The following is a 230,686-nucleotide window of genomic DNA, read 5'->3' on the forward strand; positions in this document are numbered from 1 at the left end:
GGATAAAGCGCCATGAAAATTCGAAAACTCACAGTGTACCTTACTACAATGAAGTGAAAGAATGGTTGACTGAAAATATTCCAAACTCAACAGGTGTTTCCATTATCCATAATGATTATAAACTTAATAACATTGTTTTATCCCCAGACTTAAAAGAAATTAGAGCTATACTAGATTGGGAAATGGTTACGATAGGTGATCCATTATTTGATCTAGCAAATGCTCTAGCATATTGGACTCAACACGATGATTCTCCATTAGTGAAAGGAAGTTTATTTTCCATCACAGCCACTCCTGGATTCTTTACAAGGGAAGAATTTATTCATCAATATTCATTAGGAACAAAGCAAGAAATTACTAATATCGATTTTTACCTGGCTGCTGTTTATTTTAAAATAACGGGAGCTGTTCAACAAATGTTTTATCGTTATAAGATCGGACAAACAAACGATGAAAGATATAGTAATTTAGATATCGATGTCAATAATTTGATGAAGTTTATTTATCAACAATATGTACAAAAGTAATGAGAGTTTCTGAAAAATATCCACAGATAGGGTAACCAGCAAATAAATATTTGGTTATCCTTCTAGTGTTTTTAATAATAAACTAAATAATGATTCCAAAATTAGTGTAAACCCTAATTATATGATCAAAAGAACACGACGAATAATAAATAAAAAAATAGTTCCAATTACCAAATATTGATAATCAGAACCATTTTTTATTTCCAAGAAAACAAGCATTGTTATTAATTTAAAATCTTTTCCCGCACACTTAAATTATAGACTAAATGATCCAAAAACAGATAAGCAAACAACTATTTGCTATTTTTCTGTACTAAATGACTTAAAAAATCCACTTGAACCAAGTGCTCTCCAGCATCCACATTAATACATTCTCCATTAATATATTCTGCTTCTTCTGATGCTAAAAAGTATGCCAAACTTGCTATTTCCTTCAGTTTGCCAAATCTCCCTAGTGGTACTTTTTCAACAGCACGATTATAGGATTCTTCAGTTGGAAAAAGTCGAGTTACACCTTCTGTTCCATCGATTCCACCTGGTGCAATACAATTCACTCGTATACCATATTTCTTACCCCACTCCACTGCTAAAGTCTTACTCATTGCTAAAACTCCCGCTTTCGCTGAGGCAGAATGAACTACACCAGGTACTCCTCCTGGCCATGGTGCAACAATATTAAGAATCAAGCCTTTTTTACCTTCTTCGATCCACTCTTTAGCAACCGCTTGGGAACAAAACCAAGTTCCGTTTAACACAATATCGATAACAGATTTCCATCCGTTTGGTGATAAATTTTCGGAATCCACAATAAAGTTTCCAGCTGCATTATTAATGAGTAAATCAATACTACCATAGGTTGCTTTTGTTTCATTTACTAAGTTTTGCACTAATTCAGGATCCCTGACATCCATCTGAATTATTAATACTTGATTGTTAAACTGTTCAATTTCCTCTTTTGCTTTTTCTAATTTTTCTAATGTTCTTCCTGCAATAACAACATTCCAGCCTTCATTAGCAAATTTTTGTGCCATTGCTTTCCCGATACCACTTCCACCGCCAGTAATAATAACTACTTTTCTCTCCATACAATCATTCCTCCTTTGTTAAAAAAGGCAGTATCAAATAAATTGACACTGCCTTTTTTAATTAGTTTTTATTCATTTTTTCAGATTCTCTTTGCAACACATACTTCAATACTTTACCTGATGCATTTCTCGGCAATTCTTCGACAAACTCGACGACTTTTGGCTTTTTATAAGAAGCCAAGTGCTTCTTACAATATTCAATGACTTGTTCTTCTGTTAGTGTGTGTTCTGGTTTAATAACCACTATCGCCTTTACACTTTCTCCCCACTCTTTGTCTGGAACACCAATCACAGCACACTCCAGAATTTGAGGCATTTGATAGAGAATTTCTTCAACTTCAGCAGGATAAATATTCTCTCCGCCACTTATAAGCATATTCTTTTTACGATCTACTACATAAATAAAACCTTCTTCATCCATTCTGACTAAATCCCCACTATGGAACCATCCACCTTCAAAGGCTTCCTTCGTGGCTTCAGGGTTTTTATAATACTCTTTCATAACGGTAGGACCACGATAAACTATCTCTCCTACTTCACCAATCGGGACATCATTCATGTTTTCATCTACAATTCTAACTTCCACATTTATATATGGTTTCCCAACCGACTCGGTTTTTCTTAAGGCATCTTCTCCAGAATTGCTTGTTGTGTTTGCTGTTGTTTCGGATTGACCAAAGTTATCGAATAATATGGCATTATTAAAGGTCTCTAGTATTCGCTTCTTCACTTCTAATGGTGTGATTGCAGCACCAGTAGAGGCGATTTTTAATGAAGAAAGGTTATAATCATCGATATTCGGTACTTGAAATAAGAAATTCCACATTGCCGGTACTAAAAATAATACATTGATTCCCTCGCTTTCCACTGTACTTAAGACATCTACTGGATTAAACTCCCGTTGGATAACTGTTTTTCCACTCGTTAAGCAGGCAAAGAGAGTAAGAAGTAATCCAGCAATATGGAACTGGGGAACAACTATTAATTGGGAATCCCCAAGTGTTGACTTCGTATCATATAGTAAATTCATCAAATTCAGACAAATATTCTTGTGAGTGAGAACTGCACCCTTAGGTCGTCCCGTTGTTCCTGATGTATAAACTATAAAGCATGGATTCTCATCAGCTAAGACCTCACATGGCTGATAAGTAAATTCATTATCAAAAATAGACTCATATTTGATATAGTCATCTGGAACGTTATCTGCTCCAACTACGACAACCTTTTCAACTTTTTCCAAATTGTCTCTAATCGATCGAATAATATCCACATAATCATAATCAATAATTAAAATCTTCGTATCTGAATTATTTACAATGTACTCTATTTCGCTTGGCCCTAGTCGGAAATTGATTGGAACACCAACACCGCCTGATAACGCCACACCAAATGCTACTTCTGGAAAAGCCATTGAGTTTTTCAACATGAAGCCAACTTTATCATCTTTCACAATTCCTTTTCCTTGTAACCATGCGGCGAGCTTTGTGGACCTTTCATCTATTTCTTTAAATGTTACTCGCTGTTCTTGATATACATAAGCTTCTGCATGAGGTGTCTTATGAGTTGCCCTTTTCAGCATTTCTCCAACAAGTAATTGACTTGATAGATTTAAAGAAGAACTTGTCATCGATTACACTCCTCTACTTAAAAGTTATAATAAGTATCCCCCATCAACAGACATCACGGATCCTGTTGTATAGCTTGAAGCATCAGAAGCTAAATATAATGCAGCACCAATAATTTCATGAGGCTCGCCAGCACGTTCCAAAAAGGCATCTTTTTTGAATTTATTCATTACATTATCATCCCAAGCCTTAGATATATCCGTTAAAAATGGTCCAGGCATAATACAATTAACCCTAACTTTCGGTCCATAGGCTGCCGCTAATCCAACAGTTAGTATATTTAATCCTGCTTTAGCAGCAGAATATGGTACTTCAATAGGTGTAGGACGAACAGCAGCAATACTACTAACATTAATGATGGATCCACCATCACCTTCACTCATTCGCTCCCCAACCAAGGCAGACAAACGGAACGGTCCTTTTAAATTTAAGCTTAAAACACTGTCCCACATTCTCTCATTTACATCGGTTAATGATTCATATAGTGGGGACATACCAGCATTATTTACTAAAATATCTACCTTATCGAACTTTAGATATACATCATCAACTAACTTATTGATTTCATCCCAGCGTCCTACATGACAAGCATAGGGATAAGCCTTTCCTCCTAGTTCTTCTACTTCTTTTGCCACTTCTTCGCAGGACTCTAGCTTACGGCTTACAATGATAATATCTGCACCTGCTTTTGCAAAAGCTAAAGCCATTTCTCTACCTAATCCACGACTCCCACCAGTAATCAAAGCTACCTTATCTTTTAATGAATATAATTCTTCAATTGAATTCATAGCTTTTCCCCTTTTAACGTTCAAGTATTAAACTTTCTTTATTACCAACTAATTCTGAAACAACTTGTTCACGGTAATCTTCTGGAGATCCAAGATAGTTTTCTAGGGATTTAGCACGTTTCAAAAATAAATGACAATCAAATTCCCAAGTAAAGCCCATGCCTCCATGAACTTGAATATTATCACTTGCTGATTGAATAAATGACTCCGTGATTAATGAACGAGCCATTGCAATTGCTTCGACTACATCCTCTGTGTTGTTTTCCAAAGCCCATGCCGCATAATAGGCAAGGGAGCGTGCCGTTTCTAAATTCATTTTCATTTCTACAATCTTATGCTTTACAGCTTGAAATCTACCAATTGGTTGACCAAATTGTTCTCTTGTATTTGCATATTCCGTTGCTATTTCAACAATTCGATCTAATCCACCTACCATATTGGAACACCAAGCTGTATTTAGTCCTTGTATTCCATCTTGCAATATTTCCCATCCAGTATTTTCATCACCTAAAAGTTGTAATTTTGGTACAGCTACTTCATTAAAACTGACCTTTATCATTTTTCTTGATTCATCCATGCTAATTTGTTTTTCCATTTGTAGAGTACTAGAATCACAATCAACTATAAGTAAGGAAATATCCTGTTCGTTATTACCGGTTCTCACGGGAACTATTAAGGTGTCGGCAAAATCAGCATGTGATACAAGAATTTTCTCGCCATCTAGAACATATTCATTATCCTTTTGTGTTGCAAGAACATTAATATTTGTTGGGGACAATTCTCCGTTGCCCTCCAAAAGCGCCACTGTGAATTTGCGATTCCCAGAGGCTAATTGTTCCAAGTACTTTTCCTTTTGCTCTGCCGAACCATATTTTTCAATTAATGGAGCTGCAAATGCTACAGTTTCTATATATGGTCCAGGAATAACTGCACGGCCCATTTCTTCTAAGATTGGAACCAAAGTTAATGGACCCATCCCCAATCCACCATAGGATTCTGAAACGGTAATACCCATATAACCTAATTCAGCTAGTCCTATCCATAGATCATCTAGTACTTCTTCTTTTCCTTCAGAATACTCACGTGGGATTTCTAAGTCTCCCTTTGATTTTAAAAATTGTTGTGTGGAACGCTGAAACACTTGTTGTTCTTCGTTTAAGGCAAATTCCATTTTATGTCCCTCCCATTTTATTTAATACTTAATATCTTTCGGTAAACCTAAAATTCGCTCCGCAATAATATTTCGCTGTATTTCTGATGTACCTCCTTCTATGGTGTAAGCACGTGAACGTAAATATTCATACTGCCATTCCGCAGTCACCGCAGCATTTTCTTTCCATAATGTATTTACGGAACCCTGGAGTGAAAGAGCATAAGAATAAATTTCTTGACCCAATTCACTTGCACCAAGTTTATCCATCGATCCCTCTGGACCTGGATAACCATTACGAATGGAATTAGTTAAGTTACGATAATAATTTAGTAAAAGTCCCTTCGACTTAGCACGGAGTCTGCCAATATTTTGACGAACAATTGGATCTTCTATTAATGGACGCCCATTCTTTTTCAAAGTGCTAGCCATTTCCACCAATTCATCAAAAACCTGATTCAATTGAAAGATTTGCCTAGCCACACCTGTTCGCTCATGACTAAGTAATGTCAAAGAGACTTTCCAACCTTTGTTCACTTCCCCGACAATATCTGCTTCATACGCTACAGCATCATTTAAGAACACTTCATTAAATATATGTTGGTCGTCAATAGAGCGTATCGGTCTTGTTTCTACACCTTCTTGGTGCATATCTACAAGAAAAGCCGTTATCCCTTCGTGTTTCTTACCGGTATTTTCTGTTCGTGCTAATAAAAAGCATCGATCAGCTAAATGTGCCATGCTCGTCCAAATTTTCTGACCATTAATTATCCACTTATCTCCTTTTTTCACTGCACTTGTTTGGAGAGCAGCTAGGTCTGACCCGGAATTTGGTTCAGAATAACCTTGACACCATATTTCCTCCCCATTCAAAATTTTATTAACATATCTCTCCCTTTGTTCCTCTGTGCCAATTTGTAGCAATGTTGGACCTACCATTGCTACACCAATAACATTAATTTGGGGAGGAGCCTGTACCCTAGCCATTTCCTGTTCATATATAACTTCTTCAATTAAAGTAGCACCTCTTCCGCCGTACTCCTCTGGCCAGGAAATCCCAGACCAGCCTCCATCAAATAACTTACGTTGCCAATCTCTAAAAAATTTACTCTGCCCTTCGTTATCTTGCGGAATTTCTCTCTTACCTTCTATCCATCCTTCAGGCAGGTTATCTACTAACCATTGCCTTAACTCGTCACGAAACTTTTCCTCTTCAGTTGTGTAATAAAAATCCATATTAAACATCCTCCTTATTGAAAATAGTTTATTTTCTGAAATCTAACCCTAAAAATTAAGTAAGCATGTAACCTCCGTCAACTAGCATATCAATTCCTGTTACATAGGAAGCCTCACTTGATGTTAAGAAAGCAACTACATTTGCAATTTCATCGGGGTGCCCCACACGCCTCATCGTGGTTTTTTTGTTAATGATTTTCATTACCTTTTCATTTTCAACATCAACTAATGCGGTTTCAATAAAACCTGGAGAAATCGAGTTCACACGAACACCACTTTTAGAGTACTCAAATGCCATTGCTTTAGTCAGATTAATAACCGAAGCTTTTGCTGCACTGTAATGCGGGAATAAAGCACCAGGCTTATGCCCAGAGAGAGATGCTACATTTAAAATAGACCGGTCAACCTCTGGATTCTTATTAGAACCATCCATCATTATTTTCCCAATCTTTTTGGATACTAGAAACACACTATTTACATTAAGTTTTTGAATCTCTTCCCACTGTTCATAAGATGTTTGTTGTAAGTTGGAATTGAATGACCCTCCAGCATTATTAATGAGAATGGTCACATCACCAAATTCCTGTTCTACATAGGCCGTTAAATTATCCACATCCTTTTCAGAAGTGACATCACATGCAAAAGGGAAGGCAACTTTTTCAGCCTGATTATCATTGATTTCACTTGCAACTCTTTCTAATTTGGATGCAGTTCTTCCCACTAGAATAATTTTTGCACCTTCTTTAGCTAATCGTTTTGCAGATGCCTCACCAATTCCGCTTCCTGCTCCCGTAATTACTGCAATGGCGTTCTCAAATCTCCCCATCATTATCCCCCTCGTAATATTATTTACTTTCTTGCAATAGCTTTCTTAATAAGAACCGTTGAATCTTTCCACTCTGTGTTTTAGGTAACTCATCTATAAATTCCACTTCACGTGGATATTGGTGCTTAGATAATCTTTGCTTAACAAATATGCTAAGTTCTTGTGCTAATTCATCGCTTGCTTTATCTTTATAAGCATCTTTCAATACAACATACGCTTTTACAATTTCACCTTTAACTTCGTCTGGTTTCCCTATTACTGCAACCTCCTGGACAGCTTGATGTTCGATTAAACTACTTTCCACTTCAAAAGGTCCAATACGATAACCTGCACTAGAAATAATGTCATCGGAACGACCTTCGAACCAAAAATATCCATTTTCATCTTCGATAGCTAAGTCACCAGAAAGTAGCCATTTTCCTTTTATTTTTTCTTTTGTTTTTTCTGGGTTTTCCCAATATCCTAAGAAGAAATAAGGATAACCTGTGGTATCTACAGCAACTTCTCCTGTTTCTCCTTGCTCTACTTCATTTCCATCCATATCTAACAATGCAACATTATAACCAGGCGATTTAAATCCCATGGAACCAGGTACTACCTCCATATTCGAGTAATTATAATTATTAATAATCATACCTGTTTCTGTTGCACCATAATGGTCATAAATAGCTCTTTCGAAATTCTTCTCGAAAAAACGCACTACTTCTGCATTAAGCGGCTCACCAGCACTATTAAATTTGTGGACCTTAATGTTATATTTTCGAGCTAGTTCTTCTCCCTCTGCCATCATTGCTCTAAATGCTGTTGGAGCATAGGCAAAACTAGTAATCTCATAGTCCTCTAATAATTGATACGTTTTCTCCACATCAAAAGGTCCTTTATAAATTAGAATAGATGCACCAAAACATAGTGGCGCAAACGTACACTGAATAAGACCAAATGCCCAACCTAAATCTGCGCCCCCATAAAATTTATCTCCGAATTCCGTACCCATCGCAAATTTTTGATAAGGGTAAATACTGATTAAAATTTTATGTGCCCAAGTCGCTCCCTTTGGTAAGCCAGTTGAACCAGATGTATATTGGAGTGTACTTGGATCCATAACATCCATTTCCTCTGTTTTATGCTCACCGGAAAAAGTATCTAGGTATTCCCAAAACGATAAACTACCTGGAAATAAATCATCTTTCAAAATCGTATTAACGGAAACATCTTGTCCCTCTAATTTTTCAGCTTGCTCTTTATCCGTTACTAAGATTTTACAACCTGAATCATTCAAACGATGGCTTAAAGCCTCCGGTCCAAACGCAGTAAATAAAGGAACGTAAATAGCCCCTATCTTCCATGTTGCGAGAACAGCAAGAATAAGTTCCATATCTTTCCTAAGTAATCCAGCTACTCGATCTCCTTTTTGAACTCCGTAAAATCGTAGTAAATTAGCCATTCTGTCTGACTTTTCTTTTAATTTCTTAAATGTCCAAGTCTCTTTGTTTCCAAATTCATCTTCCCAGTATATTGCTTTACGATTTCCATCCTCAATGGCCCACCTGTCACAAACTTCATGCGCCATGTTAAATTTCTTAGTAGGATTCCAGTCGTAATAATTAATTGCTTCATCCCATGAGAAACTTTCTAGCATTTTATTATAATCCATGACAACACCTCTTCTGATCTATTAATTAAAATAATTGATAACTAATTAATACACTTAGGTTATAACTGGATGTCTTTAGATTTCTGCTGGCATTCGCTAGAAACACTGGGCAAATTATAATTAAAAATTCATAGTTCTAAAAAAGTCAGGATATTAGTAAAAACTTAGAGTAATTGGTTATAACAGATGGAGGGGGCCGTCTTACAAATATATAGAAGTTCTTGAATGATCCAAACTTTAGAGTAAGTGAGTACTAAAAATTGAAACAAAATTAAAGTGGTTACCCATCTTTCTCATTCCATAATCTATTTATGCTTTTGATTATTTATTGATCAAATTCCCGCTTCTCCCACCATGGGAAAAAGTCAGGCATATCGGAGCTTACCTTTAGTGTAAATTCCGGTTTCCGCTTTTCAAGAAATGCATTAACTCCTTCTTTCACATCTGCATTTCTACCAGTCCAATAAATGTATTTTGATTCCACTTTATGGGATTCCATTGGATGATCTGCTCCTAGCATTCTATACATTAGCTGTCTATTAAGAGCAACAGACATAGCAGATGTATTTTCAGCTATTTCAGCAGCTAGTTTTCTAGCTGTAGGAATCAACTCTTCTGCAGGAACTACCCTACTAACCAAACCATGCTCCTTTGCTTCTACAGCTGGGAAAACTCTACCTGTAGAAACCCATTCCATCGCCTTACTAATTCCTACAACTCTTGGCAAAAACCATCCACTACATGCTTCTTGTGCGATACCTCTGCGTGCAAACACAAATCCCATTTTTGCATTATCTGAAGCAATTCGAATATCCATTGGTAAAGTCATTGTTATCCCTACACCTACAGCAGGGCCATTAATAGCAGCAATAATAGGCTTCTTCAACTCATAGATACGTAAAGAAACTAAACCACCGCCGTCACGGTAATCTTCTATCGGAATATCAGACTGAAAAATACTAGCATCTTTATCTAAATCTGCCCCGGCACAAAATCCTTTTCCTTCCCCTGTCATAATAACAACGCGTACCTCATCATTTTCATCAGCATAATCGAGGGCAGCAATAATTTCGTCTCCCATCAACTCCGTATAGGCATTCAATCGATCAGGTCTGTTAAGTGTTATCGTCATGATTTTGTCCGTTATATCCGTTTTAATCGTTTTATACATCGTTCTTCCTCCCTTTCACTCCTATAAATTAGGCATCCCTGGATGGTATGATTGCTTCAAAGGTCCCTGCTAGTTTTACTTCACCATCAGTGTTACATGCTAATACTTCCCCAACAATCGTATTACTTTCTCTTTTTTCAAGAACTTTTCCGGAGATGTGAATAGATTCTCCAGGCCGTGTCATCTTTTTAAAGCGGACTTTAAAGTTCTTTATTTGCTTTCTTGGAATCCAGTTCGTAATTCCCTCTGCAGCCATTCCCATAATTAACATACCATGGGCAACTATTCCTGTACCGGCCTGTTCACCAACCTCTTCAACGGTATGTAATGGGTTGAAATCTCCAGATGCTCCAGCATATTTCACTAATTGAACTCTAGTAATCTTTTCTTTTTTTAATACTGGGAATGAATCGCCCACATTAAATTCATCAAAATACATGAATTCCCCCCTTAATGTCGATGAATAGTTACACCTTTTGAGATAGCAACCAACTCATTCTTCTGATTCTTATATTTATTTTCCGTTGTAATTAAATCCATGCCTCCAGTAGAACCATGTTTTACAACAACATTCACCACTTTTAATGTAACTGTAAGAATATCCCCTGCATATATATCTTGTATAAGGTCGTATTCTTGTTCACCATGTACAACTCTAACTGGATTAACTTGGAAATTTGAAAGATGTTCCAGAAAATTATCTCCACCCCAAAACTCTACTGCTGTAAGAAACGTTAAAGGTATTGGGATATTTTCAAATCCTTCGCGTTTAGCAGACTCGATATCATAATATATTGGGTTACTATCTCCAATAGCTTGCACAAATTCCCTTATTTTACCCTGCTCTACTTTAAATGTATAAGGCTCCATTTCCATCCCAATTAAATTTTTAACTTTTTGCAATATATCACCTCACTTCATTAATTAAGTGATTTTTTAACAGGTATTTTATTTTTAAATATATATTCAAAAAAATTCAAGCAATGACATTAATAATTTATCCATCACGCTTACGTAAAACGCTTACATAAGAGTAAATTACTATTTACTTCTTTTTATCAAATATATCAAATTGTATTTAGAAATTCAATTATATTCCGATAATTCATTATATTTAAATTACCTATTTGCTTAATACCTATTCAAAATATTTTGTAATGTCAGCAATGAGTGGAATACTTTTTCTCTTTTCTAAATCAATCATTACCGTGACTGTTTCTGCCTCTGTTAATATCTCATTTTTTTGATTATAGATTATTTGCTTTAACGTATAACTGGTTTTCCCCCGCTTAAATGGTGAGGTTTTTATCTTTAGGGTATCTCCTAATCGCGCTTCATTTATATATGAAACTTCAAGATTTCGTAAAACAAGAGCTTGCCCTTTACTCATTAACGTTTCAAGGCTAAGTCCTATTTGATCATACCATTCGAACCTTGCTTTTTCTAAGTATTGAATATACACAATATTATTCATATGATTTAATGAATCAATATCGTCTGGTTGAACTGTTATTTCGGTATAATGTCCATTCATAATATCCCCCTCTTAAAATAATAGTTTAAGTCAAATTTTATTTTAATCCATTCTAAGTTTAAATCACTGTATTAGACAAAACATTTAAAATCCCTTAAGATTCACCCTGCTCAAGGTGATTTTCTATTAGATAATGTTATATATTGATTAGTATCCTAGTGGGGGCATCAATTTTCTTATACAAATACTCTAAAGCAGTATTCACTTCTTCTAACTGAAATTCATGTGTAATTGATTCTTCAAGAAATAATCTTTTATTAGAAACTAGATTGATTAGCTGTTGAACAGTATTTTTCGTATGTCCAAAGGAACCATAAAAGGTTAATTGCTTCCTGACATAACGGACTATAGACATTAGTTCGACCGATTCATAGCCTACACCAGATACGACTAGCCTTCCTCCTGTAATCAGAGAGTTGGCAGCCTTAGAAACTGTTTCTTTCTTTCCAATAAATTCTGCTGCCACATCCACACCATGTCCAGTATGTTTTTTAATTACTTCCACTGGAGACTCATACAACGGGTTGATGACAATATCAGCTCCAACTTCTTTCGCTTTCTCTAATTGCTTATCCTGTATATCAATAGCTATAATTTGCTTAGCTCCAGCCATTCTAGCTATTTGAACCGCATGCAATCCCAGTCCACCAACTCCATAAATGGCGACTGATTCCCCAATTTGAAGTTGCGCACGTTCAATTAAGGCATGAAATGGGGTTGCAACCGCATCTGTAACAATGGAACCGATATGATATGGGATATTATCAGGTAATTTCAATAAATTCTTTGCTGGAATAGCTAGATATTCGGCTAATCCCCCATCCCGATGTACCCCGAGCACTTGTAGGTTAAAGCAAATTTCACTATGACCAGCAATACAGTTTTTACAAGACCCGCAGTAAATGACCGGATAAACCGAAACCCTTGTTCCAACTTCCCAATTATCCACTGCCTTTCCTTTAGATGCAATAATTCCCGAAGGTTCATGTCCAATAATAATAGGATGATGAACAGGAACCATATCTCCTTCATAAACCATATGAATATCTGATCCACATAATCCTACGCTTTTTATCTCTACTAGGACTTCATCTTCTTTTATTTCAGGCACAGGAACTGTGTCAATTTTTAATGGCTCTTTTACTTTATAAAAGCGTGCAGCTTTCATTTCTTTGGGTATTTTCATCAATATCCCCTTCTAAAAAAATTATTTAAATAGGTTAGTAGACTTATACTTCATATCTCTAGCTAGCTCTTTAAAAGGCTCTAAGGATTCCGGATTTTGCATAGAATCTGGATTGATTACCTTATTGAAATCAAATCCCAACAGCATTTTTCTTATAGGAACTTCTAATTTTTTCCCATTTAATGTTTTTGGTATTTGTTCAACTTGATAAATTTCATCTGGCATAAAGCGAGGAGATAAATTCATTCTTATTTCTTCTCTAATTTTGTTTTTAAGTTCATAATCCAGTTGACCCTGTTTAAGAACTACAAAATATATCAAGGAATTACTTCTCCCTATAACTTCTAGGTCTATAGCTAATCCTTCAACTATTTCAACCAATCCCTCAATTACACGGTAAATATCACTCGTTCCAATTCGAACTCCAGAACGATTAATCGTTGAATCGGATCTCCCATAAATAATACAACTGCCCTCTTCATCAATCTTTATCCAGTCCCCATGTTTCCAAATACCCGGATAAGTATCGAAGTAGCTTTCTTCGTATCGCTTATTCTCTTTATCATTCCAAAAGTACAACGGCATAGACGGCATTGGTTTCGTGATAACCAATTCTCCAACTTCATTGGTCAATACGTTACCATCTTCATCAAAACTTTCCGCATGAACACCTAATAATCGCCCTTGAATTTTACCTATTTTAACGGGATCAATAGAAACACCACCTACAAACCCTGTGTTAACATCTGTACCGCCACTAGAGGAACATAACCAAATATCACGTTTTACATTCTTATAAACCCATTTAAATGTCTCACTTGTTAATGGAGCACCTGTAGAAACAATTGACTTTAAAGTAGAAAGATCATAATTTTTTCCAGGCTCTAGATTCATTTTCATACAATTCACTAAATATGGAGCACTTGTTCCAAAAGAAGTAATTTCTGCATCCTCTGCCAATTTCCATAACGTATTTATATCTGGATATGAAGGACTCCCATCATATAGAACAATACCAGCGCCAGAAAACAAAGATCCTACTAACATATTCCACATAACCCATCCAGTCGAAGTAAACCAATATGCTGTATCATTTGGTGTTAAATTGTTTTGGATGGTCATTGTTTTCTTATGTTCTAAAATAATTCCCCCATGTCCTTGAACAATTGGCTTTGGCATTCCCGTAGTACCTGAAGAATATACTACCCAAAGCGGATGATTAAATGGGACACTTTCATACTGAAGTAAAACTTGATCCTTTACGATACTATCCCAAGATATGGTATTAGTGAGTTCTTCTTTTTTGTCTTTGTTCAAATATGGTACATGTATGGTGTACTTGATGGTAGAAAGTTCAGATTGCAGTTTAGAAACAACGGAAGTTCTATCATACGTTTTTCCATTGTATTGATAACCATCCACAGCAAATAATACAACAGGCTCTATTTGTTTAAATCGATCAATCACACTAGTTAACCCAAAATCAGGAGAGCAACTTGACCAAATAGCACCAATACTCGCGGTAGCCAAAAGGGCAATTACAGCTTCTGGTATATTCGGCATATAAGAAACAACTCTGTCTCCTTTATTCACACCTAATTTCCTTAAATGAAAGGCGACCGAAGCTACTTGTTCCTTTAGTTCCTTCCATGTATATTCTCGTTTTTCTACTGTTTCTGATCTAAAAAATATTGCCCTCTTATTTTCTTGGAAATTTGAAAATATATTTTCTGTATAATTTAACATAGACCCACTAAACCATTCTGAACCAGGCATGTTTCTTTCGGATAGAACATTACTATATGATTGATTGCACTGTATATCACAATACTTCCAGATAGATTCCCAAAAATTTTCAAGATCATAAACAGACCATTTCCATAACTCATTGTAGCTATGAAAATCTAATCCCTTATTTTCCTGAAGCCATTTCATATATTTTCTTAAAACCGTCTTTTCCTTCCATTCCTTCGTCGGCTCCCAAATGATTTGTCCTTCTGTTTCAGCCATAAAATACCACCACCTTATTTTAGAATAGATTTATATATTACGAGCTATAATTAAAAACAAGGCTTTTATTTGTTATTTATATCGATATTAAAATTAAGCATAAAGAATTATTTACTATAATCATAAAAACCTTTCCCTGTTTTCCTTCCAAATTCTCCTTTTTCGTACTTATCTGTAAGTGTTTTAGAAGGTTTATCGTTTTTGTCTCCAGTTTCTGCATATCTTTGCTGATAAATATAGTAATTTACATCGATACCAGTTAAGTCCATTAATGCAAATGGTCCGATTGGATGGTTAAGTGCCTTAGTAGCAGCTAAATCGATTTCCTCAAAAGAAGCAATACCATTCTCATATAAATAAATAGCTTCATCTGTTAGTTTTCCTAGCAATCTATTGGCAACAAAACCTGAGATTTCTTTCTTAAGTAAAATAGGGACTTTATTGATTTCCTTTACTAATTGAACTGCAGTATTAGCAGTTTCATCTGATGTATGTGGCCCTTTTACAACTTCAACAAGTTCCATTACTAGTACTGGATTAAAGAAATGTAAATTACATACTCTATCTGGACGATTAGTTGCATCTGCGATTTTCGAACTCACAATGGTGGAGCTATTGGTAGCAATAATGGCATGCTCAGGAGCTATTTTATCTACTTCACTAAACACCTGTCTCTTTGTATCTAATTTTTCAACAATAGCTTCTATTACGAAGTCTGTCGTTTGAACTGCCTCTTCAAGAGATGTAACGAAATGTAAACGCGAAAATGCATTTTCTACTTCTTTATTAGATAACTTTCCCTTAGAGATCTTCCTATTCAAATGACCCTGTAAAGAGTGCTCAGCCTTTTGTAAACTTTCCTCACTTACATCCTGCAAGTAAACTTCAAATCCAGCTAATGCAGAAACCATAGCGATTTGTGAACCCATTGCGCCTGATCCTATTACACTAATTTGACGAATATCCTTGCTTACCATATAATTTTTTCCTCCTATCATATTGAAAAATCATTAAAGAATGATAACAGTATTCTTATCTATTATTCATTGTATAAAAAATGCATTGATGAAAGCTGAATTACTATCATGAACACATCTCCTTAAGAAATTGTTTTTGTAGAAACGTATTATAAAATATAGTGGCAAGACGATAGATATATGCCAAGTTTTCTCCGTTTGTGAAGCAATAATAAAATTATCTGGAGAGACGGCTCGATACTTTACTATCTTTGAATTCTATTAAATCGATACTGGACTATTTAATACTTCTTTCGCTTCCCTTGCCATTCTTTTTACAATTTCCTCGGCACTTTCAATCTCATCTATTAAACTTGCAACCTGACCACAGCTCATAAAACCTTCTGAGATCTCTCCTTCAAACATAGCCAATCCATTGTACTTGCCCCGAACCAATGGAAGGATAGTTTCCAGTGTTCCATTTTCTTTTTCTGCCTCTTGTACTTTTTTTGAGTACTCATTTTTTAATACTCGTATTGGACCTTTTAAAATTCGCGTCATAATCTCTGTTGACACGTCTTTTGCTTGTAGAATGGCTGCTTTGAAATTATCATGTGCTTCACATTCTGTTGTCGCAACAAATCTCGTACCCAATTGAACACCATCCGCTCCCAATAATATGGCAGATGCCAAACTTCGCCCATCTACAATTCCACCCGCTGCAACAACAGGAATCGATACTGCACGTTTGACTTGCGGTATTAATGTAAAAGTTGATAATTCCGATGGGCCATTACTTCCTCCTGCTTCATATCCTTCACAAACGATAATATCCGCACCAAGACTTTCAGCTTTAGCTGAATGAAATGCAGTAGAAGTTAGTACTAAAATCCTTAATCCCATCTCCTTTATAACAGGGATTAATGGTTTTGGATTTCCTGCTCCAAGACTAACTGCTTGAATAAGGTTTCTATGTTTACGTATGACTTCAAAATAAGGCGTGAAATCAGTGTGTTGACTAATTGGGATATTGACGCCAAATGGTTTAGAAGTTGCTTCTGCTGCTATTAAAATTTGTTGTTCGAAATTATCAACTGTCCGTCCTGCTGAACCGACCTGGCCAAACCCACCTCCTTCTGATACAGCTGCTGCTAATAATCCATTTCCTACATATGCAAGTCCGCCTTCTATAATCGGAAATTCTATTTCTAATAGTTCACAAACTCTATTCATAAAATCCTCCTTCTAATTCTATCTATATGAAAGCCTCCTTTATTTCAGGATTTATGAAAGAAGGAGGCTTAAGTAGTTATTCTATTTAAACCGTAACAGTTGGTAGATCTTTTGCTATTTCAGCTTGTCTTCTTAATTCTAATTTGGCAACTGTTTCAACATGTACTTCATCTGGTCCATCTGCTAAACGTAGGTGACGAGCATGGGCCCAAAGTCTTGCCAATGGAAAAACATCACTTACTCCACCGCCACCATGTACTTGTACTGCACGGTCAATTACTTTAAGAGCCATATTTGGAACAATTACTTTAATCATGGCAATTTCTTTTCTTGCAATCTTATTTCCAACTGTATCCATCATATGTGCTGCATTTAATGTTAGGAGACGAGCTTGGTCAATTTCAATTCTAGATTCAGCAATCCAATTACGGATAACTCCTTGTTCAGAAACCTTCTTACCAAAGGCTACACGCTCATTTGCCCGTTTACACAATAATTCCAACGAACGTTCTGCCATACCAATTAATCTCATGCAATGATGAATACGACCAGGTCCTAGTCTGCCTTGTGCAATTTCAAACCCTCTACCTTCACCAAGGATCATATTGGATACAGGCACACGGACATTATTAAATTCAACAACAGCATGTCCGCTTGGAGCATCATCATAGCCATACATTGGCAGATAATCTTTTACTTCTACTCCTGGAGTACCAACAGGAATAAGAATCATCGATTGTTGTTTATGTCTATCTGCATTTGGATTGGTTTTACCCATTAGAATCATAATCTTACAACGTGGATCTTTTATTCCTGATATCCACCATTTCCGGCCATTAATAACGTATTCATCACCGTCCCTTACAATGCTAGTTTGAATATTAGTCGCATCAGAGGAGGCCACATCCGGTTCTGTCATTACATATGCTGAGCGAATTTCACCTTCTAATAGTGGTTTCAACCATTTTTTTTTCTGTTCATGAGAAGCATATTGTTCGAGCAATTCCATATTTCCAGTATCTGGTGCAGAACAATTAAACACTTCCGGTGCAATTAAGGAGCGTCCCATTATTTCTTTAAGTGGAGCATATTCCAAGTTACTTAAACCAGGACCATGTTCATCGCTTTGTAGGAATAGATTCCATAACCCTGCTTGCTTTGCTTTTTCTTTCAACTCCTCTATAATAGGCGGTACTTCCCAGCGTGTATCTCCCTCATTAAGTTGTTTCTCATAAACACTTTCATTTGGATAAATATACTCATCCATAAAATCAATTAATTGTGCTCTTAATGCTTTTGTTTTTTCATTCATTTCAAATGTCATGGACATAACCTCCGTTTTTGAATTAATAACTGAATCACTTTAAAATCTTACTGATAATTTCTAAATTTGATTAATATAATTATAATCTTCCATATTTTATTTATATTCCAACAATTTTAAGCAAAATTTTTTTAACCTTTAAGCCTCTTATAAAAACTATAACTTGTCTTCTTCACAGACTTTTACTAATTGTTTTCCTATATTTTCCCCATGAAATAACCCAATAAAAGCTTGTGGTGCATTTTCTAATCCATCTATAATATTTTCCCGATAGGTTAATTTTCCTTCTTTCACCCATTTCCCAAGCTGTTCATACCCTTCATTAAAACGTTCATAATAATCACTTACAATGTACGCTTTCATTAATGCACTTCGATTAAGTAAGAAGCGCTGGATACGAGGACCATAGGCTGCCTCTGTATTGTTATATTCTGAAATAACTCCACAAACAACAATTCTAGCTTGGAAATTTAGTAAACGCATTACCGCATCCGAGATCTCTCCACCAACATTATCAAAATAAACATCTACACCATTTGGACTTTTTTCTTTTAAAGCTTCTTTGACGTTTTCCTTTTTATAGTTTATCGTTGCATCAAAATCTAGTTCATTCTTTAAGTATGCATTTTTTTCATCTGAACCGGTGATTCCAACTACACGACAGCCATAAATTTTAGCAATTTGACCTACTACGGTACCAACCGCTCCCGCCGAACCTGATACAACAACAGTCTCTCCTTCTTTTGGCTTACCAATATCAAGTAAACCAAAGTAAGCGGTTAGCCCAGGCATCCCTACTACTCCTAGTGCTGTTGAAATTGGAGCAAGATTAGGATCAACTTTTCTAAGCCCCTTTCCACTTGTTACAGAGTAATCAGCCCAATTCAACCTTCCCTCTACTATTTCGCCCATTTGAAATTCATTATTTTTTGAATCTATAACTCTACCAACCACACCGGCAGTTAACACCTTGTTCAACTCAAATGGTGATGTATATGTCTTTATCCCACTCATTCTGCCCCTCATATACGGATCAACCGATAAATAAATCGTTTGAACTAAAACTTCACCATCACTTATGCCTGGAATTGGGCTTGTTCTTAATTGAAAATTTTCATCCGTTGGCATTCCACTTGGTCGGTTAACTAGTAGGAATTCCCTATTCAAATCACTCATTTACTTCACCTCAAATTAACTTTTTTGCTAACAACTATGATTACTTTATGAATAGAATCTAAAATTATTAATTATATCTTTGGAGGTCAGACACAATAGAGTTTACAATGTTGGCTGAACCGTATTCACCATTTGATAATTCTTCTATTTTATATCTCTTTCTAAATAATGTTTGATCGATTTCGGAATTAGAATACCCTTTTTCATACAAATCCGAAACCGTAGCATATATATCTAGTAAATTTTCTAATTTCTCTTCTAACGCTTTCCTGCCATTAAGCAAGTAACCAGCATGGGAACAGTACATTATTTTAAATTCCAAGCTCAAAAGCTTGTTGATAGAATGGATTATTTGCGGAATAGATTCTGAACTCATTATTACTTTTACTGTTGGTAAAACATACATATCTCCAGAAAATAACCGGCCATTCTCTTTATCCAATAAAGCGACGTGATCATCCGCGTGACCTGGAGTATAAATGACTTCCCACTTCAAATTTTTAGAATGTATTTTTTCTCCTAAAGGTTGAGGATGGAATGCTCTCCGAATTCCCCATGCAATTTGGCGGTATTCTGGATAATTACCATTTTCTTCACACTTAGGAATTCCTTTTGGATGGATATAAATTGGGACATTTTTATTATGTTCTATCCAGGATGCTGTCCCTGTATGGTCCTCATGACTATGTGTCAACGTAACTAAATCAAACTCATATTGATTATAGAAAGTAATTAGCTCTTTCTCTAGAATTTGAGGTCCTGTGTCAATTAACATTCCATCTACCAAGTAAATATAAACAGAGACTCCATCTTTACTCACCGCTGCTTTCACACATGTGACACCTTCATGTTTAAAAATATCAATCATCATTTCCAACACCTTAGCCCTAAAAGTTAATCTCTTGTTGAAAAAGTAGTACATACTTTTTTATAGTATGTACCCATCCGCAGTTGTAATCATTCCTATACTTAGTACTCGTAGAAACCTTTTCCTGTCTTCATTCCATAATGTCCTGCACGCACTAATTTCTTCAATAAGTATGGTACTCTATATTTAGAATCACCCGTTTCATTGAAAAGCGATTCTTGAACATGCAGTAAAGTATCTAATCCTACTAAATCGGCTAACTTCAACGGTCCAATTGGGTGATTTGCTCCTAGTTTCATCCCTTCATCAATATCTTCTCGTGATGCAATTCCTTCCCCTAATACAAATATTGCTTCACAAATCATAGGTACTAAAATTCGATTAACGACAAATAACGGTGAATCTTCTACAATAATTCCTTTCTTATTAATTCGCTCTGTAATTTCAATGGACTTTGCCATTGTTTCCTCCGAAGCTTCCACCCTTCACAACTTCAACCAATCTCATAATTGGAGCAGGGTTAAAGAAGTGTAAACCACATACTTTATCAGGCCGATTTGTTACTGAAGCCATTTCAGTTATAGATTTGTAATCGCTTCCACAACTAAATCAGCATCTTTAAATTGGCCTTTATCCGTTGTGAATGTTAAACGGTTTAGAACATCCTCTACTTCATTTTCCTTTCCTTGCTTTCCTAAAATCTTACCAAGACTCTTTGTAATAGTTTGTTTTGCTTTTTCCAGCAGTTCTCCGTTTACATCAACCAAAACTACTTCGAAACCACTCGTTGCAAATACTTGTGCAATACCATTCCCCATTATTCCAGAACCGATCACTCCAACTTTCAAGTTTATTCTCCCCTCACTCAAAAACTTTCAACTAGTCAGTAGACTTAAGATCTATTTTCCTTGGTAGTTACTATATCTTCATCATAAAACTCTGTGTGATAATTTATTATTTGCATGTAAAGGTTTCATAAAAACATAGCAAACTAGAATGCTTCCTCTGTCTTAACAGAGACGATTGAACCCTGCTTATACATTGGGACAACATTTACTTTTCCTATATGGTTGATGATGTATCTTATTTCCTCTCCGTATCCCATCTTAATTAATAATTTTGCCGTTTCAGATTCATATAAATTTTGATATTGTTGTTCTTTTGATTGTAGAAACAACTGATGTGCAACTCGACTAGAATCTGATAAAGAATATTTATTAAGTTTTATAAGACAATCTATTAATTGTCCTGCTCCTACCATATCTTCCATTGAGAAGTGACCCGCATTACCAGAGCAAATAATAACAATAGAACGATCTTCCATATTATTGCGAAGATAACCCCCAACAGTTGGTCCATTAATAATAGAAGATAAAACTAATCTATTTGCATATTTCGCCAATTTTATCGCTCGTGTTCCATTTGTTGAACAAATAATAACCGGCTTTTGCACAGAGATATGTGATAAGTTCGTTACATCTGTATAATCAAATCCTTCTATTCTCTTTCCATTTTCTTCTCCTAATAATAAGGCATTTTGTTTTAATTTCTTAAAATAAGAAATTGCTTCATTACTATTTTCTGCTGAATAGATAGGTCCATAACCCTTATCGAGGAGAAATATAATAGAAGATGTAGCTAGGAAAACATCAATTACAATAACAATTGACCTTTCTAATCTTTCCGGTGCTACTAGTTCCTTTTGTGTTATCACTTGAATTCGATTCATCATAATTTTATACTTTTGTTTTTTCTTCTTTCGCGAATTTCCAATTTTGCAATATCACGTATATGAACTTGATCAGGTCCATCCACAATTCGTAATGTTCTTGCATGTGCATAATGTTCTGCTAACGGGAAGTCCTGTGAAACTCCTCCGCCTCCGTGGACTTCAATTGCACGATCAATTACATTTAATGCTACTCTAGGAACAGCAATTTTTATCATCGCAATCTCTTTGCGCGCTGCCTTCGCACCATATTGATCAATCTTATGTGCAGTACTCAGAGTTAATAATCTTGCTTGTTCAATCTCTAGTCTGCTTTCTGCAATTTGTACACGGATTACATCTTTATCGATTAGTTTGGAACCAAATGCCTCTCTTTCTTCTGCGCGATCAATTAATAAATCCAAAGCACGTTCTGCTTGACCAATTCCACGCATTGCATGGTGAATTCTTCCAGGTCCCAATCTGCCTTGAGCGATTTCAAATCCTCTTCCCTCTCCTAATAGCAGGTTTGATATCGGTACTCGAACGTTATTATAATGTACTTCAGCATGACCTGTTGGGGCATGGTCATAACCGAATACTTTTAATGGGCGTTTTATTTCTATCCCTGGAGTATCCATTGGAACCAAAATCATTGACTGCTGTTTATGCGGTTCTGCACTAGGGTCTGTTTTACCCATTACAATTGCTATTTTACATCTTGGATCGATTGCACCTGTCGACCACCACTTTTTTCCATTAATCACATATTCGTTACCTACACGAATAATTTCTGTTTGGATATTCGTAGCATCAGAAGAAGCAATAGTGGGTTCTGTCATCGAAAAGATAGATCGAATTTCTCCTTCCAATAATGGGGTTAACCATTCTTGCTTTTGTTCTTCGTTACCATACTTAATCAATACTTCCATATTTCCAGTATCAGGTGCATTGCAATTAAAGATTTCTGGAGCTATTAAGGATCGTCCCATAATTTCACAGAGATATGCATATTCATAATTCGTTAAACCTTTGCCATAATTATCATCAGCATAGAAAAGATTCCATAATCCTTGGCTTTTTGCCTTTTGTTTCAATTCTTCTATAATTGGTGGTATTGTCCAACGGTTCTCTGGATTTTCTAAATATTCTTCCACTTCTTTTTCTGCAGGATAAATATACTCCTCCATAAAATCAAGTAATTCTACTTTTAACCTTTCTGCATAACTAGATATTTCTTTCAACATGCAAATACCTCCCATTTTTACAATTAGTAATGGTAAGTGTGTAAAATGACGTGTTTATTAGTCAGATAAATATAAATCTTTTTATAATTATAATTTTAACACTACACAAATTTAAACTCAAGTATTATTTTTGAACACTGTTTTAAATATTATCGAAAGAGGTTGGTAGTAACTTAATGACTTAAAGTAAATTAGAGTGGTGCCCACCAAATTTGTAGGTGAGGCTACCACTCCTATATACTTCGCATTAAATTTAACCCAAAAAAGTAAACGTTATTCACAAATTAGAAACTCTTTAATATCGTAAGTATGACTTTTTTGCAAAGCATTTGGTAGTATGGAGCGCCGCATACCCGCAATGATGTCATGCCTACCTTCCCTTATAAAGGTGATTAATTTTTGTGTAAAATAAAGATTACAAAATTGAAGAAGTTAGCTCCGCAATAAGGAACTTACATATCAGCAAATAAACTCGTAAATATTAACCATTAATTCCTTTTAGGTTTCTATAAGATAATGTTTTTTATGTCTCATCGTTTTCTCAAGTCTAGTTTCCATCCCCCAACACCGTCCTAGCAATCCCCTCATCCAATCCCTCAAAATCATGATAAGAAATCGTCTCATAGAGTTCCTTCCTCGTCTGCATATCCTGAACAGCATCTTTCTGAGAACCTTTTTCTTTAATCAGATTAAAGACCCTCTCATATGCCTTAGCAGCCACTCGAAGCGATGTAACTGGATAGATAACCATTCTAAAGCCCATATCTTCAAATTCCTTAGCACTGATATATGGTGTTTTCCCAAATTCAGTCATATTCGCTAATAAAGGTTCCCTTATTTTAGTAGAGAAAACCCGAAATTCTTCATCCGTTTCTAAAGCTTCTGGGAAAATAGCATCCGCACCAGCATCAATATAGGCTTGTGCTCTTTCCAATGCTGCTTCCATTCCCTCAACGGCTCTTGCATCTGTTCTTGCAACAATCACTAATGTGGGTGCGACCTCTTTGATTGCGGTTATTTTTTGCACCATTTCTTCAGTGGAAACAAGCTGCTTCCCATTTAAATGTCCACATTTCTTCGGCAATTGCTGATCTTCTATTTGCACCGCTGCTACATTCGCCTCTACCATTTCTCTTGCCGTTCGGACAACATTGAGTACCCCGCCAAAACCTGTGTCAATGTCCACAAGTACGGGTAAATTGGTTGCACGTATAATATCTTTTGCACGTTCGGCCACTTCAGTGGAGGTAACAATCCCTAGGTCTGGTAATCCGCGACTAGCTGTATAAGCCCCACCTGACAAATAGAGAGCTTTGAAGCCTACATTTTTTGCCACTAGACCAGCCATGGCATCATGGGCACCAGGAATTTGTAAGATCTCATCTAATTGTATTAGTTCCTTAAATTTATCTGCTAATTGTACTTGTGTTAACGGTTCATCAACAATCCATGCCATTTGGTTTCCTCCTTATTATGTAAAACCAGGGAGGGAATCTCCCTCCTGATTTACTTACTTTTCTGAAATATGTTTACAGCTATTTATCTTGTTCTAGAAGCTTCAAAATATGCCAATCATTTAATATACAATTCTACATAATCATTTACGTTCATTGCTGATAGTTCTTCGTAATCAAAGGACACTTTCTCTATTTTCTTCCTCTGCTTTTCTGTATACTGTGTTGCAAGGTTCAGCGATAGCTTATCCTTAATCTGAGGAATTGCCTCATCCCTTCTGAAACGGTGCCCTAATGGATATTCTATTTCAACCTTTTCCGTTACGCTTCCATCTTTAAAAAATACTTGAACTGCATTGGCAATAGAGCGTTTATTTCGATCAAGATAATCCTCGGTATACTGTTTATTTTCCGTAACAATCATTTTATCTCTAAGCGCATCTATTCTTGGATCCTGTGCTACTTCATCCTCATAATCTTCTGCAGTGATATTCCCCTTCAATAACCCAATAGCAGTAATGTACTGAATACAATGATCACGGTCAGCTGGATTATAGAGTGGACCTTTCTTATCAATAATGCGAATGGCTGATTCATGAGTAGTTATCGTAATTGAATCAATTTCATCGATACGCTCCAATACTTCTGGATGCAATTTAACCGCAGCTTCTGCAGCAGTTTGCGCATGGAATTCTGCTGGGTAAGAAACTTTAAATAATACATTTTCCATTACATAACTATCTAAAGGACGTGCGAGAGTTAAAGTGTTCCCTTTAAATAACACATCTTGGAATCCCCATCCTTCTGCACTTAATGCAGTTTGGTATCCCATTTCTCCCTTCATAGCCATCATCGCTAAACGCACACCTCTACTCGTCGCATCGCCCGCGGCCCATGATTTACGGGATCCAGTATTAGGTGCATGACGATAGGTTCGCAGACTGGAATTATCAATCCATGCATTCGTTAATGCATTGTTAATTTCTTCCCGGCCACCACCAAGCATTTTGGTAACTACTGCTGTCGTAGCAATTTTCACAAATAGCACATGATCGAGTCCAACACGATTTAAGCTGTTCTCTAAAGCTAGCACACCTTGGATTTCATGCGCCTTGATCATGGCTTCCAACACATCTCTCATTGTTAATGGTTCTTGTTGCTTGCTTATCCGCTCACGACTTATGTAATCTGCGACAGCGAGAATTCCTCCCAAGTTATCAGAAGGATGACCCCATTCTGCAGCAAGCCACGTATCATTGTAATCCAGCCAACGAATCATTGCTCCAATATTAAAAGCTCCTTGTATTGGATCAAGCACATAACTTGTACCAGGTATACGCGTACCATTTGGAACAATAGTGTCAGGCACGATTGGCCCTAGAAGTTTAGTACACTCCGGATAGTTGAGTGCGAGAATGCCGCAACCTAATGTATCCATTAAGACATATTGTGCTGTAGAAAATGCTTCTTCACTAGTTATCTCTTTATCTAGCACATAATCAGTAATTTGCTGTATTAATTCATCTGTTTTCTTTTGTTCATTTGTTTTAATCACTTTTTTCCGCCCTCTCTATAGTAAGAATAAATTTCACTCATACTGCTTTCCAATATAGTTGACACGTGGTCTGAATATTCGATTGTTTTCATGTTGTTCCATGACATGTGCAGCGATACCTGCTGTTCTTGCACTAAAGAAAATCGGGGTATACAGAGGGATAGGAATGCCAAGCTTAAAGTATACTGGCGCAGCATAATAATCTAGATTAGGATATAGTCCCTTTTCTTCTGCCATGATACGTTCTCCCGCTTCACATTTCTCTAATAACGAATTATCTCCATCTATACTGGAAAGTTCTTTTAATGCTTCCTTCACAATTACCGCTCTTGGATCCATTTTTTTCATATAGACACGATGTCCAAATCCCATAATTTTTTCCTTCTGACGTAGTTTTTCATGGATAATCGCCTCAAAACCGTCTATCGTATCCGCTTCCTGAAGCATGTACATTACCGCTTCATTCGCACCTCCATGTAAATTACCTTTCAACGAAGAAATTGCCCCAGTTAACGCACCATATAGATCTGAATTGGTGGAAGCTATTACTCTTGCGGTAAACGTCGAATTAGGCATTTCATGTTCACTGTATAATAGAAGCAGTTGGTCAAACACTCTAGTTTCTAGCTCTGTTGGTTTCTGGCCAGTAATCATATACAAAAAGTTTTCACTATAGGACAAATCCTTCAACGGTGCAACGGGTTCTTTTCCATTCAATATTCGATAGCTATTTACCGTCAACGTTGGCATCAGCCCTAATAGTTGATACGCACGTTTTTTATTTACCTCTAAGGAACGGTCATCAATAGAATCATCATGTCCAGCAAGTACGGAGATTCCAGTACGCATAGCATCCATTGGGTGGATTTCGGGAGACAACAAGTCCAATACTTTTAACACGTTTGTTGGCAGTTCATAGTTCACTGCTAATCGCTCTTTTAGTGCAGCTTTTTCGGAAGCGTTAGGCAATACGCCTTCTAATAATAAATGGACAACTTCTAGATAATCCTTGTTTTTAGATAATTCGATGAGATCATAGCCTTGAATGATAATCTTCTCTTTCTCTACATCTAAAAACGAAATCTCTGTTTCTGCCGCAATCACGCCGTCTAATCCTGGGGCAAATGTTTCCTTTATTTTCATAACTCACCCTCCAATTTATATGACTATTCTATTTATTATAACAATTATACAATTGATATAAATATTATAAAAATATATAATATTTATAATTAAACATAAATAAAATCTATACCTTAATTACATTTCTATTTGGTGGTGATGTTATGAACTATCAAGACTGGGAAATGTTGGTGACTTTAAGAGAAACTGAAAATATATCAAAGGCTGCTCATCAACTATTTTTGTCGCAACCAACATTAACAACCAGGATTAAAAAGTTAGAAGATTACTATAGTGTTCCTATCATTTTAAGAAAGAGAAGAGGAGTGTCCTTTACACCGGAAGGGGAACAGCTCGCTCAGCATGCGAAAAAGATGATTCAGCAGCAGCACATGATTGAAGAAAAAATTAATAACATGAAAGACCAAGTAACAGGGACATTAAAAGTTGGAGTATCCAATTTTTTCGCTTTAAATAAAATGCCTAAACTACTGCGCCTATTTAAGAAAAAATATCCAAACGTTGAATTTGAACTTGTTACTGGATGGAGTAGTGACATGCATCGGTTGTTATTAAATCACGATGTTCACCTCAGTTTTGTTAAAGGGGATTATCCATGGAAAGGTGAAAAGGAATTGCTTTACGAAGAGGACATATGCGTCACTGCTCCTTGGGAATTTGAACTTAAAGACCTCCCTTTCTTGCCACGTATTGATTATCATACAGATGATTTAATGCGTAACCTTGTTGATAATTGGTGGTACCATCATTTTTATGAAAGTCCTAATGTAAAGATTCACGTTAATCAAGTAGAAACATGTAAAGAAATGGTTATTAATGGACTTGGCTACGCTATTATGGCATCCCTGGTTGTACGTCCCCATCCAGAACTTTTTGTTAAACCTCTTCTGGATGCATCAGGAAAGCCAATCATTCGGAAAACTTGGATGTATTATCATGAGGAGTCATTACAGGTTAATATTGTTAAAGCGTTTATTTCATTTATTCGTTCAGTAGATGTGAAGGAGATTTAGGATGAGGATTCTTAGAATTTATTTTTTATAGAGTAGTTGATTCTAGTTCTTTCAAAGAGCATATTTCTTGAAATATGAATGTTTTATCCTTGTTGCCAGCATCTTTCCAAATAATTGCCAATTCACTATTTTCCAAATTGGACCTTCAAAAAATGAACAACTTCATTCAGGTTACTTTATAAATTGTGGCAAGGAATAGTACTTTCCCTGCCACCACAGATAGATATTAGTGCTTTAATTAACCCGCTCTATCACAGTCCCCGTAGCCATCCCACCACCACAACACATCACCTGCAGCCCATATCGCTTATCTAAATCCTCTAATTCATGAAGCAAAGTTGTCATAATCCGTGCACCACTAGCACCTGTTGGATGACCTAATGCAATAGCGCCACCACGAGGATTTACCTTTTCAATATCAGGTTGGATTTCCATCATCCACGCTAATGCAACCGAAGCAAAAGCTTCATTGCATTCAAACACATCAATATCTGAAACACATAATCCAGTCTTCTCTAACAATCGTTTCGTTAATGGAATTGGGCCAGTAAGCATCAAAGTAGGATCAGAACCTATCACATCTCTTGCTACAATTTTAGCGCGGGGTTTTAAACCTAACGCTTCTGCTTTTTCTCTCGACATTATCAAGACAGCTGCTGCCCCATCACTAATTTGACTTGCATTTCCTGCCGTTATCTTCCCCTCTTCCCGGAAGACTGTCTTTAAAGCAGCTAGTTTCTTTACACTACTATTTGGACGAATCCCCTCATCCTCTGTAACAAGAATCCGCTCTCCATCTTTTTCTACTTCTATTGGGAGGATTTCACGATGGAATGCCCCATTCTCCGATGCTTTAGCAGCCAACTTATGGCTTCGAACGGCAAAGTCATCTAGTTCCTCTCTTGAAAAACCCCATTTATCTGCAATCCGTTCAGCCGCCTCCCCTTGGGTTACTACTTCATATTTTTCATTTAACTCCTCCGGTTCTGGTACTTTATCTGAGCCCATCGGATGCCTTGTCATATGTTCTACACCTGCTGCAATGACAACATCACAATCTCCACTTATAATACTTTGTGCGGCTTGATTGACAGCATGCTGTGATGATCCACATTTACGATTAATCGTCATTGCAGGTACATCTTTTGGCAATCCAGCCATTAATGAGGCAATCCGTGCAATATTATTACCTTGCTCCTCATTTTGGGTCACACAGCCAACGATAATGTCATCAATCAAACCAGCATCTATTCCAGTCCGATCCATAACTCCCTTTAAAATTGCTGCTAACAAATATTCTGCTCTTGTATCCGAATAAACTCCTTTTCTTCTCCCAACTGGCAGACGGACTGCCTCAACAATCACCGCATCTCTATTTCCCATGCCTCTCTCCCTTTCTTACTAGACTGATAGAAAAAGCCATCGACGCACAGACGATGACTTTTATTTTCCCATTCATTCAACCAAACATATTATGGCCCCCATTAACGCTTAGCACTTGCCCCGTAATCCAATCTGCTTCATCAGATAGTAAAAACAATACCGCACCACTAACATCTGCCGCGTTTCCAAGCCGCTTCATTGGATAATTTCTCACCATCTTTGCTATCATATCGTCAGTAAACTCACCTTGATCAATCATTCCAATGGAAACCGTATTACACTGAATATGATCCCTTCCTACTTCTTTAGCTAAAGACTTCAGAAAACTAATTGCCCCATTTCGTGCTGCCGCGGAAACAATTAAATGTCGGTCTCCGGTACGAGCTGAGTCGCCAACGATATTAACAAACTTTCCTTGCCCTCTCTCCTTCATACCTGGAACAAAGATATATGCAAGGTTCAGCACACCGTGGAGACAAACATCTACTTCCTTTTTCCATTCCTCTGGTTCATACTCGAAGAATGATTTCATTTGAGCGTAACCAGCATTATTTACAATCCCATCAATAGGACCAAACTCAGCAAATATTTTATTCTTCATTGCTTCTGCTTCCTGAAAATCTGCAAGATCTGCCTTTACACTAATCACTTCTACACCGAACTTTTTGACTTCTTCTATTGTATTGGAAGCCTCTTCCTCAGATTGGTAATAGTGGACGGCAATATTTGCTCCCCTAGAAGCTGCCTCTATTGCAAGCTGGCGCCCAATGCCTTTTGCTGCTCCAGTTACCAGTATATTTTTTCCTGTTAACTTCATGTTTCACCTTCTCCCAAACTCTAATTCCCTGCAAAAGTAGCATTTCTTTTTTCTAGAAATGCTTGGGTTCCTTCCACTTTATCATCCGTACCATATAACAATGCTTGTGCTAAATTTTCAATTAGAAGAGCTGTATCCATATCCACATCATATCCCTTGTTTACAGCTATCTTAGCCATTTGAATCGCAATAGGACCTTTTTGCGAGATACGTCGTGCTTTTTCCTTTGCCGTTTCCATAAGCTCTTCTTGGAAAACCACCTGGGAAACTAGACCGATTTCCTTCGCTTCATCGGCAAGTATAAATTCTCCTGTCAAAATCATATCCAAAGCTTTTCCTCTTCCTACTACACGTGCTAGACGTTGTGTTCCACCTGCTCCTGGGATAACAGCTAAATTCAATTCTGGCAAACCAAGTTTGGCATTATTGGATGCTATGCGAATATCACATGCCAGTGCAAGCTCCAGTCCACCGCCTAGTGCATAGCCATTAATAGCTGCAATCGTTGCCTTTTTACTATTTTCAATGCAACGGTAAACTTCTGACATACTTCCTTTTGAAAAAGCATCCAGTGGTTGTCTTTTGGTTAGCTGATTAATATCAGCACCAGCTGCAAATGCCTTTTCACCGGAACCGGTAAAAATGATTACTTTTATTTCTGAGTCCGCTTCTAATTGCTCCATAGCATACATGATTTCTTTTATGGTAGTTCCATTTAATGCATTCCGTACATCTGGCCGATTAATACGAATGGTGGCAATTGCTTCCTCTTTTAAAAGCAAAATATTCTCAAACTCCATGAGCAACACCCCTTTTTTCGTACTGACGATGAAGCTGGGAGGCAATAATATTTTTCTGAATTTCAGAGGTACCTTCGTAGATTCTTGTAATTCGTGCATCTCTGTAGAAGCGTTCGATTGGATATTCAGAAATATATCCAAGTCCACCATGAATTTGAACAGCTTTATCTGCTACACGGTTATACACCTCAGAACCTAATAATTTGACCATAGCTGCTTCTTTAATTACTTTTTTACCTTCGTCTACCATCGATGCAACACGATAAACCATTGAACGAAGTGCTTCTACATCTACAGCCATCTCTGCTAGGTAATGCTGAATAATTTGCTGCTCAAAAATCGGCTTATCAAATTGAATTCGATTATGGGCATAGTCAATGGACATTTCCAGAAGTTTGTCAGCAGAACCAAGGTTCCTCGCAGCCATTCCAGCTCTTCCATTCGCTAAAATCTTTAATGCATTTACATAACCTTGGCCTTCTTCTCCAAGTACATTTTCAACTGGAACTTCACAATCCTCGAAGAAAACTTCAGAAGAATGTGAACCATGAAGCCCCATTTTCTGTTCAATTTTACCAATCGTTAGACCAGGCGTATCCTTTTCAATAATAAACGACGTTATTCCCCTGGTTCCTTTTGATGGGTCTGTCACCGCCATCACAGTAAATATATCTGCTATTGGAGCATTGGTAATGTAATGTTTGCTTCCATTAATAATGTATTTATCCCCTTTTTTCACAGCAGTTGTTTGTAAATTGGAAGCATGGGAGCCTGCACTAGGCTCTGTTAACGCAAAGGCGCCAATTTTCTCACCTGATGCCATGGCTGGGAGATACTTTTGCTTTTGTTCTTCTGTACCCATTTCAACAATCCCTACACCTCCAATTCCGGTATGGCCGCCAATGACAGTCGTGAATCCATTATGGGTTCTTCCAACCTCCTCTAAAACTGCACATTTTCCGACCATGTTTAAACCAAGTCCACCATATTCCTCGGGTACACTAAGGGCAAAGAGTCCCATTTGTTTGGATTTTTCCATAATCCGTTCAGGAATTTCATTTGTTTCTTCAATTTCCATCGCATATGGTTCTACTTCATTGTCAATAAAATCTCGTATCCCTTCCTTAAGGGATTTAATATCCTCTGAGAACTCAAAATTCATAGACGTATTCCCTCTCTTTCATAATCATAAAATCCTTTCCCTGATTTTCTGCCTAATCGCCCTGATTTAACGTATTTTACAAGTAACGGAGAAGGACGATATTTCTCGCCCAGGTTCTGGTAAAGGTATTCCATGTTTCGTAATCTAGTATCCAGTCCAACTAAATCCGCCATTTCCAGTGGTCCCATTGGATGGTTTAGTCCAAGCTTAATCGCTTTATCAATATCTTCTGGCGAAGCAACCCCTTCCATCAGCATGTTCATTGCTTCGTTTCCAATCACGCAATTCATTCTGCTTGTAACGAAACCAGGGAATTCATTGACTTCTACTGTTTCTTTACCCATCTTCTCTGCAACAAATTTTATCGCATCAACTGTTTCATTAGCTGTATCCATTCCGCGGATTATTTCGATTAGTTTCATCCGATGGACAGGGTTAAAAAAATGCATTGCAATAAACTTTTCAGGCTGCTTTGTACTTGCACCAATTTCTGTAGGGCTCATAGTCGAAGTATTAGTTGCAAGGATGGCATGCTCTGGCGCATATTCATTCACTTGTCTAAACACTTCTATTTTGATGTCGATTTTTTCTAACACTGCTTCGATGACTAAATCTGTATCCTTTACAGCCTCATTAATCTTTGTTGTATAGTATATTTCATCCAGGGCACCATGGTATTGCTCCTTATTAATAAACCCTTTTTCAAAGCTCTTATTGGCAAGCTCTTCTATAAACAATTTGGCTTGGTTTAACGCCTGTTCAGAAATATCCTGCAGATGAACGTGGAAACCGGAAAGAGCTGCTTGATACGCAATACCTCGTCCCATTGTTCCACTTCCAATAACAGAGATTCTTTCAATCATCTTATCTCCCCCTATCCTATGTTAGTTGGAAGACTCACCCTACAGAAGAGTGAGTCACGTTTTTACACCATAGTTAGCCCTCCATTTACAGATAGCGTCTGTCCTGTCACATAATCCGCTTCTGATGATGCAAAATATACAACCGCTCCTGCAATATCTGTAGGCTTCGCTAAGCGCCGAAATGGAATAGCTTTTTCCAGTGCTTTGGTTATTCCTTGATTATAGGTGCCAATTTCCTGGAACAGTGGTGTATCACTTGGACCTGGGGCAACACAGTTAACATTAATATTATGTCTAGCCATTTCACGAGCTAGTGTTTTTGTAAGGGCGATCACCCCACCTTTAGCAGCAGAATATACAGCCTCCCCACTTGATCCAACACGTCCAGAATCAGAAGCTATATTGACTACTTTTCCAGAACCCTGGTCAATCATAATTGGCAGTATTTCTTTACAAGTATGGATTTGTCCCATTAAGTTAATATCCATGATTCGTTTCCAAGTACTTGGTTCACTGTTCAGGAAAGGTTCTACCTTATCCCAGCCTGCATTATTGACTAAAACATCAATCGAGCCATATTGTTCAGTAGATTCCTTCACCGCTTCCTTAACACTTTCCAATGTCGTCACATCACAATAAACAGCTGTCGCTTCTCCTTCAGTCTCTTTTATCATTGATACAGTTTCTTCTGCATTCGTCATATTAATGTCTGCAACTACAACTTTAGTTGATTTTGATGCTAGCAGCTTAGCAATCTCTCTACCAATCCCACTACCTGCTCCTGTAACAAAGGCCACCTTTTTCATATTGATTCTTCCTCCCTTTATTGTTCGTTTTCCGTAATCCTTCCAAAAATCAGTCCACTTGATTGAGCTGCTGTCTTATTTGCTCACGCAATCGGAACTTTTGAATCTTCCCACTTGGTGTTCTAGGAAAGTCTTCTACAACCTCCAAATGCTCTGGCCAATATTGTTTTGCTACTCCTTTTTCTTGTAAATAGTTCTTCAATTCCTCCAGCGTCATTGCTTCCTTACCTGACTTCAAACTAATAAAAGCACACGCTCTTTCCTGTAAGCGAGTGTCTGGCATGGCAACAACTTGTGCTACAGAAATATCAGGATGTTCATATAAAACGTTTTCAATATAGGCAACCGGGATATTCTCACCACCTCGAATAATAATATCTTTATCCCGACCAGAAATACGGATATATCCATCCTCATCCATAACCGCTCTATCCCCTGTAATAAACCAACCATCATGATGTTCAGCTTCTGTTATATCCATTCGTTTTAGATAACCAACAAATTGTGCCGGTCCTTTACTTAATAACGAACCTTCCTCATTTGGACGGCATTCCCTGAAATTATCATCTACTACCATTACTTCCATCCCCGGAAACGCAAAACCATCAGTACCTGTAAGTTTTTCTTCTGAATCATTTAGAGAAGTCAATGTCACTAGACCATTCTCCGATTGCCCCCAGCCTGCTAAAATTGTAAAATTCACTTTACTCTTCGCTTCTTTTACTAATGGTCTTGGTATTGGTGCTCCGATAGTGACAAATGCTCGGAGTTTGTCGATTGGTTGGTTTTCGATTCCATCCAGTTGTACCGTATCTTGAAGAAATGGAGTAGCCCCTGCAGTAAAGGTAATGTTTTCTTTTTTGATTAACTGAATAAATTCTTGAGGATTCCAAATATCCTGATATACACCTGTTCCAGCGATATGAATAGGTAATCGAACCCCATAACCAAATCCAGCTTGGTGGGCAAAGGTAGAAGCCATAAACATAACATCCTCCGATGTTAAATGTAGACGGTCAATCCAATAATTTGTAGAAACACAAAGCGTATTATGTGTATGCATGACCCCTTTTGGATCTCCTGTTGTACCTGAGGTAAAGATAATTTCTGTGACCTCATTTGGATCATGTGTAATGTTATCCAGTTCTGCGATGTCCCTTATTTTCTCCCATGGTTCATCGAACAAAACAGATAGCGATTCCATCTCTTCTGGAACGTTTTCTCCTATTACAAATACTTTCTCCATCGCTGGCCAGCCATTAATTAATCGATTCACCATTTCAGGATAATTAAAATTACGGAAGGTATCTGGAATAACAAGCATTTTTGCTTCTGTCATGCTCAACATATAATTAATCTCACGGTCGCGAAAGATTGGTACAAGCGGATTGGTGATGGCCCCAATTCGCGTTGCTGCTAAATGCAAAATAATAAATTCATTCCAGTTTGGTAATTGTAAAGAAATAACATCCTCTTTTTCTAAGCCAAATTCTTTTAAACCGATTGCCACTCTGTCCACTATCTTCCCAAGCTCTCGGTAAGTATACCTGCTTTTCACATCCACAATTGCTGTATTATCAGGATACTTTTCGATTGCTTCATTTAAATAATCCAAAATCGTCTTATTTGGCCAAAGCGATTGATACTTTTCAATATAAGTATCTGTTAACAGAGTTTCGAACTTCCCCATATTTCTCCCTCCTATCACTTTCTAAATTGCTGAAAGTCAACAGCACGTTTTTCTAAAAAGGCATTCTTTCCTTCATTTGATTCCTCCGTGTTGTAGAACATAGCAAGGCTGGCCATAGATAGTTGGGAAATACCTTGAATGCTTGCAGAGTCTGCATTAAAGGAATACTTCAACATCTTAATGGCAGTTGGACTCTTTTCTAATATTTTCTTTGCCCAAGCATCCGCTTCGGCTTGCAGTTGATTCGCAGGTACTATTTTGTTAACTAAGCCCATTTCCTTGCATTCCTCAGCTGTATATTGCTCACATAGGTACCAAATCTCTCTTGCCTTCTTCTCCCCAACAATTCTTGCTAAATAGGCTGAACCATAGCCGGCATCATAGCTGCCAACCTTTGGACCACTTTGCCCAAATTTAGCAGAATCTGCTGCAATCGTTAAATCACAAACCACATGTAAAACATGCCCGCCACCTATTGCATAGCCATTTACTGCTGCGATGACTGGCTTTGGTATATTGCGAATCGTTTGATGAAGGTTCTCTACCTCCAGCCCGATTCCCCCACCGAGCCCACCGGAGTAGTCATAGCCGCCTTCTGAACCCTTTTCCTTTTGATCGCCACCTACGCAAAAAGCTTTCTCTCCAGCACCAGTCAGAACAACAACACCAACGCGATTATCATCCCATGCATCGCGTAATGCCCAAATTAATTCATTAATCGTTTGTGCTCGAAAAGCATTTAACCTATCTGGTCGATTAATTGTAAGTTTTGCAATACCGTCCTGTTTTTCATATAAAATATCTGTAAGTTCCATCTTATTTCCACTCCTTTATTTCGTAACAGCTGGTCTCTCATAGGACCTGAATTCTTTCCCAATAATGTCATTTGCAATGACCATTTGATTTGCTTGTGCCGTTCCATCCCCAATTTCCAATCCAATTACATCACGCAATCGCTGTTCCAACGCCATTTCTTTTGTGTAGGCATAATGCCCATTTAGTAGTAAACACTCATGAATTGCTTCTTGGCTGCACTTGGGTCCAAGCCACTTAACAGATGCGGATTCTTTGGAATGCTTTAAACCTTGGTCACGTAGCCATAACCCGCGGTACGCCTGCCATTTAATCATCTCAAGCTGGGTATAATGTGTCACAATTGGAAAGGAGACTGCTTGATATTTCGCAAGCGGCTTGCCAAAGGATTGTCGCACCTTAACATGCTCAATTGTTTCATCTAAGCTCTGGAATGCGGCACCAACACATTGAAGTCCAATTAGCAAGCGACTAAGGTCAAATCCATTCATAACTTGAGAAAACCCTTTATTTTCTAGCCCTATCAAATATTTCTCAGGTAGCTCTACATCATTTAGATAAATCGATCCGCGTCCGATTGGAATATTCCCCATGTCTTCATAACCTTTGCACTCTACCCCTGGCAGCTCTGCTGGACAAATAAATGCACTAATCCCTCGATTTCCTAATTCTGGATTGGTTTTTGCAAATATAATGAAAGCGTCACCAATCGTTGCCACACTAATCCCTGATTTTTCACCATTTACTACATAAACACCGTTTTTATACACGGCAGTTGTTTGAATACCTGCTGCATCTGTTCCTGCTGCCGGTTCCGTCAATGCGATTCCAACAATCTTTTCCCCACTTGAGATTTGTGGAAGCCATTCTTGTTTTAATTCCTCGCTTGCATGGTTGTTGATAATCTCTCCTATTAAAGAGTTCAGCATCACAGCATAGGTTAAGTTAAAATCTCCTCTCCCTATTTCTTCTGCGGCTATTCCAGTCATTACGCAATCCGCTTCACTTCCTCCATATTCTACCGGAATCCGAAGCCCATTAACTCCTAAGTCCCCCAACTTTTTCCAAAGGTGCTTAGGCATCGTCCCTTCCCGATCCCATTTTGTATAATTAGGAAGTAATTCTTCCTTTGCAAATTCCCTCAGCATATTTCTAAAATACTCTTGCTCTTCCGTAAATGAAAAATCTAACACGACATTCCCTCCTTTTACTATTTAATAAGCAAAAATTATGCCAGATTTTATCTCCCATCACATACCCATTTTCCCAATCTCATATTTGCGAATATACTATTTATTCGCAGCCCTACGAAACAAATTTGCGAGAATACATTGAAATCAAAATAAAAATAAGCCCCGATCATTTTCTTCCGTGGCTTATTCGAAGTTTCTCTATTATTTTATTTTCAAGTTATACTTAGCAATCTTACGGTATAAACTGGCAACATGAATCTTTAACTTTTGAGCAGCAAGCATTTTATCTCCGTTTGTTTGTTCTAGCGCTTCTTTTATCGCTTGCATTTCGGCTTGTTGTACAATATCCTCCAAGCTTACTAGAGTGGTATTATTGTTCGATGCTATACGACTCGACGCGTGGTTACTGCTTGTTTGTATATAGAGTAAATCCAACGAGAGCGTATCCTTTTCCACTATGTTCATTCCTCGCTCAATGCATGCTTTTAATTCCCTAACATTCCCTGGCCACTCATAAGAAAGAAGCCATTCCTCCATTGTGGAATCAATATAGGATACTTCCTTATCAAAGTGCCGATTGTAATAGTCAATGAAAAAATGGGTTAAGGGCAAAATATCTTCTTTCCTCACTCTTAATGGAGGGATTTGTAGCTCAAATACATATAAACGATAATATAAATCCTGGCGAAACTCTCCTTTGTCGACCATTTTTTTTAAATCCCTGTTTGTTGCAGCAATAATACGGATATCAACTTGCTTCCTAGTCGTACCTCCCAATCTTTCTACTTCTCTTTCCTGTAAAACACGAAGCAATTTTCCTTGTGCTTGATAAGATAGTTCTGAAATTTCGTCCAAGAATAAAGTTCCGTTTTGAGCCAGTTCAATTTTTCCTGGTTTTCCCTCCTTTTTAGCCCCACTGAATGCTCCAGGTTCATAACCAAAAAGCTCTGACTCGAATAGCTCGTCAGGGATAGCGACACAATTCACAGCAATGAAGGAATGTGATTTTCTTGAGCTTAATCCATGAATTGCCTGTGCAAATAATTCCTTTCCAGTACCACTTTCACCAGTTAATAGTATCGTAGAATTTCCCGTTGCAATTTTGGAAGCCAATTCCTTCACACGCTGCATCGCTGGACTATTTCCAATAATATCCTCAAAATGATATCGCTGATGTTCAACCGTTTTTTTCTTGTATTTTTTCATTTCCATTGAATTGATAAAGGAGACCAACTCAGAATGAGAAACATCGTCCCCTGTGATCATAATTTGAATTATATTTTTATCCTCTTGGTGAAAAATCTTTATTAGACATGGCACGCTATTGATTAGCGTGAAAAAGACACCTTTTTTATTTGTCCGCTTATCAAATTTCATAACCGTTTTGAGTTGACGTCCTATCATTTCTTCTCCTGAAAGATTAAAGCGTTTGCAGAAAACGGGACTCACATATGTTATTTCGTTATTCAAGTTGGTCTCTAGATTCCCATATGTATCTAATTTATAACTTTTTTCGGTTATCATTTTGGCATCACCTATCATAACGAATTATCTAAAACATATATCACAACTTGTCCTTTTATTACCTCTTTCCCATCTACGTCATAACAAGTAACTTTTTGGGTTAACCAATTTCTCTCCTTATTGATATCAATAATAACTAGCTCAGCTGTAATAACTTCTCCAACATGAACTGGTGAATAAAATACTAAATCTTTTTGTAATAGAACACAAGGAATCCCGGGTAGCTTGGAGCTGATCACTTGTGTAATTAAACCTTCTGTAAGCAAAGCGGGCACAATTGGTTTAGGGTAATGCTTTTTCCAAGCTTGCTCATCCTTATCATAAACGGGGCTATAGTCTCTCGTTAATTCCTTACTGACCCTGACATCCTCTTCCGTAAATTCGCGCTCTAAACGAGCTGTTTGTCCTATAGAGATATCGTTTATACTTGGCATATATCATCCCACACTATTTTAAATTTTCTTAGATTTATTATACGGCACTTTACCTTTAAAATAAAGACTAAGGAAAAAAGCAACTCCAACCCAGGTTAAAATTGCTTTTTACTTAAACTTATCCTACATGCTCTTATCCCAACACCTTCCTAACAATACTCTTCATCCAGCCTCTTAAGAGGAGTATCCTTTACACCTGAAGGGGAACAGCTCGCTCAGCATGCGAAAAAGATGATTCAGCAACAGCACATGATTGAAGAGAAAATGAATAACATGAAAGACCAAGTAACAGGGACATTTAAAGTTGGATTATCCAATTTTTTCGCTTTAAATAAAGTGCCTAAACTACTGCGCCTATTTAAGAAAAAATATCCAAACGTTGAATTTGAACTTGTTACGGGAAGACATGCATCGATTGTTATTAAATCACGATGTTCACCTCAGTTTTGTTAAAGGGGATTATCCTTGGAAAGGTGAAAAGGAATTGCTTTACGAAGAGGAAATATGCGTTACGCTCCTTGGGAGTTTAAACTAGACAACCTCCCTTTTTTGCCACGGATTGATTACCATACAGATGATTTAATGCGTAACCTTGTTGATAATTGGTGGTAACATCATTTTTATAAGAGTCCTAATATAAAGATTCACGTTAATCAAGTAGAAACATGCAAAGAAATGGTCGTTAATGGTGTTAAAGCGTTTATTTCATTTATTCGTTCAGTAGATGTGAAGGAGATTTAAAATGAGGGAAGTTATTGGTTTACTTTTAGTAGGGAGAGTGATTTTAGTTCTTTCCATTAGAAGGTAAAAGAAATCGATGCAAAAAAGCAACCTCAACAAAATTGAAGTTGCTTTCCAAATTATACTTATCACCAACAATTCCCTACAGAAGGTACCTACAACACCATTAGAATTAAAAGATCCAATCAACCAATTCTGAAGTAATTATTCTTATGGAAATTGTTTAAAGAAATTATTAAACTCATTCTACAATTGTTATGAATATAGAAACATCCTCGTTTCAATCATTTATTGTCTTTACTTTCCCCTTTTTAATTCCTTACTTCTACTGGAGAAACCTTGTTATATCCATGGTATTGATCGATAAATGAAAAGTCCTGTTCCGTACGTTTACTTAAAATAGTATCTCTTAACAATGTCGTTATTGGTTCTGTACTATGAATAATCTCGCCCCAATTTCTCGCGCTTGTTTGAACATAAGCTGTACGTGGCTGGCGTTCCTGCTGATATGCTTCGAATGCCTCACTGTAATTCTCGTGCTTTTTAACCATGTCTGCGAGATAACCAGCATCTTCTAATGCTTGGCATGCCCCTTGTGCTAAATATTGAAGCATTGGGTGAGCTGCATCTCCCATTAGGGTGATGTTTCCTTTTGTCCAGTTTTCAATTGGATTGCGGTCGTACATTGGCCATCTCTTCTGTCTTGAAATATAGGAGATCGCTGTTTGTACCTTATCACATGTATCTTTAAATACTTCATCCATTTCCTCTGGAGTTCCCCAATCAAAAGTATGCTCAATTTCTTTACGATACTGATAGCTTTTAAAGACAACTACTTGATTGTAAAGTTCTCCGCGTCGTACAGGATATTGAACCACGTGCATGTTTGGACCAATCCACATAATGACATCATCCAAGTTAGCAACATTCGTTATTTCCTCCATTGGAATCGCTCCACGGTATGCAACATATTCTGAGCACACCGGTTGATCATCGCTAAAAATCTTCCTCGTTTTTGACCACAGACCATCAGCTCCAATAACTGCTTCTCCAACATGTGCTTCTCCATTTGCATTATATACTTCTACTTTTTCTCCAGCTTCTTCTATCGTAGTGATTTGCTGGTTGTTAACTAATTCTATATTCGGATGGTCTACACAAGCATCAATTAATGATTGCTGTAAATCTGAACGGTGTAATACTACATAAGGTGCGCCGTACCTTTCCTGGTAAACGCTTCCAATGTCTAGTGCTGATAATTCCTCTCCTGTAAACGCATCCATTAATACTAAGCGCTTTGGAAAAACAGCCACTTCACTAATTTTATCCATGACCCCTAATCGTCGTAATACATTTGTTGCATTAGCTGCAAGCTGAATTCCTGCACCAATCTCCCCAAATTCCGGTGCTTGCTCCAGCACTTTTACATTTTTTCCTGATTGCGCTAAACCAAGAGCTGTTGCCAAGCCACCAATTCCTCCACCAACAACAATGATCGGATTTTCTTTACTGTTTGTCACTTTTTCTTCCTCCCTTTTATTAATGAGAGGAGTCATTCGATTGGACCCCTCTCAAGACCGCCCCTTTTTTTATCTAAAGTCTGCCTTAAATTCCCCAGTAACTGTTTGATGCCCGTTATTTCCCTCGTATTGTTCTTCCTTTTCTAGTTCAAAACGATCCATAATTGGAATATCATTAACAGAGAAAAGATAAGAATCCTCAGCCGGAACATGCTCATACCATGCCCAGTTAGGTACCACAAAGTAATCGCCAGCTTTCCAATCAAAGCGAACGCCGTTAATAATCGTATAACCGGACCCTTTATACGCATGATAGATTGTTGAATGTGTATGACGAAGCGCTTTTGTATTGAAATCTTTTGGTAAAAATTGCATTCTAGTTCCCATCGTAGGGTTTGCTGATTTACCTGTTGATGGATTAATATATTCCACGGCAAATCCATGGTTAGGATCTGGATCAAACTCCATTAGTCCTTTAATCGCATCTACTGTGCGACTCCACTTATAATTCGCAAGTGGAGCAACATCAAATTTGTCGTCGCCAACTGGACGAACCATTCCACCTCTGTAGCGTTTTTCAGAGAAGTTATCTGGAACGTTTGGTTGTTGCAATCCAGCTTCATATGGCTCAAAGAACGTACCACCGATAGAGTATATAGTCGGGATATCTAGCGCATCCATCCAGATCATTGGTTTATCACCTAAATGACCATGTCCGTGCCATAAGTTTTTCGGAGTAATAAGAAAATCTCCTTCTTCCATGAAGATTCTTTCTCCTTGTACAATCGTATACGCACCTTCACCCTCTGTGATAAAGCGCAATGCGCTTTGCGTATGGCGATGTGATGGAGCTTCTTCACCAGGCAATAACAATTGAACCGCAGCATATAATGTTTGTGTTGTGGATACTTGCCCCCATGGTTTCCGATATGTTAATCCAGGATTTTGGAAGTAGATTGCACGACGTTCTCCACCACGTTCAGGTGTAAAAATTTCAGCTGCTTCCATCAACTTTTTCTCAATTAATTCAGCAGACCAAAGATACGCCTCTGCTTGAGGCTCCGGATTTTTATTCATGACTTCTGGAATCGCTTCCCAAAGTGGTCCAAGGTTATACTGTTGAATATCTTTCGTAAAATCCTGTACATCTTGATCCTTTAAAAAATTACCTTTTTCAGCCATCTGAATCTTCCTCTCTACTATTATTTTGTTGCATTGTTACTTAACTTAGAAAGATTACGCTGGATTTGATTGTAATGCCCTTCAACATGTTCCACTAAGAAATGCTCAATTAGGAATGAAACTGGCTTGTTGCCAAATTTAGCAAAGTTGCGATGTGGGTTTTCTTCTGTTAAACGTTCATCGTCGACTTTCGATAGCCTCTCCGTTACAACAGGCTTCAACTCTTTCACTTTTGCAATAACAGCATTCACATCTAATTCATCAGGACTTTCGACTGCTTCTAAGCGATCTGGATTTTGTAATCCTCTTCCCCATTCAGATCCAGGTTGCTCTAATATCGTTTCTAACTCACTTAGCCAGTATAAGGTTGCTTCGTTTACGTGATTTAGAATTTGTAAAATAGACCACTCATCCTCTGCAGGCTTCCAGCGAATAGTTTCCTCTGAGAGGTCTTGTACAGTCGTCACGATTTTATCCAATGATCCATTAATCGATTCCGTATAGCTTAGTACCTTCACATCAGTCATCTATCTTATTCTCCCTTCTGTAAAGCAACTTTGTTTTCTAACGTTCCAATTTTATCGATTTCGATTTTCACGACATCTCCATCTTTCAAGAATACTTGTGGATCACGTGCGACACCTACTCCACCAGGTGTTCCAGTAAGAACCACATCGCCAGGTTCTAAAGTCATTAGGTTAGATAGAAATGCTACTAGCTTTTGAACGGTAAATACTAGATTCTCTGTGTTCGAATGTTGTCGCTCTTCTCCATTCACAGTAAGCACAACCTCAAGACCGGATGGATCGGTAATTTCATCAGAAGTAACCAGCCATGGTCCCATCGGAGCACTGCCTTCAACGGCTTTTCCTTGTAACCATTGAAGAGTACGACGTTGAATATCACGATACGTGACATCGTTTGTGATGGTATAACCAGCAACATAATCAAGTGCCTCTTCTTCCGATACATTTCGTGCTTGTTTACCTACTACAAATGTAAATTCCGCTTCGTAATCAAGTTGTTCTGAAATTGGATAGAATGGAATATCATCCTCTGGACCAACAATCGTATTAGCAAACTTAGCAAAAACGACAGGATTGGAAGGAAGTTCTCTTCCCATTTCCAGAATATGTTCACGATAGTTATGACCTACACAGATCATTTTTCCTGGGCTTGATAAAGGTGCTTCTATCTTCACTTCCCCTTTGGAATAAACAAGTTGATGTATAAAATCCGTGCCATTGCTCAATGCAAAGTCGATCGCTCTTTTTGCTAACTCCATACTTTCTTTCCCACCTTGCAAAAACGCTTCCATTTTTGCAGGAACAAAAGCTTCTGCTATTTCCTTATATCGATATTTTCCTTCGCTTTTTAGTAAAGCCTGATACGCATAATTTAAATCAATTACTTTGTTTTCTTCTACGACCGCTCCGATTCTTGAGTAACCGTTTACAGTAAAGGTAATAAGTTTCATCATATTCTCCTTTTTCATTAAGTATTTTCAGACCTGCTGTGGAATTACAGTTTTTTCTCATTCCACTATTGTGATACATAGTTATATTATATATAATTATTATAAATCTGAATATTTATTAATGTCAATATTAAACTATTGTAATTTATTTATATTAATTTTATATTTATAATTATCGGCACATTTACCGACAATATTATAAATTATTTCGTTAAATTGAACATAAAGGAGTAGGTACTTATGGAAACAAAAAGAAAGAATGATACCATTCAATCTTTGAGGATTGGACTTTCTATTATAGAAGTCATTGCAAAAGAAGGAAGACCATTAAAAGTAATAGAAATACAGGAGAAAACACAAATCACAAAAAGTAATTTATATAAATATTTAAACACTTTAATTCAAGAAAACTTTTTGTTTCGGGATTCAGAGACAAGCATGTATCATCTAGGCTCGAAATTGATTCAATATGGATTTGCAGCCATGGGTAATCAGGATATTCTCCCTATTATTACACCCTATCTTCAGTCAATCAGTGTGCGTACAAGAAGCTCTGTTATTTTTGCTGTACCAACGTACAATGGGCCGGTTATTGCAAAAATCTGGCGGTCTAGTCAAATACTAAATATAGGAGCTGAATTGGGAACATTACTTCCCCCAAGATCCTCGTCCGGGAAAATTTTCCATGCATTTTCCAGTAAATTGATGATTGATAGCTGGAACAAAGAAAAGGATTTGTCCTTACCTGAAAACGAATTAGAAAAAATTAAAAAGGACAAGATTGCCTTTGCGAACGAGCCACTTATATCACAGATTTCTTCTGTTTCTATTCCTATATTATCTTTTGACAAGGAATTAATTGGGATTGTAACTGTTGTTGGGTTTTCAACTGATATACCAAGTACGCCAGATAGCGAGTTTAGTCAATATTTGCAGGAGGTACAGTTGGAGATATCAGGAAAGTTTTGATGGAATTGAGAGAAAGAGAGGATAATAGATAAAAAGATAGGTATATTATACTTTTTTCTATTCCTTTCTTTTTCACCATATTGGAACTCCTAGTGTCATCCCCGTCCTTCCAGCAAACCAAATTTTTATTTATACAATTGTTACTATCCTCATTTCTCAAAAAGATAATATTTTTAATTATTAAGGAGATTATTATTATAAAACTGATAGATTCTTCAAGAAATCTGGAACTAAAATTATCAATCCTCATTATCAATTTTTTCAATATGTCAGCAGCTCCATGGCTATGTCCTACCAATTCATGCTCCAGATATTTTCCTCAAACCTAAATTGACTTTATACCAATCCCCACCTCCATAAACTGTTACCAACAGATTAATCGAGTAACTATTTATAAAAAATAAAAAATATTTTAAATTTCTTATAACTATGTTCCTTATAGAGGAACTGGAGTATTTAGATACAATTTCTATAACATATAATGAGAACTAGCTTCAGGATTTTCTTAAGCAAAGAAAAGTCTTATTTTTTACGATGAATTATATGACTAACAGGAATCATTTACCTTTCCTTATTAATGTAAGCGGTTTCTGACTAAGAGATAATTCATTTCACAACCAAAAATGGGAGGAATGGAAAGATGACTTTATCCAATACAAAACTAAAGGCAGGCAATAGCTGAAATGGAAAGAGCTGTTAAGGATCTAAGGCTTAGAGGAATACAAATAGGTTCCAATGTAAACGGACTAAATCTGGATGACATTTCCCTTTATCCCTTTTTTGAAGCGGCAGCGGAAATGAATGTTCCACTTTTTGTCCACCCTTGGGCAACACTTGGACGAGAAAGACTGGAGCGGTTCAATACCATGTACACGGTTGGTATGCCTTCAGAAACTGCTCTTGCAGCTGGAAGCATCATTATGAGCGGGATGCTAGAAAAGCTGCCGAACCTAAAGGTTTGCTTTGCTCACGGAGGTGGGGCTCTTCCATACATCCTTCCAAGAATGGATCAGGGCTGGGAAGTCTGGCCAGATACCCGTAATATAGAAAAAGTTCCAAGCTATTATGCTAAAAAACTATACTATGATTCCCTTGTATACGATCCGAATAATTTGAGATTTATGATCGAACAATTCGGGGCAAGACAGATTATCGCTGGCTCTGATTATCCATTTCTATTGCGTGAAAAGCCTGTTGGTAAGGTTATTGACAATCTTAACGATATATCAGAGGAAGATGCTGTTTTAATGCTTGGACAGAATGCTTTAGACTTTCTAGAGATCAATGAATTGGTTAAAACCAATTAGAATATATTCTCGAAAATTTAATCGTTAAACACACTAGTCTACATGATTCTATTTGAAATGACTGGTGTATTCAAAGGTACGAAGGTACTTCGATTTGAGCAATAGAAGAAAAGGAAGTAGGAGCTATTTCTTATTACAACGACATGGAAGCTGACCCATCAAGAATGGAGAATTGTTTCATGGCTTTATTCAAAAAGCCAAATTATTTCTGACAGGAGGTTGAGTATATGAAAGTGACAAATGCAGAAGAACTGATTGAGAAAACAAAACTAGCTAAATTCCATTGGATGTTACTTTTTTGGGGTGCTCTACTAATGCTATTTGATGGTTTTGATTTAACTATCTATGGAGCAGTAGTTCCAACTTTAATGGAGGAATGGGGAATTTCTGCTGTTCAGGCCGGGAGATATGGGAGTTATGCTTTGTTTGGGATGATGTTTGGGGCGCTGATATTCGGAACATTGGCAGATAAATTAGGCAGAAAGAAGATTATCCTGATTTGCGTTACTATCTTCAGTCTGTTTATGCTTCTAGCAGGATTAGCTCCAAGCCCAGAAATATTTGGGTTATTCCGCTTCATTACTGGTTTAGGATTAGGTGGAATGATGCCGAATGTAATTGGATTGATTAGCGAATATTCCCCGCAAGGAATGCGCAGCCGGATGATCGCTACGATTATGGCTGGATATTCCATCGGTGGCGTTATCGCTGCTTTCCTAAGTATGCTACTTATTTCTAACTTTGGCTGGGAGTCTGTATTCTTCTTTGGTGCCCTACCATTACTTTTCATACCCTTCTTAGCCAAGTTATTGCCAGACTCAGTAGGAACGTTAATCAGTAAAAATGATCATAAAGGGGTACAGAAAATTCTTGTAAAAGTAAATCCAGCTTATAGACCTTCTGATAATGAGTCATTTGTTTTAAATAAACCAAAAGAAACTTCATCTCCAGTAAAAAACCTATTTACTGAAAAAAGAGGCTTTTTAACGATAATGATCTGGTTAACATACTTTATGTCACTTCTGATGATTTATGGATTGAATACCTGGCTGCCAAAACTTATGAACGAAGCTGGATTCCCTCTTGGTTCAAGCTTAAGTTTCCTTCTGGCATTAAATGCGGGAGCAACCATTGGTGCCATTCTAATGGGATGGGTTGCGGATCGTTGGGGTGTTGGAAAATCACTTATTCTATTCTTTTTAATCGCCACTCTTTCCATTACAAGTCTTGGATTCTCAACCAATATGATTGTGTTGTATGTAATGGTTGCGATTGCTGGAGCAGCAACCGTAGGAACACAGAACCTTACACATTCCTATACATCCCAGTTCTATCCGATCACAATGCGCTCAACAGCTTTAGGATGGGCATTAGGAGTTGGGCGAATTGGAGGGATACTTGGTCCAGCTATTGGTGGTATTTTACTTGCTTCCAATTTAACTTTACAACTAAATTTCTTTATATTTGCCATTCCAGGAATCTTTGCGGCATTTGCTGTTTTCATAGCCAATCAACAAGGTCAAAATGTCAATGAGGAAGTACCTGCTGCTCCTCAAGTTTTGTCAAAGTAGCTTAAAAACTGTTGAAATATTATTCTCTGCTTTTTCACCTATAAATTAACGAAAAACACCAGCTAATCACTTGAGTCAATGATTAGCTGGTGTAAATTCTTTTAAGAGTTAATTTATTAAACCCTCAGGAAAAACAGTTAAATCAATACCAAACACAGCTGGCAGCATCCAATATGCAAATAAAACAATGAGCGCCGTTGCAAACACATTTAAAGCAAAACCTGTTCGAACCATTTCAATGATTTTTAACTTCCCTGTCCCGAAAATGATTGCATTTGGCGGTGTTCCAACCGGCAGCATAAATGCACAGTTAGCCGCAATGGCACATGGAGCCATTAAGGCAAATGGATGAACATTAATGGCAACAGCTAGAGATGCTAGAATTGGCATAATCATGGTTGCCGTTGCTGTATTGGATGTGATTTCTGTTAACATCATAATTAAGATCGTTGCACCAGCAATAATCATAAAGATGTGGAGACCATCCAAGATAGTGAGCTGTTCTCCCAGCCATGTAGATAATCCGCTTGATTGGAATCCTACAGCAATGGCAAGTCCTCCACCAAATAGTAATAACACACCCCAAGGGATGTCTTTTGAATCCGCCCACTCAAGTACACGGGGACTCGCCTTTCCAGGAATTAAGAATAAAAGAATCGTTGCCGCCATGGCAATCATCCCGTCTGAGATCCCTGGTAGTTCAAAAATAAGTGCACTTTCTCCGCTCCAGAAAAAGTCTTTTGAAATCCACATAAAAGCGGCAAAAATAAAGACTGCTGCGACAACGCCTTCTTCATAGGAAATTTTCCCAAGTTTCTTTCTTTCATCTTGAATTAGTTCTTTTCCGCCCGGTATGTTCTTTAGATTTGTTTTAAAAGCCATTTTTGCTAAATAGAACCATGTACAAAGCAGAATTAAAATCATAAGAGGAGTTGCAAACATCATCCATGATGCAAAGGAAACTTCAATACCAAATAGTTCTCTAACCTGTCCGGCAAAGATAATCGTAGGTGGTGTCCCGATTAAGGTAGCAAAACCACCAATTGTTCCCGCATAGCCAACTCCAAAAATCATGGATTTTTCAAATTTCGGCAAATCTGATCCGTCTTTCTTCCCTTTTAGTGTGGAAGCTACTTGTGCAGTAATAGCAAGGGCCATCGGAATCATCATCATAACCGCTGCTGTATTAGACACCCACATCGATAAAAAGGCTGTAGCCGACATAAATCCAAGTAAAATCCGCTGTGTGCTTGTTCCGATAACAGCGATAATAAATAACGCTATTCTTCGGTGTAAATCCCATTTCTCCATTGCCGTTGCGATAAAGAAACCACCTAGAAATAAGAAGATAATATCATTTCCATAAGCAGAAGTAACCTCAGAACCTGTCATACTTCCCGTCAATGGCAATAAAATAAGTGGCAGCAAGGATGTTACTGGAATTGGAATCGCTTCGGTAATCCACCAAGTAGCAATCCATAATGTAGAAGCCAGAACAAGTCTTCCCTCTGATGATAGACCTTCTGGATGGAAGAATAGAAGAGTTAACGCAAATAGCAACGGTCCTAATATTAACCCGACTTGCTGACCTCGTGAATAAGGTTTCTTCTCATTTGGTTTTTCTGGCTTAACTTCTTTTTGTTTTACTGAATCATAATCGGTTGCCTCTTTTTTTAAGGCGTTACTGCCTTTTTTAGCATAAGCAAATACATTAAGTGCATCTTTTGTTTTCCGATGCTGATGCCACATTTTTTCCCAAGTAAGCGTAAAGCCTTGTTTCATGATAACCACCTCTTTTTTTGAATTTCTGAAAGCGTTTACTACATTATTTCAATAATAGAGGAATTCCGTCTAGATTATTTAATTAAATGAAACCGGCTTCTAAAAAAAGAGGTGCTTCGGGTGTCGCTTTATATTTCTGTAATGGTCTGCCAAAAACCTGGTAAATCAACTTTGTTTCGATTAATTTTTCCTCTTCGAAAAAGCGCATATATTTACGTAAGGAAACATGTGATAGAGAGCACTTTTCAGCAAGCTCAGCTGCAGTCAGCCACTCATTTGTTTCAATTAAACATTGAATGACACGAAAAGCAGTTACTCTTGTTATTCCTTTTGGTAAAGTATAGACTTTATTTTGCCCGCCCTTATGTAATAATCTATCAACATCTTGCTGTGAAAACACTTTGCCCGTATCGAGTCTATTGGCACGATAACGATATAATGCTTCTTGAAAACGTTTAAAGGAAAATGGTTTAATTAAATAGTCGACTACACCAAAGCGGTTACCAGTTTTTACAGTTACGGCATCATTGGCGGAAGTAATCAAGATCACATCCAAATCTAATCCTTCTGCACGAATTTGTTTCAGCAAGTCCAGTCCATTAGTAGATCCAATATAAACATCCAGCAAAAGCAAATCAGGCTTTAATTGCTGGAGTTTATTTAATCCTTCCTCAAGAGTATGTGTTTCGAATAGAAGCTGGAACCCGTCTATTTTATCTAAAAATAGACGATGAAATCTACTAACATCTAAATCATCTTCAACCATTCCGACCTTAATCATCCTCTTGACTCCTTTCTGTATAAGGAATGTGAACCGTTATAATCGTCCCTTTATTTTTTTCTGATAAAATGTCTAAGGTTCCATTAAAGATCTTGAGTTTCTTTTTGATATTGGCTAATCCATAGCCGTGATCGCCTTTTTTCGAACTTGCTAGAAATTGCTGCTGCTCATTAGCTGAAAAACCAGTACCATTGTCTTCAATTACATATCGCAGCACACCACCAACATGTTTTAATGTAAGTGTCAGATTTTTATGCTCCTTATGCTGCATCGCTTCCCATGCATTATCAAAGGTGTTGCCAATCACAGTAACCCATGTATCAATCAGTTCTGTACTCATACTTGGCCAAGGAATCCCACTTTGAATATGAACATTGACCTCCATCTTTTCCATCCAGCCAATTCTTTTCGCTAAATAGTGAGCAATACTTACATCCTCCACAAGCTTCTCCACATGGCTTACGGCACTAGCTGTTTTCAGGTGGTAACGATCGGAAAGGTCTTCAATGTAATCTTTTAATTCTTCATAGGATTCCGTTTCAACCATCGCTTGGATTATATGAAGTTTATTCATAAATTCATGCGTTTCGCTTCTTAAGCTTTTTGCATAACTTTGAGTTCCGATAAGTTGCCTCATGATGTCATGGAGCTGGCTTCGTTCATTAAAAGTTGCCAACGCACCGACACATTGTTCATACACATACATCGGAACCCTCGTAACAATCGTTTCGACATCACCCTTTTTGATTAACTCATGACTGGCAGCAGATTCCTTTGCTAAAGCGTCTTGCAGCTTTAACTCCGGCCAAATATGATCAATAGGAGTGTGCTCGAATTCACCCTGATAACCGGTACGCCTTAAGAATTGCTGAGCTCTATCATTCGCTAAAAGTACCTCTCCCGCATTATTAATCGCTAATATACCGTCATTAACGGCCTCAAGCATAGAGTTCCTTTCCTGAATGGCTAAAGCAATTTCCTTTGGTTCCATTCCATTTAAGGTTTTCTTGATTCGGTTTGCTAAAAACCAAGCACCGATAAGGCCAAGAAATAAACTAATCCCAGTTAGCAAAATAAGAATGATTTGATTTTCTAAAACTGCCTCTTTAACTGCACTTGTTGCAATTCCAACAGCAACAGCTCCAATTTGGTTCCCTTCATTGTCCCAAACTGGATGAAAAGCCCGCATGGACGGACCCAATGTGCCGATATCTTCTGACGTATATCTTTCACCATGAAAGACTCTCTCTGCATCCGTTCCAACAAAGGTTTGACCAATTTGATTAGAATCTGGATGTGTTAAACGGACTTTATTATTATCCATAACGACTATATAAAGGAGATTATTTTCTGCTCGAACGAGTTCCACATAATCCAATAGTTCCTGTGTGGGTTCTCCATCTATAAGCGATTTCTGAACTAGGTCATTATAAGCAATGTAGCTTGCACTACTTTGGACCTTTTCAGCTAGATATTCCCTTGTATTTTTGGATTGGTTATGAGCGACAAAAAAACTTAATATTAAGAGGGATAGTAAGACGATGAGACCAGTAAACAACATTACTTGGCCTTTTAGTGAAATCTTTTCCGATAAATTCTGCATCGTTTATACTCCTTTAATGTAAAAAAATGATGACTATCCTTCATTTATCCATCCATACTTTTTGTCCTCATATAAGTATGATAGGGATAGAGTTTAAGACGGTGGAGTTATTTCACACATTTAGAATTATTAAAATGGACTATTCGAAATAAAGCTTTTATTTACTAGTATTATACAGTATAAAAGGTAGTTTCGGGGGAAATCAAAATATTTGAGGTAGTTTAGTAGAGGGTAATAGAACGCTAGTTACAAAGTAACACTTCACTGTGGGGTTTTCTCTTTCAGTGCGGCTTTCACAACTTAACGTTTCAAATTCTGATTGATTTAGAGCAATTTATTGGACCGCAGCGCCTGCTCCTGTGGTCCTTCTGTTTTCCCCTTTACAGCGTTCTTTTTCGATAGACATTAAATGCAATTTGATCCGATTTAAAATAATTAATAGAATATAAGACAGGACGATTAGTCTGGTCGAAATGCACCTGACGTAAAATCAAGAGAGGTGTGTCCTTATCGCAGTCCATGATTTCGGAAATCTCTTCATGGTAACTAATGGTTTTTATTTGTGCTTCTGCATAACTAACCTTAATTCCTTCCTTTTCTAGAGAGCCAAGGATGGATTCCTGATTTAGCTTGAATCCTTTCGGCAGCAGATTTGCAGGGATTTTATCAATGCAATATACAAGTGGCGAACTGTCCGCTGTCCGAACACGCTTCACTAAGAAGACTTGCTCATTCTCTTTTAAATCCAACTCACCTATATCATCACTATGTGGTTCTACAAATCCAGTGAAATGGATTTCCGTTCCAGGTTGTTTTCCTTCTCTTGCAATCATATCTGTAATACTGAAAAGCTCTTCTATCCCATTAGAGAATACTGGCTTCTTATTAACAAACGTGCCAATGCCATGCTTCCGGATAATGATATTTTCTTCCTCAAGAATTCTTAATGCCTCTCTTAATGTGTTACGAGAGACTCCTAATTCTTTGGCAAACATCATTTCAGAGGGAAGGCGTTCACCTGGCTCTAATTCTCCATTATTTATTTTCTCTTTAATTTGCTCAATCACAATTAAATATCGTGGTGTCTGGTAGTTATACTGCATGATTTCCCCTCCTTTTTTCTTTATTTATGTTGAAATTGCTTTCAAAATAAGCTATAAAGTTAGAGACTGGTGCACAGCCAATAATTTTTGACCCAAAAGAAGAACAACGCTCTAAATTAGCGGAGGAAATATACGTAGACTCTCCTACGGGAGGACAGGCCTAGATGAGACCCCGCAGTGCGAAGCACGAGGAGGCTCAACAGCCGCCCGTGGAAAGCGAAGTATATTTCCGGAGCGGTATTTCACCGCTAGCTAAAGTTCCGTATGCTTCTTTTAGACAAACCCCTGTTGTCCCAGCCTCTTTTTCCAATCAAACTCCCTGTAGCAAAAAGTGAAACAAAAATAAACCAGCAATAATATATAATGGCTTTGATACTTCATTCGCTTTTCCTACCGCAAGTTTCGTAATAGGATAGGCAATAAAGCCGATCGCTATTCCGTCTGCAATGCTATAGGAGAAAGGAATCATCATCATAATTAAAAAGGCAGGGATGGCATCAGATAAATCCTGAAAATTAATATTTCTTACATTTTGTACCATTAATGCCCCAACGATAATTAAGATTGGTGAGATGGCACTCCCCGGAATCACATTTATAAACGGAATAAAGAAAAAGGATAAAAGAAACAGTATACCTGTTACAATTGACGTAATTCCTGTTCTCCCGCCTGCTGCAATTCCAGCTGCCCCCTCTGCTGTGGACACAGAAGGACTTGATCCGAATACACCGCTAAACATAGCGGATATCGATACGGCACGTACACCAGCTTTATATTTTTCTGGCTGTTTTGCGTCCATTACTTGTCCGTTTACTAATCCAATATTCTCAAACACTAATACCATCGTTAATGAAAAAACTGCAATCCAAAAAGCGATATTAGTTATTCCATCAAAGGACATGCCTATGAATACCCCAGCATAATCATTAGCAGATAAACTGGAGTTACCAATTTGACTTACATCAAGTAAGCCAAACATCCATGCAATCATTGTCCCTATAAAAATGGTAAGTAGAAAATTCCCTGGAACATTACGGAGAAAGAGAATAATTGCAATTAAAAAGGTTAAAAAGAATGCAATTACCTCTGGACTTGCAATGTCCCCTAAAGCAATGATTGAATGCTCTCCTTTAACGACAATATGGCTCTTCTCTAATCCAATCAGTGCCAAAAACAAACCCAGACCAACCGAAATAGCATCTTTTAGAGTACTTGGAATCGATTTTGTCAGCGTTTGAAGCAGTGGTGTAAAAGCCACCACCATAAAAACAATACCGGAGATAAATACCACACCAAGCGCTTCCTGCCACGTAAGTCCCATTGAATGCACAAAGGTATACGTAAACATTGCATTAACTCCCATACCTGGTACAAGGATCAACGGGAGATTTGCTCCAAATCCAACGATAAAGCAGCCGGCAACAGACATAAGGATTGTTGCCCATACAGCTGCCTCGACTGGAATTCCAGCGTCAGCCAATATCGTGGAATTGACAATAATAATATAAACGATCGCGAAAAAGGAAATGAACCCTGCTAAAACCTCTCTTTTTAACGAGGAACCTTTATCGTAAACACCTGTCAGTTGATTTAATCTTTCTTTAAACATCAAGACTTTCCTTCTAAAAAATATCCCTCGCCCACCCAGTCCTTAAAGACCAATAAATATTACTTACTTTCGTTTACAATAGCAACACTAGAGCTAGCACCAATTCTTGAAGCGCCCGCTTCAATCATCTCATTAGCTGTTTCAAAATCACGTACACCACCAGATGCTTTCACACCGATATCTGGCCCTACTGTTTCACGCATTAGGCGAATATCTTCTACCGTTGCTCCACCTGTAGAGAAACCAGTGGAAGTTTTTACATAATCCGCTCCAGCTTGAACAGCTAATTTACATGCTTTTACTTTTTCTTCATCTGTTAAAAGACTTGTTTCAATAATCACCTTTACAAGTGCTTTTCCTTTTGCAGACTCCACAACGCCACGGATATCTGCTTCTACTTCCTCGTCTTGGCCAGATTTTAGTTTTCCAACAGGGATAACCATATCCACTTCGGTTGCACCTTTAGCAATCGCATCCTTTGTTTCTGCAATTTTCACTTCCGTCGTATTCGCACCTAGTGGGAACCCGATCACCGTACAAACATCCACCTCTGTGTCTTTTAACATGCTTGCTGCTGATTCTACCCATAAAGGATTTACACAAACAGAATAGAAGTTATATTCCTTCGCTTCTGCACAAAGCTTTTCAATTTGTTCCTTTGTCGCTTCTGGTTTTAATAATGTATGGTCAATCTTATTAGCTAATGCTTGATTCATATTCTCATGCCTTCCTTATCTACTAAAATTCGTAATGATTTCTTTTACTAAACTTAAGAAATTCTCTTTTACCTGTTCCGCTGTTTCCATTACTTCATCATGGGATAGAGGCTGATCAAGAATTCCTGCAGCCATATTGGTAATACAGGAAAGACCGGCAACCTTCATTCCGCTATGACGAGCTACAATGACCTCAGGCACTGTAGACATACCTACTGCATCGCCGCCAATCTTCTGAAGCATGCGAATTTCCGCCGGGGTTTCGTAGCTTGGACCACTGTTCCAAACGTAAACACCCTCTTGTAATTTTATATTTAATGTTTTTGCTGCTTCCCTTACAAGGTTCTGTAAATCTCTATCATATGCATTAGTCATATCAGGGAAACGTACACCTAATTCTGGATCATTTGGTCCGATAAGCGGATTTGCTCCTGCATTATTAATATGGTCCGTAATGATCATCAGATCACCGGCTTCAAAATCCGGGTTCACTCCACCTGCAGCATTCGTGACGATTAATGTTTCCACCTGTAATTCCTTCATGACACGGACAGGAAAAGTAACCGCCTCTAAATCATAGCCTTCATAGTAATGAAAACGTCCCTGCATCGCTACAACAGGAACATCTTGAAGTGTTCCAATTACTAGCTGACCTGCATGTCCCTCTACTGTAGATACAGGAAACCCCGGAATATCTCCATACTTAATTTTGACTGGGTTTTCTATTTCATCTGCCAATACGCCTAGTCCAGAACCTAGAATTAAACCGATCTTTGGCGTGACGTTTATCTTTCCTTGAATCATACTTGCTGCTTTTTGAATAGCTTCTTTATTCATAAAGGGCCTCCTTATTTAATATCGTTTAAAAAGCTTTTTCCAAACTTCGGAGAATCAACTTGGAAGTTATCTGCGACGGTTTCACCTATATCTGCAAAGGTCTCTCTAATCTGCAGTTCACGTCCTTCTTCTATTCCCTTGTGGTATACAACTAGGGGAACATACTCCCTTGTATGGTCTGTTCCATGATGTATTGGATCATTTCCATGATCTGCTGTGATAATAAGCAAATCATCTTCTCTTAATTTTTCAAATACCTCTGTAAGTCGTGCATCATATTCTTCTAATGCATCCCCGTAGCCTTGCGGATCACGGCGATGACCAAATTTAGCATCAAAGTCTACCAGATTTACAAAGCTAAGTCCTGTAAATTCCATATCCATGGTTTGTAATAATTTATCCATGCCATCCATGTTAGAGGTAGTGCGAAGAGACTTGGTTACCCCTTCTCCATCATAAATATCGGCGATTTTTCCAATTGCTAGCACATCATAATCCGCATCCTTCAACTCATTCATGACCGTACGACCAAATGGCTTTAATGCATAGTCATGACGATTTGCCGTACGTTCGAAATTGCCTGGTTCGCCAACGAATGGGCGAGCAATGACACGGCCAATCATATATTTAGGATCGTTCATTAGTTCTCTTGCGAATTCACAGATTTCATAAAGCTCCTCTAATGGAACAATCTCTTCATGGGCAGCAATTTGCAGAACAGAATCAGCAGAAGTGTAGACAATTAAGCTGCCATCCTTCATATGCTCTTCCCCTAATTCTTCGAGAATCTCAGTTCCAGAAGCCGGTTTGTTTGCAATGACTTTGCGTCCTGTTTTCTCTTCCAGCTTTTGAATAACTTCATCCGGAAAACCTTCTGGGAAGGTTTGGAATGGCGTATCAATGTGAAGCCCCATGATTTCCCAGTGGCCTGTCATCGTATCCTTTCCAGCAGATGCTTCTTGCATTTTCGTATAATGTGCTAATGGTTTGTCAGCTTTTTCAATCCCTTTGATTTCACGGATATTGCTAAGGCCAAGTTTTCCCATATTTGGCATATGTAAGCCACCACGATGCTCAGCGATATGACCTAATGTGTCCGCACCTTTGTCGTTATATGCTTCTGCATCTGGGGATTCGCCAATTCCAACCGAGTCCATGACAATTAAAAATACACGTTTAAATTCTTTACTCATTTTTATATCCTCCTTTAATAAGGCTTTGGTACATGATGAATAAGGACCTTGACTGGTCCTTATTCATAGATGACATCGTAAATAAGAGAATGAGCTTCCACTTTTGTTTCTGAAGTATTGTAAGCATGGTGGATTTTCTCTACTACTTCGGAAACCTCTTCACGATTACTATGAATCGTCACAAGAGAATCTCCTTTCTTTACTTTATCACCAATCTTCTTGTTTAAAACCAATCCAACGGCTAAATCTATTTCAGATTCTTTTGTTAATCGCCCTGCACCAAGCATGCTTGCTGCAATTCCAATTTCATCTGCCGTAATTTCAGAAACATAGCCGTCTTCTTTTGCTTCCACTTCAAATGTGAAAGAAGCAGTTGGCAGCTTAGACGGTTCATCGATTACGGAAGCATCTCCACCTTGTGCAGAAATAAAGGTCTTAAAGGTCTCTAGCGCCTTACCAGATTGAATTGCTTCTTCAAGCATCGCTCTTGCTTCTTCTATCGAATCTGCCTTTTTACCGAGGTAAACCATACGGCTTCCGAGTGTTAGGCAAAGTTCCGCTAAATCCTCTGGTCCATTTCCCTTTAATGTATCAATCGCTTCTTTTACTTCCAGTGCATTTCCCACTGCAAACCCTAATGGTTGATTCATATCGGAAATTACAGCAATCGTTTCACGACCTGCACCGTTACCAATTTGCACCATCGCATGCGCCAATTCCTTAGCTCCATCTAAATCTTTCATAAATGCCCCGGAACCAGTCTTCACATCCAATACAATCGCATCAGCACCAGATGCAATTTTCTTACTCATAATCGAGCTTGCAATAAGTGGAATAGAATCAACCGTTGCCGTAACATCTCGTAAACCGTAAAGCTTCTTATCTGCAGGAGTTAAGTTTCCACTTTGACCTACAACTGCAATTTTATTTTTATTAACTAATTCAGTGAATGTAGTTCCGTCCAGCTCCACTTGGAAGCCCTTAATTGATTCAAGCTTATCAACGGTTCCGCCTGTATGGCCCAGTCCACGACCAGACATTTTCGCTATCGGTACACCAACAGAGGCAACAAGCGGAGCAAGAATTAATGTGGTCGTATCTCCCACCCCACCTGTACTATGCTTATCGACCTTGATTCCAGCAATCGCTGAAAGGTCCACCTGATCACCTGATTCTACCATTGCTTTTGTTAAATGAATTCTTTCATCCTTTGTCATATCCTTAAAATAAATCGCCATAGCAAATGCAGACATTTGATAATCTGGAATATCTCCATTAGTATAGCCACTTATGGCGAAATCAATTTCTTCTTTTGTTAATTCAAAACCATCACGTTTTCTCTCAATAATATCAATCATTCTCATTGGTAATCATCCCTTTTAATTTATAATAATTTATATTCATAGCATGAAACATTTCGACTCAAACAATTACGATCAGTTAATAATCGGATGTCCAACCTTTGAAAACTCTTTCAAATTCTACCATACATATTATAAAGTTAGACGTCCAACAAGTCAAGAATAGCTATAAATACTACCTTTAAGAACAAGATACCAGAACCCCTATTTGCAATTGAGAAGACATTACTTAAACTCAACCCAGTCCTCTCAAAAGTTGCTCCTTTCATGGCAAAACTCACCCCGAACCTTTACAAAGTTGACCCACTAGTCAAAACTCAATCCTCGCCCTGCCAAGGTCGCTCCTCACCGAAGCATGCTCAAATAACTTTCCCTATATAAAAAAATATTCCTTGTGTGACCATTTATTAAACTTTATTTTCCTATAATATCGGACGGTCGAATACGTTATCATACTATAAAATGAAAATAGGAAGCGCGGGATTTCCCGTTCGCTTCCATCTCCTCAATTTACTCGAATACTTTCAAGTAGTTCCTCCATCATATTTCTAACATCTTTGCCAAATTCCTCGCTTTGCAATGCAAATTCTAAGTTTGTCCGAAGAAAACCTAGCTTCTCTCCGACATCGTAACGCTTTCCTTCAAAATCGTAAGCATACACATGCTCTATCTTATTCAACGCCTGGATGGCATCCGTTAATTGAATTTCTCCTCCGGCACCAATTTCCTGTTTATCTAAAAAAGTAAAGATTTCCGGAGTAAACACATAACGGCCCATAATCGCCAAATTAGATGGGGCTGTTCCTGGTGCTGGTTTTTCTACAAAGTGATTGACTTGATAGCGTCTACCTTCAATGGTATTCGGGTCGACTATCCCATAACGGGAAGTTTCTTCTTCTGGAACTTGTTGTACTCCAACTACCGAGCTAGCCGTTTCTTCGTATTGTTCAATTAACTGTTTTAATACTGGTTTATCCGCTTGGACAATATCATCACCTAATAGCACAGCAAATGGTTCATTTCCAATAAATTTACGAGCACACCAGACGGCATGGCCTAATCCCTTAGGCTCTTTCTGACGTATGTAATGAATATCCACTTCAGAAGGCTGCTTCACCTTTTCAAGCAATTCGAACTTTCCTTTATCCATTAAATTTTGCTCGAGCTCGAAGTTAATGTCAAAATGATCTTCAATCGCACGCTTTCCTTTTCCAGTCACGATAATAATATCCTCAATGCCAGACTCAACCGCTTCTTCTACAATATACTGAATCGTTGGCTTATCGACAATCGGCAGCATTTCTTTTGGCATTGCCTTCGTTACTGGTAAAAAACGTGTGCCTAGTCCTGCAGCTGGAATGATCGCTTTTTTGATTGTTTTCATTATGTTCCCTCCCGAATATCCCTCATTAATTATTTATGTCGTTCTTTGATTGAATATCCTATAAATCTATCGTACTACAAATATTGGAAAAGTAGAATGATAACCTTGGTAAAGTTTTTGTTTAGTTCTATTCTAGAATAAGGTGCTCTGTTTCCATCGCTAAGAATACTTCCTCACCAAATACTTCTGTTGCCTGCTGCTTCATTAACTCAAAATTCCCGTCAGAAGGAAGATGGGTTAAAATGAGCTTCCCAACATTGGCTTCCCTTGCAATTTTGGCTGCATCTCTTGCATCCATATGCCCAGCCCCGACAGTATGCGTACTCCCTTCACAAATTGTTGCTTCACAAATAAACACATCCGCATTTTTTGCAAAATCAGTAAGCGACTCGACATATTCTGAATCCGCAGAGTAAACAAACACCTTATCCTTATAAGTGATTCTCACTGCATAACAAGGGATCGTATGCTGGACAGATTGAAATTCAATTTTTGCTCCAGCAATTTCTAAACTAGTAGAATCATCAATTTCTACATTTTCAGATTGTGCACTCTGAATTTGTTTCCACATAACGATTGGCTCAGCAGGAGAATACATTTTGATCTTTTCCTTCGCACGTCCTGTTCGTAATGCTCCATTCATTGCATATTGCAAAACACCAACATCTCCCATATGGTCATAATGAAGGTGGGAGAGAATAACAGCATCAAGCTCTTCTGCTCTTGCTTTTAAAGATAGCTTACTCATCACACCACTTCCGCAATCTATCAAAAAGCGTCCTTCTCTTGTTGTAATGAGATAACCCGCAGTTGCTCCTCCCTCAATCGGAAACCCGCCCCAATAACCTAAAATATCAATTTTCATATTGTATCTCCTCACTCCTTACAAATACGGCATAGCGAAAATATCTGTCTCACCTTGTATTGTTTTATTGATTAATTTCACTTCACGTTGATAATTACAATCCTCGGCTACCTTTTTCCATGCTTGTAGTGGCCTAGGATTTTCTATAATAGCTCCTTTTAATTGGCATCTTTCCATGCCCACCGCAGCAATTATTTGTCCCCATTTCTGACCTATGTCATCGTAGATAGCAATGGCTTCCTGCCATTGATTCATTGCTTCCTCGTATTGGCATTGTTGGAAAAATAACTCTGCATAAGTTGCATGAATATGGCCAATCCAGCTTTTAATGCCTACCTTTTGGATCATTTGATGAGCTTTCTCCAAATAACTTTCTGCTAACTCATGCTGCCTGTTCATTCGATAAATATCTGCTAAAGTACAAACCAAAATCGCTTCATATCGTTCATAACCATTTTCCTTTGCTATATGAATCCCTTTCTTGCAAAAGTCCTCTGCCCACTTCAAGTGACCATTGAGCTTTAATATATCCACATATTTTCGAATAGCGCGGCATTGGTAGCTGTGCTGTTGATGTTCTTCTGCATAACGAATTGCCTTGACAAGCCATTTTCTACTGAACTGAGGATCACCCCAAAGGACGCCCAGGTTCCCACCAAGCATAAATAAGAGTTCATTATATTCTTTCTGCCATTTTTTTCCGGCAAGAATTGGCTCTATTTCTAACAGGTCTTGTATGAGTGGAGAAACAGGCATAAAGAACATTTGATGGTGAACTTTGCGAATGAATAGATGTGTTGCTTGTTGAGATGCTAAAATCTCCTCCTTGGACTGCCCTTCAAATAGAGCATCAATCATGGAAATTGCCCGATCATACTCTCCATTTAAGTGAACCATATCCACTAAAATCTCTACTAAGGATATACCTAATTTCTTCGCTCCGAGCTCCTCATATAGAATGGATAAAGCATCCCTAAGAAAACGTGATTCTCCTCGCTGCTGCAGCCTTTTTAATGTTTGGTAAAATTCACCTGATAACCATTGTATATATGTCAGCTGTTCGTGCGATTCCTTTTGATGGTACATCCTTTCCGTTAATGCTTCCATTTCCTTTTCCTGATGGACTTTTGCATATAAGCTGCTTTTTTCCTCATAATACACAGCCATCGTTTGATGGACACTTTTGACCAATTCCTTACTCGTATAATCAAGTATCCCCTGACGCATCATTGAATGAATAAATCGTTTTTCTTCATCGGATGTAATAAAGGAGAACGAATTAAAATCCTCATATTTCGTAATTGCATAGCCAGTTGGATGCTTGGTTAATAGATAAGCAAAGATTTCTTGGTCATAAAAACGCGGAATCGACATAATTTTTAAAGTCTCAATTTCGTCATCTGTTAGATATTCCAAGAAGCGATCAAGGATTTCTCGATGGTTAGAACCGAAACGGCTAGCTTGTAAATGTTCTCCGCGATTTTTCATTTCAAAATATGTATTTACCGATAAATCGAGATGGTATGGATAGCCATGACTGGAATTAATGATTTTCTCCCGGATATCTGTTTCCTCCACGCCGCACTTCATAAGAAATTCATCTGCATGTACATTTTCAAAATTAGCAATTCGCTGGTGATGAACTATCTCCTTCCATTCGGCATCATACTGCTCCCAGCGTAAATACTCTCGCCCACAAATTACAAATAACACATTCGGGAGCGATGCGACTAAATCACGAATCCATTTATCCTTAGTATGTATGGTTGCCTTATTTTTAAGACCTGACCATAGTGCTTCAAACGTATCCAGAAAGATAACAGCGTTTGGAATTCTATGCTTAGCAATGGCCTGTTGCAGATCATAGGCAAAAAAGGCGATAAGCTTCTCCTCTATTTCCTGTACTGAATCATTTTCTAATTCTTTCAAATGAGCTTTCACTTCTTTATTCAGGTTCCAGTTCTTCTTAGAGTCATAGAGTTTGCCGACGATACCGGTAACTGTCCCGGCAATCCCCATTCCATCCATGGTGGATACAATACTAGCCATAATTCCTAATTCCTTTTCGAAGGGAAGTTTCTTTTCGTTGTATGAAATATCCGGATTTCTTTTATAAAAATAGATCGAATAAGCAATTTCAAAATGTGGAAAAGAAACACGTTGCCTAAATTGGATTTCTCTTACCAATTCAAGCAGCGCTCTCGCTGGTGTATGTAGGGTGATATCTTTAAAGTCTGCTTTTGTATAAAGTGCATTGGGTTCGAACTCTAATAGCTCTTGCTTGAGTTGGTTCTGCAAACTGGTTTTACCAATGCCACCAACACCATAGTACATAATGACTTCGTATGTATCATTAGAGCTCTGTTTCATACGATTTAGGGTATCCCTAAAAACTTTGCGAGGCTCCTCGCGATCAGTAAATTTTTTCGTTGGTGTAAAAAATTTCTTTTTTTTGCCAATTTGAAAGTTGGGTTTTATGGGCACTGACAGCTTCTCCTTTGCTTCTCTACTCTATTTTTGATTATAGAATATAATGTAGATTTTTAGTAGTTGTTTTTAGGGATGATGAACTAGATTTAAGCTTAATTTGTTGAGGTAATGGCCTAAACCGGTTGTCTAAGATTTTATCGGCGGTTTGGTTACTTTTATCGGCGCTATTACTAAATATATTGGCAGTTATAAAAATATAACAGAGATTTTCGAATTATATCGGCTTTTTTCCAAATCTAAAAGTTCTGCAGCAAATAGAAAAAGCTGTCCGAGCCTCACTCAGGCCCTGACAGCTTTCATATTTACCGCAACTCCAGCAGCTTTTGCTTCAGTTCATTTTCCATGCTTTGAATTTCTTTTTCAGCTTGTTGACGTTTCGTACGTCCTTCTGTTTGAATTCGTAAAGTTTCTTCTATCGTTGTTACTAAGTCTTCCTGTGTTTTCTTCAATGTGTCAATATCGACAAGACCCCGTTCATTTTCTCTTGCTGTTTCGATTGTATTGGTTTTAAGCATTTCTGCATTTTTTAATAACAGGTCATTTGTTGTTTTCGTGACTTGTTTTTGTGCTTCCACTGCATTACGCTGGCGCAGTAATGTCAGCGCTATGGCAATTTGGTTTTTCCATAATGGTATCGCAGTTAAAATAGAGCTTTGAATTTTTTCGACAAGTGCTTGATTGGTGTTCTGGATCAAGCGAATTTGTGGTGCACTTTGCATCGTAATTTGGCGGCTTAATTTCAAATCATGCATCCGTTTATCCAGACGCTCAGCGAATTGCATCATATCATTCACATCTTGTACGTCCATTTGATTTTGGCTTTTCGCCGCTTTTTCCTTGAGGGCAGGGATAATTTCTTTATCGAGCTCCTCCAGTTTAACCTCTCCAGCTGCAATATAAATATTTAAAGCATCAAAGAAATCACGGTTATGTTCAAACATTTGCTGCAGCATTTGATTGTCTTTCATTAAAGCATTTTTGCTGCGGTCGAGTTTCACACTGATTCGGTCGATTTGAGCACCTGTTTTTTGGTATTTGGAAAGCACCTCATTGACACTGCTCGATAATTTTCCAAATATACGTGAAAGGAATCCGCGTTTTTCTGCTAACTCCTCAGGGTTTACTTGTTCGAGCCTTTTCATTAGATCGGTTAAAATTTCACCGATTTCACCGACATCTTTATTATCCACCTGTTTCAACATGGTATGGGAAAAATCCAGGAGTTTGGATTGTGCTTCTGTTCCATATGCGGTAATGGATTGCGGCTCGCTCGGATCAATTTGTTTTGCAAGCTGTTTTGCTTTTTCCTGATCCTGCTGGGACAATCCCTCTAAGGTTTTCTTTGGCTTGTCTGGGCTTTGCTGTATTGCAGTATTATCACTGTCTTCCAAAGGTGTTCCAAATGGATTTGCTAATAATTCATCTATTCCATCTTCTCGTCTTTGTTCATTCATTTTAGTAGCCCCCTATCATTCTTCTTTTGCCCGTTAATCGTTTGCTGCGCAAAGTCCAGCTCATAATGCAATGTATCGATATCATCATTCAACATGATTCGTAAATCCTTCTTCACCGTTTCGCCAAGTGAATAAATCGTTCTTCTTGTGTCTCGAAGCGAGTCAGCCATTTCCCTCGACTGTGTAGGCTGCTTGGATAGAAATGCATATTTTTCCGCTAACTCAACAAGTGAATCAAGATGTTTAAAATAGAAGCCTTCCGCTTTATAAAAACGATGCGGTTCATGCTTGGTATTACTATAAATCTTCTTCACTGTCCGCATGATTTCCAGATTATATTTTGCCTGGTCGACACTACGGATACTAAAGAGTGCACGCTGCAAGCGATTAATTTTGTCCTTCGCTTCCTTGAGATTGTCTTGTATATATCTATATTCTCTGCGTTTTAAGCCACTGTTTCGTATGGTTCTTATATCTCCTATTTGTTTTAATGAAAAGTATACGACCGCTCCTCCTGCCAATGCGTAGACACTTGCTAAGAGGAATGTTTGGCTGAAGGCAATAAAACTAACTAGCCAAGTAGTTACAGTAGACATAAATGCCGCTGTTGATCTTAGAACGAATTGAAAAAATGCTTTCATTCGTAATCAGCTCCTATTAATTTTCCTTATAATATGGATCAAGTCTCTCTTTTTCCATTTACTCTTATACGATAAAAAGCGATAAAAAGTTTCACCATTATCTCTATTTTAAGCTAGGATAGAGTCAGATGGCAACTTGAAGGAAGTTAACTAGGGAATGTCGAAATAGTCGTTAGGGAGATTTATAATAATAGAGAGGACGATTAGAATGATAGATAGAATAGGAATGGATGCTGGAGGTTCCTTAATTAAATTGGCCTATGAAGAACGGGGCCATTTACATACAAAAACCTACAATCCTCATGAATTGAAAGAACTTGTTAATTGGATTCAATTAGTAAGTCCAAATGCACAGCTATTCTTAACAGGGGGGAAAAGTGCGCTTGTACAATCTCATTTCACACAAAAATGTTTTGTAGTAGATGAGTTTCCAGCTGCTATTGCCGGGACTAAACTTCTATTAGAAATGGAAAAGAAAAAAGTGAAGGATGAATTTATCCTAGTGAGCATTGGTACTGGTACTTCGATCTTTTATGTAACTAAAGAAAAGGAAGTCCGATTACTAGGAACTGGTATTGGCGGAGGAACGTTATTGGGGCTTGGATCCCTTATTACAGGGAGAAATGATTTTCACCATTTAGCAGAATTGGCTTTGAAAGGAAAGCACGAGCAATCCGACCTATTAGTGGCCGATATTTATGCACCGAATGAGCCGCCTGTTCCTGGTCATCTAACGGCGGCAAATTTTGGGAAAGCACATGAAAATATGAAAGCACGAGTAGAGGATCATGTCGCGGCACTCAATCAACTTATTGGAGAAGTAGTTATTTCTTTAGCTCAGCAAGCAGCTGCAAATAAACAGGTAGAGCATATCGTTTTTATTGGGAGTACATTAAGTGGGAATAAAGCATTAAAAGATGTCCTAGCAAGCTTTACGAGCCTCATGCCATATCAACCTGTATTCCTTGATAAGGGAGCATATGCAGGTGCAGCCGGAGCCCTTTATGTCTAACCAGAGGGGCTTTCGTTTTCATTCAGTAAAAGAAATCTGTCCAAAATAAGCTGGCAGCACTTCCCTAATCTTTTTCCCGTATTTCTCCGGAACTAGGATTCTTGTCACGTCCTCCAGCGTAAATTTCAGTTCACCCACTATTCTCCATTCTCGTTCCATATAATAATTATCCTCATCTGCATCCTTTCTTGATGCATCAAATGGTTTTAAATAAGCAAAAAAATGACGTTTGAAGAAGCTGTCTAAGTCTTCTATTGCATGAAGCATCGCTTTTGATCCCTCTTTTTTCACCAAATATGCTCTAATCTCGTCCATCGTTTCAAAGTATTCTTTCATTGACTTTTTGAAAAAATGCTCTCGATTTACGATATCCTGCTTATAAAAGCTGGATTCTACCATCCCATTACTTGCAATATACAGAACCGGATTAGCACCGTTTTTTACAAGGAACTCCTTTTTAAAAGCCAAACCGAAATTACTGTACTTTTCCATATGCAGGGACAAATCATTAATAGGAATATCAGCAAAACAAGTAATGGCAGGATTTACGATTTCCTCCAATCCCTCTGCATCTATATTAATTTGTATTGGTTCCTCTTGGTGCTTATGAAGCAGCCTTCCTGACTTTATAATTTCGATTAATAAATCGAAACGTTCACTTTCAAGAAGATGCCTTCCAACAAAATGAGTTAACTCCCTCGATACATACCGTTGTACAAGCTCCATCGACCATTTCCCCTTTTTCGTTAGGATATGTAAGAAAGCGAGTCTTCATTCTATGTAATTTCTTGCCTATTGTTGTGAAGTAGTAGCCACTTCTTCTTTTCGAAAAATGAACGGATCCAATCGGATGGATAAATACGCTCGATTCATGCTCTTTCTTCTTAAAGTAAATCATCTTTTCCGCTTCCGTTTCCTTTAGCTTTTACCTTACTAAGGTGCTTGAAGAAAATTATTTTCTAATGTACCAAATACTTAATTCAACATGGGAGACACTTCTAAACTAGGGGGTTGGGGATGCCAGTACGAAAAGGCAATCCGCTTTCTATCCATGCTTTCTGCTAGTGCTATCTAGCAATCGACTCTTTTGTTAAGGCTGCTTCTGCTTTCTCATAAGTTGGTATTTTCGTTTGCCATCTGTCATCCTTTTCCCGTTTTGATGGTCTTTTCAGCTTTCAAGAGTTGGAAGTAGTTTGATTTTCGCCTGTTTTTTTCATATTCCTCAATATCAAAATGGCTAATGTATATTTATATAGATAAAAGAATACCTCATTTTGATATTACTGATAATTTTTTATTAATCTTTCACATAAGCACTATAAGGAAATTTCCATCATAAGATGTGAAGAATAGCTAGAAGAATAAAGGAATAGGAGTAATGATAAATGCACTATCCAATTGTAATGTTCGGAAACAAAGAAACGACAAGATATATGCTTGAATTCATTCATAATCAGGTACATCCTATTGACTTAATTGTAACAGTTGCAGATGACAAAAAGTCAACCATTTCCGGGTATACTGACCTACAAGCATGTGCTAAAAAATTAGGTGTTCCTGTCTATATTGTTTCTTCTTATTCATTAAAAGATAAAAAAGATGTGGAGTTTTTTACAAACCATTCCTTTGATTTAGGGATATCAGTTGGGTGGCAGAGAATAATTCCTGCCGAGATTCTGGCTCAATTTAAAACGGGATTATTTGGATTTCATGGAAGTGCAGGACATTTGCCGTTTGGAAAGGGACGTTCTCCGCTTAACTGGTCGTTAATTAAAGGGCATACACGATTTATCAATCATTGCTTTCAATATAGTTCAAAGCCTGATGATGGAAAGATCTTTTCAACTGAAATGTTTGAAATAAATCAATTTGACACGATTCAAACACTGCAATATAAGGTACTTCTCGTTGGTAAAAAACAGCTCAGGCAATTAATTGAGAGCTACCAAAACGGTAAGGTTAAATTATTTTCACAAAGCAAGAATCATACTACATGGTACCCGAAAAGAACACCTGATGATGGAAAAATTGATATAACTGCATCAACCAATGAAATATATAACCTAATTAGAGGAGTTTCCCATCCATTTCCAGGAGCATTTCTATTAAGTGTTGATCAAAAAAAATTATTCATCTGGGAGGCATATCCTTTTGATCAGCTAATCGATACATTTGATTTTTGGGTAGGGGAAGTAATAGAGATGTTTGGTAAAGACGCAGTAGTTAAAACAATTGATGGCTCCATTTTAATTAAAAAATATACCTTTGAGAGGGAAATAAAAAAGGGAGATTTATTCCACTGAAGCAAGGAAAGCCTCTTATTGTTATAGCACATTTATTGAAAAACAGCATAGAGAGGGAATCAACATGAATTCATTTTCATATAAAGAATACATTCATATTCTTGATCTTCTGCAAGATCACTATCCTATAATGGACTATAATGAAGTCGGTGAAGATACAGATCGTTTTGCTGTCATTCGTCATGATGTTGAGTTTTCGGTAGAAAGAGCATACAAAATGGCAGAACTGGAAGCAAGGAAAGGTATATTTACAAGCTATATGTTTCAAATTAGAAACAATGCTTATAATACATTTTCCATACAAAATATAAAAATGATTAAAGAAATATATCAGTTAGGACATAAGATAGGACTTCATGTACATTTAGGAATGTTAAATGATATAAGCGGATTAAAAAATTATGTAGAATCTGATATAAAGTCAATGGGGAATTTTCTTCATATTCCAATCGATCGATTCTCTTATCACCGACCACCCAAGGAAGTATTGCGTAAGGAATTATCACTGGAAAACTATATTAATACGTATGATAAAAAATACTTTGATTTTAAGGAAAACGATCAGGATTTAGAACATGTGCGCATAAAATATATCGCTGATTCCAAGCATCGTTGGAATTATGGCTATCCATCAGAGGATCTTCTTAAACAATATGCAAAAGTACAGCTTCTAATCCATCCGTATTCATGGACAGAGGAAGGGTATGAAAGTCAGAAGAATTTTGAAGAACTGATTAAGGAAAAAGAAAGTATTTTTAGAAATACGTTGAAAAGTGAAACGAAACATTATAAAGAGTAAAAAGGAGGCAGTCCGAAAGAGTAGTTCTTAAGGACTGTCTCCTTTTTTATAATGGTTTTGTTACGAATGACTTGTAATCTTCTATTTTGCCAACCTCTTCGGTAAATCTTTTTATTTCTCTGTCGGAGATTTGCCATGTATGTGAATTTACATCTGCTCTTCTTATTACAGTATAATTATATCTATCAGTAGAGTATATTTTAAACCCTTTTTTTACACATTCTCGTTGGAACACCGAATCATAGTTGACTTCATCGCTTGAAAATTGAACTGTATTAAAAACTTCTTTTCTAAACATAAGGCTCGAGTCTGTAACTTTATCTACATTTGTATTTTGACTATTCTTTTTAAAGGATGTTATCATTAGTTTTCTTTTACCCTCCATATAATAAAAACAATCTCTTTTACCTACGATATGTGCACCTGTTTGATTCATTGCCTGTATTTGCCCTTTTAGATAATAAGGAGAGTAATAATCATCATCATCAAATTTGGCAATGATGTGATATTTCGCTTTATAGACGGCAAAATTTTGACATTCCCCTGGTGTGGCTTGTTCTGGCAACTGAAAAACAGATACATTTTGGGAATGCTTTGCCCGGTTTTTCCACTTTTTAATATCCATGTCGTCCTTGTTTAATATAATGATTAGTTCTTTTTCATCCCATAATTGATTGTCGTAGTTTTCAAACACATTCTCCATATAATAATCCCTTATTGTGCAAGTAATAACTGAAACCATTTTTTATCTTTCCTTTACTTTTATAATTAATAAAGTAGATATTCTATTAGGCTCTTTTCTTAAGTATTGTTGCTTTTCATAGTCTAGGTTGATATATTATTTGTCAAAACAACAAATCTTGTTCGATAGAGCAAGTAACCGCAAAAAGACTACTCTGATCTACTTTTTGCTTTTGTGTCGAGTAATCGGAGGCACAGTCCCAATCTTTGAGAAAACAGCCTTTTATTATCTAATAAACATTAAAGATTAGAGGAATAATACATAAAACTTCGAATTAAACGGGTTTGGTTACATAGTCCTTGTAGTTATCCATTTTCCCTAAGTTGTTACACATATCTTTTAATATACTATCTTTTATTCCCCAGCTATGGGTTTTTTTATCCTGTCTTCTAACAACAACATAATTTTCCTTACGAGTTGAAAATATTTTTAAACCATTTGTTCTACATAACTTTTGGAATCGATTATCATAGTAGATGTTGTCTTTAGGAAATGGAATGGAGCTAATAATGTCTTTTCGAAACATGAGACTAGAATCCATTACACGATCAACAAATTGGTTTTCTAGGTTAAACTTTGTTGAAAGTAAGGTATTGCTCCCTTCTAAATAATAGTAGCAATCCCTTTTACCTACAATTGCTGCATTTGTATTTTCCAATGCTTTTAATTGTTCCTCCAAGTAATAAGGTGAATAATAATCATCATCGTCAAATTTAGCTATGATGTTATATTTAGCTAAATTTGTACCAAAATTTTGACACTCACCAACTGTGGTTTCTTCAGGTAATTGGAATACTGATACATTATTCGAATTCTTCGCTCTTACTCTCCATTTATTAATATCCATTTTGTCGTTGTTTAAGATAATTATTAATTCCTTCTCAACAAAACGTTGATTCTCGTAATTATCAAAAACATTGTCAATCAGATGGTCTCTTATCGTACAAGTAACTACAGTTACCATAATCGGCGTTCTTCCTCCTTTTTTCGATTGCTTGATTGGTTATCATTTATTTAATCTATAGGTTTTGTTACATAGGATTTATAGTCTCTTGTTTTTGCAACTACAGAAAATATTCGTTTTAATGTCTTATCGGATATGCCCCAAGTGTGCGTTTCTTTATCCTGTCTTCTAACAACGGTGTAATTATATTTATCGGTGGAATAAATTTTGAAACCATTTTTTAAGCAGAGCTGTTGAAATTTGTTATCATAACTTTTATTTAAATCTGGGAATTGTAGCGTTTGAAAAATCTCTTTGCGAAACATAAGGCTGGAATCAGTTACTCTCTCAACAAACTGATTTTCCTGGCCGAAGGTCGTTTCCACTAATTTATTTTCGCCTTCCAAATAATAAAAACAGTCCCTTTTACCTACAATATCAGCGTCTGTGTTATGGAAAGCATTAAGTTGTTCTTTGAGATAGTATGGGGAGTAAAAATCATCATCATCAAATTTGGCAATGATGTTATATTTTGCTTTATGAACGGCAAAATTTTGACATAATCCGGGAGAAGTTTCCTCTGGAAGCTGAAAAACAGAAACATTATGATAGTTGGATGCTCGTTCTTTCCACATGGCTAAATCCATATCGTCTTTATTTAAAATAATGATTAATTCCTTCTCTTCCTCAATCTTCTGACTTCCAAAATTATGAAATACTTCTTCAATGAAGTGGTCTCTAATGGTACAGGTTATCACTGAAATCATCCACAAACTCCTTTCTTACGCCTGAACTATATCTTGCATTCTTTTTATAGGAGGTTAACTGTCTTAACACCCTCCACTTCAGGAATTCGAGGAGAATTTAAGAATAGTAAGTGGGGGAAGCAGCAAATAAAAGCTCGATTCGTTCAAAGGCCTGCGGGTCTCTCTTTGTGGTACTAACAGTCACGAGGGCAAGATCCTCGATAGATTGAAAGTTCCCTTCATTGTATGGAATAGAAAAGGAATGTTATAGGCTAGAGCATGCGAAAAGGGGAGATTGATGAAAAAATCTATAATAAAAAAAGGATGTAAGTAGTTTTTAGATAATAAATTACCTTGTAACATATTGCTATCTAAGTTACATGCCCTTACAAGCTAAAGTATAGATACATACATTAATAATTAGTAGAAGATACAATTCTGTTACAAACCCGTATGCTAAAAGGAACATAAAATATTAGTTTGGAGGTATAGAAAATTGCCTAAAAAAGTGAAAAAGAAAAAAAACAATCAAATTAAAGTTAGCTTAATCATGCCTTCCTATAATAAATTCCCTCTTAATTTAATGTCATTGTATTCCCTCGAAAACCAAACTTTTAACTTAGATGAAATGGAAGTTATCTTTATTGATGATGCATCAACAGATGATACCTCTACCATTCCTGAGAATAATAATTTCTCCTTTCATTTTAAATATATTAGAAAAGAAGAAAATCAAGGAAGAGCTAAGGTAAGAAATGCCGGTATCTTAGCAGCACAAGGAGAGCTTATTATATTTTTGGATGCTGAAATGCTCGCAGACCCTAGACTGGTAGAAAACCATTGGCTACACCATCAACAAAAAGATAACCTTATAATTACAGGGGCTATGCATTACAAAGCGGTGTACTCCTTTATATTTCCAGAATTTAATCGAAAACAGATAAGGGATATTCAAACGCTTACGACAAGAATGAAACGTTTTTCCAGGAGGTTAAATATATATGAATCGCGCAGGAAAAATGATGCACCATTCGAACTAATAACGAAAGAAGATATTCAACAGCAATCATACAATAATCTTGTAATTGAAAAAAGGTTTTTCGCTGTTGAAGTGGTTGAAAATTTCGGTAATGATTTAGAAGGCTTCCAATTTCCATGGATGGCTTTCTTGACCGGCAATGTTTCATTAAGGAAGGACCTTTTAGATAAAGCTGGGCTGTTTAATGAGAAATTTGTGGGTTATGGTTATGAAGATTGGGAATTAGGATACCGTTTATATAAGGCAGGAGGAATATACTGTGCAAGTGATAAAGTAACTAGCTATCATCAGGAGCATCCGATTTCTTATAATAAATGGCATGAAGCTACCAAAAATTTCTATTTATTCACCCAACTCCATCCTGAAATTGAAGTATTAATAATGGGGTTAGAAATTGCAAGAATTACAGATCTATTAACCATGAATGCGATTCTTAAGGAGTATAAATCACTTGAACAAGTATATCCAAATCAGTTTTCCACATTTAAAGCAGATTTTTATTCATTATTACAGACTGTTGCTCTATTTTTAAAGATAGATTTAAAACACAAAGGGATTTTAAATGCAACAGGCATTGAAATTAGTGAGAAAACCCATAAAGAAATAAGTGAAATAAAGCAATTAGGAGATTACAATCATCTCGTTACTATATTTGAAAAACTTATTTCATCGTAAAAAGGGGGTTGCTCAATATGATTTCAATCGTTACAGTAACAATGAGAGATGAATTTTTGGAAAACGTTTTTCAAAACTATGAAAGGCAAAGAGTAGGGAAAAAGGAACTAATTATAGTCCTAAACAATGATGAAATGGATATTAAACATTGGAGAATAAAAGCTATAGGTTATCAAAATGTAAGGATTTTCCAATTATCTGAGCAAGTATCGCTGGGGGCTTGTTTGAATTTCGCAACCGAAAAAGCACGAGGAGACTATATTGCAAAGTTTGATGATGATGATTATTATGGCCCTTATTATCTTGCTCACATTAAAGAGGAGTTTCACAGTCATCCAGATGTATCTGTTGTAGGGAAAACCTGTTATTATTTATATCTTGTAAATAAAAAGGCGCTTCTCTTATTTAAGCCGCATGGAGAGAATCGATTTACCGGCTGGGTTGCAGGTGCATCTCTCGTATATAAAAAAGAATTATTTAAAACAATACAATTTGTAGATTTAAACAGAGCGATTGATTGGTATTTTTTACAGGATTGTAAGAATCATAATATTAAAATTTATTCAACTAATAAAGAAAATTTCGTTATTATACGCAGAGATCCAAAATATCATACATGGAAAAAGGGAGAAGATGATTTTTTTAATGGCAGTAAATTAATTGCTTTTACAGATGATTATGAATCCATTGTAGCTACAGATAGTTAGTAAGATAAAAAAATTGGGGTAATAGGGTTGAGACAAAATCCAGTGAATCATAAAAATAAGCGGGGTATCTTCATTAATAATGAACCGATGAAGATACCTCGCTTTTTTTAATCTCTATAACTTAATTATCAGCAAACAAAAAGGATACCTTCTGATAAAATTAAAGTAACTACACTTTAACTATCGGAGAGATCCTTATGTTTAAAAACTACACCGTCAGAAAACCTAATTTAGCATAGGTAATGAGAACAATTCAACAAAACATGGTGTTAGGCTCGTTAGGTCCAGTCTCATCGACTTTTATAATACTTTATCGTTTCCTTTAAACCTTCTTCGAGAGTATACTCTGGATTCCAGCCTAACATTTGTTTAGCTTTTGTGTTATCTAATTGGCTGTATCTTATATCTCCGTCTCTTTTCGGTTTGTATATTGGGGAATTAGAGGAGGACGTAAGATCACAAATCATGGAGTAGAGAGTATTGATGCTTATTTGGTTGTTCGACCCAATATTGATAACCTGATTACCTCCTTTAAATAAGGCGAGGTGATTAGCCTTTGCCACATCTTTTACATATACAAAATCTCTTGTCTGCATACCATCACCAAAAATTTGCGGACTTTTTCCATTTAATAAATGATCAATAAATATAGCTACGACGCCACCTTCTGCTTTAATTGTTTGTCTAGGTCCATATACATTTGCATAACGGAGAATCGTGTAAGGAAGGCCATAGATTTTGTTGTATAAAGCAATATATTGTTCAGGTGTGTACTTGGATATACCATAGAATGAAAGAGGTGATGCTTTCGTATCCTCTAAAATATTTGTATTTTTCGTTTCACCATATACCGCACAGGAGGATGCGTAAATAAATTTATTCACTGAGTATTTTTGGCTGTTAGTTAGTAAAGATATGGTTCCAAGGATGTTAATGCTTGCATCATGTAAAGGATTCAGAATAGATGTTGTTACATCAACCTGTCCTGCCTGATGAATAACAAAATCTGGCAGCTCCTTTTTGAAAATATTTTCCACTTCTTGATGGTTTGTAATATCTGCATGATAGAACGTAGTATTGGTTGGGATATTATTATTTCCAGTTGATAAATTATCTACTACAACAAGCTTATAATTATTATCAGTTAATAGTTCATCAACTATATGGGATCCAATAAAACCTGCTGCACCTGTTATCAGTATTTTCATTTCTGTTCCCTACCGTCGATTGCGTTTTTATACCATTCAATCGTCTGCTGTAAGCCATCATTAATAGAAGTCGATGGATGGAATTGGAGGAGTTGTTCAGATTTTGTTATATCTGGAACCCTCTGATTGGTATCCTCATATTTATCTCCATAAACCTCTTCATAAGGAATATGAACAATATCTGAATTAGATTGACACATTTGTTTGATTTTTTCTGCAAGCTCATTAATAGAGATTTCTTCTGGTCTTCCTATATTGAATACTTCTCCATCCCATTTATTATCTATACATAGAATCGTCCCTTGAATCGTATCATCAATATAGGTAAATGATCTCGTCTGCGTACCGTCTCCATACACAGTAATTGGCTGACCCTTAAGTGCCAGCTTGATAAACTTCGGTATGACCATTCCATAATCGGATGTTTGTGCTCGAGGACCATAAGCATTAAAATACCTAACAATCGTAACAGGAAGGCCTTTCTCTGCATAGGCAAAACACAAGTGCTCATCTAGTGCCTTTGCTGTGGCATAGCACCAACGGTTTTTGGAAGTTGGCCCTAATACCCGATCCGACTCCTCTGTATATGGGATTTTCTCATTCTTCCCATAAATTTCAGAAGTGGATGCAAATACTACTTTTATCCTTTTAGCATAAGCAATTTCAAGGATATTTCTTGTACCGTCAATGTTTCCCTCAATCACCTTTAATGGGTCATTCACGAGATTTTTAACACCTAAAACTGCTGCAAGATGAATAACCGCATCACATGAATCCATTAAGTCTATTAGTAAACTGCGATCTAAAATGGACCCATGTACAAACGTATGGTTTTCATGTGAAAGAGAAGAATCTAGATATGCTTTTTTACCGGTTGATAAATTATCTAATGATATGATTGAATGTCCCATTGCAAGAAGTTGCTCGACAAGATGTGAACCAATAAACCCTGCTGCCCCTGTTACTAGAATATTCATAAAGAACCACTTCCTAATCGGATAATATTGCTTTTTTCTTTATAGTTTTTTGTAATATTGCGAGTGTCATAAATGAGAGAGGAATTTTCTATAATTAAATCAAGAGGTATAGCTGAATGATCAGTTAGTATTACAATACAATCCTTTTGCTGTAATGTATCTTTTGTTAGTTCAACACTTTGAAATTCCTGACCATCTATATCAAGCTTGGAAACAAAGGGATCATGGAAACTTACATTTGCTCCCATCTTAAGCAGCTCCTTCATTATAGAAATTGAAGGGGATTCACGGTAATCCGATATATCTTTTTTATAGGCAAGACCATATAGAAGGATATTTTTATTATTCAGATTATGGACTGATAAGTTCTTTTTCAATTGAGAGGTAAGGTATTCTGTTAATTGCGAGTTTATACCATCTGCTAAATGGATAAATTCTGTTTGGATTCCTGCTTGCTTTGCCTTCCATGATAGATAAAGAGGGTCAACTGGAATACAGTGTCCACCGACACCAGGTCCTGGATAAAATGGCATGAACCCATATGGTTTAGTACTTGCTGCATCAATTACTTCCCATAAATCGATATTTAATCGATCACTCAATAAGGCCATTTCATTTATAAATGAGATATTAATATATCGAAAACTGTTTTCTAAAAGTTTACAAAACTCAGCAACCTCAGTAGATGATACTACTACAGTATGATTGAAAATTCGAGAATACAGTTCTTTAATTTTTAAGCTGCAGGATTTTGTTACACCGCTTATAACTTTTGGTACATCTTCAACTTCCATATCTTTATTACCTGGGTCAATACGTTCGGGAGAGTAACAAAGGAAAATATCTGATCCGACACCGAGGTTACTCTTTTCAAGAATTGGTTTTAGGACTTCTTTTGTGGTGCCTGGAAATGTAGAACTTTCTAGTACCACTAATTGTCCCCTCGTTAGATGAGGATACAGGTTATAAGCTACATCTTGTATATAACTTAGATCTGGTGTTTTGTATTTGGTTAATGGTGTTGGGACACAGATAATAATTGCACCCAATGACTGAACAACATTATAATTTTTGGTAACGGTAAATCTCCCAGAATCTAGTGCATTCTTAATGCTCTCATTAGGTATTTCATCTATATAACTAGTTGCTTTCAGTAGAGAATTGATTTTTGCATCACTTACATCAATACCTGTGACATGGAAGCCTTTTTTATTTAACAATAATGCTAGTGGTAATCCGACAAAACCGAGTCCAATTACACCAACTCTAGTATACTTTGTCTCTTCGGTGTCCATTTATATTGCCTCCATTCAAAAATAATATAGTTTATATTATGGATAAGGAACTTTATTTGTATAGGTTGTTTAATTAAACAGGTGATTTTAAATTAATTTATTTCATAATGATTAGGAGGATAATGATGATTACGGTTATCACATGTACGAATAGGAAAGGGTTCTTAGATAATATTATGCATAATTTTGTATCACAGAGATTTCAGGATAAAGAACTTATTATTATCATAAATAAGGATGTAATAGATAGTAGGATTTATGAAGAAAAAAATTCGGAACTTGAAAATGTGAAGGTTTATAAATTAAATGAAACCCAAACATTAGGGGAATGTCTAAACTTTGCAGCAGAAAAAGCAAAATATGACTACATTGCAAAGTTTGATGATGATGATTATTATGGTCCTTTTTATTTAGTCGAAGCTTTTAAGGAATTGACAATAACCAATTCACCCGTTATTGGAAAGTGCTCCATTTATATTTACTTTCATAACGAAAAACTTCTAGGTATATACAATAATAGATTGGAAAACAGATACTTGGGTAAAGGGGAGTTCTTAATGGGGTCAACATTTGTCTTAAAAAAAGAAATATTGAAGAAAGTCAAGTTTCCCCATGTTAACTTAGGGGAGGATGTAAAGTTTCAGCAGCTTTGTAAGGACCAAGGAATACCGTTATATTCCACATCTAAAATGAATTATGTTTATATAAGGTATAATACTCCTAATCACCATACCTCTGACTCTACCAACAATAGGTTGTTAAGAAAATGCAGAGAGTTAATTCATTCTGAACAGTTTTCTGTATATGTGGATGAGAAGGTCGACTGAGGTTTGGCGAATAATAAAAAATAAAGGCTGAAACAAAGTTGAATCAGCCATAGGATAGGTGGTATTTAGTACATATTTTCAGAGGTTAATCTTTTTTTGAAATGCAAAAGTAATACTCTCAATATCCTTACAACTAATGATGGTAATCTCTGCTGGTTCCTTCGGTGATAGCGTTTCTGGGCTCAGAATTTTTACGCAACAGTTTTTTTTATCGAACTCAATAATGGTACCAACAATTACATCACTGGATTTGGTTCGAATAAAGAACTCTTTATTAATAAAGTCCTTAATTACGTTACAAATACAGCCTTTGCATTCCGATTTATGTTCTTTATTACATTCACTGCAGGAATATTTCTCCTTCTTTCTTCGTTTTGAAATATAGATCCCTGAGGTCAACTGGATACTCCTCCTTTATAACTACTGTGCGATGAGTAGGTGTTTCTTCTATTAAGTCAATGTTAATATTTATATTATTTGAAGTTGGAACTAACCACACACAATAGATGATAATTTAAATGTTGTAAAAAACCGTGGTTTCGGATAGTTTTTCTTAACATAGTTTTAATGTATACTATGCGAATAGAATAGAACTCGTATAAGCATCAACCTAGTGACGTTACTTTTTTTCAGGATAAAGGAATTAGATAAACCTACCATATTTAAAATACCAAGAGAAGTGAAGGCTTAATGATGACAGCTTCGAATAATAACGAAATAAATGTGTATGTGAACGCTCCACAAATGATGTCCATGGTTGATATCCATACTTATATGAAAAATTGCTCAAAATATAAATCAAGAAGTCTTCGTACAAAAGACAAAGGTTAGTGTAAGGAGATTCCTTATTCAGTTTCTCTCCGTTTTATTTCCATTTGATCAGAACCACTCGTCAGAATCCTTATTCAAGATATTTTTCTCATTAGAGACAATTCCCGCTTCATCCTCAGTAGATAAAGAGATATTTATTCCGTATCAGGATTGAGGTCTTCTAGTAAATAAGACCAAGCCCCTTTTGGAAGCGAATCTAAAATCCTTCCATTTAAAAGGATTTTTGTCTTTGCAAAATCTTTATCATTTGGTTTATCCCATTCTATTAGAATAGAAACTGAGGTTTGCTCCACTATCGTTAGATGAGCTATGCCCTCAGCAGCAGTTTGTTCAGTAAATCATACCATATCCATACGTTGTATCCTTCCCAGATTCCCCTAAATCCATCACATAACTGGTTAAAGTATCTCGTAACTCCTTATTCGTTTGGTCGGGGTACTTTTGTTTTAATATCGCTAGCATGCCTGTAACAGCTGCTTGAGATTTCCCATCTGCAATACCGTAGGAACAATTTAAGTAGGTACTTACAATTGACATCCCAAGCGCTGTAAATTTTTATAGAACAGAAAGACTACAACATGCCCTCCTATATTGTTCACTTATAAAATTTAGGGTTGACAATTAACCAAACTTAAAATATGCTATTTTTAGAAAATAAAGAGAGAGGTAATAAGGATGAAATTAAAGCCCATAGATATTACAATGGCCGCTATGTTTGCTGCATTAATGGCAATTGGGGCAAATATCACTGCTTTTATTATGATCGGTGGCGTGCCGATTACACTAACAACCTTTTTTAGTATTTTATCAGGTCTGATTTTAGGAAGTAGATTAGGTGCCATTTCTATGACGATATATGCATTAATTGGACTTGCTGGTGTACCAGTTTTTGCCCAGTTTTCAGGTGGACCCCAATCCATTTTAATGCCAACATTCGGTTTTATCCTATCGAATATTCTTGTAGCCTATGCAGTTGGGAAGATGGTAGAAATTAAATCAACAAGAACGATGTTTCTCATCGCTTCCCTAGTTGGTATGGCAATCAACTATATTTTCGGAACGACCTGGATGTACTTTGCTTATGTGTTATGGTTTGGGGCACCAGAAGGATTCAGTTATGGAATGGCATGGCTGTGGATGGTAGCACCATTACCAAAAGATATTATCTTTTCCGTATTAGCTGGTGGTCTAGCATATCGCATACAAGGACTGGTCTATAAAACCAATAAGTCAGAGAACAAATCGATTGCTTAAGAGGAGGAAATAAGATGTCGTTCCATTGGTTTGATTTAGCAGATACCGTTATCTCAGGAAGCGAGATAACGGATGAAGAAGGTCTTTCCATCTTAGACTGTCCGGATGATGAATTACTTCTATTACTTCAAGCGTCTTACAAAATCAGGAGTCATTATTATGGAAATAAAGTAAAGCTGAATATGATTATCAATGCGAAGTCTGGTCTTTGCCCAGAAAACTGTGGTTACTGTGCACAGTCCTCCGTTTCCGCTGCACCTGTCCAAAAATATACCTTTATTAATAAGGAGAAGATATTGGAAGGTGCTGAGCAGGCTAACAAATTAAATGTCGGTACATACTGCATTGTGGCGAGTGGAAGAGGACCAAGTAATCGGGAAGTAGATACGGTAACTTCTGCGGTAAGGGATATTAAAGAGAAATATGACATGAAAGTATGCGCTTGTATGGGAATTTTAAAACCCGAACAGGCAGCGAAACTGAAAGATGCTGGTGTCGATCGATATAATCATAATTTAAATACATCCAAAGCACACCACCCTAATATAACGACTTCACATACGTATGAGGACCGCGTGTCGACGGTAAATACGGTGAAAGTATCCGGTATCTCTCCATGTTCAGGCGTTATTGTAGGAATGAAAGAATCGAAAGAAGATGTGATTGACATGGCACGAAGTTTAAAAATCCTTGATGCTGACTCGATTCCAGTAAACTTCTTGCATGCAATTGATGGCACACCATTGGAAGGAACCGATGAACTGGATCCACGCTACTGTTTGAAGGTATTGGCCCTCTTTCGTTTTATCAACCCAACAAAAGAAATTCGCATTTCCGGCGGTAGAGAGGTAAACCTCCGAAGTCTTCAACCACTTGGGTTATATCCTGCTAATTCTATCTTTGTTGGTGATTATTTAACGACGGAAGGTCAGGAAAGCACCATTGACCACCAGATGATAGAAGATTTAGGTTTTGAGATTGATTATGTCAATGTTGCTGAAAACCAAATATAAGAAATAGTTTTAGGTTTACATTAAGCTTGAATAGTGGGAATAGGAAAAGAGTTGCAGTACACAATTGTGTTTTGCAACTCTTTTCTCATTACTATTTTCATGTCTCATTCTACTAAGCTATTATTTTCCTTCTGTCAGTCAAGCAGCCAATTCAAAACGGAATGATACGATAGCTTAATATTTTGATAAATAGAAGAAAACAATCTTGTCTCCTTCTCATCTTCTTCTAGCTGCTTCTCCACCTGCTGATTTGTTTCCAATTCTGTTTCTGTATTCATAATAACTTCGTCACTTATTCCTTCCACTTTCTTTATCTTCTTAAATGTTTCTGCTGAAGCTTTGTTGTCTACTCCACTTGTTGCAGCAACGCCATCATGGTTAATAAAATCACTCACTGCCTTATCTGTTCTAATAATGATAGTTTTTCCACTGGATGTATTCCCTGCCTCATCCTCTGTAGATAGACTGATGGTATATTCTGTATCAGGACGGAGATCTTCTAGTAAATAAGATGATATATCTTTAGGAAGAGAATCAACAATCTTTCCATTAACCTGTATTTTTGTCTTTGCCAAATCTGTTTCCTGTGGATTTTGCCATTCTAATACGATAGAATTCGAGGTTTGCTCACCTACATTTAGGTTAGTTATGTTATCAGGTGGGGTGCGATCAGGTTCTTGATAATAAATGAAGCCATGTCCGTAAATGTTATCCCTGCCAGATTCCCCCATCTCCATCACATAGTCTGTTAAAGCATTTCGTAATTCTTCATTGGTTTTATGGGGGTACTTTTCTTTTAAAATTGCAAGCATGCCTGTAACATGTGGTGCTGCTTGAGATGTCCCATCTGCAACACCGTAGGATTGGTTTAAGTATGTACTTACGATTGACATCCCCGGCGCCGTAAATTCTACTTCAGGGCCTCTTGTAGAAAATGGTGTAGGATTTAATCTTCCATCAACTGCAGAAACGGCAATCACACTCTCTAATCGTGCAGGAAAAGAAACGATGCCATCTTCCCCGTTATTTCCACTTGCAGAAACTATTAAAATTCCTGCTTTATAAGCACGATCAAGCGCATCTTTTATCTGAGGAATTTCTGAATCTCCACCAATCGAAAGATTCATAATGTCCATGTCATTGTCCATGCACCACTCTATCGCTTCCACTACATCGTCAATTTGCCCTTTTCCTTCCTCATTTACTGCCTTTACTGCATACAGATTAGCATCAGGTGCTACACCAACCACACCTGTATCATCTCGTTTTGCTCCAATAATTCCTGCAACATGTGTCCCGTGTCCATTGTCATCTCCCCAATCCTCTGTATAATCAACAGTTGAAACACCACCAGTAATGTTTAAATCTGGATGGGGAGCAATTCCAGTGTCGACAACGGCAATATTCACGCCTTCTCCAGTAAACCCTTTTTCCCAAGCGAGTGTTGCACCAATGGTTTGGATATTCCAGCGGTCCTGTTCATTCGTTTGATCTAATTCCGTCTCTGTTATCTTTTCATTTGTTTGGAAGGTAAGAGGTGATTTTTTATCTATGTATAGTGACTTGAAGTTCGCTTGAATGGCTAGAATTACAGCACAAAGAACGAAGAGAAGACCGCCAATCCTTAAAAAACGCCGTATATTCGACAACGCCACGATCCCCTTTGTCTAAAAATGTCTTTACATTTATCATATCAACTAAAAAAGAGGAAGTCTGTTGAATTATGGTTACATCTTTGTGTAAAAATCGTTACATGATACCACCCTTTAGCATCAGGTCTTTTCTACTGTATATTCATCTTTTCATTTAATTCCTGATATTTTGCCAATTGCACCAGTTGAAGTGACCTCTTCTTTTGCAGAATGGTTTGGGTATTATCTATCCCAATAATACGAAATGCCCCGTCCCGTTTCTTTATATAAAACCACGTCTCCTCCTTGCTTCGATACGGAAGCCTGGATTTATGGACAATCATTTCTTCATTAACCGTTTCTAATAATATGATGGCATGCTCCCCCTCCAATCGATCGAGAACTCCCTTAGTATAGATAATATGTGCATATGTACCGTAATGTGTCTCGTCATTTGGAATTTCTTTTAACGTTAAAATCGACCAAAAGACGGAACAGAGAAACAATGTAAAAGCCATTACCCAAATTGTTTTCAGCATTTCCCAGCTCCTTTTTGCTTATTATTACAGGAACCGCGTTGTAATGCATCTTAGTAAAATCTTATTATTAGATAGGGGCGGCTGGTAAAATCAGGATGTTCTACAAGGGAAACTTTGATTTTTAAGCATCCCTTCCACTAGGAAATATGATATCTTACCTTTTTCTACTTACCACTAAATTCTTTATTCCGCCCCAATTTTTTATATAGAGTTGCTAAAAGTCCCATTCATACAAGGTATAGATGATTTTATACTGGAGAGAATCTAGTAATTCCAGCTTAAGTTTGTTAATCTTAAAAGAAAGAAGTACAAGTGTTTGGGGGTATATAGTTTGAAAAAGAAATACGTCCTGATATTGCTATTATCTATTTTTCTAGTAGCATGCGGGGAAGAAGTCTATGAAAGCCCATTATCAGAGACTTTTATAGAAGAGCAGGAGGAGTCCGTCGTTCCTGAGAGGGAAGATACGGATTCAAATAATAAGGAAGAAAAGCAAACCTCAGAAGATAAAGGGGATGCTGAAGAAACAGCTTTAAATGAGCTTCGTGTTCATTTCATTGATGTCGGACAAGCCGATGCAACGCTGTTTCAGTATGATGATGCAGAGAAGCAGTATAATATTCTCTATGATACTGGAGACTGGACCGGAGAGGAAGTTGTGCCCTACTTAAAATCACAAGGAGTGTCTCATCTGGACCTCATTATTGTTAGCCATCCTGATGCAGATCATATAGGCCAGCTTGAAGATGTGGTTACGACGATCGATACAGGAGAGGTTTGGCTGTCCGGTAACGTAAACTCCTCGCAAACTTTTCAAAACGCTGTCGCTGCTGTAATTGAAAGTGGGGCCGATTACCATGAACCCCGTACTGGAGAAGAATTTGCAATTGGTCCTTTAAAAATGAAAGTACTCTACCCGAATAGAATAACTGGAAAAACCAATGAAGAATCGATCTCCATCTTATTTACTTATGGAGAGATTGATTTTATTTTTACTGGTGATGCTGACAGAGAGGCAGAACGTTATATGTTGAATCACAGTGATAATATTGAAGCAGAAGTGATCCAGTTAGGTCATCATGGCTCCAATACATCCAGTGACCCTAAATTTATCGAAGCGATAAATCCAGAGGTTGCTATTTACAGTGCGGGTACGAATAATAGTTATGGCCATCCAAGCCCTGAAGTTGTTTCCCTTATTCAAAATTCGGGAATCGGCTTATACGGCACCGATATTCATGGAACTATTGTTGTCACTACGAACGGAATCAACTATGAAATCGAAACGAATAAAGAAGGTACCATAAACCCAGATAGTGAAAGCACTACAGAGGAGTCAGCCGCTTCAGAGGATGCTGCAGTAGCAGAGGAAGAAGCGAAGCCAAGTCAAGATGAAAGCAGCTGTGTCAATATCAATCATGCTTCTACTGAGGAAGTCCAGGAGATTATTCATATTGGTCCGGAACGAGCTCAGGATTTAATTTCACTCCGCCCATTTCTCTCTGTCGATGACTTAGAACGAATAAGTGGAATTGGTCCAGCTAGAATTGCAGATATTAAAGCACAAGGATTAGCATGTGTTCAGTGAGGAGGATTTAACATGAAGGGAATATTAGACCGGTTTGAAGGAAATCTAGCCATTATTCTAATTGAAGAAACAAAGGAAGAAATTCAGATTAAGAAGGAAAACTTACCAGAGGGCAGTGATGTTCATTCTTATTTTCAGCTTACAAAGGAGGAAGGAACATACTCCATCGTCCGACTTGATAAAGACCAAACTGAAAAAGAGCAACAAAAGTCAGCTGATTTAATGACAAAACTTAGGGCAAAAAGCAGTGGAAGTAAGTGGAAAAAATAGGTATTCCTCCAAATTTCGAGGAATACCCTTTCTATAACAATAAGTTTATCCCACCGATTGCGGCTAAACCTAAAATAAGTATCTGAAATATTTTCTGAGGAATAGCTGGTAGTATTTTAACACCAAGAAGTGCCCCAAGTAATATCGGAATAATCAACATAGAGTTGAACGCAAGTGATTTCCCTGTAATTAAACCCAACTGCATATATAATGGAAATTTAATTGCATTTACGGTAAGGAAGAACCACGCACTCGTTCCAACAAACTCCTTCTTTGGCAGCCCTTTTACAAGTAAATAAATAGACATAATTCCACCAGCTGCATTTCCAATCATCGTAGTAAAGCCACCTAATGTTCCCATTGATGATGTAAACCAACGTGAATCCGGTAGAAGCTCATTGAATCTTTCACCAAATTTACTGCGAATAGCATGTAATCCAATCATCGTTAATACAATTACACCAATGAGAGGCTCTAATTGTTTACTATCGATGGCAATTAATACCATATAACCAAATGCTATCCCTAAAAGCGACCAAGGAATAAGCGACAATAAATGCTTCCATACGACACTTCTTCGATAATAGATAATGGCAAATAAATCACCAACCAGTAACATTGGCAGTAAAATTCCCACCGACTCTTTTGCAGGAAACACAATCATCATTAGCGTAACGACAAATATGATCAGGTTAGGAAGTCCTGCCTTAGAGAAACCAATTGCTATGGCACTAATCGTAACAATCGTCCAGTCAAGTACAGTTAAGTCAAACATATGTATACCTCTTCTTATTTTCTAGTCATCCACGCTCTGCCTTCTCGCCATTCTATGGAGACAGGAATGGAGAAAAATGTGGAAAGCTTATTTTCTGTTATCACACTTCTTGTTTCACCTTCTGCAAACACCTGGCCATCTCGCAGCATTAGTGTATGCGAGAAGATTGGCAGAATTTCTTCCATATGATGAGTGACAAAAAGAATCGTAGGAGCATGTTCCGCCTCAGCCATCTTTTCAATGGACATTAATAAATCTTCACGAGCTAGAAAATCTAATCCAGTTGTGGGTTCATCTAAAATAAGCAATAATGGATTTGCCATTAAACCCCTGGCAATTAGAATTTTTTGCTTCTCTCCTTGTGAACAGGTTCTATAGCTTCTTCCTTTCAAATGGCTGAAGCCCAACTGTTCCATCAAGGTTTCGGCTTGCTCTATATCAGTTTTATCAGGTGTATCATAAAGTCCGATAGATGCATATTTGCCACTCAATACCACATCCTCAACGAGGCTCGTTTCTTTTATTCGTTCTTGTAAGGAAGAGCTTACCCAACCAATGGACTTCCTTAATAAACGTAAATCTGTTTTTCCAAATGGCTGATTCAGAACAGAAATATTACCTGTAGTTGGCCAGAGATAGCCATTAATCAGATTCAAAAGCGTTGTTTTACCAGAGCCATTTAAACCGAGAATCGCCCAGTGCTCCCCCTTATTTACTTGCCAATTAATATCCGAGAGTATTCTTATCCCATCCCGCTTCCAGCTCACTTTTTGTAATTCTAATACCTCTTTTTCTCTATACTGTAACATGTTTGTCATTCCTTTCACCTCAATCCCTGTACTTCTTACATATTTCGACCTTTCATCGTCTTTTTCCTGCTTTTCATTCATAGCCAGCAACTTATTACCTTTATAGAATGATAAATAATCCCTAACGTTTGCTGCGCGTTTTGCATACTCTAGCTATATAAAAAACTATTCACAAAGGAGATTGTCATCCGTGAGTCCGAAAAAACGAAACTTTCCTGATGGGTTTGATATTAACATGCAGCCGCTTCATGACTTTATGAAGAGAATGGATAACGCATTTAACGATTCCTTTAAACATCTTCAGCATCATTTTCATACAAAGCCTTTCCGGGTGGAGATGGAAGAAAAGGACCATGCTTATATAGTAAAAGCAGAGTTACCAGGATATTCTCGTGAACAAGTTAAGCTTGAAATAATCGGAAATCAAATTCGAATAGCAGCAAAAGACTCCAGCTCATTAGAAGGCAAAGATGAAAAGAATAACCAGTACACAAAGCAGGAATCATATGAGATAAGAGAAAGATATATAACCTTACCAATGACCATTCCTGAAGACAAAACGACAGCGACCTTTAGACATGGGTTGTTAAAAATAACTATTCCTAAAGAGGAAGAAAATAGGAAAAATATTGTGATTGAGTAACAATGAACAATGATTTGTTACGGATAAGCGCTATTTAGTAAAAGAACTGCTTAGGGTTAGTTTAGTTTCATGAAGAGTTACATTGACTTTAGGTAGTGCGAGTTTTTCATTTGGAGGGACTAAGTTTCTAAGGGTACTAGTTTTTACTTCTCAGGGGTAAATTTTCGAAGTTGAAAAAGCAGTTAGCTGGAAATTCCAGTCTAACTGCTTTTGCTTATTTTATTTCTTCATTCACTCTAGCCATCACTGCAGTACGAAGGTCTTCTAATTTTTTCTCGCTCGCTTCCAAGGAATCCGCCTTCACACCAAAGTAAAATTTAATCTTCGGCTCTGTACCAGAAGGACGCAAACAGAACCATGAACCATCCTCTAAAATATATTTTAATACATTAGATTTAGGCAAGATAATAGCTTCTTCTCGGGCTTCAGACACAAAGACACGTTTACTAGATTGATAGTCCTCTGTGCTTACAATTGCTTGTCCATCCATTTCTTTCGGAGGATTGCTTCGGAAAGCAGCAAGGATGCTATTAATTTGCTGTGCACCATCTTTCCCTTTTAAGGTGAGCGATTCTAGTCCTTCTTTGTAGTAACCATATTGCTCAAAGACGTCTAATAAGCCTTCATAGACGGTCATCCCTTTGGATTTATAATATGCTCCTACTTCCGCAGCTAGCATACAAGCCTGAACTGCATCCTTGTCGCGGACAAAGTCCCCCACAAGATAGCCATAGCTTTCTTCGTAACCGAATAAGAAAGTCTTCTCACCAGTACGCTCAAATTCATTCATCTTCTCTCCAATGAATTTAAAGCCTGTAAGTGTATCGATGGTTTCTAATCCATTTGCAGCTGCAATATCGCGCCCAATTTCGGATGTTACAATCGTTTTTAATACCGTTGCATTTTCGGCAAGCTCACCGCGTGCTTTCTTCTCTGTAATTAAATAATGAAGTAGCAATGCACCTACCTGGTTACCTGTCAGCACTTGATATTTCCCTTCACTGTTACGTACAGCTACACCGACACGGTCTGTATCGGGGTCCGTCCCAAGCAGCATATCAGCATTATAGTCTTCCCCATATTGAATCGCTAATTGGAATGCTGCATGCTCTTCTGGGTTTGGCGAAGTAACCGTAGAAAAATTAGAATCAGGGAGCTCTTGCTCTTTCACCACTTGCACATGCTTAAATCCAAGTTGTTCCAAACCTTTTCGGACAGGGCGGTTTCCTGTTCCATGTAAAGGCGTATATACAATTTTAAAATCATCCGCCATGTTTTTTATGATATCTGGATTTACAGTAATCGTTTGAAGCTGTTTTAAATAAGCATTATCAACCGTTTCACCAATGATGCTAAGTAAGCCATCTTCTTTTAGCTTGTCTTCATCTGCTACTTCTACAGTCAGCTCATTTTCTACTGCATTTACTTTAGCAATGATTTCCTCAGCAATGGCGGGTGTTACTTGCGCACCATCTTCTCCATATACCTTGTAACCATTATATTCTGGAGGATTATGGCTTGCAGTGATTACAATTCCGCTGTATGCATGCAAATAACGTACGGCAAATGATAGTTCAGGAGTGGAACGCAGTGATTCAAAAACATATGTTTGGATTCCATGCTGTCCTAATGTTTTTGCAGCTTCCATGGCAAACTCAGGAGATTTAAAGCGTGAATCATAAGCAATTACAACACCTCTATTTTTCGCTTCTTCTCCATGGTCTTCTATGTATTGTGCTAAACCTTCTGAAGCTCGACGGATCGTATAAATATTCATTCGATTCGTACCAGGTCCTAATTCCCCACGTATTCCACCTGTACCAAATTCAAGCGTTTTGTAAAAACAATCCTCCAGCTGTTTTGGATCGTTCTCCATTTTTGCTAATTGTACTTTTAATTCTTCATTTAATGTTTCATGTTCCATCCATCTCTTATAATCAGTTTCCCAAGACAAAAAGACTCCCCCTATACAAGTGTAGTTAGCAATATACGGCTTCATTATACCCCTTCACCACTGGAAATCAAAGAGGATTTGGGATTTAACTTTCTACAATATTTACCATCTTGCGAGAAAATAGGACAACAAAATATTTCTCGGGCAATAATTCGACATATATCGAGGTAATTGTAACTTTTTGTTTTTGCAGTCCTGGATTCTATGTTTTAAATAAAAGTTACCTGCCCCTAATAAAGTCACCTGTTCATATTTGATTTAGAGGATCTTTTTATTGTTCCTCCAAATGAATTTCGTAATGCGGCATAATCAAGACTTCAACTCGTCTATTCTTTGCCCGATTCTCTTCGCTTGTATTTGGCTCAAGTGGTTTATATTCTCCATACCCCTTGGCACTGAAATGTATTGGATTTAAATTCTTATTTTCAAGGACTAAAGCCATAAAATTAAGTGCTCTATTTACACTAAGCTCCCAGTTTGAACTGTATTCTGAATTAGAGATAGGAACATCATCCGCATGTCCGCTAACGACAATTTGGTGCGGAGGGTCAGTCACAAGCAAATTCGAAACCTCCCTGGCTATTTCAGCGCCCTCTTGTTTCACTTCTGCACTACCCATATCAAAAAACACATCATTTACGATCCGGACCATTAATCCTTCCTCTGTTAATTCAGTATCTAACTGTTCCGTTAAATTTTCTTTGCTAATATATCCATTAATATTGCTTTGGATTTGCTTTAAATTGTTTAATTCTTTTACGCTGTTTTGTTGTTGTTCTTTGTTTGTTTCTTCATTTTCTTCTAGTTCTTCTTCTTTTTCTTCGTTTTCTTCCTCCGCTGGAGGGCTTTCTACTGGAGATGGATTCTGTTCAAGGATACTATTTCCACCTGTTCCAAATTCCGAACGAAATACATTTGAAAGCTCCTCATATTTTTGAGAGTTAATATCACTCATGGCAAATAATACGATAAACAAAGCCACAAGCAGGGTAAGCATATCTGAATAGGGAAGCAGCCAGGATTCATCAATATGTGATTTTTTCTTTTTTTTATTCCTGCGCATCGTAATCCCCCTGTTTTAGTTTCTCAAATTCTTTGGTCGTTAGAAATGAGCCTAGTTTCTCCTGGATCATGCTAGTAGAATTTCCGCTGGTAATCGAAAGAATTCCTTCTATAATCAGTTCTTTCTGCTGTATTTCTTTTTTAGACTTCTCTCGTAATTTATTTGCAAATGGATGCCACAATACATATCCAGAGAAAATACCAAATAGAGTAGCAACAAAAGCTGCAGAGATAGCATGACCTAATGCATCTATATTAGACATATCCGCCAAGGCAGCAATTAGTCCAATTACAGCTCCTAATACACCCAGCGTTGGTGCATAGGTTCCTGCTTGGGTAAAAATAGACGCACCTTCTTCATGCCTTTCCTCCATCGCTTCAATCTTTTGCAACATCACTTCTTTAATATAGTCAGGCGACTGTCCATCCACAACCATCTGAAGGCCTGCTGCCAAGAAAGGATCTTTGACATCACTAATCTCTCCTTCTAAGGAGAGAATTCCTTCTCTTCGCGTTAATTCTGTCCATCTGCTAAACAGATGGATCAATTCCTTATTATCTGTTACAGACTTATTTGAAAATAAAATCTTAAACAATGCGGGCAGTTTTTTTAATGTACTGCCTGGAAAAGCAATGGAAACTGCAGCTGCTGTCCCAACAAAAATAATCAATAATGCAGCAGGATTAATAAGTGATGCCAAACTAGCTCCTTTTAAAATCATTCCTACTACAATAGCAATAAAGCCTAAAATCAAACCTATTAACGTCGTAATATCCATGATTGACCTCCTGAACCTTGAATAAGGAACCTTTATGTATAGAAGATTTAAACTTGCTCAATAAATATATCGGATTGTAATCAAACAAAATGAAGTAAACAACTGAATTTCTCTAAGTTATCTGGAAGACAGACAACCAGAAATTTTGTTTTCAAGGCTGGAAGACTGTGGAACTTAAAATAACAAGCATTGACTTAACTTAATAATGCTTTTTTTGCCATTGACATAATTACTTCTCTACCCAAAAAAAGTGCTGGAATGAATCATCTTCATTCCAGCACCTTATCAACTATTACTTTTATTCATATTTTTCCATACTTCCTGATAGACTTGTTTTAATGGAATACCGTTTGCTTCAGCAATTTGTTTACAGTCTTCATACTCTGGCGATCTTTGAAAAACTTCTCCCTTGTTTATTCCAAGTTTGACGGTTACGGTCCCCCAGATGGTTTCCACCTTTTCAAAACGCCGTTCCATTCGATGAACAGTAATTGGGTAATAACGAATCCCCAAAGTTGTTGTCTCATCTAGGAGAATTTTTTTCATAGAATCCAGTGACTGTTTGGAACACAGTAATTGAAGCAAAACACCTGGACGGTTTTTCTTCATGAAAATCGGGGTATAAAATACATCATTTGCTCCAGCATTAAAGAGCTTGTCCATTACATATCCAAGCCATTCGCCAGATATATCATCCAAATTCACTTCCATCTTCACCATTTCACTATCGATATGCTCGTTATTTGGCGGGTGTTCCTTCATTCTAGATTTGCCCCCTTACTACTTGATTCCTTTTGCCAAGCGGTCGATAAGAACCGCGCTATAGGCGCCACCGAATCCATTATCAATGTTGACAACACTTATCCCGCTTGCACAGGAATTGAGCATGGTTAATAATGCTGATAAACCATGAAAATTTGCTCCGTAGCCAATGCTAGTCGGTACTGCTATAACAGGATGAGAAACGAGACCACCGACAACACTCGGAAGCGCTCCTTCCATTCCCGCAACTACTACTGAAGCGGTTGCCTGCTGAATCACAGGTGCTTGGTCTAATAAGCGATGGATCCCTGCAACTCCAACATCGTAAATACGTTTCACATTACTCCCGAGCACTTCTGCTGTAATTGCTGCTTCCTCTGCGACACGTAAATCAGATGTACCAGCACAAACAATGGCAATATAATTATCTGACACTGTCTGTTTCTTTTCTGCTTTCCAATACATAATCTCTGCCACCTTGGCATATGTAAGCTCAGGATGTACTCGCAGGATTTGATTAGCTTTTTCCTCAGAAAGTCTTGTGATTAGTACATCGCTTTGCCTTGCTTTCATTGCTTCTAAAATGGTGATAATCTGTTCTGCTGTCTTGCCTTCACCAAAAATGATTTCCGGAAACCCTTGTCTTTTTTGGCGATGATGATCGACCTTAGCGAATCCTAGATCCTCGTAGGTTGCCAGGAGTTTCTTTGCCTCATCTATACTCATCGTTCCGTCCTGAACTTTTCTTAATATATCTTCCATTGACCTATCAACTCCTCACTGTTCTCCTATAACAACGCGCAGTACGTTCGGATGATTCGGGAATGTCTTCGTTCCTGCACCATAACCAACATTTATTACTTTCATGGATGGGAAGGAGGAGAACTCCTCAGCTAAAACCGCTGCAATCGCCGCCCCTGTTGGAGTCGTTAATTCTGTTCTTAGCTCACTCTTAGCAACAGGAACACCACGTAAGATTTCCAATGTTGCAGGGGCCGGTACCGGATAAACTCCATGGTCAATGTGAATGTGGCCAGATCCTGTAGGTACAGGTGCAGAGATGATTCTTTCGACACCCAGCTGATCAATTAATATCGCAGCTCCAACGATATCGATAATCGAATCCACGGCACCCACTTCATGAAAATGCACCTCTTCAAGCGGTACACCATGGATCTTCCCTTCTGCGATCCCTATTTTCTTAAACATTGCTAAAGCCAGTTCCTCTACTCGCTCTGAAAAATCCGCTGCCTTTATCATCTTCACAATATCACTGTATCCGCGATGGTGATGGTCCTGTGAATGACTATGGGTGTGATCATGCTCATGATCGTGTGAATGACTGTGGTCGTGTCCATGATCATGATCGTGTGAATGACTATGGCCGTGTCCATGATCATGATTATGCGAATGGCTATGGTCGTGTCCGTGTTCATGATCGTGTGAATGACTGTGGTCGTGTCCGTGTTCATGATCGAGTGAATGACTATGGTCGTGTCCGTGTTCATGATCGTGTGAATGACTGTGGTCGTGTCCGTGTTCATGATCATGTGAATGACTGTGGTCATGCCCATGATCATGGTCGTGTGAATGACTATGAACATTTTCCTCTGTTAAAACTACATCAAATTTTGTTCCTGTAATCCCATTTTTCACTATTTTTTTCGTATTAAGCTCATACTCATCTTCTATATTTAATTTTTTCAGTTCCTCCTGCAAATGGGTAAAATCAGCACCTGCGTCTAGTAGGGCACCGATTGTCATATCTCCACTTAGCCCAGAAAAACAATCCAAATATAATACTTTCATCGTTATTCTCCTTTGGTGTAATATGTAACCTATTATAAAATAAGCATTTCCTATCTCCTAGTAAAGGAAACTTTATTTCCGTTCCTTACGTAAAAAAGCAGTTTTCAATCTGCGGACAGATTAAAAACTGCTATATTATTTTGAGACATTAAGCGTTTGCTGCTAATTTCTCGGCAGCGTTTGCTTCAGGTAATACTTCATTCATGCTACCTGTACGATATCCGAGCAGATCAACAGATACATAGTCGAAACCAAGTGATACTAATTTATGTTGAATTTCTTCACGTTTCACTAATAAATCAGCGATTTTATCTGCTGCAACCTCGATACGTGCAACATTTTCATGGTAACGAACACGAACTTCGTCGAATCCAATACCTTTCAGATAAAGCTCAGCTTGATTTACTTGATTTACCTTTTGTTTAGAAAGCTTTGTTCCATATGGGAAACGAGATGCTAAACTACAAGAAGCTAGTTTGCTCCATACTGGCAGGCCAAGTTCCTTTGCAAGTGCACGCACTTCCGTTTTATAAAGGTTCGCTTCTTGAAGCACACTGCGAATGCCTTCTTCTGTTCTCGCTTTCAATCCTGGACGGAAATCTTCCTCATCATCCATGATCATTCCATCTAACACATAGTCGTAATTTAGCTCTTTTGCAAGTTTGTTTAAATGTGTATAAAGTAATTTTTTGCTATAGTACCAGCTATCTGGATTATTAGCGACGATATTTGCATCTTCTAATTCTTTAATTTCAGTTTTATATACGTTTACACCCATGTCTTCTGCTAATTGTACAGCTGCATCAAATTCTGAATCACGGAAAAGCTCAGAGTTAACTACAACCGCTAAAACATTATCGCCTAATTCCTGTTGTGCACGTTTTAAAACGACGGCACTGTCTACTCCTCCTGAGAACGCAACCATAACGCGGCCCATCTGTTTAAGAGTTTCCCCTAGACGGCGATTTTTCTCTTGTAATTCAACCATTCCATTCACCTCATTTTCCCTTTACGAGGGATATTTTCCTTCTATATTACTACATATAAAGATGATTAGAAATAATGTGCATTCCTACTTATCTTATTCACTATTCCTTCTAATTAAAACATTACTTTGTTTTTGTTTAGTTGTCAAACAAAATAAATCGATCTATAAAAGTGTTTTCATTTTATGACATTGCTAATTGTTTCAGATACAATGGAAACAGTTGAAAGGAGACTGGACTAACATGTATTTTCTAAATAAAGTGGAACCCTATATTTTAAGTGACGATATAACTATACGCGATTTTGCATTAGAAGCAATTGAAAATAGTTTCTTAGCAACAGAAGACACATTTATGCTTGCATTTCAAGCACTGGATAAGCTACCGCCTAATCAAATGTCAAATCCAATTATTCCATTTACCCGTAATGCACCCGTTACGGAAAAAGTGTTGCAAGAAGTCATTAGACGTTTGGAAAAGAAGGATTTAAATTTCCAATGGTATCTTTCAATTCTAGACTTTTGTCCAACTGCTTTACTGGTTAAATACGAGAAAGACTTAGAAAAATTTGTGGATCAGAAATTACTAAAGCACCGCACAAGACTTCACTCCCTTGATACAGAATCTCTTTTTATGGAAGCAGGGGAAGTCATGCATATCGTTGTGGAAAAAGATTTTGATATAAAAGCCTTTCAATATGGAAAACGGATTTTCCGAGAATTGATTGCTCGAGGAGAATATGATGAAAACCGGATATATGAGATTAAAAGTGTGATACAAAATGAATTAGAGGAAGACAATTTTACGATAGATGGAGTTTATAACGTCTTTCTTGCTGGAGAGCAGCGTGTCGAACAACTTGTGCCAATGATTGCAGGTCTCCTTGTTCGTATGGAGGAAGACATCCTTATTGAAGAAGTAGTCGATGCCTTAATTAAAATCGGTTCCGTCAGCGTTTTACACGAGCTGGAAAAATACATTGAAAATGAAGATACAGCCTTTGCAGCAATTGAGGTCATTGGCAATATTAAACACCCTATTGCAGAAGAAATACTATTGCGTTATTTTGACCAAGCAACAGACATAACGATTAAAACAGTTCTTGCAGAAGCGCTTTGTCTTCAACTTTCCAGTGTAGCCGTTCCAAAGATCGTCGAATTACTGGAAACTGGGTACGATGAAGAGCTACTTGATTTAACGGAATGTGTCTATCCAGTTTGCATTATCAATGATATGGATCATCCTAAACTTGATGAATGGAGAAAAGAATTGCAGCAATCTGAAGTATATTGGGAGCAATTTAAAAAAGAACACATTCTAAAAGAAGCAAAAGAACAAGGTGTTGGCCGAAATGATCCTTGTATTTGTGGAAGTGGCCGTAAATTTAAGAAGTGCTGTGGAGCTTAAGCTTTGCTTGGTACGAAATACTTTTCGAATTTAACATTTACTGTCCGCCTGCAAATAATACAGTCCAGATGCTCTCGAGCGTGACAGTAACAGAAAGGAGCGTGCCCAACAGCACGCTCCTTTTCTCATTCTAATATGGATTCAATTTCTGTCATCAAATCAGCCGCTTCCTGCCAATTTCCTTCTGCTAATGCATCTTGATAGGCAGTAAATAAATCAGAAAGCTCTTGCAATGTTTCGTCTGCATTTAATATTGGAGCGTTTTGATCAGTACTTTCCTCTGATTCCGGCGCTTCCTCTACGCCTTCTCCATCAGCAGGTGGCTCAGTTCGAGGCGCCACACCACTTTCAACAAGTCGAAGCAATTCTTCCAGGGCCTTCTCAAAATTAGCTTCCATGACAATATAATCATCATAGGCAAGTACCACTTGCTTCACTTCAGGCAGAGATGTTTCATTTGATGATTCAATATAAATTGGCTCTACATATAAAATGGTATCCTCTATCGGAATGGCTAGTAAATTTCCTCGGATAACCGATGAGCCACCTTGTGACCAAAGGTTTAGCTCTTGGGAAATTTCACTATCTTGATTTATTCGGTTCTCGATTTGCTGCGGCCCATAGACGTTTTCCTGTTTAGGGAATCGATATACAAATTTTTCACCGTAATTTTCACCGTCATTCCGTACACCAATCCATGCAATCATGTTTTGCCTGTTCCTTGGAGTGTATGGAAGCATCAAAATAAATTCTTCATCGACATCCTCTTCCAATTTCATTGTGATATAATACGGATTCATTTCAATATCTTCATCATAATAACGCTCCGTAGGGAATTGCCAGTAATCCTCGCGATTGTAGAATAATTCCAGATTCGTCATGTGATACGTTCCATACATTCTTGCTTCAATCTCAAATAACTGTTCTGGATAACGGAAGTGGGCACGCACATCATCCGGAATTTCTTCTGTGAATAATTCAGGAAACATATTTATGTACGTCTGTACAATCGGCTCCTCAGGGTCTGTTACATAGAACTGAACATCCCCATTGTAAGCATCGACAACTACCTTCACTGGATTCTTAATATAATTCTTTCGCCCCTCATAGCTCTCTGCATACGGATAGCCCTCTTCTATCACATATGCATCAAGCATCCAAGCTAAGCTCCCATCATCGCGGATGAATATATACGGATCATTGTCATATTCAAAAAATGGTGCGATCCGCTCTACCCGATCCATAATGTTTCTCGTTTGCAACAGCTGGCTATCACCGTTAACCTGTCCAGATACTAGAATTCGGAATGAACCCTCATCCAAGGCAAATAGAAGACGATTCAACCCATTTAACTGGATTCCTGCATCACTATCCTCATAGCGACTTGTCATATTCTCATCCCCAGCAGGATAGTCAAACTCATTCACTTCTGTATTGACAATAACACTATCATAATCCTCTTCACCGAAATAAATCTGTGGTCGATTTACATCGATGACCCCTTGAGGTGGAAGATTACGAACCAAATACTCTGGCTGCCCTTGTGAAGTAACATCATTCACCTGACTCATTGCAATTCCGTATCCGTGTGTATAACGGAGGTTCTGGTTTACCCAGGTCTGTGCTTGATCTGGCAGATCTTCGGTATTTAATTCTCTTGCACCGATAAATACCTGCTGATAATCTCCGTCAATTTTATAACGGTCGATATCAATATCATTAAATTGATAATATGTCCGGAATGTTTGCAGCTGATTATATATATCTAATAGTGGTCTTGAATCATTAATTCGGATATTTTCAACCGTTTCCGTGTTTCTTTCTAATAAATCTCCACTCAAAGAAGCCACATTACCAGGATGCTCTGTCTCTTGCATGTCCTCTAATTCATAGGCAGCTCTAGTATAATTTAAGTTATGCTCTAAATATGGAGCTTCTCTGTTAAATTCATTTGGAGAAACGACGAAATTCTGAACTACGATGGATGCTCCTTGTCCTAGAACCATTATTGCAAAATATACGATAACTGGTGTAAGTATCTTTCTCAAGTTTCCTTTTCGCAATGTAAGGATAATCCAAACCGCACCTATTAGTGCAACTGCTGCTAGAATTAATGAAACCGGAATGTTAATCATACGATCCGTATAACTTAAACCATGGACCACGCTCTCCTGAAACATATTTACTTGATTCGTAAGCATTGTTTCAAATGGAGCAAGTAAGTGCGAAGCCGCGACTAAAATACCTGTGATAAGTATAGTAATACCTAATTGCCACTGTGCCGTCTTACTCATCCGGTACATATGAAATACGGAATAAGCAAGAACTTCCATAATAAGAAGTAAAATACTAAAACTTAATAATAAATTAATGATAAATTGCAAAAACGGCAGAACATACATATAGAAAGAGATATCCATGTTGAAAAATGGATCACTTTCCCCAAAAGTGGCGAAATTCATCAGTTTTAATGCTGGTTCCCATCCAATCCCTTGGACGGTGACACTCCCAATCAGACCAACAAATAATGAAATCGCAGCCATTAGCAATCTTATTACCTTCTTTTGTTGCAAAAAAGGTGGTAATTGATGGGAATCAAAATGATTGTTGTAGGCTCGATAGATCCAAGATACGGTGATATACGTTATAATCGCGAATACAAGGAATCCAACCGTACCCAGTACTATCTTTGTAGTAAGAATTGTGGTAAAGACTGTTTCAAATTGAAGAGAATCCATCCAAATATAATCGGTTACCCACTTAATAGATAGAATTCCGAGTATAAATATCAGTAGAAGTGCTCCAACTATCCAACCCGTTCTTTTCCCCTGTTTCTTTAATCTTTCCATTTGCTGCTTATCAAAATGCCCTTTAAAGTCCATTACTTACCTCCTTTTTATTTCGTTCTTTCTCTATCAATCCCAATACTTCTATCCTATCAGATTTTACCCTTCATTACCCTTATAAAGGCTGTATTTATCCCAGTCTATTAGTCTCTATTTTGTTATTGACAAGGGTTATAATATGACTCAGAATATGTATGAGGTGAAGTAAATGAACGTAAAAGAAGCGCTCGTTTTTATAATTGGAATCTTTGTTACTGTGATTGGCTTTCTATTTTCAGGTCTTTTTACCGTATATGTTATTGATACGAATTATGGAGCTGGCGAGTCTAATCTTGGTACGGACATCGCGCTTGTCATTATATTAGGAGTAATCCCCTTAGGTATAGGAATCTTACTATGCCGTTATGCAAGAAAATCAGCGAAAAAACGAATGGCTGGATTACTTGAAGACGAGATTCTCAAGCTTGTCACAAGCTTAAACGGGAAGATTACGATCGCCGAACTGGCAGCAAACACCAAACTTTCCATACAAGAATCTGAGCAGCAGCTGGAAACCTTTGTTAAAATAGGCGCTTCAGAAAGACAAATATCAGATGGCGGTGTGTTTGTCTACTATTTCCGTCATATCATCTCTCAAGATGAAAAAGAACAAGCTAAACCTATTTAATTAGGAAGAGGGATACCATTGACAAAGCAAATCTTAACAAACGACTGGGCACCCTTGCTGGAGGAGGAATTCTCTAAGCCCTATTACCAAAACCTAAGATCCTTTCTAAAAGAGGAATATCAAACAAAGACTATCTATCCCGAAATGGACAACATTTTTAATGCCCTGCACCTGACACCCTTTGAAAAGGTTAGTGTAGTTATATTAGGACAAGACCCTTACCACGGGCCAAATCAGGCACATGGTCTCAGCTTTTCAGTAAAGCCAAATGTAGCCATTCCCCCTTCTTTAAGAAATATTTTCAAAGAATTACAGGATGATGTAGGAGTTCCCATTCCTAATCACGGTTACCTCGTAGATTGGACGAAGCAAGGCGTACTGCTGCTCAACACAGTTCTAACTGTCAGGCAGGGTGAGGCACATTCACATAAAGGAAAGGGCTGGGAAACATTTACAGATCGTGTTATTGAGACATTAAACTTAAAAAAAGATCCGGTTGTCTATCTGCTCTGGGGTGCAGCTGCCCAAAAGAAAATAACGTTAATTGATACAACGAAGCATCATATTATAAAATCACCCCATCCAAGTCCATTGTCTGCACATCGCGGCTTTTTTGGAAGCAAACCCTTTTCCAAAACAAACCGTATTCTGACGGAGATAGGGAAAGATGAAATTAATTGGAGGCTGTAAACAGTGAGGGATTGGCCTCACTGTTTTTTATGCTCCTAGTTGAAATTCCAGGTTCTTGGATGTTCTCTCGTAAACTATGGATATGAGATGAATACGTAAAGTATTCACATTGATGCTAATATAATTCCTGCAACTATTAAGGCAATAAAATAGAGAACCCTTTCAGGTTCTCTGCTTATCGCCCCATTCATACGGAGTAAGTTGATAGACATAATAATTAAGCCAATTTGAAAATAATAGATGACTATATGAACGCCAGGTATGTAATGGCTGTTTGGAATCATCATCATCTGGAAAATAATTAGCAGGGATATCAATATTCATTCCTTTACTTCTATCACGATTATATTCATCCAATAGTGTTGTTGCATCATATTCCAAATGACCAGTAATCATAATGTTTCTTGAATCCTTCGACATGATAATAAATGGAGAGCCATCGTCAGTTTCAGCTAGCAGATTCAAATCAGGATGCTTCTCAATCTGTTCTTTTACTACTTCTGTATGTCTGGAATGTGGTGCACGAAAGACCTCATCAAATCCTCGGACTAGCTTTACGGTCGGATCAGCCAGCGTATGATTAAAGATGCCAAAATACTTCGCAGGCAACTCATATTTATCCACCCCGTAATGATGATATAATGCAGCCTGTGCTCCCCAGCAAATATTTAGTGTAGAGGTAACATTTTCTTTCGCCCAATCCATAATCTCCGTCAATTCTTGCCAATAATTAACCTCTTCAAAATCCAATAATTCAATCGGTGCACCAGTAATAATCATTCCGTCAAAACGACGATCCTTCACTTTTTCAAACGTCGTATAAAATGTATCGAGATGATAACTGCTTACATGTGTTGACCGATAGGTAGCAGTTCTTAAGAATGTAATATTCACCTGTAATGGTGTATTTCCTAACAGACGCAATAACTGAAGCTCCGTCTTTTCCTTCTCCGGCATTAAATTTAAAATAAGAATACTTAATGGCCGAATATCTTGTGTCCTGGCCCTGTCCTCATCCATGACGAAAATCTTCTCTTCTTTTAACAAATCACTCGCTGGTAATTCCTTTGGTATATTTATCGGCAACGTACACCTCTCCCTTTTTCGTAATCCCAAGTTATCCTTCATTATAGTTTTAATAGAATATTATGGCAATATGTATTTATAATTCTTCAAATAATCCCTTCTTTTTCAAAACAAGAAAAATAGGGCTATCAGGACTATTTCGATGTGCTATATTAAATAGATGGAATTACCCTGTTGCGAGCGTTCTAAAAAAAGTATTCGACTAGCCTGTACATATGCAGATAAGAAGTTTATGAATTCTTTCCTGCCAAGAAAGGAGTATCTTGATGAAAGTGGAAATTGAATCAGTAAAAATGAAACGATCTTATTTATTTCTTCTAATTGTGGGGATAATTGTTGTTGCTTTTAACTTAAGACCGGCCTTAACCTCTGTCGGTCCACTTATCGGTCTGATTCGAGATGATTTAGAGCTATCAAATTGGAGTGCTGGCTTATTAACAAGTCTGCCGCTGATTGCATTTGCAATTATATCACCACTAGCGCCTAGACTAGCTAATCGCTATTCATACGAAATAGCATTATTATTAGGAATGATTTTCCTTTTTATCGGGATTAGCGTACGCTCCATTTCAGTGATCCTTCTCTTATTCACAGGAACACTTCTTGTTGGAGTTGGCATTGCCATCTTAAATGTTTTATTACCGGGGTTTATTAAGGATAAATTCCCGAATAAGGTTGGACTGATGACGAGTATCTACTCAACAGCAATGGGAACATTTGCTGCAGCTGCATCTGGGTTAAGTATTCCACTTGCGACCGGGATGAACCTTGGATGGCAAGTTGCTCTTTTTGTATGGGCAACCCCTTCGATAATCGGGATTCTAATATGGACTTATCTCGCAAAAACCCGAACTAAAGATACACAGCTTGAAGTAAAGGCAATAAAGTCAGATAACAACCGAATGTGGCGTTCCCCTCTAGCTTGGCAAGTTGCCTGCTTTATGGGTTTCCAATCATTTTTATTTTATGTAACGATTTCATGGCTGCCTGAGATATTGCATAGCAGTGGCGTAAGCATGGCTACAGCTGGTTGGATGCTTTCGTTCACTCAGTTTATTGGACTGCCAGCAAGCTTCCTCGTTCCAGTGTTAGCCGAACGTTTTAAATCTCAAAGGGTAATTGTTCTCATAGTCACACTTTCTATCTTTATTGGCTATGGCATGCTGCTAATTGGAGGTTCGATGGCCTGGATGATTGTTAGTACCATTTTTATCGGCTTAGGTTTATCAGGTACCTTTGCATTGGCTTTAACATTATTAGGGTTACGTGCCCGTACTTCGAAGCATGCCGCTGAACTATCCGGCATGGCTCAATCTCTGGGTTATGCCCTTGCTGCAGCCGGTCCGATAATTATCGGGTACTTATTTGATATAACTGTTAGTTGGACAATTCCAATTGCAACTATTTTAGTCGTCTCTATGATTGTAACGTTCTTCGGTTTAGCAGCAGGAAGAAACCGTTATGTGCTGGAGGAAAGGTCTTAAATTAACTTTGTTTAATTAATTGCACAAAGCAAAACTTTCCCAACCGCTAAATGAATGAATAGAGATTTTTAAAATAAAATAGAACATCGCCCTAAGCCATTATTCATAGGTTTAGGGCTTTCTTTATCCAAATAGTTCCCTCTTCCCCTTCACAAAATAGAACGCATGTTCTATAATGAAACCACATCTTTCTTAGGAGGATAATCATAAATTCTATATTTCGATGCCCCTTTTTACATTTTAATTTCGATAGTACTAGTAGAGAAACCAATACAGAGAAGAGGGAATGCAAATGGATAAACCAACCTTTACATTTGAGGAAATTCTAGAGCAGAATGAGCGTCGCATCCATTATCAGATCCAAAAACTAAACATTCGAGACCCGCATCATGAATTTTTCCAAGAAGGATTAGTAGCGATGTGGAACGCATACGAGACATATCAACCAGACAAAGGACCACTTGCCACCTATTTTAACTTCACAATCCGCAACCGATTAATTGATAGAATCCGAAAAGAAAATCGCATACAGGAAAAAACAGAACTTATCGTGGAAAACGAAAAGAAAACGATGAATGATGGGAATTATCAACGCAGCAGAGAAGCTTCCACCCTAATACCAAATCTTAAAAGTGAAGTGATAGATGATCATACTTTTTGGAATAGAGTAAAGGCTCCCCTTTCCGATAAACAATGGAAATGGGTGAAGCAGCATATTATAGAAGAAAAGTCCTTAAAGGAAATTGCCGAAGCCGAGAATGTATCGCTGGAAGCAGTGAAAAGCTGGGGAAAAACAGCGAGGAAAAAACTAAGAGATTTAAAACTAGAGGATGAATGAGAACGAAATATCATGAAACGCTCTATCTCAAAAAAGTGCTGACTTTATCATCAGAGAAAATATAAACAAACTTCTTCGTTAAGACAGACCTAGGTGAGACCCCGCAATCACAATAGCAAGCGGGGCTCATTGGATATTAAGGAACGCACAAAATGCTGAAAGAGCGTTATTTCTCTGCTGACCAAGATTTTGGACTTTTCTTATATAAAACTCTTATGTTCCCAGCCCCGATAATAACCAGCAAGTAGATGTTTTGAAATAAAAATAAAATAGGGTAAAATTGAACTTATACAGAATTTTAGAAAGGGGCTTCTCAATTGAACTATAAAGGTTATATTGGTACATATACGAAAAAGACCAGCAAAGGTATTTATTCATTTACGCTAGATACAGAGAATAAGAAAATAACAGATGTTAAGCTGGCTGCTGAAATAGCTGGTCCTACTTATTTGAAAATAACAGAGGATAAAAAATATCTTTATTCCATTATTAAAGAAGGTGAACAAGGCGGAGTAGCTGGTTTCTCTATCGAGAAAGATGGTTCGCTTTCCGCCATTAATAAGCAATTGGTTCCTGGGCCAAATCCATGCCATATCAATACAGATAAAAACCACCGCTTATTATTCAGCACGAACTATCATAAAGGCACGGTCGATTCCTATCAAATTAAAGAAGACGGAAGTGTTAGCCGGGCAGTTTCCACCATCCAGCATGAAGGAAGCGGACCAGATCATCGTCAGGAGAAATCCCATGTCCACTATGCTGGAATGACACCAGACGAAAAATATCTCGTTGTTGTAGACCTTGGAAGTGATCGAGTACTTTCTTATTCGGTTAGTGAAAGTGGGGAACTGGAAGAAGCTAGTCGTCTCTCTACACCTCCAGGCAGTGGACCAAGACATTTAGTCTTTCACCCCCAACGAGAAACAATCGCTTATCTTGTAACTGAGTTAAGCTCTGAAGTCCTTGTTTTACAATATGACAGTAATAACGGAAGCTTCGATATTATTCAATCAGCCAAAACAATCCCAAATGATTTCACAGAAAACAACCAAGGCAGTGCCATCCACGTCTCCTCAGATGGCCGGTTTGTTTACACAGGAAATCGTGGTCATAACAGTATTGCTATATTTGCAGCTGATGAGAAAACAGGAAAGTTACAATTTGTGGAATATACCCATACAGAAGGAGATTGGCCACGTGATTTTGTCCTTGACCCTTCAGAGAGCTTTCTTATTGTTGCCAATCAGGAATCCAATAATCTTGTTCTATTTCAACGTAATAAAGAAACAGGAATACTGTCTCTTATTCAAAATGATATGGAAGCACCAGAGCCAATTTGTTTAAAATTTGTTTAAGCTTATGCAGCAAAAGTCTAGTCGACTTTTGCTGTTTTTCTTGGGTCGGAATTGGTATAATGTTCCATAAGTTTTAAGATTATGCTAAAAGGGGTTTAATCATGAACAGCTATCAGATAAATCATTTACAGTCCTATAAGGAAAAAAACAAAAATCGCGCACGGTTTCTTATTCAATGTCATGACAGACAAGGAATTGTTGCAGCAGTATCACAATTCTTATTTGAACATGATGCTAACATTATCGATTCTAAGCAGTATACCCTCGATCCTGAAGGTGGCGAATTTTTCATGCGAATTGAATTTGAGTGCGCCAATCTGGAGAATCAAAAAGGGGTATTGGAGAAAGACTTCCAGCAGGTGGCAGAGAAATTTAATATGAGTTGGAAGCTTATGTATGTGGAACAGTTTAAGAACATGGCCATCTTTGTCTCGAAAGAGGTTCATTGTTTACTAGAATTATTGTGGGAATGGCAAAGTGGCGATTTAATGGGCAATATTGCACTGGTGATAAGCAATCATGAAAATGCCCGGGAAATTGTGGAGTCTCATGGCATCCCATTTTATTATATTCCAGCAAATAAAGATATTCGTAATGAGGTGGAAGAAGAGCAAAAGAAATTGTTGCAAGAGTATAATGTGGATGTCGTTATTTTAGCTAGATATATGCAAATTCTGACACCAGAATTTGTAAAACATTTTGAGAATCGTTTAATTAACATTCATCATTCCTTCTTGCCTGCCTTTATCGGTGCCAATCCGTATAAACGGGCATATCAGCGCGGGGTAAAAATGATCGGTGCTACATCACACTATGTTACCAATGATTTAGATGAGGGCCCAATTATTGAACAGGACATTGAAAGAGTCAGCCATGAGGACAATGAAGCTGACTTGAAGAAAATTGGCCAATCTATTGAAAGAAGTGTCCTTGCACGTGCAGTGAAATGGCATTTAGAGGACCGCATTCTGGTGCATGAAAATAAAACGATTATCTTTTAGTTTAAATCTTAAAGTATTTCTCTAAACAAATTTATAAAAATGGTATCTTTTTTCATTCGGAAGTGTTATACTAAAAACAACTTATTGATGTTCGTGCTAGCAATACAAGATACATGTAATAACTAACAAGTCATTATCTTCGGTCTTGAATTATTATCCTGAACAGCCAAAAGTAATACACGTGCAACATGCACACAGGAGGAATTTCACATGAACAAAGGTTCAGTAAAATGGTTTAACGCAGAAAAAGGTTTTGGATTTATCGAGGTTGAAGGTGGAGACGACGTATTCGTACACTTCTCAGCAATTCAAGGCGAAGGTTTCAAAACTTTAGAAGAAGGTCAAGAAGTAACTTTCGATATCGAAGAAGGTAACCGTGGACCACAAGCAGCTAACGTTAACAAAGCGTAAATCTGCTTAAAAAGCTCTTCTCTTATGAGAAGAGCTTTTTTTATATTACAAAACGTACAGTATAAGAGCCAACGCATTCGCCAAAGACCGAGCGAATCCGTTGGCTTTTTTTATTCGAATTAAAACAAATTGGAACAGCCATTCCCTATGCTATAATAAAGGAAAGTTTCAATCTAATTGCATAATTAATGGGAGGTGCATAAAATTTGGACCCATTAGACGTCATGTTGAACCTAGAACATGTTATACCCTATTATCAACCAGTTATTAGCGCGGATACACAAAGGGTTATAGGATATGAGGTTTCTGCTTCCTTTTTCGGAAAGAATAACGAGCACAATAGTCTGAATTGGTTCTTCGTGGATTCACAGATACCTGCAGACTTTCAGCTTGAACTTAGCAGCTATATTCTAAATAAGGTGTTGGATACTTACCTTGAGCAACATGAAACCTTCGTCTTATTTATTAATTACAATGCAAAATTACTACATGAAAACAATGGCGAAGTATTGCTATCTAACCTCGAAACCTATGCTGATAAGGGACTGGACCTATCCAATATCGTCATTCAATTAAAAGATGAGGATATCGTGGATGAGATGGATTCCTTACATGCTTTATTAAAATATATGAAAGCAATGGGCATCCAAATTGCTATTGACCATGTTGGGCAAAGGAACGGGAGCCTTGAACAATTAGTTACACTAAAACCCAATTTGGTTGGTATTGATACAGGTTTTTTAAAGGACGATGATCTGCCACATTTGTATAGCTATGTCCACCACTCTCTTTCCATGCTTGCACGTAAAATTGGAGCAACCTTATTATTCAAAGGAATCTCCACGTACAATCAATTGAATTATGCATGGAGAAATGGTGGAAGATATTATCAGGGGACATATTTAAAACAGGCTGAGCCGGATTATGTAGAACCTGATTGCTGCAAGGAAAAGATAGAGAGAGACTTCCAGCTTTTTGTTAACTATGAACGAAAGAAAATGCAGGCACAGCTTGGATTAATTTCCTTGATTCATCATCAATTTATTACAACGCTTCATGCCCTTAGCCCAGATGATCCTTATGATAAAATAATTGATTCTGTCGGCCATGCATGCGATGACTTTGTATTTCGAGTGTATATCACCAATGAAGAAGGAATTCAGCTATCTTCAAATGCTGAGAAAAATCAGGATGGGACCTGGGAACTGAATCCAGCTGGCAAGCAGAAAAACTGGAGCTGGCGTCCTTACTTTTTTGAGAATATCATTAGGATGAACCTTGAGAAAAAAGGCATTCTGTCAGATCTCTATACTGATATTCACCGAAATGAACAAATTCGAACCTTTTCTTATCCCTTAACAGATGACCGCTATATCTTTCTCGATATACCATATGACTATTTATTTGAGCAAGAAGGATTACTGTAGTTTGATAGGAGTGTAAGTATTGATTGAAGTATATACCGATGGCGCTTCAACCGGAAACCCTGGTAAAAGCGGAGCTGGAATCTATATCAAAGTAAATAAAGAGCATTATGAGTATTCCATCCCACTTGGTGAATTAACTAATCATGAAGCAGAATTCCACGCTGTTATGGAAGCATTAAAACTATGCAAAGCACATTTTCCGGCTGAGATTTTGTCTTTTCGATCGGACTCGAAATTGGTTGTTGATACGATTGAAAAAGACTTTACCAAGAATAAAGCGTTTATACCCTTATTAGAAGAGATTCGAGAGCTATATACAGATTTTCCATACTTTTTTATCAAATGGATTCCGGAAAAGCAGAATAGCAATGCGGACCGATTGGCGAGGAAGGCTTTAAGGATGACGTTATAGTAAGGATTCGGATACTTTTACAGTACAGAAACGCCGATATTTCTATAAAACCACCGTTAAACCAAGTTTCCTCCTCAAAGAGAAAAACAGCCTGGCACATATCTGCTAGGCTGTTTTTCTTTTCGTTTCTTTTCCGCGATAATTGACAATTACAATCCCAACTGCAACTAATCCAATGGCTGCAAGAATAAAACCATTCAAACTCTCCCCTGGTATAAACAGAGCAGAAAGCACGGCACCTGAGACAGGTACGATGAATTTATACAAACTTAATTCCCCTGCGTTATTGTATTTCAGAATCGAATACCATAAGGCAAATGCCACTGCAGATAGTAAAGCAGAATATATGAACAGCCCCCAGCCAAACGGTGTAAATACCATTGCATGTTCACTAAGCTGTGGTACGCCGATGATTAGTAACACAAGACCACCAAGACTAAGCTGCCAGCCTGTAATTGCAAAAGGATGGATGCCTGTTGCGAGTTCCTTTGCCAGAATGGTTGCAACGGCAGTCGTCATACCAGATAGGATCATAAATCCTTCTCCGTCCCACTGAAAGCTTAATTGCAATTCCTGTCCCCAGTTTGCAATCATAATCCCGCTAAATCCAGCAATTAATCCAACTGCCTTTTTCCAGCTCATTCGATCATTTTTATAAAAATAATGTGCCAATAAAACGGTGAAAAACGTACCACTCGAAGAAAGAATGGCCCCCTGCATACCGGACACCTTTGCTAATCCATTATAAAAGAAAAAATACTGCAGAGAAGTCTGGACAAGTCCGAGGATAAGCAGGACAATCCATTGCCTTCTCGTTACTAAAATACTTCTTCGGTTTATAAACAATAAAAACACCAAAACAATTATTCCCGCTAAGAAAAATCGCATTCCGGCAAGAACAATCTTTGCGATCGTATCATCTGGTGCCATCTGTAATTCTTCATAGCTTAATTTAAGAACTGGGAAGGCACTCCCCCATAAAATGGAACAAAAGACTGCAATGATAATTACGGAGCCTTTATATTGAAAAATATTCATAAGCTGTCATCTCCTAAACTTGCTTTCCAAATATGTTTATCTTATCACAAAGAGAAAATGTGGCAACAGATGTGAATCAGCGAGAATCTCTTTGTCCATCGTAACAGCAGTAAAGATAGAAGAATGAAAGGCCTATAAGCATGCTTTCTTTATCACCTAGTAATATTTCAAGCTTATAACAAATAAGATTAAAGGTATGAAACTTCCATTTAATTGAGCAAGGTTCTAGCTTCACCCCATTTATCTCTCATAGCGGGTTCGGGGGCGGATTAAGTCTTATATAAAGGTAGAAGGAAATTCCCTTCTAATAAGGTGAATCTTCAAACAGTGGGGTTCCTTACCTCTACTGATAAAAGTTGAAGAGATCGGAGTTAACTGGCTGCCCGTCCCTTCCTTATAACTCATGATTTTACCGAGTTTCTTGAAGCGGGAGTGTTACAGCCGGTTTACATGCTGCGATAAAGCTAGTTCATTGCTCATAAATCAACCTATTCAGGAGGGACAGGATTTGATGAGCGAAATTCAGATTTCAAAAGAAATGATAGAGCGGTTCTATGACCTTCATCAGATGAAAAAAGAGATTGAATCAGAGATGAATGATTTGAAAGAGAATTTTCATACGTATTTTGATCACGAGGTGGGCCTGAATAAGAAAGGTGAAATAACGGAGGGAAGATTCAAGCTGCAACGTCAGATTAGAAGGACAGAAAAATATCATGAAAAAGATACGGTAGACAGGCTGGAAGAATTAAACATGTCTGATTTAATTAAGGTTGTAAGAAAACCAGATGACTCCAAAATCAAAGGAGCCATTCAACTGGGGCTACTTTCTGAGGACGATCTTAAAGGCTGTAAGGTGATAAGCTATTCAAAGGCAATTTCTGTAAAAGAGGAGTAAAATCATAAAAGCCTTATCTATTTTACTAGATAAGGCTTTTCTTTAAGCTAATTACCGACATTTATACAACGTATATCTGTCTATTTTCCAATATATACTCTCGCTTCAAAAGGCTTCATCGTAAACCTGCGTATATCCCCTTCTGAAACGGAGTAATTTCCAATCAGCAATTCCTTCGCTGTAAAATCTGCATCATCCGGAAGCTGGAATTCTACATTATCCTGACTGAAATTCGTTACAACCAATAGCTTTTCCCCTTCATAAGCACGAACATATGCAAAGATTTCTTCATGTTCTGGTAAAAGCAACGTGTAGTCTCCGTAAACAATGATAGGATGAGTTTTTCTCAACGCAATAAGTTCACGGTAGTAATGGTAAATAGATTCTGGATCCGCAACTGCTTGCTCCGCGTTGATCTCCGGATAATTGTCATTCACTTTAATCCATGGTTCGCCAGTCGTAAATCCAGCATTTTTAGTCGCGTCCCATTGAAATGGTGTACGACCATTATCGCGACCTTTTGCATAAATGGACTCCATTATTTGTGTTGGGTCTTGTCCCTCTTCCATTTTTTCCTTATATATATTTAATGTTTCAATATCTTTGTAATCATCGATTGAATCAAAACGAACATTGGTCATCCCAATTTCTTCACCCTGGTAGATATATGGGGTCCCTTGCATCATATGCAGACATGTCGCTAGCATCTTTGCTGATTCCACGCGGTATTCCTTATCGTTTCCAAATCGTGAAACAATCCGAGGCTGGTCATGGTTATTCCAATATAGACTATTCCAGCCAACACCATGTAATCCAGTTTGCCACTTCGTCAAATTCTCTTTCAGGTCACGGAGGTCAAGTGGCTTCAAATTCCACTTTCCGCCCTCTCCGTTATCGAGGCCCATATGTTCAAATTGGAAGACCATATTCAGCTCATTGCGCGCTTCATTTGTGTATTTTTTTGCTTCCTCTACATCGACACTTGGCATTTCTCCCACTGTCATCACATCGTATTTCGAAAGCACTTCACGATTCATTTCTTGTAAAAATTCATGAATCCGTGGACCATTTCTATAATACTTGCTTCCACTTACATATTTCTTGCCCTCTGGATTCGGTGCGTCAGGGAGCCCTGGAACCTTGGAAATAAAATTAATAACATCCATTCGGAATCCATCAATACCCTTATCGAGCCACCACATCATCATGTTATAGACTTCGCGGCGAAGTTTTGGATTTTCCCAATTTAAATCAGGCTGCTTTTTACTAAATAAATGAAGATAATATTCTTGTGTCTCCTCATCATATTGCCAAGCCGAGCCACTAAAGTTGGATTTCCAGTTATTCGGTTCTTTTCCATCTTTGCCTTGATGCCAAATATAATAATCTCTGTATGGGTTATCCTTAGATTTACGAGACTCTTGGAACCACTCATGCTCATCAGAAGAATGGTTCACTACTAAGTCCATTACCAGCTTCATTCCGCGCCCGTGAATTTCATCGAGCAACTTCTCCCAATCCCGGATGGTACCAAACTCTTCCATAATGTCCTGATAATCGGAAATGTCATAGCCATTATCATCATTTGGCGATGGATAAATCGGTGAAAGCCAAATCACATCCACCCCAAGATCCTTCAAATAATCAAGCTTTTCTATTATCCCTTTAATATCGCCAATTCCATCCCCATTGCTATCCTTAAAGCTCCTTGGATAAATCTGATAAACGACACTTTCCTTCCACCATGTCATAACGAACCCTCCATACTGCTATTAGCTTATCCTGTTTCATTAGTTATATTGCGCTTTAAAGCGGGCAGAGAAGCACTTTCGCGTTTGCGCTAAGTTTTTGCGGAACTTGCTCCATTTACCGCATATCATTCTAAATAATTTAAGTAATTCTTGCGTCTTGTATTTTAGTTGTATTCTGAGCAGAAGTCATTCTGCAGATTAGTATTTCAATCCCAGTTATAACCCTTTCCCCGTTCCTTAATCAAAACGCTTACACAGTAATGATAAACTTGTATATACAAGTTGTCAAATGAAAGTTAGCACTCTATCGACTTTACATAGAAAACATACCAACTCCATTAAAACTTTACATTGATTCTTTATAATTTATGGTATAACAGCCAAGTACATATATCGTACCAATAACTAAATAGAAATGGAGGGCGTTATCTTGCCAAAGAAAATGAATCGTAATATGAAGTTCCTATCCATTATTTGTTTACCGTTATTCGTCATGTTTGTCGCAAATAGTAAGGAAAAAGAATATATTAGAATCTCTTAGTTTACCAATTGCTAGGCATTTCTACCGATAATTTAGGATTAAAAATAATGAAAGTGCGGGTTAATACGGGCTATAACAAGTTCCTGCAGTATTCCCGCACTTTCTTCTGTAACTTAATGAAAACAGCAACTATCCTTCAATGATCTTCACGTGAAAAGTCCGTCTTCGTGGCCCATCAAATTCGCAAAAGTAAACACTCTGCCATGTCCCAAATATAAGCTCCCCATCTGAGATAATGAGCGTCTCGCTCGCTCCTACTACAGAAGATTTCATATGTCCATCTGAATTCCCTTCCATATGGATATATTCGGCCTTATTTGGAAAGGTTTCATTTAAGCCGAGCTTCAAATCGGTTTTAACGTCTGGATCGGCATTTTCATTAATTGTAATTGCCGAAGTTGTATGGGGACAATAAACGACCATCATTCCATCCTTTACCCCACTTTGCTCTAAGGCATCTTCCAAATAGCTGTCAATATTAACAAAAGCTTGTTTTTCTTTTGTAGAGAGTTGAAACTTGTATATATTCTTGTTCATATCTATCAGCTCCTTATAAATATTTACCCATATACTAACACAAACAATCCATCAAAAAAGAGAACAAGTTACCTGTTCTCTCAGACTGCTAATTTCATTTCCATTCTTTTAACATCACTCCGTAAAAGCAAGGATGCCTAGTTCTAGTCTTTCTCCCCTTATATACTCTTAAGCACCACTACTCTTTCCATAATAGAAAGAACAGATACCTATCACTAGACCTTCCCCCGAACTAATTTTGTTCGAACTCGATTTGATATCCACTCAACAAGCAATATGAGTATGACTAGCCCAATTAATAAAGATCCAACTTCATTCCAGCGATAGGCATTCATCGCAAAAATGAGCGGGGCACCAATTCCACCTGCTCCAACTAATCCTAGTACCGCTGCATCACGCAGGTTCATATCAAAGCGGTAAATGACAATCGATATAAACATGGCAAATAGCTGAGGAATAATTCCAAATCTAATCTTCTCAAAGGTATTACAACCTATAGAAGTCATAGATTCTAATATTCTTGCATCTAGATCTTCTATTGCATCCACGTAGAGTTTGGATAACATCCCGATTGATGTTAAAGCCATCGTTAATACACCAGCAAAAGCTCCTGGACCAGTAACACGAATAAACATTAAACCATAGACAATTGCTGGGACAGTACGAATAAAAATAAGCGCAATACGTGTTACATAGGCAATTGGAGCTGGTACGACATTCGATGCAGAAAAGAATGCGAATGGAATGGCCAAAATGGCACCAATGATCGTACCAAGAAAAGCAATTGCAATCGTTTCTATTAATAAATATAGTACTCCCTGCTGATTAAAAGTTAATAGCAACTCAAGATCAGGCTGAAGAATTCCACTAATAATATTTACCGCTACTGAAAAGCCCTGTGTTTCTATTTCACGTAAATTAATCGTTGATAATGACCATAGAAAAAGGAGCAACAAAAGGAGGGAAGTCATTAAAATATAGCGTTTGTTCCTTGGTTTACTCGCAAGTTGCGTTTCAATTGCATTCATATTTAGCTCCTCCTCACATTAGCTTCTTACGAAAATGCTCACTGATATTTTCAATAATAAACACCGTAATAACGAGCATGAATAAAATCGTACCAACATTGGCATAGTTTCTCCAACCAAGGCCTTCGTTTAATAAGAGTCCAATACCCCCAGCGCCAACATAGCCTAAAATTGCCGCATAACGTACATTCCCTTCAAAGCAGAATAAGGAGGTGGATAAGTAGTTAGGTAGGACTTGCGGGAAAACAGCATAACGAAAGGCCTGGATCTTTGTTAATCCAAGTGATTCCATTGCTTCAAAGGCACCCATATCAACATTTTCTATTTGTTCGTAAAGAAGCTTCCCAACATAGGCAAGTGTAAATAAAAAAATTGCAACCGTCCCTGCAATAGTTCCCAACCCAAAAATAAATGTAGCAATTAATGCGGTAATTAACGTAGGCAAGGTTCTTAGAATACTAAGGAGGAACTTAAATAAAACGACGATAAATCTATTCTTTACAATATTAGAAGATGCTAGGATAGCAACCGGTAAAGCAACCATAGCACCTAATAGGGAGCCAAGTAATGACATCTTTATCGTATCTAATAATGGCACCCAGATATTAGGTAGATGTTGCCAATTCGGTGGAATCATTTGCCCGACAATAACAAAAAACTCTGTCCATCTCTTAAGTAAAATTTCTAACTCAAATCCTGTTACCTTTATAGAAATATAGGTAGCTATCACGAGAAGAGCAATGATAAACGGAATACGAGAGCGTTTTTCGTAGACCGTTTCCCCATTTTCCAGCGTGATTTTTTTAGGAAGAAAAATACGATCATACATAACTTAACGCTTCCCTTCCCTCTTTCGCTTGTTGGCCCTTTCCATAAATGATATCGAGTACATTCTGATTTACATCCTTTGTACTGCCGTCAAATACTACTTCTCCCTTACGAATGCCTATAATGCGATCCGCGTATTCTAATGCCAATTCAACATGGTGAATATTCATAATAACGGTCATTTTCATCCTCTGATTTATTTTTTTGAAATCATCCATCACCTGTCTTGCAGTAACTGGGTCTAAAGAGGCGACAGGTTCATCTGCTAGCATAATTGCTGGATTTTGTGCTAGTGTCCTTGCGAGAGCTACACGCTGCTGCTGGCCGCCAGATAACTGATCCACACGTTCATATGCTTTATCTAAGATACCTACCTGGTCCAAGGCAGTTAACGCCTTCCTCTTCTGATCTTTTGTATATGCTCCAAGGACCTTACGCCAAAAAGGCAGCTCCGGAACAAATGAAACAAGAACATTATGTATAACAGATGTACGTGTAACAAGATTAAAGGATTGAAAAATCATTCCAATTTTTCTGCGGAAATTACGGATTTCCTTGCCCTTGAGCTTAGCTACCTCAATTTCATCAACAATTAACTTTCCACTGGAAATATCGTGCATTCGATTGATACAGCGAATAAGTGTTGATTTACCAGCTCCAGATAAACCAATTACGGCAACAAACTCACCGTCATCAATCGATAGATTAATATGCTGTAAAGCAACCATTCCATTGGGATACTTTTTCTCTACATCAATAAACTCTATCATGTAAAATCTCCATTCTATCTAACTTTCTAAATATTTATAGGTAAAAAAGAAGAACTGCTTTCTGTTCTTCTTTTTTTACCTCCATTATTACAAGATTTGTTACTGACCAATTTGTTGTACCAGCTCTTGTGCAGCCCGCTCATTATCATAGTCAGCATCATCCGCTTCTTGATAACCTTCATGATTGTAAATGGAAATCACTTCTTTACCTTCCTCTGTTTCAGCTATTGTTATTAAAGCTTCTTGTAATGCAGTTTTTAAATCTTCATCCATTATTTCTGAATTCTTGCTCACACTCACCGTATCATTATAGATTGGAGGGGTAATACCAATTAAATCCGTCTCTTCCCAAATAGAAGCTTCACGATTAAATTCGGAAGTCCAAGCATCCTCATTATCTCTTCTGCCATCTGCATAAATCACCATCACATCTGTTTGCTCGGCAGCTAAACGTGCAAACGCACTTCCATAGGAATCTACTTGTACAACATTCTCTAAATCTGTGATAGATTTATCATACTTTTCTTGCAACCATAATGCAGGATAAATATATCCAGCAGGAGATGAAGAGGACATGACACTCCAGGATGCACTATTTAAGTCTTCAAAGGTTAATTCTTCTCCGCTGTTTACTTTATCTGCTAATTCTTGTCCCTTTTCTGATGGTCCGGCAATAATAATTGCACGATATGATGTTACTTGCTCACCAGAATCTTCTGTTGGCTCATTTGTATTCCAATCAGCAGGGTTATCGGAATCATTTGTTAAACCAGATCGAGTAGATGTTAATATAACCTCTGCTCCATCATCATATAAGACATACGTTCCGCCTGGAATAAAACCAACATCTGTTGTCCCAGCAGATAGCGCTTCCCCAACTGCTTCATAATTAGTTCCAACTGTAATATCAACATTTCCAACCTCATAGCCTTGGTTTGCTAATTCTTCAGTTAACAATTCCTTTAATGGTTCTGTTGCTGTAATAATTTCTTCAGGCTCTCTAGAAGGTACAAATCCTATGGATAACTCATCAATTTGTACATTTCCTTCAGCTTCACTGCTCTCTTCTGTATCTCCTGTAGATTGTTCTTCACTATCTGTCTCCCCACTTGCTTCTTCCCCACAAGCAGCAAGCAACAATACAAGTAACATTAGTCCTAAAACATAAATAATTTTCTTCTTCAAAACTCTTTCCCCTTTCTATGTAAATTGTCATAAAGTGTCGCTTACTAATAATTCTATATACCTAGTATGAATGCAGTGTTAATTATGGGTTAATTTTCAGTGAAATTTAAATTTTATATGTATGAAGTATCTTAAATGATGATTGATTAATGTTCATTTATAACTTTTTCACTATATGGAATGTATATTTAAATATTTTAATTCTAAAACAAGGGGATTACATTTTCTGCACAGGACGGGATTCATGTTTCATTTTAGGAAGAAAGTGGTAAAGAGGAATACAAGCAACAACCCTTATATAAATACACAATGAGATAGGGAGTGTAAACATGGAAAGAAAACCTATTATTGGAATAACAAGTACCATTTTAGATATAGAAATTAAGGGAGAAGTAAATCCTTCTGTTCAGACAAATCATCAATATGTCAAAGCAGTAATTGAAATTGGCGGCATCCCAATAGTACTGCCTGTTGCCAATGCGGAGATGGCCAGAGAATATATAGATCTCTGTGACGGAATCATATTCGCTAGCGGAGAAGATGTTACTCCAACCAAATACAATGAAACGCCTTCTAAGGAGCTGCAACAAACGAATTTAGCACGTGACGAAATGGAATTGCCGCTTGTACAATATGCTGTAGAAAATAAGATTCCTATATTAGGGACTTGTCGAGGCCTGGGGGTCATTAATGTTGCCTTGGGCGGATCGATGAAACAAAATATTGTGACCGAGGAAAGTGAGTTTTCCCATAATCAAGAGGTAAGCCGCAAACTCCCAAGCCATGAAATAACGATAGAAGAGGACAGTCACCTTTTCCAAATGCTAGGCACAAAGAAAGCTAAGGTCAACAGTAAGCACCATCAGGCGATAAATGAGGTGGCAGATTGCCTGCGAGTAGCTGCTACAGCTGAAGATGGCGTAATCGAAGCTATTGAAGCACGGGATAAGGATGCGTTTATACTCGGACTGCAGTTCCATCCAGAAGAGCTTTATGCTGCTGATACCCATATGCTTAATCTTCTGATGCTTTTCCGTGAAGCGTGCGAGAAATAACTATCTCTTATCTGAAACCAGCCTATCCTACTCCTCTGTTAAACCTGATTAATATCTGATTTGCTGGGAGTATTATTTTTTTCATAAATGTTGTAATAAGAGCTATGTAGTCCATTTTCTCAGTGCCATGAAATATCATATTGGAAGTTGGGATTTAAGTGTTTGGGTTGACGGATTTAGTTAGACTAATTATATCCATTTTTATTATTTTACCAGTCGTATCACTTGTCAGGGAGTTGGGTTATTGGATTGCCGGTAAGCTATTCGGAGCTAAAGAGACATCCATTACGCTTGGTACAGGACCACCATTATTTAAGTTTTGGATTTTTAATGTCAATAGAGTCTATTTTTTGTATGGGCATTGCACATATGATTCCTTAAAGAAAGATACAAAACTGGTATATATTTTGGTGTATGCTGCACCAATCTTATCTAATCTAGTAGTGGCATTGACCATCAATGCACTTTTGGCTAACGACCTGCTGAGTCATGAAACATTTTGGAACCAGTTTATTTTTTATGCGTTTTATTTTATTCTCTTTGACGCAATCCCGATGTACTATCAAAATGGACAACCAAGTAACGGGCAAGTAATCTATAATCTAATAAAATATGGAAAAATATCCAGCTGTGAGCAAGATAGTGCTTCATCTGAGACAAATACAGATGGAAGATAAGATATGCAACCAATAGCAGCAGTTCTCCTTTTCAAAGGTGATCCAAGTATAGAAACTTGGATTACCTTTTTTGAGTGAGAGGGATAATCTTTTTCAGTAATAATCATTAGATTTAGTATAAGTTAGAATCATAAATGAACCATTATCTAATACACTATTTTTTTTCGTAACGGTAGAAAGTACCGGTTGTCTTGCAAAGCATTTCACCATTTTCATTCACCACATCACACTCCATAAACGAAACCTTATATCCTTCTTTTATATAACGAGCTGTTGCACGAATCTCCCCTTTAGCTGTGGCTTTAAAATAAGAGGTTTTTAACTCTAGTGTTATATATGGCGCATCCTTCAAATGAAAATTCAAGTGCCCCATTGCACTATCCGCAATAAACGCATAAATTCCGCCATGAACAATGCCACTAGGATTCAGTATGATATCCGTAATGGGACAAGATATGGTGCATGTTCTCTCTTCCTCGTTGTAATCAAAGTTTAATTGTAAAGCCTTGAACATAAAAATGCTTTCTGGCTTAAAATCATATGTATCATACGCTTTTTCCATCAATTCCATGAATTTCTTTTTCTCCACGTTAACTCCCCCTTTTTGTTTTCATCATATCACAGTTATTTGAAATCATAGAATATTAAATTCACCCCCTCAGAGGTTAAATGAAACAGCTGTTAATCTTGAATTGAGATGTACTTGAACACACTATAAATATGTTTTAAATTTTTGGTGCGACTTCTCACATTTTTCCACAGAAGGACTAACTTTAATAATGTAGTATTAAATTAAGTCAAAATAAAGTGAAACTGCACTCAGTGGGTTCTAACAGCCAGTTAACCAGCGATAAAGAATCACCAATATTTACAACTGTACGATTTGCCTTTTTCTAGGTATGATGAAACAGGAGGTTGATACATATGAAGACCATTATTTTTGATGTCGATGATACACTTTATGATCAAGCAATGTCGTTTAAAAACACGTGCAAACGTATGTTTGACAGGCCATTTACCGAGGAAGAGCTGGAGAACTTTTACATAGTAAGCCGGAAATATAGTGATGCATTATTTGATATTTGTGAAGCTGGCGAAATGACTGTGGAGGAAATGCATATTCGCCGGATAAAGGATGCATGTGATGAACTTGGAATCGCCATTACTAGAGAAAGGGCTCTGGAATTTCAGCATGCATATGTAGAAGAACAGCAAAAAATCACCCTATTTCCCGAGGTAGTGGAATTATTAGATTTTCTTTCGGAAACGGAAATACAGCTTGCTGTTCTCACAAACGGTTCTGAAGGACATCAATCCATGAAGATTAAACAATTAAATCTGGTAAACTGGATTCAAGACGATTACTTATTCATTTCTGAATCCATTGGGCATATTAAACCAACATTGGAAGCTTTTCAATACCTAGAGAATAAGATGGGCTTGAATAAAGAGGATACCATTTATATTGGCGATTCCTTTGCCAATGATATTGTGGGAGCGAAACAAGCCGGATGGCAAGCAATATGGATGAATCACCGCAGAAGGGAAATGCCAGAGAACACTGTTAAACCAGATTATGAGGTACACACTGCAGGAGAACTTTTAGCATTATTTAAAAAAGACGCGGTATTAGTGAATTAATATAGTATAGGAGCACTTATTGGTGCTCCTTTTTTTATTTTACTTGTTTTGAGAAACTTTTATATTGCTATAAAAGTAGAACGCGTCTTACTATCATTCCTGAAAGTCTGCTAAGACATCCAGTTTGTCTGCTTATATAATCCTGTAGGTAACTGAAGCTTAACCCACCAATAATCGAACTTCATTATGCGGAATTTTCTTAAAATCCACTAATAAGTTTAAAAAACACCAAGATAGGATATAAAAGTAATACATCGAACAAAAGGAGAGATGCATTTATGGGATTTATATGGAGTTTAATTGTTGGTGGTATACTAGGTTGGTTGGCTAGCTTAATAGTTGGTCGTGATGTACCTGGTGGAATCATTGGTAATATTATTGCAGGATTTATTGGGGCTTGGCTTGGATCCGCTCTATTAGGAAGCTGGGGGCCAGAAATTGGTGGGTTCTTTATTGTACCGGCTTTAATCGGTGCAATCGTCCTTATCTTGATTGTTAGCTTCTTGATGAGGGCTATTAGAAGAAAAGCCTAGAATACAGCAATATAAAAGAAGTGAAGCCCTTTTATAGGATTTCACTTCTTTTGATTTATTACTACAGTCTTTCTTATTCTATAAACCTAATATTGTCTGGGTTGGCACCTTTTTTATACACGAACTCTTGAACATTCTCATAGCCTCGAATTTCAGCAACATTATCGCCTTCAATAATTACTCTCTTCATTTCTGTTCCGTTGAAATCAATCATCGAGCCATCATATTTATTCTTCGTTTTAATCGTTAAGTCGGTATCTTCAAAACCATCGCCATAGAATTCAGCGTAATGTCCTTGGAATACAACCCCGTTCTTAATATTAGAAGAAGCATGAAGTGTTACAGATGCACTTTCTTCGTTGATGATTAGCTTACCTGTTTTCACGTTATGAAGATCATACACTTTATCGAATGCAGGTTGTTCTGGTTCTTCTGGATCGCCAGGTTGCTCTCCTTCACCTTCTTTTTTCAAATCCACTTGTACCATTACTGGATCATGGTCACTTGCACGACCTGCCATATCTGTAAAGTCAGCGTTAATATGAAGCACATCAATTTCTGTTTCTTCCACTAAATTATTGGAAACAAGAATGTGATCCAGTACTTGAGAATTCCCTTGGAAAAGATACGTATATCGATCACTTTCTTCAACAAGGTTCATCATATTTGTCATAAGCTTGCCTTCATGAATACGAAGTGACTCAGAGAATTCGAAGTCGTTGAAGTCACCAACAGAAACAACGTTTGCGTCTGGATTTTCTGCTTTAATTTCTTCTACAAAGTCATACACCACATTGGCAATTTCATGACGCTGTTCTTCACTAGCATATACCGGTGGCTGTGTAGAACCGAATAACGGAGTATCTCCCGACTTCGAGTTCCAATGGTTTACTAGAACAACAACACTTTCCCCTTGGAAATCAAATTGAGCAGCTAATGGTTTACGGCTGTTATCAAATGCTGCGTCCATTGGATCAATACGTCCTGGATTATGTGTTAGTTTCCCATCTTCATATCCTACTGCAGTAGTCGCATCTCCAGCTGGCATTCCTTCAGTTAATGATACACGCTCTGGATTATATAGGAATCCAACACGAATATTTGCATTTGGAGCTCCACCATCCTGATTTACTTCGGGGTCAATATTGGCATATTCATAACGTGGGCCACCCGCATCAACAATTGCTTGGATGAGACGTTCATAGCTTTCGTTTGCCGCGGCATCTCCCGCATCTTGGCCGTTGTTATCCTGAACTTCTGTTACCCCAATAACGTCAGGGCTTTGCATATCCTGTACAAATGCTCTTGCTAATTTTTGTGCCTTATCATCTGATGTTTCACTTCTGTTATTAGAAAAGTTTTCTAGATTGTAAGAAGCAATTGTCAGCTCGTCTTCCTTCTTCTCAATCGTAGTTACTTCAGGCTCTGCATTGCCCTCTACATGCTTCTCTTGCATATAATCATAGTCAGCATAGATTTTGTAATTCTGGAATCCATAATTTACTACACCTTGAATCGGACCTGTGAAGCGATCACCTGTAGCTACTTCAAAATCTCTTGCTTCATAGTTATCATAAAGCTTAAACTGAATCCGATCTGGATTGGCATTATCTTCTGTCAATCTAACTCCACCATGAATGGTATCTGTTTCTCTTTCTTCAAGAACGGTAATTAAATCACCATGCTCTTGTGGAGCAACTGCTTTAACTGTTCCAACCTCAACTAGCATTCCCTCTAAGCTTTCCCAGAAATCAATCGCATCTTCTTCTGGGTCAAATTCTGCAAAACTATCATTATCAATAACCGCAGTTGGCAGATTATCGTCAATAATGATTGGCTGTGGAAGTGGAACATCACTTTCCACTACTTCTATAACGCCTCCACGGTCATCACGAGCATTGATTTGTGTAACAGGTAGGTCTGTTTCCTGTTTAGTATCATAATATCCATCAATATGAAACTCATCTACAGTACCAGTTACGCGGACTAAATCTCCAATTTCAACATTTGCAGCGCGATTTCCTGTATAGACGACAAGTCCCTCTGAGGTGTTTGGATTATCATCCTTTAATTCATCAGGCGTTTGGAAATGGAAGTAATTTCCGCTGCCTAGTTGATAAACATAGGTAACCACACCTTGAATACCAGTTACAAATGTACCATCAAGTGGTGACTCATGTGATTCACCTTGTATATGGTGAATTTGCATTCCGGCCTCTTGATCAAAAACCGTATACGTAAACGTCGTGATTGCACTATCCTCTAAACCTTCCTTTGTTCCATACGCTTTGACAGTCATATGCTCCTCTACCAGAATTGGGCCTGTATAGAGTTGTCCAGCTTGGGTTGGGTCTTCTCCATTTGTTGTATAGTAGATTTCTGCATCTGCTGTAGATGTAGATAATGTTACCTCTGTTCCAGCAGCAATCGTTCCAGATGCTGGGGAAGCTGTAACAGATTGAACAACAGAATCGTCAGCTACGATATCAGCTGCGTTTCTTGGGATAATTTGGAAATCATCTCTGTATTGCTGAACTATACCAGTGATAGCATCGTAAGTAGTTCCAACAGCAAGGTCAAGCATTCCTGTTTCATCACGGACAAGAAATTCGGTTCCATCTGTTGCTGTATAATTTGCCCATCCATTTCCTTCTTGGACAGATTGAAGAGTAACGTCCTGAATCGTAGCAAGTTTGGATTCATTTTCTTCATTTAATTGGTCACCAGTTAAAACAGCAGGTACAGGTACACCAACTTGTTCATTATTCTCTTTAATCTCTGCATTTTGTAATTGTAACAGGTTATTAAATTCTCCTAAATTTCCCGATACCGTAATCTCATCACCCAGCTGTACATTTAAGGATGACGGATAAATGGCAATCGCTGCTGTTTCATCTTGTATGTGAATGGTATTTTTTAATTTAGCTGTTACAATTCCTTTTACCGTAGCTTCACCAGTTCCCTGTGCACGTGCATCTGCAATAGAAAGGACTTCAACAGGTTCTTCTGGATTAGGCTCTGTAGGTTCACTTCCATCCATTGTGTGAGACCCTAAATAGTTAAAAGTATCTTTCGGATGGCTAGTCCACTCAGCTTCTGGAGCAAAGGCATCATCAATAACCGTATCACCAGATAGGATGTCGCTGTTTCTCACTAATGTAACATCCTTAAGATTTTCAATTCTAACGCCTACTTGACCAATGGAATCAATAACTTCTCCAGCATTTTTTAAAACAACTGGATCGTCCCCATTAAAGTTAATGACAGAAGTATTTTCTAGATCTCCAACTGCTTTAATAGCATCTACAGCATCCTTATGGTAGAGTACAAATACCTCTCCATCATCCAGCTTTCCGGACAGTTTGACGCTTTGACTTGGCTCCTTGGCGCCATTAGAATATAATTCTAAAGAATAAGTGCTTAAATCGACTTGTTCTCCCGTGCCATTATAAAGTTCAATCGCCTTGTTAAAGCTGCTTCCCTCTATGTATTCTGAAATAATAAGATCCTCTGCGACGGAATTCTCTTCTGCACTTACAGTTGCTGTAACTGCTGGCATAAAGAGATTCAATGCTAAAACAATCGCTAACAGGCCACTGAAATTCCTGTACCACTTGCCATTTTTCATAATCCTGCACTCCTTTTTTGATAAAATTCTCCCTATAGATAAACAACCGACCTACCAATCTATTAGTTCAAATTCAGTATAAGTAGACCATTTTTTTCTGTCAATTTGGGTTTAAAATTGGCAAAGGGATAAAGAACATCTTTTGAACTAGGTATTTAGTTTGTTTTTTTGTACAAGCAAGGGACTTATTATTCAGTTTGTCTATTAACCTAACATTAGCAACTAAGTTAAATAATGCTTTAAATAACCTCCTTTTATATAAAAACTCTAAAAAATCACAACAAGGCTATTTACCTAGTTAAAAACTACTTATGTTAATTTTTTACAAATTATTTGTAAACAAAATTTCATAAAGTAAACAGTTAATGAGAAACCTCAGTGCATACTGATAGGTTGAAATTAATCGTTAGATATGGGGAAATGTACAAATCATGGTTCTAATACTCAAATATAGAAAAATAAGTTGGATGTTCATACTGAATAAAAAAGAATCCAGCCATTCAACTGGATTCTTTTTCACCTTTTAATTTAATAGCAGTTGTAAATCTCTTGCTACTTTTTCACTTACTGCTATATTCCCACCAAAAATCGTCATTCGTTTAAAACTTTGCTCTGTGAGGTAAGCGGAAACTACTTTAGGTATTTTGTTATGAACTAGAACAACAGAGCTATTTGCCTTCGCTGCAAGTGCTGCCCCTGTTAATGCATCGGCATAATTAATGCCAGTTGCCACGTAGACATGATCACTTTCAACTCCAAAGTATTCATTAATTGCTACGTTCGTTTCATAACGATCATCCCCACTTAGACGCGTTGGTTCTGGGAGCTTTTCTTCCACCTTTTCTGATACTGCTAAAGGACCACCTACGACAATAGTACTTGTATTACCTAGTGAATCAAGTGCTTCTCGAGTGTCTTTCGATAAAACATTTGTTTGGGTTAGCAAAATTGGTAAACCTTGATTTGCTGCATGAGAAGCAACAGATAGAGCATCTGGGAAATCCATCCCACTTGCAATAACTACTTCATCCGCTCCCTTAGGTGCTATTCTTTCAGCAATTAATGCCGCTGTTTCGTAGCGGGTTTGACCACTAATACGGTCAACGGCCAGACCTGCTTCTTTTAGTTCAGTGGAAACAGCATTACTTATAGCAACTGGCCCACCAAGAATAATCACATTCTTTGCACCTAGACGCTCGATTTCTTCCTTGATTCCGTTATATAACTCTTTACTAGGAGTCATTAAAATTGGCGCATCAAGCTGCTCTGCCAACGGAACACCTGCTAAAGTATCCGCAAACTCGTCACCTCTTGTTAAAATGACAGTTTCAGCAGTTTCCCAGCCTTCTTTACTTATTTCAATTGCGGTATCGAATCTTAAATAACCATATAGCCTTTCCAGATTCTTAGATGAAATAGATAACTTCCCAGGAGCTTCTGCTGTAGCGGTATTTCCGGAAGCATCCTTCAATTCTACTTCAATGACAGCTCCTTGTAAGTCTGTATTAGTAGGCACCACCCATGTTCCGCGATAGACGCCTGGTTCCACTTCTTCCATTGGATTAGAAGCAGAGGAAGCAGTTGAAATTTGTGCTGGTAATTGGACTTTAAAACTTGCACTTCCTTCTTCAGCATCACTGGTAAATGATACTTCGACCTCTTCTCCTGGCAATACATGCCTATCTTCTGCTGGAGTAATATTTTCAATTGCTGGTGCATCATAATCTGCTGTAACATTTACTGTCTCTACTGTTCTATTTCCCGCTTGATCTGTCGCAGCCACTTCAATAGCATTCTCTCCAGCTTCTAAAATGACTCGTTCTGAATAGGTACCATCTGTAACCGCAACGCTTTCACTATTCACTGTAACAGTATCTAAGTGGTCATCACTAACGGTCCCTTCCACCGTTACGGTTTCTTTATTAGTGAGTGTGCCTTCGATTGGGCTTTCAATCGTCAAAGCAGGTGCTTCTGTATCGAGGGTTACCGTCACAGGCTCAGACTCTGTAACCTCCTGCCCTCTTAATGAAGAAATAGCTTTTAAGCTATTTTCCCCTTCTGTAAGTTCTGTATCGATCGCAAAACGTCCATCCTTGCCAACTTCCTGTTCTCCTGATTCTTTTTCGTTAGTTAATAGTTTCGTGATCGTTGTCGGAGATGCTGTTCCTTCTACCGTAATCTCGGTTTCATTCGTCACTAATCCATCTAGAGCTGGATCAATAACAGGATCTTCTACCCCATAGGAAACCCCAGCGCGAATCATGTAATTTCCTTCTGCAGCAAAAGTTGGCTCCCATCTTCCATCGTAATATACATAGCTTCGCGCAGCGTTTCTTCCATCTAAATCGCTAGCTAGTGCTGGCGCATGATCACCATCTTGCGTCTGAATATAAACCATGTAGAAATCGCCATTTACTTGGATGTTATGATCCGCTAAATCCACTACTGTCCATTCGGCCAAGTCACGGATTGCCTGTGCCTCAAATGGCCCAGCCAGTCTTTCTGAAGGCAAGCCGTCTTCACCAGCAGACCAAACTTCTACAGCAAATTCTGTTCCCCCAGGCACTGGAAATTCTTCATCCCAGAACTGGAAGTAACCTTCTGTAACGATAGCTGATTCCTTTCCTTCTGGCAGGGACATCTTCACTCCCCAGCCATTCCCTGACTCAAAGAATGCAGTTCCCTCTTCTGCTGTTCCATCATCATACCCAATCGTACCTCCAGGAACAGTGTAGTAAGGATCTAACGTAATATCCAGATTTACATCTCCATCAAGCGTCACTTCTAACTCTTGACTATGATAGTCTCTAGCAAATACTTTTAATGTATAGTCACCCACATAGCCAGTTAAATCATACTTTCCTTCAGCATCCGTCGAAACGGGCTCCACGTTTGCATCTTCAACTAAAAGCAATCTTGCACCTTCAATTGGTTCTCCTGTATCCTTGTCTATTACCGTTCCACTTACAGTAGCTTTTTCTTTTTCTTCTAATAAGAAGTTAGCTTCTGTGGATTCGGATTCCACAACTTCTACAGCTTGCTCTGATGATTGAAAACCATAGGCTTCCGCTACTAGTGTATATTTTCCAGTACCATGCAACAAGGAGTAGGAACCATCCATTGGGTTAGTAGATGTACTTCTCCCAGTTTCTAGCACACTAACTCTAGCATCTAATGGAAGCTCTGATGATTGAACTTTTGAACTCGCAAGGTTGCTCTTACTTCCAACTGCAATTGGAAAGTCAACAATAGCAACATTATCAATATACCAGCCTGGATATGTTACGCTTTCGTCCGAAATAAATAAGAATGACAGATACACCTCTTGTCCAGCAAATGCTGACAAATCAAATGCTTCTGTTACCCATCCATTTGAGCTGCCAGTAACCTCCCCTACAATTTCCCAGTCACCAGCGTCCGTTGAGGCAATCAATACTCCAAAATCCCAAAATTCCTCGATATCAAACCAATGTTCGATTTGTAAAAAGGCATTTTCTTCTGGTAATTGGATAGCTGGCATATCAAGGTATGATTCTTCATGATTGTTATATTCACCAGCTATGTTCGTTGCAAAAACATTTTCCCCAGTTAATGCAGCTTTTGGTCCTGATGTTGGAGCTCCCCAGTTCCAGCTTGGCGCCCCTTTTGCTTCACTGTTTATCTCCCAGTCTGTTGGCTCGTCCTGAAAGTTCTCAAAGTAAATTGGCTGAGATATTTTTGCTGTATACTCCTCTGTTGTTACTGTGTTGCCGCCAAAATCATTTACTATAAATTGATAGGTAAAGGACTCACCCGTTATATCTTCTGCTGGAATCGTAACAGCGAATACAGCCGACTTGTGATTTCCTGATACTTTTTCCATATCTAGAGTCTTGTCTCCATAGCTAACCCCAACAGAAGTTATGCTTATATTATCCCTAACTTCAATGGAAAGGCGTAAAGAACTGTTTGCTATTATTTCCGAGGGAGAAACATGCTTGTATTCTGGTGGTGTCGTGTCCTCTCCTTCCGTTGTCACAATCCCTTCTATCTTCCCTAAACCGGAAGTCACAGAAGATACCGCCGCATAAGCGTCAACAATTCCATGTCCATATCCGTTATTCGGAGAATCAGGGAACTTACTGTCTGTTCCTGCTTTACTATCGGCTGTTTCCAAAAGAATATTCTCTAGCTCATCCACACTTAGGGAACTATCCGCTTGTTTCAATAAAGCCACTACCCCCGCTACAGCTGGGGTTGCCATCGAGGTACCATCAAAAACTGCATATTCTCCACCCGGAATCGAGGAACGAACCCCTGCTCCCGGTGCAGATACATCCGGCTTTATCTCATCATAAGGAGAAGGTCCTTGTAAAGAAAAGCTTGCTAAATTATCGTTCCTATTTGTAGCACCTACTGCAAATGATTCAGGGTAGTTAGATGGTGATGCAACAGAACCTGGACCACCTGGATTAAAAAAGTCCGTATTTCCAGCTGCAAACGCAGGGAAAATATCAGCTGCTCTCCAAGCATTCACTGCATCTAAATACCATTCATCCATGCCAGGTCCACCGCTCCATGAGTTATTAACAACATCTGGAGCCTTAGAAGCATCTCCACCCGGAGCCAGTATCCATTCTGCTGCTTCTAGCAAATCAGAATCAAATCCACCATCATAACTAAATGCTTGGACTGCAATCCATTTTGCACCAGGTGCTACACCAACTTGGTTGGCGCCATCTGATTCACTGCCGACCATGGTACCCATCGTATGTGTACCATGACCATCGAAATCGTATGGTTCTTCTTCTCCATTAACAGGATCGAAAAAGCTATACGTATGGTCTACTTCACCAGTGATTTCGTTATATCCTGCATATTTGTCCATTAATGCAGGGTGATCCCACTCTACTCCCGTATCTATATTGGCAACAACGATTCCTGTACCGTCAATACCCATATCCCATACTGATGGAGCACCAATGCGATTCACACTCCACTCTACATTTTGCGGACTGTTTTGCTTCGTTTTTGATTTTGTTTTTCCTTCTGCTTTCGATTGAATACTTTCCTTATCAATACGGGTTACTAGCTGCCGCTTTTCATCCGGCAATACCTTCTCTACCTCTGTAAATGATGCTATCTTTTCCGCTACTTCCTTTGTTGCCGTTACAGCAATCCCATTTACAATGTAATAAGGGTGTATATTTGCAGCATTCCCTTTCTCCTCTTCTTTCTCAAGGTATGCTAAAACCTTTTCTTGGGAAGTGGATGCTACCGTTTTTAACTCAGAAATAACAGCGGAACGTTGAATATATTCCAGATTATAAGCTGATAAACTAGCTTTCTCTGCATCCTTTCTTGCTATCTCTGCAACTTTCATTGGATCAGCCTTTTCAGCAAATTTCACTAAAAATGTAACTTTATCATCTTCCTTAAATTGCTTTAATACATTTGCATGGACTTTCTCTGCAGCTGTTTCCTTGGTATTATTGACTGACATGGTTACATCGCCAGCGGAATTCGCAAACGCTAAACCCGGTGTTAATAGAGAAAAAACCATAAGTATCGTTAGTACGATACTAAAAGTACGATTCTGAAATGGTTTGACTTTTCTCAAGCCTAACTCCCCCTAGTAATCTATTATTTTACAATGCAAAATGATTGCCCGCACGTTTTTCAGGCAACACAAATAACACCCCTCACCTCCTTAATCATAATAAAGTTAGTCTAGGTGCTTTCTTTTAATCTCCATTTTTCTATTTAGTTTAAGAAGCTATAGTTGGAATGTTGGAGGGAAATCTGAGAATTATAGTTATAAAGTTGGAATAATAATAAAATAAAAAAAACAAGCTCTATATGTAAAATTCTCAATCTAATTAATATTATCATTTATGGATGAATTTAGTATAATTTAACTATATTATTGTGTCAATAATTTCCAAAAATTCTTATTATTATTAAAGTGGTGGCTTATGGGTTTAATTCCTTAACAGGTTTTGATGAATTTAGGACGAAAGGAAATAAAATCTATCATAACTAGCGGAATCCTATGAAGAGAACCTAGCAATTAGTGGCATCCTTACCTCCCTCTCTAATTCTTTTTATACTAAGAGTCAAGTAAAGAAGTCGAAGAACACATACTTGTTGGCCTAACTGAACATCATCTATCGCGCCAAAATTATTGCTCCATACACATTCCAGTTCTCTCTAGGGCAACAAACGTGGCATGAGGTGAACTTATGCACAGAATGCACCTAGTTCACCTCATGTTTAGTAGACTTTCCCTTTCTCAGGTAAAAGTACCTCTTGTTGCTCATCCAATGGCATAACAAGCTCTGGATAATGGCTATGCCATGGTACAAGCAGCTTTGGTTTAATCTGGTCAATTAGATGTAGAACATCTTCCTTTGTTGCATGTCCAGATACATCCAGGGATTTATAGCTGACCCCAAATTTCTCAAGCACCACCTTCATCGTTGCGTACGCTGGATCAAAAGCTCCAAGGGGTACCCCGTTTGCATGGAGGTAGACACTATCATATAAATTCAAATCCAGTAATCGGTAGATATAATGATAGCTGTTTTGTAATAGGTACTTTTCCGGCCGTTGATTGATTTGCTCTACACCAATACTCTCATACTTTTCCAACAGGTCACAAGTAGGCAATCCCTCTTCATCCTCCCTGTATATCATAAATGCAGCTCCATTTATAAATTCATCAGCAATCCGGGCTGTCTCCCATTCCAATATTGGAATTCGGCCAGCTTCCCTTGCTGCGTCTATAAAATATCGAATCCTCTCCACGTTTCGGTGATACATATTAAAGAGCGCCAGTCCGTTTGTTTCCTTCAAGATAGAAAATGCGACAGGCTTGATGTCTTCTTCCTTTTTGCACAATCGGGTCAATTGCTCTTCTTGTTCAGGGCGGAATGATGTTCCTTCCATTAACAACATGGAAATCTCTTTTTCCCTCATGACATTGAGCCAATCTTGGATGTATTCTGGATGGGCACCATGCATACGGAGATCTCCAGAATACAAAATACGTTGATCTGGTGTTTCGATCAGATAGGAAGCAGCACCAATAATGTCATGGTCAACCGGAAAGGCCGTTACTCTTATCTCACCAATTTTCATACTTTCCCCATACCTCATTCCCGTGTACGTTCTTTTCCATGGTAATCCTTCGCCAACTTGTTCCAATACGTGAAACAGCCGCTTTGAACCTTCTGTCATATAAACTGGAATATTAGGAGAAATGGTATCCATCACTCCAATATGATCGAGATGAAGATGAGAAATAAATACACCAGTCTGGTAAGTTGATTTTTCCTCAGGTACAGGTTTTTTAATTAAATAGCTTGGTCCCTGCAAACTACTTTCACTATAAACACCATCTATTCTAGGTATAGCGTCTAGCTTTAGTAGATCAAGCACACGTGATTTTCCCCTTTTACCAGCTGCATCCATCACCGCATTTGCAGGATTGTATACAAGTCCATAATCAAAAATTACTCGGTCATTTCCATATGTAACTTCGGCAATATTCCCGCCAATTGTATCTAACCCACCCCAAAAGGTAATCTGTGTTTTCATACTTTCACCTCATTTAGTAAGGAACTTTTGTGGATATTGTTGTTATTAACGGCTGTGTAGTAGTTGATAGAATTTGTTAACTAACTAAATTCAAAGTAGTATATTATACACAATGAAAACACATCGGAAATATGCGCTCGTGATTTCCGCTCCGGGCAGTACGCTTTCCGCGGGCAATGTCTCAGCCTCGGGCCAACAGGATGTTGGTCACAAAGGCGTGGCCACAGGACGTGGCGTTCTTAGCCTTTGTTCCTTCGCTCTTCCTGCGGGGTCTTCGCCTGTTGCTTTTCCCGCAGGACAAGGAAGGCTTCGGCAGCGATACATCGCACGAAGAAAAAGTGCCTTTCTTTTTCGAGGAGTCGACTGCCCTCCACTTCATGTTTATTAGTGCATTCTCTTTCCATAATTAGAAGGTTTATAGGACAAATTAGCGGAGGAAATACACGGAGACTCCTACGGGAGGACAGGCCTAGATGAGACCCCGCAGAGACGACAGTCTCGAGGAGGCTCAGCAGCCGCCCGTGGTAAGCGCAGTGTATTTCCGGAGCGGTATTTATGCACTATATTGAATTAAAGTCTATCTATTTTTCCCCTAAAACAACAATCTCTCCAAAAACATCCTTTAGTAATAAAAGCAAGGGCTATAAACATGCTCAGTTTGCCCCTGCTTTCTTGTTACGTGTTACCCACGTCCCTAGAGACTGGGCATAAGCTATTATTTACTGTTGCAATGCTTCATTCGCACGGTCTTGTGCAGAAGTTAATCCTTCTTCAACTGATTTTTGGTCTTGAATGATATAGTCAAGCTCTTCTAATACGATGTTACGAACTGCATCTCCACCTGGAACACGAGCGATAAAGAAACCAGCATCGAATTGTTCTGGACCAGCCTTGAATGCAGGATTTTCTTCTAAGTAGGATTGATATTCATCAGATTCTTGAGCAGAGTAACGAACTGGCAAGTATCCAGAAAGCATTGCCCATTCTGTTGTTACTTCTTCACTTGTTAGATATTTCAAGAATTCCCATGCTGCTTTTGTTTCTGCATCTTCACTTTGATTGAATAATACAATGTCATTACCAGCAAATGTAGTTGCTTTTTCACCGTCAAGCTCTGGGATTGGGGCAGTAGACCATTCCATGCCATTTTCAACTGCAGCACCTACATGTGGAATTCCTGCAGATGACCCAATGTACATCGCAACGTCACCACGTCCAAATGGATTCGACATGTAGCTGTCTTCTCCAGCTGTACGAGCGATTCCTTCATCAATCATATCGTTCATGAAAGTTATCGCTTCGATTCCTTCTTGTGATGCAAAATGTGCTTCTGCTGTTTCTTCGTCAATATATGTTCCGCCAAGCTGTTTTAAGATTCCTTGGAATTCAGCTTCAAATGAGTTTTCAAATCCCATCCCAACTGTTCCATCTGTTGTCAGTTGTGCTGCTACTTCACGTAATTCATCCCATGTAGCAGGAACTTCTAATCCAGCTTCATCTAGCATTGTTTGATTATAGAAAAGTACTCTTGTACTCTTACTGAATGGAAGGCTGTAGAATGTCCCATCCCAAGAGCTGGATTCGCGGAAAACTTCAATAATATCATTTAATTCTTCGTCGCTCATACCAACATCAGCGTCTTCAATTAAATCATTTAGAGGAACTAAGAAATCATTTGCAATATATTCAGGAACAACGTTTGTTACAGATTGTGCCATATCTGGAAGGTTACCAGCTTTAGCAGCCGCCATGATTTTTTGCTCAAGATCATCATAGCTGCCTTGATTAACTGGTTTCACTGTTACATTTTCATTTTCTTCGTTAAATGCATCGGCAAAACTATTGATTGCTTCTTCGTGTGGACCACTCATCGCATGCCAGAACTCTATTTCTACTGGCTCAGCTGACTCCTCTGCTTCTTCTCCACTCGATGCTGTTTCTGCAGATTCTCCACTAGCATCTGAACTTGTATCTTCTTCCGATCCACCACAAGCTGCTAAAAATAAGACTAGCATTAAGATTAATAATGAAATTGCCTTTTTCATCGTATAAATCCTCCCTTTAGATCTTCTTATACTTAGGAATTTAAATTCCCTACTACTTTCCTGACCACCGCAAGACCTCTCATTATTCCCTAAAAGCATCACCTCCAGCAAGTATGAAAGCTTTTAACCCTTTATTCCTGTTCGTGCTACACCTGAGATAATATACTTCTGCATAATAAAGAATAGGATAAGCATTGGTAAAATAACCATCGTGGATGCTGCCATCAGTAATTCATATTTAATACCTGCTTCTGTTGTAAAAGCAGATAATCCGACAGGCAATGTCCGAAGCTCCTGAGAGTTCGTAACGATAAGCGGCCAAAGGAACGCATTCCAGCTCCCGATTACTTTTAACAGACCAATGGTGATTAACGCAGGTTTTGCCAGTGGAACCATCACATACCATAGGAATTTAAAATCACTGCATCCATCCACTTTTGCTGCATATGACAGCTCTGTTGGAACAGAGAAAAAATACTGACGTAATAGAAAGATAGAAAAGATACTCGCAATCCATGGAATAATTAAAGCTTCATAGCTATCGAGCCATCCAAGGTTGGATACCGTCACAAAGTTGGGAATAAGAAGAACTTCACCAGGCACCATCATTGTTCCAAGCAATACCGCAAAGACGATGCCTTTCCCGTAAAAATTGATTTTCGAAAACGCATAGGCTGCAAGAATCGTTGTTAATAATTCTCCAATCGTGCTAAGTATGGTAACAATGATACTGTTAATAAAGTAGCGGCCAAATGGTGCAACTTCTGAAGCCGTTTGGTAGTTTTCCCATTGCCATTCAGAAGGGATCCAAACTGGAGGCATGGCCATTACCTCACTAGGTGATTTCAATGATGTACTGATCATCCATACGAATGGCAGGAGCATTAGAATCGCGCCAAATGCCAATAAAAGATAGATGATTCCTTTTGATAGAGCGTCTTTTACCACGTGAATCCCTCCTTAATTGTAATGAACAAATCGGCGACCAATCACAAGCTGAATAATCGTAAAAATAAAGATAATGATAAACAGAACGAACGCGGCTGTAGAGGCCAAGCCAAATTGCCATTCTTCATAGAATTTCTGATAGATATAGTACACCACGGTTAATGCACTGTTTGCTGGTCCTGGTCGACCATTGAAAAGCGCAAAGACCTCATCAAACACTTTAAATCCATTAATAATAGAAATAATTGATACGAAAAATATCGTTGGTGATAAAAGGGGGAGCGTAATATTCGTAAATCTTTTCCAAGCAGAGGCCCCGTCCACTTTTGCAGCAAGGTAATACTGCTCTCCGATATTCTGTAAACCGGCTAAAAAGATAATGATATTAAACCCTAACCCTTTCCAAATACTCATGATGATAAGTGCCGGCATCGCATAATTCGGATCGTTCAGCCAAGCAATCGGGTCTATACCAAACCAGCCTAGAAAGTAGTTTAAAAGACCATAGTCAGAGTGATAAATCCAGCTCCAGACTATCGATACCGCAACAACAGAGGTTACAAATGGCAGAAAGTAAATTGTCCGAAAGAAGCCAGCAAGCTTAATTTTATTATTTAAAAGTACAGCAATCCCCATGGATAGGAAAATCGATATCGGAACAACCCCAAGTACAAAAATACCAGTATTTTTCAATGCTGTTATAAAGTTGGGGTCCTGAAAAATCGCAATAAAATTATCGAATCCATATTCATGAACAATGTCGTTAAAATAGTCATAATCGGTATAAAAGCTCATCAGAAAGGAGCGGATAATCGGATAAATATTAAAGATAATCAAAATAAGCAGTGCGGGTAAAAGGTATAGAAATCCTTTAAGCGTGCTCTTCCAGGTAGGCTTCTCAAGCATGCTTTTCGCCCCTTTCCACTGTTTCAATCCGTTGGCCAGAAGCCGAGTCAAAAAAGTGAATGTTTTCTTCCTTCCCGTCCAGCCCACATGTGGCACCTACCTTTAATTGATGAACAGGGTCAACTAGCGCTCGAATGGTTGTATCACCAATTTGCATGCGGATTAAAGTATCTCTTCCAATCGTCTCAATATGAATAATCTCCCCTGTAAATCGCGGGTTGTCCTTCGTCACAAAGAAATCCTCTGGACGAATCCCAACTCTTATGGATTTCGGATAGGTAGCTAAATTAGAAAATAAGAGAGAATGGGCCGATTTTTCCAGCTGGTAGCCATTCTCTATTTTCTTCATGGTCAATAGATTAATTGGTGGATTACCCAAAAAAGATGCCACAAACTCATTTTCAGGGCGTTTATACATCTCCTGCGGCCTTGATTCCTGCTGAATGACACCACTCTTCATCAGCATGACACGGTCGGAAATGCTCAGCGCTTCCTCCTGATCGTGTGTCACGAATACGGCAGTAATCCCTACCTCCTGCTGAATGCGACGGATTTCTTCGCGCATCTCCAGACGCAGTCTTGCATCCAGATTGGATAATGGTTCATCCAATAGCAGGACATTTGGCTTTTTCACCAAGGCTCGTGCAATGGCCACACGCTGCTGTTGCCCACCAGACAGCTGACCAGGCTTCCGATCAAGCAAATGTCCGATTTGCACTAATTCTGCCATTTCCTTTGCCCGTTCCATCGCTTCCTTTTTTGGAACTTTTTTCATTTTTAAAGGAAACATTATATTTTTTAACACAGATAAATGGGGATAAAGAGCATAATTCTGAAACACCATCCCAATTCCGCGTTTCTCCGCATCCATCTTCGTTACATCTTGATCACCAAAGAAGATTTGTCCTGAAGTAGGTTTATATAAGCCAGACAAGAGCATTAAAGTTGTGCTTTTCCCGCAGCCACTTGGTCCCAGTAAGGAAACAAGCTCGCCATCCTTGATTGTTGTTGTGATTTGATCTACTGCTGTTATATCATCAAAAACCATGGTAAGGTTATTCAATCGAATATCCATTATTTGTTCCTCCATCTAATTTCCTATGATTACAGTTATCATGCTATCAGAGGAGTATTAACGAGAAATAAATTATATGTAAATTTGCTTTTAATGATCGTTATCGGGAAACTTCGTGGTATACTGTAATCTTGCACTAATTGTATAGGTCGGTTGTAGATAATCCCATTTAAGCTTTAAATAATGGATTTTTCATGGGGAATTCCAATACACTCTCACTTTAGTTTGTAAAGTTTTCTTAAATCTGTTTACATTTAATTTATTTCGTGACCGAATTATATGAGTGCTTTCTCCCTTCCTTATGGAACAATTTGTATCTGATTAATAATTATCAACCAATAGAGCTTGGTTTCCTTGATACGGACCTGTAGGATCTGTAATAAAAAGAGGTGGATTTCTTAATAAGAAATCCACCTCTTCTTATGAAACAGCATCATTCAACACTATCTAGCTTCTTTCTGCATCTGGCAAAGCCATTTGGAAAAGATCTGCGCTCAATCGAATACTTATCCCTTACAGCAAGCATTAATTTCACTCTTTAATTCTCTATATATGGCATGTAATTAAATATAGGCTGAGAGCCTAGAGACGCTTTACTAAAAAGTATAATTCATAGCACAATTCCCATACTAAATCAGAAAAGGAGGGAATTACATGGCAAAACGAACAAAAAAGAATGATCCCCAACAAAAAAATAAAAAAGGATTCGATTCCAGTAAAACAGATACTGAATTCTCTAAAGAAATAAGTGGCAGTGCTGCTGCAAATAAGGCACATAAGGAAAAAGCGAAGGAAATCAGGAAGTTAAGAAGCAAAGGGTAAAGCTCTGACAGGAAAGGAGTTAATAAAATGTCAAAATCAAAACGACAACAAGAGCGTGAGTGGAAAGGACGAAAACAAGCAAATAATCCGCACGGGAAAGTGAAATCTTTCGAAGAGCTAGAAAAAGAAGCAGATCAATAGAAATGGAACGGTTCTCTGTTTCGTTACCTTTAAACAGAGAACCTTCACTTCGCTTCTCTTTGGGGAGTATAATTCCACCTTTATGTGCATAACTTGTTTTTCTACTAATTTTTACTATTATTTATTTGGAATTGCTCTAAGAAAAAATAATGGGCCAGTTTTAAATATTCCGTGGCAACACGTTGAATATCTTCTCGGTCCTTATACCAGCCCCTTGCTTGATAAGGATCATATGGCGTAGGCACAGAATAGATATCAATATCAAACTCCTTCAATGTCTTGTTAAAGATAAGTTTGGATCGTTGGGAATGATATTTGGAGGTGACAAGAAGTATCGTATCCACGTCCTGTTTACCCTTTAAAAATTCCGCAATCTCCATTGCTTCATCTTTCGTACTTTGCGCATCCCCTGGCACAATCGTGATGTCCTCTTCTGGTACACCAGTCTCGATAAGAACCTTTTTACTGTTGTCTGCATCCCCTGTTAGGCTAATACCTCTTTGCTGCAGTTCTTCATAGCCAGTGATATGTGACCGAACTATAAAAATCTGCTCTGCCTCCACCTGCTCATATAGGTCAGCAGCACCCAAAGCACGATCTGCAACACTTCCCATTAATAGAACAATCACTGCATTATCCACTTCTTCAATATTATCCTCAGCTACAAGCCACACTCCACCAAAGCGGAGAAATATTACCACTATCATTACAAATAGAATAAAAATACCAATAAACCAATATCTTTTTTTCAAAATAGCCTCCTGCACAATATTAATTTTTAGTAATATTTTAGCATAGGTATGTGGAGGCTTGGGAGAGATGATCACAGCTTAATATGTGCACTTTTTCAAGGCGAGCAACAATATCTTGTATACTCTAGGTTATTCCCAGCCACAGAAAAAGGATTTCTACTTATTTAGTTAAAGCAGAAATCCCAATATTTCTTACAAATTAATGCATATATAAAATCTTAGTTATAAAATAATTGACCAAGATAGCAGAGGTCCCAAGCATATAGTCACTCATCAAGCAATAATTATTCCCATTAATGGCTGATTATCTTACATCTTGACAATGTCACGTAAATATTCGACCGCTTCTTTTCGATTGTGAATATGGATTTTATTATAAATTTCACTTATGTAATTCTTTACTGTACCATTACTTATGTATAGCTTATTAGAGATTTGCGTGTTCGTATAGTCCTGCAACAGAAGATAAGCAATTTCTATTTCTCTATTTGTTAATTGAGGATGAAAATCCTTCATACGTCTTTCAAATAGTTCCTTCTTATTTAGGCTTAATTCCTTTATTCTTGATGTAAGCAATCGCGCCACGTCTCCAGAAATAGTTGTTTCACCTTGATATACTTCACGAATGACGCGTCCTAATGAACCAGCGAGTTGACTGGTAACCAAATATCCATCCACACCACAATTTATCGCTCTAAATACCTGCTCTTCCACCATGAAAGCAGTTACAACAATCACTTTTATATTTGGATGGTTCTTTTTGATATACAAAATTGTTTTCATACCATCTTCATTTGGCATAGCTGTATCAACTAATATGACATCAGGCATTTTTTCCTCTATTTCAAGAACGGCATCTTTATGATTTACTGCAAATCCACTTACCTGAATCCCTTCCTCTTTTTCAAGCAATGCTATAGTGCCGTCCAAGAATATCTGGCTATTTTCCACTAGCACAACACTAATCAATTTTACCTACCCCTTAACCCTGTTACTTAATAGCTTCCCTCAAAATTATCATTATAAACCTTCTAATTATTGCAGGTTAACAGGCGTTTGAAACTCCACAGAGTGAAGTACTTTATCTCTTTTATATTATGATTTTTGAAGTTATGGTTCCTACTATAACACGAAACCAAAGCAGGAAACAAAAACGAAGTCAAATTTATTTGCCGCAAAAATTATTCTGATATTGTATAATATTCTTAACAAAATAATTGACATCCAGACATTCTACCTCATATAATAAATTTCTCTTTCAGGAGGATTCCGATGAAAATTTCCGTAGCAGGAACAGGTTACGTAGGTCTGTCAAATGCCGTACTTCTAGCACAGCACCATGAGGTGGTTGCCCTGGACATCATAGAAGAAAAAGCGAGAATGATTAATGGGAAAAAATCTCCAATAGTTGATGAAATGATTCAGGATTATCTTATAAACAAAGAATTAAACCTTAGAGCGACAACAGATCCAAAAGAAGCCCATCAGGATGCGGATTATGTAATCATTTCGACACCTACCAACTATGACCCAGTGAGAAACTATTTTGACACGAGTTCTGTTGAAGCTGCCATTCTGAATGTATTAGAAATTAATCCTGAGGCTGTTATGGTGATTAAATCCACGGTGCCGGTTGGATATACGGCAAAAGTGCAGGAAACGTTCCACACAAAAAATATTATATTTTCCCCGGAATTCCTTAGAGAGGGAAAAGCATTATATGATAATCTTCACCCGTCCCGAATCATTGTTGGCGAAGAGTCCACCAGGGCAAGAACATTCGCTGATCTACTAGTTGAAGGTGCAATTACAGAAGAGGTTCCCGTTTTGTTTACTAATTCTACAGAAGCAGAAGCAATAAAATTATTTGCCAATACTTACCTTGCTATGCGTGTTGCTTTCTTTAATGAGCTTGACAGCTATGCGGAAATTAGAGGATTGAATACCAAGCATATAATTGAAGGAATCGGACTCGATCCACGAATTGGCACACACTACAATAACCCATCCTTTGGATATGGCGGTTACTGCCTGCCAAAAGATACGAAACAACTGCTGGCTAACTATGAAGATGTGCCAAATAATATTATCAAAGGAATTGTGGACGCCAATGCAACTAGAAAGGATCATATCTCAAGAATGATTTTAAAGCGCAACCCAACCATTGTTGGTATTTATCGCCTTACCATGAAGATGGATTCGGATAATTTCAGACAATCTTCCATACAGGGAGTCATGAAACGCATTAAAGCAAAAGGAATCGAAGTGGTTGTTTATGAACCGGCATTAAAGGAAGAAAGCTTCTACAACTCCAGAGTAATGAGTGACTTTGAGGAATTTAAGCAAATAAGTGATGTTATTGTAGCTAACCGTATGTCTAAAGAATTAAAGGATGTTGAAGAAAAGATTTATACAAGGGATTTGTTCAGCAGAGATGAGTAATCCTACGAATTATTACGTAAAAATAAAGTGAACTTCACTCAGTGGGGGGCTCCCTTCATCCTCCACTAAGTGATCGCATTACAAGGGTATGAATTGGATATAAGGCTCAGTTAACCTTAAATGGAGGCTGGGACAAAAGTGTTTTATCAAAAGAAAAGATGCTTAGTGGAGAAATACCGTTCCGGAAATATACTTCGCTTTCCGCGGGCAACGTCTCAGCCTCGGGCCAACAGGACGTTGGTCATAAAGGCGTTGCCCCAGGGAGGGGCGATCTTAGCCTTTGAACCTTTCGCACTTCCTGCGGGGTCTTCGCTTGTTGCTTTTCCCGCAGGACAAGGAAGGCTTCGGCAGCGATACATCGCACGAAGAAAAAGTGCTTTTCTTTTTCGAGGAGTCTACGTATATTTCCTCCACTAACTTGGTGCTTCGTTTGTCTTTTGGATTAAAACATTTAGTTATGTCCCAGCCTTGCTCTTTATCTATTTTGAAACTCAAAATATGCACTGATTAGTGTTTTGGCAGCGATTGGCATTGCTCGCTCATCGAAATCAAATTTTGGATGATGATGTGGGTAGTCATGGCCTTCTTTATTCGCACCTGTAAAGAAATATGCGCCGGGTTTTTTCATCAGGTAATAAGCGAAATCCTCGCCACCCATTGATGGCTTCATCTCTTCAATCGTGTGCAACTCATCTACTTTAGCAGCAGCATCCATTACCAGCAATGCCTCTTCTTTGTGATTCACTACTGGCGGATATCCTTTGCTGTAGTTAAACTCATAAGAAGCTTCACTTGCAACACATACCCCTTTGATTATTTTCTCTATTTCTTTAATGATTTGTTCCTGAATACTAACATTAAGATATCTTACCGTACCAATGATTTTTGCCGAATCAGCAATGACATTAAAGGTATCACCTGCGTGAAAAGAACCAACAGAAAGAACAGCAGTTTCCAGTGGGTCAATCCTTCTGCTAACAATTTGCTGGAGTTCTGTAATAAGCTGTGCACCAATTACTATGGAATCCTTTGTTTCATGTGGGTAAGCCCCATGTCCTCCCTGTCCCTTAATGGTAATTTCAAACCGGTCCGCACCAGCCATGAAAACATCTCTTGTAATCTGCAGCTTGCCAAGTGGCGTAGTTGCCCAAAGATGTGTCCCAAAAATCGCATCTATATGATCAAGCGCACCGGACTCCACAATTGCAATTGCACCACCAGGCACTTGTTCTTCTGCATGCTGGTGAATAAACTCAATCGTTCCAGGCAGTTCATCCTGAAATTCTTTCATGACTTTTGCCAGCGTTAGCAAGGTTGAGGTGTGGCCATCATGTCCACAAGCATGCATAACACCAGGCACTTTAGATTTATACTCCACATCTTTCTTATCCTGAATTGGCAACGCATCAAAGTCCGCTCTTAGTCCAACCGTTTTTCCTGGTTTCCCGCCCTTCAATGTAGCGATAACTCCATTTCCCCCAACTTTCGTTCTATAAGGGATTCCAAGCTCCTCATAAAAGTCAGCGATATATTGTGCTGTCTTCATCTCTTGAAAAGAAAGCTCCGGGTATTGATGTAAATACCTTCTGCGCTCTACTGTTTCCGGATATAATTCATCTATCTTCTTATATATATTATTTAACAAAATGACTCCCCCTTTTTTACTTATAATGTTTATTATAGCAAAAGATATGGATAGTTAGTTTCACTTATTCTTGTATGTACGATGAGATGCCTTTATTCTTGGATTTTCCATTGGTTAATCACTCTCTCCCATCACAAATTTCTACGATTAACGAACCAAGATTGCTTCATAATAACATCGTGTATCTCATATAATGATAATTGCTTTCCATTTATAGGACTAATGCTCGATAGACAATTGGCCAGTTTCTTTGTATTTTTATAGTACAACCATTATTTTTTGCATAATTCACTATTTTCTTTAAAAAAAACTAAAGAAAGGAGGAGAAGAATGAAAGCGGTTAAATGCACTTTTATCTACGGATCAATATCAGTTCTTTTAGCTTCCGCTTTGCTGATTCATCCAGCAGGCTCTGTTTTCGCTGACACAACTTCTTTCGAGCCTTCCATCGAAAAAGAGACTAAAAAAGATTTAACATCACACTTCCATCCAGCGTTTTCATGGGGAAATCAACCTCCCTCATCACCCGTACTACATCCTGGTTCGATAGGAGGTGCAGGAATGATAGAAGGTCCTTTACTGAAGATAGATCCGGTAATCCAATCGTTTATCGAAAGCGGGACGATGCCGGGCGCAGTCACCTTTGTTGCCAGAAGGGGGCATATTGTACAGCACGAGTCATATGGGTATTCTTATTTATATGAGGATGATAAAACAGTGACCGATGAGCCAATTGAAATGAAGAAAGATACGATTTTCGACCTTGCATCCATTAGTAAGATTTTTACCACAACAGCTGCCATGATTTTATATGAAGACGGTCACTTTCAGCTGGACGACCCTGTCGCAGATTATATCCCGGAATTTGCTGAAAATGGGAAAGAAGAGGTAACCATTCGCCAGCTCATGACACATACTTCGGGATTCACAGCATGGGCTCCGCTTTACACCATCGGAGAGAATCGAGATGAACGACTTCAATATGTTTTTCAGTATCCATTAACTAACGAACCAGGGAAAAAATACACCTACAGTGACTTGAATATGATTACGCTGGGTGCATTAGTAGAACGTCTTTCTGGACAAGGTCTAGACCAATTTGTTTATGAAAAGATCACACAGCCCTTAAGGATGAATGACACCATGTATAACCCGCCTGAAACATTAAAACAGCGGATTGCCGCAACCGAATATCAACCTTCGACGAATCGGGGGCTGGTTTGGGGACAAGTTCATGATGAAAATGCTTGGTCTTTAGATGGTGTGGCTGGCCATGCAGGAGTATTTTCTACCGCTAGTGATTTGGCCATCTTAGCCCATATGTATGTCAATGAAGGCAGATATGGTGGAAAACGAATTTTACAACCGGAAACCGTCAAGCTCCTAACCGAAAATCAGATCCCAGAGTTTCCGGGAAATGAGCATGGCCTAGGCTGGGAATTATCACAAGGATGGTATATGGATGCTTTATCTGAGGCCTCCTCTATTGGGCATACAGGATACACTGGAACTTCTATTGTTATTAATCAAAGCAATGACACCATCGCCATTCTTTTAACAAACCGTGTACATCCATCACGTCAAACGGTTTCAACTAATCCAGCACGGCAACAATTTGCAAGGCTAGTGGCAGATGCTATCCCAGTTTCTACACCAAACAACAAGAATGCATGGTTCTCCGGATATGGAGACAGGTTGAACAAGACATTGACAGCTGAAGTGGAAATAGACAAAGCTTCTACTTTATCCTTTAACACCTGGTATCGTATCGAACAAGGTTATGATAACGGTATCATCGAGGTTTCCAATGATGGAGAAAATTGGAATGCTATAAACAGATATACTGGCAGCAGTCTGGATTGGAAGACCGAAGAATTTACCCTTCCTGCTGACACAACCCATATTCGTTTCCGTTATGTAACAGATGGCGGAGTAAATGGACGCGGATGGTATGTCACTAATGTACGTTTAAATGGTACTCCATTAGACTTGGTTTCTAAAGGTTGGGAAGAAAGAAATCATTAAAAACTTAGGAGGATTAAAAATGAATAATAGATTAAAAATGAGTTTTATCCTATTCACCATTGGCACGTTACTCCTAAGCTCATTTAGTATGGCAAAAACAACTGTTCATGCAGAAGACTCCAGTCAAATTAAAGATGTCATTATTTCTCAAAACATTCCAGAAATGACGGTAAATGCAGAAGAAAATCAAATTCAGTTAAACGGTCTTCACATTTATCAGGATGGTCATTTTAAAGAAGTAACTGAAAACGTGAAGTGGCATTCAAAAAACAAAAATGTCGCAACTGTAGATGAGGATGGAGTAGTCACCCTCACTGGTCAAAATGGACGCTCCTTCATCACTGTAGAGGCTGGCACATTTCATGATGAAATCGCTGTTCACCAGAAGCCTTCAGGATTAGAGATCGTCAAACAGAAGGGTGACCGATATAACGTCATTGATCAGGCAATCGCAGGGATGACATTAAAAGAGAAAATCGGACAGATGCTGATGCCAGATTTTAGAAACTATAACGGAAAAAATGTAACAGAAATGCTTCCAGAAATTGAACAGCTTATTCAGGAATATCATCTCGGCGGCATTATTCTTTTCCGGGAGAATGTGGTCACAACAGAACAAACAGCAAGACTTGTAGCTGCTTATCAAGATGCTGCTGAAAAGTATGGATTACTCATGACCATTGACCAAGAGGGGGGAATTGTAACCCGTCTTCAATCTGGAACAGACATGCCGGGAAATATGGCACTTGGGGCCACACGTTCACCTGAAATTGCAGAAAACGTAGGAAGAGTCATTGGAGAAGAACTGGAAGCACTTGGTATTAATATGAACTTGGCACCTGTTCTTGATGTGAATAACAATCCCGATAATCCTGTTATTGGAGTCAGGTCTTTTGGTGAATCGCCAGAGCTAGTGGCAGAGATGGGGCTGGCTTATACAAGAGGTTTGCAGAGCACCGGCGTAGCGGCGACCGCTAAGCATTTTCCTGGTCATGGAGACACAGCTGTCGACTCTCATTTAGGTTTACCAGAAGTTCCACATGACAAAGAACGTCTGCTTGAAGTGGAGCTCTATCCTTTCCAGCAAGCAATGGATAGTGGGATCGATGCGATTATGACTGCCCATGTTACCTTCCCGAAAATTGATGACACAAAAGTGATCTCCAAAAAGGATGGAACGGAAATTTCTTTGCCTGCGACCCTTTCTCATAAAGTACTAACTGGATTAATGCGCGAGGAAATGGGATATGACGGTGTGATTATTACCGATGCATTAAATATGCTTGCCATTCAGGATCATTTTGGTCCAGTCGATGCCGTGATTCGTGCAGTAAATGCGGGAACAGATATTGTTCTTATGCCTGTTGGACTTGAGGAAGTTGCAGATGGATTATTGAATGCTGTGGAAACAGGGGAGATTACAGAAGAAAGAATAGAAGAATCTGTGAAACGAATCTTAACGCTAAAAATTGAACGCGGAATTATCAAAGAAGAAACTCCTGCACCAATTGAAGAAATCGTTGCGAACGCAGAGCAGGTTGTAGGTTCACAGGAACATAAAAAGGTCGAAAAAGAAGCAGCAGAACGTTCCATTACGCTGGTGAAGAATGAAGATGCTCTCCCACTCCAAGTAAATGCAGGTGATAACATTGTAGTGATTGGCAATACGTATCGAGATAGCCTTTACGATGCTATAAGAGCACATCATTCAAAAACAGAGTTGATTTCAGCATCCGGACCTTTAAGCGCTGCACAGCTGAAGTATCTGCAAGAGGAAGCCGATGCGGTGATTATTGGCTCTCATACGTCCAACGTTAACGGCCGCTCACCAAACAGCTCGCAAATGCAAATGATTAATCAAGTTATTGAGAATCTGGATGCTCCTGTGATTGCTGTAGGGATCCGAAATCCATATGACATTATGGCATTCCCAGAGATTGATGCTTATCTGGCACAATACGGATTTAGAGATGCAAGCTTTAAAGCAACTGCCGCAACCATTTTTGGTGATAACAACCCAACAGGCTTATTGCCAATAACGATTCCAAGCCAAGCTGGGGAAACTTTATATGAATTTGGTCACGGCTTATCTTATTAACTAGGGGGAGTATATGAGATGAAAAAATTAATGATTGTATTCGCAACCGTATTATTGGTGCTCAGCTCATTGACAGCTGTCATGGCCGATAAAGGAAACTCAAATGGCAAAGGAAAAGGCAAGAAGGAATTACAATTAGGGGTAGAGGTTTTGCTCAATGATCAAAAGGATCTAATTGAAGGGAAACGGGTTGGATTGATTACCAACCCCACTGGAGTAGACAAGGAATTAAACAGTATTGTCGACCGCCTGCATAATGACCCTGATGTAGAATTGACTGCCCTTTATGGTCCAGAGCACGGCGTACGCGGGGATGCACAAGCAGGAGCATATGTGGAATTCTACACGGACGAAACAACAGGACTTCCCGTATACAGTCTTTACGGTCAAACAAGAAAGCCAACACCGGAAATGCTTGAGAATGTAGATGTTCTGTTATTTGATATTCAGGATGTTGGTACACGCTTCTATACGTATATTTACACGATGGCCTATGCAATGGAAGCTGCAGCAGAGAACGGAAAGGAATTTATCGTACTTGACCGCCCAAATCCTCTAGGAGGTCATAAAGTCGAAGGACCGGTTTTAGAAACGAAATATGCTTCCTTTGTCGGAAATTATCCAATTCCACTACGCCACGGGATGACGGTTGGAGAGTTAGCACAATTGTTTAATGAAGAATTTGAAATCGGTGCTGATTTAACGGTAGTGGAAATGGAAGGCTGGAACCGAAATATGTATTATGATGACACGAAATTAGAATTTGTCCTGCCTTCACCCAATATGCCAACCCTTGAAACGGCTGTCGTTTATCCAGGGGCTGCACTAATTGAAGGGACAAATGTATCCGAAGGCCGAGGCACAACTAAACCATTTGAGTTCATTGGCGCTCCTTTTGTGAATAGTACGGAATTTGCGGCTGCATTAAATAAATTGGACTTGCCGGGGGTTAAATTCCGAGCTGCTTCCTTTACCCCTTCTATCTCGAAGCATAGCGGAACATTAAGTCACGGAGTGCAAATTCATGTGACGAATAAGAAGGCATACAAACCAATCGAGACTGGGCTTCATATTGTAAAGACATTACACGATATGTATCCCGAAGACTTCCAGTTTAGAGCGGAAAACAGTGCAGGCATCTCTTTCTTTGATAATCTGATTGGTAATGGCTGGATTCGTGAAGCTATTGAGAATGGAGAAAGTGTGAAGGATATGGAAAAACAATGGAAGAAAGAACTGAAGGAATTTGAGAAAGTTAGAAAAGACTATTTGATTTATTAAGTTAGGAAAGGACGCGTGAGTAGCGTCCTTTTTTGTTCCGCTTTTTGGGATTGGGGCAGGAATACTCAGGACTGGGGCGACTTTTGTGAATTTCGAGTGTTTTTGTTTATTCACGCGTAATTTTCTTGGTTATGGGTTAACTTTCAAAGGTCTTATAGCAACTTCTGTATGAACCAGTGCAACTTTATTGAAAAGCAGGGTGACTTTCGGTAAAGTTTGCGCAGCTTTTGCTAGAAGGGGGTGACTTCGTTAGACTTGCTCCACCCAATTTATTCTCGCTCGGTCAATATTAAAAGTTACTCTAATTCACTTCATTGTTGCTGGGTAACCATGAAAACTTGCTCCATTCTCCCTGAATGTTGCTCCTCTTGTGCATAAACTTACACCATTATTCGAAAAGTCACCCCATTCCACCAATACTCAAGCCTTTGTCCACCAAGTCTTTTTAATCGAAGTCACTCCCCTCTACAATTAAGAACTAGAACCTTTCTCCTGACGTTACGCTTCTCTTATCAATACTCGCTCCATCCTCAACCATCTTGTCCTCCCTTACAAATCTACCAAATCCAGCTAAAAAAAAATCGCCCTCCCCTAGGAAAAGGCGATTACCCTTTTATCGCACCCTCTGCCATCCCTTTCGTAATTCTCCGCTGGAAAATCGCATAAAGTACGATGACAGGCACCGTTGCAATCACAAGCCCTGCAAACAAGGTCCCCCATGCATTGGTATATTGTGCTTCATTACTAATAAAGTCAATTGCTAATGCAAGCGTATAATTCTTGCTATTTTGCAGGAAAATTAGCGCCATAAAGTATTCGTTCCAAAACTGGATGGCATTCATGATCGTGACGGTGATGATTCCAGACATGCTAAGCGGGGTAATGATTTTCCACAGTACACCGTAAGGAGACATCCCATCAATGGCCGCAGCCTCTTCCAAGGATCTTGGAATCGTACTAATAAAAGTAGTTAAGATAAATATCGTAAATGGCAGCTGGCTGACGGCATACACAATGGCCAGTCCGAAGATATTATCGAGCAAATTTAAATCCATTAATAAGAAAAACAATGGAATCCACCCAAGAACCATAGGAATCATCATCGCAGAAACATAAAGCATAAAGAGCAAATGACTACCACGAAAATTTACCCGCTCAATCGCATAAGAAGTTGGAATGGCAAGCACCAATGTTAAGGCAGTTCCTACTAGAGTGACGATTAGGCTATTGATCACACTTGTGCCGATACCATAGTTTGCCCAGGCATCAATATAATTTTGAAAGTTCATCGTCTCTGGGAAACCCCATGGATTTCGATATATTTCCGCATTGGATTTAAAGGAGCCAAGAAACATCCAAAAAATAGGATATAACACAGCCAAAGACCATAAAATTAAAGGTATCCGGATACCTGCTTTTCCGAGTATCTGTCCGACAGTCTGTTTCATGATTTTCCCCCTTTCCTTTAATTAGTACTCAATCTTATCTCTTCGTAAAATGAATTGCAGGATCACCACCGTAATTAATGAGAGAACTAAAATCATAACACCGATGGCTGCCCCATATCCAAAGTTAAATTGCACAAAAGCCTGCTGATATAAATAGGAGCCCATTACATGGGTAGAATTATTCGGTCCTCCACCTGTCATAACCTGTACAATGACAAACGAACCATTTAAGGTTGTAATAACAATATATAAAATACAGATTTTTATTTGTGGCCAGATAAGTGGAACCGTTACTCTCCAGAATTGCTGCCATTTCGTTGCTCCGTCTATTTCGGCTGCCTCGTAGAAGCTTTTCGATATATTTGAAATAGCCCCCATTAACACGAGCATAAATAGACCGATTCCGGCCCACACGGAAGGAAGGACAAGACTTGGCAACGCCCAATTCTCATCACCTAGCCAAGGTCTGGCATACTGTTCGAGTCCAAGGAAACCTAATCCAGAATTGACTAAGCCAAGACTCGGATTGTAGATAAACATCCAGAGAATCCCAATAACAACCACCGACATAATATTTGGAAAGAAAAACACGATCCGGTAAAGTGGTGCCTCTTTAATTTTCAATTGTGTCAGTGCAACGGCAAAAAATAAGGCTAGAATCATAATACCGATTACTTTCGTTACTACAAGAAAATAATCATGAATAATCGTATCCGGAATAATTGCATCGTTAAATAATCGTACATAATTGCCAAGTCCTATAAATTCCTTATTATCTGAAGCTCCCGACCAATCAAAAAAAGAATAATATAATCCGCTGACTAAAGGATACAGAGTAAAAATAGAAAACAAAACAAATGTAGGCACCAGACAAAAAGCAAGAAACATATACTTTTGTTTTTTAGATTGGACCATTTCATCACTTCTTTCTATGTAGATGGAACGTGAGGCAACGATGTGCCTCACACTCCACATTTCTCATCCTATAACCCACTGCGATACTGACCAGCAGCTTCCTCTGCTGCTTTGACAAACTCTTCAGCTGTCATATTGCCAAGCATCAAGGACAATAAATTATTTCCAATTGGTGTTTCTAAATCAGCACTCATTGGATGTGGTTTATTATAAAGTTTGACCTGCTCTGGATCATTAATCATGGCATTCGCTTCTGTTAAGTATTCTGGAACGTTAGGATTCTCAGATAAATCCACGCCATTCAGGTTCATAATCGCACCCGTATGCTCAGAGAAGGACATCGCATAATCTCTTGTAAAGACAAACTCCACAAATGCTTTTGCCGCTTCTGGGTTCTCTGCATTTTCCGCAATCGCCAGTGGTCTTAAATCGGGAACAATAGCAAATGGCTCCCCTGCATCCTGCATTGGTGAAGGAATAAATCCAAATTCAAATCCATCTGGAATGTCATTCGCCATTTCATTCGGCAGCCAGAAACCTACTGGAATAAAGGCATTATCATGCAATAAGAAGTTCATTTGTGATTGCGTATGGTTCAAGGCACCTAAGCCAGAATCAAACATGCCCTCCTGCTGCATTTTCTCTACTTTCTTCATCACTTCTAATGTAACATCACTGCTCCATGCTCCCTCTGCACCAGTAATAAGGTCAGTTAATAATTCCTCCCCACCCGCTGCTGAGAATGCTGGGTATAGTACGCCACGAAGGAAGTAATATGGATGCTGTCCTGTTGTTACAAATGGAGCAATTCCTTCTTCATCTTTAATCGCCCCCATGGAACTCATAAAGCTGTCAAAATCGGCTGGTACTTCATAACCTTTTTCTTCAAACCAAGCTTTATCATACCAAGTTCCCCATGTATCAAACACAAGTGGCAATGTATAAATATCACCGTCATAACTAGCAGGATCAACTAGAAAACTATCAACCAATTTATCCCCATTTTCTAATTCAATATCCTGCACCCAGTCTGATAGATTCATTAACTGGCCATCTTCCACCATTTGCGCCTCACTAGAGCCTGCGCCGTCAATGTAAACAACATCAGGTGGATCATTGGAAACCCAGCGTGAACGCATTTCTTCATTAATATTTGGCCCTGCATGCTCTACAATCGTCACATCAGGATATTGCTCATTGAAATCAGCAATGACTTCTTTCCACCAGGAATCCCCATAGCCTCCAACGAAATACTGAATCTCCAACTCACCGGAAATCTCTCCATCTCCGCCTTCACTTGCCGCATCCCCTGACTCAGATTCACTAGAATCATCAGCGTTTCCATCAGATTCGCTCGAAACGTCTTCCCCGTCAGAATTACATGCAGCCATAAAAACAAGCGCAAACAATGCTAACAACAGTAACCATCTGCTTATCTTTTTCAAGCTTTTTTCCCCCTTGTTTTCATTTTTAATATGTGAAACACATTAATAGCTTATAGAGGTTGTTCAACTTATAAGACTATTAATGAAGCTTCCTAACTAAGATACGTGATAGCTTCCCTTACATAGCCACGGCTATTTTTAAGAGCAGCGCTGGCCCTTTGGAAATCTACTTTTGCCTGTATCATAATAATGGCAGGCTTCACTTGATAATTAGTCTCCTCCAGGGTGGCCTCCGCCTCGCTGTATGTAACATTCGTCACTTCCATTACCGTGTGTTTGGCACGTTCTTTCAGCTTGTAATTGCTTGCGTTTAAATCAACCATGAGATTTTCATAGACTTTACCCATCTTAACCATGACTGTTGTACTAATCATATTTAATATCATCTTATGCGCTGTACCTGCTTTCATGCGCGTTGACCCTGTTAAAATCTCAGGCCCTACAACCACCTCAATCGGGCAGTCCGCATATGTGCTAATAACAGATTCTTTATTAGATGAGATAGAAATAGTATAAGCACCGATAGACTGTGCATATTTTAATGCGCCGATCGGATATGGCGTTCTACCACTTGCCGTTATTCCTATGACAACATCCTGATTGGTAAACTTCTTCTCCTTTAAATCTGCCTCTCCCTGCAGTTCATCATCCTCCGCACCTTCTACCGCCTGGAGAAAAGCTCCCATTCCTCCAGCCATTACCGGTTGCACCATTTCCGGAGGAGTCAGAAAGGTCGGTGGACATTCCGAGGCATCCAATACGGCTAATCTGCCGCTTGTCCCGGCTCCAACATAGAATAACCTCGCTCCATTTGAAAGCGCTTTAAAAATTTCCTCTACTGCTTTATTAATTGCAGGCAACACATTTTCTACTGCTTCAGCGACTTGCTTGTCTTCTTTATTAATCGTCTTCAGAATGTCAATCGTGGTCATCTTGTCTAAATTCATCGTATTCGTATTTCTTTGTTCCGTCGTTAGCTTTGTCAGATTCACAGACCATTTCTCCCTTACGTTAAGGATACTTAGATTAATAATTTTCCCAATATTTATCTTATTATAAAAACAATTGAATTATTTTGTCAATATATTTTATATTATTAGTAATAAAATTTCACTAATAGTTATAAAAAAGAAGCGATATCACTGATTACGTTTAATAAATGATATCGCTTCTCTCGTTTCCTCTAGATGTTTCACCGTTTCTTCATACTCTGCAGAAGCAAGTGACATAAATAATATATCAATCACATGCAATTGCGCAATGCGAGAGGAAGTAGCCCCACTTCTCATCATCGCTTCTTTTGCTGCAGAAGTATAAAGCTGAATATCAGCCAGATTATTTACCTTGGAACTTCCATATTTTGTAATACTAATGGTTGGAATACTCTTCTCTTTTGCTAATTGCAGTAGCTTAACAACCTCTTCGGTGTTTCCGGAAAAAGAGATGCCAATCACAACATCTTCTGGTCCTTTGTTCGCAATAACCGTTGCTGCTTGATGGATATCAGAGAAAGAATAGACATTTTTATTAATGCGGAGAAATTTTTGTTCCGCATCCTTTGCCGCAAGATAGGATGCTCCGACTCCAAAGAAAATGCAGGACTTAGCATGGCTCACCACGCGTACGGCTTCTTCTAAGCATTTTTCACTTAAAATATCACCGGTTTCTTTCAGGGTTTGAATCGTGTTCGCCGTCACCTTATTAATAATCGTTTGAAACCCTTCATTTGGTTCAATATCATGGTATTCGTTCCTACTTCTTTCTTGAAGATCACCTGCAACACGAATCTTTAATTCCTGAAATCCGCTTAATCCAAGTGACTTGCAAAGCCTGATCACAGCGGCACTGCTCGTTTGGCTTTTTTCTCCCAAAGCTAAAGCTGTTAAAGAAATCGACTCTTCCGGATTCTCGAGAATATATTGCGCTATTTTCTGTTCTGAAGGGGGTAGCCGGTTTTCCATCTCTTTTAACATAATAAGTCCACCATTTGTTGCTCCCATAAATTTACCTTCTCTCTATCATGAATGTTTGGTTGATATTTTCAATAAATGTTTCGTTAATCTGTTCTTCTTTCATGTTATACGCTCCAATTAATGAGCCGGCAACGGGAGTGAGAATGGGAAGAATGATGGAAAGCGGAAAATCCGCTAATTCCTTTTCTAGAATTTTTGGAAATATAATCTTATCACTAAAAATGCCGCCAGCTAAAACCAGATTTATTTTTTCTGTACCATGAAATAACTTATTGTATAGAGTTGCTATACTTAATACCATCTCATCTGCTGCTTGGAATATAATTTTCTCAGCAACAGTATCTTTTTCCTTGTAAGCCTGAAAAACCAGTTTCGAAAGGGAAGCCAACTCATTTTTAGGTGATGGTGAAGCATAGATTCTTTGAAGAAATTCCTGTGGATGGGTTACCCTAAAATATTCAAAAAACATCTTAGTCAGCGATGTATTCATCCCCCGCCCATCATAGGCTTTCAACGCTGCCATGGCACCTTGTCTCCCTATATCATAACCGCTCCCTTCATCTCCAAGCAGATACCCCCAGCCTCCTGTGCGGTCATGTTGAGATTGCTGGTTAATCCCATAGGTAATGGAGCCTGTTCCGCAAATTTGAACAATTCCAGGTTCCCCATAAGTGCCGGAATATAGAGCATTGATTGGGTCTGGTACTACCTTGATTGTTGCAGGAGGAGATAACAGGTCTCGCAGACAGTGAAGAACCCATTCTTGATTTTGGATATTAGCCGTACCTGCCACTCCAGCAAATACATGGCTGACCTTTATTTTTTGCTTATTTCCCTTTAGTGCTTGCCATAATCCTTTTAATGTTCTCTCCACCTGGGCTTTTGATGCCGAATGTAAATTCGTTGGCCCTGCAGTTGCTTCAGCAAGCACCTTCCCATTCTGGTCTGATAGAATTGCTGTGGTTTTAGTGCCACCACCATCGATTCCTAGTAAGTATCCCAATAGCCTCCCCCCTTATTTATTAGGTTATATAATTTTATGTTAAGAAACAAGAGTATATTTGAAATTTTATTTTATGAAAGAAATAAAAAGAGGTAGATTTAGGGATATTTTTTAGCTCTCAAGCTTAATTGTGGGGCAACTTTAGTTGATTTTGATCGACTTTTTCAAGGTAAGGATTAACTTTTAATAAAATTAGAGCAACTATCGTAGGAGATTGAGCAACAATGGGGCAATTCGGTTCAAGTTTGAAGTTTATTGGAGTAATTCTCTATAAAAACAGGGAAAGGGATTTAGTGTACCCTCCCCCGGAAGATTATTTCTGGATGCTATCTATAATATTGCCATATCCCTTATATTTCTCTGGTATTTTATCTGTAATGACGGTGACATCATCTATTTCTGCAAATTTATATGGTGAAACCTGATTGAATTTTGATGAATCCGCAAGCACGAACGCTTCCCGTGAATGCTTAATGCTCCAGCTTTTCAGCAAGGATTCATTTTGATCGGCATTCATAATTCCGTGTTCCGCGTCTAATGCATTGGTCCCCAGAAATACTTTATCAAAATGGATCTTAGATATGGCTTCTATTGCAAGCGGGCCCACCATTGCCATCGTTTCCCGCTTAAGGTCCCCACCGATTACGGTAACATTCATTTGTCGCTCTAAAGCGACATTAGCATTCGATAGCCCATTCGTAAAAACACTGGATTCTATATCAGGATATCGCTCAAACATCAGCTGGGTTGTAGAGCCTGAATCAATAAAAACAATATCCCCCTCTTCTATGAGGCTGACCGCAATATCAGCAATATATGTTTTCTCGTGTACATAGCGAATTTTACGATTATTCATAGAGGTTTCTTTTGTTGTATCAATAATCGTTGCAAGCCCTCCATATTTTAGTTCAATAAAGCCTTTCTCTTCTAATTGCTTAATATCTCGACGGACGGTAATCTCAGATACATTCATTTCCTTTGCAAGATCAGCAATATAGATGGGGGTTTGCTTCACTCTGCGAATAATATATTCATGTCGCTCATATGGAATCACACTAATCACTACCTCCTATTGAAGTATGTAGAAGAACCGGAAAATGGTCTGATGGATATCTGCCATCAAATTTGTCTGTAATGACTTCCGTCTTATGAATATTAAAATAGCGGTTTACAAAAATATAATCAATCTGATGATATTCATCCCAGCCCAAGCGATGATTAAATCCTGTACCTGTGCATGTTTTTAGAGGCCCGACATGATATTTCGATTCTCTAACCGCATCACGGAGATTTCCAGCAAATATTCGGTATAAACGTTCGTGAGGCTCTCCGTTTAAATCTCCCATCACTGCAACAGGGCAATCTAATGCTTCTAGCTTATCCATGATTAATTTTGCTGACTGATATCTTGCCTCTTCACTTTTATGATCGAAGTGCGTATTGAATATATAAAATTCCTCACCGGATTCTCTAACTTGGAATTTCCCCCACGTACATATTCTAGGGCAATCTGCATTCCATCTTTTTTCTTTTTCCTCCAATTGCATGGTTTCAGAAAGCCAGAAGGTATCGGATTCGATCAGATCAAATTTTTCTTTTTTATAAAGAATGGAATTATATTCATTCCCATCATCCTCAGACCTTCCAAGTCCAAAGGATGCGTATTGTTTTAGTTTCTGCAGATCACGGAGTTGGCTTTCCTTTACTTCCTGCAAGCCAATAATATCCAAATCATAGTTTTCTATTATATTTATAACATTGGCTTTTCTATTTTTCCATAAATCCTCTTTGTCATCAGGTGTTTCCATGCGGATGTTATATGTTGCTAATTTTAATAACTCCAAGACTATCCCCTCTTTCTTTTCCTTATAAAGCGCCAATTTCCATATACCGTCGTCAGTATTAACGTATTCAGAATCATTAAGATAACGGTATATACTAAGTTTAGTGCTTTCGTATCTGCAGAAGCTGAGTTACCCGTTGCATTCATAATCGTAATACCTAATGGTTCAAACAGCGGATGATATAGAAAGACAGTCAGGTCATAATCTGGCAAAATACCAATAAAGTTTAAAGAGAATATTCCTAAAATAGTAGGCATAATAATCGGTAGAATGACCTTGATAAACGTATAAAAGGCGTTAGCTCCAAGATTCTTCGCTGCATCTTCAACCTCCTGATTCACTCCAAAGAAAGCGGACTTGGATATACGAAGTGTAAATGGGATATGTACAATAATATATCCAAACAACAGTAACCAAAGTGTGCCGGTAAATACCTGATTAAAGACTACCCATTGGCCTGTATTAAATGTAACCGATAGTCCAACAGCAATCAGTGTAGATGGTAAAAACCAAGGAATCATCAAGCTATAGTCAAGTGTCCTCGTTAATAGGTTATTATGTATTTTCATTAAATACGCACAGAGTAAACAAAAGGCAACAACGATAAAGGAACCCAAGAAGCCATAAACGAGTGAAATGAGATATGGTCGGATAGCCTCTATGCTTGAAAAGGTTAACAGGTAGTTGTCGATCGTAAAGCTATCCAAACTAATCATTCCAGATGAAATCGCTAATGAATCCGTAAAGGAATATATAATGATAGCCAGCACTGGCATAGAATAGATAACAAATAATACATAAGCAATGATATGTACGAGAACATTTAATCCTTTATTATTGATTTTCTGTTTCACGATAGAGGTTTTTGTTTTGGATATCGATATGTAATTTCCCTTCTCTTCTGAACGAATCATAAAGGTAAGAACAATGATCGTTACGATCCCTAACACCAATGCTAATACGGTGGCCAAATCCTTGGAGCTTGAGCTATTAGCAAAGGTTAGTATCATTGGTGTTATCGTCTCAAACTCTCTTCCACCAAATACTAACGGTGCAGAAGTTGCACTCAAACCAGTTAAGAACGTAAGAATCGTTAAAGCAAAAAGGGTTGGTTTTAATGTAGGTAATACAACTTTTGTAAGAATCGTAAATTGGGAAGCACCTAAATTCTTCGCAGCTTCAATCGTTTGATAATCAATACTACGCATGGCGCTTGATAGAAACAGCATGTGATTGGAAGTACATGCGAACGTCATAACAAAAGCGACAGCAAATAACCCACTAAACCAGCTATCATTCCAGTGTGGATTAAGCTGTAATAAAAACTGTGTAATGGGGCCATTTTCTCCATACACAAGCTTATAACCTAGGTTTAATGCTACACCACCATAGACAAGCGTGGAGAAATAACTAATCTTTAAAACATTAGCACCCTTAATATCAAAGTAATTTGTAAATAGCACTAAAGATACTCCTACAAGATTAACGGTAACTACCAATATAAATGCGAGCAGAATACTATTTAGAATACTGCCGATGGCCCTGTCAGAACGCAGCAGTTTTTCCACTGGTTCCAATGAAAATGTTCCCGTTCCAAAGAAAGTTTCGTAGATGGTATTGACATTCGGATATATAAGGAAGGCAAATACAAACCATACAATAAAAAAAGATAGAATAACGGTAATAGGATTAATGCGGTACCAATTGCTTTTTAGTGTATTCATCTGTTTCACCCTCCTTATTTATATTGCAGAATATCGTTCTGACTAAGAATGATTTTTACTTTTTTATTTTCAATCATATCCTTTTGCAGCTTCTCCTTCGAAACCGCATGCAATGTTGTCCCTTCCACCATAATGGAATACTTTGTATAAAGACCATAGTATTCAAAATCAATGATTTCTCCTTCAAACATTACTTCATCACTTGCCATATCAAAAGAATCACTCTCTGGAATGATTTTCAACCTTTCAATTCTAGAATAGAATTTACTGAAATCCGTTTGATTTAATAAAGAAAAACGGTCCGGATATTTAGAAACTAGGGAGGTAAGCTGATTGTTATCCCCAATAAAATTACAAACAAACTCCGAAAGAGATTGCTCATAAATTTCATCAGGCGTACCAATTTGCTCAATCTTCCCTTTATTAAATACTGCAATTCGGTCTGATAAAGTTAACGCTTCTTCTTGGTCATGCGTCACATAGATCGTCGTGATGCCAACGTTTTTTTGCAGATGCTTTAATTCATTACGAAGCTGCACACGTAATTTCGCGTCTAAGTTGGATAAAGGTTCATCTAATACTAAGATCGAAGGCTCATTGACAAGAGCACGAGCAATCGCCACTCGCTGCTGCTGACCTCCAGAAAGCTCGGATACTTTCTTTTGCAGCTGATTCACATCAAGATCTACCTTACTCGCAATCTCGTGCACTTTTCCTTCAATACTTTGCTTCTTCCACTTTTTCACTTTTGGTCCAAATGCAATATTCTCAAATACAGTCATGGTCGGGAAAAGCGCATAGCTTTGAAAAACCATCTTTATATCTCTTTTTTCAGTTGGTAGTTTCGTTATATCCTTGCCATTTACTAAAATTCTCCCTGAGGTAGGATAATTTAATCCAACCAATGCTCTTAGTGTAGTAGTTTTCCCACAACCAGAAGGTCCCAGGAATGTAAAAAACTCGCCATCCTTCACTTCAAAATTTAAATTCTCCACCGCTGTAAAATCGTCATACTTTATCGTAATATTCTCGAACGTAATCATGGTATTCCCCTTCTCTTTGTTAGAAAACTTGGCTGTCGCCAAGCATTTTAGGCGTCAGCCTTAGTTACACTTATGCAGGTAAGTAAGTTTATATTTTCATACCTGCCTAATAGAAGAGGATTGAAATAATCAGTATTTCAATCCTAATCTATTATTTATATATTAAAAGATTTCTAGTTCTAATTTTTCTACCCAAGCATCAATATTCTCTGTAACAAATTCCCAATCTATTTCCTGTGGCTTCACATCTGCAAAGATTTCTGATTGGAAGTCAGTTATTTGTCCTTCTGCTTCTTTATTAGCTGGCATTGCATTGAACTCAGCAGCAAAAGCACCTTGAACATCAGAAGAGCCAAACCAGTCTACGAATTCTTGTGCCTTCTCTTCTTGCTCTGTACCATTGACAATTGCAATACTCTCCACTACTTGCGGAGTTCCAACTTCAGGGTGAATAAAGGCAGGCTCTGTATCATATTGCTCCATTTTGGCAGCAAGTTCACCAGAAATCATCGTACCGATTGGGGCATCACCTGATGCAAACATCGTAAAGTAGTCTTCTCCTTCTGGAATTTGAACACCATTTGCATAGTAACGCTCAATCGTTTCCCAGCCTTCATCGGAAATGCCAAGTTCCCCTTCTGGATCCGCAAATTGCGCAAGAATACTTGCTACAATTACTTTTGCTGTTGCAGAACCTAGATCATCACGCGCTTGGTAGATACCTTTAAATGCTTCATCATTCGCTAATTCAAGGTAGCTTTCTGGTGCATCTGCTTCCTTCACAAATTCAGGATTATAAGATAAAATCAGTGCCTGCTTTACCAGACCATGATAGTAACTATCTGCATCGTTGATTCCTTCTTCTACTTCATCTGCCCATGCTGGAGCATAAGGGATTAAAATATCTTCTGCTTGCAACTGTTCAAAAAACATATGATTTAGACCAAACACAACATCCGCAACAGGGTTGGCCTTCTCTGAAATTAGGCGATTGGTAACATCTCCCCCACCAGCTCCAACGATTTCAATATTAAAGCCAGCCTTCTCTGCCTCTTCTACTATCCATTCTCCACGTCCATCACTATTTGAATTGGTATAAACGATTAAGGCATCGTCTGAATTGCCTGCTCCTGAAGTTTCTTCCGACTCAGAAGCTGTTCCTTCTGTTTCTTCCGCTTCTCCACTGCTGCCACAAGCAGCTAAGAAAAGTACTGCAGCTAGTCCAAATAATAGAAATAATTGCTTCCAACCTCTTGTTTCCATTTCCAATTCCCTCCAAATAATATGTAATAATGACAAAAAGTAATATTTCATTTTATTTCACTGGATATCAATTTTTATCATTGAATTTAGTATAAACTCATTCTATTAAAATACTTTGTAGACACTGTAAATTATCTGTAAATATTAACAACGCACTAGCTGAGACCTTGTATAACATCTTTTTAATGTACATGTTGAATATTTACATTAGTTTACATTAAATTAATACTAAGTTAATAGTAGACAAATAGAATGATAATAAATGATAAAATAAGGAGGGGTATTAATGTTTAAGATGATTGGTATGGGGGATTTACATTTTCCAAGTAAGAACAAACAAGGTGAACTGCTATCGACAGAAGAACGTAAAACTAGAGATACGTTTTATAACTATTATATGAATGAGTTTTTCAAACAAGATGCTGATATATATTTCTCTGTGGGGGATATTACTACATCAGGTGATATACCTGAGTTCGATGATCTATATAGAATGATTAGAAAATACAATCGAAATTTCCGCCAGGTTCTAGGAAACCATGATTTATTGCAATATTCAAGAAAGGAAATTTATGACAGACTAAATTGCAAAAACAATAGCTTTTATGAAAACGGGGATGTCATTCTTGTTTATTTAGAGACAGGAAGAGAGATGGATAGAAAAAATTTTGGTGGATGGATTTCTGAAGAACAAAAGGAATGGCTGAGCTCCATGATTTCTAAATCGGGAGCGAAAACACTCGTCATTATAGCCCATCATCCAGTTTATAATACAACAAAAAATACAGTAGAAGACATGCATCATGTCGATCCTAAAACAGAGTTATGGTCTGTGCTAGAAAAGAAAAAAGATTGGATTGGAATTTACATCAATGGTCATATACATGAAGATTCCATCGCAAAAAGAAATAATTGGCATTTCATTCAATTTTGCTCTGTTTTGGATGATCCAGCATTACGATTGTTTGAATTTAGCAAGGATACATTCTCTTACCAAACACATCGCTTAACAGATAGCGAAATGAAGGAGAAAGCAACCTGCATCGGGCAATTCAACGAACAGTTCCGCCTGCAGGAGGATGGTCCAGGTACAGAGAAGGAGCGAAATTTAATAATCGATTTAAATAGAAATTTATTAGTAAATTAGAATTAGGAGTGTTCACTTTGGGATTACGTCTTATTGAATTGTTTCATCAAGGAAAAAAGGATAGAGAAGATTTATGTGAGGATATGTATGTCTTTAATGATCATTTCGTCGCCGTAATTGACGGAGCTACCAATGTTTGGGGTACGAGAATTAAAGGCAAGACACCGGGACGCTTGGCAGCAGAAGTAATTAAATCATCGATAGAGAGTATATCTGATGAAAAAATAGGTGTGGAGGACTTGATTTCATACATAAACACAGACTTGAAAAAAGTATATCATGAATATGGAATCCTGGAAGATTTGCAAAAAAACAGGACACTTGCACCTACTGCCAGCTTAGCGGTTTATAGCCATTTCCATCAGGAGATATGGCAAATTGGTGATTGCCAAGCTCTAATTGATGGACAAATGTATAAACATGAGAAGGAAATCGACTTTATTACCGCTAATGCTAGATCCTTATTTTTAGAGGCAGAGCTAAAAAAAGGGGTAACGATCGAAAGCTTAATGGTTGAGGATACTGGCTGGGAATTTATAAAGCCCTTGATTCAGCAGCAATATTACCTGCAAAATGAGACGAACAGTCAATATGGATTCGAAGTGATTGATGGCTTTGATATTCATATCCCCCAAGTAAAAAGAGTAAAAGTACCGGCCAACGCAAAAGAGATTGTTCTAGCATCAGATGGCTATCCGTTTTTAAAGCCCACACTGGAGAAATCGGAAGCTCGTCTGCAAGAAATACTTAAAAATGATCCATTATGTATTTGGGAGTATAAATGTACAAAGGGGCTGCAGAAAGGCAATATCTCATTTGATGATAGAGTCTATTTAAGATTTGAGAGACAGGATTAACCTTTGTGCATTTAATTATAGTAGTGACTTAGCTAGATAGTTAGCTATTCTGATAAGGTATCACAATTAGTTGATTTGGCGCAGCAATGGTTGACTGTAGATTCTAATGGTTGGAGCAATTATAAACCGTTGGTAAGCTCCATCAAATCATATAAAAATAGGGAAAGGCAGCATTTCACTGTCTTTCCCTATTAATATATTAAACAGGATTAGTTGTTATTGTTGTTCCTGCTGTTTCCGCCTTTTTTTCCAATTTCACGGTAGAAATCTTTATCGTGGTTCTTCGATGTTGCTTTTCCACCTTTTTGGCCGATTTCTTCATAGAACTCCTGGTCATGGTTTCTTGAAGTGGTTTCTCCACCTTTTTGACCAATCTCCTCAAAGTGTTCTTGATCATATTTATCTGCTGTAGTTTCTCCGCCTTTTTGGCCGATTTCTTGATAGAATTCTTTATCATGGTTCTTAGATGTTGCTTTTCCGCCTTTTTCTCCTATTTCTTGGTAGAACTCTTTATCATGATTTCTTGCTGTTTTGTTTCCACCCTTTTGACCTGCTTCTTCACGAGACATCTTGCTATTGTTTTTACTTCTTCTAGCCATTAAGAACATCTCCTTTAGAATAGATTTTATAAGCCTGTTGCTTATAGTTTATATGTACCACCTATTCATCACTTCTAAACGAGGTTCTTTGCATTTAATAGATTTGTAATAAAACAGGAATCTTTTGATACTTGTTTGTAAACTCCAAGAGGCACATTACTATAGTATAGAATGATCAATTAATATACAATAAAAAGCTAGACGTTCTTTTATTAATAGGATAGAGCAAAACTGTGTAACTGGTTATTCCGACAAAAAGAATGAAACCCTTTGAACATTTCCTGGGAAATGACAAATAAATGCAAAGTAAGGCTGGTCTAGCTTTCTAAGCGCTCCTTCACTTCGTCATATGTTGGCATGCCCTCTTGAGCACCCATTCTTTCTATCGCAATCGAGGCAGCAATATTCGCTCTACGAATCGCATTTTCCACTTCCAACCCACTAGCTACGTAAAAGGCTAAAGCTCCATTAAACGTATCCCCAGCACCTGTAGTATCCACTACTTTTGATTGGTAACCTGGAATTATTTTATCCTTATATTGCGCACCTTTACTACCTAATGTTTTAATAAGCTTACTTTTATATTTATCCTCATTTATACCGAATAGCTGGGCCGCTTCCTCTTCATTTGGAGTAATATATAAGCTTTTCGTCCAAACCGCTTCTGGTATTTCCGCTGCTGGGGCTGGATTGATAATATATGGAATCCCATGTTCATAACAGAAATCAGCACACCACTTTATCGTCTCTAAAGGGATCTCCAGCTGCATTAAAACCATATCACTTCCCAATAATTTATCCTTGCATTGCTCCACATAGTCAGGAGTAACTGCATGATTAGCACCTGGCACAACCATAATTCTATTGTCACCATCATATAAAATAATATTAGCAATACCAGTACTCACCGATTCTTCTCTAGCAACACCATCCATCTGTATGCCCTCTTTTTTTAAATGAAGGTATAATTCTTTTCCGAAGGCATCATGTCCTACTTTCCCTATAATCGATACATCCGCTCCCAGGCGAGCAGCAGCAACTGCTTGATTTGCTCCTTTCCCTCCAGGGCTAGTATGAAATTCTTTACCAAGTACAGTTTCACCTTGCTTGGGAAACTTAGTTACTGTCGTTACTAAATCCATATTTATACTGCCGACGATGGTTATTCTTGGGGTTGGCATAATAATTCCTCCAATCTTCTTCTATCTTTTCCAGCAACTATCAATGTAATATCCATGTTCACTATTTTACTATAATTACTCTATGCTTATATAGATAAAGAGCTCCCCTGTAAGTGACAGGGGAGCTCCATTTAATCAACTAGCTTAGAGTGATGATATTCGAATTTGCTGTATAACTTTGATTGTAGTTCGCGGTCCAAACAATCCATTGAAAGCCTTGAATAATAGAGAGAAAACAATTGATGAATAAATTTCATAATGTAACCTCCTCTTAATCAATCGCATTATCTGTTAGTAGGTATTAGACATTCTTCCCGCTTTCAGGAGAAACGAAACTTTCCCGCCCAGCATACCCATACAATACCGCTAGCACAACCCAAAAATATGGACCCACAGCTATCGTACTAATATTGAAATTCGTTTTAATCAAGTAACCGATTACCGTAATTAGCAATCCATATATAAAAATTTGTCCACTATCATCAGATTTCCCAGCAGCTCGATATCCTTTTTTTATTACGGTAAATAGCAGCATCATATAAACAATAAGTGCCGGAATCCCCATACTGAATGCTATCTCCAGATAATCATTATGAGAGTTATCTAACCCTCCCGCTTCCTCACCGCTATAATATAATTGCGAGAACGTGCTTGGACCTGTTCCAACAAGGATATTCTCTTTTACGAATGGTAATGTTTTTTTCCAAATCCCCCACCGGCCTGATCCCGCATCCTCTGCTTCCTGATTAGTGACATCTTCGGTAATAATCGACTTAATATCAAGTGTAATACTTTCTATTCTATTTGAAATAACGCCGCCTTCCACCACATTCACGATGGAAAAGGCAATCAGCATCGAAGCGAGAATAACTCCCCACCGCTTCCACAAATATTTCTTAGGCCATACAACAATGGTATAGAGTACCATACAAATTGCAACACTGAGCCAAGCACCACGAGATCCTGAATAAAACAAGGCTAAAAACAGGACCAAAATGATGCCCAGATAAACGGTTATACTAGCCTTGTTCCCGGCCATAAGAAGCAATGTAAAGGCAAGAAGAACCATGATAACTAAATACGTTCCTAGATGATTGGGATTATCAAATAATCCCCAGCTTTTTTGAAATGGCATCCTCTCATGAAGATTCAACTGCTGTAATATACTATAGACCGAGATGATCGTTGCACTCCATACAATAGCAGTGATGATCCGTACAGCATATTTCTGATTCGATTTAATGATGTGATATGTAAAAATAAACATAGACAAGAAGCCATACCATGAAAGAAGCCCATTATATTCTCTAGGGCTTCCGATAAAGGAAGAGGCAACATCCATTGAAAATATGGTTGATAAAAAAACGAGGCCAAAGAATAGAAATGCTAATTTCCCACCAGTTGACTCCAATAGGATTTTAGGTGGTACTTGGGAGTGATTACACTTCTTCATATAAATGATCCAGCCTACACTAACAAATACGATTAAAAATACTAGTTTATTAACCGTAGTATAATAAACCGTTCCAAACGGGAAAATCAAAAAAGGATAGACAACTGCAAATAGAATAAGTAACCTATAATAAGTTTCATGTAATGACATTTCATTCTCCTCTGTGATAGTTAAATCGATCTCTAAGAGTTTTCAAATTGTTTCTATGTTTGCTATCCCTATCAAAACAAATCGATTCTAGTATCAGCTTTTCAGCTAAAATGATAAACTTTACAAGCTTACAACTTCATTTAGATTCCGAAATTATTATACTAGTAATATCTTAAAAGTTAAACAGCTCTAATTGTTATTTTCATTAATTTTGTTCAATAAGAAAAGATTTTATCTCTTCTTGGCGCAACTTTTATTGTTATCGTTTTACTTCTGTCAATCTCTGTGGAACATTAAGCGATTTAGGAGCAACTTCCTCCTCACAAATAATCCTCGATAACCAGGTGCTAGTTATGGACTGGGATGCTATAATTAGAATAATTCATACTATTCGAAGCGTTCCAATTTAGATAACAAAGGATGAGGCTAGATGTTTAGTTTAGTACCACTAATGATAGAAAAAGTTGGGATTATCGTTATTGTGGCCTTTCTGCTTTCACGTATGAAATCATTCCGGCAAATGGTGCAAAAGGAACATAATAAATATGAAAAAATGATGCTCATTTTACTTTTTGGAGCATTTGGTTTAATTAGTAATTTCACTGGAATAGAGGTTAATTCCCAAGCGTTTAATCAAACAGACTGGATCACAGAAGTAAATGCTGAGAGTGCATTAGCGAATACGAGGGTTATGGGGGTAGTGATTGGCGCCTTACTTGGTGGTCCAGTGGTCGGCTTAGGCGCTGGCTTGATTACAGGACTTCATCGTTACACACTTGGAGGATTTACTGCTTTTTCATGTTCCATTTCTACCATTATAGCAGGACTGGCAGCTGGGTATATAAGCAAAAAGCGGAAGCAGAACGGGAAAAAGATAACACCGTTACTTGCTGTCGGGATTGGAATGACATTCGAAGCATTGCAGATGCTCATCATCCTTCTAACGGCAAAACCGTTTGCGGATGCTCTTAATCTTGTGCAAATTATTGCGCTTCCTATGGTCCTAATCAATGGCCTTGGAACTTTATTGTTTATGTTCATTATTGAGGCTATCATGCGGGAGGAAGTTTCCGTGCGTGCAAACCAAACAAACCTAGCCTTTCGAATTGCTGATCGAACACTTCCCTATTTCCGACAAGGATTAAACGCACATTCGTGCAAAGAAATAGCTGCGATTATATTAAAGCTGACAGATGCCGATGCGGTGGCTATAACAGATGATCAAAAAGTGCTTGCTCATGCAGGTGCCGCTTCTGATCACCATGTTCCGATGGCAGATCTTATTACAGGTATGACTAGAAAAACAATTGAAAGAAAAAAAATATCCGTGGCGAGAACAAAAGCAGAAATCTTTTGTTCTCATCACCATTGCCCATTGGAAGCCGCAATAGTGATTCCATTAAAAGTAAAGAATCATGTCGTCGGTACTTTAAAAATATATTTTACAGATCCTGAGAAATTAGATAATGTCCAACAGCAATTAGCAGAAGGTCTTGCTAATCTATTTTCTACCCAGTTGGAGCTTGCTGAAGCAGAGCATCAGGCGAAGCTGTTAAAGGATGCAGAAATAAAAGCATTACAAGCACAAATTCATCCACATTTCTTATTTAATAGTATTAACACAATTTCTGCTCTCTGCCGAACTGATGCGAACAAAGCTCGTAAACTGCTGTTAGAATTTAGTTCGTTTATTCGAGGCAACCTTCAAGGAGCAAAGCAAATGCTAATCCCTTTAGAGAAGGAACTAAAGAATGTTACAGCCTACATCTCATTGGAGCAAACCCGGTTTCCAAACAAGTACGATATTATTTTTGACATCGAGCCAAATCTTGAAAAAGTATACATTCCGCCATTTACTTTGCAGCCTTTAGTGGAAAATGCCATCCATTATGGATTTCCACGAAGTAAGTCCAAAGGAGAAATAAGAATAGAAATTCACTCGCAGGATAATTATTTGCAAATTATAGTTCATGACAATGGGATAGGGATTTCTGAAGATAGAATGAAGGAATTAGGCAAACAAGTCGTAACGTCAACTAAAGGAAATGGTACCGCCATTTTTAATATTAGCGAGCGTCTGAAAGGCATTTATAGCGGCCAAGCAAATTTAACGATTAAGAGTAAAGCAGATATTGGAACGACCGTCCATATCTCCCTTCCACTCTATCATAAAAGGGGGGATCAACAAGTTGTTTAGAGCCTATATCGTCGATGATGAACCATTAGCACGTGATGAGTTAAAATACCTGCTTGTTCGAAGCAAGAGGGTAGAAATATTAGGGGAAAGTGACAATGTTCAGGATGCAATTACAGAAATTACTGAAATGAAACCTGACGTTGTCTTTCTCGATATTGAACTGTCTGAAGATAATGGGCTAAGCTTAGCAAAGGAATTAGAAACCATGGATTCAACACCTGCTATTGTGTTTGCCACTGCCTATGATGAATATGCACTTCAGGCTTTTGAGCTTAATGCAGTCGATTATATTTTAAAACCCTTTGATGAAGAACGAGTTCATAAGACATTGGAAAAAACAGAGAAAATGGTGGGCACCAATAAGCACATTACTATTCCTCCATTATTAAATGGTGATCGCAACGGAAAAATCCCAGTCCTTGTAGGTGATAGAATTATTCTGTTAGCCCAGGCAGACATCCTATATTTAGAATCTAATAATGGGAAATGCATCATTAAGACAATAGAGCAGGAATACAAAGTGAATGAAGCACTGGTCGTTTTGGAAAAGAAATTAAGCAATATTCCATTACTGCGCGTTCATCGCAGCTATGTCGTGAACTTGGATTATATTGCAGAAATAGAGCCTTGGTTTAACTCTACCTATAATTTAATCATGAAGGACAGCTCCAAGGTTCCGGTTAGCCGGACCTATGTAAAGCAATTAAAGCAGATTATCGGTATCTGAAAAAACATACCAATCCGTAAATCCAGACCGAATTGAATAATTTTATGTTTTTTGCAATTCATCTGTCAATTCTTGCAATTCAACTTTCCAATTATGTATTCTGCCTTGAAAACATCCATTATGCATTTTCATTCTTTATAATAATCCTTATATAGTTTTACAAAGGAGGAAGAAGGAATGAATGCGATTACAATAGTGATAGCATCAGCATGTATTCTTTTGATCGTCTATCGTCTATATGGCACATTTATGGCAGCTAAGGTATTAAGACTGGATGAAACAAAGCCAACTCCTGCTCATAAATTAGATGACGGTCAAGACTACGTACCTACCAATAAATGGGTTGTATTCGGTCATCATTTTGCAGCCATCGCTGCTGCTGGACCATTGGTTGGTCCTGTATTGGCAGCTCAATTTGGCTATTTGCCAGGTCTGCTTTGGTTATTAATCGGGGCAGTAATTGGGGGAGCTGTTCATGATATGGTTGTGCTTTTTGCATCGATGCGAAGAGATGGAAAGTCTCTCTCTGAGATTGCAAAAGAAGAATTAGGACCTGTCGCGGGTTTCTGTACAGGATTAGCCATGCTTTTTATTATTACGATTACAATGGCAGGTCTTTCATTAGTTGTGTTAGGGGCACTTGAAAGAAACCCTTGGGGAACGTTCGCAGTTGGAATCACGATTCCTATTGCAATCGGTGTTGGAATCTATCATAAACTTACTGGCAATTTAAAAGTTGCCACCATTGTCGGTTTTGCACTTATTATGGGAGCTATTCTTTGGGGTCCAAACATTCAAGGCACAGCGCTTGGTGACTTTTTAACACTTGAAAAAAGCACACTTGCTATCGCTCTGCCTGTCTATGCATTCTTTGCCGCAGCATTACCAGTTTGGCTGCTCTTGGCGCCACGTGACTACTTAAGTACATTTATGAAAATAGGCGTATTTGCTGCTTTAATTATTGGGGTATTTATTGTAAATCCTACTGTTCAATTCCCTGCTTTCACAGAGTTTGTAAATGGCGGTGGTCCGGTTATCGCAGGTCCAGTGTGGCCGTTCATTTCCATTACCATTGCCTGTGGAGCAATCTCTGGCTTTCACGCATTTGTTGGATCTGGTACAACTCCTAAGATGATCAACCGCTGGGGTGATATTAAAGGAGTTGGGTTTGGAGCGATGCTTGTTGAGTGTTTAGTAGCTGTCATGGCTTTAATTGCAGCTGTAACATTACAACCAGGAGATTACTTTGCGATCAACTCTTCGCCTGAAACTTACGCAACATTGGGCATGGAAACCGTCCATCTTGCAGAATTAAGTGAAGATGTTGGTATGGACCTTGAAGGCCGAACAGGTGGAGCGGTTACACTTGCTGTTGGGATGACCCACATCTTTACTAGTGTTCCATTCTTTGAAACAATGGCATCTTATTTCTATCAATTCGTTATATTATTTGAGGCTGTCTTTATCCTAACTGCCATTGATGCAGGAACAAGGGTCGCCCGCTACCTCATCCAGGATTTCTTTGGCGGCTTTATCAAGCCATTAAGAAATACAAAATCGGTTGGGGCGAATATAATTGCCAGTGCGCTGGCCTGCTTGGGCTGGGGATACTTACTCTACTCTGGTGATATAAGTTCCGTTTGGGCCTTATTCGGAGTATCTAACCAATTAATGGCTGCAATTGGTCTGATTATTGGTGCGACAGTGATATTAAAAATCGCCCACAAGCGTTGGTATATGCTAACATGTCTCGTTCCACTTGCATACCTTTTTGTAACCGTAAACGTGGCAGGATACTGGATGGTTAAAAACGTTTACTTCAATTCAGAAGCTGCTGGTTATAATATATTAAACGGTGTTCTTTCTATTATTATGCTGGTACTTGGACTAGTGATTCTAATGACCTCTATTAAGAAATGGTCAGAACTATGGAAAATTCCTCAGCATGTGTTAGTTGAACGATCAAAAAATGAAGTAGCGTAGAACAAACAGCACTCATTCTTATGAATGGGTGCTGTTTGTTTGGTTAAGTTTGATTGAAACTATTGATTAAATTCGCCTTCATCTATTGCCATCCTAAAACAAAGTCACTCTTGCAGTTCCTCTTACATAACTTAACATCCGCTTCATATAGATTTAATATGAACAGCTTATAATAGACATTGAGCCCTGTTTCCCCTCTATGACGGATGGTTCCACACCAAGTAAACTTCAGAAAAAACATCTTCAAGATCTTCATCTGCGGTTCCCTATAACCCCATCATGATTCCATGATGTTTTTATAAATAAAGATCTAAAGGGAGATGAAAAGATGAAAGTTTTTCAACGCGCAGCTTCTCTAGTTTTAGCTATTATTTTTACAGTAGCACTTTATCCCGCACCATTCGTTTCTGCAGAAGAAGTACCATCACCTCCTACGTTAATCACATCAAAATCACCAGTGTTTTCTACAATGGGAAAAGTGGATAATGGAAATGAGGAAACACCAGGAGAGTGGTACGCTGGGGAGACACCTGGCAATCTTAATCCTCATGCTCCTGTGCTGCTATTTGTCCCTGGTCTTAATAGTACTGCACAAGTATTCTGGGAAAATAACGATCTTTATCAAACTGCCTATAATGCTGGCTATCAAACTGCTTTTGTCCAGCTATATGATGCTGGTGGGCAAAATGCGGATATGTGGAATAACGGACAATTATTAGCCAGCAAAATCCGAGAAATCTCCAATTATTTTGGTGGTAAGGACATTACCATTGTTGCACATAGCAAAGGTGGTGTAGATTCCCAAACTGCCTTGACCTACTATGGTGTTTCCTCTTACGTTGATAACATTATTACCTTATCCAGTCCGCACCACGGCTCTCAGCTGGCTGACTTAGCATACAGTTCCTGGGCTAGTTGGCTCGCTGATTTAATCGGCGCTCAAGGAGAAGGTACTGCTGCCATGCAGATGGCTTATATGGAAAATTTCCGCATGCAAACTGACAGTCATCCGAACGCCTATCTCAATGACTATTTCACACTTGGAGGGACCGAATGGGGTGCTGCATTCTCTTCCAATTGGTTTGGCGGCATGTATTTATCCTCCTATGGACCAAATGATGGAGTGGTCACTGCAGCAAGCAGCAACCTGCCAGGAGGCCACGAATTGGCGATTGGTGCTTGGGATCACTCCACTGTTCGAACAGGATTGACCTTCCCAGTCTTTGCAGGCTACTTAGCAGGTGATAATCTTGTAAGCAAAGCTTCCATTACAAGCGCAGCAATTGAAGAAATAACACCACCTCAAACCAATCGTTATGTAACAGGCGGCCCTATAGCAGGAAAAGAAGTGCTTGCAGTGGATGTGGAGGAAGATGTGCAAACAATTACCATTAATCTATTAACTGCTGAAAAGCTAGCAAACTTTAAAGTTATCGATCCATCCGGTAAACCGGCTAAGAAAGATGTAGTAATTACTCCATTAGAAGAGGGTGTATTTAAAGGCGCTGTTAGCTATTCGGTTTCTATCGATTCTCCTGATGAAGGGGAATGGAGCATCGAAATGCAATCTTCCTCAGGAGAAAATGCATATCTTGCAATCACTGACTTTGACACGGAACCTTATCTGGAAGAAGATAACATAGCTTCTACACAAGGGATACAAGAACAGACCTACCAACTGAAACTTGATGATGAAAAACTTGACGTTAACAGTTTGTCTGCTACCTATCATGTTACAGAATCTGGTAAACCTCAAACGGAAAAGCGTTGGACGGTAGGCGGTAAATCTAACCTTTCACAGCGCTTGGAATTAAAGAATAAAAATAAAGTCTATAATATTACTATCGATATTCAAGGTAAAACAAAGGAAGGAAATCCTTTTAATCGGACGATTGTGGATTCCGTTTATGCGAAGTAACTCTTACATTGGAATCAGAGCAAATGGCTCTGATTCTTTTCTTTTTTCAGTGATGGGAGCGTTTCCTCCTGGTTATCTTAACTGGTCACTCAGTAAGCTTATGAACGACCTTTGCTTACAGATTTCTCTCAGTTGGTCACTCATTGGACTTATGAACGACCTTTTGCTTGCAGATTTCTCTCATTTGATCACTCATTGGGCTTATGAACGCCTTTTGCTTGCAGATTTCTCTCGTTTGGTCACTCATTAGGCTTATGAACGACCTTTTGCTTGCAGATTTCTCTCGTTTGGTCACTCAATAGGCTTATGAACGACCTTTTGCTTGCAGATTTCTCTCATTTGGTCACTCATTGGACTTATGAACGACCTTTTGCTTGCAGATTTCTCTCGTTTGGTCACTCATTGGGCTTATGAACCACCTTTTGCTTGCAGATTTCTCTCATTTGGTCCTCATCATGACAATGGGCTACCGTATTTTCTACAATCTCTCTCCTCTAGCCACTACCAAACATAAAATTAACCTTTTTATAATAGATAGGTATTATTATCTGTTTTTTGATTTTTCTTAAAGGAATGTTTGACTTTTTGTAAAAGCATAAGTAAAATTTAAAAATAAAATTAAGATTATATATTCTAAAAACTCATTTATTAAGGAGATGAATGTATGTCAGGAAACAATATTTACGGAAATACTCCTGCTTTTTTAGGTGCTAAAAACATATCTAAAGATAGATCTTATGAAGACGTAGATGCCGTTATCTATGGTGTGCCTTGGGAAGGTGCGGTAACTTGGGGTGATTATACTGGTTGTGAATTAGGACCTAAAGTCATGCGTCTCTGTTCCGGAAGATATAGTGGTTATCTGCCAGAACTGGATCATATTGATGTACTTGAACATATGAAACTAGGAGATGCCGGTGACGTGGATGTGGTTCCAGCAGATGTGGAGGAAACTATGACACGTATTGAAAGCTTTGCATCTGAATTATGGCAATCTGGTAAATTCGTAGTTGGGCTGGGCGGAGACCATGGGATAACCTTCCCTATTGTAAAAGCTCTAGCAAAACAAGGTAAAAAAGTAGGCATTATTCATCTAGATGCTCATTACGATAACATGCCTTCCTGGGAAGATGATCAATATGCACGCTGCAGTCCCTTTAAGCGTCTTTACGAAGAAAACGGTGTGCGTAACGAAAGCATTATCCATACTGGAATTCATGGTCCGAGAAATAAACCTGAATCAGGACGGAATGCGAAGGAAGCTGGGGCAGTTACCATCACGATTAATGAAATCCGCGAAGCAAAAAATTTAAAGGAATTTGCTAATGAGATCTATGAAATGGCAAATCAGGATGTAGATTGTGTTTATTTAAGCATTTGCAGTGATGTACTAGACTATGCTTTTAATCCTGGCGGTCCAGTAGATGGCAATGGGTTAACATCCTATGAGCTTCTTACCCTTGTACATGAGATTTGTAAACGTGGTGTTATTGGAATGGACTTTGTGGAAGTGTATCCTCAGCAGGATTCAGCTCAACGATCTGCACACCTAGCTTCCTTTATTGTTTTATATGCATTGGCCGGGGAGATTTTGAGAAGACAAAATCAAAAATAAAAGGGATACAATTTGCAGCGACATGGAAATCGCTGGTGAGAATTTATGCAAGAGTGGTGTAGCAAAGGTTATTTTAATACATACCAGTATAACAGATTTCCATGTCCCAGCCATTGTTGCACTAAGTTTTAGAATACGTTTACAAAAATAAGTATTTTAGCATTGGGTGATGAGATGACCAAATTAGTAGAAAACAAAAAAATACTAGAAAGCTACATTCCGATAGCTGATATGATTGTAGCTACTTTTGGCAGTAAATGTGAAGTGGTGATCCATAATCTCGAAAACATTCACTCCTCCCTGATTTATATTAAAGGTAAGGTAACTGGCAGAGAGCTCGGTGCCCCAACTACAGAGGTCATTTTAAAAGAACTTCGCCGGTATGGGAATAAAGTGAAGGATATTCATGGCCAAACCTCTCAAACAAGAGATGGCAGGTTTCTTAAGACTTCCACCTCTTTTATTCGGAATCAAGACGGGGAAGTGATTGGTCTTATTGGCATTAACTTCGATGTGACTTCATTTTCGATGGTCAATCAAATCATTCAAGAATTTACGGTTACGAATGATTTGGAACAAATTGAAGGGCCAATGAGCGAATCCTATGCCACCAATATTGAAGAAGTATTTGAAAATATTGTGGAAGCTACATTATCCGAAGTAAGTGTCCCACTGGAACAAATGACAAGAAATGAAAAAATCTTTGTCATTCGCAAGCTGGACGAAAAAGGTGCTTTTCTTATCCAGGGTTCGGTGGATCGAATAGCCACCATACTAGGAGTGACAAAACAAACGATTTATAACTATCTAGAAATTATCCGAAATGATTAGCCTCCATTAGCTTTAAACACAATTTGACTCCAGAATAATCAAAGATAGGGAGAGGGATATATGGAGAAACTCCAAAATGAAGAGCAATCAACCAAGAAAACATGGATAGATCGATTAAGAATGATTGGTCCTGGTGCCGTGATAACTGCTTCATTCATTGGACCAGGTACAGTTACAACAGCAACCAGGGCAGGTGCATCCTTTGGTTATGCACTATTATGGGCCGTAATATTTTCAATTATCGCAACGATCGTTCTTCAAGAAATGGTAGCGCGACTGGGGATTATTACACAAGAAGGTCTAGGGGAAGCGATTCGTGAGCAATTCTCTCAACCACTTGTTAAATTTTGTATCGTTTGGCTTGTGGCTATTGCTATTACAGTTGGTTGTGCTGCCTATATTGGCGGAGATTTATTAGGAACCTCACTTGGAATCACCACCATAACTGGACTTCCAGATAATATAATTGCTCCTATTATTGGTGTGATCATCCTATTCTTTGGACTTAGTGGGAGCTATAAAGTAATTGAAAGATTAATGGTTGCTCTTATCATCGTAATGGGTATTACGTTTATCACTACGATGTTTGTTGTAAAACCAGATTTTGGGGAGATCTTCTCAGGAGCTCTCATTCCCACTATTCCAACTGGGTCAATCATTATGCTAATTGCTTTAATTGGAACAACCGTTGTTCCTTACAACTTTTTTCTTCAAGCATCAACTGTTCAAGAAAGATGGAACCAGCCTCATCAATTAAAAGATTCCCGAATAGACACCATTATCTCCATTTCTTTTGGAGGGTTAATTACTGCGGCAATTCTTATTACATCTGCTGCAGTGATCAAAGGAATGACTGTAGAAAGTGCCGCAGACTTGTCCTTGCAATTAGAACCAGTATTAGGAAGCTGGGCGAAAGTATTTATGAGTGTGGGGTTATTCGCAGCAGGTTTATCTTCAGCAACTGCATCTCCACTTGGTGCCGCTATCACCTTAGCTAGCCTATTTAAATGGAAGGGTGGGTTCAAAGATAAACGATTTAAAATCGTATTCTTTATCATTATTGTGCTAGGAATTATTATTTCTGCAACAGGATTTGAACCACTAGACGTTCTTCTCTTTGCCCAAGCATTGAATGGGATCCTCCTGCCAATCATCTCTATTTTAATTCTCGTTGTCATGAATAATAAAAATCGGCTTGGAAAATATGTAAACACAGTTAGTATGAATATTATTGGCGGAATGGTCGTACTCGTTTGTACTGGCTTAGGTATCTATAGTCTAATAGACGCGATTCAGGCATTTCTAGGATAATTATTCTCTCATGATAAATACTTGTTGACCCAATAAATAAAGGAGTTGGACCTTCCCCCAACTCCTTCACCTTAATTTTCTCAACTTATCCTCTAAGCTCGATTCGCAAACTCTCTCCATTCTCATTCTTCGAGATAACCCAGTTCACAGAAAGCATTTCTTCTAATTGAATTTGTTCCTGCTCATCCAACTGCAAACCATCAAGCCCATTTTCAATCAGCTCATAGTCTCGGTCTTTCTCCTTCTTAAAGCGGATGGCAAGTAAATTTTGCAGGCCTTGATATGTAACAAATTTAACTCCATAGCCATCATACAAAATGGATTGAAAAGCAGCTGAATCCTTCTCTGCAAGTTTTAATAAATCCTTAAAGTCATACCTATCGTTTATCTTCTCCCATTCACTAATATCTCCGCTACGAACGGCAGCTAGCAGTTCCTCATTTGATATACCATGACGGCGAAGGGTTTCTATCATATAGGCTTCCATTAATGAAATTTTATGTTTTTCCATTCCTTACTCTCCTTTACTTATAAATACAGTTTTCCGCTTATATCAAGCACGCTCAGGGCTTCGTCAACAGTTTTCATTAGAAAACTCTTTCGATTTCCTATACATCTGCAAGCATCTGTCTCACTGGAATAGATAGTGAGAAACAATTTTTACAAAGGACTTGCCGATTTGAATGAGCGCCTGCTCATCAAAATCAAACCGGGGATGATGATGCGGGTAATGTGTACTTTCGTTATCATTACGAGAACCAACTCTGAAATAAGTCCCAGGCTTTTTCTCTAAGAAATAGGCAAAATCCTCTGCACCCATTGTCGGTTTCAGTTCTACGACATTCTCCTCTGAAAAGACATTCTTAAATAATTCCCTTGCCAACTCTGTCTCTGCTTTGTGATTAAACAAAGCTGGATAACCGCGAAGGTAATCGATTTTATATGTAGCATGAAAAGCAGAAGTTATCCCTTGAACAATAGTGTTAATCTCTTTCTCCACCATGTCTCTTACTTCACTATCGAAGGTCCGAACCGTCCCTTCAATCCTTGCAGTATCTGGAATAACGTTAAAAGCATTGCCAGCTTGAAAAATACCAATGGTCACAACAGCTGATTTCAACGGATTAACCTGTCTGCTCACAATCTTTTGTAAGCTATCCACGACGCTCGTCCCAATTACTAGAGAGTCAACGGCTTCATGTGGTCGGGCACCATGGCCACCACGGCCTTTAATGGTAATAGCAAATTTATCAACCGCCGCCATTTGATAGCCTTCACCTACTGCTACTTTTCCTAGCGGGAGATCTGAAGCAAGATGAGAACCAAATACATAGTCCACACCATCCAATACGCCTTCTTCAATCATATATTTCGCTCCACCAGGCGGAGTTTCTTCAGCAGGCTGGAAAATAAAAACAACAGACCCTTTCATTTTCTCTTTATATGTACTTAAAACCTGAGCTGTTCCTAATAAAGCCGCCGTATGTCCATCATGCCCACATGCATGCATTACCCCAGGGTTGGTAGATTTATAGGGCACATCCTTCTCATCCTCAATTGGTAATGCATCAAAATCAGCTCTAAGCGCTATTGTCTTCCCAGGCTGGTCCCCTTTCAAAATACCGATTAACCCATTTCCACCAATTTGCGTTTTGACTTCCAGGCCAAAGCTCACCAGCTTTTCTTCAATATATTTCGCAGTTTTTACTTCTTTGAAAGAAAGCTCTGGATGCTGATGCATATGCCTTCTCCATCCTCTAATTTCTTCAAAAGAATTCTCGAGATCCTGGAACATCACCGTAATTAATGCTTCACTCATATGAACCCCTGCCTTTCTATTAAAAACCGGCCACTTCATAATAATGTCGTTCTTTTTCCGCAAAATCTAATCCTCTCTTATCGTTCATTATAACCTATCAATATGCTGAATTGGCACCATTTAAAGCATCAATCAGGATTGTTCAGATTCCTCTCCGTCTTACCAGATGAGAGCAATTTCATAAAGTTAAGGACATATTATCTGGATAAAACTATGTTGTCAAACAGGTTTTTAAGGAATAGCAGCGCTTTAATGCTGTAAGTTTTCATATCTAAATATCATCACGCGAAACAAAAGACTTTCATGGTTTAACAAGCTCCTCTAATCGTATCAAGTAAAAATGCTCGCAATCCAAGATTGCGAGCATTTCACTAACTTACTTCTAATCCCATTTTTCAGCTCACCTTTATCTAGCGAGAATCCATTTGGAATAATGGACCAAAAATTAACCTAAAAAACCAGTCAATATTACGATAACTGCTACTCTGCCCTATGGAATATCTATTTTATATGCGATAGTAAAGTCAAATGCTAATTATTAAATACTCACTGCCATTTTACTGTTATCAACCTGCCCTAATTCCTTTACTACTTCTCCATCTTTTATATAAATCCGAGGAATACGTTTTCCAATTAAGCATGCCGTCTCATAATGGATGGTATTCATCAGTTCTGCTACTTCTCCCATTGGGATATATCCGTCTGCTCTATCCCCGAAAATTACAACCTCATCATCCATTTCAAATACCCCAATGTCCGTTACATCAATCATGGATTGATCCATACATACTCGTCCCACAATCGGTGCCTTCATCCCATGGACAGTGACATTGCCTTTATTAGAAAGTGAACGGGAAAATCCATCTCCATATCCAATTGGGATAGTTGCAATAAATGAATCCCGTTTTGGTATATATGTACAACCATAGCTGATCGCATCTCCTGCTTTTACTTTTTTCACAAAAACAGGTTTTGTTTTAAACGTCATGGCCTGTTTTAAAGGAATGATTTTCCTCAAATGTTCACTTGGATATAATCCATAAATACTAATGCCTACACGAACCATGTCTAAATGCAATTTAGGAAAAGCAATGGTTGCCGCACTATTACAGCAGTGCCTAATTGGAATCCCAGCATCATTACCTTCCAAATATTCAACGACATCCATAAAATGATCGAACTGCAATTCTGTATAGGACGTATCGGCAGGATTATCAGCATCAGCAAAGTGTGTAAAAATACCTTCCACAAAAACAAAATTGGATTGTAATGATTGCACCAAATTCAATGCTTCTTCTTTCGTTTGAACCCCAATCCGATTCATCCCACTATCAATTTTCACGTGCACCTTTGCTGTCTTGTGCTGTTTTTTTGCCTCTTTCCCAATACGGTCAGCGACTTCTTTGGTGAACACCGTTAATGCAATGTCACGTTTAATTGCCTCCGAAACAAAATCTGGAGGAGTATAGCCTAGCACTAATAAAGGATGCTCTATTCCAGCATCCCGAAGAATAACGGCTTCATCCAGGATAGCAACCGCTATGTAATCCGCACCTGCACTGATGGCTGTCTTCGCTACTTCCACTGCCCCGTGACCATAACCATCCGCTTTTACAACAGCCATCATTTTTGTATCTATATTTATGTGATTTTTAAATGCTCTTATATTTTGTTGAATCGCGTCCAGTGATATTTCTGTCCATGCGTTACGAAAACTTACATGATTCATACTGATTCCCCCACTTATTAGAAAACTTAAGTCAACCTGTCCTTCTACTATTAACTTGGGTGCAGGAAGAAAGTTTTATACTTTCCAATCTGCTTAAAAGGCCCTTCCATTTTAAAATGAAAAGGGCCTTTAACATGACTTCTTGAATTAATAATTAATGAGCTAATGCGGCTAGAACATCTTCTACAGATACATAATCATATCCAAGGTCTCTAGCAACTGCATCATAAGTTACTTTACCATCTACTACGTTCACACCTGCTTTTAGTGGTGCATTATCTCTAACAGCTTGTTCTAAACCTTTCTTAGCGATTTGAACCGCATATGGTACCGTAACATTGGTTAATCCAATTGTAGCTGTACGCGGGACCGCACCTGGAATGTTAGGAACTGCATAATGCAGGACATCATGTTTAACAAAGATTGGATCATCATGGCTTGTTACATGATCAACCGTTTCGAAGTTACCACCTTGGTCAATGGCAACGTCCACAATAACAGAGCCAGGCTGCATGGATTTTACCATCTCTTCTGTAACTAGCTTCGGAGCCTTTGCACCAGGGATTAGTACAGAACCAACAACAAGATCGGACTCTCTCACTGCTTTTGCAATGTTGAATGGATTGGACATTAATGTTTGAACTTTATCACCAAAGATATGATCTAATTGACGCAAACGATCGGGATTTAAATCAATAATGTTAACATTCGCACCTAAACCAACCGCAATCCTAGCAGCATTTTCACCTACTACACCACCACCGATTATCGAAACGGTTCCACGGTCCACACCTGGGATACCGCTTAATACGATACCTTTACCACCTTTTGATTTTTCTAAGAATTGTGCACCGATTTGTACGGACATACGGCCAGCAACCTCACTCATTGGAGTAAGTAATGGAAGTGTTCGGTTTACCGTCACTGTTTCATATGCGATTGCAGTTACTCCACTATCAACTAATGCTTTTGTTAGTTCTGGTTCATTAGCTAAATGAAGGTAAGTAAAGAGAATCAACCCTTTACGAAAATATTTATATTCAGACTCTAATGGCTCTTTCACTTTCATAATCATATCTGCTTCTGCCCAAACGTCTTCTGCTGAAGCGATGATTTCAGCACCAGCATTTTTATATTCTTCATCCGTAAAGCTGCTTCCTAGGCCTGCCCCAGCTTCAATATAAACGGTTTGCCCTGCGTTAACCAAGTTTTGAACACCAGCTGGTGTCATAGCAACACGATTTTCATTATTTTTAATTTCCTTTGGCACCCCAATGATCATATTCATCCATCTCCCCTTTTGTTAATTACATATATATTGTAAACCCTTTCATTGTTTGTTTCATTATCCAAAAACATGAATTGCAGGGAGCACATTTGTGAAAAATCACAAAAGGAAGATATTGTTCTTAAACATGAACCTATAATGAATCATTCACTAAACTAGTAAACATTAATTCATATTTTCTATTAATAAATCAAGATAAGCGTTCACTTTTAAATTCGTATTTTTTAAATCCAACCCACTTACTTCTGTAATTCGCTTCAATCTATAATTCATTGTATTTGTATGAATAAACATCTTCTGCGCTGCTAAGTGTACATTACTATCACATTCCAAGAAGACCTTTAATGTTTGTAAAAGCTCAGCTTGCTTTGTCTCATCATAAACCCTTAATTTTTCAATAAATTCATTCTTATATGAACTGTTCTGCCTAATATCACGAAGTTCTTCAATAAGCTGGAAGATTCCGAGTTCTTGATATAAATAAACACCTTCTAAATCTTCTGGAAATTCCTCTTGTAAATATAATACTTTTAATGCCTGCCTATAGCTATCTGAAATACTTTCAGCAGACTGATAGATGGCACCGCAAGCAGCTTTTATTGTTGCTAATTCAACACGACTTGATATTTTCTCAATAAATTTCTTGATGAAATCATTTAATTGTTCTTTGATATCCATGCTTTTATTACTTTTCACAAGTAATATGAATTGATTTTGATCGAACAACCGGCAAACTATTTTAATTCCATTAGAAGTTTCTACTAAATAGTATGCATGCTTTTTCAGTGTTTCAAAATAATCCGTACCAAATTCAAATATAACAATGGCAAGTTCTCCATTTAATTCCATACCGAATTGTTTTCCCTGTCTAGTAATCTCGTTTTTATCTGTCAGTTCTCCAAGTAAGAGCTGCCAGAAAAAATTATGATAATTTGCTTCACTTTTCCGTTTAATGGTACGAGAATTTAAGATTTGCTTCTTTACAATCTTGGCTGCTTCCTTTAGTACACGTAATCCATCTTCATTGATTTCTTTATCATTGGCATGCGCCCAGATAAACCCTAGAATTTCATTATTATTACGAACAGAAATGGCAATCCGGTTTCCTAAGCCAATTTCGTCTATAGCTGGGATTACCACAGGTTCATCACTTTCAAGCAGTTTATTCATTACTCCGCTTTTCCACAAACCGTTAATAACCTTGTCCGGAACCTCTCTTCTAATAATAGTAGAAATTCTTGCTTCATCTATGTTTTCTTTATGGCTGCTATAAGATATTAACTGATGATTGCAATCCTCTATAGTAATTGGACAATCCAATATTTCAGCAATCCGGTCAGCTAAATCCTCTGGAGATTCAATGACTTTCAGTATATCTATGGATAATTGGGATTGCTTTGAAACTTTTTTCATGAAGGCATTCCTCCATTTCTCTTCCCTTTCATTTTAACACATTAGAGTATGTCTGCTCTACATTCTCATTACGGCAGTATTAAATTTATTTGTGTATTTCAACAAAAATCGTATGCTATTTTTGGTTATTTAACAAACTACTATCCCAAGATTTTTGTTATAATTTAATTGTAATCTAGCAATTTTCTGTTAAAACCATTTGAAAGCGCAATCATTATCATCTCACCATAGAAAATAACGAAGGAATAAGGGCAGAAAATGCTTCGTTATTTCACATTAAAAAGTACTAAGTTTACTATTAAGTAGACAATCCAAAACTACTTCAGGAAGAGGTGCACAAAAATAAGATAGTAAACACTTTGCATTTCCATATATTCGCAGGTAAGTTAAAGCGCTATCATATTATGTTTTATAGTAAAATAGGTTTTAAGCGATTGTCTATAATAGCAATCTCACATTCTAAGCAGGTAAGAACGACTATCATGCTTTTGTTTTTCGCTAAACAACAAAGGGGAGAAAAATAACATGAAAAATATTATAAAAATTTCTATGGCTTTCACTGGTGTCATTGTTGGGGCAGGCTTTGCATCGGGGCAGGAAGTGCTACAGTATTTTACAAGTTTTGGTATTTTAGGAACAATTGGTGCCATTATTGCTACTGCACTCTTCGCTTCTGTAGGGATGATTCTTGTTTGGCTGGGGAGCCATACACAAACCGATTCACACCGGGATGTCATATATCGAATCAGTGGTCGTTTTCTTGGTACGGTTATTGATTATATTATTATTTTTACATTATTTGGTGTAGGGGTAGTGATGATTGCTGGAGCAGGCTCCAACCTTAATCAGCAATTTGGATTACCAGTTATTGTCGGCACAACATTAATGACACTTCTTTGTCTTTTAACAGGAATGCTAAAAGTAGATCGTGTTGTTGCAGTCATTGGCAGTATTACTCCATTTCTTGTTTTGTTCGTTGTTATTATATCAATCTATAGCTTTGTAACTATGGATGGAACTTATGCATCACTTAATGCAACTGCAGAAGCTGTTCCAACGACATTGCCAAACTGGTTTGTCTCAGCTATTAACTATGTTTCCTTTAACGTTGCAGTCGGTGCGTCTATGGCAATTGTAATGGGTGGGGTAGAAAAAAGTGAAAAGCAAGCAGCTTTAGGGGGACTTTTTGGTGGATTAGTGATCGGTATTTTAATCATCTTAAGTCATCTTGCCATCTTCTCAAAAGTAGAAGATGTTGCTGGCATGGACATGCCCATGCTAGGCATTGTTAATCAACTATCACCAATGTTAGGTCTAATCATGTCCATCGTTATTTTCGGTATGATTTTTAATACAGCAATTAGTATGTTTTTCTCCTTTACAGCCCGTTTTGTAAAGACTGAAACGAAGAATTTTAAAATTGCCTTTTCGATTATTATGGCTGTTGGATACTTATTTAGCTTCGTTGGTTTTACGGATCTCGTAGCTAACTTCTACCCGCTTATTGGATATCTTGGTCTTGTATTAATTGCTGTTCTATTTGTTTCTCCTTATATTATTAAAAAACAGGAAAAACAAAAGGAACTAGAGCAATCTGCTGTTCATGAAGGATACGATAAGAAAATTGGACTTTAAATCAATTGGGGATGAACGTGAGTGACCTTTTGTTTGGTTTATTCTCTCGTTCGGGCACTCATTTTATATATGAGTGTCCTTTTTAATGGTTCTTTCTCTTGCAAGATACACATCCTCTAAATAATTCAGCAAAAAAGAGATCAACCGATTCAAATTGCATCTTATTAACAATCTATGAAAAGGAATGATGAAATGGAAAATAGAATAGCTGGAATGACTAAAAAACAGTGGATAGAAGCATTTCCATTATTAAATGAGATCATCGATACAAAAGAAATCTTATGGAAGAATCCTGACTATAGAGCAGAGAGTCATTCCAGCACTTTATCAAAAGCAGATATAGAAGATGCGGCTGAGCGATTAGAACGTTTCTCATCCTATATAGCAAAGGTTTTTCCTGAGACAGCTGAATCAGCGGGTTTGATAGAATCCCCACTTATTACGATACCGAAGATGCAGAAAGTAATGGAAGATAACTATCATATTAAATTCAAAAACCCTCTTCTTTTAAAATGTGATAGTCATTTGCCTATTTCAGGATCCATAAAGGCAAGAGGTGGGATATATGAAGTTTTGAAACATGCAGAAGAACTTGCTATGGAACATGGTTATATTTCAGTTACTGATGATTATTCTATATTTGACAATCCTAAGTTTAAGGAACTGTTTTCAAACTATAGGATTTCTGTCGGTTCTACTGGAAACTTAGGCTTGAGTATCGGTATTATGAGTGCTCAATTAGGGTTTCAGGTAAGTGTTCATATGTCAGCGGATGCGAAGCAATGGAAGAAAGACTTGCTTCGCAGCAAAGGAGTCCATGTCGTTGAATATCAGTCAGATTTCAGCAATGCTGTTTCAGAAGGCAGAAAGCAAGCGGAAGCAGATCCTGCCTGTCATTTTATCGATGATGAAGACTCAAAAGATCTGTTTCTAGGCTATTCCGTAGCAGCAGCGAGATTGAAAAAACAATTGAAGTCTATGAATATAACAATTGATAGAGAGCATCCATTATTTGTTTATCTTCCTTGCGGTGTTGGAGGCGGCCCAGGAGGAATCACGTTTGGTCTTCATTCAGAGTTTGGAGAAAACGTACATTGTATTTTTGCTGAACCAACAAATGCTCCCTCCTTCCTGCTTGGACAAATGACCGGTCTGCAAGATAAAATTTCTGTACAAGACTTTGGGATTAGCAACAAGACGGAAGCAGATGGGCTTGCTGTTGGAAGAACTTCAAGTTTTGTAGGGAAAGAGATCGGTCATTTAGTGAAGGCGTGCTATACGATTGAAGATGCTAGACTATATTCTTTTCTACGGGATTTGTCAGATACTGAAAATATCCTTCTAGAACCATCAGCTCTTGCTGGATTCTATGGTCCTATCAAACTGATGAAAGATACGGAAAATCTGCAAGTTAAAATCCATAACGCATATCACCTCATTTGGGCGACAGGAGGAAACATGGTTCCGCCGGAAGTCCAAGATAGCTATTATCAAAAGGGAGCAGTGAATAAATAATATATTCCAACTTAATATTGGCATATTGATTGAGATGTAATAGAACGCTCAAGCAGGCCGCTCATATTGGGGATGAACTACCAAACATGGCACGTATACAGTTAAAAGGGCTCTCATAAGGACCATGAGCGACCAAACGTGGCACGCATTCAGTCAAGAGGGCTATCATAAAGGGTATGAGCGACCGAACGAAGCACGTATTCAGTTAAAAGGGCTCTCATAAAGACCATGAGCGACCAAACGTGGCACGTATTCAGTTAAAAGGGCTCTCATAAGGACCACGAGCGACCGAAGAAAAGAAGTATGCAGTAATTACCACTCAAACAAAAAATGCTTGCAATCCTCGATTGCAAGCATTTTTTATCTCCTTTAGTGACTCACTCCACTACGCTTATATCCCGTATTTGCTTTCACCTTCACTTCTGCATACCGTTTCATATCTGTTTCCTTTGATAATATCGTACCTATATATCCCCCAAGAAATCCTAGTGGTACAGAAACTAGAGCTGGATTTGTAAGTGGGAAGATCGGTTCTCCAACGAACAATGCTGCTCCTTCCACTGGCGAGAAAACACTTGGGCTAATGGATACTAGGATTAACGCTGATAATAACCCGGTTAGCATGGCCGTAACTGCTCCTGTCGTATTGAATCTCTTCCAATACACCGTGTACAGAATAACTGGCAAGTTGGCACTTGCAGCAATACAAAAAGCAAGGGAAACAAGAAATGCTACATTTAAATATTGAGCAAATAGAGCTAAAACAATGGACAGAACAGATACGGCTAATGATGCATAGCGAGCCGCACGCACCTGCTCGGCTTCCGTTGTTTTTCCCTTTTTAATAATTTGACCGTATAAATCATGGGCAAATGCCGATGCGCCAGACAGCACAAGTCCTGCTACCACAGCGAGAATTGTTGCAAAGGCCACTGCTGAGATAAAGGCAAATAACCAGTCACCGCCGATTGCCTGGGCGAGTAGTGGTGCTGCCATATTTCCGCCTGGATTTGCCGCGATTATCGTTTCATGCCCAACAAAAGCAGCTGCACCAAACCCGAGGAATAATGTAAGAACATAGAAGATACCAATCACCCATGTTGCAATAACCACTGAGCTTCTTGCTGTCTGTGCGTCTTTTACAGTGAAGAATCGCATTAGAATGTGTGGCAATCCTGCCGTTCCAAGAACTAACGCCAGCATGAGTGAGAGCGTGCCAAGCGGATCAGTATATTGTAATCCAGGCATTAAATACGCTTCCCCATGGGCTGTAACGGACTTCACGTCTGTAAACATCTGACCAATATTAAAATTGAACTTTAACAATACGAGAAAGGTCATGACGACCATCCCAGCCATCAAAAGAACTGCTTTTACGATTTGCACCCAGCTCGTTGCAATCATTCCGCCAAATAATACATAAATAGTCATCATGACTCCTACAATAAGCACAGCCATCCAATATGGTATTCCAAACAATAGCTGGATTAATGCTCCTGCACCAACAAGCTGTGCAATCATATAGAAGGTGCTGATCGTTATCGTATTCAGTGCTGCCGCACCCCGAACTTTTCTAGCATCAAAACGGGAATTAATCATATCTGCAAGCGTATACTTACCAAGATTCCGCAGAGGCTCCGCAACCAGAAAGAGAACAACCAGATAAGCAATCAAGAATCCAATACTGTAGAAAAATCCATCAAAACCGAATAGAGCAATAGCGCCGGCAATCCCAAGGAAGGATGCCGCTGACAAATAGTCACCTGCAATGGCAAGCCCGTTCTGCATGCCAGTAAGCCCACCTCCTGCAGTATAAAAATCTCCTGCTGTTTGTGTCTTTCTAGCAGCAAAGAAAGTAATTACAAGAGTTAATAAGACAATAGCTAGAAAAAGTATAATAACCGTTGCACTCATCTTGATTTCCTCCCTTGCTCCATCTCATCGATAATTTGTTCTGCTTGCTTATCAAATGTTGCTGCCTTCTTCACATAAACCGTACATAAAACCCATGTCATCACAAATTGCGCTAAAGCAAACAACCACACCCAGGAAATATCTCCAATTGCTGGTGTGTTTAGAAAGGTTGTATAAGAAGTCAAAATTGGCAGTGAAAAGTAAAAAACCAGAAAGAAAATCGTTAATGGAACAATAAATTTTTTCCGATCACGCATTAGCTTTTTAAATGATCTACTCTCGATGACTTGAACATAGTCTACTTCTTCTCGCGAATTCCGTACCTGTCTCTTTTCTTGTTCTACACCCATATCCATCCTCCTTCGATTTGGAATGGAGTTTTTGCTTAGAAAACCTGACCATTCCTTGAATCGCCACAAAATGTAAGCGGTTACCGGAATTATATTAGATTTATCACCACATAGGAGGAAATTTGCCTCAACGGTTCTAAATGATGGTTGAGCTGTTCTTATTTGGTTTTTAATGGTTAATTACCAAATAATTCAAAAAGCTGTTTCCTTGCAGCCCGACTAACCGGAATGGTTGTTTGCTTTTTATCTCTTAATGTCACATTGCTTGTTCCATTGAACCACGGTGTAATCTCCTGAATATGGTTCAGATTGACAAGGTAACTGCGGTGTGTTCTAAAAAAAGCATGTCCCTGAAGTTTCTTTTCAAGCTCCTGCAATGTCATGCGACTAACAATCACTTTATCCTCTGTATGAATTTCTAACATCCGCTTAAATGGAACAGCATAATAAATCGAATCTGGTGACAGCACGACGGTCCGGTCATGGTCATCAATCAATAATTTCGCTGCAGGAGCTTTCACATGACTAGATACTTGTGGCGTTCCCTCTTTTTCTGGTTGCTCCAATCGTTTGCGAATCCGATTCATTGCTGTCTGTAACCGATCTGAATCATAAGGCTTTAAGATATAGTCAACAGCTTCTATTTCGAATGCTTCTACTGCATAGTCATCATACGCAGTGGTAAAAACAAATAAAGGAACTTTCATGTAAGAAAGCTCAGTTATTTTCTTCGCCGCATCCACACCACGCATCCCTGGCATGTGAACATCCAAAAAAATAACATCAGGCTCATGCTCTACGTAGAGTTCAACCAGCTGTTCTCCAGTCATAGCACTTGGCAGAAGATGCACATCCGGTTCCTTTTCCAATAAATAGATTAATTCCTCACGTGCCAATTGTTCGTCTTCGGCAATCATTGTATAGATTTTCATAATAACCTACCTTTCTATTTGTTCAGGATAGGGATGGTGAAATATACTTCGCTTCCATTCCCAGGTAAATTGCGTACATGTAAGCGCGCTTCCTCACCAAGCAGATTCATTAACCGTTGATTGACATTATATAAACCAGTCCCACCATGCTGACGATTGGTTAACATCACATCTCCTATTTGCGATAAAATTTCCTCAGGAAATCCGCGTCCATTGTCTCGAACGCTTACCTTCAATGTATAGGCTGTTTTTTCGATATTCACATCGATTATTCCACCTTCCGTAACACGCTCCAGACCATGTCCGACACTATTTTCAACAAGCGGCTGAATCGTAGAAGGTGGAATAAGCAAATGGGAGACACCCTCAGGCTCCGAAAAATTTATTTGCAGCCGGCCCGTAAAACGTGTTTGAATAATGGTGATATACGCCTTCACATGTTCGAATTCCTTTTCCAAGGGCACGAGGTGTGTCGATACAAGCTTGAGGTTAAATCGCATGAAATGCGCCAGTTGAATGGTTATATGCCTTGCCTTTTCATGGTCTTTACGAATAAGAGACGCAATCATATGCAATGTGTTGAAAAGAAAATGCGGATTAATCTGTGCTTGTAAATTACTCAACTCCGCATCACGCGTGTGCAATTCAAGCTGTTCTGCCTTTATTGCTTTTAACTGATTGGTAATTAATTGTCCAAGCCCTTCCGCTAACATTAATTCAACTGGGCGGATTTGCTGGGCTTTGCGAAAATACAATTTAATCAGCCCAATAGCCTTATTCCCCTCCAGAATCGGGATAATAATGACAGCTTCTAATGGACAATTGTTATCCGTACATTGGATTTCTTCCTGAGAATAAGCAACAATCATTTGCTTCGTATCTATCGCCCTTTTTGATATTTGGGTCGTTAAATGATTTCCTATCCGATGATGATCACTGCCTAAGCCTTTATGTGCCATGACTTCCTTTTCATTTGTCACGGTAACAGCTGCAAGTTTCAGACGTGCATAGAGCAGATTCGCAATTCCCTCCGCCTTTTCCTTAAAGGAATCCTCTTTTAAGTATGGCAGTGCCTCCTCTGCAATGGTTAGTGCCTGTTTTGTTGCAAAAGCAGCTTCATTTTCCTGTTCTCGTAGCACGACAGCAATCATTGCAGTAAAAATCGCTATGGCAATACTGTTTGATAATACAACCGGTATTCCAATTGTATTTACAATTGCAATCATCTCTTGATCCGCTGAATGGAAAATAAGCAAAAGATGCATTAATAAAATAGGAGGGAAAATCCCTATGAATAGCGATTTTATCGGTGATATAACACGCTCCTGTGAAAAAAAGCGAGCTGTATATCCTGCTAATAATCCTGTGAGTGGGTTGACAAGACTATTCGCAAGAAAGCCGATTCCACCTAGAAAGAACAGATGGGTTCCTGCAATGATCCCGGCGCCGATGCCAACAATTGGCCCCCCTAATAAACCAGCAATAACGATGGCAACTAAACTAGAGCTTACAACCATTTGATTCTCTTCTACATACCAAACAAACTCACGTATTACGTTAAAATCAGTATCTATGATCACTCCAGTCAATGTGCCTGCAACACCAAACAGACCAAACACACCCGCATGGATAATTGCCATTTTATAACTGAACTCTCGATAGAGCAGAGAGCGGAACCCAGGGCTTCGCGTAAGGACAAACGCGACGACTAACAATAGACCTAAACGTTCAAACAAAACAAGTGTCAATTGCATCACGAGCTCTCTCTCCTTGCATCAATCCCTGTTTGTGCTCGCATATAAAACGAATCGAATGGAACGATGTTTCCCTTCTTATTGCGTGATAGAACCGTTCCAAGATATGCCCCTAAAAAGCCGATTGGTATCGCGATAATTCCAGGGTTATAGAGTGGAATAAGTGCTTCTCTTCTAATCCAGCCTCCTTCCAGATTCATCATATGAGGCCCGACGATAAGCAGCAGGATAGAGGCAGTTAAACCACAAACCATCCCAGTAATGGCACCTGTCTGATTAAACCTCCGCCAATAAATGGTTAATAATAGGACTGGGAGATTACTGGAAGCAGCGACAATAAAGGTTAAAGAAACAAGAAACGTGACATTCATATTTCTAAGCCCAAGTGCAAGTAAAGTAGAAAGGAGCCCTATAAAAAATGCGGTCCATCGTGCAGCTTGCATACGCTTCTTTTCTGTTGTATTTCCTTTTTTAATAATATGGAAATAAATATCATGAGAGAATGCGGTTGTAGCTGAAATCACTAAACCAGCTACAACTGCCACAATCGTTGTAAAAGCAATTGCCGCGATAAACGCCATAAGAAAGTCGCCACCTAATTCCTCTGCCAATAACGGTGCAGCTAAATTCCCAGATGGATCAAGTGCAACCAAATCTTCAAACCCAACCAACGCAACAGCACCCAATCCTAAAACAAGGGCAATTAAATAAAAAACACCAATGATCCAGCTGGCAGTTAACACAGATTTACGTACTTCTACCGAATTACGAACAGTTAATAGCCGGATCAAAATATGGGGTAATCCAGCGGTACCTAGAATTAATGCAAGGTGAAGTGAAACCGTTTCTAGCGGATTATGAAACAAGTGACCTGGCAATGAAAATTGCTCACCAAAAGGCGAACGAAGTGTAACCTGTTCCAGAAGGATGGACATGCTCCAGTCAAACCGTGAGAATAAGATGAGTGCTAGTAAAAATGAGCCAGATAGCAGCAATACCGTTTTGACGATTTGGACCCATGAGGTGGCAAACATCCCACCAAATACAACATAAATGGTCATCAGTATTCCGATTATTATTACAGAATTGGAATAACTAATATTTAATAATAAACGGATTAACAATCCTGCAGCCACTAACTGTGGAATCATATAAAGAACGGAAATAATGAGCGCTCCCACAGCCATTATTCCACGCATTCTATAACTTGGAAAGCGTGAGCAAACAACATCGCCAAGTGAATATTTCCCTAAATGATGGACTGGCTCAGCTATAAAGAACAAGACAATTAAATAGGAAACTAAAAAACCAATCGCATATAAAAGTCCATCAAAACCATTTATCGCAATCGTACCAACAATTCCTAAAAAGGAAGCAGCACTAATATAATCTCCCGCAATTGCCATGCCATTTTGCGTACCTGTTAAACTTCCAGCCGCCACATAAAACTGATTTGTCGTTTTACTTTGCCTCGCCGCCCAATAGGTAATAATCAATGTACAAAAGACAATACAAAGGAAAAATAGCAGATAGGTAATGTTCATTGCGTCACCTTCAGTTTTAATGGTTAATGGAGGGCTAAAAATACCGTTGGCCATATCTTGGTTATGTAAAAATTTGTTAAATTCTATATTTTTTATTTATTACAATTTTATATGATAAGGATGGAGAAGTAAAGATTTGGAGCGGACGGAGGGAACGTGACTCTGGCCTATTCATCACTTACACTTAACGCGTTAAACAAAAAAATGAACAAAAGACAAGCGTTTACTTTGCCTTTTGTTCGTTGCTTAGTAGTATTATCCCTGCAGAAGTTAACGAAATGACCCCCTGTTTTTCATCACTTCTGCTATATGATGAGAAATTATATCTTCTTCTTCAAACAGCCTATCCATTATGTTGTGATAGTCCTCTGCAGTTCGATTTTGACTTAATTTATATGCTGCAAAAACTTCTTGTACCTTTATTTTGAATCCAACAATACCTCTCATTTGTTTTTTAGTTTGGTCTTTAAGATTTCCCCATAATACTGGGTTTTCACGGGAAGTCTCGTATCTTTGTAATAATAATCTTAAGTCTTCTTCCAGCTCATGTTCATTCATCAAACTAGCTGGGCCATATACATGGACAGATTGGTAATTCCATGTCGGTACATTTTCATGTTTATACCAAGATGAGGAAATGTAGGCATGTGGGCCTTGAAACATAACAAGGACATTTTCATTTTCAGCATCAAACGTTTTCCATTGTGGGTTTGCGTATGCCAGATGCCCTGTTATGTAAAAATCATCTCCTTCTTTACGTAATTGCAATGGTACATGGGTAGCAATAGGTACACCATCTTTTGTGGTGACAACTGTTCCAAAAGAATTCTTCTGAATAAATTCTCTTATTTCATTAAAGTCTGTCACTCTAAAGTGCTTCGGAATAAACATGATAACCCACCTTTCAAAACAATCTTCTTTTATAACGGATGTCTTTGTATTTAGTTCACGTTTGTTTCTTCTTTCTTCAATCCAGTTCCATCCCGTTCTTTCAATGCCGCTAATTGCTCGGGATATTTCTTTTCAGTAATTTCATTCCATAGTTCTGCGTTTTTAATACCGCATCTTTCGGGAATAAAAACGGGATCCAGCCCCATCCTTTTTTGTTCCTCGTAATCTCTCAAAGTGGCAAGCCCTGGCTTTGTTAATAGGATAATGACGATGATGTTTAACCACGCCATCATTCCAACTCCAATGTCAGCAAGGTTCCAAGCTACCATAGACGAGCGGATGGTTCCGTAGAAGATGGAAATAACTAGAATTGTCTTGATAGAAAATGAAATGGTACTAAAATGTTTGTTGTTTCTAAATAAATAGGCTACATTACTTTCTGCATAAACTCCAAAAGCAATCAATGTGGTAAAGGCGAAAAAGAAAATGGCAATGGCGATAAACGGACTTCCGAATCCAGGGATCAGTAAATCGATTGCCTCTTGAGCGAAGGCTGTGCCTCCTTCAACCCCTGGCATATTTTCAGCTAAGAACCCACCAGCCGGATTGACAACATTGTAACTACCGGTAGAGATGATCATAATAGCTGTTGCTGTACAAACGAGCAGTGTATCCACATAGACGGAGAACCCTTGGACAAGTCCCAGTTTAGCAGGATGGGATACTTCCGCAGTACCAGCTGCAAGCGCGCCAGTACCCTGACCTGCCTCATTGGAGTAAAGACCCCTTTTCACTCCCCACATAATGGCATGTCCAAAGATTGCTCCATATGCTGCATTCAAATTAAATGTAGAACTGAAAATCAAAGCAAATATTTCAGGTACATCTTTTATATTGAAAAACATAATAACTAATGCCAGAATAATGTAAGCGACAGCCATAAAAGGCACTACAAGTTCAGCCACCTTAGCAATTCTCTTGATCCCGCCAAAAATAACAAATGCGAATAGTCCAGCAACAATAATGCCAGTAACTACTGGAGTAATGCCAAATGCGTCATTTGCTGATTCTGCAATGTTAAACGCCTGTACTCCCGGACCCGTAAAACCAGTTGCAATAATGGTTACAATCGCAACTAATACCGCAAGAGGCTTATTTTTCAATCCTTTTTCGATGTAGTAAGCTGGTCCCCCGCGATAATCATCCGCAACATCTTGTTTCCAAACCTGTGCTAATGCAGATTCAATATAAGCAGAGCCAGCTCCTAAAAAGGCGATCATCCACATCCAAAAAACCGCCCCAGGACCGCCAAAATAAATGGCAGTTGCTACCCCAGCGATATTCCCAACACCTACTCGACCACCTAATGCCATTGCAAAGCTTTGAAAAGAAGATACTCCTTTTGCTGAATCTCGCCCATTGAGCAAGTGGTAAACCATGTCTTTAAAGAGACGTAACTGCGGAAACTTCATAAGAACTGAAAAGTAAATTCCAGCTCCTATTAAAAGATAAACTAAGCCATTACTCCAGATTAGCTCTGCTACTTTACTTGTAATAGCAGCAAAATCCATATCAAAACCCCTTATATTGATTAATTTTATTTTTTTTTACAGGTCAGACTGGTTCTATGTACATTAACTTGAAGAATTCAACCGTACTAATCATAGTTAGAGGAGTACCATATTAAAGATTGAGGTCTCCTTTCTAAGATAAAGTACTGACATTCCCTTGCTGCCGCCTCTTGTAGTTGCTTAGAACTCTGCTGTTTTTAACTAATTTCCCTTGCTCCCAATCTAATAAACTATAAATTGCACATTAAATTAACTTGGGCATTCCGTGGAACAATAGTCGCTTCGTGTTTTTTACAGTTCTTTGCCTTTAAGACCATAAAACGTGGGGAGAAAATGACTGCCCCCACGTTCTTTATATTCACTGATTAACGATTCCCACCGTTTATTTTGAAAGTACTTTATTAATTTTCTCGATTGCCCAGTCAAGCTCTTCTTGTTTGATAACGAGTGGTGGAGCGAATCGGATTGTGTTTTCATGGGTTTCCTTGCACAATACACCTTCTTCTTTTAATTCTTCACAATATTTGCGAACGGGATGGTGAAACTCGACACCAATGAACAATCCTCGTGCTCGAACAGCTTTTATTTCAGGATTATCGATCCTGTTTAATGCATTTTCGAAGTATTCCCCAAGTTCCAGTGATCTCTTAGCCAAATCTTCCTCTTCAATTACATGTAGTGCAGCTAGTGAAACTGCACACGCCAATGGGTTACCGCCAAAAGTAGAACCATGTGATCCGGGTGTGAAAACATCCATGATCTCTTTATTAGCTGCAATGGCGGATACTGGGAATACCCCACCACCTAGCGCTTTCCCCATCACATAAATATCTGGAACAACATCTTCCCATTCACATGCAAACATCTTTCCTGTACGCGCAAAACCTGTTTGCACTTCATCTGCAATAAATAATACGTTGTTTTCCTTACAGACTTCACGAATGGCTTTTAAATACCCTTCTGGCGGAATGATGATACCTGCTTCTCCTTGTATTGGTTCAACAATTACCGCAGCTGTATTGGGTGTAATGGCAGCTGCAATGGCATCACCATCCCCATATTCCACTTTTTTAATATTTGGTACAAATGGTCCGTAATCTTTTGTAGCATCTGGATCATTAGATAAGGAAATCGCGTTCAGAGTACGTCCGTGGAAATTCCCTTTAGCAGCGATGATTTCTGCCTTATTATCTGCTACTCCTTTTACTTCATAGGCCCAGCGCCTAGCTGCTTTAATCGCTGTTTCAACTGCTTCTACACCTGTATTCATAGGTAACACTTTATCTTTACCAGTTAATTCAGCAACCCGTTTCGTCCACGGTCCTAGTAATTCATTATGAAATGCACGAGAAGTTAGGGTTACTTTATCTGCTTGTTCTTTAAGAGCAGCAATGATTTTTGGATGGCGATGTCCTTGGTTTACTGCAGAATAAGCACTTAACATATCCATATATTGATTGCCCTCAGGATCTTTCACCCAGACGCCCTGAGCTTCTGAAACAACAATTGGCAGGGGATGATAGTTATGAGCTCCATAATGCTCCGTTAATTCCATAATCTCCTCAGATACTGCTTTTATGGTCATCTTGCACCTCTCCCTTTTATTCATCTATCCACTTTTATTCATGCGAAATTCATACCAACATATATATTGTTGATTTAGATGCATTTTAATGTGAACTTGTGCAAAATAATTCTGCACAAAAAGGAATTTACTGCAAAAATATTTTGCATTTTTCTATTTATTTAATAAACTGGATAATAGAGGGGGGATGCTTTGTGGACCAAGATAGAAAGAATATACAAGACCTAATTGAAATGAATCATCTGTACGAACAGCTCCTTAATAAAGTAGATGTAGGTATTCATGTGATCAATGATCATGGTAAAACGATTATTTATAATAAAAAAATGATGGAAATCGAGTCAATGGAAGCCTCGGATGTGCTTGGGAAAGATGTACGGGAGGTATTTTCATTCAATGAAAATCAGCACAGTACACTTGTTCATACATTAAAAACAGGAGAAGTCACCAAAGGTGTCAGACAGACGTATTTCAATAATAAAGGACAAGAAATAACAACAATTAATGATACATTTCCATTCCTAAAGGAAGGAAAAATCACAGAAGCCGTTGAAATCGCGAAGGATGTTACGCAGCTGGAACATGTCATCAAAGAGAATGTCCTCCAAAAGAAAAATACCCATTATACATTTGATAGGATTATTGGACAAAATGAGGAATTTCTTCATGTAATCGATGAAGCAAAACGGGCAACGCGAACAACCTCATCTGTATTAATCATTGGAGAAACAGGAACTGGTAAAGAATTGTTCGCTCAAAGTATTCATAATGGCAGTTCGCGCTCCCATACGCCTTTTATTGCGCAAAATTGTGCGGCCATCCCTGAAAATTTGCTGGAAAGTTTGCTATTTGGAACGAAAAAAGGGGCATTTACCGATGCTATTGATTCTCCTGGGCTTTTTGAACAAGCAGATGGTGGAACCTTGCTGCTCGATGAAATTAACTCACTAGACTTTGACCTTCAAGCAAAGCTCCTAAGAGTTCTTCAGGAGAAAACAATTAGAAGAATTGGCGACACGAAGGATAAAAAGGTGGATGTCCGCATTATTGCAACAATGAATGAAGATCCAGCTGAAATTTTAGCAGATAAGCGAATAAGAAAAGACTTATATTATCGACTTAGTGTCGTAACCTTATATATTCCACCATTAAGGGAAAGAAAAAAAGACATTATGCCGTTAGCACAAGAGTTTATTAATAAATATAATGTATTATTTCATATGAGTGTAAGGGAAATTAGCGAGGAGGCAAAAATCCTCCTCCACCAGCATGACTGGCAAGGAAATGTTAGGGAGCTGGAGCATACCATTGAAGGGGCAATGAACCAAGTCATCGATGAAGAAGTGATCCAATCTCACCATTTACCAATCAGGCTGCGAAAAAGATACCAGGATGGTCATAAGAACCGCATCATTCCTGAGGCAGATCCCAAGACAGAAACGTTGAAGGATAAAATGGAAGAACTGGAAAAGGCCTATATTAGACAGGTTCTTGCTGAACATCAGCATAATATAACACGAACTGCAAAAATTCTTGGCATGAGCAGACAGAGTCTTCAATATCGGATAAAGAAATTTGGGATATAGCTAGGTAAACTTTTGAAATTACTGTTTAGTTATTAAAACCGCAGGACAGGAATATCTGTAAATCTACTCCTATAGTACGCACAAAAGACCAAGTGACTTCACACTTGGTCTTAACTACCTACAAGGAAACTCGTTGCCTATCCATGTGGTCCTGTGGTACAGTCATTTCTTCTTTTCTCTTATATTGAACAGCAAAGACTAGTATAAGCATTATAATACCAATTACACTCGTCCATAAACTCGCATACATCGATAATGCACCAATGATGATTAAAAGGATTCGTTCGAGTAAGGTAGCTTTTGTTCTTAACCAACCGATTATTCCTGCCGCGAGAGCAATGACACCAATAGCAGCAGTCAGGAAGGCAAGAAGCACTTCTCCGAAATTTCCTTCCATCAATAGGGCTGGCTCCATAACGAACATGTATGGGACAACAAATCCAACGATACCTAATTTAACAGCCTCCAGACCTACTCGATTTGGATTGGCATCCGCAATTCCAGCCGCTGCATAGGCTGCGACGGCAACTGGAGGTGTGATTGCTGAGAAAATAGAAAAGTATACGATAAATAAATGGGCAGCCGTGACAGATAAACCTAATTCAATTAGGGATGGCGCTGCAAGCATCGCTGTTAATATATAAGCAGCAGCGACAGGCATGCCCATACCTAACACGATGCATATAAGCATCACAAGAATTAATGTAGGGAAAAGCATCCCCTCTGTTAATCCAAGGACAATACTCGTTACCTTTCCACCAAGTCCGGTTGTCATAATTCCTGCAATTATTAGTCCCGCTGCCGCGCAGGCGATCGTTACCGGAACAGAAGATTTTGCGCCATCTACTAAGGCAGAACAAATCTTTCCGAAGCCCATTCTTGTTTCTTTACGGAACCAGCTAACGATTACTACTGCAAGAATTCCATAAAATCCAGTTCTTGATGCACTGTAGCCTTGCAATAAAAGGAAAACAAGTACGATTAATGGAATAAAATAAAACCAACCTTCTTTTAGAACATCTGTTACCTTTGGTATATCTTCCTTTGCAGGTCGTGGCAAATTAAGTCGCATTGCCTCAAAATGCACCATGGCAAACAAAGAAACATAGTAAAGAATCCCAGGAATCACTGCTGCAATAACAATAGATCCATATGACATTTGGGTAACAGCTGCCATGAGAAATGCGGATGAACCCATAACTGGCGGCAAGATACTTCCCCCTGTAGAGGCAGCCGCTTCTACCGCTGCAGCAACTGTGGGGGTATAGCCTGACTTTTTACTAATAGGAATCGTAAAGTTTCCAGTTGTCACTACATTTGCCGTTGGACTGCCTGAAATCGAGCCAAATAATGCACTGGCCAGTACTGCTACCTTTGCAGATCCTCCCCTTGTCCTTCCTGCAATTGCTATTGAAATCCGAAAGAAGAATTCTCCAGCACCTGACTTTTGCAAAAATGCACCAAATAGCATGAACATAAACACAAAGGATGCAGCGACAGAAATGGGCGATCCCCATAATCCATTAAAGCTAAAACTGAGCTCTTCTATAAATTCAACCGCTGACATTTCTCGATGAGTGAACAATCCGTTTAAATGATGACCCCACAATGTGTAACCGAAGCCAAGAAACACCAGGACAACAATTGGAAAACCAATCGTTCGGCGTGTTGCCTCAATGGTTAAAAGAATAAACACCAATCCAAAAAAGATATCCCATGCTGTTAAGGGATTCATAATTGGAATTCTTACCGCAATCCTTCCCGCATGTACAGTAAAGTAAATACCTGCACTTATTGCTAGAATGACAAAACCATAGTCTATAAAACTTGGTCTATGACTTCGAATGGCTACTTTTTTCGTATAGCCATAGAGTAAAAAAGTTAAAGCAAGGATAAAAGCCAAGTGAAGTGCCAATTGATTAAGGGGATCTATTTTCCCAAAAATAACAGACCAAATTTGATAGACAGATAATCCAAAAGCTAGGATGATAAAGAGTTTCCTATTTAAGCCTGTTAGGTTACGCTTATATCCTTCCACAAACCATCCATATAATAGGCTTTCCATGTTCACAATATTATGACTCCTTTTTAGTTAACTTGACTGTCGCTTAAGCCTTGTGTAAGGCAATAAGATATTTTTCTTACCCGTCAAGAAAAACGAATTTTACCTCAGTTTGCCTAGCAGGTTCTAACAAAATGAGATTACTCCTCTCTAAAGCTTCAAAAGAAGAGTTACGGCAGCATTCCTTTCTCACGGTAGAATTTTTCTGCGCCTGGGTGGAGTGGTACATTGCCGACGTTCATCATATTCTCCATTGAAAGATTTTTAAATTCCGAGTGGACCGTTCTTAGATAATCCAAATTCTCGTAAATTGCTTCCGTTATTTGATAGACTTCTTCCATGGATGCGTCTTTATGTGCAATAAGAATTGCTGGTGTACTAACGGTTTCTACATCCTCCTGTAAAAAGGAATATGAGGATTTATCGATTGTTCCCCGATTCATATCAAGCTCCTCGGAAACACCTTGAATGACCTCCTCACTTAAAGGAAGAATTTTCAAGTTCATGATCGTAGAAGCTTCTATAATATCACTGGAAGGTGCAGACACCGCATCCCCAGTAGCATCGATTCGATTATCGGCCATCATTTCAAATGTTTTCGATCCGGATAAATAATCGACTGACCCTCCCCAAGACAGGATATCCTCATAAGATATACCGTATTCTTGTAAAACTTTTCGAGTAATAATTTCACCAGCAGTGCCCTTCTGATCAACCGCCAAGCGGATGGGAGCCTGCTGCTGGGCCATTTCTTCAAAAGAATGATAAGGAACATCCTCGGAAACTACAAATTGATAGTAATTCCCCGGAATAACGACACTAACGGCACGAATATCCTTATATGGCTGATCGTAAGGCTCTTCCCCTGTATACGCCGCATAGGAAGTCATTGCATACGACAATCCGTACGGTACTAGCCCTGTTGCCACCTTTAGTGGGTTTTCAACAATTCCTCCAGGCTCTACCGTAATAATGGCCCCTTCATTTTCCCTGCGGATTGATTCCGCAATCCCCTCTGCGAAAACTGACCAGGAGCCACCAACCCTTCCTCCAACAATCGTCGTATTGAGTGGTTCGATTGATTCCTCCGATGCGTTTACTGTTGACTTGTTCTCATTTTCACATGAAGTTAAAAAAATTATCGCTAAAATAATGAAGTAAATAAAGCGCTTTTTCATGGCATGTCTCCTGTTATTTTTTACTTCCCTCTTTTACTTGTAGGCTAATATCCAATGCTTTAACGGAATGAGTTAACGCACCCAATGATATGTACTCTACCCCAGTATTTGCATAGGATGCTAAATTTTCTATGGTAATCCCACCAGAAGCTTCCGTAACGATCTGCTCTGGTACAAGTGCTGCAAATTCCTTCACTTCTTCTGGACTGCGGTTATCAAACATAATGACATCCGCACCTGCTTCTACCGCCTCCAGCACCTCTTCCCTATTTTCTGTTTCTACCTCAATCTTTACCATATGTCCGACGGCTTCACGTGCTTTGTCAACTGCCTTCGTAATCGAACCACAATAGGAAATATGATTATCCTTTATCATCACACCATCATATAAACCATTGCGATGATTCTTTCCTCCACCAGAAGTAACCGCATACTTATCAAGCATCCTTATTCCTGGCATCGTTTTTCTCGTATCACAAATGCGGATAGATGGATCATTCAATACTTCAATACAGTGGTTTGTCATCGTTGCAATTCCGCTCATTCGCTGCAATAGGTTTAAAATTACACGTTCCCCGGTAAGGATGGAACGAACAGGACCATAAACTTCTGCAATCACTGCTTGTGGCCTGACTTTCTCACCATCTTTATAATGAAGCTTAACCTCCATTTTTAGATTGAGTAATCGATAGGTCTCTTCAATAATGGCTAGTCCCGACAGAACTCCAGCTTCTTTTGCAATGAACACGCCTTTTCCCATTTGGTCTTCAGGGAAAATTGATTCACTGGTTATATCCTGATCACCGATGTCTTCTATTAAAAAAGATTGGAGTGCTTTTCGTAGTTTAATCTTATTCATAGTCATGCTCCTTCCCTTTAAGTCGTTAGTTTGTGATTGTTTTCACATTTAATGCATGAAAAGACGAGTTATATGTAGTGAAAATACTGCTATTTTGATAGCCATATTCTATATATATATCCACCTGTCTTGACATCTATATTTACATAGAATTAATATATTATCAAGAACTTTTTTAATAATAGATTATAATTGAACTACTTAAGATAAAATTACGTTGTTACTTTAAAATGAAAGAGGAGGGCGAATAATGAAACAGCAAGAAAAAATGCCTTCAGCACAAAGACAGAACCTTATCCTTACAAAACTAAAAGAGGCAAACCAGCCAATTAGTGGCAGTGAATTTGCCAAACTAACCAATGTATCCAGGCAGGTTATTGTTCAGGATGTGTCTATATTGAAGGCAAAAAATGAACCAATTATCGCAACTAGTCAAGGGTATATGTATCTAAAGAATGAACAAGAGGATCATCAAAAGAAGAAAGTAATCGCGTGTAAGCATAATGCCAGCCAAACGAAAGAAGAGCTATACTTGATCGTGGACCATGGTGTCACCATCAAGGATGTCATAGTGGAACACGCTGTGTATGGAGACTTAACAGCCTCTATCCGAGTTAGTACGCGTAAGGAAGTTAATCAATTTATCGAAAAAATCAATGCTGCGGATGCATCTTACCTATCTGCTTTAACAAACGGAATTCACTTACACACCCTCGAAGCCGATTCACTAGCTAAGATTGAAGCTGCCTGTGACGACTTGAAGAAAGCAGGTATTCTAATTTAAATGGTGAGCCTTATGGCTGGCTTTAATGCAGGACTGTGGAAATACGTTCAATAGCCCAGTTATAATCTAAATTCTCAAGTCAAGTATCGACATGCAGATGGATTCCCTGAACGTGGATGAACAAGCATTACTGGAAAGGTCAATCAGGGTCCGGATGAAGACTTGTATGCGGACGGTCGTGACTAAAAAGGGAATTACCGGTAGGATGAAGAACCAAACGGTAACGAACTGCATCTGAAAGGTCGCTTATCAACGCGATGAAGTACCAAATGAGCGCGAACCACCTCAGAAAGGTCGTTCATTGGCGCGATGAAGACCTAAACGAGAGAGAACTACACCTGAAAGGTCGCTCATCGACGCGATGAAGGCCAAATCGAGAGAGAACTACACCTGAAAGGTCGCTCATCGACGCGATGAAGGCCCGAACGTGAGCAAGCTACGTCGGAAAGTTCACTCATGGAACGGATGAAGAATCGATCGAGGACGAGCAACATCCCAAAGGTCACTCATAGAAGCGATAAAGATCCGAAATAGATGTTATTGATAAATGCAGTTACATTAATACAGAATGAATAGAGTAATCTGTGATCGTAGTCCTATTTCCTCACCGTTTTTAGACAGCTTTAAGAAAAATCGAGTAAACGCAAAAAAACCAAGCGCCTCACACTTGGTCTAACCCATAAGAGGAGATGGTGACTATCTCCCTACTTGGAATGACCTCGATGCATTGTTTCTAAATTCCCTAATTTTCAAGAATAAAATCCTCTCCCATTAAGTACACTTTAGAACGAATACTTCTGATTCTGAAACTCCGACCATGTGATTCAATTTAGCCTGCTTCAAAGGTAAATGAAATTTAACATATCTTCTTTAATTTACCTATTTACGTTGTAACAGTTTCCCAGTATATTAGATATATTCCATGAGAGAGGACTAATATATGAACGATAATAACCAACCAAAAAAATACGAATATCTAGCCGATGATCCAAATGTAAAAACACTGCCAATTATGGTTTCATTAATCATCGGTGCTTTTTTTGCGATTTTAAACGAAACGTTATTAAATATAGCACTGACAACATTAATGGAAGAATTTCATGTTACCCTGCCAACAGTACAATGGATGGCAACAGGATTCATGCTAATTATGGGGATTGTCACTCCAGTTTCTGCGGTGCTATTGCAATGGTTTACAACGAGACAACTGTTTTTAGGAACGATGCTCGTCTTTACCCTTGGAACTTCGATTAGTGCTTTAGCACCTACATTTTCTATTCTTTTAACGGGGAGATTAATTCAAGCAGTTGGAACTGGTTTACTGATGCCAATCCTATTTAATGTGTTTTTATTAATTTATCCTCCAGAACGACGTGGGAAAATTATGGGAACGATTGGTCTCGTCATTATGTTCGCACCTGCAATTGGTCCCACTTTATCTGGAGTCATTGTGGAATACTTAGGATGGCGATATTTATTTATTCTTGTAATCCCATTCGTACTTTTCTCCATCCTATTTGCTTTTAGGTATTTAGTAAATGTTTCCGATGTAACAAAGCCAAAAATTGATATCTTATCACTTATATTCTCTACGATTGGCTTTGGAGCGATTATTTATGGATTCAGTATTTCCGGAGAAAGTGAGGAAGGTTTACTTGCTCCGAAAGTTGCCATCATCATTCTTACCGGTGTCATCGGGATCGTTTTATTTTCCATCAGACAATTAAAATTAGAAGAACCAATCATGGATTTACGAGTGTTTAAATATCCAATGTACACTCATGCGATCATTCTATTTTTAATTATCATCATGGCCATGTTTGCTTCAGAAATCATTTTGCCTATCTATATGCAGGGTCCATTAGCATTGACCGCAGCAGCAGCAGGAATGGTTTTATTACCTGGTAGTATTCTAAATGGAGCAATGTCGCCTTTTATGGGACATCTTTTTGATAAGTTTGGACCTCGTCCATTAATGATACCGGCTGCGATTGTATTATGCGGGACAATGTTTATGATGAGCAGATTAGATATTGATACTCCTGTATGGATTGTCATTGTTGGATATATTCTATTAATGTTATCTGTATCAGCAATCATGATGCCCGCAGAAACAAACGGATTAAACCAATTGCCGAAACGATTGTATCCGCATGGAACAGCAGTAATGACAACATTACAGCCAGTTGCTGGCGCGATCGGTGTATCCGTGTTTATTAGCATTATGAATTCAAGACAACTTCATTATTTGCAAAACACGAATACCCCGGAGAGCCCCGCTACTGTCGCTCAAGCGATGGTTTCTGGAGTCGAACTCGTTTATTTTATCGGCTTTGCCATTTCTATCCTAGCCGTAATCTTGGCATTTATCGTGCGTCGAGCTGTACCGAAGGAAGGTTAAAATAATAAATGCACTCATGAGAAAAACATCTGTTTAACTTATGGGTGCATTTGCTTTTTATTGTAGTTTGATTCGCGAGCGGTATGCTCGAAAAGCTTAGATTGCATGGGAGCAACTCTTACGATTATGAGTACAAAGCAATTCTATAAAACGCTGCGTTTCCCTTGCGACTCAACGAAAATTAAACATTCGCTTTTTGGCTGGCAAGTTCTGCTGCTACATCGATAATCATATCTTCCTGGCCGCCAACTATTTTCCGTTCTCCTAGTTCAATTAAGATATCCCGGGAATCAATACCGAATTTCTCCGAAGCGCGGTTGGCATGAAGCAAGAAGCTGGAATAAACGCCTGCATATCCTAGAGTTAAACTGTCTCTCGTGATTTCTTGAGGCTTAGGCAGGATTGGTGCCACAATTTCTTCTGCAATATCCATCATCTTATACAGATCTATTCCAGTCGTTATTCCCATTCTGTCAAGGACAGCAATGAGTGCTTCTGTTTGTGTGTTCCCTGCTCCTGCACCAAGGCAACGGATGCTTCCATCAATTCGATTCGCACCTTCTTCAATAGCTGCTAGTGAGTTTCCCATTGCCAGTGATAGATTGTTATGACCATGGAAACCTATATCACAAGATAGCTCATGTTTAAGCGCTTTAATTCTTGCTCTTACCTCATGTGGCAATAGCGCACCAGCTGAATCGACCACATACACAATGTCCGCACCATAACTTTCCATTAATTTAGCTTGTTCCACTAACTTTTCTGTTGGTGCCATATGACTCATCATTAAGAAACCAACTGTTTCCATGCCTAATTCCTTTGCCGTTTGGATATGCTGAGCAGATACGTCTGCTTCGGTAACATGTGTAGCGATACGCGCCATCTTTGCTCCAAGTTTCTCTGCTTCTTTCAAATCTTCAATGGTGCCAATTCCCGGGATGAGCAGTACAGCAATTTTAGAAAAATCGACTGCATCTACCGCCGCTTCAACTAATTCCAATTCATTTGTTTTCGAAAGGCCATATTGTAACGTGGATCCTCCCAACCCGTCTCCGTGGGAAACCTCAATATATGGAACGCGTGCCTCATTTAATGCTTTTGCAATGGATCTTACTTGGTCTACCGTATATTGGTGGCGAATAGCGTGACTGCCATCCCGTAACGCTACTTCGGTAATTTTAATATCTGTCATCTCGTTTCTCCTCCCCCTTTCTTAGTTCGCCATCACTTCTAAGCGTTTTTTAGCGAATTCCTCTGCTACTTTTACCGCTGCAGAAGTCATGATATCCAAGTTACCTGCGTATTTCGGCAAGTAGTGCCCAGCACCTTCTACTTCAAGGAAGACAGTGACTTGATTTCCGTCGTAAATAGGATCGGTACGCAATTGATAGCCTGGTACATAGCTTTGAACCGTTTCCACCATATTTTTAATCGATGCTGTTATTGCTTTCTCATCGACATCCCCTTCAATAAGCGCATGAACAGTATCTCGCATCATAATTGGAGGTTCTGCAGGATTCAGGATGATAATTGCTTTTCCTTCTTTTGCACCGCCGACCTCTTCAATCCCTTTTGCTGTTGTTTCTGTAAACTCGTCAATGTTTGCTCTTGTTCCCGGACCAGCACTTTCACTTGAGATCGTTGCGACAATTTCACCATACGCAACAGGGGCTACTGTATTGATTGCATGAACGATTGGAATGGTTGCCTGTCCCCCACATGTAATTAAGTTTACATTTTCAGCATCTAAGTGCTGCCCAAGATTCACACTTGGTACAATAAAAGGTCCGATTGCAGCTGGTGTCAAGTCCAGCATTTGCTTTCCAAGTTTTTTTGCAACTTCGGCATTATGTATGTGTGCACGGGCACTGGTCGCATCAAATAAAATATCTACTGCATCTGGATTATCCAGTAAGCCATCCACCCCATTATCATATACATGGAGTCCAATTTCTTTTGCATGCTGCATACCACGAGAAGTTGCATCAACCCCCATCATGGTTGTAAGTTCTAATACTTCCGATTTTCTTAATTTCACCATTAAATCAGAACCGATATTCCCCGATCCTATAATACCAACTTTTACTTTTGACATGAAAAAATCCCCCTAGTTTTTAAAAATGGCTGATACGGTTCCTAAGTTTTCAAACTCTGCTTTAAAGTGGTCTCCGTGAACAATCGGCAAAGCTTTAGATAAGGCACCAGCTAAAATAATATCACCGGGATTTAAGGAGATATCGTACACACCGACTTCATTCGCCAGCCAAACAACTGCTTCCAACGGATTACCCATAACAGCAGAACCCTGAGCAGAATCAATGAATTCCCCATTTTTATAAACATTCATTTGGACATTTGGAAGATCCAATTCTTCTAATTTCTTTTTGCTCTTTCCAATAATTGCTCCTGCAGAAGAACCATTATCTGCAACCGTATCTTCAAATGCAATCTTCCAATCCTTAATCCGGCTATCAATGATTTCAATCGCAGGAACAACATAGTCTGTAGCTTTTACAACGTCTTCTATCGTAACTCCAGGTCCTTTTAAAGTATCTTTTAAAACAAAACCAATCTCGAATTCTACTTTCGGCTGAATAGTGTTTTGTAAGGATACAACAGCATCCTCGTTGTATATCATGCTGTCAAGAAGATGACCATAATCTGGAATGTTTACCCCTAACATTTCCTGCATCGCCTTGCTTGTCAAACCGATTTTTTTACCGACCACTTTTGCGCCGTTCCTTCTTTTATAATTGATGACCTCTAATTGAATTCGATAGGCCTCATCTTTGGTTACTGTGGCAGCAGAAGTAAGTGGTTCAATCGCCTTTTTTGTTTTTTCCGCTTCTATCAGTAAATGTACAGTTTGCTTGATATCCAATTTCTTCACACCTTCTCTACCTATATAATGGAGATATTTTCCCCTTCTGTTTCCTTGGCAATAGGGATTCGATAATACCAGATAATACCCAATTTCTCATTCGGCAGAAAGTGATACTTGCCCTGTTCCGCCAAATAAACATCCATCCTGTTTTTGGGAACAAGAACTTCCGTTTCCCATCTTTCCCCTTTGATAGTGACCCCTGCTTTATAAATACCAGGAGCTGGAAGCATAAAATGCTCCGAGACTCTTAAATTTCCAGCTTCCCAATATACTTCTGTTTCATAAAATCTTCCTAGCAAACTCATCAACTGCTCCATTTTTCCTTCTGAAATCAGTTGTCTAATCCATGTAGAACTGATCTTTTCCCCTTGGTAATCTACTTCTTTTACTTTCGTCACTTCAATAAGATCACCTGAATCCCGTTTCAACGAATCAACTTTCCCGGCTCCACGGTGCCCATAGGAAAAATCAAACCCGGCTACCGCATGATTGACTTGCATATCAAGTAGGTAGCTGGATACAAATTGTTCTGGAAGAAGAGAACAAAAATCTTTATCAAACTTCACAATATAAAATATATCGACGTTTAAGGACTCTAAGATAGAACTCTTTTTGGAAAGCGACATCAAATAATCAAACTTTGAATCGTCTTTTGATAGAACGGTTTTAGGATGTGGAAAGAAACTCATCACTGCAAGAGGCAGATTTCTCTTCCTAGCAATCTCCCTTGCTGTATGAATCACTTTTTGATGCCCATTATGAATACCGTCGAAAAAACCCAGCGCCATCACATTTGGTATGGCATCTTTTTGAAATTCTTCTAAGTTACTGGAGTTTAAGTGAATAGTTCTCATAAAGATTCTCCCTCTCCTTCCTTCCATTAATTAACAGCAGCTACCGGGTTTTCTAATTTTTCTAATGTACGATACTTCCCTTTGGAGAAAATTAACGGCTCCCCATCTTCCAAGTTCACATCCGTTACCTCACCAATAAATAATGTGTGATCTCCTTCGATGTATTCACTTTTCACGTGGCAAGCTACTTGTGCTAGTGCGTCAGGGATTACCGGTTTCCCATCTAGGTAGTCGAACTGGATTTCACTGTCGATTTTCACTTGGCCAGCAAATACCTTGGATAAGTCTTGCTGATCTTCAGACAAAACATTGATACAAAATTGTCCGCTTTGCTTAATTTTTTTCAACATATGCGCATCTTCCTTTAAGGAAATAGCGACCAATTTAGGAATTAATGATTGAGACATAAAGGCGTTCGCTGTCATTCCATGGATGTTTCCATCTACTTCTGTAGTAATCACAGTGACTCCTGTAGCAAAGCTTCCCATTGCATTTCTGAATTTACGATCTTCCATGTTAACATCCTCCTTATTGTTTATATGATTTTTTCTCACCAATGAAACAGGTAACGGAAGGCGCTCTATCCAGTCATCGTCATGCTTTACTATAGGTGGAGTTCATACATTGCTATAGGAGCGCCATTCTTATTACATGCTTATACGAGTTCTTCTTTTTTCATCCAATCTTTATTAATAGCTGTTGTTTCCACGAATGATTCAGGAACAGTTGGCCCCCACCATAAGCGGCCATTGGTTTCATATGCTGCTTGAGTCCAGCCAACAGGCTCGTGATCAAGGTCACGCTTATAGTCATCAGAATAGATTTCAATTCGATGTCCATCCGGATCTTTAATGTAAAGGAAAAAGGCGTTACTTACCCCATGACGACCTGGGCCATATTCAATAGCATCGCGATAGCCAGCATCGGCAAGTAAATCTGCTGTACGGATTACACCTTGCACTCCATCCACAATAAAAGCGACATGATGTAAGGCAGCATATTCTTTATACACTAATGCAATATCATGTGTATTGGTTTCTCTTCTGATCCAAGCGGCGTATTTGTCCTTTCCGTCTTTCCCTTCAACATATTCAGAGATGCTGAAATCAAAGTTCTTCCAGTAGTTCCACTCTTTGTTTACGCTTGGCACACGAAGGTTCATATGGTCAATGCGAAGCGGAGGTATTCCATTCTGTAAATGCGTTCTTCTCATTGGAAGAATGACGTTTTTATTCTCACCGTGGTAGACATTAATCTGTGGAGATTGATGATAAAATGCCACTGGATGCCCACTTGGTGTTACTATTTTAAGCACTCTGCCATGGTCTTTATCTTCCGCCTCTTGCACTTCTACTCCAAGTACTTCATTTTTTTCTTTAATTTCATCTAAAGCTTCCTCACTGGAAACGCGAAGACCGAAATGATCTAGACACACATTGTTTTTGTCTTCTTTTAATATCAAGGAGTATTGGTCAAATTCTTCTTCCGCACGTAAATATGCTGTGTTTCCTTCTTGTTTTGTTTTGATAAATCCGAGTACTTTCTCATAAAAATCTAGTGATTTCTCTAAATCAGACACATTTAATTGCGCATATCCTAAACGATAAATCATATTTTTCACCATCCAAAAGTTTATATTTTAAACGTGTTGCAGCATAAAGTCGGTCAATACCGTATTAAATTCCTCTACCTGTTCCCACTGTGGCCAGTGTCCTGCATCTTTAATTACCTTTAGTTCAGCTCCAGGAATCATATCTTTGATTGGTCCGGCCTGATCCACTGTGGAAGTCGGATCATGATCCGTCCAAACAAGTAACGTAGGAACATTGATCTTACTGCACCACTCTGGTTTCCAGATATATTTTTGTCTTGGTTCCATTTCCTGTAGATGTACAATGTTATATACTGCTTTTTGATAAGATGGTTGCGTATAAATCTGATAACGGTTATAAATAAGTTCATCTGTCACAACGGATTTATCATACATCAGCCATTCCAAACGTTTTTTCACATTTTCATAGTTTGCATTTACTACTGCATTCACCGTTGATTCCTTAAGACCGGCCATTACTTTTGGATCGCTGTTCACATTTCCTGGTGTATTCAGTACTAATGCTTTTGCATATCCAGGGTGATGCGCCGCAAACCATGCTGCTACCCAGCCACCTAAAGATTCACCGGAAATATAGGCTTGCGATAAATTCATCGCTTTCATGAAGTCAAGCAGATGATCACTATAAGAATCAATTCCATAAGGATGATCTGGTTTATCCGTATAACCATGACCTAACATATCAATCACTAAAACACGGAAATGCTTACTTAAACCTTGCATGTTCTTTGCATATGCTTCAATATGGCCGCCTGTACCATGAAGCAGGATAAGTGGTTCCCCTTCTCCAGCTTCTAATACTCTTGTCTTCACACCATTTGCATCAACATAGTACAGCTTAAATTCCAGATCTGCTAATTCATTCCAAATTGTCAATTCACTTCACTCCATTTATAAATTTGATTAGTTTAAATACGTGTTCAAAAAGGAGGATAAAAAGGACCGAGAAGTTCAAGGCGGTGTAGCTTCGAGCCCCGGAATGTACATCAATAGGTACATGAGAGCGGAGAAGCAAGCCAACGAAGAAATTCGATGTGTCATTTTTACCGGACTTTTTGAACATCCTTTTAAAGAGAATTTCCCTTATCCACGAACTCCACTATCAAATCCGAATAATTCCTGACCAAATGCTTGTACAGAGTCTTCATAAAGTGACGTTTTATGGGTTGCAACAGATAAAATATCACGGAAGAATAACTCAATCGGTCCGCCTTTATAAAGGCCTGCACCACCTAATGTCAGCAATACTCTTACTGCAATTTCCGTACATGTTTTGGTTATTTTTGTACGCATCGCAAAGAACTCTGCATTTGGTGTGGAATTCGGATTGTTTCTTGAGTCTTCTAGTTTTGTAATATACTGATCCATTAAGGCTTCAGCAGCCAGGAAATCGGTTGTGATTTCTGCCATCACACGTTGGCTCCTTGGTGATTCACTTTCCAGTAACCCGTTATCCATTAAGCGTCTGCGTTTTTCCGTTGCACTCTTGAATTCATCAATAATTCGTTTTGTACCACCGAGCGCCATATACGGGAATCCCATATAAAATGCTGGGAAGTACGGAATGTTATAGAATGGATAATCTCTATCATAATCTTCCTCAGGTGGTAAACCTGACACTAAACGAGAAACAGGTACGATTCTTTCTTTAGGTACGTATACGTTCTCAGCAATAATCTGATTGCTTCCTGTACCACGAAGTCCGAACGTATCCCAGTTTTCCACAATAGTTAAATCAGATGTTTTCAAGATTGGCAAGCAAACCTCTGGCTCATCCATCCCAGGCAGTTGCATGTTTACACCAACGCCAATCCAGTCGCTGTAGTTCACTCCGCTTGCAAAATTCCATTTCCCGCTGATGCGGTAGCCGTCACCGTCTTCTTCATAAGTACCAATTGCAGCGAAGATATCACTGATTAATCCGCCTTGGTGAACGATTTCATCTCTTGCTTCCTTTTCCAAATAAGATGGAAGTGTATTATGCAGTGGGTAGAGGAATGTCAGCCATGATGCCGAAACGTTATAATAAGCAACCGTCCGAACAATTTCGCCGAATGTTCTTAAATCCACTTGTGGGCCTCCGTATTCTTTCGGCAACATCATTTTCGATATCGAAGATTTTCTCATTAACTGGGCAACATTTGGAGAGATGGTTCCGTTTACTTCTGCCTCACGAGCTTCTTTCTCTGCCAATTCTCCAATCTCTCTGGCCTCTTCTAACAACTGTTCCACAACAGTCTCTTGCGTTAACTCTTTTGTTGTCATGTAAAACACTCCTTTTTAAATGTTAATTTAATCAATTTTGTATGTTTCGAATATTGGTATCGCTTACAAATTAGTATATTTTAATTATTTCCTACTTTCTAGAACAGGAATTGTTGTTTTTTTTTAAAATTAAGCAAAAATTGTCCATTTAGAGATAATTAAGATTTGTATTGTGAGAAAAAAACAAACCGCATGGATGAAGGTTTCTGTCCTTCAACACATGCGGTTCAATTAGAAATAGGGCTTGCCTATTTTTCAAATTTCCACTCACCAAGGGCTATTAGGGATTGCAGAATTAATAAAAGTTCATGCATCACATTCGCATTACGGAGATCTATATCTAATAAATCTTCTATTTTTCGTATCCGGTGTCTAAGCCCCCCCATCGATAATGCAAGGTCGTTCATGGTTTTTTCCAGTTTACCTCCATTCAGAAGATAGAGATAGAGCGTTTTGGCTAATTCCTCACTATTCTTTTCCGCAAACATAGGCCCAAGTTTTTCATTTGCCAACAATTTAATTGCCTGCTTATTTTTTGAATTAATTAATACTCCTAAAATGCCAAGGTCCTTAAAATAAGTAATGTCGGCCCCATTTGCCAACCCAATAGCAACATTCGCTTCCTCCAAGTGTTTGGAAATCTGCTCGATATCCTCACTTACAGTACTAACGCCAAGGGAAAATCTAATGGTTTTATATTTTTTCTTTAGCAAAGCTTGTAAATTTGCTAAGAGCTTTTGTTTTTGCGGAATCTGTTTCTGATCAATCGTGTTGTAAATAACTATTTTTCTTTCATAGTGGCCGGCAAGGAAAGACTCTTGATTCGTATTAAAATATCGACTAACAGACTCATATATTTGCTCATCTAATTGAAATTCCTCCTCCATCGAATTCAAATGGGCCTGATAATCAATGATCATCATGTAATACGGTCTATTAAAATCAACCCCTGTATATTTTCCTCTTTTGAGAATTTCGGGTTTTGGGAGTTGACCTGCGATAATTCGTTCCAGGAAGTTTCCCTTCATTCGTTCTAAAGATTCGAACTCTGTCTTTTCATTTAGCATTATAAGTGAGACTGCATTGCTAAAGCGATCCAAGAGCAGATGATTTTTCTTAACACTTTGATTTGGTTCTCCATCATAAAGAAAAGAACAATAGCCTACCATTCGTTTTTGTACAATCAACGGGGTAATCAATCGAATTTGTTTTTCTGTTTTTATAACTTTCCCTTTTAAAAGACCTGAATGCTTTGCCTGAATATAGGCAGAATCCCCATTATTTTCTCTTAAATCCTCCTGTAATTGAATATATCGTTCATCTGTTATACCAGAACTAGCGATCAATTCTTGGTCAGAAGATTCGATAATAATTGGAGTTTGGATTATTTCAAATGCCACTCTAGTCAGCTCATTCAGATTGCTGCCATTAATAATCTCATCCGTTAATTTCCTTTGAAAATCAGCAAGTTCTTCCAGGAATCTTCGCTGTTCGAGCAGTTGCTCATAGGTATAGCTTAATTCATTAATTATCGTTTTCTCTTGAAAAAATTCCAAGCCTTCCTCATTTTCTATCTTCCATTCTTCTTTTGTTTTTAATTCCCAGCTGCATTTTTCATCCCCACAGCCAACGCAAGTGATTTCCTTTACTAAAATAGGATGATCAAAGATGGTCGACATGTAGCCACTGCTATATCCCGCTAGTGTATGACAGACAGGAGAAGCGGATACCCCCTGGACATTGAGATACTCCCTTGCTTCATAGCTTTCCAGCCATGTCCCTTTGCTTATTATTGATTTCAATTTACCATCCTCATCCAGCTCTGCCCTGCTTTCATGTACAATGCCGCTAATATGGCCACTGTTGATATGCATACGGGGGCCATACTTGATATATTCCTCTTTTGGAAGGTTCTTTTCTAAAGCTTTCTTACCGTCATGCGTTCCCATTTCCCAACCATAGTGAAATAAAAAACTTTCCACCCGCTCTTCCCCAATGTTTTTTTTCAACTGTTGGAACAAAATACCAAAGATAGAGGAATTTGTTGTGATTTTTCTGTTATGTTTATCCGCTATTGTCCGGTAGCTGTCCTTTGGAACATGAATCTGCATGATATCCCCCCTCTTGTAAGCGACTTCATTTTATTTATTATAGTTTAAATGTTTTATTTATTAATTAGTTTATATTATCCGACTTATTATGAAAAGTTTAGGCGATGGAATTATCAAAATAATTCTATTTCTTAGGTTGACAATAACTTTTCTTTTTTCTATAATTCAACTAGTTTAAATTTTTGCTAATTTGGGTAAAATTTGAGTTTTCTTTCGTTAAATACTTTTAAAAGGATGGTGAATAAGATTCTGGGATTTATTGAAAACGTTTACTAATATGAAGGAGGTAAAAATACGTGGCATTTTATAAAAGAAAACATGGAGAAGAACAGCCTTACTGGGCTATAGGTTCCTACCAATTAAGACTGCCGTTCATACACTATAAGCTGGAGATACCAGAACTACTTCAAGGTGTTGTGTTATTTACTGCTGGTTTAGGTATGATTGAAATTATGACAAGTGTAATGGGCATTTCCTATGAAGCAGCTTTAACTATTACAATCTTAAATCAGTTTCTCATGTTGTTGCCGTCCACATTCGGTGTCCCTTTTGTATCAGGATTCATCACTGCATTAATTCCACTAATCGTTTTATTTCTAGGGAATTATTCTCCAGGACCAGAGGCTGTTCAAGCAGTAATCGCGGTTCAAATTGTTTTAGCATTTTTATTTCTAATCTTCGGTATCTCAGGTATTGGTGAGAAGATCGTTATCAACCTACCCTCATCCTTAAAAGCAGGTATTTTGATCGGTGCAGGAATCGCAGCTATCATGTCAGAAATTCAACCCGGAGGACGTTTAGCAGAAACACCTATTTCTATCACGATTGGTGGTTTGCTCTGTTTATTTACCATGTTCTCCATCTATTTTAAAAAAATGTCCCTCCAAAACAAGTGGGTTCGTCTTATTGCAAGCTTCGGTATTATGCCGGCAATCATTGTAGCTATCCTTCTCGGCTGGGCTGTTGGTGAATATCCAACCCCTAATATTGAATGGGGCATCACTATTCCTGCACTTTCTGAAGTATGGCAATTAACTCCTTTTGTGATAGGATTCCCAGGAATTGAAATGCTGATTGCTGCCATCCCTACAGCAATATTAGCTTACATTATTGCATATGGAGATATTATTGTTGGGGATCAGATGATTAAGCGGGCAAAAGAATCGAGAAATGACGAGAAAATACAATATAGCTTCAGCCAATTGCACATCTTAACGGCTATTCGCAACCTTTTAAATGCACTTTTTGCCCCGCATCCAGGAATGTCGGGTCCAATTTACACAGCCGGTACCGCTTCTGTAACGGAGCGTTATAAATTTGGCAGAAAAGCCATGGATTCTATTTTTTCTGGAACAAACACCATGCTGATCGCCTTTTCAATTGGAATATTTATGCTCCCATTCGTTACGTTTTTTCAACCATTTCTACCAATAGCATTGTCGATTACGTTAATTCTAACTGGATATTTATGTATAACAATCGGGATGCAACAAGTAAAAACAGAAGTCGAAATGGGAGTGGCTGGTGTAATGGCAATTGTCCTTGCTATCTACGGAGCAGCACCTGCATTGGTGCTAGGTATTATATTGTACTTTACGATCGAACATAGAGGTGGAAGCGAAAAGAAACAAACCAAGAAAGAGTATAAAGAAAAGGATGTCATTTAAAGATAAGGATGGTAGTAGCTGAGAGCTGCGTGGACAAGCTCGTTCTTCCTATTAGAAGCCTCCATAATGCATGGTTTGACTTTCGTTAGACTGGAGGTGAGACTCGTTAGGTGAAAAGTTACGCATCTAATATAAATTCACTCGAACACATCCTATATTAATAGCCGAAGCTTACGCCGCATACTCCAAGTAGACACATCTTGAAAGTTGCGCCGCTCTCCTTGGTAGTTGAACCATTCTTTGAGTGGCGTCAACTTTTCATAGGAGCGGCTTTTTTTAGTTGCAACTTTTTAAGAGTTTCAAAGTGAATCTTGAATAACGCTTAACTTACCAACATTTCGGGATAACTTAACTCTTCCTTAAGAACCATTCTATGTCTTGCCCTCCTGCCCCCCGTTAACTCCCATCTCTACTCCCCCAAAAATAGGAACCTAATCCAATAGACTCATTCCGCAATATATCAGAGTTAAATATCAACGCAGCACTTGCTTTCTCCCTTGTTACTTTCTATCAAAAGTAGGGTATAGGACTTGTAAATATTGCATTCTGCATTAGGTACAAAATGGGAATAGCAGGGGATATTTTTTTCTTTCGTCCTATTATAAGATGGGTCTATATCACTTCTATTAAAAAATAGCATTTTAACCTAATAATGAAATAGGAGGATATTGTATTGCAAACAGCTACAGGAATTACAGGATTAGACAACATTTTAGGCGGTGGGCTGCCGAAAGGATCTGCCGTAATTGTAGAAGGAGCCCCAGGAACAGGGAAAACAACATTAGGAATGCAGTTTTTATACAACGGAATTACCGAGCAGAATGAAGCAGGTATTTTTATCACGTTTGAAGAATTTCCTGATCAAATTTATCACGATATGAAGTCATTCGGCTGGGATTTGCGAGCTTTGGAGCGAAAAAATCAATTACGCGTGATTGGCATTTCTCCCAAAATATTGCTGGAAGAGATGCAGAAATCCAATGGTTTATTTGAGCAAATGGTAAATGAAATTAATTGTGAGCGGTTGGTAATAGACAGCATCAGTCTCTTAAGAACGGGTGACAGCGAGAAAACCATACGAGAAGTTTTATATACGCTTCGAAATATCTTGCGGAAATTCAAGCTCACTTCCCTGCTTATTCAGGAACGCTCAGACCTGGATGGTAATAGCGTACCATTCGAACATTATATTTTTGATGGACTGATTCGTTTATCCTTAAAGGAGCACTTAGAGTTATTCCGTCAGAGAACGCTCGAGGTCTTAAAGATGAGGGGCACATGCATTATGGAAGGCGAGCACATCTATCGAATTACGGAAAACGGGATATATGTCCTTTTAGCAAGTAAAACAGCAGCTGATATTCAAGAATCCACTTCAGATTTTCAATTAAAAACAGGAATCCCTTCACTGGATGCAATCTTGGGTGGAGGACTTGATAAAGGGACAATCTATATGCTTGATACAAACAGTAAAGCCAACTATCGGCATATTGTCGCATCGATTCTCGCCCAGCGTATTAATTCTGGAGACAGAATACTCTCTTTACTCTCCAGCATCCAGTCGATCGAGGAGTTGGCATCCCTGCTTGAAAAGCACAAAGCTGATGTGGGTAAAGGGATTGAAGAAAACAGAATGTATTTTATTGAGCATTATAAACGTTCGATTCCTGAAAAATGGCAGGATGCTGTCTATCATGTCCATACATTAGATAATAAGAGTTATAATCTCTTTTTAAAAAACGAAATATATCCCAAAATGAATTCAGACCTAAACAAGCATAAAAATTGGTTTATCTACTATGATTTAAATGCCATTATTAACGAACGAGGCACAGAGTATGTTTTGCGCCATTTTGCTACGGAAACAGCTGCCGCAAGATCCTTGGGTATGAGCGTATTGGTCCTGTGCAATTTTAAAGAAGTAGGAATTCAGGTCGCTTCATTTCTGGAACGTTCATGCAATGGTGTTTTGAAAACCTGGGTAGACGGATCCTATCAATATTTACAAATAACAAAAGCTTCGAATGGCGAAATATCAAAACCTTACTTAGTGGAAAACATAAACGATTGCCCATATATTCGATTACTATAAAGGAGGTTAACTAATGACAGAGACGTTCCCGCTGCAAATGGAATGTACCATGCTGTTTCAATCCAATCCTTATATGATAGAGACACCAGAAGGTATTAGTGTCAGACTAGGAAGAAAAGTAGAAGATATTCTTCCGGTTATTGATCAGCTATGCAATCAAGGCATCCTTCAAAGGCTCGGCGATGAATTAACTCCATTATACCGTTATCAGGAACCTGTAATTATTACTAATCTGGATATCCAGGGAGAAGCGGAAAGAGCATGAATCAAAGCTTCACGCTGATCGAAGAATTACAATCTATCTATGCAGCTAACTATGGAGTAGCAATATGGATAACGGACGAAAATGGAGAAATGTTGTTAGAGCCTAAAGGCGATAATAGCCTGTACAGCATGCTCCTTCGCCAAGAGCATGACAAGATGCACGCTATACTAAAAAAGAGTTCACAAAAAGAGTGGTCTATTCACCTCCCTTTTTTCTTCGATATTTTACCTGGGATATATACACTTACGTCTTCTATCCTTACAGAAAATGGGGGAAAATATCAGATTTGGGCGGGGATGATGATGGAAGACCAATCACAGGAGCTGTTAAAGAAGCAGCTGGAAGCGAATTACCCCACCGAGAACCTTGATGCTATTCTAATTAACACGCCAGTTCTTAATGCTTCTAATAAACAAATGTGGATCGATTGGATGGAGAAATTCAGCAGAATAGCGACTCACCTATTTTCAGAAGATCAGCACTCTTTTTACCAGACTCAAAACGAATTATTTAAGAAGGCTGTTCAAGCACGACATCAACCTGCAAAACAAGTATTGATGCATTTTAAAGAAGAATATCATGAATTTGATTTTATAGGAATGGCAAAAAAGCAGAAAGATAAGTATCAGATATCAGAAATAGCAGGAGAAGGAGCTCAAACCCTCGAAGGTGCTGAGTTTTTCCCTGGAGAAGGCTTTTTAGGTCGGGTCTTATTGACAGATGAATTCGAGTACTGGGAAGGAATAGACAAAGATCCGCGCAGTGTATTCTTTCAGCAGTTTGATTTTCACCCGCTATCACTGTTTTGCGCTCCTATGAAACAGGAGGATGGGACAAGATACGTATTGTTTGGTGGGAATCTTCGGCAGTCCGACTTTTCAGTCAAACAATTAAAGTTGGCAAAAGCCTTGGCCATCACTGCTGAAACGCACAGCCTTATCTATACACTGCAAACGAATGTCGATCATCAGCTTCACCGCTTATCCGCCCTTATAGAAGTAAGTAAATTAATGGCCAATGCATCCGATATGAAGAAAGTTATTTATATGCTGGTAGATATTGGCCTTAGCTTAATAGGTGGCTCGTTTTCCTGCCTGCTTCTTAAAGATTCCCATAATGGGAAGGTGAAATTAATTTCTCGTGGAAAATTAAAGATGGATACAGCAGAATATGCTAAAAATACAGCAGGCCGCTACTTTATGGAGTCAGGCGAAACGAAAAGGAATGAAACGAGGATTTTCTCCTCTGAACAAGGAGACCATGTTTTTGAATGCGTGATTTCCAGCCGGGAGAAGATTCAAGGTGTTCTTTGTATTGCAACAGAGATAGAAAAAGAAGCACTTATGGAAGAACAGCTCAAATTTCTCGAAACGCTCGCAGTCATTGGCGGAATATCCTTGCAGTTGACCGACAAAGATGAAACGGAAGCTGAAGACCGACAAGTTCATGCACTCTACCGGGCAGTGCAGCACTTTAACCAAGACGCTTATTCTCGTGCAGAAGAAGCAGCAGAGCTTGCGGCTAATTTTGTCGTTAAATTAGGAATAAATGCGCCTTTAATAAAAGAAATTATCCATGCTTGCCGTCTATCTTATTATTCTCCTGATTTCATTGGTGAAATGTTTCCAGATAAAAAGATGGTCTCGGTCATGAAAGAAGGAAAGAATTTAATTGAAAACAATGCTTCCGGCTGGGTGGAAGCAAGTGTTGGTGCACAGGTTTATGCCCTTGTCATGCAGTATATTTTAAAAGGCAGCTTGGAGGCAATCCCACAAGCAATACGAAATACAGAAACAGTAATAGAATTCACGAAGTTTATAGATGAAAACAATGTTATGGAACAAGAATTCCAGTTATCCGAAGATGTCGAAGAAGAACAGAAGCTGCAGACAATAAGCAGTACGATTAAGGAAATGAATTTGTCACCTAGAGAGCAAGAGGTACTTGACCTGGTAATACAGGGGCTGAATAATAAAGAAATTGCACAAGAGCTGTATATTAGCGGGCATACAGTGAAGAACCATGTTACTAAAATCTTTCAAAAACTGGAAGTACCTGATAGAGCTCATGCTATATCGAAAGTATACCAATTAAAATATAAATCTAGTTAAACCTCTCTTATACGGGAGGTTTTTTATTTTTGTTTTTACGATTGTTCCTATAGAGCAACTCCTATTCTAATAAAATAGGAATGCATTCCTATCAAAATTCGACAAAAAATAACAGGAACAGTGGGGGATATTTTTAATTAATAAATCGGTGCATAATAGGGTTCGTAAGCTGATCGGCAAGCTTACTAGACGAACGAATCCATGATCAGGAGGTGCTTGAAAATCAAACTGGTAAATGTCGAAACAAACGAAGTGATTGCTGAACATGTAAAAGGAGCGTATACATTTTGGTCTCGGTTTAAAGGCTTAATGCTGACAGAAAGCATGCCGGAAAACGCAGCCCTTCATATCTCGCCTTGTACAGCGATTCATACATTTTTTATGAAATACAGCATTGATATTTTATATCTAGATAAAGAGAAAAAAATTGTGGGGATCGAAAAAGATCTGGAACCGGGAAAGGTAGGCAAGAAATGGATGAACGCAAAATCAGTAATCGAGCTTCCAGCCGGAACGATGGATAAGACCTCTACGGTCATGGGACAGAGAGTAGTGCTTGTTGATTAGGCTTTGAATAAGAAAACAAATTAAAAATTGATATATAAGGAGAGATTTGATGTTGAACAAAATTAAAGGATTATTTATTGAAGAAAAAGGTCAAGGGATGACGGAGTATGGGTTGATTTTAGGGTTGATTGCTGTGGCGGTTATAGCTGCGTTAACAACAATGGGCGGTAATATTTCCGGTTTACTTGATAATATTTCCGGCAAGTTAACTTCAGGTCAGTAATCATCAGGAAAAATAATGTTGTTAAGCAACATTTTAAAAACTTATAGATTAAAGGAGAGATTTTAATGTTAAACAAAATCAAAGGATTATTTTTGGAAGAAAAAGGTCAAGGGATGACAGAGTACGGTTTAATTTTGGGATTAATCGCAGTAGCAGTAATTGCCGCGTTAACAACAATGGGCGGTAATATTTCTGGTTTACTTGATAATATTTCCGGCAAGTTAACTTCAGGTCAGTAATCATCTGGAAAAACAATGTTGTTTAGCAACATTTTAAAACTTATAGATTAAAGGAGATTTTAATGATAAACAAAATCAAAGGATTATTTTTGGAAGAAAAAGGTCAAGGGATGACAGAGTACGGTTTAATTTTGGGATTAATCGCAGTTGCAGTAATTGCCGCGTTAACGACAATGGGCGGTAATATTTCTGGTTTACTTGATAATCTGTCTGGTAAATTACCTGGCGGAACAGGAGCAACTGACGGAACCAATGGTAGCCTATAGTATTAAAAGGACTCTACCTCTAGGGTCCTTCACCAAATCTCTATCAAACTACGAATGAAAGGATGGACCAAATGATTGATTTATTCCTCATTATTATTCTAACAATATGTGTCATCACAGACGTAAAACGCAGAATGATCTATAACAAAGTGATTTATCCAGCGATGCTTTTCACGTTTATTTATCAATTTGCAACAGCGGGATGGGAAGGTCTTAGCCATTCTTTCATTGGTTTTTTGATTGGATTTGGACTGCTTCTTATTCCTTATTTTATGGGTGGAATGGGGGCTGGTGATGTTAAATTGCTTGCACTGATTGGCGCAATGAAAGGCGGCGCATTTATATTCCATGCATTTCTATATACCGCCATTATTGGTGGAGTAATTGCTATCGCTATTATCTTATTTCGTAAAGGAATGCTTAAATCCATTCTTTATTATTTTACGAGCCTGAGACATGGTGTCAGACTCCCTGGCGGAATCTCAAGAGGTTCACTCACCGCAACTTATCCATACGGAGTCGCTATTGCCGCCGGCGCAGTTGCTGCATTACTATTCCAAGGCTGGAATTTCTTATGATAAAAAAACAAGACGGTCAATCATTGGTAGAATTCGCATTGGTTCTGCCAATCTTATTATTGTTGTTAGTAGGTATTTTTGATTTTGGAAGAATCCTGTATACCCATTTGCAGCTTGAGATGGTTGCACAGGAATCAGTTCGAATGGGCGGTTTAGGGAACAGTGATGAAACAATCCGTTCTTATGCAGCGAATCAATTTCATGGAGATTCCTCCAAGCTAAAAATCACGATTACACCTTCTCAGACGATTAGAAAAGCTGGAGATTACGTCACTGTTTCATTAGCCTACCCAGAGGAATTTATGAATGTGCTCGGAGATGCTGCTATTCCATATACTGTAAAATCAAGTTCGACGATACGGGTTGAATGAGGTGAGTGATTGAAAACATTTTATATAAACTTCAAAAAACAGGAAGCTGGAAATGCCATTCTGCTTGTTGCTTTGGCTATGAGTGCACTAATAGCCATGGTCGGTTTAGTGATTGACGGTGGAAACTTATTTATCTCAAAAAGCCATCTGCAGAAAACAGCCAACGCAGCCGCATTGTCAGGAGCACAGGAAATTGTTAATTCAGAAGCTGCTGTTCATGAAGTTGTGAATCTGATACTTTCCTCGCATGATGAACTTAATAGTCTTTCCCAGATTACGATCGAAGCGGACCGCCTTCATGTAGAACTGGCTAAAGATGTCCCGTTATTTTTTTCTTCTTTATTTGGAGTAGAGTCCGTACCAATGAAAGTGGATGCTAAAGCTGGATTAAACCCAATGGGAGTAGCAAAGGGTGCTGTTCCACTGGGGATAAATGATAAGGTTGAGTTGGTTTACGGACAAACCTATCAATTAAAAGTAGATGCTGGTGACTCTGTGAGCGGAAACTTTGGAGTTCTCGCACTGGATGGCCCAGGTGCTAAAACGTATGGAGAAACATTAATGCATGGGTTTGATGAAAACTTAAAGGTTGGCGATATTGTCAATACCCAAACAGGGAATATCGCTGGTCCAACAAGAGAAGGAATACAATACCGAATCAATAATTGCCCTTATCCTGATGGGGATTATCAACATAGAGACTGTCCGAGAATAATGCTCGTTGTCGTTTATAAACCTTACAGTCAAACAACGAATCAATTAAAGAGTGTACAAATTACAGGATTTGCTTATTTTTATATTACACAGCCAATGAGCAAAACCGATGACTCTGTAAAAGGAATCTTTATCAAACGTGCAGGTCCTGGAATGACAGGAGAAAACAGCCCGCTGAACCGCGGGGCATATGCAATCAAACTGGAAGAGTAGGTGTTTTGATGAAACCCAAAAAAATACTGCTGCTTGCTGTGCTATCAGGCATTATTACAACGGCCTTATTTTATTTATTCTTAAATAAACAAACTGCAGCTACAAGCGCGTCCGAACCAGTTATAGAAATGAAGCAGGTAGTCGCTGCTGAGGTGGATATACCAAAAGATCAGCAAATATTAAAGGAGAATCTAGTGGTTAAGGAGATTCCTTCTGACCAAGTTCATCCGGAAATGATTCAAGATATGAATACAGCTCTAAATCAATATACGACTGCAGATATCAAACAAGGTGAAATCCTGATGAATCATCGAATCCAGGAGAAAGAGGAAGAAAAAGAAGTCGTTTCCCGTAAAATAAACGAAGGGTACCGAGCGGTTTCCGCCGAAGTTACGTATGTTACTGGTGTATCAAATCTGATTCAGCCAGAAGATTATGTGGATGTCGTTTTGACTTCTGGTGAAAAAATAGAATCTGAAATCATTCTAGAAAAGGTGCGAGTACTGGCAGTTGGCGAGCGGATGACAGAAAAGAAAGATCCAGCAGCAGAACCCGTCTTATACCATGCAGTTACGCTGGAATTGAATCAGGAAGATACAGTAAAGCTTGTTGAAGCGAGTGCCAAAGGAGTATTACAGCTTGCATTATACAGCAAGTCGGATTTAGAAGAAGAAGCTGAGAGTGACTCAAACAAAAAAACTGGTACGGATAAAGCAGCAAAAGGAACAGAAATTATTACAATTCCGGCTAAGTCCATTATCCGTCAAGCGCCGAGCCTATTAGCTAATCCTATTGAAGTGGTTAAAGAGGACACAACCCTCTTACTATTAAATAATCAGGAAACAGATAAAGACGGAAGAATTTGGCTGCAAGTAGAGATGGACAATAAGGAAAAAGGCTGGATCAGCTCAAGGATTATCAAAAACGAACAGGAATAATCGATACGGAGGGGTTAAGATGACAGATACTCAGAATACTATCACAATCGTCATTGCCAGTGCTGTTGGGGGAGTCGGAAGAACAACGATTACCGCTAACCTGGCAGCGTTACTTGCAAAGCAGAATATCAAAGTCAGTGTCATCGATGCAGACCTTCAATTTGGAGACATTTCCCTCGCGTTTGATTTGCACCCAGACCGGACGATTACCGATGCGGCTGAACGGAAAGATACAGAAAATATTCCTTTTTATCTTATGAAACACGATTCTGGTGTGAATGTGTTGCCTGCCCCCTCTCGACCTGAATACGCGGAGCTGATTACTTCGGATTTTCTTCTTAAAGTCATCGAAAATCTTAAAGAAGATACCGATGTTTTACTAATAGAAGCACAGGCAGGACTTCATGATTTAACCATCCAGCTAATGGAGAAAGCGGATATCATTTTAACGGTTAGCACACCGCTTATGTCCGCCTTAAAAAATACAAAGATGATGATTGAAACGCTGCAATTACTTGGACTAAAAGAGAAGGTAAAGTTAGTGATAAATCAATTTACATCGAAAACCATGATTCATCCTAAAGAAATACGAAAACTGATAGGTGTAAATGAAGCAACATTTTTACCAAAAGAAGATAAAGAAATTGATCACTCACTGGATACTGGAATACCAGTTGTAACCGGCCACCCTAAACTAGCATTTACAAAAGAACTGGAAAAAATGCTCGAGGATTTCCGTTGGTTTAACCATTTGAAAAAGCAGAAAGCAAAAGATAAATCAGGTTTTTTTCACCATTTACGTTTAAGAACATCAGGTCAAGGGGGATAAAAAATGAGTTTATTAGCCAGAATCCAATCAAAAAATGAAGAGAAAATGGAGAAACAAGCGGAACAACCAATCGTACAAGCAGTACAGCCGGCTGAAGAAGAAGTTATCTCATCAAAAGAAATAGTTGAGCCAGAAAAGGAGACAACTTTTATATCCGAGCCTTCTGGTGATTATTTGGAACTTAAAAATCTGGTTTTTAAATATATATTAAAAGAGCGAGCGGATGCGGAGATTGAGGACATCGTTGGTGACCTGGATGCCATTATCTCGGAAATTCTCCAGGAGAATGAAGAGCTAACTAATATTCAGGATATGAACCAGCTTAAGGATGAAATAAAAAATGATCTTACAGGTTATGGGCCAATTAATCCCCTACTCCTTGATGATAAGGTCTCCGAGGTGATGGTTAATGGTCCAAGTCAGGTGTATGCCGAGCGAAATGGCAGACTGGAGCTGACTAATGTAAAATTTCGCGACAATGACCATGTCATGACCGTTCTCGAAAAGATTGTAGCCCCACTGGGTAGAAGAATTGATGAAAGCAGTCCAATGGTTGATGCACGCTTAGCGGATGGATCGCGGGTGAATGCGATTATTCCTCCACTGGCATTGAACGGACCAACGATTACGATTCGTAAATTTTCTAAGGATCCCTTTACGATTCACGATTTAGTTCGCTTCGGTACGCTGACAGAGGAAATGGCAGACTTTTTAAAGGCTTGTGTCGAAGCAAAGCTGAATATTTTCGTTAGCGGCGGAACTGGTTCCGGTAAGACGACAACTTTAAATGTCCTTTCTTCGTTTATCTCAAATAAGGACCGCATTGTCACCATTGAGGATGCGGCAGAGCTTCAGCTTGGACAGGATCATGTTGTTTCACTGGAAACGAGATCGCCCAATATTGAAGGAAAAGGAAGTATTGCAATTCGCGACCTTGTGCGAAACTCCCTGCGAATGCGACCAGACCGAATTGTTATTGGCGAGGTTCGCGGCGGAGAAGCGTTGGATATGCTTCAGGCAATGAATACCGGTCACGATGGATCCCTTGCGACAGGCCACTCGAACAGTCCTCGTGATATGGTAGCAAGGTTAGAAACAATGGTACTGATGGCCGGCATGGAACTCCCAGTAAAAGCGATCCGCGAGCAAATTGCAGGTGCCCTGGATGTGATTATTCAGCAGTCCAGACTGAAGGATGGCACACGGCGAATCACCAATATTACCGAAGTCCAAGGATTAGAAGGAGATATTATTGTACTGCAGGATATTTTCACATTTAGGCAATCAGGAATAGATGAGAATGGAAAAATCATTGGAAAGCTTGTACCAACAGGCATCCGGCCGAAGTTCTATGAAAGAATGGAATATGAAGGGATTCATCTTCCAGCATCTATTTTTACGGAAAAGGCGGACTGATAAGCATGAAAATAATTCTCTTGACTTCATTGTTTTTAACGATTTTTTTCTTTTTTATGGCTATAGGTCTTTTTACGGCTTCCAAGCCAATTGAAAAAGAAAAGGAACGCTCTGTTAAAAATTCTCTTAAGACAATGAATCAGAAGCTTTCCATGCTCTTAACGAAAAATAAAAAGAAGAGTAAAAGAAAAAACATTCTGGAGCAAAGACTAAGTATTGCTGGAGTTCCAATTAAGCCAGAAGAATTTATAGCGTTTAGATGGCTTTCTGCCCTATTTACTGGAGGGCTTTTCCATTTAATTAATGGAAATTTGATCATTTTAATTGTAGGCTTTCTTATCGGCTACCAGCTGCCAGCTCTTTGGTTAACAACAAAGGAGAAGAAGCGGATAAAGGAATTTAATAACGGCCTTCCGGGAATGATTACCTCCATGGTCGGTTCGCTTCGAGCAGGATTCAGTCTGCCCCAGTCCCTTCAGATGGTTGCCGATGAATCCTACTCTCCCATTAAAGAAGAAGTAGAGCTTGTCTTAAAGAAAATGCGATATGGCACTTCTCTAGAGGACGCTCTATTAGAATGGAAAGAACGAATACCAAGTGAGGATTTGGAATTAATGGTAGAAGCAATTGTTATCCAAAGGCAGGTAGGCGGGAATTTAGCTTTCTTATTGGACAAGATAGTGGAAACAATCAGAGGAAGAGCTAAAATTCAAAATCAGATTAAGACCCTTACCGCCCAAGGCAGATTGTCAGGCATTATAATAAGTCTGCTTCCGGCAGTGCTTGGACTAATTATTTACTTTATGAATCCTTCCTATATAGGAATGCTTTTTACGAATCCAATCGGAATCGGAATGCTTGTTGCTGGAGTCGTTGGCGGGATTATTGGCTTTATCTTTATACGTAAAATTACAACAATTGAGGTGTAAGCAATGCTGGCTTTATATGGAAGTTTCTTTATTTTTACTACGCTGCTAACCTATGCATTAATTGGTATACCAGCCCAAAGAAAAGAACATAT

The 230,686-nt window shown here is 38.4% G+C and carries 198 protein-coding genes and 2 pseudogenes (2 of these 200 running past the window's edge); 68 read left to right on the plus strand and 132 right to left on the minus strand.

Annotation, left to right across the window (positions count from 1 at the left end):
• Positions 1-527, plus strand: partial view of a phosphotransferase family protein gene (locus D8M04_RS06565; RefSeq protein ID WP_121522108.1) — the end only. It extends 532 nt beyond the left edge of the window; 527 of the gene's 1,059 nt are visible here — the last part of the coding sequence; the start codon falls outside the window, past its left edge; the stop codon is at positions 525-527.
• A gap of 293 nt (positions 528-820) precedes the next feature.
• On the opposite strand, the gene fadH is transcribed toward D8M04_RS06565, so the two are convergent.
• The 24 genes and pseudogenes from fadH to mmgD form a co-directional block, all read right to left on the minus strand.
• Positions 821-1,612 carry a 2,4-dienoyl-CoA reductase gene (gene fadH, locus D8M04_RS06570; RefSeq protein WP_121522109.1) on the minus strand — a complete coding sequence of 264 codons (792 nt, stop codon included), beginning with the start codon at positions 1,610-1,612 and terminating at the stop codon, positions 821-823.
• Positions 1,613-1,673: 61 nt separating this feature from the next.
• Positions 1,674-3,239 (minus strand): acyl-CoA synthetase, encoded by a 1,566-nt coding sequence (locus D8M04_RS06575; RefSeq protein ID WP_121522110.1) that lies wholly within the window; start codon positions 3,237-3,239, stop codon positions 1,674-1,676.
• A gap of 24 nt (positions 3,240-3,263) precedes the next feature.
• Positions 3,264-4,025 (minus strand): SDR family NAD(P)-dependent oxidoreductase, encoded by a 762-nt coding sequence (locus D8M04_RS06580; protein ID WP_121522111.1) that lies wholly within the window; start codon positions 4,023-4,025, stop codon positions 3,264-3,266.
• A gap of 13 nt (positions 4,026-4,038) precedes the next feature.
• Positions 4,039-5,196 carry an acyl-CoA dehydrogenase family protein gene (locus D8M04_RS06585; protein ID WP_121522112.1) on the minus strand — a complete coding sequence of 386 codons (1,158 nt, stop codon included), beginning with the start codon at positions 5,194-5,196 and terminating at the stop codon, positions 4,039-4,041.
• A gap of 21 nt (positions 5,197-5,217) precedes the next feature.
• A complete protein-coding gene (locus D8M04_RS06590; protein ID WP_121522113.1) occupies positions 5,218-6,411 on the minus strand; it encodes an acyl-CoA dehydrogenase family protein in 1,194 nt (397 codons plus the stop codon).
• 55 nt (positions 6,412-6,466) lie between these two features.
• Entirely contained in the window at positions 6,467-7,237 is a 771-nt protein-coding gene (locus D8M04_RS06595) for an SDR family NAD(P)-dependent oxidoreductase (protein ID WP_121522114.1), read from the minus strand.
• A 19-nt stretch (positions 7,238-7,256) separates the two neighbouring features.
• On the minus strand, positions 7,257-8,891 hold the full coding sequence (locus D8M04_RS06600) for an acetate--CoA ligase (protein ID WP_121522115.1): 1,635 nt from the start codon (positions 8,889-8,891) through the stop codon (positions 7,257-7,259).
• A gap of 325 nt (positions 8,892-9,216) precedes the next feature.
• The gene (locus tag D8M04_RS06605) at positions 9,217-10,062 is read right to left on the minus strand and encodes a crotonase/enoyl-CoA hydratase family protein (RefSeq protein ID WP_121522116.1); all 846 of its coding nucleotides are present in this window, start codon (positions 10,060-10,062) and stop codon (positions 9,217-9,219) included.
• A gap of 28 nt (positions 10,063-10,090) precedes the next feature.
• A complete protein-coding gene (locus D8M04_RS06610) occupies positions 10,091-10,501 on the minus strand; it encodes a MaoC family dehydratase (protein WP_121522117.1) in 411 nt (136 codons plus the stop codon).
• A gap of 11 nt (positions 10,502-10,512) precedes the next feature.
• Positions 10,513-10,965, minus strand: coding sequence for an FAS1-like dehydratase domain-containing protein (locus tag D8M04_RS06615; protein WP_121522118.1), 453 nt, complete (start codon positions 10,963-10,965; stop codon positions 10,513-10,515).
• A gap of 235 nt (positions 10,966-11,200) precedes the next feature.
• A complete protein-coding gene (locus tag D8M04_RS06620) occupies positions 11,201-11,596 on the minus strand; it encodes an acyl-CoA thioesterase (protein ID WP_121522119.1) in 396 nt (131 codons plus the stop codon).
• Positions 11,597-11,732: 136 nt separating this feature from the next.
• The gene (locus D8M04_RS06625) at positions 11,733-12,782 is read right to left on the minus strand and encodes a zinc-dependent alcohol dehydrogenase (protein WP_121522120.1); all 1,050 of its coding nucleotides are present in this window, start codon (positions 12,780-12,782) and stop codon (positions 11,733-11,735) included.
• A gap of 21 nt (positions 12,783-12,803) precedes the next feature.
• On the minus strand, positions 12,804-14,792 hold the full coding sequence (locus D8M04_RS06630) for an acetoacetate--CoA ligase (protein ID WP_121522121.1): 1,989 nt from the start codon (positions 14,790-14,792) through the stop codon (positions 12,804-12,806).
• A 107-nt stretch (positions 14,793-14,899) separates the two neighbouring features.
• The gene (locus D8M04_RS06635; RefSeq protein WP_121522122.1) at positions 14,900-15,769 is read right to left on the minus strand and encodes a 3-hydroxyacyl-CoA dehydrogenase family protein; all 870 of its coding nucleotides are present in this window, start codon (positions 15,767-15,769) and stop codon (positions 14,900-14,902) included.
• Positions 15,770-16,030: 261 nt separating this feature from the next.
• A complete protein-coding gene (locus D8M04_RS06640) occupies positions 16,031-16,981 on the minus strand; it encodes an NAD(P)H-dependent flavin oxidoreductase (RefSeq protein ID WP_121522123.1) in 951 nt (316 codons plus the stop codon).
• A gap of 85 nt (positions 16,982-17,066) precedes the next feature.
• Entirely contained in the window at positions 17,067-18,305 is a 1,239-nt protein-coding gene (locus D8M04_RS06645; RefSeq protein WP_121522124.1) for an acyl-CoA dehydrogenase family protein, read from the minus strand.
• A 156-nt stretch (positions 18,306-18,461) separates the two neighbouring features.
• A complete protein-coding gene (locus D8M04_RS06650; protein WP_187695414.1) occupies positions 18,462-19,481 on the minus strand; it encodes an NADP-dependent oxidoreductase in 1,020 nt (339 codons plus the stop codon).
• 67 nt (positions 19,482-19,548) lie between these two features.
• Positions 19,549-20,349: an MBL fold metallo-hydrolase gene (locus tag D8M04_RS06655; RefSeq protein ID WP_121522125.1), complete on the minus strand. Its 801-nt coding sequence runs from the start codon at positions 20,347-20,349 to the stop codon at positions 19,549-19,551.
• Between the two features lie 101 nt (positions 20,350-20,450).
• Positions 20,451-21,203, minus strand: a pseudogene (locus D8M04_RS06660) (3-hydroxyacyl-CoA dehydrogenase family protein).
• A gap of 137 nt (positions 21,204-21,340) precedes the next feature.
• Entirely contained in the window at positions 21,341-22,081 is a 741-nt protein-coding gene (locus tag D8M04_RS06665; protein WP_121522126.1) for a 2-phosphosulfolactate phosphatase, read from the minus strand.
• Positions 22,078-23,304: an acyl-CoA dehydrogenase family protein gene (locus D8M04_RS06670; RefSeq protein ID WP_121522127.1), complete on the minus strand. Its 1,227-nt coding sequence runs from the start codon at positions 23,302-23,304 to the stop codon at positions 22,078-22,080. The genes D8M04_RS06665 and D8M04_RS06670 overlap by 4 nt, the downstream gene beginning before the upstream one ends.
• A 547-nt stretch (positions 23,305-23,851) precedes the next feature.
• Positions 23,852-24,760 (minus strand): methylisocitrate lyase, encoded by a 909-nt coding sequence (gene prpB / locus D8M04_RS06675; RefSeq protein ID WP_121522128.1) that lies wholly within the window; start codon positions 24,758-24,760, stop codon positions 23,852-23,854.
• Between the two features lie 116 nt (positions 24,761-24,876).
• A complete protein-coding gene (locus D8M04_RS06680; protein ID WP_121522129.1) occupies positions 24,877-26,313 on the minus strand; it encodes a bifunctional 2-methylcitrate dehydratase/aconitate hydratase in 1,437 nt (478 codons plus the stop codon).
• A 33-nt stretch (positions 26,314-26,346) separates the two neighbouring features.
• Positions 26,347-27,456, minus strand: a complete 1,110-nt coding sequence (mmgD, locus tag D8M04_RS06685) for a citrate synthase (RefSeq protein ID WP_121522130.1) — start codon at positions 27,454-27,456, stop codon at positions 26,347-26,349.
• Between the two features lie 143 nt (positions 27,457-27,599).
• On the opposite strand from mmgD, the gene D8M04_RS06690 reads away from it, so the two are divergent.
• The gene (locus tag D8M04_RS06690) at positions 27,600-28,469 is read left to right on the plus strand and encodes a LysR family transcriptional regulator (RefSeq protein ID WP_121522131.1); all 870 of its coding nucleotides are present in this window, start codon (positions 27,600-27,602) and stop codon (positions 28,467-28,469) included.
• Between the two features lie 234 nt (positions 28,470-28,703).
• On the opposite strand, the gene D8M04_RS06695 is transcribed toward D8M04_RS06690, so the two are convergent.
• The 11 genes from D8M04_RS06695 to D8M04_RS06745 form a co-directional block, all read right to left on the minus strand.
• Positions 28,704-29,852 carry a thiolase family protein gene (locus D8M04_RS06695; RefSeq protein ID WP_121522132.1) on the minus strand — a complete coding sequence of 383 codons (1,149 nt, stop codon included), beginning with the start codon at positions 29,850-29,852 and terminating at the stop codon, positions 28,704-28,706.
• 76 nt (positions 29,853-29,928) lie between these two features.
• Positions 29,929-30,669 (minus strand): SDR family NAD(P)-dependent oxidoreductase, encoded by a 741-nt coding sequence (locus D8M04_RS06700; RefSeq protein WP_121522133.1) that lies wholly within the window; start codon positions 30,667-30,669, stop codon positions 29,929-29,931.
• A 20-nt stretch (positions 30,670-30,689) separates the two neighbouring features.
• On the minus strand, positions 30,690-31,469 hold the full coding sequence (locus D8M04_RS06705; protein WP_121522134.1) for an enoyl-CoA hydratase/isomerase family protein: 780 nt from the start codon (positions 31,467-31,469) through the stop codon (positions 30,690-30,692).
• Positions 31,459-32,631, minus strand: coding sequence for an acyl-CoA dehydrogenase family protein (locus tag D8M04_RS06710; RefSeq protein ID WP_121522135.1), 1,173 nt, complete (start codon positions 32,629-32,631; stop codon positions 31,459-31,461). The genes D8M04_RS06705 and D8M04_RS06710 overlap by 11 nt, the downstream gene beginning before the upstream one ends.
• Positions 32,628-33,491, minus strand: coding sequence for a 3-hydroxyacyl-CoA dehydrogenase (locus tag D8M04_RS06715; RefSeq protein WP_121522390.1), 864 nt, complete (start codon positions 33,489-33,491; stop codon positions 32,628-32,630). Before D8M04_RS06715 ends, D8M04_RS06710 begins: the two co-directional genes overlap by 4 nt.
• Before the next feature lie 65 nt (positions 33,492-33,556).
• Positions 33,557-34,300: an SDR family NAD(P)-dependent oxidoreductase gene (locus tag D8M04_RS06720; RefSeq protein WP_187695415.1), complete on the minus strand. Its 744-nt coding sequence runs from the start codon at positions 34,298-34,300 to the stop codon at positions 33,557-33,559.
• Positions 34,301-34,349: 49 nt separating this feature from the next.
• Positions 34,350-35,990, minus strand: coding sequence for an AMP-binding protein (locus D8M04_RS06725; protein ID WP_121522137.1), 1,641 nt, complete (start codon positions 35,988-35,990; stop codon positions 34,350-34,352).
• 14 nt (positions 35,991-36,004) lie between these two features.
• On the minus strand, positions 36,005-36,805 hold the full coding sequence (menB, locus tag D8M04_RS06730) for a 1,4-dihydroxy-2-naphthoyl-CoA synthase (protein WP_121522138.1): 801 nt from the start codon (positions 36,803-36,805) through the stop codon (positions 36,005-36,007).
• A gap of 15 nt (positions 36,806-36,820) precedes the next feature.
• Positions 36,821-37,996: an acyl-CoA dehydrogenase family protein gene (locus D8M04_RS06735; RefSeq protein ID WP_121522139.1), complete on the minus strand. Its 1,176-nt coding sequence runs from the start codon at positions 37,994-37,996 to the stop codon at positions 36,821-36,823.
• A 201-nt stretch (positions 37,997-38,197) separates the two neighbouring features.
• Entirely contained in the window at positions 38,198-39,520 is a 1,323-nt protein-coding gene (locus D8M04_RS06740; protein ID WP_158595091.1) for a sigma-54 interaction domain-containing protein, read from the minus strand.
• Positions 39,521-39,534: 14 nt separating this feature from the next.
• On the minus strand, positions 39,535-39,954 hold the full coding sequence (locus D8M04_RS06745) for a hotdog family protein (protein WP_121522141.1): 420 nt from the start codon (positions 39,952-39,954) through the stop codon (positions 39,535-39,537).
• A gap of 231 nt (positions 39,955-40,185) precedes the next feature.
• Here D8M04_RS06745 and D8M04_RS20395 point away from each other — a divergent pair, with 231 nt between their 5' ends.
• Positions 40,186-40,407 (plus strand): LysR substrate-binding domain-containing protein, encoded by a 222-nt coding sequence (locus D8M04_RS20395; protein WP_246001141.1) that lies wholly within the window; start codon positions 40,186-40,188, stop codon positions 40,405-40,407.
• Positions 40,408-41,006: 599 nt separating this feature from the next.
• Here D8M04_RS20395 and D8M04_RS06755 read toward each other — a convergent pair.
• From D8M04_RS06755 to D8M04_RS06770, 4 genes are all read right to left on the minus strand, one after another.
• Complete coding sequence (locus tag D8M04_RS06755; RefSeq protein ID WP_121522391.1) at positions 41,007-42,215, minus strand: FAD-dependent monooxygenase; 1,209 nt, start codon at positions 42,213-42,215, stop codon at positions 41,007-41,009.
• Positions 42,216-42,284: 69 nt separating this feature from the next.
• A complete protein-coding gene (locus D8M04_RS06760; RefSeq protein WP_121522142.1) occupies positions 42,285-43,397 on the minus strand; it encodes a cupin domain-containing protein in 1,113 nt (370 codons plus the stop codon).
• A 20-nt stretch (positions 43,398-43,417) separates the two neighbouring features.
• The gene (locus D8M04_RS06765) at positions 43,418-43,924 is read right to left on the minus strand and encodes a DinB family protein (protein ID WP_121522143.1); all 507 of its coding nucleotides are present in this window, start codon (positions 43,922-43,924) and stop codon (positions 43,418-43,420) included.
• 5 nt (positions 43,925-43,929) lie between these two features.
• Positions 43,930-44,874 carry a fumarylacetoacetate hydrolase family protein gene (locus D8M04_RS06770; RefSeq protein ID WP_121522144.1) on the minus strand — a complete coding sequence of 315 codons (945 nt, stop codon included), beginning with the start codon at positions 44,872-44,874 and terminating at the stop codon, positions 43,930-43,932.
• A 240-nt stretch (positions 44,875-45,114) separates the two neighbouring features.
• Between D8M04_RS06770 and D8M04_RS06775 the strand changes: the two genes are divergently transcribed.
• From D8M04_RS06775 to D8M04_RS06785, 3 genes and pseudogenes are all read left to right on the plus strand, one after another.
• Entirely contained in the window at positions 45,115-45,843 is a 729-nt protein-coding gene (locus D8M04_RS06775) for an IclR family transcriptional regulator (protein WP_121522145.1), read from the plus strand.
• A gap of 671 nt (positions 45,844-46,514) precedes the next feature.
• A pseudogene (locus tag D8M04_RS06780) lies at positions 46,515-47,150 on the plus strand (amidohydrolase family protein); the annotation flags it as partial.
• 227 nt (positions 47,151-47,377) lie between these two features.
• Entirely contained in the window at positions 47,378-48,721 is a 1,344-nt protein-coding gene (locus tag D8M04_RS06785) for an MFS transporter (protein WP_121522147.1), read from the plus strand.
• Positions 48,722-48,829: 108 nt separating this feature from the next.
• Here D8M04_RS06785 and D8M04_RS06790 read toward each other — a convergent pair whose 3' ends face one another.
• The 14 genes from D8M04_RS06790 to D8M04_RS06855 all read right to left on the minus strand — a co-directional run bounded on the left by D8M04_RS06790 (position 48,830) and on the right by D8M04_RS06855 (position 66,540).
• The gene (locus tag D8M04_RS06790) at positions 48,830-50,503 is read right to left on the minus strand and encodes an SLC13 family permease (protein ID WP_121522148.1); all 1,674 of its coding nucleotides are present in this window, start codon (positions 50,501-50,503) and stop codon (positions 48,830-48,832) included.
• An 82-nt stretch (positions 50,504-50,585) separates the two neighbouring features.
• On the minus strand, positions 50,586-51,284 hold the full coding sequence (locus D8M04_RS06795; RefSeq protein ID WP_121522149.1) for a response regulator: 699 nt from the start codon (positions 51,282-51,284) through the stop codon (positions 50,586-50,588).
• Positions 51,277-52,887: an ATP-binding protein gene (locus D8M04_RS06800; protein WP_121522150.1), complete on the minus strand. Its 1,611-nt coding sequence runs from the start codon at positions 52,885-52,887 to the stop codon at positions 51,277-51,279. Before D8M04_RS06800 ends, D8M04_RS06795 begins: the two co-directional genes overlap by 8 nt.
• Before the next feature lie 380 nt (positions 52,888-53,267).
• Positions 53,268-53,990 carry a GntR family transcriptional regulator gene (locus D8M04_RS06805; RefSeq protein WP_121522151.1) on the minus strand — a complete coding sequence of 241 codons (723 nt, stop codon included), beginning with the start codon at positions 53,988-53,990 and terminating at the stop codon, positions 53,268-53,270.
• Between the two features lie 310 nt (positions 53,991-54,300).
• Positions 54,301-55,599, minus strand: a complete 1,299-nt coding sequence (locus tag D8M04_RS06810) for an NCS2 family permease (protein ID WP_121522152.1) — start codon at positions 55,597-55,599, stop codon at positions 54,301-54,303.
• A gap of 59 nt (positions 55,600-55,658) precedes the next feature.
• Positions 55,659-56,315, minus strand: a complete 657-nt coding sequence (gene deoC / locus D8M04_RS06815; protein ID WP_121522153.1) for a deoxyribose-phosphate aldolase — start codon at positions 56,313-56,315, stop codon at positions 55,659-55,661.
• A 15-nt stretch (positions 56,316-56,330) separates the two neighbouring features.
• On the minus strand, positions 56,331-57,152 hold the full coding sequence (locus tag D8M04_RS06820; RefSeq protein WP_121522154.1) for a purine-nucleoside phosphorylase: 822 nt from the start codon (positions 57,150-57,152) through the stop codon (positions 56,331-56,333).
• An 11-nt stretch (positions 57,153-57,163) separates the two neighbouring features.
• Positions 57,164-58,345 (minus strand): phosphopentomutase, encoded by a 1,182-nt coding sequence (gene deoB / locus D8M04_RS06825; RefSeq protein WP_121522155.1) that lies wholly within the window; start codon positions 58,343-58,345, stop codon positions 57,164-57,166.
• A gap of 59 nt (positions 58,346-58,404) precedes the next feature.
• A complete protein-coding gene (locus tag D8M04_RS06830) occupies positions 58,405-59,709 on the minus strand; it encodes a pyrimidine-nucleoside phosphorylase (protein WP_121522156.1) in 1,305 nt (434 codons plus the stop codon).
• Between the two features lie 502 nt (positions 59,710-60,211).
• The gene (gene galU, locus D8M04_RS06835) at positions 60,212-61,090 is read right to left on the minus strand and encodes a UTP--glucose-1-phosphate uridylyltransferase GalU (RefSeq protein ID WP_121522157.1); all 879 of its coding nucleotides are present in this window, start codon (positions 61,088-61,090) and stop codon (positions 60,212-60,214) included.
• 127 nt (positions 61,091-61,217) lie between these two features.
• Positions 61,218-61,955, minus strand: coding sequence for an MBL fold metallo-hydrolase (locus D8M04_RS06840; protein WP_121522158.1), 738 nt, complete (start codon positions 61,953-61,955; stop codon positions 61,218-61,220).
• 18 nt (positions 61,956-61,973) lie between these two features.
• On the minus strand, positions 61,974-64,439 hold the full coding sequence (locus D8M04_RS06845; protein WP_121522159.1) for a tetratricopeptide repeat protein: 2,466 nt from the start codon (positions 64,437-64,439) through the stop codon (positions 61,974-61,976).
• Between the two features lie 308 nt (positions 64,440-64,747).
• The gene (locus D8M04_RS06850; protein WP_121522160.1) at positions 64,748-65,899 is read right to left on the minus strand and encodes a toxic anion resistance protein; all 1,152 of its coding nucleotides are present in this window, start codon (positions 65,897-65,899) and stop codon (positions 64,748-64,750) included.
• Positions 65,896-66,540, minus strand: a complete 645-nt coding sequence (locus tag D8M04_RS06855; RefSeq protein ID WP_121522161.1) for a 5-bromo-4-chloroindolyl phosphate hydrolysis family protein — start codon at positions 66,538-66,540, stop codon at positions 65,896-65,898. The genes D8M04_RS06850 and D8M04_RS06855 overlap by 4 nt, the downstream gene beginning before the upstream one ends.
• Before the next feature lie 208 nt (positions 66,541-66,748).
• On the opposite strand from D8M04_RS06855, the gene coaW reads away from it, so the two are divergent.
• Complete coding sequence (gene coaW, locus D8M04_RS06860) at positions 66,749-67,552, plus strand: type II pantothenate kinase (protein WP_121522162.1); 804 nt, start codon at positions 66,749-66,751, stop codon at positions 67,550-67,552.
• A gap of 18 nt (positions 67,553-67,570) precedes the next feature.
• Here the strand turns inward: coaW and D8M04_RS06865 are convergent, their stop codons facing one another.
• Positions 67,571-68,278 carry an abortive infection system antitoxin AbiGi family protein gene (locus D8M04_RS06865; RefSeq protein ID WP_121522163.1) on the minus strand — a complete coding sequence of 236 codons (708 nt, stop codon included), beginning with the start codon at positions 68,276-68,278 and terminating at the stop codon, positions 67,571-67,573.
• Positions 68,279-68,937: 659 nt separating this feature from the next.
• Between D8M04_RS06865 and D8M04_RS06870 the strand changes: the two genes are divergently transcribed.
• Together D8M04_RS06870 and D8M04_RS06875 are read left to right on the plus strand one after the other, a co-directional pair.
• The gene (locus tag D8M04_RS06870) at positions 68,938-69,855 is read left to right on the plus strand and encodes a methionyl-tRNA formyltransferase (protein ID WP_121522164.1); all 918 of its coding nucleotides are present in this window, start codon (positions 68,938-68,940) and stop codon (positions 69,853-69,855) included.
• 64 nt (positions 69,856-69,919) lie between these two features.
• The gene (locus tag D8M04_RS06875; protein WP_121522165.1) at positions 69,920-70,654 is read left to right on the plus strand and encodes a hypothetical protein; all 735 of its coding nucleotides are present in this window, start codon (positions 69,920-69,922) and stop codon (positions 70,652-70,654) included.
• Positions 70,655-70,700: 46 nt separating this feature from the next.
• On the opposite strand, the gene D8M04_RS06880 is transcribed toward D8M04_RS06875, so the two are convergent.
• The 3 genes from D8M04_RS06880 to D8M04_RS06890 all read right to left on the minus strand — a co-directional run bounded on the left by D8M04_RS06880 (position 70,701) and on the right by D8M04_RS06890 (position 73,106).
• On the minus strand, positions 70,701-71,357 hold the full coding sequence (locus D8M04_RS06880) for a glycosyltransferase (protein ID WP_158595092.1): 657 nt from the start codon (positions 71,355-71,357) through the stop codon (positions 70,701-70,703).
• Positions 71,358-71,670: 313 nt separating this feature from the next.
• Positions 71,671-72,360 (minus strand): glycosyltransferase, encoded by a 690-nt coding sequence (locus tag D8M04_RS06885; protein ID WP_121522167.1) that lies wholly within the window; start codon positions 72,358-72,360, stop codon positions 71,671-71,673.
• 50 nt (positions 72,361-72,410) lie between these two features.
• Positions 72,411-73,106: a glycosyltransferase family 2 protein gene (locus D8M04_RS06890; protein ID WP_121522168.1), complete on the minus strand. Its 696-nt coding sequence runs from the start codon at positions 73,104-73,106 to the stop codon at positions 72,411-72,413.
• 475 nt (positions 73,107-73,581) lie between these two features.
• On the opposite strand from D8M04_RS06890, the gene D8M04_RS06895 reads away from it, so the two are divergent.
• Together D8M04_RS06895 and D8M04_RS06900 are read left to right on the plus strand one after the other, a co-directional pair.
• Positions 73,582-74,799, plus strand: a complete 1,218-nt coding sequence (locus D8M04_RS06895) for a glycosyltransferase family 2 protein (RefSeq protein WP_121522169.1) — start codon at positions 73,582-73,584, stop codon at positions 74,797-74,799.
• Between the two features lie 17 nt (positions 74,800-74,816).
• Positions 74,817-75,506 (plus strand): glycosyltransferase family A protein, encoded by a 690-nt coding sequence (locus D8M04_RS06900; protein ID WP_121522170.1) that lies wholly within the window; start codon positions 74,817-74,819, stop codon positions 75,504-75,506.
• Between the two features lie 290 nt (positions 75,507-75,796).
• Here D8M04_RS06900 and D8M04_RS06905 read toward each other — a convergent pair whose 3' ends face one another.
• Genes D8M04_RS06905 through D8M04_RS06915 form a run of 3 tightly spaced genes read right to left on the minus strand, consistent with a single transcriptional unit; the run spans position 75,797 to position 78,986 of the window.
• Positions 75,797-76,714 carry an NAD-dependent epimerase/dehydratase family protein gene (locus D8M04_RS06905; RefSeq protein WP_121522171.1) on the minus strand — a complete coding sequence of 306 codons (918 nt, stop codon included), beginning with the start codon at positions 76,712-76,714 and terminating at the stop codon, positions 75,797-75,799.
• Complete coding sequence (locus D8M04_RS06910) at positions 76,711-77,691, minus strand: NAD-dependent epimerase/dehydratase family protein (RefSeq protein ID WP_121522172.1); 981 nt, start codon at positions 77,689-77,691, stop codon at positions 76,711-76,713. The genes D8M04_RS06905 and D8M04_RS06910 overlap by 4 nt, the downstream gene beginning before the upstream one ends.
• On the minus strand, positions 77,688-78,986 hold the full coding sequence (locus D8M04_RS06915; RefSeq protein ID WP_121522173.1) for a nucleotide sugar dehydrogenase: 1,299 nt from the start codon (positions 78,984-78,986) through the stop codon (positions 77,688-77,690). Before D8M04_RS06915 ends, D8M04_RS06910 begins: the two co-directional genes overlap by 4 nt.
• A gap of 125 nt (positions 78,987-79,111) precedes the next feature.
• Between D8M04_RS06915 and D8M04_RS06920 the strand changes: the two genes are divergently transcribed.
• Positions 79,112-79,813 carry a glycosyltransferase family 2 protein gene (locus tag D8M04_RS06920; protein ID WP_222928576.1) on the plus strand — a complete coding sequence of 234 codons (702 nt, stop codon included), beginning with the start codon at positions 79,112-79,114 and terminating at the stop codon, positions 79,811-79,813.
• Between the two features lie 78 nt (positions 79,814-79,891).
• Here D8M04_RS06920 and D8M04_RS06925 read toward each other — a convergent pair whose 3' ends face one another.
• Positions 79,892-80,212 carry a hypothetical protein gene (locus tag D8M04_RS06925; protein ID WP_121522175.1) on the minus strand — a complete coding sequence of 107 codons (321 nt, stop codon included), beginning with the start codon at positions 80,210-80,212 and terminating at the stop codon, positions 79,892-79,894.
• Between the two features lie 762 nt (positions 80,213-80,974).
• Complete coding sequence (locus tag D8M04_RS06930) at positions 80,975-81,181, minus strand: S8 family serine peptidase (protein ID WP_121522176.1); 207 nt, start codon at positions 81,179-81,181, stop codon at positions 80,975-80,977.
• Between the two features lie 138 nt (positions 81,182-81,319).
• Between D8M04_RS06930 and D8M04_RS06935 the strand changes: the two genes are divergently transcribed.
• Both D8M04_RS06935 and bioB read left to right on the plus strand, forming a co-directional pair.
• Positions 81,320-81,898, plus strand: coding sequence for a biotin transporter BioY (locus D8M04_RS06935; RefSeq protein ID WP_187695417.1), 579 nt, complete (start codon positions 81,320-81,322; stop codon positions 81,896-81,898).
• Positions 81,899-81,912: 14 nt separating this feature from the next.
• The gene (bioB, locus tag D8M04_RS06940) at positions 81,913-82,911 is read left to right on the plus strand and encodes a biotin synthase BioB (RefSeq protein ID WP_121522178.1); all 999 of its coding nucleotides are present in this window, start codon (positions 81,913-81,915) and stop codon (positions 82,909-82,911) included.
• A 134-nt stretch (positions 82,912-83,045) separates the two neighbouring features.
• Here bioB and D8M04_RS06945 read toward each other — a convergent pair whose 3' ends face one another.
• Together D8M04_RS06945 and D8M04_RS06950 are read right to left on the minus strand one after the other, a co-directional pair.
• Entirely contained in the window at positions 83,046-84,560 is a 1,515-nt protein-coding gene (locus D8M04_RS06945) for a S8 family serine peptidase (protein WP_147436785.1), read from the minus strand.
• Between the two features lie 134 nt (positions 84,561-84,694).
• Positions 84,695-85,081, minus strand: a complete 387-nt coding sequence (locus D8M04_RS06950; protein ID WP_121522180.1) for a DUF3006 family protein — start codon at positions 85,079-85,081, stop codon at positions 84,695-84,697.
• Positions 85,082-85,412: 331 nt separating this feature from the next.
• On the opposite strand from D8M04_RS06950, the gene D8M04_RS06955 reads away from it, so the two are divergent.
• Positions 85,413-86,669, plus strand: a complete 1,257-nt coding sequence (locus tag D8M04_RS06955; RefSeq protein ID WP_121522181.1) for an MBL fold metallo-hydrolase — start codon at positions 85,413-85,415, stop codon at positions 86,667-86,669.
• A 12-nt stretch (positions 86,670-86,681) separates the two neighbouring features.
• The gene (locus D8M04_RS06960; protein WP_121522182.1) at positions 86,682-86,939 is read left to right on the plus strand and encodes a DUF3006 domain-containing protein; all 258 of its coding nucleotides are present in this window, start codon (positions 86,682-86,684) and stop codon (positions 86,937-86,939) included.
• 31 nt (positions 86,940-86,970) lie between these two features.
• Here D8M04_RS06960 and D8M04_RS06965 read toward each other — a convergent pair whose 3' ends face one another.
• Together D8M04_RS06965 and D8M04_RS06970 are read right to left on the minus strand one after the other, a co-directional pair.
• Entirely contained in the window at positions 86,971-87,714 is a 744-nt protein-coding gene (locus D8M04_RS06965) for a sulfite exporter TauE/SafE family protein (RefSeq protein WP_121522183.1), read from the minus strand.
• 14 nt (positions 87,715-87,728) lie between these two features.
• Entirely contained in the window at positions 87,729-88,523 is a 795-nt protein-coding gene (locus D8M04_RS06970; RefSeq protein ID WP_121522392.1) for an ABC transporter ATP-binding protein, read from the minus strand.
• 190 nt (positions 88,524-88,713) lie between these two features.
• Between D8M04_RS06970 and D8M04_RS06975 the strand changes: the two genes are divergently transcribed.
• A complete protein-coding gene (locus D8M04_RS06975; protein WP_246001142.1) occupies positions 88,714-89,166 on the plus strand; it encodes an Hsp20/alpha crystallin family protein in 453 nt (150 codons plus the stop codon).
• A 214-nt stretch (positions 89,167-89,380) separates the two neighbouring features.
• Here D8M04_RS06975 and D8M04_RS06980 read toward each other — a convergent pair whose 3' ends face one another.
• The 7 genes from D8M04_RS06980 to larE all read right to left on the minus strand — a co-directional run bounded on the left by D8M04_RS06980 (position 89,381) and on the right by larE (position 96,520).
• Positions 89,381-91,120 (minus strand): phospho-sugar mutase, encoded by a 1,740-nt coding sequence (locus tag D8M04_RS06980; RefSeq protein WP_121522184.1) that lies wholly within the window; start codon positions 91,118-91,120, stop codon positions 89,381-89,383.
• A 271-nt stretch (positions 91,121-91,391) separates the two neighbouring features.
• A complete protein-coding gene (gene motB, locus D8M04_RS06985; protein ID WP_121522185.1) occupies positions 91,392-92,183 on the minus strand; it encodes a flagellar motor protein MotB in 792 nt (263 codons plus the stop codon).
• On the minus strand, positions 92,170-92,961 hold the full coding sequence (gene motA, locus D8M04_RS06990; protein ID WP_121522186.1) for a flagellar motor stator protein MotA: 792 nt from the start codon (positions 92,959-92,961) through the stop codon (positions 92,170-92,172). The genes motB and motA overlap by 14 nt, the downstream gene beginning before the upstream one ends.
• Positions 92,962-93,246: 285 nt before the next feature.
• Positions 93,247-93,723, minus strand: coding sequence for a nickel pincer cofactor biosynthesis protein LarC2 (gene larC2, locus D8M04_RS06995; RefSeq protein ID WP_121522187.1), 477 nt, complete (start codon positions 93,721-93,723; stop codon positions 93,247-93,249).
• An 18-nt stretch (positions 93,724-93,741) separates the two neighbouring features.
• Positions 93,742-94,485 carry a nickel pincer cofactor biosynthesis protein LarB gene (gene larB / locus D8M04_RS07000; protein WP_121522188.1) on the minus strand — a complete coding sequence of 248 codons (744 nt, stop codon included), beginning with the start codon at positions 94,483-94,485 and terminating at the stop codon, positions 93,742-93,744.
• Between the two features lie 15 nt (positions 94,486-94,500).
• Positions 94,501-95,532 (minus strand): nickel pincer cofactor biosynthesis protein LarC, encoded by a 1,032-nt coding sequence (gene larC, locus D8M04_RS07005; RefSeq protein WP_121522189.1) that lies wholly within the window; start codon positions 95,530-95,532, stop codon positions 94,501-94,503.
• 148 nt (positions 95,533-95,680) lie between these two features.
• Positions 95,681-96,520, minus strand: a complete 840-nt coding sequence (larE, locus tag D8M04_RS07010; protein WP_121522190.1) for an ATP-dependent sacrificial sulfur transferase LarE — start codon at positions 96,518-96,520, stop codon at positions 95,681-95,683.
• Positions 96,521-96,761: 241 nt separating this feature from the next.
• Between larE and D8M04_RS07015 the strand changes: the two genes are divergently transcribed.
• On the plus strand, positions 96,762-97,925 hold the full coding sequence (locus D8M04_RS07015; RefSeq protein WP_121522191.1) for an SEC-C metal-binding domain-containing protein: 1,164 nt from the start codon (positions 96,762-96,764) through the stop codon (positions 97,923-97,925).
• Positions 97,926-98,050: 125 nt separating this feature from the next.
• Here the strand turns inward: D8M04_RS07015 and D8M04_RS07020 are convergent, their stop codons facing one another.
• A complete protein-coding gene (locus tag D8M04_RS07020; protein WP_121522192.1) occupies positions 98,051-100,807 on the minus strand; it encodes a UPF0182 family membrane protein in 2,757 nt (918 codons plus the stop codon).
• A 172-nt stretch (positions 100,808-100,979) separates the two neighbouring features.
• On the opposite strand from D8M04_RS07020, the gene D8M04_RS07025 reads away from it, so the two are divergent.
• Both D8M04_RS07025 and D8M04_RS07030 read left to right on the plus strand, forming a co-directional pair.
• Entirely contained in the window at positions 100,980-101,438 is a 459-nt protein-coding gene (locus tag D8M04_RS07025) for a hypothetical protein (RefSeq protein WP_121522193.1), read from the plus strand.
• Positions 101,439-101,456: 18 nt separating this feature from the next.
• Positions 101,457-102,128, plus strand: coding sequence for a uracil-DNA glycosylase (locus tag D8M04_RS07030; protein ID WP_121522194.1), 672 nt, complete (start codon positions 101,457-101,459; stop codon positions 102,126-102,128).
• Positions 102,129-102,290: 162 nt separating this feature from the next.
• On the opposite strand, the gene metA is transcribed toward D8M04_RS07030, so the two are convergent.
• Complete coding sequence (gene metA / locus D8M04_RS07035; protein ID WP_121522195.1) at positions 102,291-103,214, minus strand: homoserine O-acetyltransferase MetA; 924 nt, start codon at positions 103,212-103,214, stop codon at positions 102,291-102,293.
• 266 nt (positions 103,215-103,480) lie between these two features.
• On the opposite strand from metA, the gene D8M04_RS07040 reads away from it, so the two are divergent.
• The 7 genes from D8M04_RS07040 to D8M04_RS07070 all read left to right on the plus strand — a co-directional run bounded on the left by D8M04_RS07040 (position 103,481) and on the right by D8M04_RS07070 (position 110,145).
• On the plus strand, positions 103,481-104,698 hold the full coding sequence (locus D8M04_RS07040; RefSeq protein WP_121522196.1) for a CynX/NimT family MFS transporter: 1,218 nt from the start codon (positions 103,481-103,483) through the stop codon (positions 104,696-104,698).
• 292 nt (positions 104,699-104,990) lie between these two features.
• Complete coding sequence (locus D8M04_RS07045) at positions 104,991-105,536, plus strand: sigma-70 family RNA polymerase sigma factor (protein WP_121522197.1); 546 nt, start codon at positions 104,991-104,993, stop codon at positions 105,534-105,536.
• A 317-nt stretch (positions 105,537-105,853) separates the two neighbouring features.
• The gene (locus tag D8M04_RS07050) at positions 105,854-106,894 is read left to right on the plus strand and encodes a lactonase family protein (RefSeq protein ID WP_121522198.1); all 1,041 of its coding nucleotides are present in this window, start codon (positions 105,854-105,856) and stop codon (positions 106,892-106,894) included.
• A 101-nt stretch (positions 106,895-106,995) separates the two neighbouring features.
• The gene (purU, locus tag D8M04_RS07055; protein WP_121522199.1) at positions 106,996-107,895 is read left to right on the plus strand and encodes a formyltetrahydrofolate deformylase; all 900 of its coding nucleotides are present in this window, start codon (positions 106,996-106,998) and stop codon (positions 107,893-107,895) included.
• 210 nt (positions 107,896-108,105) lie between these two features.
• Complete coding sequence (locus tag D8M04_RS07060; protein ID WP_121522200.1) at positions 108,106-108,306, plus strand: cold-shock protein; 201 nt, start codon at positions 108,106-108,108, stop codon at positions 108,304-108,306.
• Between the two features lie 206 nt (positions 108,307-108,512).
• The gene (locus D8M04_RS07065; RefSeq protein WP_121522201.1) at positions 108,513-109,733 is read left to right on the plus strand and encodes an EAL domain-containing protein; all 1,221 of its coding nucleotides are present in this window, start codon (positions 108,513-108,515) and stop codon (positions 109,731-109,733) included.
• Between the two features lie 19 nt (positions 109,734-109,752).
• Entirely contained in the window at positions 109,753-110,145 is a 393-nt protein-coding gene (locus tag D8M04_RS07070) for a ribonuclease HI family protein (protein ID WP_121522202.1), read from the plus strand.
• 105 nt (positions 110,146-110,250) lie between these two features.
• Here the strand turns inward: D8M04_RS07070 and D8M04_RS07075 are convergent, their stop codons facing one another.
• Positions 110,251-111,183, minus strand: a complete 933-nt coding sequence (locus tag D8M04_RS07075; RefSeq protein WP_121522203.1) for a DMT family transporter — start codon at positions 111,181-111,183, stop codon at positions 110,251-110,253.
• Between the two features lie 511 nt (positions 111,184-111,694).
• Between D8M04_RS07075 and D8M04_RS07080 the strand changes: the two genes are divergently transcribed.
• Positions 111,695-112,081, plus strand: coding sequence for a hypothetical protein (locus D8M04_RS07080; RefSeq protein WP_121522204.1), 387 nt, complete (start codon positions 111,695-111,697; stop codon positions 112,079-112,081).
• An 80-nt stretch (positions 112,082-112,161) separates the two neighbouring features.
• On the opposite strand, the gene D8M04_RS07085 is transcribed toward D8M04_RS07080, so the two are convergent.
• The 6 genes from D8M04_RS07085 to D8M04_RS07110 form a co-directional block, all read right to left on the minus strand.
• The gene (locus D8M04_RS07085; RefSeq protein ID WP_121522205.1) at positions 112,162-113,832 is read right to left on the minus strand and encodes a glycoside hydrolase family 13 protein; all 1,671 of its coding nucleotides are present in this window, start codon (positions 113,830-113,832) and stop codon (positions 112,162-112,164) included.
• A 670-nt stretch (positions 113,833-114,502) separates the two neighbouring features.
• On the minus strand, positions 114,503-114,910 hold the full coding sequence (locus D8M04_RS07090; protein WP_121522206.1) for a secondary thiamine-phosphate synthase enzyme YjbQ: 408 nt from the start codon (positions 114,908-114,910) through the stop codon (positions 114,503-114,505).
• A 215-nt stretch (positions 114,911-115,125) separates the two neighbouring features.
• Positions 115,126-115,938, minus strand: a complete 813-nt coding sequence (phnE, locus tag D8M04_RS07095; protein WP_121522207.1) for a phosphonate ABC transporter, permease protein PhnE — start codon at positions 115,936-115,938, stop codon at positions 115,126-115,128.
• Positions 115,939-115,951: 13 nt separating this feature from the next.
• On the minus strand, positions 115,952-116,767 hold the full coding sequence (phnE, locus tag D8M04_RS07100; RefSeq protein WP_121522208.1) for a phosphonate ABC transporter, permease protein PhnE: 816 nt from the start codon (positions 116,765-116,767) through the stop codon (positions 115,952-115,954).
• Entirely contained in the window at positions 116,760-117,536 is a 777-nt protein-coding gene (gene phnC / locus D8M04_RS07105; protein WP_121522209.1) for a phosphonate ABC transporter ATP-binding protein, read from the minus strand. The genes phnE (D8M04_RS07100) and phnC overlap by 8 nt, the downstream gene beginning before the upstream one ends.
• 99 nt (positions 117,537-117,635) lie before the next feature.
• On the minus strand, positions 117,636-118,721 hold the full coding sequence (locus D8M04_RS07110; RefSeq protein WP_246001143.1) for a phosphate/phosphite/phosphonate ABC transporter substrate-binding protein: 1,086 nt from the start codon (positions 118,719-118,721) through the stop codon (positions 117,636-117,638).
• A gap of 329 nt (positions 118,722-119,050) precedes the next feature.
• Here D8M04_RS07110 and D8M04_RS07115 point away from each other — a divergent pair, with 329 nt between their 5' ends.
• Together D8M04_RS07115 and D8M04_RS07120 are read left to right on the plus strand one after the other, a co-directional pair.
• Complete coding sequence (locus D8M04_RS07115; protein ID WP_121522210.1) at positions 119,051-119,776, plus strand: gamma-glutamyl-gamma-aminobutyrate hydrolase family protein; 726 nt, start codon at positions 119,051-119,053, stop codon at positions 119,774-119,776.
• A gap of 158 nt (positions 119,777-119,934) precedes the next feature.
• Complete coding sequence (locus tag D8M04_RS07120) at positions 119,935-120,453, plus strand: RIP metalloprotease (protein WP_121522211.1); 519 nt, start codon at positions 119,935-119,937, stop codon at positions 120,451-120,453.
• Positions 120,454-120,607: 154 nt separating this feature from the next.
• On the opposite strand, the gene D8M04_RS07125 is transcribed toward D8M04_RS07120, so the two are convergent.
• Entirely contained in the window at positions 120,608-121,042 is a 435-nt protein-coding gene (locus D8M04_RS07125) for a PaaI family thioesterase (protein WP_121522212.1), read from the minus strand.
• Positions 121,043-121,377: 335 nt separating this feature from the next.
• On the opposite strand from D8M04_RS07125, the gene D8M04_RS07130 reads away from it, so the two are divergent.
• Both D8M04_RS07130 and D8M04_RS07135 read left to right on the plus strand, forming a co-directional pair.
• A complete protein-coding gene (locus tag D8M04_RS07130) occupies positions 121,378-122,094 on the plus strand; it encodes an HAD family hydrolase (protein ID WP_121522213.1) in 717 nt (238 codons plus the stop codon).
• A 278-nt stretch (positions 122,095-122,372) separates the two neighbouring features.
• Positions 122,373-122,627 (plus strand): GlsB/YeaQ/YmgE family stress response membrane protein, encoded by a 255-nt coding sequence (locus D8M04_RS07135; protein ID WP_121522214.1) that lies wholly within the window; start codon positions 122,373-122,375, stop codon positions 122,625-122,627.
• Between the two features lie 73 nt (positions 122,628-122,700).
• Here D8M04_RS07135 and D8M04_RS07140 read toward each other — a convergent pair whose 3' ends face one another.
• From D8M04_RS07140 to D8M04_RS07170, 7 genes are all read right to left on the minus strand, one after another.
• Positions 122,701-126,255: a chitobiase/beta-hexosaminidase C-terminal domain-containing protein gene (locus D8M04_RS07140; RefSeq protein ID WP_187695418.1), complete on the minus strand. Its 3,555-nt coding sequence runs from the start codon at positions 126,253-126,255 to the stop codon at positions 122,701-122,703.
• Positions 126,256-126,778: 523 nt separating this feature from the next.
• Entirely contained in the window at positions 126,779-131,854 is a 5,076-nt protein-coding gene (locus D8M04_RS07145) for a S8 family serine peptidase (protein ID WP_121522215.1), read from the minus strand.
• Between the two features lie 653 nt (positions 131,855-132,507).
• Entirely contained in the window at positions 132,508-133,833 is a 1,326-nt protein-coding gene (locus D8M04_RS07150; protein WP_121522216.1) for an MBL fold metallo-hydrolase, read from the minus strand.
• A gap of 719 nt (positions 133,834-134,552) precedes the next feature.
• Positions 134,553-135,878, minus strand: a complete 1,326-nt coding sequence (locus D8M04_RS07155) for an ABC transporter substrate-binding protein (protein WP_121522217.1) — start codon at positions 135,876-135,878, stop codon at positions 134,553-134,555.
• A gap of 123 nt (positions 135,879-136,001) precedes the next feature.
• A complete protein-coding gene (locus tag D8M04_RS07160; RefSeq protein WP_246001144.1) occupies positions 136,002-136,826 on the minus strand; it encodes a carbohydrate ABC transporter permease in 825 nt (274 codons plus the stop codon).
• Between the two features lie 12 nt (positions 136,827-136,838).
• Positions 136,839-137,732, minus strand: coding sequence for a carbohydrate ABC transporter permease (locus D8M04_RS07165; RefSeq protein WP_121522218.1), 894 nt, complete (start codon positions 137,730-137,732; stop codon positions 136,839-136,841).
• Positions 137,725-138,807 carry an ABC transporter ATP-binding protein gene (locus D8M04_RS07170; RefSeq protein WP_121522219.1) on the minus strand — a complete coding sequence of 361 codons (1,083 nt, stop codon included), beginning with the start codon at positions 138,805-138,807 and terminating at the stop codon, positions 137,725-137,727. Before D8M04_RS07170 ends, D8M04_RS07165 begins: the two co-directional genes overlap by 8 nt.
• 654 nt (positions 138,808-139,461) lie before the next feature.
• Between D8M04_RS07170 and D8M04_RS20165 the strand changes: the two genes are divergently transcribed.
• The gene (locus D8M04_RS20165; protein WP_187695419.1) at positions 139,462-139,629 is read left to right on the plus strand and encodes a hypothetical protein; all 168 of its coding nucleotides are present in this window, start codon (positions 139,462-139,464) and stop codon (positions 139,627-139,629) included.
• A gap of 27 nt (positions 139,630-139,656) precedes the next feature.
• Positions 139,657-139,770: a DUF6254 family protein gene (locus D8M04_RS20250; protein WP_222928577.1), complete on the plus strand. Its 114-nt coding sequence runs from the start codon at positions 139,657-139,659 to the stop codon at positions 139,768-139,770.
• Between the two features lie 104 nt (positions 139,771-139,874).
• Here D8M04_RS20250 and D8M04_RS07175 read toward each other — a convergent pair whose 3' ends face one another.
• Complete coding sequence (locus D8M04_RS07175) at positions 139,875-140,522, minus strand: YdcF family protein (RefSeq protein WP_121522220.1); 648 nt, start codon at positions 140,520-140,522, stop codon at positions 139,875-139,877.
• A gap of 309 nt (positions 140,523-140,831) precedes the next feature.
• Positions 140,832-141,491 carry a response regulator transcription factor gene (locus D8M04_RS07180; protein ID WP_121522221.1) on the minus strand — a complete coding sequence of 220 codons (660 nt, stop codon included), beginning with the start codon at positions 141,489-141,491 and terminating at the stop codon, positions 140,832-140,834.
• Between the two features lie 303 nt (positions 141,492-141,794).
• Between D8M04_RS07180 and D8M04_RS07185 the strand changes: the two genes are divergently transcribed.
• Positions 141,795-142,964, plus strand: coding sequence for a nucleotide sugar dehydrogenase (locus D8M04_RS07185; protein WP_121522222.1), 1,170 nt, complete (start codon positions 141,795-141,797; stop codon positions 142,962-142,964).
• A 475-nt stretch (positions 142,965-143,439) separates the two neighbouring features.
• Here D8M04_RS07185 and D8M04_RS07195 read toward each other — a convergent pair whose 3' ends face one another.
• Entirely contained in the window at positions 143,440-144,609 is a 1,170-nt protein-coding gene (locus D8M04_RS07195) for a M20 metallopeptidase family protein (protein ID WP_121522224.1), read from the minus strand.
• Positions 144,610-144,939: 330 nt separating this feature from the next.
• On the opposite strand from D8M04_RS07195, the gene D8M04_RS07200 reads away from it, so the two are divergent.
• The 3 genes from D8M04_RS07200 to D8M04_RS07210 are packed head-to-tail and all read left to right on the plus strand — an operon-like array spanning position 144,940 to position 150,013.
• Positions 144,940-146,634 carry a serine hydrolase domain-containing protein gene (locus tag D8M04_RS07200; protein WP_121522225.1) on the plus strand — a complete coding sequence of 565 codons (1,695 nt, stop codon included), beginning with the start codon at positions 144,940-144,942 and terminating at the stop codon, positions 146,632-146,634.
• Positions 146,635-146,671: 37 nt separating this feature from the next.
• Entirely contained in the window at positions 146,672-148,732 is a 2,061-nt protein-coding gene (locus D8M04_RS07205; RefSeq protein ID WP_425464008.1) for a glycoside hydrolase family 3 protein, read from the plus strand.
• An 18-nt stretch (positions 148,733-148,750) separates the two neighbouring features.
• Positions 148,751-150,013, plus strand: a complete 1,263-nt coding sequence (locus D8M04_RS07210) for an exo-beta-N-acetylmuramidase NamZ family protein (protein ID WP_121522227.1) — start codon at positions 148,751-148,753, stop codon at positions 150,011-150,013.
• A gap of 605 nt (positions 150,014-150,618) precedes the next feature.
• On the opposite strand, the gene D8M04_RS07215 is transcribed toward D8M04_RS07210, so the two are convergent.
• The 11 genes from D8M04_RS07215 to D8M04_RS07265 all read right to left on the minus strand — a co-directional run bounded on the left by D8M04_RS07215 (position 150,619) and on the right by D8M04_RS07265 (position 162,671).
• A complete protein-coding gene (locus D8M04_RS07215) occupies positions 150,619-151,461 on the minus strand; it encodes a carbohydrate ABC transporter permease (RefSeq protein ID WP_121522228.1) in 843 nt (280 codons plus the stop codon).
• Positions 151,462-151,482: 21 nt separating this feature from the next.
• Positions 151,483-152,376, minus strand: a complete 894-nt coding sequence (locus D8M04_RS07220; RefSeq protein ID WP_121522397.1) for a carbohydrate ABC transporter permease — start codon at positions 152,374-152,376, stop codon at positions 151,483-151,485.
• 68 nt (positions 152,377-152,444) lie between these two features.
• A complete protein-coding gene (locus D8M04_RS07225; protein ID WP_121522398.1) occupies positions 152,445-153,767 on the minus strand; it encodes an ABC transporter substrate-binding protein in 1,323 nt (440 codons plus the stop codon).
• 146 nt (positions 153,768-153,913) lie between these two features.
• The gene (gene murQ, locus D8M04_RS07230; RefSeq protein WP_121522229.1) at positions 153,914-154,813 is read right to left on the minus strand and encodes an N-acetylmuramic acid 6-phosphate etherase; all 900 of its coding nucleotides are present in this window, start codon (positions 154,811-154,813) and stop codon (positions 153,914-153,916) included.
• A 147-nt stretch (positions 154,814-154,960) separates the two neighbouring features.
• A complete protein-coding gene (locus D8M04_RS07235) occupies positions 154,961-155,821 on the minus strand; it encodes a MurR/RpiR family transcriptional regulator (RefSeq protein ID WP_121522230.1) in 861 nt (286 codons plus the stop codon).
• A gap of 4 nt (positions 155,822-155,825) precedes the next feature.
• The gene (locus tag D8M04_RS07240) at positions 155,826-156,797 is read right to left on the minus strand and encodes an N-acetylglucosamine kinase (RefSeq protein ID WP_121522231.1); all 972 of its coding nucleotides are present in this window, start codon (positions 156,795-156,797) and stop codon (positions 155,826-155,828) included.
• A gap of 313 nt (positions 156,798-157,110) precedes the next feature.
• Complete coding sequence (locus D8M04_RS07245; RefSeq protein WP_121522232.1) at positions 157,111-157,860, minus strand: DeoR/GlpR family DNA-binding transcription regulator; 750 nt, start codon at positions 157,858-157,860, stop codon at positions 157,111-157,113.
• Positions 157,853-158,641 carry an endonuclease/exonuclease/phosphatase family protein gene (locus tag D8M04_RS07250; protein WP_121522233.1) on the minus strand — a complete coding sequence of 263 codons (789 nt, stop codon included), beginning with the start codon at positions 158,639-158,641 and terminating at the stop codon, positions 157,853-157,855. The genes D8M04_RS07245 and D8M04_RS07250 overlap by 8 nt, the downstream gene beginning before the upstream one ends.
• A gap of 2 nt (positions 158,642-158,643) precedes the next feature.
• A complete protein-coding gene (locus tag D8M04_RS07255) occupies positions 158,644-160,365 on the minus strand; it encodes an ABC transporter permease (protein ID WP_121522234.1) in 1,722 nt (573 codons plus the stop codon).
• Between the two features lie 14 nt (positions 160,366-160,379).
• Positions 160,380-161,408: an ABC transporter ATP-binding protein gene (locus D8M04_RS07260; protein WP_121522235.1), complete on the minus strand. Its 1,029-nt coding sequence runs from the start codon at positions 161,406-161,408 to the stop codon at positions 160,380-160,382.
• A 162-nt stretch (positions 161,409-161,570) separates the two neighbouring features.
• Positions 161,571-162,671, minus strand: coding sequence for an extracellular solute-binding protein (locus D8M04_RS07265; protein ID WP_121522236.1), 1,101 nt, complete (start codon positions 162,669-162,671; stop codon positions 161,571-161,573).
• A gap of 286 nt (positions 162,672-162,957) precedes the next feature.
• Between D8M04_RS07265 and D8M04_RS07270 the strand changes: the two genes are divergently transcribed.
• Together D8M04_RS07270 and D8M04_RS07275 are read left to right on the plus strand one after the other, a co-directional pair.
• Positions 162,958-163,818 carry a metallophosphoesterase family protein gene (locus D8M04_RS07270; RefSeq protein WP_121522237.1) on the plus strand — a complete coding sequence of 287 codons (861 nt, stop codon included), beginning with the start codon at positions 162,958-162,960 and terminating at the stop codon, positions 163,816-163,818.
• Positions 163,819-163,835: 17 nt separating this feature from the next.
• Positions 163,836-164,675, plus strand: a complete 840-nt coding sequence (locus D8M04_RS07275) for a hypothetical protein (RefSeq protein ID WP_121522238.1) — start codon at positions 163,836-163,838, stop codon at positions 164,673-164,675.
• Positions 164,676-164,884: 209 nt separating this feature from the next.
• On the opposite strand, the gene D8M04_RS07280 is transcribed toward D8M04_RS07275, so the two are convergent.
• From D8M04_RS07280 to D8M04_RS07290, 3 genes are all read right to left on the minus strand, one after another.
• Entirely contained in the window at positions 164,885-165,274 is a 390-nt protein-coding gene (locus D8M04_RS07280; RefSeq protein WP_121522239.1) for a KGG domain-containing protein, read from the minus strand.
• Between the two features lie 317 nt (positions 165,275-165,591).
• On the minus strand, positions 165,592-166,455 hold the full coding sequence (gene rbsK, locus D8M04_RS07285) for a ribokinase (protein ID WP_121522240.1): 864 nt from the start codon (positions 166,453-166,455) through the stop codon (positions 165,592-165,594).
• Between the two features lie 301 nt (positions 166,456-166,756).
• Positions 166,757-168,058: an O-antigen ligase family protein gene (locus D8M04_RS07290; protein WP_121522241.1), complete on the minus strand. Its 1,302-nt coding sequence runs from the start codon at positions 168,056-168,058 to the stop codon at positions 166,757-166,759.
• A 430-nt stretch (positions 168,059-168,488) separates the two neighbouring features.
• On the opposite strand from D8M04_RS07290, the gene D8M04_RS07295 reads away from it, so the two are divergent.
• The 7 genes from D8M04_RS07295 (at position 168,489) to D8M04_RS07325 (ending at position 178,640) form a co-directional block, all read left to right on the plus strand.
• The gene (locus tag D8M04_RS07295) at positions 168,489-170,255 is read left to right on the plus strand and encodes a sensor histidine kinase (protein WP_121522242.1); all 1,767 of its coding nucleotides are present in this window, start codon (positions 168,489-168,491) and stop codon (positions 170,253-170,255) included.
• A complete protein-coding gene (locus D8M04_RS07300; RefSeq protein WP_121522243.1) occupies positions 170,248-170,982 on the plus strand; it encodes a LytR/AlgR family response regulator transcription factor in 735 nt (244 codons plus the stop codon). Before D8M04_RS07295 ends, D8M04_RS07300 begins: the two co-directional genes overlap by 8 nt.
• A 177-nt stretch (positions 170,983-171,159) precedes the next feature.
• Positions 171,160-172,965 carry a carbon starvation CstA family protein gene (locus D8M04_RS07305; protein WP_121522244.1) on the plus strand — a complete coding sequence of 602 codons (1,806 nt, stop codon included), beginning with the start codon at positions 171,160-171,162 and terminating at the stop codon, positions 172,963-172,965.
• Positions 172,966-173,293: 328 nt separating this feature from the next.
• Positions 173,294-174,883 carry an esterase/lipase family protein gene (locus D8M04_RS07310; protein WP_121522245.1) on the plus strand — a complete coding sequence of 530 codons (1,590 nt, stop codon included), beginning with the start codon at positions 173,294-173,296 and terminating at the stop codon, positions 174,881-174,883.
• Between the two features lie 664 nt (positions 174,884-175,547).
• On the plus strand, positions 175,548-176,498 hold the full coding sequence (locus D8M04_RS07315) for an agmatinase family protein (RefSeq protein WP_121522246.1): 951 nt from the start codon (positions 175,548-175,550) through the stop codon (positions 176,496-176,498).
• A 174-nt stretch (positions 176,499-176,672) separates the two neighbouring features.
• A complete protein-coding gene (locus D8M04_RS07320; protein WP_121522247.1) occupies positions 176,673-177,329 on the plus strand; it encodes a helix-turn-helix transcriptional regulator in 657 nt (218 codons plus the stop codon).
• Positions 177,330-177,389: 60 nt separating this feature from the next.
• Positions 177,390-178,640: an Nramp family divalent metal transporter gene (locus D8M04_RS07325; RefSeq protein ID WP_121522248.1), complete on the plus strand. Its 1,251-nt coding sequence runs from the start codon at positions 177,390-177,392 to the stop codon at positions 178,638-178,640.
• Positions 178,641-178,725: 85 nt separating this feature from the next.
• Here D8M04_RS07325 and D8M04_RS07330 read toward each other — a convergent pair whose 3' ends face one another.
• The 5 genes from D8M04_RS07330 to D8M04_RS07350 all read right to left on the minus strand — a co-directional run bounded on the left by D8M04_RS07330 (position 178,726) and on the right by D8M04_RS07350 (position 184,889).
• Complete coding sequence (locus D8M04_RS07330; protein WP_121522249.1) at positions 178,726-179,151, minus strand: hypothetical protein; 426 nt, start codon at positions 179,149-179,151, stop codon at positions 178,726-178,728.
• Positions 179,152-179,271: 120 nt separating this feature from the next.
• Complete coding sequence (locus D8M04_RS07335; RefSeq protein ID WP_121522399.1) at positions 179,272-180,459, minus strand: M20 metallopeptidase family protein; 1,188 nt, start codon at positions 180,457-180,459, stop codon at positions 179,272-179,274.
• A 538-nt stretch (positions 180,460-180,997) separates the two neighbouring features.
• Positions 180,998-182,188: an alanine racemase gene (gene alr, locus D8M04_RS07340; protein ID WP_121522250.1), complete on the minus strand. Its 1,191-nt coding sequence runs from the start codon at positions 182,186-182,188 to the stop codon at positions 180,998-181,000.
• Positions 182,189-182,342: 154 nt separating this feature from the next.
• Positions 182,343-183,470, minus strand: a complete 1,128-nt coding sequence (ald, locus tag D8M04_RS07345) for an alanine dehydrogenase (RefSeq protein ID WP_121522400.1) — start codon at positions 183,468-183,470, stop codon at positions 182,343-182,345.
• 171 nt (positions 183,471-183,641) lie between these two features.
• The gene (locus D8M04_RS07350; RefSeq protein ID WP_121522251.1) at positions 183,642-184,889 is read right to left on the minus strand and encodes a PucR family transcriptional regulator; all 1,248 of its coding nucleotides are present in this window, start codon (positions 184,887-184,889) and stop codon (positions 183,642-183,644) included.
• A 525-nt stretch (positions 184,890-185,414) separates the two neighbouring features.
• On the opposite strand from D8M04_RS07350, the gene D8M04_RS07355 reads away from it, so the two are divergent.
• Both D8M04_RS07355 and D8M04_RS07360 read left to right on the plus strand, forming a co-directional pair.
• Entirely contained in the window at positions 185,415-186,524 is a 1,110-nt protein-coding gene (locus D8M04_RS07355; protein ID WP_121522252.1) for a YkvI family membrane protein, read from the plus strand.
• A 192-nt stretch (positions 186,525-186,716) separates the two neighbouring features.
• Complete coding sequence (locus D8M04_RS07360) at positions 186,717-188,039, plus strand: D-serine ammonia-lyase (RefSeq protein ID WP_425464001.1); 1,323 nt, start codon at positions 186,717-186,719, stop codon at positions 188,037-188,039.
• Positions 188,040-188,408: 369 nt separating this feature from the next.
• Here the strand turns inward: D8M04_RS07360 and D8M04_RS07365 are convergent, their stop codons facing one another.
• The 8 genes from D8M04_RS07365 to D8M04_RS07400 all read right to left on the minus strand — a co-directional run bounded on the left by D8M04_RS07365 (position 188,409) and on the right by D8M04_RS07400 (position 198,580).
• Positions 188,409-189,953: a solute symporter family protein gene (locus tag D8M04_RS07365; protein ID WP_121522253.1), complete on the minus strand. Its 1,545-nt coding sequence runs from the start codon at positions 189,951-189,953 to the stop codon at positions 188,409-188,411.
• Positions 189,950-190,303, minus strand: a complete 354-nt coding sequence (locus tag D8M04_RS07370; protein ID WP_121522254.1) for a DUF485 domain-containing protein — start codon at positions 190,301-190,303, stop codon at positions 189,950-189,952. Before D8M04_RS07370 ends, D8M04_RS07365 begins: the two co-directional genes overlap by 4 nt.
• Positions 190,304-190,479: 176 nt before the next feature.
• The gene (locus tag D8M04_RS07375; RefSeq protein WP_187695420.1) at positions 190,480-191,235 is read right to left on the minus strand and encodes a LytR/AlgR family response regulator transcription factor; all 756 of its coding nucleotides are present in this window, start codon (positions 191,233-191,235) and stop codon (positions 190,480-190,482) included.
• Positions 191,236-191,249: 14 nt separating this feature from the next.
• Positions 191,250-192,989: a LytS/YhcK type 5TM receptor domain-containing protein gene (locus D8M04_RS07380; protein ID WP_246001160.1), complete on the minus strand. Its 1,740-nt coding sequence runs from the start codon at positions 192,987-192,989 to the stop codon at positions 191,250-191,252.
• Complete coding sequence (locus D8M04_RS07385; RefSeq protein ID WP_222928578.1) at positions 192,989-194,533, minus strand: solute symporter family protein; 1,545 nt, start codon at positions 194,531-194,533, stop codon at positions 192,989-192,991. The genes D8M04_RS07380 and D8M04_RS07385 overlap by 1 nt, the downstream gene beginning before the upstream one ends.
• Before the next feature lie 270 nt (positions 194,534-194,803).
• Complete coding sequence (locus tag D8M04_RS07390; protein WP_121522258.1) at positions 194,804-195,424, minus strand: FMN-binding negative transcriptional regulator; 621 nt, start codon at positions 195,422-195,424, stop codon at positions 194,804-194,806.
• Between the two features lie 50 nt (positions 195,425-195,474).
• On the minus strand, positions 195,475-196,995 hold the full coding sequence (locus D8M04_RS07395) for an alanine/glycine:cation symporter family protein (protein WP_121522259.1): 1,521 nt from the start codon (positions 196,993-196,995) through the stop codon (positions 195,475-195,477).
• Positions 196,996-197,377: 382 nt separating this feature from the next.
• Positions 197,378-198,580, minus strand: a complete 1,203-nt coding sequence (locus D8M04_RS07400; protein WP_121522260.1) for an ornithine--oxo-acid transaminase — start codon at positions 198,578-198,580, stop codon at positions 197,378-197,380.
• Between the two features lie 194 nt (positions 198,581-198,774).
• Here D8M04_RS07400 and D8M04_RS07405 point away from each other — a divergent pair, with 194 nt between their 5' ends.
• The gene (locus D8M04_RS07405; RefSeq protein WP_425464002.1) at positions 198,775-200,166 is read left to right on the plus strand and encodes a sigma-54 interaction domain-containing protein; all 1,392 of its coding nucleotides are present in this window, start codon (positions 198,775-198,777) and stop codon (positions 200,164-200,166) included.
• A gap of 118 nt (positions 200,167-200,284) precedes the next feature.
• Here D8M04_RS07405 and D8M04_RS07410 read toward each other — a convergent pair whose 3' ends face one another.
• The 3 genes from D8M04_RS07410 to nadC form a co-directional block, all read right to left on the minus strand.
• Positions 200,285-202,231 (minus strand): TRAP transporter permease, encoded by a 1,947-nt coding sequence (locus D8M04_RS07410; protein ID WP_246001161.1) that lies wholly within the window; start codon positions 202,229-202,231, stop codon positions 200,285-200,287.
• Between the two features lie 167 nt (positions 202,232-202,398).
• Positions 202,399-203,406, minus strand: coding sequence for a TAXI family TRAP transporter solute-binding subunit (locus D8M04_RS07415; RefSeq protein WP_121522262.1), 1,008 nt, complete (start codon positions 203,404-203,406; stop codon positions 202,399-202,401).
• 13 nt (positions 203,407-203,419) lie between these two features.
• Positions 203,420-204,265, minus strand: a complete 846-nt coding sequence (gene nadC / locus D8M04_RS07420; protein ID WP_121522263.1) for a carboxylating nicotinate-nucleotide diphosphorylase — start codon at positions 204,263-204,265, stop codon at positions 203,420-203,422.
• 250 nt (positions 204,266-204,515) lie between these two features.
• Between nadC and D8M04_RS07425 the strand changes: the two genes are divergently transcribed.
• A complete protein-coding gene (locus tag D8M04_RS07425; protein WP_121522264.1) occupies positions 204,516-205,049 on the plus strand; it encodes a transcription repressor NadR in 534 nt (177 codons plus the stop codon).
• Positions 205,050-205,989: 940 nt separating this feature from the next.
• Positions 205,990-207,450: an MDR family MFS transporter gene (locus D8M04_RS07430; RefSeq protein WP_121522265.1), complete on the plus strand. Its 1,461-nt coding sequence runs from the start codon at positions 205,990-205,992 to the stop codon at positions 207,448-207,450.
• A 181-nt stretch (positions 207,451-207,631) separates the two neighbouring features.
• Here the strand turns inward: D8M04_RS07430 and dmpG are convergent, their stop codons facing one another.
• The 9 genes from dmpG to D8M04_RS07475 all read right to left on the minus strand — a co-directional run bounded on the left by dmpG (position 207,632) and on the right by D8M04_RS07475 (position 217,176).
• Complete coding sequence (dmpG, locus tag D8M04_RS07435; RefSeq protein ID WP_121522266.1) at positions 207,632-208,642, minus strand: 4-hydroxy-2-oxovalerate aldolase; 1,011 nt, start codon at positions 208,640-208,642, stop codon at positions 207,632-207,634.
• Between the two features lie 21 nt (positions 208,643-208,663).
• Positions 208,664-209,545, minus strand: a complete 882-nt coding sequence (locus D8M04_RS07440; RefSeq protein ID WP_121522267.1) for an acetaldehyde dehydrogenase (acetylating) — start codon at positions 209,543-209,545, stop codon at positions 208,664-208,666.
• Between the two features lie 12 nt (positions 209,546-209,557).
• Positions 209,558-210,331, minus strand: a complete 774-nt coding sequence (locus tag D8M04_RS07445) for a 2-keto-4-pentenoate hydratase (protein ID WP_121522268.1) — start codon at positions 210,329-210,331, stop codon at positions 209,558-209,560.
• 20 nt (positions 210,332-210,351) lie between these two features.
• Complete coding sequence (locus D8M04_RS07450) at positions 210,352-211,188, minus strand: FAD synthetase family protein (RefSeq protein ID WP_121522269.1); 837 nt, start codon at positions 211,186-211,188, stop codon at positions 210,352-210,354.
• 26 nt (positions 211,189-211,214) lie between these two features.
• Positions 211,215-211,703, minus strand: a complete 489-nt coding sequence (locus D8M04_RS07455) for a flavin reductase family protein (RefSeq protein ID WP_121522270.1) — start codon at positions 211,701-211,703, stop codon at positions 211,215-211,217.
• Between the two features lie 140 nt (positions 211,704-211,843).
• A complete protein-coding gene (gene hpaD / locus D8M04_RS07460) occupies positions 211,844-212,800 on the minus strand; it encodes a 3,4-dihydroxyphenylacetate 2,3-dioxygenase (RefSeq protein ID WP_121522271.1) in 957 nt (318 codons plus the stop codon).
• Positions 212,801-212,827: 27 nt separating this feature from the next.
• The gene (locus D8M04_RS07465; RefSeq protein WP_121522272.1) at positions 212,828-213,676 is read right to left on the minus strand and encodes an alpha/beta fold hydrolase; all 849 of its coding nucleotides are present in this window, start codon (positions 213,674-213,676) and stop codon (positions 212,828-212,830) included.
• 207 nt (positions 213,677-213,883) lie between these two features.
• Complete coding sequence (locus D8M04_RS07470) at positions 213,884-215,065, minus strand: acyl-CoA dehydrogenase family protein (protein ID WP_121522273.1); 1,182 nt, start codon at positions 215,063-215,065, stop codon at positions 213,884-213,886.
• 248 nt (positions 215,066-215,313) lie between these two features.
• Positions 215,314-217,176, minus strand: a complete 1,863-nt coding sequence (locus tag D8M04_RS07475) for a V4R domain-containing protein (protein ID WP_121522274.1) — start codon at positions 217,174-217,176, stop codon at positions 215,314-215,316.
• A gap of 296 nt (positions 217,177-217,472) precedes the next feature.
• Between D8M04_RS07475 and D8M04_RS07480 the strand changes: the two genes are divergently transcribed.
• The 16 genes from D8M04_RS07480 to D8M04_RS07555 all read left to right on the plus strand — a co-directional run.
• Positions 217,473-218,843 (plus strand): solute carrier family 23 protein, encoded by a 1,371-nt coding sequence (locus D8M04_RS07480; protein ID WP_121522275.1) that lies wholly within the window; start codon positions 217,473-217,475, stop codon positions 218,841-218,843.
• Between the two features lie 673 nt (positions 218,844-219,516).
• Positions 219,517-220,935, plus strand: coding sequence for a DUF7125 family protein (locus D8M04_RS07485; RefSeq protein ID WP_246001145.1), 1,419 nt, complete (start codon positions 219,517-219,519; stop codon positions 220,933-220,935).
• A 13-nt stretch (positions 220,936-220,948) separates the two neighbouring features.
• Positions 220,949-221,200, plus strand: a complete 252-nt coding sequence (locus D8M04_RS07490; protein WP_121522277.1) for a hypothetical protein — start codon at positions 220,949-220,951, stop codon at positions 221,198-221,200.
• Complete coding sequence (locus tag D8M04_RS20255) at positions 221,197-223,311, plus strand: response regulator transcription factor (protein WP_222928579.1); 2,115 nt, start codon at positions 221,197-221,199, stop codon at positions 223,309-223,311. The genes D8M04_RS07490 and D8M04_RS20255 overlap by 4 nt, the downstream gene beginning before the upstream one ends.
• Before the next feature lie 216 nt (positions 223,312-223,527).
• The gene (locus D8M04_RS07500) at positions 223,528-223,878 is read left to right on the plus strand and encodes a DUF192 domain-containing protein (RefSeq protein ID WP_246001146.1); all 351 of its coding nucleotides are present in this window, start codon (positions 223,528-223,530) and stop codon (positions 223,876-223,878) included.
• A gap of 49 nt (positions 223,879-223,927) precedes the next feature.
• Positions 223,928-224,101, plus strand: a complete 174-nt coding sequence (locus D8M04_RS07505) for a Flp family type IVb pilin (RefSeq protein WP_121522278.1) — start codon at positions 223,928-223,930, stop codon at positions 224,099-224,101.
• A gap of 65 nt (positions 224,102-224,166) precedes the next feature.
• The gene (locus D8M04_RS07510) at positions 224,167-224,340 is read left to right on the plus strand and encodes a Flp family type IVb pilin (RefSeq protein ID WP_121522279.1); all 174 of its coding nucleotides are present in this window, start codon (positions 224,167-224,169) and stop codon (positions 224,338-224,340) included.
• A gap of 62 nt (positions 224,341-224,402) precedes the next feature.
• Positions 224,403-224,606 carry a Flp family type IVb pilin gene (locus D8M04_RS20400; RefSeq protein WP_121522280.1) on the plus strand — a complete coding sequence of 68 codons (204 nt, stop codon included), beginning with the start codon at positions 224,403-224,405 and terminating at the stop codon, positions 224,604-224,606.
• A gap of 71 nt (positions 224,607-224,677) precedes the next feature.
• Positions 224,678-225,184, plus strand: coding sequence for an A24 family peptidase (locus D8M04_RS07520; RefSeq protein WP_121522281.1), 507 nt, complete (start codon positions 224,678-224,680; stop codon positions 225,182-225,184).
• A complete protein-coding gene (locus D8M04_RS07525) occupies positions 225,181-225,555 on the plus strand; it encodes a TadE/TadG family type IV pilus assembly protein (RefSeq protein WP_121522282.1) in 375 nt (124 codons plus the stop codon). The genes D8M04_RS07520 and D8M04_RS07525 overlap by 4 nt, the downstream gene beginning before the upstream one ends.
• A gap of 9 nt (positions 225,556-225,564) precedes the next feature.
• Positions 225,565-226,482 (plus strand): pilus assembly protein TadG-related protein, encoded by a 918-nt coding sequence (locus tag D8M04_RS07530; RefSeq protein ID WP_121522283.1) that lies wholly within the window; start codon positions 225,565-225,567, stop codon positions 226,480-226,482.
• Positions 226,483-226,490: 8 nt separating this feature from the next.
• Positions 226,491-227,420 carry a Flp pilus assembly protein CpaB gene (gene cpaB, locus D8M04_RS07535; protein ID WP_121522284.1) on the plus strand — a complete coding sequence of 310 codons (930 nt, stop codon included), beginning with the start codon at positions 226,491-226,493 and terminating at the stop codon, positions 227,418-227,420.
• 19 nt (positions 227,421-227,439) lie between these two features.
• Positions 227,440-228,249 (plus strand): CpaE/TadZ family protein, encoded by an 810-nt coding sequence (locus D8M04_RS07540; RefSeq protein ID WP_121522285.1) that lies wholly within the window; start codon positions 227,440-227,442, stop codon positions 228,247-228,249.
• A gap of 3 nt (positions 228,250-228,252) precedes the next feature.
• Positions 228,253-229,665, plus strand: a complete 1,413-nt coding sequence (locus tag D8M04_RS07545; protein WP_121522286.1) for a TadA family conjugal transfer-associated ATPase — start codon at positions 228,253-228,255, stop codon at positions 229,663-229,665.
• 5 nt (positions 229,666-229,670) lie between these two features.
• Positions 229,671-230,594 carry a type II secretion system F family protein gene (locus tag D8M04_RS07550; protein WP_246001147.1) on the plus strand — a complete coding sequence of 308 codons (924 nt, stop codon included), beginning with the start codon at positions 229,671-229,673 and terminating at the stop codon, positions 230,592-230,594.
• A gap of 3 nt (positions 230,595-230,597) precedes the next feature.
• Positions 230,598-230,686: the beginning of a type II secretion system F family protein gene (locus D8M04_RS07555; protein WP_121522287.1), read on the plus strand. The gene runs 835 nt beyond the window's last position; the window shows 89 of its 924 coding nt (coding positions 1-89); its start codon is at positions 230,598-230,600; its stop codon lies off the right edge, out of view.

Source organism: Oceanobacillus piezotolerans, from assembly GCF_003665065.1.
GTDB classification, from domain to species: domain Bacteria; phylum Bacillota; class Bacilli; order Bacillales; family Amphibacillaceae; genus Oceanobacillus; species Oceanobacillus piezotolerans.

Bases quoted from the DNA above. Each gene is read 5' to 3' on its own strand.
- fadH (WP_121522109.1), bottom strand. From the start codon at position 1,612: ATGGAGAGAAAAGTAGTTATTATTACTGGCGGTGGAAGTGGTATCGGG.
- D8M04_RS06575 (WP_121522110.1), bottom strand. From the start codon at position 3,239: ATGACAAGTTCTTCTTTAAATCTATCAAGTCAATTACTTGTTGGAGAA.
- D8M04_RS06580 (WP_121522111.1), bottom strand. From the start codon at position 4,025: ATGAATTCAATTGAAGAATTATATTCATTAAAAGATAAGGTAGCTTTG.
- D8M04_RS06585 (WP_121522112.1), bottom strand. From the start codon at position 5,196: ATGGAATTTGCCTTAAACGAAGAACAACAAGTGTTTCAGCGTTCCACA.
- D8M04_RS06590 (WP_121522113.1), bottom strand. From the start codon at position 6,411: ATGGATTTTTATTACACAACTGAAGAGGAAAAGTTTCGTGACGAGTTA.
- D8M04_RS06595 (WP_121522114.1), bottom strand. From the start codon at position 7,237: ATGGGGAGATTTGAGAACGCCATTGCAGTAATTACGGGAGCAGGAAGC.
- D8M04_RS06600 (WP_121522115.1), bottom strand. From the start codon at position 8,891: ATGGATTATAATAAAATGCTAGAAAGTTTCTCATGGGATGAAGCAATT.
- D8M04_RS06605 (WP_121522116.1), bottom strand. From the start codon at position 10,062: ATGTATAAAACGATTAAAACGGATATAACGGACAAAATCATGACGATA.
- D8M04_RS06610 (WP_121522117.1), bottom strand. From the start codon at position 10,501: ATGTATTTTGATGAATTTAATGTGGGCGATTCATTCCCAGTATTAAAA.
- D8M04_RS06620 (WP_121522119.1), bottom strand. From the start codon at position 11,596: ATGAATGGACATTATACCGAAATAACAGTTCAACCAGACGATATTGAT.
- D8M04_RS06625 (WP_121522120.1), bottom strand. From the start codon at position 12,782: ATGAAAATACCCAAAGAAATGAAAGCTGCACGCTTTTATAAAGTAAAA.
- D8M04_RS06630 (WP_121522121.1), bottom strand. From the start codon at position 14,792: ATGGCTGAAACAGAAGGACAAATCATTTGGGAGCCGACGAAGGAATGG.
- D8M04_RS06635 (WP_121522122.1), bottom strand. From the start codon at position 15,769: ATGGTAAGCAAGGATATTCGTCAAATTAGTGTAATAGGATCAGGCGCA.
- D8M04_RS06640 (WP_121522123.1), bottom strand. From the start codon at position 16,981: ATGAATAGAGTTTGTGAACTATTAGAAATAGAATTTCCGATTATAGAA.
- D8M04_RS06645 (WP_121522124.1), bottom strand. From the start codon at position 18,305: ATGACATTTGAAATGAATGAAAAAACAAAAGCATTAAGAGCACAATTA.
- D8M04_RS06650 (WP_187695414.1), bottom strand. From the start codon at position 19,481: ATGAGTGATTTGAATAGGGAATTCCTACTAGTTAACCGACCAAGTGGA.
- D8M04_RS06655 (WP_121522125.1), bottom strand. From the start codon at position 20,349: ATGATTGATATTTTTAAACATGAAGGTGTCACATGTGTGAAAGCAGCG.
- D8M04_RS06665 (WP_121522126.1), bottom strand. From the start codon at position 22,081: ATGATGAATCGAATTCAAGTGATAACACAAAAGGAACTAGTAGCACCG.
- D8M04_RS06670 (WP_121522127.1), bottom strand. From the start codon at position 23,304: ATGTTGAAAGAAATATCTAGTTATGCAGAAAGGTTAAAAGTAGAATTA.
- prpB (WP_121522128.1), bottom strand. From the start codon at position 24,760: ATGGCATGGATTGTTGATGAACCGTTAACACAAGTACAATTAGCAGAT.
- mmgD (WP_121522130.1), bottom strand. From the start codon at position 27,456: ATGAAAATAAAGGAAACATTTGCCCCAGGATTAGACGGCGTGATTGCG.
- D8M04_RS06690 (WP_121522131.1), top strand. From the start codon at position 27,600: ATGAACTATCAAGACTGGGAAATGTTGGTGACTTTAAGAGAAACTGAA.
- D8M04_RS06695 (WP_121522132.1), bottom strand. From the start codon at position 29,852: ATGGGAAATAGAGATGCGGTGATTGTTGAGGCAGTCCGTCTGCCAGTT.
- D8M04_RS06700 (WP_121522133.1), bottom strand. From the start codon at position 30,669: ATGAAGTTAACAGGAAAAAATATACTGGTAACTGGAGCAGCAAAAGGC.
- D8M04_RS06705 (WP_121522134.1), bottom strand. From the start codon at position 31,469: ATGGAGTTTGAGAATATTTTGCTTTTAAAAGAGGAAGCAATTGCCACC.
- D8M04_RS06710 (WP_121522135.1), bottom strand. From the start codon at position 32,631: ATGAATTTTGAGTTCTCAGAGGATATTAAATCCCTTAAGGAAGGGATA.
- D8M04_RS06720 (WP_187695415.1), bottom strand. From the start codon at position 34,300: ATGAAAAAGGTGGCCTTTGTTACAGGAGCAGGTAGTGGGATTGGTAGA.
- D8M04_RS06725 (WP_121522137.1), bottom strand. From the start codon at position 35,990: ATGGGGAAGTTCGAAACTCTGTTAACAGATACTTATATTGAAAAGTAT.
- menB (WP_121522138.1), bottom strand. From the start codon at position 36,805: ATGGAACTTACAGATATTTTATATGAAAAACAGGACGGTATTGCAAAA.
- D8M04_RS06740 (WP_158595091.1), bottom strand. From the start codon at position 39,520: ATGATAACCGAAAAAAGTTATAAATTAGATACATATGGGAATCTAGAG.
- D8M04_RS06745 (WP_121522141.1), bottom strand. From the start codon at position 39,954: ATGCCAAGTATAAACGATATCTCTATAGGACAAACAGCTCGTTTAGAG.
- D8M04_RS20395 (WP_246001141.1), top strand. From the start codon at position 40,186: ATGATTCAGCAACAGCACATGATTGAAGAGAAAATGAATAACATGAAA.
- D8M04_RS06760 (WP_121522142.1), bottom strand. From the start codon at position 43,397: ATGGCTGAAAAAGGTAATTTTTTAAAGGATCAAGATGTACAGGATTTT.
- D8M04_RS06765 (WP_121522143.1), bottom strand. From the start codon at position 43,924: ATGACTGATGTGAAGGTACTAAGCTATACGGAATCGATTAATGGATCA.
- D8M04_RS06770 (WP_121522144.1), bottom strand. From the start codon at position 44,874: ATGAAACTTATTACCTTTACTGTAAACGGTTACTCAAGAATCGGAGCG.
- D8M04_RS06775 (WP_121522145.1), top strand. From the start codon at position 45,115: ATGGAAACAAAAAGAAAGAATGATACCATTCAATCTTTGAGGATTGGA.
- D8M04_RS06785 (WP_121522147.1), top strand. From the start codon at position 47,378: ATGAAAGTGACAAATGCAGAAGAACTGATTGAGAAAACAAAACTAGCT.
- D8M04_RS06790 (WP_121522148.1), bottom strand. From the start codon at position 50,503: ATGAAACAAGGCTTTACGCTTACTTGGGAAAAAATGTGGCATCAGCAT.
- D8M04_RS06795 (WP_121522149.1), bottom strand. From the start codon at position 51,284: ATGATTAAGGTCGGAATGGTTGAAGATGATTTAGATGTTAGTAGATTT.
- D8M04_RS06800 (WP_121522150.1), bottom strand. From the start codon at position 52,887: ATGCAGAATTTATCGGAAAAGATTTCACTAAAAGGCCAAGTAATGTTG.
- D8M04_RS06805 (WP_121522151.1), bottom strand. From the start codon at position 53,990: ATGCAGTATAACTACCAGACACCACGATATTTAATTGTGATTGAGCAA.
- D8M04_RS06810 (WP_121522152.1), bottom strand. From the start codon at position 55,599: ATGTTTAAAGAAAGATTAAATCAACTGACAGGTGTTTACGATAAAGGT.
- deoC (WP_121522153.1), bottom strand. From the start codon at position 56,315: ATGAATCAAGCATTAGCTAATAAGATTGACCATACATTATTAAAACCA.
- D8M04_RS06820 (WP_121522154.1), bottom strand. From the start codon at position 57,152: ATGAATAAAGAAGCTATTCAAAAAGCAGCAAGTATGATTCAAGGAAAG.
- deoB (WP_121522155.1), bottom strand. From the start codon at position 58,345: ATGAGTAAAGAATTTAAACGTGTATTTTTAATTGTCATGGACTCGGTT.
- D8M04_RS06830 (WP_121522156.1), bottom strand. From the start codon at position 59,709: ATGAGAATGATTGATATTATTGAGAGAAAACGTGATGGTTTTGAATTA.
- galU (WP_121522157.1), bottom strand. From the start codon at position 61,090: ATGAAAACAATCAAAAAAGCGATCATTCCAGCTGCAGGACTAGGCACA.
- D8M04_RS06840 (WP_121522158.1), bottom strand. From the start codon at position 61,955: ATGAAAATTGATATTTTAGGTTATTGGGGCGGGTTTCCGATTGAGGGA.
- D8M04_RS06850 (WP_121522160.1), bottom strand. From the start codon at position 65,899: ATGAATGAACAAAGACGAGAAGATGGAATAGATGAATTATTAGCAAAT.
- D8M04_RS06855 (WP_121522161.1), bottom strand. From the start codon at position 66,540: ATGAAAGCATTTTTTCAATTCGTTCTAAGATCAACAGCGGCATTTATG.
- coaW (WP_121522162.1), top strand. From the start codon at position 66,749: ATGATAGATAGAATAGGAATGGATGCTGGAGGTTCCTTAATTAAATTG.
- D8M04_RS06865 (WP_121522163.1), bottom strand. From the start codon at position 68,278: ATGGAGCTTGTACAACGGTATGTATCGAGGGAGTTAACTCATTTTGTT.
- D8M04_RS06870 (WP_121522164.1), top strand. From the start codon at position 68,938: ATGCACTATCCAATTGTAATGTTCGGAAACAAAGAAACGACAAGATAT.
- D8M04_RS06875 (WP_121522165.1), top strand. From the start codon at position 69,920: ATGAATTCATTTTCATATAAAGAATACATTCATATTCTTGATCTTCTG.
- D8M04_RS06880 (WP_158595092.1), bottom strand. From the start codon at position 71,357: ATGGAGAATGTGTTTGAAAACTACGACAATCAATTATGGGATGAAAAA.
- D8M04_RS06885 (WP_121522167.1), bottom strand. From the start codon at position 72,360: ATGGTAACTGTAGTTACTTGTACGATAAGAGACCATCTGATTGACAAT.
- D8M04_RS06890 (WP_121522168.1), bottom strand. From the start codon at position 73,106: ATGATTTCAGTGATAACCTGTACCATTAGAGACCACTTCATTGAAGAA.
- D8M04_RS06900 (WP_121522170.1), top strand. From the start codon at position 74,817: ATGATTTCAATCGTTACAGTAACAATGAGAGATGAATTTTTGGAAAAC.
- D8M04_RS06905 (WP_121522171.1), bottom strand. From the start codon at position 76,714: ATGAAAATACTGATAACAGGTGCAGCAGGTTTTATTGGATCCCATATA.
- D8M04_RS06910 (WP_121522172.1), bottom strand. From the start codon at position 77,691: ATGAATATTCTAGTAACAGGGGCAGCAGGGTTTATTGGTTCACATCTT.
- D8M04_RS06915 (WP_121522173.1), bottom strand. From the start codon at position 78,986: ATGGACACCGAAGAGACAAAGTATACTAGAGTTGGTGTAATTGGACTC.
- D8M04_RS06920 (WP_222928576.1), top strand. From the start codon at position 79,112: ATGATTACGGTTATCACATGTACGAATAGGAAAGGGTTCTTAGATAAT.
- D8M04_RS06930 (WP_121522176.1), bottom strand. From the start codon at position 81,181: ATGTCAATTGTAAGTACCTACTTAAATTGTTCCTACGGTATTGCAGAT.
- D8M04_RS06935 (WP_187695417.1), top strand. From the start codon at position 81,320: ATGAAATTAAAGCCCATAGATATTACAATGGCCGCTATGTTTGCTGCA.
- bioB (WP_121522178.1), top strand. From the start codon at position 81,913: ATGTCGTTCCATTGGTTTGATTTAGCAGATACCGTTATCTCAGGAAGC.
- D8M04_RS06950 (WP_121522180.1), bottom strand. From the start codon at position 85,081: ATGCTGAAAACAATTTGGGTAATGGCTTTTACATTGTTTCTCTGTTCC.
- D8M04_RS06960 (WP_121522182.1), top strand. From the start codon at position 86,682: ATGAAGGGAATATTAGACCGGTTTGAAGGAAATCTAGCCATTATTCTA.
- D8M04_RS06965 (WP_121522183.1), bottom strand. From the start codon at position 87,714: ATGTTTGACTTAACTGTACTTGACTGGACGATTGTTACGATTAGTGCC.
- D8M04_RS06970 (WP_121522392.1), bottom strand. From the start codon at position 88,523: ATGTTACAGTATAGAGAAAAAGAGGTATTAGAATTACAAAAAGTGAGC.
- motB (WP_121522185.1), bottom strand. From the start codon at position 92,183: ATGCGCAGGAATAAAAAAAAGAAAAAATCACATATTGATGAATCCTGG.
- motA (WP_121522186.1), bottom strand. From the start codon at position 92,961: ATGGATATTACGACGTTAATAGGTTTGATTTTAGGCTTTATTGCTATT.
- larC2 (WP_121522187.1), bottom strand. From the start codon at position 93,723: ATGAAGGAACACCCGCCAAATAACGAGCATATCGATAGTGAAATGGTG.
- larB (WP_121522188.1), bottom strand. From the start codon at position 94,485: ATGGAAGATATATTAAGAAAAGTTCAGGACGGAACGATGAGTATAGAT.
- larC (WP_121522189.1), bottom strand. From the start codon at position 95,532: ATGAAAGTATTATATTTGGATTGTTTTTCTGGGCTAAGTGGAGATATG.
- larE (WP_121522190.1), bottom strand. From the start codon at position 96,520: ATGGTTGAATTACAAGAGAAAAATCGCCGTCTAGGGGAAACTCTTAAA.
- D8M04_RS07015 (WP_121522191.1), top strand. From the start codon at position 96,762: ATGTATTTTCTAAATAAAGTGGAACCCTATATTTTAAGTGACGATATA.
- D8M04_RS07020 (WP_121522192.1), bottom strand. From the start codon at position 100,807: ATGGACTTTAAAGGGCATTTTGATAAGCAGCAAATGGAAAGATTAAAG.
- D8M04_RS07025 (WP_121522193.1), top strand. From the start codon at position 100,980: ATGAACGTAAAAGAAGCGCTCGTTTTTATAATTGGAATCTTTGTTACT.
- D8M04_RS07040 (WP_121522196.1), top strand. From the start codon at position 103,481: ATGAAAGTGGAAATTGAATCAGTAAAAATGAAACGATCTTATTTATTT.
- D8M04_RS07045 (WP_121522197.1), top strand. From the start codon at position 104,991: ATGGATAAACCAACCTTTACATTTGAGGAAATTCTAGAGCAGAATGAG.
- purU (WP_121522199.1), top strand. From the start codon at position 106,996: ATGAACAGCTATCAGATAAATCATTTACAGTCCTATAAGGAAAAAAAC.
- D8M04_RS07060 (WP_121522200.1), top strand. From the start codon at position 108,106: ATGAACAAAGGTTCAGTAAAATGGTTTAACGCAGAAAAAGGTTTTGGA.
- D8M04_RS07075 (WP_121522203.1), bottom strand. From the start codon at position 111,183: ATGAATATTTTTCAATATAAAGGCTCCGTAATTATCATTGCAGTCTTT.
- D8M04_RS07080 (WP_121522204.1), top strand. From the start codon at position 111,695: ATGAGCGAAATTCAGATTTCAAAAGAAATGATAGAGCGGTTCTATGAC.
- D8M04_RS07085 (WP_121522205.1), bottom strand. From the start codon at position 113,832: ATGACATGGTGGAAGGAAAGTGTCGTTTATCAGATTTATCCAAGGAGC.
- D8M04_RS07090 (WP_121522206.1), bottom strand. From the start codon at position 114,910: ATGAACAAGAATATATACAAGTTTCAACTCTCTACAAAAGAAAAACAA.
- phnE (WP_121522207.1), bottom strand. From the start codon at position 115,938: ATGAATGCAATTGAAACGCAACTTGCGAGTAAACCAAGGAACAAACGC.
- phnE (WP_121522208.1), bottom strand. From the start codon at position 116,767: ATGTATGATCGTATTTTTCTTCCTAAAAAAATCACGCTGGAAAATGGG.
- phnC (WP_121522209.1), bottom strand. From the start codon at position 117,536: ATGATAGAGTTTATTGATGTAGAGAAAAAGTATCCCAATGGAATGGTT.
- D8M04_RS07115 (WP_121522210.1), top strand. From the start codon at position 119,051: ATGGAAAGAAAACCTATTATTGGAATAACAAGTACCATTTTAGATATA.
- D8M04_RS07130 (WP_121522213.1), top strand. From the start codon at position 121,378: ATGAAGACCATTATTTTTGATGTCGATGATACACTTTATGATCAAGCA.
- D8M04_RS07135 (WP_121522214.1), top strand. From the start codon at position 122,373: ATGGGATTTATATGGAGTTTAATTGTTGGTGGTATACTAGGTTGGTTG.
- D8M04_RS07140 (WP_187695418.1), bottom strand. From the start codon at position 126,255: ATGAAAAATGGCAAGTGGTACAGGAATTTCAGTGGCCTGTTAGCGATT.
- D8M04_RS07150 (WP_121522216.1), bottom strand. From the start codon at position 133,833: ATGAAAACACAGATTACCTTTTGGGGTGGGTTAGATACAATTGGCGGG.
- D8M04_RS07155 (WP_121522217.1), bottom strand. From the start codon at position 135,878: ATGAAAAAGGCAATTTCATTATTAATCTTAATGCTAGTCTTATTTTTA.
- D8M04_RS07165 (WP_121522218.1), bottom strand. From the start codon at position 137,732: ATGCTTGAGAAGCCTACCTGGAAGAGCACGCTTAAAGGATTTCTATAC.
- D8M04_RS07170 (WP_121522219.1), bottom strand. From the start codon at position 138,807: ATGGATATTCGATTGAATAACCTTACCATGGTTTTTGATGATATAACA.
- D8M04_RS20165 (WP_187695419.1), top strand. From the start codon at position 139,462: ATGGCAAAACGAACAAAAAAGAATGATCCCCAACAAAAAAATAAAAAA.
- D8M04_RS20250 (WP_222928577.1), top strand. From the start codon at position 139,657: ATGTCAAAATCAAAACGACAACAAGAGCGTGAGTGGAAAGGACGAAAA.
- D8M04_RS07185 (WP_121522222.1), top strand. From the start codon at position 141,795: ATGAAAATTTCCGTAGCAGGAACAGGTTACGTAGGTCTGTCAAATGCC.
- D8M04_RS07200 (WP_121522225.1), top strand. From the start codon at position 144,940: ATGAAAGCGGTTAAATGCACTTTTATCTACGGATCAATATCAGTTCTT.
- D8M04_RS07205 (WP_425464008.1), top strand. From the start codon at position 146,672: ATGAGTTTTATCCTATTCACCATTGGCACGTTACTCCTAAGCTCATTT.
- D8M04_RS07210 (WP_121522227.1), top strand. From the start codon at position 148,751: ATGAAAAAATTAATGATTGTATTCGCAACCGTATTATTGGTGCTCAGC.
- D8M04_RS07215 (WP_121522228.1), bottom strand. From the start codon at position 151,461: ATGAAACAGACTGTCGGACAGATACTCGGAAAAGCAGGTATCCGGATA.
- D8M04_RS07220 (WP_121522397.1), bottom strand. From the start codon at position 152,376: ATGGTCCAATCTAAAAAACAAAAGTATATGTTTCTTGCTTTTTGTCTG.
- D8M04_RS07225 (WP_121522398.1), bottom strand. From the start codon at position 153,767: ATGGCTGCATGTAATTCTGACGGGGAAGACGTTTCGAGCGAATCTGAT.
- D8M04_RS07235 (WP_121522230.1), bottom strand. From the start codon at position 155,821: ATGGGAGCAACAAATGGTGGACTTATTATGTTAAAAGAGATGGAAAAC.
- D8M04_RS07255 (WP_121522234.1), bottom strand. From the start codon at position 160,365: ATGAATACACTAAAAAGCAATTGGTACCGCATTAATCCTATTACCGTT.
- D8M04_RS07260 (WP_121522235.1), bottom strand. From the start codon at position 161,408: ATGATTACGTTCGAGAATATTACGATAAAGTATGACGATTTTACAGCG.
- D8M04_RS07265 (WP_121522236.1), bottom strand. From the start codon at position 162,671: ATGGAAACAAGAGGTTGGAAGCAATTATTTCTATTATTTGGACTAGCT.
- D8M04_RS07270 (WP_121522237.1), top strand. From the start codon at position 162,958: ATGTTTAAGATGATTGGTATGGGGGATTTACATTTTCCAAGTAAGAAC.
- D8M04_RS07280 (WP_121522239.1), bottom strand. From the start codon at position 165,274: ATGGCTAGAAGAAGTAAAAACAATAGCAAGATGTCTCGTGAAGAAGCA.
- rbsK (WP_121522240.1), bottom strand. From the start codon at position 166,455: ATGCCAACCCCAAGAATAACCATCGTCGGCAGTATAAATATGGATTTA.
- D8M04_RS07290 (WP_121522241.1), bottom strand. From the start codon at position 168,058: ATGTCATTACATGAAACTTATTATAGGTTACTTATTCTATTTGCAGTT.
- D8M04_RS07295 (WP_121522242.1), top strand. From the start codon at position 168,489: ATGTTTAGTTTAGTACCACTAATGATAGAAAAAGTTGGGATTATCGTT.
- D8M04_RS07305 (WP_121522244.1), top strand. From the start codon at position 171,160: ATGAATGCGATTACAATAGTGATAGCATCAGCATGTATTCTTTTGATC.
- D8M04_RS07310 (WP_121522245.1), top strand. From the start codon at position 173,294: ATGAAAGTTTTTCAACGCGCAGCTTCTCTAGTTTTAGCTATTATTTTT.
- D8M04_RS07315 (WP_121522246.1), top strand. From the start codon at position 175,548: ATGTCAGGAAACAATATTTACGGAAATACTCCTGCTTTTTTAGGTGCT.
- D8M04_RS07320 (WP_121522247.1), top strand. From the start codon at position 176,673: ATGACCAAATTAGTAGAAAACAAAAAAATACTAGAAAGCTACATTCCG.
- D8M04_RS07325 (WP_121522248.1), top strand. From the start codon at position 177,390: ATGGAGAAACTCCAAAATGAAGAGCAATCAACCAAGAAAACATGGATA.
- D8M04_RS07330 (WP_121522249.1), bottom strand. From the start codon at position 179,151: ATGGAAAAACATAAAATTTCATTAATGGAAGCCTATATGATAGAAACC.
- D8M04_RS07335 (WP_121522399.1), bottom strand. From the start codon at position 180,459: ATGAGTGAAGCATTAATTACGGTGATGTTCCAGGATCTCGAGAATTCT.
- alr (WP_121522250.1), bottom strand. From the start codon at position 182,188: ATGAATCATGTAAGTTTTCGTAACGCATGGACAGAAATATCACTGGAC.
- ald (WP_121522400.1), bottom strand. From the start codon at position 183,470: ATGATCATTGGGGTGCCAAAGGAAATTAAAAATAATGAAAATCGTGTT.
- D8M04_RS07350 (WP_121522251.1), bottom strand. From the start codon at position 184,889: ATGAAAAAAGTTTCAAAGCAATCCCAATTATCCATAGATATACTGAAA.
- D8M04_RS07355 (WP_121522252.1), top strand. From the start codon at position 185,415: ATGAAAAATATTATAAAAATTTCTATGGCTTTCACTGGTGTCATTGTT.
- D8M04_RS07360 (WP_425464001.1), top strand. From the start codon at position 186,717: ATGGAAAATAGAATAGCTGGAATGACTAAAAAACAGTGGATAGAAGCA.
- D8M04_RS07365 (WP_121522253.1), bottom strand. From the start codon at position 189,953: ATGAGTGCAACGGTTATTATACTTTTTCTAGCTATTGTCTTATTAACT.
- D8M04_RS07370 (WP_121522254.1), bottom strand. From the start codon at position 190,303: ATGGGTGTAGAACAAGAAAAGAGACAGGTACGGAATTCGCGAGAAGAA.
- D8M04_RS07375 (WP_187695420.1), bottom strand. From the start codon at position 191,235: ATGAAAATCTATACAATGATTGCCGAAGACGAACAATTGGCACGTGAG.
- D8M04_RS07380 (WP_246001160.1), bottom strand. From the start codon at position 192,989: ATGCAATTGACACTTGTTTTGTTTGAACGTTTAGGTCTATTGTTAGTC.
- D8M04_RS07385 (WP_222928578.1), bottom strand. From the start codon at position 194,533: ATGAACATTACCTATCTGCTATTTTTCCTTTGTATTGTCTTTTGTACA.
- D8M04_RS07390 (WP_121522258.1), bottom strand. From the start codon at position 195,424: ATGTTTATTCCGAAGCACTTTAGAGTGACAGACTTTAATGAAATAAGA.
- D8M04_RS07395 (WP_121522259.1), bottom strand. From the start codon at position 196,995: ATGGATTTTGCTGCTATTACAAGTAAAGTAGCAGAGCTAATCTGGAGT.
- D8M04_RS07400 (WP_121522260.1), bottom strand. From the start codon at position 198,580: ATGACCATAAAAGCAGTATCTGAGGAGATTATGGAATTAACGGAGCAT.
- D8M04_RS07410 (WP_246001161.1), bottom strand. From the start codon at position 202,231: ATGGAAAGCCTATTATATGGATGGTTTGTGGAAGGATATAAGCGTAAC.
- D8M04_RS07415 (WP_121522262.1), bottom strand. From the start codon at position 203,406: ATGAAAAAGCGCTTTATTTACTTCATTATTTTAGCGATAATTTTTTTA.
- nadC (WP_121522263.1), bottom strand. From the start codon at position 204,265: ATGAATAAGATTAAACTACGAAAAGCACTCCAATCTTTTTTAATAGAA.
- D8M04_RS07425 (WP_121522264.1), top strand. From the start codon at position 204,516: ATGAAACAGCAAGAAAAAATGCCTTCAGCACAAAGACAGAACCTTATC.
- D8M04_RS07430 (WP_121522265.1), top strand. From the start codon at position 205,990: ATGAACGATAATAACCAACCAAAAAAATACGAATATCTAGCCGATGAT.
- dmpG (WP_121522266.1), bottom strand. From the start codon at position 208,642: ATGACAGATATTAAAATTACCGAAGTAGCGTTACGGGATGGCAGTCAC.
- D8M04_RS07440 (WP_121522267.1), bottom strand. From the start codon at position 209,545: ATGTCAAAAGTAAAAGTTGGTATTATAGGATCGGGGAATATCGGTTCT.
- D8M04_RS07450 (WP_121522269.1), bottom strand. From the start codon at position 211,188: ATGAGAACTATTCACTTAAACTCCAGTAACTTAGAAGAATTTCAAAAA.
- D8M04_RS07455 (WP_121522270.1), bottom strand. From the start codon at position 211,703: ATGGAAGATCGTAAATTCAGAAATGCAATGGGAAGCTTTGCTACAGGA.
- hpaD (WP_121522271.1), bottom strand. From the start codon at position 212,800: ATGATTTATCGTTTAGGATATGCGCAATTAAATGTGTCTGATTTAGAG.
- D8M04_RS07470 (WP_121522273.1), bottom strand. From the start codon at position 215,065: ATGACAACAAAAGAGTTAACGCAAGAGACTGTTGTGGAACAGTTGTTA.
- D8M04_RS07475 (WP_121522274.1), bottom strand. From the start codon at position 217,176: ATGCAGATTCATGTTCCAAAGGACAGCTACCGGACAATAGCGGATAAA.
- D8M04_RS07490 (WP_121522277.1), top strand. From the start codon at position 220,949: ATGACAGAGACGTTCCCGCTGCAAATGGAATGTACCATGCTGTTTCAA.
- D8M04_RS20255 (WP_222928579.1), top strand. From the start codon at position 221,197: ATGAATCAAAGCTTCACGCTGATCGAAGAATTACAATCTATCTATGCA.
- D8M04_RS07505 (WP_121522278.1), top strand. From the start codon at position 223,928: ATGTTGAACAAAATTAAAGGATTATTTATTGAAGAAAAAGGTCAAGGG.
- D8M04_RS07510 (WP_121522279.1), top strand. From the start codon at position 224,167: ATGTTAAACAAAATCAAAGGATTATTTTTGGAAGAAAAAGGTCAAGGG.
- D8M04_RS20400 (WP_121522280.1), top strand. From the start codon at position 224,403: ATGATAAACAAAATCAAAGGATTATTTTTGGAAGAAAAAGGTCAAGGG.
- D8M04_RS07520 (WP_121522281.1), top strand. From the start codon at position 224,678: ATGATTGATTTATTCCTCATTATTATTCTAACAATATGTGTCATCACA.
- D8M04_RS07525 (WP_121522282.1), top strand. From the start codon at position 225,181: ATGATAAAAAAACAAGACGGTCAATCATTGGTAGAATTCGCATTGGTT.
- cpaB (WP_121522284.1), top strand. From the start codon at position 226,491: ATGAAACCCAAAAAAATACTGCTGCTTGCTGTGCTATCAGGCATTATT.
- D8M04_RS07540 (WP_121522285.1), top strand. From the start codon at position 227,440: ATGACAGATACTCAGAATACTATCACAATCGTCATTGCCAGTGCTGTT.
- D8M04_RS07545 (WP_121522286.1), top strand. From the start codon at position 228,253: ATGAGTTTATTAGCCAGAATCCAATCAAAAAATGAAGAGAAAATGGAG.
- D8M04_RS07550 (WP_246001147.1), top strand. From the start codon at position 229,671: ATGAAAATAATTCTCTTGACTTCATTGTTTTTAACGATTTTTTTCTTT.